This window comes from Rathayibacter sp. Leaf185 (assembly GCF_001423885.1).
In the GTDB taxonomy this organism is placed as follows: domain Bacteria; phylum Actinomycetota; class Actinomycetes; order Actinomycetales; family Microbacteriaceae; genus Rathayibacter.
Genome location: NZ_LMPP01000003.1, coordinates 1 through 230686 on the forward strand (window position 1 = coordinate 1; position 230686 = coordinate 230686).

The following is a 230686-nucleotide window of genomic DNA, read 5'->3' on the forward strand; positions in this document are numbered from 1 at the left end:
AGCGTCCAAGTCGCCGGGTCCCTCGACCACGATGCGGACCGACGGTCCGTCCTGGGTGATGAGGGCGTCCACGCGCTGCCAGTCGGTGTCGCAGAGGATCACGGCGTGGATGCCTGTGCCCTGCGGCGGGGAGACGAGCCTGTTAGGCGTGAAGCCCTCCCAGAACCGTTTGGTGGTGGGGAGCGACCAGGGCCCGACGATCTCGTGAACGGTCTCGAGTCGAGTCATGGATCAGGCCTCGTCCTGTGGAGCGATGGCATGACCGGCGGGGTCGGCGGCAGTGCAGCCGAAGGGTCCGTCGATGGGTGCCGCGTCGGTCGACCGTTCTCCGAAGAAGAAGGCCTCGCCGTCGGAGTAGTGACTGTTCACGCTCATGTGCTCGGCGAAGCGCTCGTCCCCGAACGCCGCTGTCAGGTCGTCGGCAGAGCGCCACTGCACGTACTCGATGATCCGATCGCTCCGCAGGTCACGGAAAATGGTCGTCGAGACGAAGCCGTCGAGGTTCCTGATGTGGTCGCGAGTCTCGCTCTCGTTGTACTCGGCGATCCATCTCTGCTTGCCGCTGACGGGCGCCAGCGTGATGATCTCGTGCGCCGACCCGGTCCGAAGCCGGACCGGCTCGACCTGCGTCGGGTCATCCGGATCCGCCGTCACCGACGCGCTGAACCGATAGATCCCGTCGTCAACGACGAACCCGTCGTTCACTCGCCTGCGACCCAGTTCCGCGGCGAACGCCTCGGCGTCGCTGCGACTGCGCCAGAAGAGCAGACCCAGGAGGAGCTCGGTGACGGGAGAGGAGGGCGGACCGAGCACACGGCCCTGCGCCAGCCGAATCATTCCGCCGAACCCCACCTTCTGCCGCGCGAGCACTTCCGCGGAGGTGATCGGGTCGGCCCATCCCGTTCCAGCACCGCTGGGGTCCGCGTCGGCACTCACCCTGACGACGTAGGGATACTCGTCGAAGTCGACGACGTCTGCGGTTCGCGAGGAAGTGGGCACAGGAGGACCTCCGGGCTTTGATGAGCAACGCCGGAGGTTTTCAGCCCCGGATCGACCGCACTGGTAGCGAGTCAACCACTCCGATGAGAATCGGTCAGAGGAAAAATGTACCCCGCTTCTGGCGGATCATTCGCGAGCTGCTGTCGTCCGAGACGACTTCACCGGTTGGGTGTGGACCGCAGGGGAGATGGCAAGGCGATCAGCGCCAGCCGCGCCCTCATAGGGTGAGTGGTGGCGCTGAAGTCATGACGACGGGCCCCGAGGCGGCATTGGTGGCCCTCAGCCTCGCCGCCCCGAAGGCCCCTCGCATGGTTGTCGGCTCACCGGTCTCACGTCTGCCGAGTCACGAGCTGGGACAGGGGGAGCAGGCGCAGGTGCTCGGGTCGGAGTTCCTCAGGGTTCCGCGCCTGCAGTAGTTTCACCGTTCCGACGACCCGAGCATGAGCGGCGGGCAGCGAACGATAGGCCGACTCAGCGCGGTGGAAGACATCGCTCACATCGTGCTCTGGCTGCGCAGCAGCGGGGCATTGAATCAGACCGGGCTGCTCATGATCGTCGATGGTGGTCTCACCCTGAGCTGAGCCGCATCGGATGGCGTCCTCGCCCTCGTGGGTGCCGGCGTCGGCGTGGGGTCCGCGCCGTCCTCGGCCGTGTAGGCCGCTGTCGGTTGCGTCGAGGTGCGAGGCCGCTCGTGGAAACACTGCTCGCAGCGCACGTCGACGATGCTGCGTGGCGTTGTGAGTGGGGCGTCGCGGGCGCTTCGGCACGTCCTCGGGCGGTGACGAGTACTGCCGATCGCATTTTTCCACCTATTGATATAATCGCCGCCCGACAGGTATTGGACAGGAATAGATCATCGCTCCTACGGTCGGCATGACGGCGGCGACGATGCCGACGGCGACTCGACGGAGAGGCAGAACCGATGATCCAGGCGCAGAGGGTCCACGCACCCGAGATGGAGGATCGGATCTATCGCAAGCTGTCGGTGCGGATCCTGCCGATCCTCGCCATCGGCATGTTCATCTCCTTCATCGATCGCGCGAACCTCGGGGTGATCGCCGGCCCACTGTCGATCGACCTAGGGCTCACGGCCGCGTCGTTCGGATTGGCCGCCGGCTTCTTCTACATCGGCTACCTGCTGTTCGAGATCCCGTCGAACATGGTCCTCGCCAAGGTGGGCGCGCGCATTTGGCTCGGTCGCATCATGATCACCTGGGGCATCGTCACCATCGGGATGTCGTTCATGCAGAACGACGTGTCGCTGTTCATTATGCGTTTCCTGCTCGGCGCAGCAGAAGCGGGCTACTCGCCGGGAACCATCCTCTTCCTCGCCCTCTGGTGCACGCCCCGCATGCTGTCGAAGGCCATGTCGGTGCTCAACCTCGCGGTGCCGATCGCCCTCGCAGTCGGGTCGGTCATCACTTCGCTGCTGCTGCTCCTGGACGGCGTCGCAGGCCTCGCGGGCTGGCGCTGGGTCTTCGTCATCGAAGGACTCCCCGCCATCGCTCTCGCGCTCTACATCTTCCTGAGGCTGCCATCGTCGCCCGCGCGGTCGGCGTGGCTCGACGACGACGAGAAGGCGTTCCTCGCCGCGAACGTCGTGCAGCGCAAGAGTGCGACCGCCCACGAGATCCGACAGCTCCCGGCCGCGCTGCGACGCCCGTCGCTGTGGCTCTTCGCCATCACGTACTTCTGCGTCCTGGCAGGCTTCTGGTCGATCACCTACTTCCTGCCGACGATCGTGCAGGAGTCGTTCGGGCTCGGCGTCGTCGCCTCAGGCATCCTGTCTGCCGTGCCGTGGGTGTTCTCGGCTCTCGTCATGTTCACCGTCCTGCGCAGCATGCGCCGCACGGGCGACCGCAAGTGGCACCTGTCTGCACTCATGGCCGCCGCCGCCCTCGGTCTGCTCGTCGGCGTCCTTTCCGGCAACCCCGTCGTGGCGCTTGCGGGGATCAGCATCGCCGCGGCCGGCTTCTTCGGCCTGCTCTCGACGTTCCAGACCACCGTCGCGCAGGTGTATGCGGGGGCTCTCGCCGCGGTGTCCATCGCGTTCGTCAACTCCCTCGGCAATCTCAGCGGATTCGTCGGTCCCTACGTGCTCGGCGCACTGAGCGACCTCACGGGGTCGACCGATGCCGGACTGCTCATCATGGTCGGCTTCTTCGCCCTCGCGGCCGTCCTCGTGTTCCTGATGGTGCGTTGGGCGGACGGCGTCACGGGCGGGCCAGACGGCCACCCAGCTGCAGCTTCTGCCGCTGAGACGTCGGCAGCTCCGTCCAACGCGACTGCGCCGACGCGCGGATGATCACCGCACATGGAGCTCCGACGGCCGCTGCGGACGGCGTGATGCAAGTCGGAGGCGCCCCCGGACCAAGAGTCGATGTCGACGTCCTCGAGCGTCACGGGCTCGACCGTTAGCGTCAGCAGCCATCACGATCACCAGTACCACCACGAGAAAGGACCGGCCCATGGCCAACCTCCGACTGCACCACGTCAATGTGACGTCCGACGACATGTCGATCCTCACGCGCTTCTACCAGGACGCGCTCGGCCTCGAGATGCTGCCCTCGCCGCCCATGATCGCGACCTCCGCGAGCGGGACCACCGATGGCGACGAGGCCTGGGACGACGCGGCAAAGTTCTTCAATGCCGGCGATCCGAACGAGCTGCAGCTGCACGCGACGCAGCGACAGCCCTACCTCGCCGCGCAAGAGGGACACTCCGTCAATCCGCTCATCAGCGGGCACTTCGCCTTCCGAACGGACGACATTGAGGACGTCATGGCGCGGCTCACCGCGAACGGCATCCCCTTCGACGACTGGGGCATCTGGTCGGTGAAGGGATGGCACCAGATCTTCCTGACCGACCCTGCCGGCAACATGGTCGAGATCCACCAGGTGAAGGACGACGTCGAGCCCTGACCCGGCGCGGCAGGGGGCTTGACGGCCTCGCGCAGATCCTGGGCCGTCCCGGCCTCTCGGCCGGGACGGCCGAAGACTCTCCATGACGACTTGCTCGTCGTCGACATCACGCTCGACCTGCACGGTTGTAACTACGGCCATGTAGGCGCCACCGCTACCCCTGATCAACGTAGGAGCATCCATGACCCACGCAGCACGCGACGTCGTCGTCATCACAGGAGCCGCACAGGGCATCGGTCTGCACTGCGCACTGCTCGCCGCAGAGGCGGGCGCGTCCGTCGCGATCCTCGACGTCAATGCAGCGGCTGCCGACCGCGCCGCCGCGTCCCTGCCGGGTGGGCCACACCTCGCGGTCGCGGGCGATGTGACCGACCGCGCATCTATGGACGCGGCGATCGCCGAGGTGGCGGCCACGATCGGTCCGCCGACGGCGGTCGTCGCGGCCGCCGGCATCGTGAGCCGCACACCGCTCGCGGACGCGACCTCCGAGGAGTTCCGGCGGGTCTTCGCGGTCAACGTCGAGGGCGTGCACCACACGATCGCGGCTGCCGTGCCGCACCTTCGCGCCGCGGGCGCGCGCGGCTCGATAGTCGCGCTGGGATCCGTCGCAGCCGCCACTGGAGGAGGCCTCATGGGCAATGGGGTCTACGCGATGTCAAAGGCGGCGGTCGAGGGACTCGTGCGGGGCTACGCGCGCGAGCTCGCTCCATGGGGTGTGCGCGCCAACGTCGTGGCACCCGGAGCGACCGAGACGCCGATGACGAGCGTGCTGTCCGACGAGGACGTCGCGCGCATCACCAGCATGTCGCTGCTCGGCAGGATGTGCCGGCCCGAGGAGATCGCCGGTGTCGTAACCTTCCTGCTCGGCGGTGCGGCCGGCGCGATAACCGGCCAGGTGCTTCGCCCCAACGGAGGCGTCGTCTTCGGATGACGGCGCGAGGCGAGCGTGCTGCGATGCAGCGAGCCGGCTCCGTCCTCAATGCTGCGGTTGGCAGCGGTCGACGCCCGGACTCGTCTGCATCGACCTCGACCCACTTTTCGGGCTCCTTCTCGAGGGCACGCGCAGGCGGTCCGGTCCGTCCGTTGACCCGTTGTCGCCGCACGGTACAATGCGTTCGAGGCATCAATCGATCCACCATCGGGTATTGGACCAGCAAGAATGGCACTGCCAGGCTGACTGGCGTGCAAACCCTCCTCCTTCACGACGACCCGGATCACCTGACGGTGACGCTCGATCGTCCAGACGTCCGGAATGCGATCGACGACCAGATGGTGCGCGAGCTCCACGAGGTGTGCGATCGGCTCGAACGCGAGCCGCGCATCCTTCTGCTCACCGGTTCGAGCTCCGCCGAGCGCGGCGTGTTCGCCAGCGGCGCCGACATCCGTCAGCTCGCCGAGCGCGGCCGCGACCAGGCGCTACGGGGCATCAACTCGTCGCTCTTCTCGCGAATCGCGAACCTGCCGCTACCCGTGATCGCCGCCGTCGACGGCTTCGCGATCGGCGGTGGCGCCGAGCTCGCCTACGCCGCCGACTTCCGACTCGCGAGCGACCGCGCGGTGTTCGGCAATCCGGAGGTCGGGCTCGGCATCATGCCCGCCGCCGGTGCCACGTGGCGGCTACTCGAGCTCGTGGGAGAGCCGCTCGCGATGGAGGTGCTCCTCGCGGGGCGGCGACTCACTGCCGCCGAGGCCTACCAGGCGGGGCTCGTCGTATCTGTGCATCCCTGGCAGGACTTGCGTGCCGCGGCGAACGATCTCATCGACCGGATCGCTGCGCAAGACTCGCTTGCGGTGCGGCTCACGAAGCGCATGGTGCGGGCGCCGCGCGCTGCGCATCCTCTTATCGACGACCTCGCGCAGGCGATCCTGTTCGAGTCCGATGGCAAGTCGACGAGGATGCAGGCGTTTCTGGAGCGCTCGAGCGTGAAGGAGGCGCGACGGTGAGCGTGCCGAGTCGCGTCGGGGTCGTGGGTGGCGGCACGATGGGCGCGGGCATCGCGCAGGTGTTCGCTCAGGCGGGCGCTTCCGTCGTGATCCTCGAGCGAGACGTGGCGTCCATCGCCGCGGCGACGGAGCGGCTCGACGCCGGCATCGCGCGCTCGGCGTCGCGCTTCGAGGGCTATGACGCTGACGCGGTTCGCGCGCGCCTCGCGGTCGAGGCCGACTACGGCGTCCTCGCGGGTGCCGATCTCGTGGTCGAGGCGGTGCCCGAGATCATCGGCCTCAAGCGCGAGACGCTCCAGCGCGTCGAGCGCGCCGTCAGCCCCGAGGCGTGGATTGCGACGAACACGTCGTCGCTGCCCGTGAGCGACCTCGCCCTCGCGCTCGAGCGCCCCGAGCGGTGCTTCGGGCTGCACTTCTTCAACCCGGTGCCAGCCTCTGCGCTCATCGAAGTCGTCGTCGCCCCGACCACGCACGATGGCGTGCCCGCGATGACGCGGACGTGGGCGGAAGCGCTCGGCAAGACCGCGATCGTCGTGCGCGACGCGCCGGGGTTCGCGAGCTCGCGGCTCGGACTGGCGCTCGCGCTGGAGGCGATGCGCATGGTCGAGCAGGGCGTCGCCTCGGCGGACGACGTCGACGCGGCGATGGTGCTCGGCTATCGGCACGCCACTGGTCCGCTGCGCACCACGGATCTCGTGGGGCTCGACGTCCGCCTCGGAATCGCCGAGCACCTCGCGTCGACCCTCGGTGAGCGCTTCGAACCGCCGGCCATCCTGCGCAGGCTCGTCGACGAAGGCTGGCTCGGCCGCAAGAGTGGCCGAGGCTTTTTCGACTACCCGGGCTCGTTGCGCTGAGCCGGCGACGGCACGACGCTCGCCGCCGCAGCGAGCACGGCGTCGAGCGCGCGGTCCGTGCGGCCGGAGCGCCACGCCATCCGCAGATGAACAGGGTCCATGGGCTCCGCGAGCGGTAGGAAGCGCAGATGGGGGTCCGCGATGCTCTCGACGACCGACGACAGGGTGAGCGAGCAGCCGACCTCGGCTGACACGAGCGACATGACCGTCCAGGTGTCGGGCGCGTACTGGGCGACCTCCGCCGTGAAGCCGCCGCGACGCCCGAGCGTGCGCAGGCGGTCGAGGAGCACACTGCCGGTCTCGGCGGGCAGCGACACGAAGGTCTCGCCGCGAAGGTCCTCGGCGCGCACCGTCTCCTGTGAGGCGAGCCTGTGCGTCTCGGACACGGCGAGCACGAGTTGCTCGGATGCGAGCACGCGACTGTCGATGCCGATGGGCAGGTGGTCCCAGCGCCCGAGTGCGATGTCGATCTCGCCGCGCACGAGCGAGCCCATCGCGAGATCTGCGAAGCGCTGGCTGAGTAGTTCGAAGCGGATGCCGGGGTGTCGGTGCTTCACGGCACGCGCGACGCGGCCCACCATCGCGTTCGACGAGGCGCCGGCGTAGGCGAAGCGGACGTGGCCGATCTCGCCTTTCGCTGCTGCCTTGGCGGTCGCGCGGAAGCGGTCCGCGGCGTCGAGCACAGCACGAGCCGGGTCCACGAGTGACTCGCCGACTGCGGTGAGCGCGACACGACGCGTGCTGCGGTCGAACAGCGCGACCCCGAGCGAGCGCTCGAGCTGCTGCACGCTCCGGCTCACCGGCGGTTGGGCCATATTCAGTCGTTCGGCTGCACGACCGAAGTGCAGCTCTTCGGCGACAGCGAGAAATGTCCGGATCTGCTGCAGGTCCATCTGACCGTCTCCCTCCACGCATCACCCCGTACTGAGCGATGCGTCTCATGCATCAAATCACACAGGATTCAGTATTGGACGCGCATCGATGGTGCCTGACAGCCTGGTGCAGCCGACACGAAGGAAGGTGGGGCTCGATGACGAATTCCACGGCGCCAGACACGACGCTCTTCGAGCAGCTGACAGGCGGGCCGCTCGAGGGATTGGTGGTCGCCGACTTCGGACGCGTGCTCGCCGGCCCGTACTGCACGATGCTGCTGGCCGACCTCGGCGCGACAGTCATCAAGGTCGAGAGTCCGAGGGGCGACGAGACGAGGTCGTGGGCGCCGCCGCGGCACGAGGACGAGTCGACGTACTACCTCTCCATCAATCGCAACAAGCACTCAGTGGTGCTCGACTTCACCGATCCCGATGATCTCGACCTCGCGCAGCGCCTCGCCGCCCGCGCCGACATCGTCGCTGAGAATTTCAAGCCGAGCGGGCTTGCACGCTTCGGGCTCGACTACGAGTCGGTCCGCGCGGAGAACCCCGAGGTCATCTATGCCTCCGTATCGGGCTTCGGTACGGCGGGCGGTGCGTCGCTGCCCGGCTACGACCTCCTCGTGCAGGCCGCGTCGGGCCTCATCAGCCTCACAGGTCCGCCTGAGACCGAGGGCTACCGTTCGGGCATCGCGCTGTTCGACGTCATCACCGGCCTGCACACGGCCGTGGGCATTCTCGCGGCGCTGCGGCATCGCGATCGCACGGGAGAGGGGCAGCACCTCGAGCTGAACCTGATGATGTCGGCACTGTCGGGGATGGTGAATCAGACCGGCGGGTACGTCCTGAACGGCGAGGTGCCCGGCCGGCTCGGCAACGACCACCCGAGCATCTACCCCTATGCACCGTTCCCGACGGCAGACGGCGACATCGTGCTCGCGATCGGCAACGACGTGCAATTCGCAGCGCTGTGCTCCGCCCTCGGGCTCGGAGATGTCGCATCCGACGCGCGCTTCGCGACGAACGTCGCCCGGAGCGAGCACCGTTCGCTCCTGCGTCCGCTGATCGTCGACAGCCTGCGCTCGCGCAGCGCGGAGAAGTGGTTCGACCTCATGTCGGCACGAGGGATCCCCTGCGCGCCGATTCTCGACGTCGGCGCTGGCATGGCCTTCGCCGAGCGTATCGGGCTCGCCCCGATCATCGAAGCGGGCACCGGGGACCGCCGGATGCGCGGCGTGCGCAATCCCATCTCGTTCTCACGCTCGCCCGTGCGCTACGACCTCGCGCCACCGGTGCTCGACGGCAGCGGCGACGTCGTGCGCGCCTGGCTGAGCGCCGACGCCGACGCATTCGCGGCAGGCGACGCAGCCCACGCGACTTCAGCCGCCCAGTGAACAGGAGTGATGCCAGCATGCACACCGACACCACCCCGCGCACAGTCGACCTCGACTACTACGGCATCTGGCAGACGCTGAGCGACGAGGATCGCGCCATCGTCGCGCGGGTCCGCGGCTTCGTCGATGCCGAGGTCACGCCGATCATCAATGCCTACTGGGAGGCGGCCGACTTCCCGTACGAGCTGCTCCCGTCGATCGCCGGTCTCGGCATCGTCGGCACTGCGATCGAGGGCTACGGATGCCCGGGGCTCACGCGCCTGCAGACGGGTCTCGTAGCGATGGAGCTCTCGCGCGGCGATGGCAGCGTGAACACGCTGAACGCGGTGCAGTCCGGCCTCGTGATGGGAAGCATCTCGCTGCTCGGCGACGAGGAGCAGAAGCAGCGTTGGCTACCATCCCTCGCCCGGCTCGAGCTGCTGGGTGCTTTCGCGCTCACCGAGCCCGACCACGGATCGGACTCGGTCGCGCTCGAGACGCGCGCGTACCGGGACGGCGACTCCTACGTGCTGGACGGCGCGAAGAAGTGGATCGGTCTCGGCCACGTCGCCGACGTCGTGATCGTCTGGGCTCGCGACGACGAGGACGGCAAGGTGAAGGCCTTCGTCGTCGAGAAGGACGCCGACGGTGCCTATCCGCACGGGTACGACGCGCATGCCATCCAGGGCAAGATCGGGAAGCGCGCGATCCAACAGGCCGAGATCACGCTCACGGGCGTGCGCGTGCCCATCGGGAATCGCCTCGCGGCCTCGACGTCCTTCCGCGACGTCGGCGCAATCCTCAACCGCACGCGAACGACGGTCGCGTGGGAGGCGCTCGGCCACGCGGTCGCGGCCTACGAGATCGCCGCGAGATACGTCCACGAGCGCGTCCAGTTCGGCAAGCCGATCGCGAGCTTCCAGCTCGTGCAGAACAAGCTCGCGAACATGCTGGCGGACCTCACAGCCATGCAGCTCATGTGCGTTCGCACGGCGAACCTGCAAGACGAAGGCACGCTCACGAACGAGCAGGCATCGCTCGCGAAAATGTTCACGGGCCAGCGGGCCCGCACCCTCTGCCGCGACGCCCGCGACCTCCTCGGAGGCAACGGCCTACTCCTCGAGCACCACGTCGCGCGCCACCTGACCGACATGGAGGTGGTCCACACCTACGAGGGGACCGACTTCGTGCAGTCCCTGATCGTCGGGCGCGACATCACGGGCATCTCCGCCTTCGCCTGACCCGGCCCGCCCGCACGACCGACCCGAAGGAGCGAGCACCGATGCCCGCAGCATTCGTCTACGACGCCGTCCGCACGCCCTTCGGCCGCGCGGGTGGCGCGCTCGCGGCCGTTCGGCCCGACGACCTCGCCGCGACCGTCATGCGGTCCGCAATCGAACGCCTCGACCTCGACCCCGTGCGGATCGCCGACGTCATCTTCGGCGACGCGAACCAGGCAGGCGAGGACAATCGCAACGTCGCACGCTTCGGTGCACTGCTGGCGGGCTTCCCCACCTCGGTCACTGGCGTGACGGTGAACCGACTGTGCGCGTCGTCGGTCGAAGCCGTGATTCAGGCGGCACGCGCAGTCGAGTCGGGCGACGCCGAAGTCGTGCTGGCCGGCGGCGTCGAGTCGATGAGCAGAGCGCCGTACGTCGTCGAGAAGTCGGCGAAGCCGTGGCCGGCGGTCGGCAACCAGACGCTGTGGAACACCGCGATCGGCTGGCGGATGGTCAACCGCGCGCTGCCGACGCACTGGACGATCTCGAATGGCGAGTCGGCCGAGAAGATCGCACGCGAATGGGGCATCGCGCGCGACGCGCAGGATGCGTTCGCAGTACGTTCGCACCGCCTGGCGGCGGAGGCGTGGGCGGCAGGCATCTACGACGACGAGATCGTCCAGGTCGCCGGGGCCGAGCTCGAGCGCGACGAGGGCATCCGCGACGGCACGACGCTCGAGCGACTCGCGGGGCTGTCGCCGTTGTTCAAGCGCGACGGCTTTGGCACCGTGACTGCGGGCAACGCGTCGTCCGTGAACGACGGCGCCTCAGCCGTCGTCGTCGCGGGGGAGGGGGCAATCGATCGCGAGCCGCTCGCCCGCATCAGCGGCCGCGCATCGCATGGCGTCGACCCCGACGACTTCCCGATCGCGCCGATCGAGGCGGCGAACAAGGCGCTAATGCGGGCGGGACGAACGTGGGCCGATGTCGATGTCGTCGAGCTGAACGAGGCGTTCGCCTCGCAGTCGCTCGCATGCATCCAGGGATGGCCCGAGCTCGACCCCGACATCGTCAACATCCATGGTGGAGCACTCGCGATCGGCCATCCGCTGGGCGCATCGGGCGGACGCATCATCGGCCACGCGGCGCACGAGCTGCGGCGCCGCAATGGCGGTGTCGCGGTGGTCGCGATCTGCATCGGCGTCGGTCAAGGGCTCGCGGTCGTCCTAGAGCGGTAAACCCGTCGTGTCCGGGACCGGCGGAGTCTGCGCCGATTCCTCCGGGACACGTCAGGTGTCACGCACCACGATCGGACCGGAGCCTGTGCTAGGTGCTGTGCGGCGCAACCAAACCTCGATGGAAGCGGGGAAACTATAGAGCGGTCCCAAACGACTAAACTGACATAATGTGCATTATCGGATATCCGCATCCGGGGGGGATGTGCCGTCGAGGAGGCCGGCCGGCGAGTACGCGCGAAAGGGTTGTGCGCAGTGCTCACGTCCACTGCTTCGAGAATGATCCGACGATGGTCGAGAGCACCCGCCCTCGAGTGAAGAAGCGGACGATCCGCCGAGGCGAATCATCCTCGAACATCATGTCGAGGCCGCGCGCTGAAGCCTTCGCGGCCCGCCTCGCGCGTCGTCGCAGCTTCGTCTCGTGGCGGCGCACGACCCGGTCGAGGTCCGTGCCGTCGATGATCGCGCGGGCGAGGTCTGCGCCGTCGGCGAGTGCGAGATTCGCTCCTTCACCGGCGAACGGCGACATCAGATGCGCGGCGTCGCCGACGAGGGTGATGCCGGGACGATGCTCCCACCCCTGGCCGATCGGGAGCGCGTAGATGGGGCGGGCCCAGATGGCGTCGTCGCAGTGGCGGATCAGATCGGTCAGTGGTGCCGCCCAGTCGCGGTAGTGATCGAGCAGCAGCCGTCGCACGTCCGCCGGCTCCCGCCCGTTGACATCGTTGCGCACAGCCCAGTCCTCCGGCACGCGGAGCCCGAGTCCGACGACGATCTCCTCGCCGCCGTGGCCGGAGATCGACTTCCCGTCGGAAAGCGCGAAGAACGTGCCCAGGCCTGCCATCGCCGATGCTTCCGAGTGGAGCTCGGCAGCATTCGGAAGCCGGACCTCGACGATCGTGATCCCGGAATATGCCGGTCTCACGGGCGTGACCGCCCTGCGGACAGTCGACCACGCGCCGTCAGCACCGACCATGACATCAGTCGACACACGTCGATCGGAGAGCATCACGACGGGTCGGCCGTCCTGGAGCTCGACGCCGACGACCCGCGTTCCCCACTCGATCGTGCCAGGAGCAAGCGAGTCGACCAGGAGATGGCGGAGCGCGCGGCGGTCGATCTCCGGGCGACCGTTCCCTCCCTCGGGCTCCTCCTCGTCCACGAGGACCCGAGCACGCTTGTCCATCACGCGGGTGGCCTCTCCCCCGGCATGCACCTTCTCGAGGAAGTCGTCCAGCACGCCCGCGTCTCGCAGCGCCGCCTGACCTGTTCGTCTGTGGATGTCCAGGGATCCGCCCTGCTGGCGGCTCCACTCCGAGGCGTCCGCCTCGAGCACCGTCACAGGGACGCGTGCACGTTGCAGGATGCGAGCACACACCAGGCCGCTGAGTCCGGCGCCGACGATCACGACTGGAGTTCGAGCATCTGTCGTCATGCGGGAACGCTATACGTAGTTACTACGATTTCATAGTGACTACGGTAAACTAGACTGAGCGCATGGACGAAGAGGCGGGCCGACGTGGACGGAAGAGAGCGCAGACGCGGCATCGGATCAACGAGGCTGCTCTTCGACTGTTCGTGTCCCGGGGGTACGACTCCGTGACCGTCGCCGACGTCGCGGAAGAGGCGGACATAGCGCTGACGACATTGTTCGCCCACTTCCCGGAGGGCAAGCAGTCTCTCGTGTTCGGAAGTGGGGAGGATCGGGCTGCTGCGCTGTCCCGGGCCATCGTCGACCGGCCCGACGACCAGGACGTCCTCGACGCGGCAGAAGCGTTCATCGGACAGCGCGGTCCCGCTGCCCTACCGGGCTCGCACTCCGGAGACCTCGTGGAGCTGATCCGCGCCACGCCGGCACTCATCGACTACGCCCGACGACGCTGGGTCGACTGCGAGTCGGCCTTGGCGGAGACCCTCAGGAGCGAGGTCGACTTCGATTCACCTCTGGCGGCGCGATCTCTGGCCAGGTTCATCTTGGAGGCCCCCCAGATCGCCGGCGCCACCTCGGAACCGGGCCGAGCGCTGACGGAGATCTTCGACCACCTCCGCCGCGGCTGGATCGCGTAGAGGGGGGACGAGCCCGACACCGACCGGCACCGTCACCCCGGATCGCCCCTCGATCCCCAGCGCGATCCCGCCGGCCATCTCGTCGGTCTCCACGTTCGACACGCCGATCCTGGAGGGCGCTCCGGGGTGTGTTCACGGAGACCGGTCGGACCGCTGGTCTGCTCCGCAGGGGCCGTCCGCGTTCTACTCGGCGACGAAGTCCGACGTGTCTCCGACGAGCCGGGTGTTGTCCGCAGGGATCGGCTCGACAGCGGCCAGAGCGACCTCGGCAGCGAACTCCCCTACGTTGTACAGCTTCCCCGCCGACTCCCGACGCGAGCTGATGGCGCCCGGGTTCGACCGCTCGAGGAGCGTCGCCGTGATGGTGCCCTCGATCATGTCGCCCGAGACGACCACGAACTCGACGCCCCGCTCCGACAGCTCGGCGATCCGCTCGCGCAGCGCGTCCTCGCCCGCGCGCTTGGACAGCGCGACCGGCTCGTACTCGGGCATGGTCGGCGTCGTGCGGATGAAGTGCGCCTGGTGGCTGGTCACGAACACGACGCGCGAGCCGGCTCCGAGCAGCGGCAGCGCCGCATCGAGCGAGGCGACCTGCGAGTCCCGGTTGAGGACCATCGCGTAGTCCTCCCCCATGTTGCTCTCCATGCCGCCTGAGGCGTTCAGCACGAGCACGTCGAGCCCGCCGAGCTCCTCCTGGATGCGGGAGAAGAGCGCCGTGCGAGAGTCCGCGTCGGTGAGGTCGGCACCGACCGCGAACGCCGAGCCTCCTCCGGAGACGATCTGGTCGACGAGCTTCGTCGCCCGGGGCGCCTTCGAGCGGTAGTTCACGACGACGCGCGCGCCGGCCTCGGCGAAGTAGCGGATCGTGTCGGCGCCGATGCCGCGCGAGGAGCCGGTCACGAGGATCCGCTTGCCGTCGAGCGAACCGGGAGCGAGAGGGTTGGACACGAGGAGATCCTTCAGGACGCCGACGCTGGGCCGGATCGGGCACGATGACGGGCCCCACGGCCCGACGAGGATCCTACCAACCCGCCTCCCAGCCCGTTGACGGGGGGCGTTGCTAGCCTCAGAAGGCTCATCGTGGGGAAGGAGCAACGGCAATGGATGCTGTCACCCAGTACGCGTGGATCCTCTGGCTCGCGCTCATTCTGATCTTCGTGATCGTCGAGATGATCACTCTCGAATTCACCTTCCTGATGCTGGCCGTGGGCAGCGTCGGCGGCCTTCTGACCGGGCTGGTCGGTGCTCCGTTCTGGGTCCAGGTCCCGGTCGCCGCCGTTCTCGCGGGGCTGCTCCTGTTCACGGTCCGGCCACCCCTGCTGCGGCTCCTCAAGCGCGGCGGTGATCCGACGCCCTCGGGTTCCGACGCGCTGCTCGGCCTCGCCGGCAGTGTCGTCGTCGCCGGCTCGGGCCCGGGTCAGGTCAAGCTCGCCAATGGCGAGACGTGGACGGTCCGCCTGTCCCCTCTCGTCGAGAATCGCCCGCTCGGTGTCGGCGAACGCGTCGTCGTCACCGCCATCGACGGCGCGACCGCCGTCGTCGTCCCCGCCGAAAGGAGCTCCTCGTGACCATCTCCGCCATCGTGACGACCGTCATCGTCGCCGCCATCGTCCTCTTCGTCCTGGTCGTCCTCTTCCGGTCGATCCGGATCATCCCGCAGGCCACCGCGGGGGTCGTGGAGCGGCTGGGCAAGTACCACAAGACGCTCCTGCCCGGCCTGAACCTCGTGGTCCCGTTCGTCGACCGGGTCCGGCCGCTGATCGATCTCCGCGAGCAGGTCGTCTCCTTCCCGCCGCAGCCCGTCATCACCGAGGACAACCTGGTCGTCTCCATCGACACGGTCGTCTACTTCCAGGTGACGGATGCTCGCGCCGCGACCTACGAGATCGCGAACTACCTCGGCGCCGTCGAGCAGCTCACGACGACCACCCTCCGCAACGTCGTCGGAGGGCTGAACCTCGAGGAGGCGCTGACCTCTCGCGACAACATCAACGGCCAGCTGCGCATCGTCCTCGACGAGGCGACCGGCAAGTGGGGAATCCGGGTCGGACGTGTCGAGCTCAAGGCCATCGACCCGCCCCTGTCGATCCAGGACTCGATGGAGAAGCAGATGCGCGCCGAGCGCGACCGCCGCGCCGTCATCCTCACCGCGGAGGGCACCAAGCAGTCGCAGATCCTCAACGCGGAGGGCCAGCGCCAGGCCGCCATCCTCGCCGCGGAGGGTCAGGCCAAGGCCGCCGTCCTGCGGGCGGAGGGTGAGGCGAAGGCCATCACCACGGTCTTCCAGGCGATCCACGACGGGCGTCCCGACGCCGAGCTGCTCGCCTACCAGTACCTCCAGACGCTGCCCAAGATCGCCGAGGGCAGCGCGAACAAGCTCTGGGTCATCCCGAGCGAGCTCACCGAGGCGCTCAAGGGGGTCGGCCAGGCCTTCGGTCAGAACGCGGCCAAGGGCGACCGTCCGCACGACGCGGGCGGCAGCACTCCCCCGAGCCCGATCCTCTGACCCACCCCGCCCCGATGACCGACCGAGGCCGCGCGCCCTTCCTCGAGGGCCCGCGGCCTCGCGTCATCGCCCATCGCGGCTTCGACCCTGGCGGCCCGGGCAACACGATCGCCGCCTTCCAGCGAGCCCTCGATGCCGGCGCCGACCTGCTCGAGACCGACGTCCGCGCCTCGCTCGACGGTGTCGCGTTCCTGCAGCACGACGCCGAGCTGATCGACCGCACCGGCACCCGGAACCTCGTCGCCCGCACCCGCGCTGAGGAGCTCTCATCGCTGACCCTCGACGGCGGCGAGCACCCCGCCACTCTGTCGGAGGCGCTCCAGCGCTTCCCCGACGCCCGCTTCAACATCGATGTGAAGGCACGCGAGGCGATCGGCCCGACGGTCGCGGCCGTGCGAGCTGCGCGCGCCGAGACACGTGTCCTCATCACCTCCTTCTCGGAGTCGCGCCGCAGACGCACCCTCCGAGCGTTACCGGGCGCGGCGACCTCCGCCTCCGCTCCCCTGTTCCTGCTCGCCCTGCTGGCGGCTCACGCGAACGCGCCCGCGGTCGTCCGCCGGGTCCTCCGCGGGATCGACGCGCTCCAGGTCCCCGAGAGCGCCCTCGGCCTCCGAGTGGCCGTCCCCCGGATCCTCGCCCGGCTGCGCTCCTCGGGCTGCGAGATCCACCTCTGGACCATCGACGATCCCGAGCGGATGACGGAGCTCCTCGAGCTCGGCGTGGACGGCCTCGTCACCGATCGGACCGACCTCGCGCGCCTGGCCGTCGACGCCTCAGGCAGCGGTTCGGCGCGCCTGCGCTGACCGCGCGGAAACGGCCTCCCACCTGACTGTTCTCTGGCAAAGGAAGGCCCCCGCGGACCACCCCCAGGTAGGCGGTCGACACTGGTCGGAGCACAGCGAGAGGAGACCACACAATGGCAGATCGAAGCTTGCGCGGCATGAGGCTCGGATCCCAGAGCCTGCAGAGCGAAGAAGGCGTCGTCTTCTCACCGCGCTCGACGTACGAGTACCACTGCTCGAATTGCGGCTACGACACCGACATGGTGTTCTCGGCCGACGCCGAAGCGCCGGAGACCTGGGAGTGCCGTTCCTGCGGCCACGAGGCCATCCTGATGGTGGATTCGAAGCCCGTCGTCGTGGATCGGGGCGAGCAGAAGGCCGTCAGGACCCACTGGGACATGCTGCTCGAACGCCGCACCCGTGCGGAGCTGGAGGAGCTGCTCGAAGAGCGGCTCGCCTTCCTCCGCGCCCGTCGCGGAGAGCACAAGATCGGCGCTTAGCGCCGGTCACGGGCCCGACGCCGGGGCTCGCGCGTCCGCAGGACGAACGAGACGAGGGCGATCAGACCGGCGGCCAGGAAGTACCAGCCGAGGTCTCGGGCCCACACCAGAGCCGGGGTCGTGGTGGACGCGAGGGGAACCTCGTCCACCATGGCACCCGGCTCGAACCATGTGAGGGAGTCGATCGTCGCCCCGTCGGGCCCGATGATCGCGCTGGTGCCGACGGTCGAGATGTTGACCACGCTGCGGCCCGTCTCGATCGCCCGCAGCCGCGCGATGGCCAGCTGCTGGACGCTCTCATCGGTCCGGCCGAAGTCGGCGTTGTTGGTCTGTCCCAGGATCACCTGCGCGCCGCCGTCGATCATCTCGTTCGTGAGCGCGTCGTCCGAGATGTCGAAGCAGATCGCGATGCCGGCGAGGATGCCGTCGATGTCGAAGACGTTGGAGCGGGTGCCGATCGAGTAGTCCCGGCTCACGAGGTCGACGAGGTCCGGTGCGAACATCCGCCAGAAGGCGCGATCGGGCATGTACTCCGCGAACGGCACCGGGTGGACCTTGTCGTACACCTGCGTCGCCCCCTCCCCCGCTTTCCAGAGCAGCGAGCTGTTGTAGAAGACGTCGTCCTCGGGGTTCGTGATCGTGCCGACGATGAAGGGCGCGTCCATCGTGCGGCTCAGGTAGTCGAGGACAGCCGCCGACTGCGCGTTGCGGGTCGGATCGATGTCGACGCCGTTCTCGGGCCAGACGACCATGTCGACGTCCTCATCGAGGATGGGAAGTGTCGCGGAGGTGTGGTCCTCGAGGATCTGCCCGCGGTAGCTCTGCGAGAAGAGCCCTGCGTCGGAGTCGCCCTGGATCGCGGCGATCCGAGCCGTGCCCTCCGTCGGCGCCGGCCAGGCGGGGAACACGAGGGCGACGATCGCGAAGCCGGCGACGACGGCGGTCCGCGCGGTCGCGGGGACGCTCACCTCGCGCACGGCCTGCGCGAGAGCAGCCGCGAGGAAGGCGACGACGAAGCTGAGCCCGGTGAAGCCCACCCAGGCCGCGAGCTCGGCGAGCGGCCCCATCGACTGGGAGAGCGCGAGCCTCCCCCACGCGAAGCCGCCGTAGGGCCAGACGTTCGTGATCGTCTCGCGGCCCGCCCAGAGCGCGGCGAGCAGCGCCGGGAGCCCGACCATCCGTCCGAGCGGACCGGTCCAGACCCGGTGCCCGCGGGTCGACACCACCGCCATCAGACCGGCCGAGAGCGCGAAGAAGATCGCCTGGAGGCCGGCGAGGGCCGCCCATGGCACGAGGCCGAGGTAGAGGGTGAGCCACGAGATGTGAACGCCCCAGAACACGCCGCCGCCGACGAGGCCGATGAGAGCGCCGCTCCAGAAGCCCCGCCCGGCGAGGGCCAGGAGGATCGCGGCGGCACCGACGATGGCGAGCGGCCAGACATCGGAGTCGGGGAAGCCCTGATCGAGCACGGCACCGCCGAGTGCCGCGAGCGGCAGCGCCAGCCACAGCGGAGCAGTCCGCCCCGGAGGCGGTGTCATCGCATCCCTCATGCGACCGAGGAGTAGGCGACGATCCCCCGGCGCACGAGGTCGAGCGCCGTGCGTGCGGCACGGCCCACCTTGCCGTCGGCCACGACGGAGAGCTGATCGAGGAGGTCGATGGTCTGCTTCGACCAGCGGACGAAGTCGCCCGCGGCCATGTCGGCCTCGCGGAGGACCGCATCGAGCGGCATGCCGCGCGCCCACATGCTCATCGCCAGGGCGAGGCTGGTCGAGATGGGGTTGCTGCCGGGGAGGCGGTGCTCGCGCTCCACGTCGTCGAGTCGCGCCCAGAGCAGCTGGGTCTTCTCGAGCGCCTCGGGGAAGGTGCCGCGGGGCAGGTGCTTCTCGCCGAGGGTCCCCTCCTCGCGCCGCGGCTCGAAGACCAGGCAGCAGGCCATCGCCGCGAGGCCGGCGGGGTCGAGCTCGGTCCAGGCCTGCTTGCGGAGGCACTCCGCGATCAGCAGGTCGCGCTCACCGTAGATCCGGCGCAGCGTGCGCCCGTTCGGGGTGAGCGAGAGCTCGCCGGCGTCATCGCGGCGGAAGTAGCCGAGCTCGAGCAGGACCTCGGTGATCCGGTCGAAGATGCGGGCGACGGCTCCGGTGCGCGAACGGATCTGACGCTCGATCTCGTCGGTCTCCCGGCGGAGCTTCCACCAGCGCTCCGCCCAGCGGGCGTGCTGCTCGCGGTCCGAGCAGGCGTGGCACGGGTGGGCCTTCATCCGCTTGCGGAGGACGGTGAGCTGGCCCTGGCGCTTCTCGCGCTCCGAGTGCGAGGCCGACTCCTTGCGGACCGCACCGCGCCGCTCGAGCTCGCCTATCTCGCGTCGGATCGACGCGTACTGCTCGAAGTCGCCGAGGTGGCACTGCATCGCGGTGACGTAGCCCTCCATCGACTGCTCCTGCTGGCGCACACGGCGGGCGAGGTCGACCACGGAGCGATCGGCCTGGAACTGGGCGAACGACGACTCGAGGATCTCGCGGGTTCGGGTGCGGCCGAACTGCTCGATGAGGTTCGCGGCCATGTTGTAGCTCGGGCGGAAGCTCGAGTTGAGCGGGTAGGTGCGCCGGGAGGCGAGCGAGGCGACGGCCTGCGGGTTCATCCCGCCCCGCCACTGGATCACAGAGTGACCCTCGACGTCGATGCCGCGCCGGCCGGCCCGGCCGGTGAGCTGGGTGTACTCGCCCGGTGTGATCGGCACCCGCGCCTCGCCGTTGAACTTCTCGAGCTTCTCGAGCACGACCGTGCGGGCGGGCATGTTGATGCCGAGGGCGAGCGTCTCGGTCGCGAAGACGACGCGGACGAGACGGCGCAGGAAGAGCTCCTCGACGACCTCCTTGAAGGCCGGGAGCATCCCCGCATGGTGCGCGGCTACTCCGCGCTGCAGACCGTCCAGCCACTCCCAGTAGCCGAGCACTGCGAGATCCTCGTCGCGGATCGTCCGGCAGCGCTCCTCGACGATGGCGCGGATCTCGTCACGCTCGTGGCGCTCGGTCAGCCGGACACCGGAGCGGAGCACCTGGCGGACGGCCTGGTCGCAGCCCGCCCGGCTGAAGACGAAGAAGATGGCGGGCAGCAGGTTCTTGCCGCGGAGGATCTCGACGACCTCGGAGCGCGGGACCAGATCCTCGGTGCGCGACTCCGCGAACCGCCCCCTGCCGCCCCGCTGCGAGCCGCGGCCGCCGCGCTCGACACGCGAGCCGCCCTGGGCGAGGCGGGCGAGCTCGGGATTGACGCGGTTCGTCGCCGCCCTACCCGACGAGTCGAAGAGGTCGAGCAGCTTGCCGCCGACGAGGACGTGCTGGTCGAGCGGGACGGGCCGCTCCTCCGACACGATGACCTCGGTCTCGCCGCGCACGGTCTGCAGCCAGTCGCCGAACTCCTCGGCGTTCGACACGGTCGCGCTAAGAGACACGAGTCGCACGCGCTGCGGGAGGTGGATGATGACCTCCTCCCAGACGGCACCGCGGAAGCGGTCGGCGAGGTAGTGCACCTCGTCCATGACGACGTAGGCGAGATCGCGCAGCAGATCGGAGTCGGCGTAGAGCATGTTGCGCAGGACCTCGGTCGTCATGACGACGATCCGAGCCCTCGCATTGACGTTGGAGTCGCCCGTGAGAAGACCGACCTCGGAGGCGCCGTACTCGGCGACGAACTCCTGGAACTTCTGGTTGCTGAGCGCCTTCATCGGCGTCGTGTAGAAGACCTTGGCGTCCGGATCCCGCATGGCGAGATGGATGGCGAACTCGGCCACGGCCGTCTTGCCGGCGCCCGTCGGTGCGGCGACGAGGACGCTGCGGCCCTCGTCGAGCGCCGCGCACGCCTCGTACTGGAACGGGTCCAGGTCGAACGCCAGGGTCGAGCGGAACGTCTCGACCCTGGCGTGGCCCTGTCGTGTGCGGAACGCCGCGAAGCGCTCCGCCGGCGACTGATCGCTCACGCGGGCAGGTCGGACGGGCTGCCGTCGAAGACCACCTGGCGCTTGGCGACCCGCCTGTCGTGCAGGATCGCGATCCCGCACGCGAGGAAGAACAGGAAGGTGATCGGGATCGCCAGCATGAACATCGAGATCGGGTCGGCCGCAGGAGTCGCGATCGCCGTGAACAGCACGATGACCATGATCGCGACGCGCCACGACTTGAGCAGCAGCATCCCCGGAAGGATGCCGACGAAGTTCAGGAGCACCAGGAAGACGGGCAGGACGAAGGCGACACCCACCACCAGCACGAGCTTCAGCACGAAGTCGTAGTAGACCTTCGCGTCGAGGAAGCTCGCGGCCTCGCCGCCCGTGAAGCTCGTGAGCAGCTCGACGATGTGCGGGAAGATGAACCAGCCCGAGGCGCAGCCCGCGAGGAACAGCGGGATCGCGGTCAGGATGAAGCCGACTCCGTAGCGGATCTCCTTGCCGGTGAGGCCGGGGACGAGGAACGCCCAGATCTGGTAGAGCCAGACGGGGCTCGCGATCACGATGCCGATCGTCATCGCGATCTGCAGCCGGAGGTCGAAGGCACCCGTGATGGTCGGGAAGTTGAGGACGGCCTCTTTGTTCTGAGTGCTCGCCACGACGCTGATCGGGGCCTTGAGCGCCTCGAACACCCAGTCGGAGAGGAACCAGCCGGCGATGCAGGCCACTGCGATCGCGATCGCCGCGATGAAGAGCCGATTGCGAAGCTCAATGAGATGAGCCCCGAGAGACATGCGTCCCTCGGGGTCCTTCTTCGATCGCTTCGTCCGTGGCTTCTTCGCTGCCACAGACGTCATTACTTGATCGGAGTCTCGGGGGGCAGGGTCGACGCGGTGCCGGTCCCGGTCGTGCCGGCGCCGGTGGTGCCGGTCGCGGTCGAGCCGGGGACGGTGCCATCGGCGGGACGATCGTTGCCGTCCTCGTCCTTCATGGTCTTGACCTCGCTCTTGAAGATCCGCATCGACTGCCCGACGCTGCGGGCCAGCTGCGGGAGCTTGGGCGCACCGAAGAGGAGGAGGATCACGGCGAGGATGATGAGGAGGTGCCACCCCTGGAGGCCAGCGAACATTGCAGACTCACTTCACTTGTCGGTTGCGGTGTACGAGGAGCTTACCCCGTTCGATTCGCGCAGACCGTCGATCCTCAGCCTTGTCGCGGCGTGCATCGCGTCGTGCCTCGTGCGAGCGGCGGACGTCGTCGCGATCGGCGAACAGCGACGACAGCGGCCGCGCCTCCGATGTCTCCGCCCCGTCCGGCTGCAGCGCATCGAGCTTCGCGGTGAGCTCGTCGATCTGCCCCAGGAGCACTCGGCCCTTGCGCCAGTAGGAGAGAGCGAACAGCACCAGCACGCCGAGCGCGAGCACCGCGAGGCCGAGCCAGATCAGGATCCAGGACCACCAGGTCACGACGCCTCCTCCTCGTTCGCGCGGAGGGCCGCGCGGGTCCAGTCCGCCACAGCCCGGCGGGCGGCGTCCGGCGCGATGACCGCCACCAGCCCCGGGAGCGAGGCGACGAGCCGGGTGAGTCCCTCGAGGTGGGCGACGCGGATCCGGACGACGACTCCGGAGCCCCGCTCCCCCTCCGGGAGCTCGGGGAACTCGGCGTCGACCGCGTAATCGCCGAGCAGAGCGACCGATCCGGGAGCGACCCGGAGGTCGACGACGAGGTCGGAGGCCGACGCCTCGAACAGCCGCTCCGAGAGCGTGACCTCGTTGCGCCTCCTGATGATCGGCGACCCGGTGTCGGTCAGCGAGCGCATGCGGTCGACGCGGAAGGTCCTGACCCCTTCGCGCAGGTGGTCCCAGCCACGCAGGTACCAGTCGCGGTCGACCGACTCGATCAGGAACGGGTCGACGACCCGTGACTCCGTCTCGCCCCGGGCGTTGCGGTAGTCGAAGGCGAGCTGAGTCCCCGCGGACAGCGCGGTGCGGATGAGGGAGACCGTCGCATCCGCGCCCGTCCCGCGCGCCACCGCCACCGCGCTGGGGGTGGAGGAGGCTCCGCGGGAGAGCTTGCCCATCAGGGCGGCGATGCGGTCGTTGCCCTGGTTCTCGGGGAGCGCAGCGAGGTACTGCATCCCGGCGATGAGCGCGGCTGCCTCGCGGGCCGAGAAGCGCGGCGAATCGTCGATGGCGACCTGCTGAGTGAGCATGACGTGGTCGTTCTCCTCGAAGTCGTCCCAGCTGATGTCGAACAGGTCGTTGGCCTGGTACTGAGCGGTCTCGCCGGGCACGCCGGAGACGGCGATGAGCCGCACGGCCCGGCGGACCTCGTCCTCGGCGATGTCGAAGTGCTGCGCCACCTCGGCGACGCTGACGCGGCCTCGGTCGAGGAGGTAGGGAACGAGGGAGAGCAGGACCGCGAGGCGATCGCGCGCCGGGAGTGAGCGCGGCCTAGCCATCGAGCGGCCCTCCGTGATCGGAGAGGGAGCGGCGCAGCCGGTCGACGACCTTCCGGCGCAGTTCGGCGGGCTCGAGCACGAGCACCTCCGGCCCGTAGCCGGCGAGCTCGTCGGCGAGGATGTCCGGGTCGGTGAAGTGCAGGCGGAGGACGTGCGCCCCCTCCCCCTCGGACTCCGCGCGACGGCCGAGGCGGAGTGCCGCGTCGGAGTCGGCGGTGACCCGCACGAGAGCGGTGCTGCGCCGGAGGATGTCGTCGAGCTGAGCGAGGGCGGTCGCCGCGTGGTCGCCCTCCTCGATCGGCGCGGTGCGGCCCGTCGAGACGACCGGCCCGACGATGCGGGCGAGGAGGAAGGTTCGCGTGCCCTCCGCGGCCTCGTCCCAGGCGTGCAGGTGCCAGCGGCCCTGGTGGTTCACGAGGGCGCGCGGGTGGACGGTGCGGATCCTCGGCTCGTCGACGCCCGGCTTGAGATAGGGGAAGCGGACGATCTGACCGCGGTCGAGCGCCGTGCTCAGCGGCTCGAACGATGCCTCCCGCACGCGGATCGACGGGCTGACTCCGATCACCGGGTCGACGGACTCGACGCCGATCGAGCGCAGCTTGATCAGCGCCCGACGGGACTCGGCCGACAGCGTGCCCTCGCGCCAGACCGCCCCCGCCAGTCGCAGCAGCGCGACCTCCTCGGGATCGAACGAGATGTCGGCGGGGAGGTCGTAGCTCCGCTTGGCGATGCGGTAGCGCACCGTCTGCGTGTTGCCGGGGTCGCCCGGCGTGTCCACGGTCTCGATCGGGATGCCGAGCTCGCGCAGATCGTCCTTGTCGCGCTCGAACTGGCGCTCGAGCGACAGGCGATCGCCGGCCTCGGAGCGCTGCCGGTACCCCTGCACGGTCGAGAGCACGTCGGACTTGGTCAGCCCGTTCTCGGCGGCGACGAGCGCGAGCACGAGATTGAAGAGACGCTCCTCGGCCGGGATGCGGCTCGAGGACGAGACGTCGGCAGGCACGCCCTCCAGTCTAGGGGCGGGCCCGATCAGCTGATCGCGAGCACGTCGGCGACGAAGACCAGCGTGGAGCCGGCCGGAATCTTCCCCTGCTCGGTGTCGCCGTAGCCCTCGTCGGGCGGGATGATCGCGATGACCTGCGAGCCGACGGGCTGGCCGATCAGCGCCTTCGCGAACCCGGCGATGACGCCGCCCTGAGTGGTCGACCCGTCGGCTGCGGTGAACGGGGCCGGTGAGCCCTTCTCCCAGCTGGAGTCGAAGACGGCACCGGTGCTCCAGAGCCAGCCGGTGTAGTGGACGATCACCTGGTCGCCCTCCTGCACGACGGGACCGTCGCCCTTCTTGAGCTGCGCGATCTTGAGCTCGGTGGGGGCGTCGCCCGAGGGCTTCGCGAGTCCGGGCGTGCCGTCGTCGCCGAGGGTGACCGTGGGGAATCCGTTGGGCGCGGGCTGCGCCTCGCCGTTCGCGCGCGCCAGAGCGGCGCTCTGCACGTCGGCGACGAGCACGAGGGTGTCGTCGGCCGAGATGCCGAGCTGGGCGGCGGAGTCGCCGAAGCCGTCCTCCGGAGCGATCGCGATCGCGACCCGCGAGCCGACCTTCGCGCAGAGCAGGCCCTCGTTGAGACCGACGAGACCTGTGCCTCCGGCGACGAAGCTGGCGGCGCTCGCGCCGTCGTAGGGCGAGGCCTCGAGCACGGAGCCGTCGGCGCCGTTGACGAGGGTGTAGTCGAGACTGACCAGCTGGCCCTTCTCGATCGGGTCGCCCGACCCCTCGATGAGGGTGCTGACCTGCGTGCTGGGAGCATTGAGCGGCGAGGGCACGGTCACCTCGGGGGCGGTGCCGAAGTCTCCGGTCGCCGTGACGGCCGAGGACGAGTCGCCCGAGCCGAACGGCGCGTCGCAGTCGGCCGACGACGAGGACGCGGTGCATCCCGTGAGGGCGGCGACGATGCCGATGCTGGCGATGAGCGCGACAGTCCTGCGCACGGGTCCTCTATTCGTCGGGGTGGGAGTGGTGGTGCCCGAGTGCGAGACGATCGGGAGGGGCCGAGAAGCCGCGATCAGCTTAGACGATGCCCTCGTCGTCGCCGGGCTCGGCCGGCTCGTCGCCGAAGCCGCGGGCGCGCGAGAGCTCGGCGCTCGTCGCCGACTCGCGCACGCGCTTGCGCAGGCTCTTCGGGCTGACCACCCGCTCGCCCAGGGCGCCGGGCGTCCACGCCTCGACGTCCTCGTCGCTGAAGTCGGTCTTCGACGGGCGGCGCTTGAGCTCGGGCAGGACGGCCCCGGGCGCGAGACGCCGCGCGGTGATCAGGAAGCCGGTGTGGCCGATCATCCGGTGATCGGGGCGGACGGCGAGGCCCTCGACGTGCCAGCCGCGCACCATGGTCTCGTTCGACGCCGGGTTGGTGAACAGACCGGAAGCCCGGATCGCCTCCGCCGTACGCGACAGCTGCGTGACGGTCGCGACGTAGCAGAGCACGACTCCGCCCGGGGTGAGCGCGTCCGCTGCGACGTCGAGGCACTCCCACGGGGCGAGCATGTCGAGGACCACGCGGTCCGCCTCACCGGGCGCCACCGCCTCCGGGAGCGCGTCGACGAGGTCGCCGACGGTGACGCTCCAGTTGTCGGGCGTGTAGCCGAGGAAGGTCTCGACGTTCCCGCGGGCCACCTCCGCGAACTCCTCGCGGCGCTCGAAGGACGAGAGCAGCCCGGTCGGGCCGACGGCGCGCAGCAGCCAGAGCGACAGCGCGCCCGAGCCGACCCCCGCCTCGACCACGCGGGCGCCGGGGAAGACGTCGGCCAGCGCGAGGATCTGCGCGGCGTCCTTCGGGTAGACGATCGCGGCGCCGCGCGGCATCGACATGACGAAGTCGGCGAGGAGGGGACGCAGCGCCAGGTGCTCGACTCCGACCGTGTTCTCGACCACGGAGCCGTCGGGCAGGCCGATGACCGTGTCGTGCTCGATGCCTCCGCGGTGGGTGTGGAAGATCTTGCCCGGCACGAGGGTGATCGTGTTCATGCGGCCCTTGGGGCCGGTCAGCTGCACGCGGTCGCCCGCTCGGAAGGGGCCGGAATGCTGCAGTGCCTCACCGGTCATCGGCGGGCCTCCGTCTCGGTGGGGCGCGGCGGAGCGCCGCGATGCTCGGTGGACACCTGCGCGAGATCCGCGAAGGTGCGGCCCGCAAGGGTGGGCCACAGGGAGTAGGGAGCGTCGACGTCGAGCTCGAGCTGGTGCGGGATGCCGATCGATGCGGCTCCCGAGGCGACGGCCGAGGCGAGGCCGGCGTGCGAGTCCTCGATGGCGACACAGGACGCGATGTCGACGCCGAGGGTCCGCGCGGCGAGGAGGTACGCCTCGGGGTGCGGCTTGCTGTGCTCGACCATGTCGCCGCTGACGACGGTGTCGAACGCGGCGAAGGGGAGGCGATCGACGACGGCGTGCGCCATGCGTCCGATCGACATGGTCACGAGCGCCTGCGGAACGCCGGCATCGCGGACGGCCTCGAGGAGCTCGAGGGCTCCAGGGCGCCACGGGATGCTCTCGGCGAGACGGGCGATGACCTCGTCGGTCATCCGGTCGATGATCGCCTCGACGGGCAGGTCGACTCCCTTCCCCTGCAGGATGCGGGCGGAGGCGGGCAGGCCGGAGCCGACGAGGCTCATCGCGTCCTCGTGGGTCCAGACACCGCCGAAGGACGAGACGAGCGCGTGCTCCGAGGCCATCCAGTAGGGCTCGGTGTCGACGAGTGTGCCGTCCATGTCCCAGAGGACGGCCGCCGGGGCCGCTGCCGAGGAAGGGGTTCGGCCGGGAGACGTCGGGGCGGAGGTGTCGGCAGTCACGAGCGTCCATGGTAGCGGGCGGCCGCCGGGCGGGCCCGGTACGCGGACAGCGGAAAGCCCCGGGGGCGGCGGAGCGGTCGGAGGCCGGGTCCTATCCTGGAGCGACGGGGACCGGCGCAGCCTGCGCGCCCCGGACATCGAGCCGAACGCGGAGACCTCACCTATGAACGTCATCAAGGGGAACGTCCTGGTCGTGGCCTTCGAGGGCTGGAACGACGCGGGTGACGCCGCCAGCGGAGCAGTGCGCCTGGTCAAGGAGGACGGCGAGTACCTGCCTCTCTTCGCCGTCGACGCCGAGCAGTACTACGACTTCCAGTACACCCGCCCGATGCTCTCGATCGGCGAGGACGGCCGCAGGACGCTCTCCTGGCCCGGCACCCAGATCTTCGGCCCGGCCGACACCTCCGTCGACGCCGAGAGCGCCCTCTACGTGATGATCGGCACGGAGCCGTCGCGCAGCTGGAAGAGCTTCGCCGCCGAGGTCGTCGACGCGATGCTGGCGATCGACATCTCGACGGTCGTGTTCCTCGGCGCGATGCTGGCGGACGTGCCGCACACCCGGCCGATCTCGATCTTCGCCTCGAGCGAGAACGCCGAGCTGCGGACCGAATTCGAGCTGGAGCGCTCGAGCTACGAGGGTCCGGTCGGGATCCTCAGCGTCATCGGCGAGGCCGCGGCGAAGGTGGGGATCCCGGCCGTCTCGATCTGGGCCTCCGTGCCGCACTACGTGCACAACGCGCCGTCACCCAAGGCGATGCTCGCGCTGCTCGAGAAGCTCGAAGAGGTCGTCGGTCTGGCGATCCCCCGCGGCGATCTCGTCGAGGAGGCGGAGGAGTGGGAGCACGGCATCGACGCGCTCGCCGCCGACGACGAGGAGATGGCCGCCTACATCGCCCAGCTGGAGCAGGCGCGCGACACCGTCGACTCCCCCGAGGCGAGCGGCGAGGCGATCGCGCAGGAGTTCGAGCGCTACCTCCGCCGACGCGGCGACGGGCGCTCCGGCGAGGAGCCCTGGCGCTCCTGACGGCCCGTCGCTCCCGTCGGGACGGGTCGGCTCCGCTCAGGCGGGACGGAGCGGCTCCGCTCAGGAGAGCCTGATGCCGAGAAGGGCGTCGACCGCGTCGCGCAGAAGCGCTGGATCGTCGACTCCCGCGGCGGTCGCTTCATCGACGACAGCAAGTGCGGACGGGGTGTCGAGATCGTCGGCCAGGGCGGCACGGATGCTCGCGAGGGTCTCGAGGGCCGAGACCGGCCCCCGACGCTCGAGCGACGTCTCCCACCGGGCGAGACGCTCGACCGCGTTCGGCAGATCATCGGCGAGCCACTCCCAGTCGGAGCGGTAGTGGTGGGCGAGCAGGGCGAGCCGGATCGCGCGCGGGTCGGCGCCCTCGGCTCGGAGTCTCGACACCAGGACGAGATTCCCGAGCGACTTGCTCATCTTCTCGCCCTCGAATGCGACCATCCCGGCGTGCGCGTAGGCGCCCGCGAGCGGTCGGCCCGACAGGGAGGAGGCGTGGGCGGCACTGAACTCGTGGTGCGGGAAGACGAGGTCGCTGCCCCCGCCCTGCACGGTGAAGTCGGCGCCGAGGCGGTCGAGCGCGATCACGGAGCACTCGATGTGCCAGCCGGGGCGACCACGACCGACCGGTGAGTCCCACGCGGGCTCCCCCGCGCGCTCGGCACGCCAGAGCAGCGGATCGAGCGGGTCGCGCTTCCCGGGGCGGTCGGGGTCGCCGCCGCGTTGGGCGAAGAGGCGCGTCATCGTCTCGCGGTCGAGCCGGCTCTCGGAGCCGAGGTGCCACACCTGGGTCTCGGCGGCGGCGATGTCGTAGTAGACGTCCTCGCCTCCGTCGACCGAGGCGTCGGGAGTCGGGACGCGGTAGGCGACGCCCTCGCGCTCGAGTCGGGCGACCGCCTCCGCGATCGGCTCGATCGACTCGGTGACGCCGACGTAGTGGGCCGGAGGCAGGATGCGCAGCGCGGCCATGTCGCCGCGGAACAGCTCCACCTGCTGCTCGGCGAGCTCGCGCCAGTCCACTCCGGTGGCCGCGGCACGCTCGAGGAGCGGGTCGTCGACGTCGGTGACGTTCTGCGCGTACTCGACCGTGCTGCCGGCGTCGAGCCAGACCCGCTGGAGGGTGTCGAAGGCGAGGTAGGTGGAGGCGTGGCCGAGGTGCGTCGCGTCGTACGGCGTGATGCCGCAGACGTAGAGACGGGCGACGCCCTCGACGCCGGCCGCCTCGACGAGTCCGCCGGTGGAGGTGTCATGGAGGCGGGGAGCGCTGCCCCGCCCCGGGAGGACGGGAACGGCCGCGGTGGTCCAGGCGCGCATCTAGGCGGCGATGGCGCCGGTGCCCAGCGCGATCATGAGGACGACGCCGAGCAGGATGCGGTAGATCACGAAGGGCAGGAAGCTGCGTCGCGAGATGTAGCCCATGAAGAACGCGATCACGACGAAGCCGACGACGAAGGCGACGATCGTCGCGACCAGGGTCTCGAGCCCGCCGACCTGGATCTGGTTGGGCAGGATCTCGGGATCGCTGAGGCTCTTGTAGAGCTGGTAGAGCCCGCTGCCGAAGACGGCGGGGATCGCGAGGAGGAACGAGTAGCGGGCCGCGGCCTTTCGCTCGTAACCCATGAAGAGGCCGGCGGTGATGGTGCCGCCCGACCGCGAGACGCCGGGGACGAGGGCGAGGGCCTGCGCTCCTCCGTAGATGAGGCCGTCGCGGACGTTGAGATCGCGCAGGCGGCGCTTCTTCGCGCCGACCGCGTCGGCGATGCCGAGCAGGATGCCGAAGACGATGAGGGTCGTCGCGACCACCCAGAGCGAGCGGAGGGTGGTCTCGATCGCGTCCTGGAAGATCAGGCCGAGGACGATGATCGGGATGCTGCCGATGATGATGAGCCAGCCCATGCGGGCGTTGGCGTCGGTGCGCGGAACCCTGCCGACGAGAGACCGGCACCAGTTCGACACGATCTTCACGATGTCGCGCCAGAAGTAGATGATGACCGCGGTCTCGGTGCCCAACTGCGTGATGGCGGTGAACGCAGCTCCTGTGTCCCGACCGTCGAGGCCCGGCAGCAGTTCGCTGACGATCCGCAGGTGGGCGCTGGAGGAGATGGGGAGGAATTCGGTCAGACCCTGGACGAGTCCCAGGATCAGAGCGTCGAGCAGGCCCATGCGTCACTTTCGAGGAGGGGCTGGGGCGTCGTCGGCCAGCAGGCGGTCGGTGGCGGGTCGGATCTGACCTCAGGATCGCAGGAGGAGATCGGTCAGGACCTTCCTGCCAAACACTAGTGCGTCGAGTGGGACCCGCTCATCGACCCCGTGGAACAGCGCGGGGAAGTCCAGCGAGCCCGGGAGCTGCAGTGGAGCGAAGCCGTATCCGGTGATCCCGAGCAGCGAGAGCGCCTTGTTGTCGGTGCCTCCGGAGAGCAGGTACGGCAGCACCTCGGCGTCGGGATCGAAGCGACGGAGCGACGCGGCCATGCTCTCGACGAGGGGGCCGGCGAAGGGGACCTCGAGCCCGATGTCGCGGTGCTGCACGAGGATCTCGACGTGCTCGCCCGCGAGGACCTTGATGCGCTCGAGCACCGAGTCCTCCTCCCCCGGCAGCACGCGGACGTCGATCGTCGCCTCCGCCGTGTCGGGGATGACGTTCGCCTTGTAGCCGGCGGAGAGCATGGACGGGTTCGCCGTGGTGCGCAGGGTGGCCGCGATGAAGCGCGAGGCCGTCCCGGTGGCGAGAGCGAGCTCCTCCGGAGTGCTGCGCTGGGGGTCGTGGCCGAGGATGCGGGCGACCTCGTCGAGTAGCTGACGGGTGGTGTCGGTGAGGCGGGTGGGCCACTCCTCGCTGCCGATGCGCGCGATCGCCTCGGCGAGGCGGGTGACCGGGTTCTCCCGGTTGATCTGCGAGCCGTGACCCGCGGTGCCGTGCGCGCGGAGGGTCAGCCACATCAGCGCCTTCTCGCCGGTCTGCACGAGGTAGGCGCGCTTGCCGCCCAGCTCGATCGAGTAGCCGCCGACCTCGCTGATGGCCTCGGTGGCGCCGGCGAACAGCTCGGGCTGCGTCTTCACGAGGTGCGCGGAGCCGCGGACTCCTCCCGCCTCCTCGTCGGCGAAGAAGGCCACGACGAGATCGCGGGAGGGCTTGCGTCCGGAGCCGAGGATGTCGCCCAGGGAGGCGAGGATCATCGCGTCCATGTTCTTCATGTCGACGGCACCGCGGCCCCAGAGCATGCCGTCCTTGATCACGCCGCCGAACGGATCGACGCTCCAGTTGTCGGCGATCGCGGGGACCACGTCGAGGTGGCCGTGCACGACCAGGGCGCCGCGCTCGCGGTCCTCCCCGGCGACGCGCGCGACGACGCTGGTGCGGCCGGGGTCGGAGTCGACCAGCACGGGTTCGAGGCCGAGATCGCGCAGGCGAGCGGCCACGTACTCGGCGGCGTCGCGCTCGGGCTCGGCCTTCCCGTCTCCGTAGTTGCTCGTGTCGAAGCGGATGAGGTCGCGCGCGATGAGCGCGGTCTCGTCGAGGGTGGACTCGTCGAGCTCGGGCAGGTCGTCGCGGTGGGGCGTCGTCATGCGAGCAACGGTACCGCGGGGGTCGGACACGGGTGCCCACCCGGTGGCGTACGAGCCTCTCGAACCGTGCTAATGTCTTCTTCGGCCGCGGAAACGCAGGCCGGAAACAACACTCGTCCGGGTGGCGGAAATGGCAGACGCGCTAGCTTGAGGTGCTAGTGCCCGTATAGGGCGTGGGGGTTCAAGTCCCCCCTCGGACACCGATCAGAACCCCCGCATCTTCGTGAGAAGGTGCGGGGGTTCTTCTCGTTCAACCGCTCACCCGCCTTCCCTTTCAAAACCGAAGACCGCTAGGGTTCTGATCGCACCGACCGGTGCTCCACTCAACGACGAGTAAGGACTCCTCCGTGTCATCCTTCCCCTCTGCCCGGCGCACGCGCCTGGGCCTGCTCTCGCTGCTCGCCGCCTCCGCGCTCGCGGCGGGAGGCGTCGTCGCCGCCGGGTCCGCCTCCGCAGCCACGGGCTCCGACTGCGTCCGCGCGCTGCCGACGGGCGACTCCACGGTCGCCGTGGCCTTCAGAGGGACGAGCTACGACGTGCTCGTGCACGTCCCCGACGTCGACGGCGCCCTACCTCTGGTGCTCGACCTGCACGGGTCCAACAGCAACGGAGGCGTCCAGGCCGGCATCTCGGACCTCGCATCGGTCTCCGACACCGACGGGTTCATCGTCGCGAACCCGACGGGGGCGATCGAGTTCGAGAAGACTCTCGAGGACGGCAACTGGGCCTGGAACGTCCCGGGCGTGCCCCTCACCTCCGGCACGTTCCCTCCCGAGGGGTCGCGCGATGACGTGGCCTTCCTCTCCACCGTCGTCGAGACGCTGTCCGCTCAGGGCTGCGTCGACTCCGGCAGCGTCTTCGCGACCGGGTTCTCGGGCGGGGGGCGGATGGCCTCTGCACTGGCCTGCACGCGCGCCGACCTCTTCGCCGCCGTGGCCCCCGTGGCGGGCCTGCGGGCAGGACGCGCCGACCTCGACGACCTGACGACCATCGAGGCGGGCTCGTGCGCACCGAGCCGACCGGTATCGGTGCTGACCTTCCACGGCACCGCGGACGCAGTGAACCCGTTCGACGGCAATGCGGACCCGCGGTGGGGCTACAGCGTCGCCACGGCGACCGCGGGGTGGGCCGGTCTCGACGACTGCGAGGGCGAGCCGGTCACCACGGCCGTCAACGCGGAGGTCGGCCGGGCAGTCCTCGCCGACTGCGCCGACGGGACGAGTGTCGAGGCCTACGCGATCGAGGGCGGCGGCCACACCTGGCCCGGGACGGCCGTCGATCTCGAGGCCTCGGGCCTGGGCGTCGTGAACCGCAGCATCAGCGCCTCCTCGATCATGTGGGACTTCTTCGCGGCCCACGCGCGGTCGGCGGAGCCGACTCCGGAGCCCACGGCCACCGCGACTCCCGAGCCGACTGCTACCCCTGAGCCGACGACTTCCCCTGAGCCGACGACGACTTCCGTGCCGACGGCGACCGCTCAGCCCTCGTCATCGCCGACGGTCGCGCCCGCTCCTGCAGCGGGTGCCGGGCCGCATGGCGGCGTGCTGGCCGCGACCGGCGCCTCGGCTGCTCTGCCTGTCGGGACGGCGGCGATGCTGCTCGCCGCCGGAGGCGTGCTGCTCCTGGCCCGGAGGCGTCGCGCCTGACCTGCCCGACGTCGCGGGAACCGGATCCTCGCGAGACACCGCTGCGACAGTGGCGTCTCGCCGAGAACCGGTTCCCCGGGCAGTCAGGAGGCGGGTGTCAGCGCCGCCGACGACCAGCCGAGCGCCGGCGCGATCGAGTCGGCGACGGTCTGCAGCAGGCGGGCGTTGTACTCGACGCCCAACTGGTTGGGGACGGTGAGCAGGAGGGTGTCGGCCTCCTGGACCGCGACGTCTGCGGCGAGCTCGGCCGCGATGACGTCGGGCTCACCGGTGTAGCTGCGTCCGAACCGCGCGCGGACACCCTCGAGGGACGCGACCTGATCGCGCTCACCGCGGCCGCCGAAGTAGAGGCGGTCGAGGTCGCTGGTGATCGGGAGCACGCTGCGCGAGACCGAGACCCGCGGCGTGCGCTCCCAGCCCGTGCCGGCCCATGCCGTGCGGTACTCGCGGATCTGACGGGCCTGCAGCTCGTCGAAGGGGATCCCCTCCTCTTCGAGGAGCAGCGTGGAGGACTGGAGGTTCATGCCCTGCTCCGCCGCCCAGCGCGCGGTCGCGAAGCTGCCGGCACCCCACCAGATGCGATCCTCGAGCCCCGGCGAGCGCGGCTCGATCGCGAGCGGGATCGACTGGCGGGTCATCGCCGGGTCCGACTGGGCGACAGGAGCGCCGGCGAGAGCCTCGCGGAAGAGCTGAACCTTGCGGCGGGCGAGGTCGGCATCGGTCATGCCCTCCGGAACGGCGTAGCCGAAGGCCTCGGAGCCTCGGAGCGCGGTCTCGGGCGATCCCCGGCTCACGCCGAGCTCGAGCCTGCCGCCCGAGATGAGGTCGGTGGCCGCCGCCTCCTCCGCCATGTAGAGGGGGTTCTCGTAGCGCATGTCGATGACGCCCGTGCCGATCTCGATCCGGCGGGTGCGCGCGGCGATGGCCGAGAGGAGGGGGAAGGGCGAGGCCAGCTGCGGGGCGAAGTGGTGCACGCGGACGTACGCGCCGTCGATGCCGATCTCCTCCGCCGCCTCGGCGAGCTCGATCGTCTGGAGCAGGACGTCGCGCGCGGTGTGCGTCAGCGAGCCCTGCACCGCCTGGTAGTGACCGAAGGAGAGGAAGCCGATGCGCGAGACCATGCTCTCCTCAGCGTCGGCGCGGCCGGTGCTATTCCCGGTGGAGCTCCTCCCGACGATCGAACCGAGCGACCCGTTCGGACGAGGCGCTCAGACCGCCTCGAAGTCGGCGGAGACGGAGGCCGACACCTCGATGTCCTCCGGTTTGAGGGCGAGCGCCTCCTCCTGACCGCCGAACTTCGCCGCGCGGCTCATCAGGGCCGAACCGCCCTCGATCCGGGTGTGCGGGCGGAGCCCGGGTTCGAAGAGGGTCAGCACGCGGATCTCGCCGAGACCGAGCGCCGAGGCGTACGCCGCAGCACGCTCGCGCGCGTCGCGCACCGCCGCAACGCGCACCTCGCGCTCGGCGGTCGCGCGATGCGCGGCGGTGACGTCCCAGTCGACACCCGACACCACCACCCCCGGGAGCTCGGAGACCGAGGCCACCCAGCGCCCGAGTGCGTCGAAGTCGCGGTACTTCACCCGGACGCTGGCAGCGGCGACGTGGAAGAGCTGGGTGACGTCGGAGTCCTTCAGATAGCGGTGGACGGTCGAGACGGAGACCTGATCGGCCGACCACCAGGTGGCGACGCCCGCCGCCTGCTCGGCGACCGCCTCCTCTCGCACCCTCGTGTGCACCGAGGTGACCTCGGCCAGGGCCTGCGATCGCGACCGCGACTCGCGCCTGATCTCGAGACGGACGGTGCCTCGCTCAGCGGGCAGGAAGTGCTGAGCGTTCCCAGCGACGGTGATGGTGGCCATCGCCCCATCGTGCCGCATCCTCGGGCGTCACGACCGAGAGGGATCGGAGCGCCGGATGCGCTCGGCGAGGGAGCGCTCGACCGCGAGGTTGCTGAGCACCTGCTCGCGGTGGCCGCCTCGAGCGGGCGGGACGACCTCGCCGGTGCTTGGATCGACGAAGCCGCGCAGAGTGCGCTCCCCCTCGGCGATCGACTCCTCGAGGAGCTCGAGTCGATGCGCGAGACGGTCGGACTCGAAGGTCTCGACGGAGATGCGGTCCTCGAACGGGTGGCGGGCAGTGCGGGCGGAGATGCTCATGGTGATCCGATCCATCGGGGCGCCCGGTATCGGCGCCGTCCCCAGGGAGACACGCACAGGCGCCGACGATGACGCAGTGGCGCGGAATGCACCTCCGAGGTGGCGCGAAGTGGGATCGCCGTCAGTCGCGGAAGACCGACAGCTGCTCGTTCCCGATGATCGCCAGAGTCCGGACCAGCCGGGTGTAGCGCTCGACGAGCTCCGCTTCCTCCGACCCGTGTCCGAGCAGCGCCGAGATGCTCTCGGCGGGGAACAGGCCAACGATCTCCATCGCGACGGCGCGGGCGTGCTCGAAGGAGAGGCCGTGCGCGTACTCCACGGCGCGCGTCAGCTGCGGCCGCTCGCCCGCGGGCGGCGCGGACGCCGATCCGGGGTCGGCGGCATGGGCGAGGACAGCGACGAAGACCCGCGCGATCTCGTCGACGCGCAGTGCGCGCACGAGGGTCAGGAGGCGGGAGGACACCCGGGACACCCCTCGGGCGAGGAGCTCGCCGCTCAGCGCCCGCACCTCGATCACGTCTCCCCCGTCGAAGTCTCCCGAGACGCGCTTGATACCGGAGGCGAACAGGCTCGATCCGGCGTCGATGCTCCGCTCGGCCTCGAGGTTGATCTCGACCCGCCCGCGAGCCGTCGCGACACCCGAGATCCAGCGCTGCTCCACCGCTGGATGCGCGTGGACCGCCCGGACGAGCGTGCCGGGCCCCGGATCCCCCAGGGCGCTCAGGATGACCTCGGGCGTCCTGGCGCCCGCGATCCTCGTCGAGACTCCGTTGTGCGCGGCGAGCTCGGCGGCCCTCAGCTTCGAGCGGATCCCGCCGCGGCCCGTCCCGCCCTTCTGCACACCGATGCCGCGAAGCTCGGCGATGCCGAGCTCGTCGAGGTGGACGCCCTCGGCGATGCTCCCGGCGAAGACACCGGGCACGTCGGTGAGCAGCAGCAGCAGGTCGGCGCCGAGCAGCATCGCCAGCGCACCGGCGACGCCGTCGTTGTCGGAGCCCGCGGAGTCGATGGTGTCGTTGCCGTTGACCACGGGGACGACACCGGCATCGAGGGCGTGACGGATCGCCTCCGCCACATGCGCCATCTGCCGAGGCGACGCCAGATCGGACTCGCCGATGAGGATCTGGGCCACGAGGGCACCCGAGAGCTCCGCCACCGAGCGGTAGAAGCCCATCAGGACGGTCTGGCCGACAGCCGCGGCGAGCCGGGGGCTGATCGGGGCGTCCTGCGAGCGCGCGAAGAGCGCCCGGCCCGACGAGACCGCTCCGGAGGAGACGAGCACCACGTCCCAGCCCTCCTGCTGAGCGGAGAACGCGCTCTCGAGGGCGCTCGCGAGCAGCACGGGGTCGGGCCCGGACTGCTTCGTCACCGAGCTGGACCCCATCTTGACCACGAGGGTCCGCCTCCGGGAGACGGTCGAGGGCGCGGCGGAATCGGAGAGGTCGTCGGGCATGGCTCCCATGGTAGGGGCGCGCTCCCCCACCGCCGGAGTGATGATTACCGACTGGTGATCGGTTTCTGCGGGTAGCCTGCGAGAGGAGCCGACGAGGGCTCCCCCTTCGGAAGGACCTCCCGTGACACCGTCGTCAACGCCCACGAACGTCGACCGCCGCTATCTCGATCCGCTGCTGGCGATCGAGGAGCGGGTGGAGATCCTCCTCGCGCAGATGACGCTGGAGGAGAAGGCCGGCCTCTTCTTCCAGACGATGATCGTGATGGGCGAGGGCGGCGAGCTCGCCGAGGCCGACTCGGCCTTCGGACTGCCCTCGACGTCGTCGATGGTGATCGGCAGGGCGATGACCCACTTCAACCTCCTGGGCGGTGGGAGCGCGACGGCGCGCGAGATCGCCGAGTGGCACAACCGCCTGCAGGAGCTCGCCTCGAGCACTCGCCTCGGCATCCCGGTGACCCTGTCGACCGACCCGCGGCACTCCTTCACCGACAACCCGGGAACGGGCGCGCAGGCCGCGGCGTTCTCGCAGTGGCCGGAGCCGCTCGGCCTCGGTGCGATCGGCGACGAGGAGCTGGTCCACCGATTCGGCGACATCGCGCGGCAGGAGTACCTGGCCGTGGGGCTGCGCGTCGCGCTGCACCCGCAGATCGACCTCGCCACCGAGTCGCGCTGGGCCAGGCAGGTGGGCACGTTCGGCGAGGACGCCGAGCTCACCGGGAGGCTCGGGGCGGCGTACATCCGGGGCTTCCAGGGCGAGGCGCTCGGAGCGGAGTCGGTGGCGACGATGACCAAGCACTTCCCCGGCGGCGGCCCGCAGAAGGACGGCGAGGACCCGCACTTCGCCTACGGCCGCGAGCAGGTCTACCCGGGCGGCAACGCCGAGTACCACCTCCGGCCGTTCGAGCGGGCGTTCGAGGCCGGGACGAGCCAGATCATGCCGTACTACGGGATGCCCGTCGGGACGCCCCTCGAGGAGGTCGGCTTCGGCTTCAACCGGTCGGTGATCACGGGGCTGCTGCGCGAGCGCTTCGGGTTCGACGGGATCGTGTGCACCGACTGGGGGCTCCTCTCCGACGCGAACATCATGGGCGATCTCCACCCGGCGCGCGCCTGGGGCGTCGAGCACCTGTCGGTGCCCGAGCGGATGCGCAAGGCGATCGAGGCGGGCGTCGACCAGTTCGGCGGCGAGGCGATCCCCGAGGTGCTGGTCGCGCTGGTCGAGGAGGGGGCGGTCAGCGAGGAACGGCTCGATGTCTCGGCGCGCCGGCTGCTGCGCGAGAAGTTCGTGCTGGGACTGTTCGACCGGCGGGCCGTCGACCCGGCGGCCGCGGAGACCGTGGTGGGATCGGCCGAGTTCCGGGCCGCGGGCGAGGAGGCTCAGCGCGCGGCGATCACGGTGCTGGCGCACGACGGCGTCCTGCCGGCGCAGCGCGGGCTGCGGTTGTACGTGGAGGGGGTGGACGAGGCGGTCGCGGCGTCGTACGGGACGGTCGTCGGCTCTCCGGAGGAGGCCGACCTGGCGGTGATCCGGCTCCAGGCGCCGTTCGAGCGGCGGGCGACGGCGTTCGAGAACTTCTTCCACGCGGGGTCGCTCGACTTCCCGGCTGAGGTGGTGGAGCACGTCGTGTCGGTCGCGGAGAGGGTCCCGACCGTCGTCGACGTGTTCCTGGACCGCCCGGCGATCCTGACGCCGTTCGCCGGGACCGTCGCCGCGCTGCTGGGTGACTTCGGCGCCTCCGGAGCCGCGCTGCTGGACGTGGTGTTCGGAATGTCGGAGGCACGTGGGAGGCTGCCGATGGATCTTCCCCGGTCGATGGCCGCGGCATCGGCACGGCGGCCCGACGTGCCGTTCGACACGGCGGATCCGCTGTTCCGGTTCGGTCACGGACTCACTCTCTAGGAGGTCCGAGGCCTCGAGAACCCCTCCTCCACAGAGCTGCAGAGGAGGGGTTCTCGGCTGGATCGGGACGACTCGCCACGGATGTCGGTGGCGATTGACATACTCGAACACATGTTCGAACATGGGCAGATGAGCCCCCCTCCCCGCCCCCTCTCCGCAGGGACGACCGAGGCCGCAGAACCCCTTCTGCGGCAGCTCGCGTCGGTGAAGGAGCTGCAGTCGCGGATCCGCGACATGCAGGCGATCACGCTCGAGACGAAGAGCATGGCGACCCTGCCGGCGTTCGCCTCCGCGCTCCCCGGCGGATCGCTGAAGCAGGGTGCCGCCTACTCGGTCGAGGGCTCGATGAGCCTCGCGATGGGGCTGCTCGCCGGACCCTCCGCCGAGGGCGCCTGGTGCGGGGTCGTCGGCGTCCCCGAGTTCGGGGCCGAGGCCGCGGCCGGCATGGGGATCGATCTCGAGCGGCTGGTCCTCGTCCCCTCGCCGGCCGAGCACTGGCTCACGGTCACGGCGGCACTGGTCGACGTGCTGACGGTCGTCCTCACCCGCCCGCCCGCCTCCGTGTCCTCGGCCGACGTCTCCCGGCTGGGTGCCCGGCTGAGGCAGCGGGGGGCGGCCCTCGTCGTCCTGGGCGAGTGGCCGCAGGCCGAGGCGCGGCTCAGCCTGCGCAGCAGCCGCTGGGAGGGGCTGGGCGCCGGGCACGGTTACCTGCGCTCCCGAGAGGCGCTCGTCGACGTCGTGGGCCGCGCAGGGACACGGGTCCGCACGGTGCGGATGAGCATGCCGGGCACGGGCGGGGCCTTCGGCGTCCTCGACGAGCGCTCGCGCCTGCACGAGCGGGCGGTGTGAGATGACGAGCGCCCCCGAGCTGCGCCGGACGATCCTGGTCTGGTGCCCCGACTGGCCGCTGCTCGCGGCGGCCGTCGACGCGGGTCTCGAGGCGGAGGCTCCGCTGGCCCTGACCGAGAAGAGCAGGGTCTTCGCGTGCTCCCCCTCCGCGCGCTCCGAGGGAGTGCGGCGAGGGATGCGGATCCGCGAGGCGCAGTCGCGCTGCACCGGCCTCACGGTCCTCCCCTACGATCCGGTACTCGACCACCGCGCCTTCGAGCCCCTGGTGCAGGCGCTCGAGGAGATCACTCCGGGGGTCCAGCTCATCCGTCCCGGCCTCTGCGCGATCAGGGCCAGGGGACCCCGGCGGTACTACGGGAGCGAGCAGTCCGCGGCCGAGGCCGTGCTGCGTCGCCTCGCCGAGCTGGGAGTGCCGAGGGCGCGCGTCGGGATCGCCGACGGCCTCTTCGCCTCCGAGCTGGCGGCGAAGCACTCCGGTGAGTCCGTCGCGATCGTGCCGGCCGGCGAGACCGCCGGCTTCCTCTCCCCCCTCCCGCTCGACGCCCTCGAGACCGAGGCCGTCGGCATGCGCTCCCGGCCCGGGATCAGAGGAGAGGACCTGGTGACCCTCCTGCGCCGACTGGGCGTGCGGACGCTCGGCGCCTTCGCCGGTCTCCCACGCGAGGACGTGACGGCCCGGTTCGGCCCCGACGGGGCCCGAGCACACCTGCTGGCCTCGGGTGCCGAGACCGAGGCGGTGGTCCCACGACTGCCACCCGAGCGCCTCGATCGCGCGCTCGAGTTCGAGCCGCCGCTCGACCGGATCGACCAGGCGGCCTTCGCCTTCCGCGTCCCCGCCGAGGAGTTCGTCGACGGGCTGACCCGCTCGATGCTGGTCGCGACCGCGATCCGCATCGAGGTCACCAGCGATCGAGGCGAGCTCTCGTCGCGGAGCTGGCTGCACCCGCGCTGGTTCACTCCCTCCGACGTCCTCGACCGCGTGCGCTGGCAGCTCCAGGGCAGCGGCGCGATCGACGCGGGGCTGGGCTCGCCGATCTCGCGCATCCACGTCGAACCGGAGGCCGTGGACGCGATCGGCAACCACGAGCAGGGGCTGTGGGGCACGGCTCCCGAAGAACGCGTGCACCACGGCCTGAGCCGGGTGCAGAGCGTGCTGGGTCACGAGGCGGTGGTCACGGCCTCGGTCGGCGGAGGGAGGGCCCTGCGCGACCGCCAGCACCTGGTCCCCTGGGGAGACCGCGAGCCGGGTGACGCCCGCCCGCGCGGCCTGCCGTGGCCGGGGTCTCTCCCGCCACCCCTGCCGCCGACGGTCTTCCCCGAGCCGGCGGCCGTGCTCGTGCGGGGGCCGCGGGGCGAGCCGGTCTCGGTCGACGACCGCGGCACCCTCACCTCCGTCCCCGCCTACTTCACCCCCGGCACCTCCCAGGCCCGCCTCGAGCCGGTGGCGGGCTGGGCCGGCCCCTGGCCGATCGACGAGCGGTGGTGGGATGCGCGGACGGCCGTCCGCTACGACCGCTTCCAGGTGGTCGACTCCGCCGGAATCGCCTGGCTGCTGCTCTGCCTCGACGGCGAATGGGCGGCCGAGGCCCGCTACGACTGACCACCGTCCCCCCACCTCCCGCACCGCACTCCGATCCCACGAAGGAGCCCCATGGGCTGGAACAACCCGCCGATCCCGTGGTCGGAGTTCGAACGACGCCTGTCCACCGGACGCCGCGCCGACGGCAGCGTGGTCCGCGGCGACGGAGGCGACAGCCCCGCCTGGTCCCACAAGCGCGGCGCCTACTCCCCCGGCGACGATGTCACGGCACCCGACGAGAAGGTCCCCTACGCCGAGCTGCACGCCCACTCCAACTTCAGCTTCCTCGACGGTGCCAGCCGCCCGGAGCAACTGGTCGAGGAGGCGGTCCGCCTCGGGATCGACACCCTCGCCCTGACCGACCACGACGGTCTCTACGGCATCGTGCGGATGGCGGAGGCGGCGCAGGGGCAGAGAGCGCTCGGCAACGAGGTGCGCACCGCGTTCGGTGCCGAGCTCTCACTCGGGCTGCGCGCACCGCAGAACGGCGTGGCCGATCCTGAGGGATCGCACCTTCTCGTGCTGGCACGCCGGGAGGAGGGCTACCACCGTCTCGCGCGGGCCATCACGACCGCTCAGCTCGCCGGTGCCGAGAAGGGCAAGCCGAGCTACGACCTCGACGAGCTCGCGCACGCGGCCGGCGGGCACTGGATCGTGCTCACCGGATGCCGGAAGGGCCACGTGCGCCAGGCCCTCGTCTCCGAGGGGGCCGAGGCTGCCGAGGACGAGGTGCGCGAGCTGGTGCGCCTGTTCGGAGCGTCCAACGTCCTCGTCGAGCTCTTCGACCACGGCGACCCTCTCGCCTCGCTGCACAACGACCTGCTCGCCGAGATCGCCGGCCGCCTCCGCCTGCGCGTCGTCGCCACCGGGAACGTGCACTATGCCCGGCCGGAGGACCGCCCGCTGCAGACCGCGCTCACGGCCGTCCGCGCCCGGCGGAGCCTCGACGAGATGGACGGCTGGCTCCCCGCCACGGCGGGCGCGCACCTGCGCTCCGGTGCCGAGATGGCCGAGCGCTTCGCCCGCTACCCCGGCGCGGTCGAGAACACCGTCCGCGTCGCGGACGAGATCGCCTTCGAGCTGAGCCGGGTGCGACCCCGCCTTCCCCGGCAGGAGGTGCCAGAGGGGCACACCCCGATGAGCTGGCTGCGCGAGCTGGTCCGCGAGGCCGTGCCCCGCAAGTACCCCCGCGCCGACTCCGATGTTCTCGACCGCCTCGAGAAGGAGCTCGCGGTGATCGAGGACAAGGACTTCCCCGGCTACTTCCTGATCGTGCACGACATCGTCCACTTCGCGAAGGGCAAGGGGATCCTCTGCCAGGGGCGGGGATCCGCCGCCAACTCCGCGGTCTGCTACGTCCTCGGCATCACGGCGGTGGACTCGATCTTCTACGACCTCCCCTTCGAGCGCTTCCTCTCGAGCATCCGGGACGAGGAGCCCGATATCGACGTCGACTTCGACTCCGAGCGGCGCGAGGAGGTCATCCAGCACGTCTACGAGAAGTACGGCCGGTTGAACGCCGCCCAGGTCGCGAACGTGATCACCTACCGGCCCAAGTTCGCGGTCCGCGACATGGCCAAGGCGCTCGGCTACAGCGCGGGGCAGCAGGACGGCTGGTCGAAGCAGGTGGAGCGCTGGGGAGCCATCACCGAGAGCAGCGCCGACCACGACATCCCCGACGACGTCGTGGCACTGTCGACCCGCGTCCTCGGTGCGCCCCGCCACCTGGGCATCCACTCGGGCGGGATGGTGCTGACCGATCGGCCCGTCGGCGAGGTGTGCCCGATCGAGCCCGCGCGGATGGAGAAGCGGACGGTCCTGCAGTGGGACAAGGACGACTGCGCCTGGATGGGGCTGGTCAAGTTCGACCTCCTGGGTCTGGGGATGCTCGCCGCACTCCAGTACACCTTCGATCTCGTCGCCGAGCACGTCGGCGAGGAGTGGGACCTCTCGACGATCCCCCGCGAGGAGAAGGGCGTGTACGACCAGCTGTGCCGGGCCGACTCCATCGGGGTGTTCCAGGTCGAGAGCCGCGCCCAGATGGGGACGCTCCCCCGGCTCCAGCCGCGGCGCTTCTACGACCTCGTGATCGAGGTCGCGCTGATCCGCCCCGGGCCGATCCAGGGCGGCGCGGTGCACCCCTACATCCGGCGCAAGCTGGGCGAGGAGCCGGTCAGCTACCAGCACCCCCTCCTCGTCACCCCCCTCAAGCGCACCCTCGGGGTTCCGCTGTTCCAGGAGCAGCTGATGCAGGTAGCCGTCGCCGTCGGCGACTGCAGCGCGGAGGACGCCGACCTGCTCCGCCGGGCCATGGGCTCCAAGCGGGGCACGGAGAAGATCGAGACCCTCCGCGGGCGCCTCTACGAGGGCATGGAGCGCAACGGGATCACCGGCGAGGTGGCGGACGACATCTACCGCAGGATCCAGGCCTTCGCCAACTTCGGCTTCGCCGAGAGCCATGCGATCAGCTTCGCCCTGCTCGTGTATGCGAGCGCCTGGCTGCGGCTGCACTATCCGGCCGCCTTCACCGCCGCCCTGCTGCGCGCGCAGCCGATGGGCTTCTACGCCCCGCACACGCTGGTCGCCGATGCGCGCCGGCACGGGGTGCGCATCGGCTCCCCCGACGTCAACCTGTCCCTCTCCCACCCGGGCCTCGAGGCGATCCCCGACGGGCCCGCCCGCCGCCGCAACGGCGCACCCCTCGGCCGCGACGGCTGCCTCGCCTCCGATCAGCCTCCGACGGGTCTCTTCGACCGCTCCGAGCCGTTCGACACCGACGACCACCGCCGGGACGGCGGCTTCCTCGTGCGGCTGGGGCTCGCCGAGGTGAAGGGCATCGGATCAGCGCTCGCCGAGCACGTCGTCGCCGAGAGGGAGCGCGGGGGCCCGTACGCGAGCATGGCCGACCTCTCGCGGCGGGCGGGCCTGACCGCGAGTCAGCTCGAGGCGCTCGGAGCGGCGGGGGCGTTCGACTCCCTCGGACTCGACCGTCGCCAGGCACTGTGGGAGGCGGGGACCGCGGCGGCGGACCGCGCGGAGTTCCTCCCCGACTCCGTGGTCGCCGTGCAGCCCCCCCTGCTCCCGATGCTCTCGGCGCAGGAGCGCGTCGTCTTCGACTTCTGGGCCACGGGGATCTCTCCCGACGACCACCCCCTCCGGCACCTGCGGGCGAGTCTGCGCGATCGGGGATCCCGCTCCACGGCCGATCTGCCCGGCACCGCCTCCGGCACCCGAGTGGAGGTCGGCGGGGTCGTGATCCACCGTCAACGTCCCTCCACAGCCGGTGGAGTGACCTTCATGAACCTCGAGGACGAGCACGGGATCCTCAACGTGATCTGTTCCGTCGGAGTATGGAACCGCTACCGGCGCATCGCCCGGGAGGCGCCCGCTCTGCTCGTCAGAGGGATCCTCGAGCGCTCCGACGAGGGAGTGACCAACCTCCTCGCCGACCGCTTCGAGCCCCTCACGGTCGGCGCCCGGACCACGTCCCGCAACTTCCGATGACCGCGCGCACGCGACGACCGCACCGACCACAGCTCGACCCACGAGGAAGCGACACCATGACGACCACCGACCACCTCCCGACCACGACGCTCGACGCACCGATCGTGGAGGACCGCGAGCTGCGCGACCGGGTCTCCTCGCTGATCGGGCCCGCCTACCGGAGGGCCCTCTGGCCGCTCTTCCTCGACCGCGACGGCTATCAGCTGCCGATCCTCTACCCGGTCGACGGCCTCCCCGTGCACCCCGACGAGGAGAAGACCGAGCGGATCGTGGCGACGCTGGCGAAGGCGGTCGCCCACCAGGACGTCGGAGCACTCGCCTTCGCCCTCGAGCGCCCCGGGCGGGCCTTCCTCGGCGAGTCCGATCGGGTTCTCGCCCGGCACCTCTCCGCCGCCTGCCACCGCCGCGCCATCCCCCTTCGCGCTCTCCTCCTGGTGCACGACGAGGGCGTGCGGATCATCGCGGCGGGAGAGTACGGGACGGCGGCGCGGTGACGCGGTGGCCGGCGGCTCAGGCGGGAGGCGCGAGCGTGATCAGCAGCGACGAGGCACCGAGGTCGACCTCGGTGTCGCCGGGCTGGACGGCGTACTCGCCCACCCCGAGCAGCGACTCCGCCACCTCGGGCAGCGGAACGCGGGCCGCTGCCGCACCGACGTTGATCGCGATCGTCACGCGGCCCCGGCCGATCGTCAGCCAGCGCTCCTGCTCGTCGTACGCGACCTCGACCGAGCCGAAACGCGGGTCGGTCAGCTCGGGGAAGCGGCGGCGCAGCGCGGCGAGCTCGCGGTACACGTCGAGGATGCGCGCGTGGCGACCCTCCTCGACCTCGGTCCAGTCGAGCCGCGAGCGAGTGAAGGTCTCGGGGTCCTGCGGGTCGGGCACGACCTCCGGGTCCCAGCCCATCCTGGCGAACTCCGCGATGCGGCCCTTGGCGGTCGCCTCGCCCAGATCCTTCTCGGGGTGCGAGGTGAAGAACTGCCACGGCGTCGACGCCGCCCACTCCTCGCCCATGAACAGCATCGGAGTGAAGGGGCCGAGCAGGGTCAGCGTCGCCGCGATCGCGAGCCGGCCCTCGTCGAGGGTCGCCGTGAGCCGGTCGCCGATCGCACGGTTGCCGATCTGGTCGTGGTTCTGGCTGCAGACGACGAGTCGCCAGGTCGGCATGTGCTGGACATCGACGGGGCGACCGTGGTGACGGCCGCGGAACGTCGAGAGCGTGCCGTCGTGGAAGAATCCGCGCGTGAGCACCTTCGCCAGGGCGCCGAGCGGAGCGAAGTCCTCGTAGTAGCCCGTGGTCTCGCCGGTCAGCGCGACGTGCACCGCGTGGTGGAAGTCGTCGCTCCACTGGGCGTCGAGCCCGTAGCCGCCTGCCTCCCGCGGCGTGATCAGCTTCGGGTCGTTCAGGTCCGATTCCGCGATCAGCGTCAGCGGGCGCCCGACGTGCGCCGAGAGGACGGCGACCTCGGCCGCCATCTCCTCGAGCACGTGCACGGCGCTCTCGTCCGAGAGGGCGTGCACCGCATCCAGGCGCAGCGCGTCGACGTGGTAGTCGCGGAGCCACATCAGCGCATTGTCGAGGATGTAGCCGCGGACGACGTCGGCTCCGGAGCCGTCGAGGTTGATCGAGCTGCCCCAGGTGTTGGCCTTCTCGCTCTTGAGGTAGGGCCCGAACTCGGGGAGGTAGTTCCCGCTCGGACCGAGGTGGTTGTACACCACGTCCTGCACGACGCCGATACCGGCGCGGTGGGCGGCGTCGACGAAGCGCTGGTACGCCTCCGGTCCGCCGTACGGCTCGTGGACGGCGTACCAGAGCACGCCGTCGTAGCCCCAGTTGTGCGTCCCGTTCACCGCGTTGACCGGGAGGATCTCGACGAAGTCGACCCCGATCGACCGCAGGTGCTCGAGCTTGCCGGCCGCGGCGTCGAGAGTCCCCTCGGGAGTGAACGTCCCGATGTGCAGCTCGTAGATCACGGCACCGGCGAGCTGGCGACCCGTCCAGGCCTGATCGCCCCACTCGTGGGTCGCCGGGTCGAAGGTGCGCGAGAGCTCGTGCACACCGCTCGGCTGACGCCTCGACCGCGGGTCCGGGAAGGGACCGGCGCCGTCGATCCGGTAGCCGTAGTCCACCTCACCCGCAACGACCGGCGCCGAGGCGCGCCACCAGCCGCCGTCGCCCGTCGCGGCCATCGGCACGATCTCGCCGCCTCCGATCACGAGGTCGACGGCGGAGGCATCGGGCGCCCACACATCGAAGCGCTCGGGTCCCGTCGTCGGCAGGGCGTAGCGGTAGGGAGTCGTGCTGGTCACGGAGATCTCCAGGGTCGATCGAGAGGAACGGGGAGCAGGCGCCGGTCAGGAGACCGGAGCGAGGAGTGCCACGGGCAGGTCGCCGAGGATCTCGGAGAGCGGCGTCGGTCCGCCGGCGAAGGTGCGGCCGGTCAGGACGTCCTCGACGGGGTGCCCGGGCAGGACGATCACCGTGTCGCTCCAGCCGCCGGCCGCGGCCAGCCCCGCGGGGAGCCGCGTCGCGACGGTCACCGCTCCCCCGCGATCGAAGGCGATCGCGTGGTCGGACGCGGGACCGACGACGGACACCGGCACGTAGCGCGTGAAGAGCTCCGGCCGGTCGCGACGGAGCCGCAGGGCGCGCGAGGTGACGAGCAGCTTCGCCGCGCCCTCCTGATCGATCTGAGGCAGCCATCCGCCGTCGATCCGCTCGAGCAGCGCGCGCCGCTCGGCGAAGTCGACCGGGCGCCGGTTGTCGGGGTCGACGAGCGACGTCTCCCACAGCTCGCTGCCCTGGTACACGTCCGGGATGCCCGGAGCCGTCAGCTGCACGAGCTTCGCGGCGAGGCCGTTCGACCAGCCGGCCGACTGCACCCGGGTCACCGTCTCCTCGACGAGGCGGCGCACGGCCGGCTCGTCGAGGGCGGCGTCGATCGCCGCGTGCATCCGCTTCTCGAACGCCTCGTCCGGAGCGGTCCAGTGCGTCGAGCTGTCGGCCTCGCGCGACGCCTTCTCGGCGTAGGCGTGCAGGCGCTCGCGCGTAGCGGGCCACGTGCCCACGACGGCCTCCCACAGCAGGTGCTCGATCGGCCCGTCCCCGAAGCCGACCAGCTCGTGCAGCGAACGCAGAGTGGTCGCCCAGGCCTCGGGGTCCTCGGCCAGCGCCGTGATCCGCGCCCGGGTGTCCTCGCCGCGCTTGGTGTCGTGCGTCGACAGCGTCGTGAGCGAGGCGGGGAACGACGCCTGGCGCACCGACTGCCGGCGGTGGAACTCGTCGAGCTCGATCGAGAACTCGTCCGGGTCGGCGCCGACCTCGTTCAGCGAGGTGAGCCGGCTGTAGCGGTAGAACGCCGTGTCCTCGACTCCCTTGGCCATGACCATGCCGGAGGTCTGCTGGAACCGGACGGAGACCGGAGTGCCGGTCTCGCCCAGGAGCTCTGCGACCCGGTCGATGACAGGGGCGATCTCGGGTCTGCGGTGCACGGCGTCCCGGCGGGCGTGCTCGAGGTGCTCCGCACCCACGGGGAGGTAGCTCCGGTAGACCGGGAAGGTCGCCAGCAGCTCCGCCAGGGCGTCGTCGGCCCCGTCGACCTCGGGGATCAGGCGGGCGAGGCGGAGGACCTCGGACCGGAGGATCCCGTCGGCGATCCCGCGCTTGGTGTCGTGGATGAGTTCGGCCCAGACCACGGGCGAACCGCCGCCGCCGAGCTCGGCGTCGAGGCCCTCGAGGACCGGGCGGGCATCGGGGTCGACCAGGATGCGGTCGACATCGGCCAGGGCGTCGTACCCCGTCGTGCCCACCGTCGCCCAGTGAGCGGGCAGCTGCTCGTCGCCCTCGAGGATCTTCTCGACCCACACCGGCGCTCCGCCGATGGCGCGCGCCAGGTCGTCGAGGTATCCACCCGGGTCGGCGAGGCCGTCGGGGTGGTCGACTCGGAGGCCGTCGGCGAGACCCTCGGTGAACCACCGGACGATCTCGCGGTGCGACGCGTCGAACACCTCGGGCCGCTCGACCGTGATCGCCGCGAGCGTGTTCACCGCGAAGAAGCGGCGGTAGTTCAACTCGGCGTCCGCACGGCGCCAGTTGACCAGCTCGTAGCTCTGCCGGGCGTGCACGGTGCGACCGGAGTCACCGGGCTCAGCGGTCCCCGGAGCGATCGGCAGCCGGTTCTCGTAGTAGTGCAGCTCGTCGCCGACGACCTCGAGCGCGTCGAGCTCGGAGTCGCTGTCGCCTTCAGCCGCCCCGTCACCGAGGATGGGCACGCGCAGGCGACCCCCGCCCGCCTCCCAGTCGATGTCGAAGGCGGTCGCGTAGCGCGACGAGGTCCCGTTCTTCAGCAGATCCCACCACCACGCGTTCTCGACCGGAGTCGCGACACCCATGTGGTTGGGCACGATGTCGATCAGGACGCCGAGACCCTCCTTGCGAGCGGCGGCGGAGGCGTGCGCGAGCCCCTCGGCGCCGCCGCGAGCGGGGTCGACCGAGTCGTGGTCGACCACGTCGTAGCCGTGGTCGGAGCCGGGCTCCGCCGTGAGCAGGGGCGAGAAGTACAGCCAGTCCGCGCCGAGAGCGCGCACGTAGTCGGCGATCTGCGCCGCCTCGTCGAGATCGAAGCCGGAGCGGATCTGGAGTCGGTAGGTCGAAGCGGGCAGTCGCACGTCAGGCTCCTGTCGAAGAGGCGGTCGCGGCGTCGGTCGACTCCGCGTGGGGGCTCATGTGGCTGGTGATGATCGGGATCGCCGATGTGGCGGCCTGCGAGGCGAGGGAGGCGGCCACGGAGTGATCCACCTCGGGCTCGGGGGCGCTGTGCTCCTGCAGGATCACGAGCGACTTCGCCTGCACCGTCAGGATCGCGCCGGCCGGACGCGGGATCGAGTCGGCCTCCGCTCCGGCGGTGTCGACCAGGACGGCCCACTCGAGCGCGTACTCGTCACTCGGGATCGTGAACTCGACATCGGAGTCGTCGGCGTTGAAGTAGAGGAGGAAGCTGTCGTCCATCACCGCCTGCCCGCGCTCGTCGCGCTCGCGGATGCCGTTGCCGTTGAGGTAGATGCCGACCGAGCGGTCCAGGCCCGAGTCCCAGTCCGACGGCGTCATCTCGGTGCCGTCGGCCTTGAACCAGACGATGTCGGGCAGGGGCTCCCCGGTGCCGCGCAGCACGGGGCGGCCGTCGAAGAAGCGCCCGCGGCGGAACGTCGGGTGCTCAGCGCGGAGGCGGATCAGCGCCGCCGTGAACTCGACCAGCGGCCGGTCGGCCGTCGTCCAGTCGATCCAGGTCAGCGCGCTGTCCTGCGCGTAGGTGTTGTTGTTGCCGTTCTGCGTCCGGCCCAGCTCGTCGCCGTGCAGGATCATCGGCACGCCCTGCGAGATCAGCATCGTCGCGAGGAAGTTCCGCTGCTGTCGGGCGCGGAGGCCGAGCACCTTCGGGTCGTCCGTCGGGCCCTCGGCGCCGTGGTTCCAAGAGCGGTTGTGCGACTCGCCGTCGTTGCCGTCCTCGCCGTTCGCGTCGTTGTGCTTCTCGTTGTACGAGACGAGGTCGCGGAGTGTGAAGCCGTCGTGCGCGGTGACGAAGTTGATGGAGGCGACGGGGCGGCGACCGGAGCGCGCATACAGGTCGGCGGATCCCGTCAGCCGCGAGGCGAACTCGCCGAGGGTCGACGGCTCGCCGCGCCAGAAGTCGCGGACCGTGTCGCGGTACTTCCCGTTCCACTCCGTCCACTGCGGGGGGAAGTTGCCGACCTGGTAGCCGCCGGGGCCGACGTCCCACGGCTCGGCGATCAGCTTGACCTGCGAGACCACCGGGTCCTGCTGGACGAGCTCGAAGAAGGTCGAGAGCCGGTCGACATCGTAGAACTCGCGTGCCAGGGCAGAGGCGAGGTCGAAGCGGAATCCGTCGACGCGCATCTCGGTCACCCAGTAGCGCAGGGAGTCCATGATCAGCTGCAGCGAGTGCGGGTGCCGCACGTTCAAGGTGTTGCCGGTGCCGGTGTAGTCCATGTAGTAGCGCTTGTCGTCGTCGACCAGGCGGTAGTACGCCTCGTTGTCGATGCCGCGGAACGACAGCGTCGGGCCGAGGTGGTTGCCCTCGGCAGTGTGGTTGTAGACGACGTCGAGGATGACCTCGATGCCGGCCGCATGCAGCGCCCGCACCATGCTCTTGAACTCCTGCACCTGCTGACCCTGATCTCCGGTCGAGGAGTAGGTGTTCTGCGGTGCGAAGAAGCCGATGGTGTTGTAGCCCCAGTAGTTCGAGAGGCCCTTGTCGATCAGCGTGGAATCGTTGACGAACTGGTGCACCGGCATCAGCTCGATCGCCGTGATGCCCAGGTGCTTGAGGTGCGCGATGACCGCGGGGTGGGCGACGCCGGCGTAGGTGCCGCGCAGCTCCTCCGGGATGTCGGGATGCGTCTTCGTGAGTCCCTTGACGTGCGCCTCGTAGATCACGGTGCTGTCGTAGGAGGTGAGGGGGCGTCGGTCGCCGGCCCAGTCGAAGAAGGGGTTGATGACGACGCCCATCATCATGTGCGACGCCGAGTCCTCGTCGTTGGTCGAGTCGGGGTCGCCGAACGTGTACGAGAACAGCGACTGGTCCCAGTCGATCTCGCCCGCGACGGCCTTCGCGTACGGGTCCAGCAGCAGCTTGTTCGGGTTGCAGCGGTGGCCGGTGGCCGGATCGTACGGGCCGTGGATCCGGTAGCCGTACTTCTGGCCGGGCTGCACCTGCGGCAGGTAGCAGTGCCAGACGTAGGCGTCCGACTCGAGCACGTCGACTCGAGTCTCCGTGCCGTCCTCGTCGAAGAGGCACAGCTCGACGCGCTCGGCGATCTCGCTGAACAGTGCGAAGTTCGTGCCGCTTCCGTCGAAAGTGGCGCCCAAGGGGTAGGCGGTTCCGGGCCAGGTCTCCACGAGACTCCTCTGGGTTCTGGTCTCGGGCAGTCCGGGAGAGGCCGTCGTGCGGTCTGCGGATGCCCGACGTCGGGGGTGATGGTCCATCACCTTGGCGACGGACCGACTGCCCAGCTTAGCGAGCGGCGCCTCCGAGGTACCCGGAGCGGCGACCCTCACGCTCCGGCACCCCCGCACGGGGGCACGCACCAGCGGGCGAGCGCAGTGCGGGAGGTCACGCTCGAACAGTACGGGCGCCTCTCGGCGGGCGGGAGGGCTGGCGCCGCGCCGAGCCGATCCGGTAGTGCCGCCCGGTAGTGCCGCGCCGCCGGATCAGCGGCGCCCGCTCAGTGCGAGCCCATCCTCCGACGCAGCAGGTCGATGCGCGCCTGCAGCTGCGTCACGCTCGCCTGCGCCACTGCGGGCCCCCCGCAGAGGCGCCGCAGCTCGGTGTGCACCGCTCCGTGCGTCTCCCCCGTGCCGCGGGCCCAGAGCCCGACGAGGGAGTTGAGCAGGCTCCGCTGCTCCTTGAGCGTGCGGTAGAGCGGCGCCGGTATCTCGGCGGCCTTCGCCTCCGGAGCCGCCTGCGCAGCGGTGCGCCCGCCCGCGCGCTTCGCCTGCCGCTGCTGGCGGTGCTGCAGCAGCTCGCGGACCTGATCGGGTTCGAGCAGCCCCGGCAGCCCGATGAAGTCGAGCTCCTCCTCGCTCTCGACCTCCACCTCCATCCCGAACTCGGCGCCCTCGTAGACCACCCGGTCGAAGGTCGCCGCCGATCCGAGCGACTCGAAGCGCCCCTCGTCGAGCAGGTCGGAAGAGGCCTTTTCGCTGCGCTCGGCGTCGGCCATCATGTCGGCCTCGGGGTACTCCTCGTCGTCCGAGGAGCGGCGGTCGAGCGCGTGGTCCCGCTGCAACTCCATCGAGCCCGCGAGCGCGAGCAGCCCCGGCACGTTCGGCAGGAACACGGACGCCGTCTCCCCGCGTCGCCGCGCACGGACGAAGCGTCCGATCGCCTGGGCGAAGAACAGCGGAGTGGAGGCGGAGGTGGCGTAGACGCCCACGGCGAGTCGCGGTACGTCCACCCCCTCCGACACCATGCGGACGGCCACCATCCAGCGCGAGGAGTCCTGAGCGAACCCCTCGATCCGGTCGCTCGCCTCCTTCTCGTCCGAGAGGACGACGGTGACGCTCTCGCCACTGATCTCGCGGAGCATCGCGGCGTAGGCGCGGGCCGTGTAGTGGTCGGTCGCGATGACGAGCCCGCCCGCGTCGGGGATCGCGCGGCGCACCTCGGTGAGCCGGGTGTTCGCGGCGCGCAGGACCGAGGGGATCCAGTCGCCCTTCGGATCGAGCGCCGTCCGCCACGCCTGCGAGGTGATGTCCTTCGTGTTGCCCTCGCCGAGACGCGCCTCCATCTCGTCGCCGGCCTTCGACTTCCAGCGCATCTGGCCCGCGTAGACCATGAAGAGCACCGGACGCACGACCCCGTCGGCGAGCGCGCGGCCGTAGCCGTAGGAGTAGTCGGTCAGGGAGGTGCGGATCCCCTCCTCATCGGCGAGGTAGCTGACGAACGGGATCGGCGCCGTGTCCGAGCGGAACGGCGTCCCGGTGAGTGAGAGCCTGCGCACCGCGGGCTCGAACGCCTCGCGGACCGCGTCGCCCCAGCTCATCGCGTCTCCGGCGTGGTGCACCTCGTCGAGGATGACGAGCGTGCGCCCCGAGAGCGTGAGCTCGCGGTGCAGCTCGGCGCGCACGGCGACCTGCGCGTAGGTCACCGCGACCCCGTGGTAGTGGCGCGCGTGGCGTCCCATCCGGTTGGTGAAGGTGGGGTCGAGCCGGATGCCGACGCGGTGCGCGGCCTCGGCCCACTGCCGCTTGAGGTGCTCGGTCGGGGCGACGACGGTGATGCGGTCGACGGTGCGGTTGTGCAGCAGCTCGGCGGCGAGGCGCAGGGCGAACGTGGTCTTGCCCGCGCCCGGAGTCGCGGCGGCCAGGAAGTCGCGCGGCTCGTGCTCGAAGTACGACTCGAGGGCCTCCGCCTGCCACGCCCGGAGCTTGTTCGCCGTGCCCCACGGGGCCCGCCCGGGGAACGACGGGGACAGGTGCTCGGCCGCGGAGGTGCCGACCTGATGACCGAAGCTCGAGGGACTGTTCACGTGGGCAAAGGCTACGCGACGGCACCGACACCGGGGCGGCCTCCGCACTCCTCCGCGGGAGCATCGGCGTGTCGCGGTCGGTCGCTCGGCGGATCCCGGAGCGCCTCGGCCGGAGCAGAATGGAGGGATGGTCGAGTCCTCTCACACCTGGTCCCGCTTCGTCGCCCTGGGCGATTCGTTCACCGAGGGGATCGGTGATCCGGCCCCCTCGAGCCCGGGCGGGCACCGCGGGTGGGCCGACCGCGTCGCCGAAGTGCTCGGCAGCACCGACGATGACTTCACCTACGCCAATCTCGCGGTCCGCGGCCGGCTGCTCCAGCAGATCGTGGACGAGCAGATCGAGCCCGCCCTGGCCCTCCAGCCCGACCTGATCACGATCTCGGCCGGCGGCAACGACGTCATCCGCCCGCGCACCGACCCCGACGACATCGCCGCTCGGTTCGAGGCGGGTCTCGCGCGGCTGCGGTCGGGCGGCGCCACCGTCGTCCTCTTCACCGGAGTCGACGTGGGCTTCTCACCGGTCTTCAGCCGGATCCGCGGCAAGGTCGCGATCTACAACGAGAACCTCCGCGCTCTGGCGAAGCGCTACGGCTGCATCGTGGCCGATCAGTGGTCGCTCGAGGAGATCCAGGACGCGCGCATGTGGGCGCCCGACCGCCTCCACCTCAACCCGCACGGCCACCACGAGGTCGCCCGCATGGTCCTCGAGTCGCTCGGCGTCGAGAACTCGCTGCAGCCGTTCGCTCCGGAGCCGCTGCACGACGTCACCTGGCGCGCCGCGCGCACCGAGGACCTGCAGTGGGCACGCGAGTACCTCGTGCCGTGGGTCGTCCGCCGCGTCCGGCACCAGTCCTCGGGTGACTTCATCACCGCGAAGCGACCGTCGGCCGAGCCCTACCTGCGGCGGAGCATCCCGGGCACCGCCGTCGAGGGCAATGCGACCCCCGAGGAGGTCGCCGAGGACATCGCGACGGCGGGCGTCCGCATCGTCGACTAGCCGAACAGCTCGGCCGGGTGCGAGAGCCGCCAGCCGAACCCCGGGTCCTCGATCGTCCCGTCCGCGACCAGCGGCAGCTCGTACGGCGTTCCGCCGACCTCGACGGTCGCCGTGCCGATCCGCTCACCGTCCGCGACGGTCTCGAGCGGGTCCAGTGCCACTGTCGTCGACGTCGAGACCGCACCCCAGACCAGGACCGACTGGGCTGCGGCGGTCTCGGCGACCGCCGACTCGCCCCAGGCGCTCGTATAGGAGCCGTAGTCCTGCCCCTCGCTCGTCAGCGTCACCGAGTGGAACCCCGACTCCACCGTCGGGATCAGCGTCTCGATGTCGGCGGCGAGCTGCGGATGCGTCCGTGCACCGACGACGACGCCCACCAGCGTCACCGGCTGCCCCTCCACCGTGGTGTCGAGCGAGAACAGGAGGCATGCTCCGGCCTCGTCCGTCGTCCCCGTCTTGATGCCGTCGACGCCGGAGCGCCCGAGCAGCGTGTTGGTGTTCTCGAGGGCGCCCACCCCCGGGATCACCGCGGTCGGCAGCGCGACGATCGGCGCCAGCACCGGGTCGGCCACCAGCAGCTCGCCCAGTCGCACCATCTCGGAGGTGGTGCTCACCGTGTCCGGCGACAGCCCGCTCGTGTCGGTCACCACGGTGCGGGTCAGCCCCTGCCCGTCGAGCCACGCCCGCGCGGCGGCGAGGTAGGCGTCCTCAGAGCCGTAGGCCCAGATCGCGAGCGACTTGGCGTAGTTGTTGGCGGAGGGGAGCATCAGCACGGTGAGCGCCTGGCGCTCCGTGAGCTCCAGTCCGGCTGAGACCGGTGCGACGGAGCCGTTCTCGGCCACGGAGTCGTTGTAGTAGCCGACGTCGGCACTCGTGAACGTGATCGTGTCTCCGTCGGTGCCGTCGGCGATCGGCCTCGCCGCGAGGACCACCAGTGCTGTGACGACCTTGGCGATGCTCCCGGTCGGCACGGGGTCGCTCGAGCCGTAGCTCGCGAGCACGCCGCCCTCGCCCGAGCCGTCCATCCCCACGGCGGCGACGGCTCCGGAGCCGTAGGACGGCCAGGCGAGCACCGGAGCGTCGATCGAGGCGGCGGGCGGCTCGGCGACGACGGCGATCGCCGCGGGCAGCTCGGCGCTCGCCGCGTTCGCTCCGTAGGCGCCGCCCGCGCTGAGCAGGATCGCTCCGACGACGAGCGCGGCGATCGCGGCCGGGCGGCGGCTGCGGCGACGGGGACGAGTGGCCGGAGCCTCGCCCTCCTGTGCATCGAAGATGTCGAGCGGGGAGGTCGGCGAGGTCACCCGGCCATCGTAGAACGGCCGTCCCGGGTGGGGCGCGTGAGCGCCCACAGTGCCACCGCGCTCGCCGACGCGACATTCAGCGAGTCGACCCCGTGCAGCATCGGGATCGTGACCACGGCGTCGGCCGCGTCGAGCGCCGCCAGCGACAGACCGTCCCCCTCCGCGCCGAGCACGAGGGCGACGCGCTCGGGGCGGGCGTCGGCGTACTCGTCGAGCGGGACCGCGTCGGGTGCCAGAGCCAGGGCGGCGACCGAGAACCCGGCCGCGAGCAGCTCCGCCCTCGTCTCGCCCCACTCCGGCGTCCGCGTCCACGGCACCTGCAGCACCGTGCCCATGCTCACCCGCACGCTGCGGCGGTAGAGCGGGTCCGCGCAGCGCGGAGTGACCAGCACCGCGTCGGCCCCCATCCCGGCCGCGGCCCGGAAGACGGCTCCGACGTTCGTGTGGTCGACGAGGTCCTCGAGGATCACGACGAGCCGCGCCTCGGCAAGCAGCTCGCCCAGCGCAGGAAGGACCGGACGGTGCATCGAGGCGAGCGCGCCGCGGTGCAGATGGAACCCGGTCAGCTCCTCGATCACCGCATCCGGCCCCACGAAGACGGGCACGTCGGGGAAGCGCTCGAGCACCTCCGCGGCGTCCGGAAGCCGCTTCTCCTGCACCAGTACCGAGCGCGGCCGGTGGCCGGCGTCGAGCGCCCGGCCGATCACCTTCGCGGACTCGGCGATGTACAGCCCGCCCTCCGGCTCCAGCACGCGCCGGAGTGCCACGTCGGTGAGGCGGAGGTAGTCGGCGAGGAGGGGGTGGTCCAGGTCCGCGATGTGCACGATCGGCATCCCGGCACCCTAGAGCACGGGGCGGACTAAACTCGTCCGGGGCCTCCGCGCGATGCGGCGGTCCTCTGACAGGAGGCGCGGATGGAGTCGAGTCCGACACCGGTCGCCGACGGCACGAGAGCCGCCGCGATCGAGCAGGCCGTCGAACTCCTCGGCGGGCGGCGCATCGCCGCCGTCACCGGAGCCGGCGTGAGCACGGATTCGGGAATCCCCGACTACCGCGGCGCGGGCGCACCCGTCCGCACCCCGATGACCTACTCGCAGTTCGTCGCCGATCCCGACTACCGACGCCGCTACTGGGCCGGCAGCCAGCTCGGCTGGCGCCGCTTCACCGCGACCCTCCCCAACGACGGCCACCGGGCCCTCGCACGGCTCGAGGAGCGCGGCCTGCTGACCGGCGTCGTCACCCAGAACGTCGACGGGCTGCACGTCCGCGCCGGCTCCCGCCGGGTCGTCGATCTGCACGGCTCGGCCGACCGCGTCCGCTGCATGACGTGCGGTCAGTACTTCGCCCGAGACGCGGTGGCCGAGCGGATCGACACGCTCAACCCCTGGCTCGACGACCCGGACATCTCCTCGCTCAATCCCGACGGCGACGCCGAGGTGCACGACGTCTCGGCGATGATCGTTCCCGAGTGCACGGTCTGCGGCGGCATCCTCAAGCCAGACATCGTCTTCTTCGGCGAGTTCATCCCGACCGAGCGGTTCCAGGAGGCGCGCGCCATCGTCGCCGGCGCCGAGGCGCTCCTCGTGGCCGGCTCCTCGCTGGTCGTGAACTCCGGCATCCGCTTCCTCGAGATCGCCCGTCGCGGCAAGCTGCCCATCGTGATCGTCAACCGCGGCACCACCAAGGGCGACTCGCGCGCCAGCATCAAGATCGACGGAGGCACGAGCGAGGTCCTCCGCGTCCTCGCGGACCGCCTCCCCTCGCTCTGACCACCCGAAAGGCACACGTGACCCAGCTGACCCTCGTCCGACACGGGCAGACGGACTGGAACGCCGCGCGCCGCATCCAGGGCGCGAGCGACATCCCCCTCAACGACATCGGCCGCTCGCAGGCGAGGGCCGCCGCACGCCTCCTGCGCGAGCGCCCGTGGGACGCGGTCGTCGCGAGTCCGCTCGGCCGCGCCTACGAGACCGGGGCCATCATCGCGCGCGGTCTCGGGCTCGACGAGCCGCTCGTCGTCCCCGGTCTCGCCGAGCGCGCCTACGGCGAGGCCGAGGGCATGACCGCCGCCGATCTCCGCGAGCTGTTCCCCGCCGGCATCGAGGGTCAGCGCATCCCCGGCTGCGAGACCCGTCCCCAGGTCGTCGAGCGGGCGACCGCAGCGCTCCTCGAGGTGGCCGAGCGCTTCCCCGGCTCGCGGGTCGTCGTGGCGACCCATGGAGCCGTGATCGGCAGCCTCCTCCGCGCGCTGAGCGAGGACGCCCTCCCGCCGCAGGGCATCACGGTCGGCAACGGCTCGCGCCACGACTTCGCCATCGTCGACGGATCGCTGCAGATCGTCGCGTTCGACGATTCGGGCGACGTGGTCGTGGCCGACACCGATCTCGAGGACGTCCTGAACCCCGTTCCCGGGGCCTGAGCAGCGCTCAGCGGGTCCTGAGAGCCGCTCAGCGCCGCCCGAGCTGCGTCAGCAGCCCGAACAGCACCCGGGCGGAGTCGCGCCACGAGTACGCGGCGGCCCGCTCGCGCGAGCGGATCGACCGTTCCGCCCACAGGGCGGGATCCTCGAGCGACCGGACGCCGTCGGCGATCGACTTCGCGCTCGACGGATCGACGTAGACCGCGGCGTCGCCGCCGATCTCGCGGAAGATCGCGATATCGCTCACGACGACCGGGGTCCCGAGCGCCATCGCCTCGACCAGCGGGATGCCGAACCCCTCGTCCCGGCTCGCCGTGACCAGTGCGGTCGCGCGGGCGAGGACCTCCCGGTACTCCGCGTCGTCCGCCCCCTGGTGGAACACCAGCTTCGCCGTCGGCGCGAGCGAGCGGAGCGTCTCCACCGTCTCGTCGCTCGCCCGGCTCATCAGGTGCAGCTCGTAGTCGGGCAGCAGCCGCATGGCCCGCGCGAGGGACTCCACGTTCTTGTAGGGCATGAACGAGCCCATGTAGACGAGCGACCGGGCATCGGAGCGGTCGGGCAGCGACGCGGACAGCGCCGCGCTCGCCTCGTCGACCTCGCCCGCCGCGTTCGGCACGACCACCACGGGGCGGGTCGTGAGGCGGTGCTCGCGGATCAGCGAGCGGGTCGTCTCCGAGACGGTGACCACCGCATCCGCCCGCTGCAGCAGGCGCCGCTGCGGCCACCAGGCGAGGTGGTACACCCGCCAGAGCGCCCGCACCGGGGCCGGGAGATCGCGCGGAGGCGTGCGGTGGCGGTAGTAGATCAGATCGTGCACCGTGAGCACCAACCGGTAGCGGCGTCCGAGCGAGCCCATCGTCTGCATCGGCGAGAACACCACGTCGGGCTTCAGCCGGTTGACCAGCAGCGCGACGAACGGCTCGAACGGACCGGTCGGGCCGGTCACCTTCTCCCACGGGAGCGAGGGCAGCATCGCGAGCTGACGGCGGTCGCTGATCAGCATGGTCACGTCGTGCAGCCGGGCGAGCTCGCGCACGATCTCGGCCGTGTAGCGGCTGATGCCGTCGTGGCGCCCCAGCCGCGTGTACCGGCAGTCGACGACGATCCTCATCGGTCGATCCCTCCATCGAGCGCGCGGCGCAGCACCGCGGCGGCCTCGTCCGGCGTCTCGTAGTGGATCAGGTGGCCCACTCCGTCGATCACGTGCAGCCGAGCGTGCGGCAGAGCCTCGAGGAGCCGGTACTGAGCGGGCAGCGGAGTGATGTCGTCCTGGGCCGCCGCGATCAGCTGGGTGGGTACCGCGATGTCGCGCGCATACTCGCTCACGTCGTGGGAGACCGAGGCGCGGAACGCCTCCAGCACCGTGTCGCGCGACGCGAACGCGCTGAAGTAGCGGTCGTGCTGGTCGTGAACGAAGCGCCGCAGCGACGGGTCCTTCGTCTTCACCATCGTCAGGCTCATCACCCGCACGATCCGCGGGTCCCGCAGCAGGGCGAAGCCGAGGGCGCGCGGCAGGACAGCCCCGAGCCGGTAGTAGAGCACCGCGAGCCGGGTGAGCACACCGCGGGGTCCGGCCAGCGCCGGCGCCGCGATCGGGTTCACGAGCACCAGGAGGGGCGTCGGCAGCCCGCCGGCGACCGCGGCGGCGGCGACGATCGAGCCGAAGGAGTGGCCGAGCACGACCGCGCTCCCCCGCACCCCGAGCGCATCGAGGAACTCGCCGAGCCAGGCCGCGTAGCCGTCGACGTCGTGCGGGTGCGCCGTCATCGGAGGCGACGCTCCGAAGCCGGGCAGGTCGGGGGCGATCACCCGGACGTCCGCTCCCCCGGCCAGCAGCCGGGCGACGACGGGCTCGAGCCCGTGGTGCTCGCCGCGGAAGCCGTGCACCAGCACGAGCACCGTGCCCGCCGACGCGGAGCCGTAGGTCCAGTAGGCGGTGGGCGTCCCGGAGACGCTCACGACACCCTCGTCGATGGCGAGTCGTGCGAGGTCGTCCGCATAGGGTGAGGCAGTGGTCATGGCGTTCCCCATCGTAGGCACCGCCCGGTGAACTTCTCGCCGCAACGCCTTGCCTCACTCGATCCCACCCGGGAGCATGAGGACGCGCTCGCACCGCGTCGCGCCGCCCGTCACCCTGAGCGCCCTCCGCTCAGGACGCAGCAGAAGGAGCACCGTGAGCTTCACGTCGCCGATCCAACTCCCAGGACTCGCTCTCGACCCGCAGTGGTACCGCAGGGCGGTGTTCTACGAAGTGATGATCCGGACGTACGTCGACTCGAACGGAGACGGCGCCGGCGACATCAACGGACTCGCCTCGAAGCTCGACTACCTGCAGTGGCTCGGGGTCGACGCCCTCTGGCTCCCGCCGTTCTACCAGTCGCCCCTGCGCGACGGCGGCTACGACGTCTCGGACTTCAAGGCGATCCTCCCCGAGTTCGGCACGATGGAGGACTTCCGCGACCTCGTCCGCAAGGCGCACGAGCGCAACATGCGCATCGTGATGGACTTCCCGCTGAACCACACCAGCGACCAGCACGAGTGGTTCCAGCAGTCGCGGTCCGATCCCGAGGGCCCCTACGGCGACTTCTACGTCTGGAACGACACCGACGAGCGCTACCCCGACATCCGCATCATCTTCGTCGACACCGAGGACTCGAACTGGGCCTTCGACTCCGAGCGCCGTCAGTTCTACTTCCACCGCTTCTTCTCGCACCAGCCCGACCTCAACTTCGAGAACCCGGCGGTGCACGAGGCGATCCACGACATCGTCAGGTTCTGGCTCGACCTGGGCGTCGACGGCATCCGCCTCGACGCGATCCCCTACCTCTACGAGTCGGACGAGGGCAACGGCGAGGGCGAGCCGCCCACTCACGCCTTCATCAAGAACCTGCGCACGATGGTCGACCGCGACTACCCGGGCCGCATCCTCATCGCGGAGGCGAATCAGTGGCCGCGCGAGGTCGCCGCGTTCTTCGGCACCGAGGAGGAGCCGGAGTGCCACATGGCCTTCGACTTCCCCGTCATGCCGCGCATCTTCTACTCGCTCCGCGCGCAGACCGCGAACGAGCTCAAGAAGGTGCTCTCCGAGACCTTCGACATCCCCACCGGAGCCGCGTGGGGAGTGTTCCTCCGCAACCACGACGAGCTCACCCTCGAGATGGTCTCGGAGGAGTACCGCCAGGCGATGTACGGCTGGTACGCCTACGACCCGCGGATGCGATCGAACATCGGCATCCGGCGCCGACTCGCGCCGCTGCTCGACAACTCGCGCGCCGAGCTCGAGCTGATCAATGCGCTCCTGTTCTCCCTCGCCGGCAGCCCGTTCCTGTACTACGGCGACGAGATCGGGATGGGCGACAACATCTGGCTCAACGACCGCGACGCCTCCCGCACGCCGATGCAGTGGACGCCCGACCGCAACGCCGGCTTCTCGGCGGCCGACCCCGGCAAGCTCGTGCAGCCCGTCGTGCAGTCGCTGGTCTACCACTACAACCAGGTCAATGTGGAGGCGCAGCTGGCCCAGTCGCGCTCGCTCTTGCACTGGATGCGCAACGTGCTGCACGTGCGCCGCGGGCACCCGGCCTTCGGCCTCGGCGGCATGCGGGTCCTCGAGACCGACCACGAGTCGGTCCTCGCGTTCGTCCGCGAGTACGCGGGCTCCGGTACGGCGATGGGCGATCAGCCGGAGGACGTGCTGTGCGTCTTCAGCTTCAACCACAACCCGGTCTCGGTGACGATCACCGACCCCGAGAACGGAGGGTCGACCCTCTCTGATCTCTTCGGAGGCGGGCGCTTCCCCGGCTTCTCGGCCGACGGCACGCTCACCATGACGCTCGGCACCCAGGGCTTCTTCTGGCTGCACGTCACGAAGGCGCCCGAGCCGCGCTGACGCGGGACGACAGCACGCCGCGGGGCCTCCGGACGATGTCGGAGGCCCCGCCTAGTCTGATCGGGTGAGCATCACCGAGACAGGCACCGACGCGACGCTGTTCGACCTCGAGGCGGGAGGCGAGCCCTCCCCCGTGCGAGCAGCCGCGGTCGAACTCGACCCCTCGTTCGGACGGGCACTCGGCGGCACCCCGGTGCCCGATCCGGCCGCTCGACGCTGGTTCGACGAGCTCGCCGTCTTCGACCTCGAGACGACGGGGATCGATGTGCGGACGAGCCGCATCGTGACCGCCCACGTCGGCGTGATCGACGCCTCCGGCACACCGGTCGAGGCCACCACCTGGCTCGCCGACCCCGGCGTCGAGATCCCCGAGGGCGCGAGCGCCGTCCACGGCATCAGCACCGAGCACGCCCGGGCGCACGGGCGGGCGGCCGGCGAGGTCGTCGCCGAGATCTCGGAGGCGCTCCGCTCGCTCCTCGAGCGCGAGATCCCGGTGGTCGTCTACAACGCCCCCTACGACCTCTCCCTGCTGGCGCACGAGTCGCGCCGCTGGGGTGTGCCGGTCCTGCTCGACCCGAGCCCGATCATCGACCCCCTGGTCATCGACAAGGCCGTCGACCGCTACCGCAAGGGCAAGCGCACCCTCGTCCACGCCGCCGAGCACTACGGAGTCGCCCTCACCGACGCCCACGATGCCGGCGCCGACGCCGTCGCGGCCGGACGCCTGGCGCAGGCTCTCGGCCGCACGTTCGCCGACGAGCTGGGCAACGACGCCCGCGCGCTGCACGCGCTGCAGATCGACTGGTGCCGCACGCAGGCCGAGTCGTTCCAGGAGTACATGCGCCGCGTCCGCGACGAGGGCTTCACGGCCGACGGTGGCTGGCCCGTGCGCCACTGACCGACGCCCCACCGCTCAGGTGAGCGTGCGTCCCTCCGCGAGCAGAGCGACGTACTCGGCGATGCGCTTCGTGCGCGACTCCGGCCGCTTGAGCTGCTGCAGCCGGAAGAGGAACGCGAAGCGCTTCTGTCCCGTGACCGTCTCGAAGAACGCGCTCGCCGCCGGATCCGCGTCGATCGCCTCCTGCAGATCGGCGGGGACCTCCGCGCCCTTCTGGCGGTAGGCGGCCTCCCACCGGCCGTCCGCCTTCGCTCGCTCGATCTCGGCGTGGCCGGCCGGACGCATCCGTCCCTCGTCGATCAGGCGCGCGACGTGCTCCTGGTTCACCTTCGACCACGGGCTGGCACGGCGGCGAGGGGTGAAGGCCTGCAGGCTGAACTGGTCGTCGAAGGCACCGGCCTGCCCGTCGATCCAGCCGTGGCAGAGCGCGACGTCGAGTGCCTCGGCGTACGTGATGCCGGGATCGACCGCCGCCTTCTTGCGCATCTTCAGCCGCACTCCCCCGGGATCCGGTTGCCCGCTCAGGTACGCGTCCCACTCCTCTGCGGAGACGAACGGCAGGATCGGCTTGTCGGCCCACGACACCATGCCCGGACGCTACCGCACCCGCTCCCCTACGGGAACGCTCCGCCTCTGCCTCTCCGGCTCGCAGAATCCCGTTCGGCTCGCGAGACCGGCAGATTCCGGCACGCCGAACCGGATTCGACGAGCCCGAGTTGCTGATGCACGCCCGATCCTGCACCTCCGGCTCGTCGAATGAGGTTCGGCTCGTGGGATTCGCGACTTCCCGCGCGCCGAAGCACTTCTCACGAGCCGAAGTCGTTCTCGCGAGCCGATGCGAGCCGGACGCCCGCACCGCACGACGAAGGGCCCCCGACCGCGAGGTCGAGGGCCCTTCGGAGGAGCGTCCTACTTGCCGAAGTTCTTGTAGCGGCTGTTGAACTTCTCGACGCGGCCGGCCGAGTCCATGATGCGCTGCTTGCCCGTGTAGAACGGGTGCGAGGCCGACGAGATCTCGACGTCGATGACGGGGTAGGTCACGCCGTCGAGCTCGATGGTCTTGCTGCTCTTCGCGGTCGAACGGGTGAGGAAGGTCTCACCGGACGCGAGGTCGCGGAAGACGATGGCCTCGTACACGGGGTGGATGTCGGTCTTCATGGTCTTTTCCTGTCGCTGAGTGGTCCTGAACCGCACCTGTCGTCGACGGGAACGGGTGGAGTGGTGGTGGGCGCATCGCGGACGGGCCCGAACCAGCTGTCCACGCTACCAGATCCGGCGCGACGCGAGAAGGAGCGCCGCACCCGTGGTGGACACCGGTCAGCGCGCGCGCGCCGAGTAGCGCCCGCTCTCGCGGCTGAGCGCGATGTCGAGTCCGAACGTCTCGGCGAGCGTCGTCTCGGTGAGCGCCTCGTCGATCGGACCTGCGGCGACGACGCCGCCGTCGCGCAGGAGGAGGGCGTGTGTGAAACCGTCGGGGATCTCCTCGACGTGATGGGTGACCATGACGATGGCGGGCGACGCCGGGTCCTTCGCGAAGCCGCTGAGCAGCTGCACGAGCTCTTCGCGCGCGCCGAGGTCGAGGCTCGCGGCCGGCTCGTCGAGCAGCAGCAGCTCGGGGTCGGTCATGATCGCGCGAGCGATCTGGACGCGCTTCTGCTCGCCGTCCGAGAGCGTGCCGAAGGTGCGGTCGGCGAGGTGGTCGAGCTTCCACTCGGCCAGGACGCGGCGTGCGCGTCGCTCGTCGATCTCGTCGTAGCCCTCGTTCCAGCGGCCCGTGACGGCGTAGGCGGCGGTCATCACGACGTCGAGCACCGTCTCGCCGGCGGGCAGGCGGCGGGCCATCGCGGTCGAGGCGTAGCCGATCCGCGGGCGCAGCTCGAAGACGTCGACGCGGCCGAGCGTCTCCTCGAGCAGATGCGCCTGGCCGGTCGAGGGGTAGTTCTGCGCCGCCGCGATCTGGAGGATCGAGGTCTTCCCGGCGCCGTTCGGCCCGAGGACGACCCAGCGGTCCTCCTCGGCCACGGTCCACTCGACGTGATCGAGGATCCGCTTGCCGTTCCGGACGAAGGACACATCGACGAACGAGACAACACTGGGCATAGCGCCAATCCTAGGCGGAGGAGCGGAGCCGCTCAGACGAGCGAGGCGTAGATCGCGCGGGTGTCCCGGGCGATCTGGGTCCAGCTGAAGTCGCTCTGCGCGCGCTCGCGGCCGGCCGCGCCCATCCGCTTCGCCGCCTCGGGGTCGGCGACCACCTCGGCGAGGGCCGCGGCCAGGTCGGCGACGTAGCGGTCCGGATCGACCGGCGTCCCCGTCCCGTCGGTGACCTGCTCGATCGGCACGAGACGCCCGGTGACGCCGTCGACGACGACCTCCGGGATGCCTCCGGTGGCGGTCCCGACGACGGCCGCGCCGCACGCCATCGCCTCGAGGTTCACGATGCCCAGAGGCTCGTAGATCGACGGGCAGACGAACGTGGTCGCGGCGGTCAGCACGGCCGAGAGCTGGTGGCGCGGGAGGTGGCGGTCGATCCAGACGACGCCGGTGCGCTCCTCCTGCAGCCCTCGGACGAGGGCGGTGACCTCGGCCATGATCTCGGGAGTGTCGGGAGCGCCGGCGCAGAGGACCAGCTGCACCTCGGGGGGCAGGGTCGCCGCGGCCCGCAGCAGGTACGGCAGACCCTTCTGGCGCGTGATGCGGCCGACGAAGACCACGGAGGGGCGCGCCGGGTCGATGCCGAGCTCATGCAGGACGGCCTCGTCGTCGACGGGGTGCCACGCATCGAGGTCGATGCCGTTGTAGACGACGTGCACCTTGGCCGGGTCCAGTGCCGGGTACGAGCGGAGGATGTCGTTCCGCATCCCGCCCGAGACCGCGATGACCGCGTCGGCGCTCTCGTACGACTCGCGCTCGATCCAGCTCGACACGCGGTAGCCGCCGCCGAGCTGCTCGGCCTTCCACGGGCGCAGCGGTTCGAGGCTGTGCGCAGAGACGACGTGCGGGATCCCGTGCAGCAGCTGCGAGAGCCGGCCCGCGGCGTTGGCGTACCAGGTGTGGGAGTGGACCAGATCGGCACCGACGGTGTCCTGCGCGATCTGCAGGTCGACTCCGAGGGTCTGCAGTGCGCCGTTCGCCTGGGCGAGCTCAGCGGGTACCGGGTACGCGAAGGCCCCGGGCTCGTCGCGCGGCGCACCGAAGCAGCGCACCACGACATCGATGTCGGTGCGCAGCGCCTTGGTGAGCTCGGCCACGTGCACACCGGCTCCCCCGTACACCTCGGGCGGATATTCCTTGGTCAGCAGATCGACTCGCACACCCGAACCGTAGTACAGGCCCGCCTGCCCAGAAAGCCGGGTTCGCGGTGGGGTTGCGCACCCCTACTGTTGAGCCATGCAGTCAAAGAAGATTTTCGGCATCGTCCTCGCCGGCGGCGAGGGCAAGCGGCTCATGCCCCTGACGGCGGACCGGGCGAAGCCCGCGGTGCCCTTCGGCGGGCAGTACCGTCTCATCGACTTCGCGCTGTCGAACCTCATCAATTCCGGGCTCACCCAGATCGTCGTGCTGACCCAGTACAAGTCGCACTCGCTCGACCGGCACGTGTCGCAGACCTGGCGCCTCTCCGGGCTGCTCAACTCCTACGTCGCCTCCGTGCCCGCGCAGCAGCGCCTGGGCAAGCGCTGGTTCAGCGGTTCCGCCGACGCGATCCTGCAGAGCCTCAACCTGATCCGCGACGAGAAGCCCGACATCGTCGTCGTGGTCGGCGCGGACCACGTGTACCGCATGGACTTCTCGCAGATGATCGAGGCGCACATCGCGTCGGGTGCCAAGGCGACCGTCGCCGCGATCCGCCAGCCGATCGAGCTCGCCGACCAGTTCGGGGTCATCCAGCTCGCCGGCGACGAAGCGGGCGACGGCATCGTCCCCACCAGGATCGCCGAGTTCCTCGAGAAGCCCAAGGACCCGGTCGGCCTCGCCGACTCTCCGCACGAGGTGCTCGCCTCGATGGGAAACTACGTCTTCGACGCCGACGCCCTGATCGACGCGGTCATCCGCGACGGCGAGCTCTCCACGTCCGATCACGACATGGGCGGTGACATCATCCCCGACTTCGTCGCGCGCGGCGAAGCGGGGGTCTACGACCTCCAGCTCAACGACGTCCCCGGCTCGACCGATCGCGACCGCTACTACTGGCGCGACGTCGGGACCATCGACTCGTTCTACGAGGCCCACCAGGATCTGATCTCGGCGCTCCCGGTCTTCAACCTCTACAACCAGCAGTGGCCGATCTTCTCGTCGCAGCTGAACTCTCCGCCCGCCAAGATCGTGCGCGACGGCCGGGGCAACATGGGCTCGACGGTCGACTCCGTCGTGTCGCTCGGCACCGTGATCTCGGGCGCGCACATCGAGCGCAGCGTCATCGGGGCGTGGGTGAACATCGAATCGAACGCCACGGTCGCCGACTCCGTCGTCTTCGACAAGGTGCGGATCGGCCCTGACGCTCTGATCGCTCGCGCTATTCTCGACAAGGACGTCGTCGTCGAGCCCGGTGCCCGCGTCGGAGTCGACCACGACCACGACCGCGAGCGCGGGTTCACCGTCACCGAGTCGGGCATCACCGTCGTCGGCAAGGGCGTCGTCGTCCGCCCGTAGCACCCCCGCGGGCCGCACCGACCTCCCGCGATCACCGCGGACCGATCGATCGGACCGTCCATGAGTGAGCGCCCTCCCGCGCCTGCCCGCTTCCTCGTCGTCCTCGACGCCGACTCGACCCTCCTCCAGGACGAGGTGATCGAGCTCCTCGCCGCCCATGCCGGCTCCGCGGAGCTGGTCGCGGCGGTGACGGAGCGCGCGATGCGCGGCGAGCTCGACTTCGGCGAGAGCCTGCGGGAGAGAGTGGCGACGCTCTCGGGTCTCGACACCGCGGTCTGCGAGGGCGTCAGTGCCGACGTCCGCGTCACTCCCGGTGTCGAGGAGCTCGTCGCGGGCGTCCACCGCGCCGGCGGGCGCATCGGAGTCGTCTCGGGCGGCTTCCACGAGGTCCTCGACCCGGTCGCGGGGGGTCTCGGTCTGGACTTCATCCGCGCCAATCGGCTGACGAGCGGCGACGGTCGCCTGACCGGCGGTGTCGACGGCCCGATCATCGACGCCTCGGCGAAGGCCGCCGCACTGCAGGAGTGGGCCGCGGGGTCGGGCGTCCCCCTCTGCCGCACGATCGCGATCGGAGACGGCGCGAACGACCTCGAGATGATGGCCGTCGCCGCACTCGCCGTCGCCTTCAACGCGAAGCCCGTGGTGCGCGAGCGCGCCGACCTCGTCGTCGACGGTCTCGACCTCAGTCAGCTGCTGCCGGTGCTCGGCCTCCGCGGCTGACGCTCAGGCGAACGCGACGAGCGCCGCACACGACAGGGCGAGGGTCCAGCTCACCAGGGAGCCGACAAGGAAGTACTCGGCCTTCGCACCACTGGCGCCGTCCCGCGAGATCTCGGGGAACCGCACGATCCCCTTCGCCGCGAACACGGCGCCGGCCAGGCCGACCGCGCCCGCCAGAGTGAGCCCGGCGACCAGCATCCGCTCGAGCGGACCGATGGCCCGGCCACCGCGCAGATCCGGGAGGCGGACCTCCTCCGCCGGCGGTCGCGAGAGACGGGCGCGGAGCGGGAGCCTGCGCGGCGGCGGCCCCTCCGGCTGCGCCAGCTCGCGGTAGAGGGCGGCGCGCACGATGACGTTGCCGCTCTCGAGGAGGAACACCGCCGCTCCGAGCGCCATCAGCGCCTGATCGACGGGCGGGACAGGATCCGAGCGGCCGAGGGCCGTGTACACGTCGACGAGGGGGCCGGTCGCGGCCCCGCCGGAGCGGTCGGCCACTGAGAGCAGGAGGACGGCGACGACGAGCCCCGCGGCAGGCTTCAGACCACCCGGCGGGCGCCGCCCTTCAGCGGTGGTGGTGAGGAGGAGCCACGCCCCTCCGAGTGCGGCCACCACGACCACGCCGAGGAGTGGGGCCCCGAGGCCCACGAGCGCGGCCGCGAGCGCGACCGACCACAGTGCGATCACCGTGGCGGCTGCTGCTCGCCGAGCCAGGTGGGTCCTCAGCAGGTCAGCGCCACCGACGAGGCCGAGCAGCAGAGCGGTCAGCACTGGTCCTCCAGGAGTCGTGCCCCGGCCAGGAGCGCGCCCGCCCCCGACCGCCGCAGCGCCTGGGACACCGCCGACTGCGAGATCGACTCCTCGTCGGCGAGGGCTCTCTGCGAACGCCCCCTCAGCGTCCCGAGGACCAGCCGTCGATCACGGGAGCTCAGTGGAGAGACCAGGGTGTCGCGCGCCAGGAGGTAGGCGTTGATCGAGGCTTCGCCCGCGTCGGGCGCGTCGGGCGCGTCGGAGGCGATGTACCAGCCCCGGGCAGTGGGGACGCCGGTGTCCTGCAGCTCGTGGGCCCTGTCGATCGCTGCTCGCGCCCTCCACCAGCCCGGACCGTCCTGGAGAGCACCCGAGGTGCCGGAGCCGATGACCCGGATCGCGCCGGCCCCGAGGCCGACTCGGCAGTCGATCCCCTCGGGCAGCGACAGGCGCGCCTGCAGTGTGGCCACCAGCGCGGCGGCGACAGAGGCGTACACCGCCTGGAACTCGTCACCGACCGTGGCATGCAGCGCTTCGAGCGCCGGAACCGCCTGGTCGACCTCCTCGAACGCGAGCTCGATCAGGATCTGAGCGGCGTCGCGCTCGACGATCGTGCGCGAGCCGACGAGGTCCAGGAGCACCGCGACGGGAGTGGAGGAGGTCACGCGATAAGAATATAGCTGATATCTGCCCGATATAAGCTCTCGGCTTATACTCTGGGAGGGTCAGTGCCCCATTCCGAGGCCGCCGTCGACCGGGATGACGGCACCGGAGATGTAGTCGGCCTCCTCGCTCGCCAGCCAGCGGGTCACCCGGGCGACGTCGGTCGCCGTGCCGTATCGGGCGAGCGGGATGCTCGAGCGGTACTCCGCCTGCTGCTCGGCCGACAGCTCCGCCGTCATATCGGTCTCGATGAAGCCGGGCGCGACGACGTTGGCGGTGATGTTGCGGGCCCCGAGCTCGCGGGTCAGCGAGCGGGCGAAGCCGACGAGCGCTGCCTTCGACGAGGAGTAGTTGATCTGGCCGGGCGAGCCGTACAGGCCCACGACGCTCGAGATCAGGACGATGCGGCCGAAGCGCTTCTTGAGCATCCCCTTGGAGGCGCGCTTGACGACGCGGAAGGCACCGGTGAGGTTCGTGTCGAGGACCGAGGTGAAGTCGTCCTCCGACATGCGGAGCAGGAGCATGTCGCGGGTGATGCCGGCGTTGGCCACGAGGACCTCGACCGGGCCGAGCTCGGCCTCGATCTGCGTGAAGGCGGCGTCGATGGAGGCGCTGTCGGTCACATCCGCGACCACCGTGAGCGACCCCTCGGGGCCCGAGCCGGAGCGAGCGGTGACGGCGACGCGATGACCGGCCGCCACGAACTCCTCGGCGATGGCGTAGCCGATCCCTCGGTTGCCTCCGGTGACGAGGACGGTGCGCGGCGTGGTCATGGTGTCCCTCCTGCCGGTGCGCAGATGGCGCCGGACGACCCGTACATCCTAGAGGCGCCGCGCGCAACAGATTCCGGGAACACGGCGCGCAGGGCTCCGTCCGTTCACGGAGACGTAGGCTTGCAGGGCTGTGAAACCACGTGAATCGCTCACCACTCTTCCACCGTCGCCGACTGATGCGCGGCACTCTCGTGTGGTCAAATACTCGATCGCGATGAGCATCAGGATGATCTGCGTGATCTGCCTGATCTTCGCCCAGGGCTGGTGGCTCGCGTTCTTCGCCGTCGGGGCGATCGTGCTCCCCTACTTCGCCGTCGTGCTCGCCAACGTCGGCGGCCTCGGCGAGAGCGGGACCGTTCAGCGGCCCGGAGCCGTCGTGCTGGCCCGCCCCGTGCAGTACCCGTCAGCGGCGCCGGAGACCGATTCGTCGAGCGCGCCCGAGGGCGGCGATCCGGCCGGCGGACGTCCGTGATCTCTCTCGGGACGACTCCGCACGCGCAGACCTGCTCACGGGCGGGCTGCACGCGGGTCGCCACCTGGGCCGTGGAGTGGCGGAACCCTCGCATCCACTCGGAAGACCGGCGCAAGACCTGGCTGGCCTGCGGCGAGCACCTCGATCACCTGCGCGAGTTCCTCGCCGCGCGAGAGTTCCCGCTCGAGGTGAAGCCGCTCCAGACGATGGACCGGGGAGCCGCGCAGTGACCAGTGGCAGCGCCTTCACAGAGGTGCGGCCTGTAGCGTGACGAGCATGGTTCCCCGCGCGTCCTGGCGTTTCGCGTTCTCGCGACGCTGGTTCGGCTATCTCGCCCTCACCGTCGTCTTCGCCGTCGCCTGCGTGCTCCTGTCGCGCTGGCAGGTCGCCCGGCTCGATGAGGCGGCGAGCACCAATCGGCTCGTCAGTGCGAACTGGTCGGCGGATCCCGTCGCGCTCGACAGCCTCCTCGGAGCGGGGTCGTACTGGGACGACGCGCTCGAGTACCGGCCGGTCGAGGTCACCGGGGTCTACGAGACCAGCGACCAGACGCTCGTGCGCAACCGGCCCTACAACGGCAACCCGGGCTTCGAGATCCTCACTCCGCTCCGTCTCGATGACGGCAGCGTCTTCGTCATCGACCGCGGCTGGGTCCCCGTCGGATCCCAGCAGGACTCCCCCGATGCGATCCCGGCTCCCCCGGAGGGCGAGGTGACCGTGGTGGCGCGCCTCAAGCCGGCAGAGGGACGCATCGACGGACGCTCGGCGCCGGCCGGGCAGATCGCCACGATCCAGCTCGACGACCTGTCGGCACAGCTCGACCAGCCGCTGCGGACGGCGGCCTATGGACTCCTCGTCGCGGAGTCGCCCGCGCCGATCGACGCTCCGCCGCTCGCTGCGCTGAAGCCGGTCGCCGACGAGGGGCTGCACATCAGCTACGCCATCCAGTGGGTGCTGTTCGCCCTGATGGGCTTCGGCGGGCTGGGCTGGGCCATCCGGCACGAGTACCGCCTCCGCAACGCCGACGACCCCGAGGTGATCGCCGCCGAGGAGCGCCGCGAGGAGCGCCGGCTGAAGCGCGGCCGCACCGACGCCGAGATCGAGGACGAGCTGCTCGACGCCTCGCGCTGAGCGTGCGGCGCTACGCCAGCGTGATCAGGTCGAGGTAGTCCGTGGTCCAGTGGTCCTCGATGCCCTCCGGCATGATCAGCACGCGCTCCGGGTTGAGCGCCTCGACGGCGCCCTCGTCGTGGCTGACGAGCACGACCGCGCCCTCGTAGTGCGCGAGGGCGTCGAGGATCTCGTCGCGGCTCGCCGGGTCGAGGTTGTTCGTCGGCTCGTCGAGCAGCAGGACGTTCGCGCCCGAGACGACGATCATGGCCAGCGCCAGGCGCGTCTTCTCACCGCCCGAGAGGACACCCGCCGGCTTGTGCGAGTCGTCCCCGGTGAAGAGGAAGGAGCCGAGCACACGGCGTGCCTCGGTCTCGGTGAGGTTCGGGCTCGCCGAGACCATGTTCTCGAGCACCGAGCGCTTGACGTCGATCGTCTCGTGCTCCTGGGCGTAGTAGCCGATCCGGAGGCCGTGGCCGGCTTCGATCGACCCGGTATCGGGAGCGTCGACCCCGCCGAGGATCCGGAGCAGCGTCGTCTTGCCCGCTCCGTTCAGCCCGAGGATGACGACCTTCGACCCGCGGTCGATCGCGAGATCCACGGCGGTGAAGATCTCGAGCGAGCCGTAGCTCTTCGAGAGGTTCTGCGCCTGCAACGGGGTGCGCCCGCACGCGGACGGAGTCGGGAAGCGGAGCTTGGCCACGCGGTCGACCGCGCGGACCTCCTCGAGCCCGCTGAGCATCCGCTCGGCGCGCGCGACCATCTGGTGCGCCGCGGCGGCCTTCGAGGCCTTCGCGCCGAACTTGGCGGCCTGCAGCTGCAGGGCCCCGGCCTTCTTCTCGACGTTGACGCGCTCTTTCTTGCGTCGCTCCTCGTCCGCGGCGCGCTGGCGCTGGTAGTTCTTCCAGTTCATGTTGTAGACGTCGATGACCTGGCGGTTGGCGTCGAGGTAGAAGACGCGGTTGACCGTCTCGCCGACCAGCTCGATGTCGTGGCTGATCACGATGAACCCACCCCGGTAGCCCTTGAGGAACTCGCGGAGCCAGACGACGGAGTCGGCATCGAGGTGGTTGGTCGGCTCGTCGAGGATCAGCGTGCTCGCATCCGAGAAGAGGATGCGCGCGAGCTCGATCCGCCGCCGCTGCCCACCGGAGAGCGTCTTCAGCGGCTGATCGAGGATGCGGTCGGGCAGGTTGAGGTTGCTGGCGATCGACGCCGCCTCCGCCTCGGCCGCGTAGCCGCCGAGCGAGAGGAAGCGGTCGGTCAGGTTGCCGTACTTCTTCATCCCGGCCTCGCTGACCGCCGTGTCGCTGCTGGACATCGCGACGGTCGCCTCCTGCATGCCGAGCACGAGCTGTCCGAGGCCGCGGGCGTCGAGGATGCGCGTGCGCGCCAGCTCCTCGGGGTCCCCGGAGCGCGGGTCCTGCGGGAGGTAGCCGATCTCACCGCCGCGGTCGACGGAGCCCTTCGCCGCGATGAGGTCGCCGGCGAGCACCTTGGTCAGCGTCGTCTTCCCGGCTCCGTTGCGGCCGACGAGGCCGACCTTGTCGCCGTCGCCGACCCGGAAGGAGACGTTCTCCATCAGGAGTCGGGCGCCGACTCGGAGTTCGAGGTCGTGCACGCTGAGCACTGTGCTGTCCGTTCTCGCCAAGAAATGGCGGTCCGTTCGAGAGGTGTGGGGCAAGGAGCCGCGATGCGGCAGCCCCCTAGTATATTTCCTGAGCCGCGGGGCGGATCCACGTCCGCTTCCCGCGGACGCGTTCGGTCCTCGCTCTCGGGCGACACGGTCTTGGGAGACACAGACATGTCCAACTACTCGCTCGCTCCGTCGCGTCCGGTCCTCGCGGACCGACTGTTCACGCGATCGATCGCCACCGACCTCGTGCTGGTCCTCGCGGGCGCCGGCCTCACCGCCGCCATGGCGCAGCTCTACATCCCGATGTGGCCCGTCCCGATCACCGGGCAGACCTTCGCGGTGCTCCTTGTCGGCACGACCCTCGGGGCACTCCGCGGCGCGCTGTCGATGCTCGTCTACGCCCTGGTCGGCGCGCTCGGCGGCCCGATCTTCACCGAGGCCTCGAGCGGCTGGTCGGTGATCGCCGGTCCTACCGGCGGCTACATCGTCGGCTTCGTCCTGGCCGCGATCGTCACCGGCTGGCTCGCGCAGCGCCAGTGGGACCGCCGCGTCGTCGGAACCCTCGTCACGTTCCTCGCGGGCACTGCCACGATTTACCTGGTCGGCCTCCCCTGGCTCGCGACCGCCCTCGCCTCGCTGGGCGTCCCGGCCGACCTCGGCTCGGTGCTCAACGCCGGTCTCGTGCCGTTCCTCATCGGAGACGCTCTCAAGGCCCTGGTCGCGGCGGCGCTGCTGCCGGCCGGCTGGGCACTGCTCTCGCGTCGCACGCGCTGACGCACGACCCGCAACGACGGAGGGCCCGGAGGATGATCCTCCGGGCCCTTCGTCGTACAGGGTGACTAGATCGAGAAGCCGAGCGCGCGCATCATGTCGCGGCCGTCCTCGGTGATCCGCTCCGGACCCCACGGCGGCATCCAGACCCAGTTGATCCTGAACGCGTCGACGATGCCGTCGAGCGACTCGGCGGTCTGCTCCTCGAGCACGTCCGTAAGCGGGCAGCCGGCGGAGGTGAGCGTCATGTGGATCACGAGAGCGTCGTTCTCGTCGTCCCAGCCCAGATCGTAGATCAGTCCGAGATCGACGACGTTGATCCCGAGCTCGGGGTCCATGACGTCCTTGAGCGCCTCCTCGACCTTGTCGAAGAGCTGCGGCTCGAGCGTGGTGACCCCCACGATCAGACCGCCGCCGGTGCGAGGAAGCGGTCGTAGCCCTCGTCCTCGAGGCGGGTCGCGAGCTCCTTGCCGCCCTGCTCCGCGATGCGGCCGGCGACGAACACGTGCACGAAGTCGGGCTCGATGTAGCGCAGGATGCGGGTGTAGTGCGTGATCAGCAGGACGCCGAGACCGGTGGTCGCGTGGGCGCGGTTGACGCCCTCGGAGACGATCTTGAGCGCGTCGACGTCGAGGCCGGAGTCGGTCTCGTCGAGCACGGCGAAGCGGGGGGCGAGCAGCTCGAGCTGGAGGATCTCGTTGCGCTTCTTCTCGCCACCGGAGAAGCCCTCGTTGACATTGCGCGCCGCGAACGACGGGTCCATCTTCAGGTTCGTCATGGCGGCCTTGACGTCCTTCGTCCACGAGCGGATCGCCGGCGCCTCGCCGTCGATCGCGGTCTTCGCGGTGCGGAGGAAGTTGGTGTTGGTGACACCGGGGATCTCGACCGGGTACTGCATGGCGAGGAAGAGGCCGGCGCGGGCGCGCTCGTCGACGGTCATGTCGAGAACCTCGACACCGTCGAGGGTGATCGACCCGCCGTCGACGTGGTACTTGGGGTGACCGGCGATCGTGTAGGCGAGGGTCGACTTGCCGGAGCCGTTGGGGCCCATCACGGCATGGATCTCGCCCTGGTTGATCGTGAGGTCGACACCGCGGAGGATCTGCTTGGTCCCCTGCTCGGTCTCGACACTGACGTGGAGATCGGTGATCTGGAGAACGGACATTCAGACTTCCTTCGTGACTGCGGGGTCGATGTAGACGTCGCCGTCGATGATCTCGACGACGAAGACGGGGACCGGCTCGTAGGCCGGCAGGTTCAGGGGGACTCCGGTGCGCAGCGAGAACTGCGAGCCGTGGGCCCAGCACTCGAGCGACTCGCCCTCGACGAATCCCTCGGCGAGCGAGATCTCTCCGTGCGTGCAGGTGTCGCCGATCGCGTGGATCTCGCCGGCCGAGTCCTGCACGACGGCGATGGCGATGCCGTCGACCTCGACGCGGATGGCCTGGTTCGGGACGAGCTCCGACACCGAGCAGATCATCGCCGCGTCGCTCATGCCGGAACCTCCGTCTGGTGGGAGCCGGTCTGGCCGGCGCTGCCGGCGAGCTCGGCCTCGATCGCGAGCTGAAGTCGGTCCTCGAGCTCGGTCACGCGGATCTGCTGCACGATCTCGCTGAGGAAGCCGCGGACGACGAGGCGTCGCGCCTCGTCCTCGGCGATTCCGCGCGACTGCAGGTAGAAGAGCTGCTCGTCGTCGAAGCGGCCGGTGGCGGAGGCGTGACCCGCACCCGCGATGTCGCCGGTCTCGATCTCGAGATTCGGGATCGAGTCGGCGCGCGTGCCGTCCGAGAGGACGAGGTTGCGGTTCTGCTCGTAGCTGTCGGTGCCCGTGGCGCTGTTGCGGATGAGGACGTCGCCGATCCACACGGTGCGGGCGCCCTGACCCTGCAGCGCACCCTTGTAGGTGACGCGGCTGCGGGTGTCGGGGGCGTCGTGGTCGACGTAGACCTGCTGCTCGAGGTGCTGGCCGCCGTCGGCGAAGTACAGGCCGAACAGCTCTCCGTCGGCACCGCGCTCGACGAGGTGCGCCGACGGGTTCACGCGCACGATGGAGCCGCCGAGCGTGACCACGATGTGCTTGACCTTCGCGTCACGGCCGACCCGGAGGAAGTGGTTGGCGAGGTGACGAGCCTCGTCGTCCCACTCCTGGAGCGTGACGACGGTGAGCTGAGCGCCCTCGCCGACGAGGATCTCAACGTTCTCGGCGAGCGTCGCCGAGCCCTCGTTCTGCAGGACGACGACACCGCGCGCGTAGGGCGCGGCCTCGATGATCGTGTGGGCGGCGCGGGGGGCGGAGCCGAGGCCCGACCGGAGGATGGTCGCGACCTTCTCGTCCTCACCCGTCACACGGACGGCGAGGGCCTGCTCGAAGCACGACCACGCGTTCGCGGCGGCACGGTCCTCGGGGAGGCCGGCCGTGCCGATCCGCTGGTCATCGCGATCCACCCACGAGACGTCGACGCCCTCGACCGGAGTCGTCTCGATCGGTGTCGGAGAACCGTCGAGCTCACCGTCGATGAGATCGGCCAGGCGCGCCACCGGCGTCAGCTTCCAGGCGACCTCGCGACCGGTGACCGCCTCGAAGGCGTCCACGTCTGTCGAGGCGAAGCGCTCGGAGCGCGTCTGCACGGGCGTGAACGCCCCGTCGGAGTGCGCACTGATTCCCAGGCGCGCGGCGGCTTCCGCACCGTCGACCACGGAGGTCGTCGGGGCGGTCGTGGGGACCGTCATCAGGCGGTGGTTCCTTTCGAAGAGAGCGGGCCGGCCGCGAGGGCCGACCCGGGGACGGGGGCGGCGACGGTCATCCGACGCTGCCCTCCATCCCCATCTCGATGAGCTTGTTCAGCTCGAGGGCGTACTCCATCGGCAGCTCGCGCGCGATCGGCTCGATGAATCCGCGCACGATCATGGCCATGGCCTCGTCCTCGGGCATGCCGCGGGACATCAGGTAGAACAGCTGCTCCTCGCTGACCTTCGAGACGGTCGCCTCGTGGCCCAGCTGGACGTCGTCCACCCGGATGTCGATCGCCGGGTAGGTGTCTGAGCGCGAGATCGTGTCGACGAGCAGGGCGTCGCAGCGGACGGTGTTTGCGGAGTGGTGCGCGTTCGCATCCACCCTCACCTCGCCCCGGTAGCCGGCGCGTCCGCCTCCGCGGGCGATCGACTTCGAGACGATCGACGACTGCGTGTACGGCGCCATGTGGATCATCTTGGCGCCGGCGTCCTGGTGCTGACCGGGCCCCGCGAACGCGACCGAGAGGGTCTCGCCCTTGGCGTGCTCGCCGACCAGGAAGATCGACGGGTACTTCATGGTGACCTTCGAGCCGATGTTGCCGTCGATCCACTCCATCGTCGCGCCCTCGTGCGCGATCGCGCGCTTGGTGACGAGGTTGTAGACGTTGTTCGACCAGTTCTGGATGGTCGTGTAGCGCACACGGGCGTTCTTCTTCACGATGATCTCGACGACGGCCGAGTGCAGGGAGTCCGACTTGTAGATCGGAGCGGTGCAGCCCTCGATGTAGTGGACGTAGCTGCCCTCGTCGGCGATGATCAGCGTCCGCTCGAACTGGCCCATGTTCTCGGTGTTGATCCGGAAGTAGGCCTGCAGCGGGATGTCGACGCGGACGCCCTTGGGCACGTAGACGAACGAGCCGCCCGACCACACCGCGGTGTTGAGCGCCGCAAACTTGTTGTCGCCCGCGGGGATCACCGAGCCGAAGTACTCCTCGAAGATCTCGGGGTGCTCGCGCAGCGCGGTGTCGGTGTCCATGAAGATGACGCCCTGCTCCTCCAGATCCTCGCGGATCTGGTGGTAGACGACCTCGGACTCGTACTGCGCGGCGACGCCGCCGACGAGGCGCTGGCGCTCGGCCTCGGGGATGCCGAGCTTCTCGTACGTGTTCTTGATGTCGTCCGGGAGGTCGTCCCAGGTCTGGGCCTGCTTCTCGGTCGAGCGCACGAAGTACTTGATGTTGTCGAAGTCGATGGCCGAGAGGTCGGCGCCCCACGTGGGCATCGGCTTCCGCTCGAACAGAGCGAGGGCCTTCATCCGGCGCTCGCGCATCCACGCCGGTTCGTTCTTGAGCGCGGAGATGTCGGAGACGACCTCGGGCGAGATTCCGCGACGCGCGGAGGCGCCTGCTGAGTCCGAGTCGGACCAGCCGAACTCGTAGACGCCGAGGCTCTCGAGCTCGGGGCGGTCGATCAGGATGTCTGACATGTGTACCTCGTTTCCTACCCACTGCTAACCGGTCGGGCTCCGGAGTCATTCCCCGGGGTCGACCCGCGAGGTGCATTCCGGCCGGTCACGCGATCTGATGGATGCGCGGTGCGGGTGATGTGCGTCCCTGGATGTCCTGAGGCGTGCTGCGGCGCTCCATCGGGCCGTCGATCCGGATTCCCGCAGACTGCGCGGAGGGCGCGTCCCGCGCCGAACCCGAACCAACTACTCATCTTACGGACGGGGCGCGCCGAGCGGAACCTCCGCACCTGGGTGTCGCCCTTGTAGAGGCGGACGCGCCGCCAGACGCGCATGACCATACGAGTGTCGGTAGTCCGTGATGGAGTGCAGCCATGACGAACGACGATCGGCCCCCTCGACTCCCCCGCCTCCTGACGACCCTGCTCCGACCCCCCGGGGCGGGGCGCTCGGCGTCCGCGTACGACTCGCTCGCCGAAGCGCTCGCGGACGAGCTGCCCCTGCGGGCACTGCCGATCGCACTGGTCCGTCTCCGACGCCACCTCCGCGAGCCGGTTCGAGGTGCGAGCCGGTCAGTGAGCGGCCTGCAGCTCCTCGACCACCCGGCGCCTCTGCGAGCCCACCGTGAAAAGCCGCGGATTCACATCGAGCAGGACGCGCACGGCGCCCACCCACACCAGAGCGGAGCCCAGCAGATGCACGGCGACGAGCGCCTCCGGCAGGGCGAGGAGGGACTGCGCCACGCCGACCAGCGCCTGCAGCACCACGACGACGATGAACGCGAGGACCCGTCGGCGAGCGAGCTCGGAGCCCTGGGCCCGTGCCAGGAGAGCGTAGAGGGCGACACCCAGCGCGAGTGAGGCCGTGCCGAGGACCCCGTGGACGACGGTGACGCTCTCCCAGTGGAACTGCATCCGGGGCACCTCTGCGGAGTCCCCCGCGTGCGGTCCCGTGCCGGTGACGAGCGTGCCCACCAGGATCACGAGCAGGGTCGCGACGACGAGCGCGATGCTCGTGCCGCGGGTGAGCGCGTCGGGCTCGAACGCGGTCGACTGCGAGCGGTGCGCACGGTGCCAGGTCAACGAGGTGGTCGTCAGCAGTGCGATCGCCAGCACGAAGTGGCCCGCCACGATGTAGGGGTTGAGACCCGAGTGCACGGTCGCACCGCCGGCGAGGGCGTTGGCCACGACGAGCCAGAACTGCGACCAGGCGAGGCGGGTCATGGTGCGGTCGCGCGGCTTCTGCAGCCGGGCCGCCGTGATGGCCCAGCCGACCGCCACGATCAGCACACCCGTGAAGGCCCGGTTCGTGAACTCGATGAACCCGTGGATGCCGAGCTCGGGCGTCGAGGTCAGCGAACCGGGCTCGCAGGCCGGCCAGGTCGGGCAGCCGAGACCGGAGCCCGTCAACCGCACCACTCCCCCGAAGAAGATGATCAGGATGCTCGCGACGAGAGCAGCTGTCGTGCCCCAGCGCAGCGCACGCGGAGACAGCGTCACGCGCTCGGCGAGGAACGAGAACGGGGTCACCATCAGAACGGCAGCAGCGGGTCGATGCCGACCGCCAGGAACAGCAGCGTGAGGTACCCGATCGAGCCGTGGAACACCCGCATAGGAGAGACGTGCTCGTGACGGATCGCCAGGCTGTAGAGGCGGTGCGTCTCGGCGATGAACCAGACGCCGCTCGCGACCGCGACCACCGAGTAGACGAGGCCCATGCCCGCGACGGGGATGAGGAGCAGCGAGCAGGCGACGGTCGCCCAGGCGTAGAGGATGACCTGTAGGCCGACCACCGTGCGTCCTCGGACCACGGCGAGCATCGGCACGCCGGCCGCCCGGTAGTCGTCGCGGTACTTCATCGAGAGCGGCCAGTAGTGCGGCGGGGTCCAGAGGAAGATCACCGAGAAGAGGATGACCGGCGCCCAGTCGAGCGAGTTCGTGACGGCCGCCCAGCCGATCAGCACGGGCATGCAGCCCGCGATGCCGCCCCAGACGATGTTCTGCGGAGTCCGGCGCTTGAGGAACAGCGTGTAGAACACGACGTAGATCAGGATCGCCGCGAGGGAGAGGCCTGCGGAGAGCCAGTTGGCCGTGAGCCCGAGCCAGACGATCGACAGCACGCCGATCGTGGTCGCGAAGACGAGAGCGGCGCGATCCGAGATCTCACCGGTGACGAGCGGTCGGTTCTTCGTCCGGTTCATCAGCCGGTCGATGTCGCGGTCGAAGTAGCAGTTGAAGGCGCCGGCCGATCCTGCGCTCAGAGCGCCGCCGATCAGCACGTTCAGCACCAGGAGGAGGTTCGGGATGCCGCCCTGCGCCAGGATCATCGTCGGAGCGGTCACGACGAGCAGCAGCTCGATCACCCGCGGCTTCGTCAGCGAGATGAACGCCTTCACCTTGCGGGTCAGCACCCCACGGGAGCGGGCGGACCCCGAAGGCCCCCCTCGCTCGACGGCGGTGGGCTCCACGACTAGGTCCATTGCTCCTCTAACGTTCGAACGATCCCGAACGAGTGTAATGCGCGGCGACCGGGCGGACGCCGCGAGTGCACGCTTGTCCAAACGATCGCCGACATATGCGACCCCGCAACCCCCGCGGCCCTGCACACCCCCCTCGGTATGATCGGAGGTGCTCGCCAGAGCCCCCGGCACGCCACCCCCGCCCGTCCGACCGTTCGGTCGCCACGCGCATCGAAGAGGGTCGTCGCCGGAGCATCGTGCCGAAGTCGTCATGCGGCGTGCTCCACCATGCGAGAGGGCGGACGGTCCCCGTCTCCCCCACGTCTCGAGAAGGGTCAGTACCAAGTGTCAGAACTGCAATGGGAATCCATTGACGAGAAGGCAGTCGACACGGCGAGGGTCCTCGCCGCGGATGCGGTCGAGAAGGTCGGCAACGGCCATCCCGGAACCGCCATGAGCCTCGCTCCCGCCGCCTACCTCCTGTTCCAGAAGGTCATGCGCCGCGACCCGTCCGACGCCACCTGGATCGGGCGCGACCGCTTCATCCTGTCAGTGGGCCACTCCTCGCTGACGCAGTACGTCCAGTTCTACCTGGGCGGCTACGGCCTCGAGCTCGACGACCTCAAGGCGCTGCGCACCTGGGGCTCGAAGACCCCGGGCCACCCCGAGTACGGACACACCGACGGCGTCGAGATCACGACCGGCCCGCTCGGCCAGGGCCTCGCCTCCGCAGTCGGGTTCGCCTACGCCTCGCGCTTCGAGCGCGACCTGTTCGACCCCGAGGCCGCCGCGGGCGACTCGCCGTTCGACCACTTCGTCTACGTCATCGCCGGCGACGGCGACCTGCAGGAGGGCGTCACCAGCGAGGCCTCCTCGCTCGCCGGCCACCAGCAGCTCGGCAACCTCGTCGTGATCTACGACTCCAACCAGATCTCGATCGAGGACGACACCAACATCGCCTTCACCGAGGACGTCAAGGCCCGGTACGAGGCCTACGACTGGCAGGTCCAGGTCGTCGACTGGAAGAAGACCGGCGAGTACCACGAGGACGTCGCCGAGCTCCACGCCGCGATCGAGGCCGCGAAGGGCGAGACCGACAAGCCGTCGCTCATCATCCTGCGCACGATCATCGGCTGGCCGTCGCCGAAGAAGCAGAACACCGGCAAGATCCACGGCTCGGCGCTCGGCGCCGACGAGCTCCGCGGACTCAAGGAGGTGCTCGGCTTCGACCCCGAGAAGACCTTCGACGTCGCCGACGAGGTCATCGAGCACACCCGCAAGGCCGTCGAGCGCGGTCAGGCGGCGCACGCCGAGTGGAACGAGCAGTTCGACGCGTGGGCGACCGCCAACCCCGAGAAGAAGGTCCTCCTCGACCGCGTCCTCAGCGGCGAGCTCCCCGAGGGCGTCCAGGAGGCGCTCCCGGTCTTCGAGCCCGGCAAGGAGGTCTCGACCCGCGCCGCGTCCGGCAAGGTCATCAACGCCCTCGCCGGCGTCGTGCCCGAGCTCTGGGGCGGCTCGGCCGACCTCGCCGAGTCGAACAACACGACGATCGAGGGAGCGGGCTCGTTCGTCCCGACCGAGTTCTCGACCCACGAGTGGACCGGCAAGAAGGGCGGCCGCGTGCTGCACTTCGGCATCCGCGAGCACGCCATGGGCGCGATCCTCAACGGCATCGTCCTGCACGGCAACACCCGTCCCTTCGGCGGCACCTTCCTGATCTTCTCCGATTACATGCGCCCGGCGGTCCGTCTCGCCGCGCTCATGAAGGCGCCGGCGATCTACGTCTGGACCCACGACTCCGTCGCTCTCGGCGAGGACGGCCCGACCCACCAGCCGGTCGAGCAGCTGGCCGCCCTCCGCGCGATCCCGGGACTGGACATCGTCCGCCCCGGTGACGCGAACGAGGTCGCCTACGCCTGGAAGACGATCCTCGAGCGTCGCGAGGGCCCCGCGGGGCTCGCGCTCACCCGCCAGAACATCCCCGTGTTCGAACGCGGCGAGGGCGAGGCCGAGGGCGAGACCTTCGCCCACGCCTCGAACGTCGCCCGCGGCGCGTACATCCTGGCCGAGGCGCCGAACGGCACCCCGGACGTCATCTTCATCGCCACCGGCTCCGAGCTGCAGATCGCGGTCGAGGCGCGCGAGCTGCTCAAGGGCGAGGGCGTCAACGCCCGCGTCGTCTCGGCTCCGTCCCTCGAGTGGTTCGAGGAGCAGGACGCCGAGTACCGCGAGAAGGTCCTGCCCTCCTCCGTCAAGGCCCGCGTCTCGATCGAGGCGGGGCTCAGCCTCGGCTGGCAGAAGTACGTCGGCGACGCCGGCCGCTCGGTCTCGATCGAGCACTTCGGCGCCTCCGCCGACTACAAGACCCTGTTCCGCGAGTTCGGGATCACCACCGACGCGGCCCTCACCGCCGCGAAGGAGTCGATCGAGGCTTCCTGACCCCGAAGGCCGCGTCCATCCCGGACGCGGCCTTCGCCGTCGGCCCGACGACTCCCCCACGACCCGTTCCACCTACGCACGAAGAAGAAGAGACATGACTGAGAACACCCCCACCGCAGAGCTCTCCGCCGCCGGCGTCAGCATCTGGCTCGACGACCTCTCGCGCTCGCGCATCTCCTCCGGAGGACTGCAGAAGCTGATCGATGAGAAGAACGTCGTCGGAGTCACCACCAACCCCACGATCTTCGCCGCGGCACTCGCGAACGGCGAGTCCTACGACGCCCAGGTGCGCGAGCTCGCCGCCGCCGGCACCTCGGTGACCGACGCCGTCTTCGAGATCACCACCGACGACGTCGCCGCCGCTTCCGACATCTTCCGCCCGATCTACGACGCGTCGAACGGCTACGACGGCCGCGTGTCGATCGAGGTCGAGCCGGGCCTCGCGCACGACGCGCAGGGCACGATCGAGCAGGCCAAGGCCCTCTGGGCCAAGGTCGACCGTCCCAACGCGATGATCAAGATCCCCGCGACCGTCGAGGGCCTCGAGGCCATCACCGAGGTCATCGGCTCCGGCATCTCGGTCAACGTCACGCTGATCTTCTCGCTCGCCCGGTACCGCGCGGTCATCAACGCCTACCTCGCCGGTCTCGAGAAGGCCAAGGAGGCCGGCATCGACCTGTCGACCATCCACTCGGTCGCCTCGTTCTTCGTGTCGCGCGTCGACACCGAGATCGACAAGCGCCTCGAGGCCGTCGGCACCGACGAGGCCCGCGCACTCAAGAGCAAGTCGGGCGTCGCCAACGCGCAGCTCGCCTACGAGGTCTTCGTCGAGGCGTTCGCCACCGAGCGCGCGCTCCTTCTTCAGGAGTCGGGCGCCAACCGTCAGCGTCCCCTGTGGGCCTCGACCGGCGTCAAGTCGACCGACCTCCCCGACACCCTCTACGTGACCGAGCTCGTCGCGGCCGGCGTCGTCAACACGATGCCCGAGAAGACCCTCGAGGCGACCTTCGACCACGGCGAGATCACCGGCGACACCGTCACCGGCTCGTACGCCGACGCGAACGCCGTCCTCGACGCCGTCGCGGCGCAGGGCGTCTCGTACGCCGACGTCACCGAGCTGCTCGAGAAGGAGGGCGTCGAGAAGTTCATCGTCTCCTGGAACGAGCTGCTCGACACCGTCACCGCGGCGCTCGAGGGCGCGAAGGCGCAGGCCTGAGCATGACCATCCAGATCCACGTCAGCGGAGACGCCGAGAAGGCCGTCGACCGCGTCGTCCCCGATCTCGTCGCCGACGAGGTCGCCTCCGGCATCACCGCCCAGGTCCCCACCCTCTGGGGCGCCGAGGCGGAGGAGGAGTCGGCCAAGCGTCTCGGCTGGACCGAGTCGACCACCGTCTCGCGTCCGCTGATCCCGCAGATCCTCGCGCTCCGCGAGGAGTTCCAGGCGAAGGGCATCGACCACATCGTCCTCGGCGGCATGGGCGGCTCCTCGCTCGCGCCCGAGGTGATCACCCGCACCGCGGGCGTCGAGCTGACCGTCCTCGACTCGACCGCCCCCGGTCAGGTGCTCGCCGCGCTGCAGGACCGCCTCGCCACGACGGCCGTCGTGATCTCGTCGAAGTCGGGATCGACCGTCGAGACCGCGAGCCAGAAGAAGGCCTACGAGAAGGCGTTCACCGAGGCCGGCATCGATCCGCTCGACCGCATCGTGATCGTGACCGACCCGGGCTCTCCGCTCGACACCTCCTCCCGCGAGGCGGGCTACCGCGTGTTCAACGCCGACCCGAACATCGGCGGCCGCTTCTCGGCTCTGTCGGCCTTCGGTCTGGTGCCGTCCGGTCTCGCGGGCGCCGACATCGAGGCGCTGCTCGACGAGGCGGCGGAGGCATCGCTCGGCCTGGCCGTCGACACCCCCGAGAACCCGGGACTCATTCTGGGAGCGGCCATCGCCGCGACCAGCCCGCGCCGCGACAAGCTCGCGATCGTCGCCGACGGCACCCACATCGTGGGCTTCGCCGACTGGGCGGAGCAGCTCATCGCGGAGTCGACAGGCAAGGACGGCACGGGCATCCTCCCCGTCGTCCTCGGGACGCTCGCCCCCGAGCTGTCGGAGGACCTGCCCGACGTGCAGGTCGTCCGGCTGGTCGAGGACGCGACCGCGCTGCACCTGTTCCCCCGCGACCGGCACGAGGGCGAGATCCTCCTCTCCGGTTCGCTCGGTGCGCAGATGCTCACGTGGGAGTACGCCGTCGCCGTCGCAGGCCGGCTGCTCGGGATCAACCCGTTCGACCAGCCCGACGTCGAGTCGGCGAAGATCGCGACACGCGCCCTGCTCGAGAAGCGCCCCGAGCCCGCCCAGCCGGCCTTCACGGACGCCGGCATCGAGGTCACCGGGACCGCGGCCGTCACCGAGGGCGTCTCGACCGTGGCGCAGGCCGTCGACCTCCTGCTCGCGCAGCTGGGCGAGGGCGGCTACGTCTCCATCCAGGCCTACGTCGACCGCCTCGCTCTCCCGCAGCTGGAGGGCGTCCGCGACCTCCTCGCCGCGCAGGCGCAGCGTCCCGTGACCTTCGGCTGGGGCCCGCGCTTCCTGCACTCGACCGGTCAGTACCACAAGGGCGGAGCGCCGACCGGCGTCTTCCTCCAGATCACCGAGCGCGCGAGCGTCGATCTCGAGATCCCCGAGAGCCCGTTCACCTTCGGACAGCTGATCCTCGCCCAGGCCGCGGGCGACGCGAGCGTGCTCGCCGAGCACGGCCGCCCGGTGCTCACGCTCACGCTGACCGACCCGGAGGCCGACCTCGAGGCGCTCTTCGAGGCGCTCAACACCTGATCCGACGGGCACGTCGCTCCGCGCTCCCCTCGAGCACGGAGCGGCGTGCCCGCGGTCGTCCGTGCGGCTCCTGTCGAGTCGCCGTCGCAAGCCCTCAGCGGAGCGGGCGGGCGTTCCCTCCTCCTCCCTCACCGAGAGCAGTGCGCCGAGACGTCCGGCATCGCCGGCCGCTCGAGGCACACAGAAGGACACTGCACATGTCTGTGGACATCACCCCCGAGTTCAACCCGCTGCGGTTGAGCTTCGACCGCCGGTTGAACCGGATCGCGGGCCCCAGCGGCCTCGTGATCTTCGGCGTCACCGGCGATCTCTCCCGCAAGAAGCTGATGCCGGCGGTCTACGACCTCGCCAACCGCGGCCTGCTGCCGCCCGGATTCGCGCTCGTCGGCTTCGCCCGTCGCGACTGGGACGACCAGGACTTCGAGAAGGTCGTGCACGACTCCGTCAAGAAGTACGCCCGCACGGAGTTCCACGAGGAGGTCTGGACCCAGCTCGCGCAGGGCATTCGCTTCGTGCAGGGCGAGTTCGACGACCCCGAGGCGTTCGCGCGCCTGAAGACCACCGTGGACGAGCTCGACCGCGAGCGCGGGACGAACGGCAACTTCGCCTTCTACCTCTCGATCCCGCCCAAGTCGTTCCCGCAGGTGACCGAGCAGCTCCGCAACTCCGGCCTCGCTGAGCAGAAGGAGGGCCAGTGGCGACGCGTCGTCATCGAGAAGCCCTTCGGCAGCGACCTCAAGACCGCTCGGGAGCTCAACTCGGTCGTCGAATCGGTGTTCCCGCCGGACTCCGTCTTCCGGATCGACCACTACCTCGGCAAGGAGACGGTCCAGAACATCCTGGCTCTGCGCTTCGCCAACATGATGTACGAGCCGCTCTGGAACTCGAACTACGTCGACCACGTGCAGATCACCATGGCCGAGGACATCGGAGTGGGCGGTCGCGCCGGCTACTACGACGGGATCGGCGCAGCCCGCGACGTCATCCAGAACCACCTGCTGCAGCTCCTCGCCCTCACGGCGATGGAGGAGCCGATCTCGTTCGACGCCGCCGACCTGCGCGCCGAGAAGGAGAAGGTGCTCGCCGCCGTCCGCCTGCCGAAGGACCTCTCGACGGTCACCGCGCGCGGCCAGTACTCCGGAGGCTGGCAGGGTGGCGAGAAGGTGCTCGGCTTCCTCGAGGAGGACGGCATGAGCCCCACCTCGACCACCGAGACCTTCGCCGCGATGCGCCTGGACATCGGCACCCGCCGCTGGGCCGGCGTCCCGTTCTACCTGCGGGCGGGCAAGCGTCTCGGCCGCCGGGTGACCGAGATCGCCGTCGTCTTCAAGCGCGCCCCGCAGCAGCTCTTCGCCGAGAGCCAGACCACCTCGCTCGGCCAGAACGCGCTCGTCATCCGCGTGCAGCCCGACGAGGGCGTGACCATGCGCTTCGGTTCCAAGGTGCCCGGAGCCGGGATGCAGGTGCGCGACGTCACGATGGACTTCGGCTACGGCCACGCCTTCACCGAAGCCAGCCCGGAGGCGTACGAGCGCCTCATCCTCGACGTGCTCCTGGGCGAGCCGCCGCTGTTCCCGCGGCACGAGGAGGTCGAGCTCTCCTGGAAGATCCTCGACCCGATCGAGGAGTACTGGACCACGCAGGGCCAGCCCGAGCAGTACCGCCCCGGAACCTGGGGCCCCGAATCCGCCGACGAGCTCCTCGCCCGCGACGGCCGCACCTGGAGGCGCCCATGATCGTCGATCTGCCCGACACCACGACGAGCGAGGTCTCGAAGACCCTCGTCAAGATCCGCGAGGAGGGCGGCGCCGTCGCCCTCGGTCGCGTCCTCACCCTCATCATCGCGACCTCTCGGGGCCACGAGGAGGAGGCGATCGACGCCGCCAACGACGCCTCGCGCGAGCACCCCATGCGCGTCATCGTCGTCTCGAAGGACGACGGGCTCACCACGGTGCCCGTCGACGCCACGCCGCGGGTCGACGCGCAGATCCGCGTCGGCGGCGATGCCGGTGCGAGCGAGGTCGTCGTCCTCCGCCCGTTCGGCGATGCCGCGACCGATGAGGAGAGCCTCATCACGGGGCTCCTCCTGCCCGATGCGCCCGTCGTCGCCTGGTGGCCCAACAGCGCACCCGAGAGCGCCTCGCAGTCGCCGATCGGCCGCATCGCGACCCGTCGCATCACCGACGCCTCCGCGCAGTCCAACCCGGCGGAGGCGCTGCACCACCTCGCGTCCACCTACGCTCCCGGGGACACCGACTTCGCCTGGACCCGCCTCACTCTCTGGCGCGCGCAGCTGGCCGCCGTGCTCGACCAGCCGCCGTACGAGTCGATCACCGCCGTCGAGGTCTCGGGTGCTCCCGACTCCCCCTCGACGATCCTGCTCGCCGCCTGGCTGCAGCTCGAGCTCGACATCCCCGTCGACCACGAGCTGACCATCAGCGCGACCGGCTCCAGCGGCATCCACGGCGTGCGGCTCTTCCGCGAGTCGGGCGTCATCGAGCTCGAGCGCTCCATCCCCAATGTGGCGACGCTGACCCAGCCGGATCAGCCCGTTCACGACATCTCCCTCCCCCGCCGCAGCCTCCGCGACTGCCTGGCGGAGGAGCTGCGCAGGCTCGACCCGGATGACCTGTACGGTGAAGTCATCTCGCGCGGTGTGGACATGCTCTCGGAGAAGTCCGGAGCCCGCAGCGCGTCCTGATGTCGCCGGCCTGCACTGCAGGCCGGCGCGTCCTGCCCCGGAGTCGACCATCCGCCGATCGGCGACCACCCCAAGGAGACCCTGCATGACCACCGAACGTCGTGTCCTCGTCCACCGAGACAAGCAGACCCTCGCCGGCTCGGTCGCCGCGCGCTTCCTGACCAAGACGATCGACATCCTCGACGACCTCGGATCCGCTGACGTCGTGCTCACGGGCGGGACGATGGGGGCCGCGACGCTCAAGGAGATCGCCGGCTCCTCCGCCGCGGGGAACGTCGACTGGTCGCGGGTCCACTTCTGGTGGGGAGACGAGCGCTGGGTGCCCCGCGGGCACGAGGACCGCAACGACGTACAGGCGGGAGACCTCTTCACGACGCTCGACGTGCCGAGCGAGAACGTGCACTCGTACCCGGCGTCCGATGAGGGCATCGACCTCGACGCCGCCGCGGCGGCCTACGACGCTGAGCTCCGCGCCCACGCGCCGGAGGGTCGCGACTACCCGCGCTTCGACATCACGTTCCTCGGCGTCGGGCCCGACGGCCACATCGCCTCGCTCTTCCCCGAGCGCTCGGCGATCCGCCACCCGGCGCCCGGTGTCCTGGCCGTCCGCAACTCGCCCAAGCCGCCGCCGGAGCGTCTCACGCTCACGCTGCCGCTGATCAACCAGTCCGACCGGATCTGGATGGTGCTGGCGGGCGCGGACAAGGCCTCCGCTCTCGGCCTGGCGCTCGCGGGAGCCAGCACGAACGAGGTTCCGGCCGCCGGCGCATTCGGCCGCAAGCGCACGGTCTTCTTCGTCGACCAGGAGGCTGCCGCCGAGGTCCCCGAGTCGCTCATCGCTCCGAGCTACTGAGCTCGGAACGCCGAAGGGCCCGACTCCCTCGCGGGGGTCGGGCCCTTCGGCGTTGCTCGGCCGTGACGCCGATCAGGACGGCGTGGCGGTCCCGCGGCGTGCACGGAGCTGCTGCAGCGCCTCCTCGAGGAGCTGCGCGGCCTCGGCCTCGGTGCGACGCTCCTTCACGTACGCGAGGTGCGTCTTGTAGGGCTCCGTCTTCGCGACCTGCGGGGGGTTCGCGCGGTCGCGCCCGGCCGGGAGGCCGGACTGCGGGGAGTCGATGACCTCGGGGATCTCGTCCTCCGGGAGGGCCGCCGAGAAGTGGCGCACCGTCTCGTTGCCGAGGGCGTCCCAGTAGGAGACCGCCACGCGCTCCGCGTGGAAGCCCCGGTCCTGCTCGCCCATGGGTCCCGCGCCGACGCGCGAACCGCGGATTGCACTGCCGCCTGATGCCATTCCGTGTACCCCTATGCTCCGGTGTCGAACTTGGTGATGAGACCGAGAACCACGATGCTCGCGACCCAGACGAGGCCGAGGATCACTGTGATGCGGTTCAGGTTGCGCTCTGCGACGCCCGAGGCGCCGAGGTTGGAGGTGACTCCACCGCCGAACATGTCGGACAGACCGCCGCCGCGCCCCTTGTGGAGCAGGATCAGCATGGTGAGCAGGAGGCTCGTGATGCCCAGGACGACCTGGAGCACGACCTGGAGGATGTCCACGCGGTACCTTTCGAAGTTCTGACGCGTTGCGCGCCCCGTCGAGTATAACGGGCGCCTGCGAATCCCCCGACGAAACCACGCCTCCTCTTAGTGCGGCGGTATACGCGGCGAATGGTGACGTGGCGCTCTGGAGAGGGACGGGACCGGGGACCAGGGTTCGAAGGGAGGTGTCGGTACGCCGTCTCCAGCCGTTATTCGACTAGCAGAACGGCAGCCACAGGTCTTCTGGAGCTCAGCTTGCAGATCGCCGCTCGGGACAAGGCGAACCGACGATTCGCGTGTGAGCGAATCGGCGTAGCCGGTCGCAGGGCGCTCTCTGGATCGCGACCATGCGTGGGAGCCGACTGCGCCACGCCGCGCGGGGAGCGGCGTGGACGACGAAGGGGCGGGCCCAGTGGGCCCGCCCCTTCGTCGCAGAAACTCAGACGCCTACGTGGTTCCGATACCGGCAGATCGCTGCGAACTCGTCGACCTGGAGGCTGGCGCCTCCGACGAGCGCGCCGTCCACGTCGGGCTCGCGCATGAAGCCGGCGATGTTGCCCGACTTCACGGACCCGCCGTAGAGGATGCGGGTCTTCGCCGCGGTATCGGCTCCGAGGATCTCGGAGACGACGTCGCGCAGTGCCTTGCAGACCTGCTGAGCCTGATCGGGCGTGGCGGCCTGGCCAGAGCCGATGGCCCAGACCGGCTCGTAGGCGACCACGAGGTCGGCGTCCGCGGGGAGGCCCGTGAGGGCCTCCTTCAGCTGCGCGACGGGCACGGCCGACGGTCCGTGCTTCTCGAGGTCCTCGGCCGTCTCGCCGACGCAGATGATCGGCGCGACGCCGTGCTTGACCGCGGCTGCCGACTTCGCCGCGATGTCCGCGTCCGTCTCGGCGTGGAGCGTGCGACGCTCCGAGTGCCCGACGATCACGTAGTCGCAGTCGAGCTGCTTCAGGAACTGACCGGAGATCTCACCGGTGTACGCCCCGCTGTCGAACTTCGACAGGTCCTGCGCGCCGTACTTGAGCGGCAGCTTGTCGGAGTCGACGAGGATCTGCACCGGGCGCAGATCGGTGAAGGGCGGGAAGACCGCCACCTCGACACCGTCGAAGTCGTGGTCGGCGTCCTTCAGGCTCCATGCGAGCTTCTGGACGAAGGCGATGGCCTGGAGGTGGTCCAGGTTCATCTTCCAGTTGCCTGCGATGAGCGGCGTCCGCTCGAGGGACGAGGGGACTCCGCCCGTGCTGTCTACTGCCATCCGAGGACCTCCAGTCCGGGGAGTCGCTTGCCCTCGAGGAATTCGAGGCTCGCGCCGCCTCCCGTCGAGATGTGGCCGAACTGCCCGTCCTCGAAACCGAGGGCGCGCACCGCGGCAGCCGAGTCTCCTCCGCCGACGACGCTGAGGCCGTCGACCTCGGTGAGGGCCTGAGCGACCGCCTTCGTTCCGGCCGCGAACGGCTCGAGTTCGAAGACACCCATCGGACCGTTCCAGAACACCGTCTTGGACGCCGCGACGATCTCGGCGAAGCGCTTCGCGGTGTCAGGGCCGATGTCGAGGCCGAGTCCGCTCGCTCCGAAGGGGGTGCCCTCGATCGCGTCGGCTGCCGCGACCTCGTGCTCCGCGTCGGCCCCGAACTTCGAGGCGACGACGACATCCGTGGGCAGGACGATCTCGACGCCCAGCTCCTTCGCCTTCGCGAGGTAGCCGAGCACGATGTCGATCTGGTCGGCCTCGAGCAGGCTCGCCCCGACCTCGTGGCCCTGGGCCTTGAGGAAGGTGAAGAGCATGCCTCCGCCGATGAGGATCGAGTCGACCCTCGGCAGCAGGTGCTCGATCACGCCGAGCTTGTCCGAGACCTTCGAGCCGCCGAGGACGACCGTGTACGGACGCTCCGGCTTCTCGGTGAGGCGGTCGAGGACCTCGAGCTCGGCGGCGATGAGCGTGCCGGCCGCACTGGGGAGCAGCTGGGCGAGCTCGTAGACGCTCGCCTGCTTGCGGTGCACGACTCCGAAGCCGTCCGAGACGAAGGCGTCGCCGAAGGCGGCCAGCTCCTCGGCGAAGGCGCGGCGCTCGGCCGCATCCTTGCTGGTCTCGGCGGCGTTGAAGCGCAGGTTCTCGAGCACGACGATCTCGCCGTCGGCGAGGCCCTCCACGGCCGCGGTCGCCGCGTCGCCGACGGTGTCGGCGGCGAACGTCACGGGTGCGTCGATGAGCTCGCCGAGGCGCTCGGCCACGGGCGCGAGGCTGTACTTCGGGTCGGGCTCCCCGTCGGGGCGCCCGAGGTGGCTCACGACCACGACTCGGGCACCCTCGGCGACGAGCCGCTGGAGCGTGGGCACCGACGCGCGCACGCGGCCGTCGTCCGTGATCGAACCGTCCTTCAGGGGGACGTTCAGATCACAGCGGACGACGACGCGCTTGCCCGACAGGGAACCCAGGGAGTCCAGAGTGCGGAACGGCACTGCTGCGAGCCCTAGAGCTTGCCGGCGACGAGCTCGGCGACGTCGACGAGGCGGTTGGAGTAGCCCCACTCGTTGTCGTACCAGGAGGCGACCTTGACCTGGTTGCCGATGACCTTCGTGAGGCCGGCGTCGAAGATCGAGGAGTGCGGGTCGGTCACGATGTCGCTCGAGACGATCGGGTCCTCGGTGTACTTGAGGATGCCCTCGAGGTCGCCCTCGGCGGCGGCCTTGTACGCCGCGTTGATCTCCTCGACGGTGGCCGGGGTGGTCAGCTCGACGGTGAGGTCGGTGATCGAGCCGGTCGGCACCGGGACGCGCAGCGCGTAGCCGTCGAGCTTGCCGACGAGCTCGGGGATGACGAGGCCGAGTGCCTTGGCGGCACCGGTCGACGTCGGGATGATGTTGACCGCGGCGGCACGCGCGCGACGGAGGTCGCTGTGCGGGCCGTCCTGCAGGTTCTGGTCGGCGGTGTAGGCGTGGACCGTGGTCATGAGACCGCGCTCGATGCCGAAGTTGTCGAGCAGCACCTTGGCGAGCGGCGCGAGGCAGTTGGTGGTGCACGACGCGTTCGAGACGATGTCGTGGACCTGGGGGTCGTAGGTGCCCTCGTTGACGCCGAGCACGATGGTCGCGACGTCGCTGCCGGTGGCGGGAGCCGAGACGATGACCTTCTTGGCGCCGGCGGTGATGTGCTTGCGCGCGTCCTCCGACTTGGTGAAGCGGCCGGTCGACTCGATGACGACGTCGACTCCCAGCTCGCCCCAGGGCAGGTTCGCGGGGTCGCGCTCCTCCAGCACGATGATCGGCTTGCCGTTGACGACGATCTTGTCGCCGTCGAGCTCCACCGTCGCGTCGAGGCGGCCGGTGATGGAGTCGTACTTCAGGAGGTGCGCGAGCGCCTTGTTGTCGGTGAGGTCGTTGACCGCGACGATCTCGAGGTCGCTGCCCTTGGCGAGGGCCGCACGGAGGAAGTTACGGCCGATACGGCCGAAGCCGTTGATGCCGATCTTGACGGACACAGATATCTCCTGATGAGGAAGGGCACCTCGACGGTGCAGTGGAGGGGTGGATCGCAGAGGGCCGAGTCGCTCGGCCCGAGCGTCCCGGGCAGGAGCCCGGGACGCTGAGATCGCTATGACAGTAGCAGCAGGCCCGAAGTCTTCTCGCGGGCCTTCTCGAAGCGCGCGGAGACGTCGGCCCAGTTCACGATGTTCCAGAACGCCTTGACGTAGTCGGCCTTCACATTGACGTAGTCGAGGTAGAAGGCGTGCTCCCACATGTCGAGCAGCAGCACCGGCACGGTGGCCGCGGCGAGGTTGCCCTGGTGGTCGTAGAGCTGCTCGATGATGAGCTTCTCGCCGAGCGAGTCCCACGCGAGGATCGACCAGCCGGAGCCCTGGATGCCGAGGGCGGAGGCGGTGAAGTGCGCGCGGAACTTGTCGAACGATCCGAAGTTGTCGTCGATCGCCGCGGCGAGCTCGCCGACCGGCTTGTCGCCGCCGTCGGGCGAGAGGTTGTTCCAGAACACGGTGTGGTTCACGTGACCGGCGAGGTTGAACGCCAGGTCCTTCTGGAGCTTGTTGACGTTCGCGAGGTTCTCGCTGTCGCGGGCGTCCTGGAGCGCGGCGAGAGCGGTGTTGGCGCCCGTCACGTAGGTCGCGTGGTGCTTGTCGTGGTGCAGTTCCATGATCCGCCCACTGATGTTCGGCTCGAGAGCCGAGTAGTCGTAGGGCAGTTCGGCGAGCGTGTAGTCAGCCATGTGCGATCTCCTGTTCGTGGTCGTCGACCTCGGCAGTCCCACCGGCTCCGTCCGCTCGAGCGCGAGGCTCCTGAGCGGGCGCCGGCGTGTTCCGGGCGACGTTTCCAGTCTAGTGACGGGGTCCGTCCGCACTCGGACGGTCTCCCCCGTCCAACCAGGAGACACTCAGCCTTCGCAGAGTGGACGGATCAGAGATCGCGCAGCTCGGCCGGGAGGTTCGCGTCGGTGCCGGGGATGTCGAGGTCGGTTGCGCGCTTGTCGGCCATCGCGAGGAGCCGGCGGATGCGTCCCGCGACCGCGTCCTTGGTCATCGGCGGATCGGCGTGGTGGCCGAGCTCGTCCAGGCTGGCGTCACGGTGGGCGAGACGGAGCCTGCCGGCGTATCGCAGGTGCTCGGGGATGTCCTCACCGAGGATCTCCATCGCCCGCTCGACGCGCGAGCAGGCGGCGACGGCGGCCTGCGCCGATCGGCGGAGGTTCGCGTCGTCGAAGTTGACGAGCCGGTTGGCGGTCGCGCGCACCTCGCGGCGCTGGCGCAGCTCCTCCCAGCTCGCGACGGTCGAGGTGGCGCCCATCAGCGTCAGCATCGCGCTGATGCTCTCGCCGTCACGGACGACGACGCGGTGCACCCCGCGCACCTCGCGCGACTTCGCCTGCACGCCGAGGCGGCCGGCCGCTCCGACGATCGCCATCGCGGCCTCGTTGCCCGGGCAGACGATCTCGAGCGCAGCGGAGCGACCGGGATCGGTCAGCGAGCCCTGCGCGAGGAAGGCGCCGCGCCAGACGGCGGCGAGCTCGTCGCGCGATCCCGTCGTCAGGCGGTTCGGCAGACCGCGCACAGGGCGGCCCCGCTGATCGAGGAGCCCCGTCTGACGGGCGAGCGTGTCGCCGCCCTCGACCACGCGGACGAGCCAGCTGGTCGTGCGGCGCGATCCGCCGGCCGAGATGATGGTGCCCTCGCTGCGCACGCCGTAGAGCTCGGCGAGATCGCGGCGGATGCGGGTCGCGAGCGCGGCCGAGTCGAGCTCGACCTCGACCGCGAGGCGATTCGAGATGATGTGCAGTCCGCCGGAGAAGCGGAGGACGGTCGCCAGTTCAGCGGCGCGGACGGTGTTCTTGCGCGAGACGATCGCGACCAGTTCGCCCTTGACGTCTGCGGTGAGGGCCACGGAGTCTTCCTTACGTTCGGTGCGCGGCGGAGCGCGCGGGAATCATTCTCGGCCGAGGTCGCGGTGCGCCACGTTGACGGCGACTCCCGGCAGCTCGGCCAGTCGGGCCGCGATGCGGCCGGCGACCGCGACGGAGCGGTGCTTGCCCCCCGTGCATCCGATGGCGATCGTCGCATGGCGCTTGTTCTCGCGCTGGTAGCCGTCGAGCACCGGGCGCAGGGCACGCGAGTAGGAGTCGATGAACTCCTCCGCCCCCTGCTGGGCCAGCACGTATTCTCGCACCTCTTCGTCGAGCCCGGTGTGCGGGCGCAGCTCGGGGATCCAGTACGGATTGGGCAGGAAGCGCGCGTCGGCGACCATGTCGGCGTCCGTCGGCAGCCCGTACTTGAAGCCGAAGCTCATCACGGTGATCTGCAGACCCGCGCGACCCGCCTCGGCGAAGCGCTCGGTGATGCTCGTCGCCAGCTGGTGGATGTTGAGGTCGGAGGTGTCGATCACCATGTCGGCCGACTCACGCAGCTGCGCCAGTCGTCCGCGCTCGGCCGAGATGCCGTCGAGCAGAGTCCCCCGGCCCTGCAGGGGGTGCGGGCGGCGGACCTGCTCGAAGCGGCGGACGAGGGCGGCGTCCGTCGCCTCGAGGAAGACGACGCGGAGGTCGACCCCCGCCTTGAGCTCTCGCACGATCTCGCCGAGGTCGGCGAAGAAGTCGCGCCCGCGGACATCGACGACCGCGGCGATCTTGGGCAGTGTGTCGCCCGCGCGCTGGGCGAGGTCGACCAGCGGTCGGAGCATCTGCGGGGGCAGGTTGTCGACCACGTACCAGCCCAGATCCTCCAGGGCGTTCGCGGCCGTGGACCGGCCGGCACCCGACATCCCCGTGACGATCAGCACGTCCTGCTGCTCGCTCTCCGTGCTCATTGGGTTCTCCGTGCTCGTGTGGGTGTCTCGGCCCCTCCGGGGAGGGTTCGGATGTCCAGCCTAGGGCGTGGGCCCGGCGCCGGGCGGGGGCGTCAGGGGTGCAGGTAGCCGTGGATCGCGGCGGCCAGCGTCGGTCCGATGCCCTTGACCTCGGCGATCTCGGCGTCGGTGGCCTCGCGGAGTCGGGCCACGGATCCGAAGTGCTTGAGCAGATCTCGGACGCGGGTGCCGCCGAGACCGGGGATCTCGCTGAGCTGCGACGCGATGTCGCGCTTGCGCCGCTGCCGCTGGTGGGTGATCGCGAAACGGTGGGCCTCGTCGCGGATCCGCTGGAAGAGGAAGAGGGCGTCGCTGTTGCGGGGCAGGATCACCGGGAAGTCGGAGTCGGGGAGCCAGATCTCCTCGAGGCGCTTGGCGATACCGCACAGGGTGATCCCCGTGACTCCGGACTCGTCGAGCGCGCGCTGCGCCGCCGCGACCTGGGGCTGGCCGCCGTCGACGATCAGGAGCTGCGGCGGATACGCGAACTTGCGCCGCTTCGCCTCCCCCGTCTCGGGATCGACGACCGCCGGCTCGGACGGCTCCTTGAGGTAGGCGAGCCGCCTCGTGAGGACCTGGTGGAGCGACTCCGTGTCGTCCGTCGACTCCGCGATCGAGAACCGCCGGTACTGGTCCTTGCGCGCGAGGCCGTCCTCGAACACGACCATCGAGGCGACGATGTTGGTGCCGCTGAGGTGCGAGACGTCGTAGCACTCCATCCGAAGCGGCGCCTCGGCCATGCCCAGCGCATCGCGGATGTCCTCGAGCGCCTGGGTGCGCGCGGTGAAGTCCGCGGAGCGCCGCGTCTTGTAGAGCATGAGCGAGTGCCCGGCGTTCTGCGTCGCGGTCTCGAGGAGCGCGGCCTTGTCGCCGCGCTGCGCCGCCCGCAGGCGCACGTTCGCGCCGCGGAGGCTCGAGAGCCACTCCTCGAGCGCCTCGCTGTCCTCCGGCAGCTCCGGGACGACGACCTCCCTGGGCGGGATGTCGCCGTTCTCGTAGGCGGCCTGCAGTGCGGTGTCGACCAGCTCGGCTGTGCTCATGTCGAGCTCCTTGTCGACGACCCAGCCGCGCTCGCCGCGGATGCGTCCGCCCCGCACGCGGAACTGCTGCACCGAGGCGGCCAGCTCGTCGTGGACGATCGCGTACAGGTCGACGTCGACGTTGTCCTTCAGCACGACGGCGCTCTTGGCGAGCACCGCGTCGAGCGCCGCGGCCTGATCGCGCAGCTTGCCGGCGCGCTCGTACTGCATCTCACCGGCGGCCTCGCGCATCTCCCTCTCGAGCTCGCCGATCATCTTGCGGTCGTGGCTGCCCATGAACGCGACGAACCGGTCGACCATGGCGCGGTGCTCCGCGAACGTGACCCGGTGCGAGCAGGGGCCGCCGCAGCGGCCGATCTGGGAGGCGAAGCACGGCCTGCCGCTCTGCATCGCCCGCTTGTAGTTCGAGTCGTTGCAGGTGCGGATCGGGAAGGCCTTGATCATCAGGTCGATGGTCTCGTGGATGGCCCAGATCTTCGGGTACGGGCCGAAGTACCGGGCCCCGCGGATCTTGGAGTTGCGGGTCACCATCACGCGCGGCGCCTCGTCGCCGAGGGTCACCGCCATGTAGGGGTAGGACTTGTCGTCGCGGAACTTGACGTTGAAGGGCGGATCGAACTCGTTGATCCAGGTGAACTCGAGCTGCAGGGCCTCGACGTCGGTGCCGACGACGGTCCATTCGACGCCGGAGGCCGAAGTGACCATCCGCCGGGTCCGCTCGTGGAGGCTCGGCAGCGGCGCGAAGTAGTTGCTGAGCCGCGCGCGCAGGTTCTTCGCCTTGCCCACGTAGAGGACCCGGCCTCGGGCGTCCTTGAATCGGTAGACCCCCGGAAGGGTCGGGATCTCTCCGGCCTTGGGCCGGTAGTCGAGTGTCTGCGCCATGCCCCGTGCTCGCCCGGCCGCGCTATCGACCGAGGATCTCGGCCAGGAACCCGCCCGTGTGGCTCTCGGCGACCTTCGCGACGTGCTCCGGCGTGCCGACCGCGACCACCTGCCCGCCGCCGGCACCGCCCTCGGGACCCATGTCGATCAGCCAGTCGGCCGACTTGATCACGTCGAGGTTGTGCTCGATGGTGATGACCGTGTTGCCCTTCTCGACCAACGAGTTGAGCACCAGGAGGAGCTTGCGGACGTCCTCGAAGTGCAGGCCGGTGGTCGGCTCGTCGAGCACGTAGACGCTGCGGCCGTTGGAGCGGCGCTGCAGCTCGGTGGCGAGCTTGACGCGCTGCGCCTCGCCTCCCGAGAGCGTCGTCGCGCTCTGCCCGAGCCGGACGTAGCCGAGCCCGACCTCGACGAGCGTCTTGAGGAACCGGTGGATCGAGGTGATCGGCTCGAAGAAGTCGGCCGCCTCGGCGATCGGCATGTCGAGGACCTCGGCGATGTTCTTGCCCTTGTAGTGGACCGTGAGGGTGTCGCGGTTGTAGCGCGCTCCTCCGCAGACCTCGCAGGCGACGTAGACGTCGGGCAGGAAGTTCATCTCGATCTTGATGGTGCCGTCGCCCGAGCAGGCCTCGCAGCGGCCGCCCTTGACGTTGAAGCTGAACCGGCCGGGCAGGTAGCCACGGGCCTTCGCCTCGGTCGTCTCGGCGAAGAGGTTGCGGATGCGGTCGAACACTCCCGTGTAGGTGGCGGGGTTGGACCGGGGGGTGCGGCCGATCGGGTTCTGATCGACGTGCACGACCTTGTCGAGGTTCTCGAGGCCGGTGACGCGGGTGTGCTTGCCCGGCACCTTGCGCGCCCCGTTGAGCTGGTTGGCGAGCACCCGGTAGAGGATGTCGTTGACCAGCGTGCTCTTGCCCGACCCGGAGACCCCGGTGACGGCGACGAAGGTGCCCAGGGGGAACTCGACGTCGACCTTGCGGAGGTTGTTGGCGTTCGCGCCGATGACCTTGATCATCCGCTTGCGGTCGATCCGGCGGCGCTTCTTCGGGATGTCGATCGAGCGGCGGCCCGAGATGTAGTCGCCCGTGAGCGAGTGCGTGTTCTCGAGCAGGGCGTCGTAGGAGCCCGAGTGCACGACCTTGCCGCCGTTGACACCTGCGCCCGGGCCGATGTCGACGATCCAGTCGGCGGTGCGGATCGTGTCCTCGTCGTGCTCGACGACGATCAGGGTGTTGCCGAGATCCCGCAGCTTGAGCAGCGTGTCGATGAGACGGCGGTTGTCGCGCTGGTGCAGGCCGATGCTCGGCTCGTCGAGCACGTAGAGGACTCCGGTGAGGCCGGAGCCGATCTGCGTGGCGAGCCGGATGCGCTGGGCCTCGCCTCCGGAGAGCGACGCGGCCGCTCGCGAGAGGTTGAGGTAGTTGAGGCCGACCTCGATCAGGAAGTCGAGCCTCGCCTTGATCTCGCGGAGGACCTGGGCGGCGATCTTGGCTTCGCGCGGAGTCAGCTCGAGCCGGCCCATGAACTCCTGGGCGTCGCCGAGGCTGAGGTCGGCGATGTCGGCGATGCTCGCGCCGTGCACGAGGACGGCGAGCACCTCGGGCTTGAGCCGCGAGCCCTTGCAGACGGGGCACGGGACCTCGCGGAGGAACTCGGACCAGCGGGTGCGCTGGACATCGGTCTCGGCCTGGATGTACTGGCGCTCGATGTAGGGCACGACGCCCTCGAAGCCGGAGGTGTAGCTCATCTCACGGCCGTAGCGGTTCTTCCACTTGACCTTGACCTCGAAGTTGTCGCCGTGCAGCACGGCCTGCTGCACCTCTGAGCTGAGGCGCTTCCACGGGGTGGTCAGCGTGAAGCCGAGGTCGCGCGAGAGGCCGTCGAGCAGCTTCTCGTAGTACTGGAAGAGGCCCTTGCCCTGCGTGGTCCAAGGGATGATGACGCCCTCGGCGATGCTGAGGTCGGGGTCGCCGAGCAGCAGCTCGTCGTCGACCGACATGCGCGTGCCGAGGCCTGAGCACTCGGGACAGGCGCCGAACGGCGCGTTGAACGAGAAGGTCCGCGGCTCGATCTCGGTGAGCGAGATCGGGTGGTTGTTGGGGCAGGACAGCTTCTCGGAGAACGTGGTCCACGCACCGTCGCCCTCGCCGTCGACGTAGTTGATCTGCACGATGCCGTCGGTGAGGCGCAGGGCCGTCTCGAGGGAGTCGGTGAGGCGGCCCAGGATGTCGGGGCCGGCGACGAGGCGGTCGACGACGACGGAGATGTCGTGCTTGTACTGCTTCTTGAGCGTCGGCGGGTCGCTGAGCTGGATGAGGCTGCCGTCGACCATGGCACGGGAGTAGCCGCCTGCGGTCAGCTCCTTGAAGAGGTCGACGAACTCGCCCTTCTTCTGCGAGACGACCGGGCTGAGGATCTGGTACCGGGTGCCGTCCTCGAGCTCCATCATCTGGTCGGCGATCTGCTGCACGGTCTGCGCCGAGATCTTCTCGCTGCAGATCGGGCAGTGCGGAACCCCGATGCGCGCCCAGAGCAGCCGCATGTAGTCGAAGATCTCGGTGATCGTGCCGACCGTGGACCGCGGGTTGCGGTTGGTCGACTTCTGATCGATCGAGACCGCGGGGCTCAGCCCCTCGATGAAGTCGACGTCGGGGCGATCGACCTGCCCGAGGAACTGGCGCGCATAGGCCGAGAGCGACTCCACGTAGCGGCGCTGGCCCTCGGCGAAGATCGTGTCGAAGGCGAGCGACGACTTGCCCGAGCCGGACAGACCGGTGAAGACGACCATTGAATCACGCGGGATCTCGAGGTCGACGTTGTGGAGATTGTGCACCCGCGCACCACTGACGACCAGCTTCGACACCGACTCGTCGAGAGAGCTGACGAAGCGGTGGAAGGAGGGAGAGGGGGTGGATGAGGGGTCTGTTACGGCATTCGCGATCGACACCTCGAAAGTGTATGCGGAGCCACCGACATCGCCCGGGGCCGTTCGCTGGACGCTGATCCCGGGCGCCCGGTCTTGCGGATCGGGCGCCTCTCTGCGGACCGGGGACGTCGCTCCGCCCCGCCCGATCAGGAGAGGTGACCCGCCTTCTCCATCTGGCGGAGCTCCCGCTTGAGCTCCTGGACCTCGTCGCGCAGTCGCGCCGCGAGCTCGAACTTGAGCTCGCCGGCGGCCTGCAGCATCTGGCCGTTGAGGTCGGAGATGATCGCCTCGAGGTCGTTGCCGCCGTTCGCGGCCAGGCCCTGGCGGCGGAGGTTGGGGGTGGGGCTCTTCTTCTTGGCGTCGCGGCCGGCGAGGAGCTTGGCGGTGTCGGCCCCCTCACGGGCGAGGGCGTCGGTGATGTCGGCGATCTTCTTGCGCAGCGGAGTCGGATCGATGCCGTGCTCGAGGTTGTAGGCGACCTGCTTCTCGCGTCGGCGGTCGGTCTCGTCGATCGCGAGCCGCATCGAGTCGGTCACCCGATCGGCGTACATGTGCACCTCGCCCGAGACGTTGCGGGCGGCGCGGCCGATCGTCTGGATGAGCGACGTGGACGAGCGGAGGAAGCCCTCCTTGTCGGCGTCGAGGATGGCCACGAGGGACACCTCGGGCAGGTCGAGACCCTCGCGGAGGAGGTTGATGCCGACCAGGACGTCGTAGACGCCGGCGCGCAACTCTGACAGCAGCTCGACCCGACGGAGGGTGTCGACGTCGGAGTGCAGGTAGCGGACGCGGACGCCTGCCTCGGTGAGGAAGTCGGTCAGCTCCTCGGCCATGCGCTTGGTGAGCGTGGTCACGAGGACGCGCTCGTCGCGCTCGGTGCGGAGCTTGATCTCCTCGAGCAGGTCGTCGATCTGGCCCTTCGTCGGCTTGAGCACGATCTCGGGGTCGATGAGGCCGGTCGGGCGGATGATCTGCTCGACGATGCCGTCGGCGATGCCCATCTCGTAGCGGCCGGGCGTCGCTGAGAGGTAGACGGTCTGGCCCACACGCTGCTTGAACTCCTCCCACTTCAGCGGTCTGTTGTCCATCGCGGAGGGCAGGCGGAAGCCGTGCTCGACGAGGGTCCGCTTGCGAGAGGCGTCGCCCTCGTACATCGCGCCGATCTGCGGCACGGTGACGTGCGACTCGTCGATGACGACGAGGAAGTCGTCGGGGAAGTAGTCGAGGAGGCAGTGCGGTGCCTCACCCGACTCCCGGCCGTCGATGTGACGGGAGTAGTTCTCGATGCCCGAGCAGAATCCGATCTGCTGCATCATCTCGAGGTCGAACGTCGTGCGCATCCGGAGCCGCTGGGCCTCGAGCAGCTTGCCCTGCTTCTCGAGATCGGCGAGGCGCACCTCGAGCTCCTGCTGGATGGTGTCGATCGCGCGGTGCATGACGTCCTGGCTGGCGACGTAGTGCGAGCCGGGGAACACCGAGACCGACTCGAGCTTCTTCACGATGTCGCCGGTGAGCGGGTGGAGCGTGTAGAGCGCCTCGATCTCGTCACCGAACATCTCGATGCGGATGGCGAGCTCCTCGTACATCGGGATGATCTCGATCGTGTCCCCCCGGACCCGGAACGTGCCGCGGGCGAAGTCGACGTCGTTGCGGGCGTACTGCATCGAGACGAACTTGCGGATGAGCCGGTCGCGGTCGACGCGCTGGCCGACCTGCAGGGCCACCATCGCCTCGAGGTACTGCTCGGGCTGACCCAGGCCGTAGATGCACGACACGGTGGAGACGACGATCACGTCGCGGCGGCTGAGCAGGGAGTTCGTGGTCGAGTGGCGCAGGCGCTCGACCTCGGCGTTGACCGAGCTGTCCTTCTCGATGAAGGTGTCGGTCTGCGGGACGTAGGCCTCGGGCTGGTAGTAGTCGTAGTACGAGACGAAGTACTCGACCGCGTTGTTCGGGAAGAGCTCGCGGAACTCGTTCGCCAGCTGCGCCGCGAGGGTCTTGTTGTGCGCGAGCACCAGGGTCGGGCGCTGCACCGCCTCGACGAGCCAGGCGGTCGTCGCCGACTTGCCGGTACCGGTGGCACCGAGGAGCACGACGTCGGCCTCTCCGGCGCGGATCCTCGCGCTGAGATCGGCGATCGCGGCCGGCTGATCGCCGCTCGGCTTGTACTCGCTGATGACCTCGAAGGGGTGGACGGCACGGGTGGGCTCCATGCTCGAAGCGTAGCTGCGACCACCGACACGGAACGCTGCGTGCGCTGGCCGCGAACGACGCTGGTGCGAACGCCCCTCCGGGTCACCGCGGAGCGCTCAGGTGCTCCCACAGTGCGTCGGTGCGCGCGAGGGTCTCGTCGAGAGTCCCGGACGAGTCGAGGACGACATCGGCGAGGGCCAGCCGCTGCTCGTCGGTCGCCTGCGCGCCGACGCGGGCACGCGCCTCCGGCTCGGACAGACCGCGCAGCCGCACCAGCCGATCGATGCGGGCGGCCTCCGGTGCGTGCACGACGACGACCTCGTCGAACTCGCCCGCCCCGCGGCCCTCGGCGAGCAGAGGGACGTCGTACACCACGACGGCGTGCGGATCGGCCTCCGCCGCCTCCGCGAACAGCCGCTGCGACCGCTCCCCCACCGCCGGGTGCGTGATCGCGTTCAGATCGGCGCGGGCGGAGGAGTCGGCGAAGACGACGGCGCCGAGGGCCGCCCGGTCGAGCGAGCCGTCCTCCCGCAGCATCGCCGCACCGAAGCGCTCGACGATCGCCCGCAGCGCGGGCTGCCCGGGTTCGACGACCTCGCGTGCCAGCACGTCGGCATCGACGACGACCGCTCCGTGCTCGGCGAGACGGCGGGCGACGGTCGACTTGCCGGAGGCGATGCCTCCGGTGAGGGCTACGAGATGCACGCGCACACCCTACTCAGCCGAGCGGGCAGGAGGGGGAACGCCGAACGGCCGGCCCCCGAGGGGACCGGCCGTTCGTCGTCGTGCACTCGATCAGTTGTTCGAGGACAGCTTCTCGCGCAGAGCGGCGAGCGACTCGTCGTCGGCGAGGGTGCCGGCTCCGGTCGCCTCGCTGGTGAAGCCGCCGCCGACCGAGACGCCCTCGGAGACGGTGGCCGCCTCCTCCTGCGACTTGGCGACCTGAGCCTTGTGGGCCTCCCAGCGGGCCTGCGCCGCGGCGTAGTCCAGCTCCCAGGCCTCGCGCTGGGACTCGAAGCCCTCGCGCCACTCGTTGGTCTCGGGGTCGAAGCCGTCGGGGTACTTGTAGTTCCCCTGGTCGTCGTACTCCGTGGCCATGCCGTAGAGGGCCGGGTCGAACTCGGTGCCCTCGGGGTCGATGTTCTCGTTCGCCTGCTTGAGCGAGAGCGAGATGCGACGACGGTCGAGGTCGATGTCGATGACCTTGACGAAGACCTCTTCACCGACCGACACGACCTGCTCGGCGAGCTCGACGTGCTTGCCCGAGAGCTCGGAGATGTGGACGAGGCCCTCGATGCCGTCCGCGACGCGGACGAACGCACCGAACGGGACCAGCTTCGTGACCTTGCCCGGAGCGACCTGACCGATCGCGTGGGTGCGGGCGAAGACCTGCCACGGGTCCTCCTGCGTCGCCTTGAGCGAGAGCGACACGCGCTCGCGGTCGAGGTCGACCTCGAGGATCTCGACGGTGACCTCCTGGCCCACCTCGACGACCTCGGAGGCGTGCTCGATGTGCTTCCAGGAGAGCTCGGAGACGTGGACGAGACCGTCGACGCCGCCGAGGTCGACGAACGCACCGAAGTTGACGATCGACGACACGACACCCTTGCGGACCTGACCCTTGTGCAGGTTGTTCAGGAACGTGGTGCGGCTCTCGGACTGCGTCTGCTCGAGGAGCGCGCGACGCGACAGGACCACGTTGTTGCGGTTCTTGTCGAGCTCGAGGATCTTGGCCTCGATCTCCTGGCCGAGGTACGGCGTGAGGTCGCGGACGCGGCGCAGCTCGATGAGCGAGGCCGGGAGGAAGCCGCGGAGGCCGATGTCGACGATGAGCCCGCCCTTGACGACCTCGATGACCGAACCGGTGACGACACCGTCGGACTCCTTGATCTTCTCGACGTCGCCCCACGCACGCTCGTACTGAGCGCGCTTCTTCGAGAGGATCAGGCGACCCTCCTTGTCCTCCTTCTGCAGGACGAGAGCCTCGACGCTGTCGCCCACGTTGACGACCTCGGAGGGATCGACGTCGTGCTTGATGGAGAGTTCGCGCGAGGGGATGACGCCCTCGGTCTTGTAGCCGACGTCGAGGAGGACCTCGTCGCGGTCGATCTTCACGACGGTGCCTTCGATGAGGTCTCCGTCGTTGAAGAACTTCAGAGTCTTTTCGACCGCGGCAAGAAAGTCTTCGGCAGACCCGATGTCGTTGATCGCGACCTGCTTGGCTGCCTTTTCGGTCGTTGCGGTTGTCATTAAGGGATGCTCCAGGATGGATGGATGTCGGGCGGCGACCGCGCCTCGCGCGAGGCGGGGCAGCGGGAGCCGCGGAGTGATGGGGTGTGCGGTGCACCGGCGACGGGACGACGCTCCGGAGGATGACCCCGGAACCTCATCGCGCGCCGTGGGCACAACGGCGCCACGAACGTGACGTTCAAGACTATCCGACCCGGGAGGGTGCTAGCAATCTCCCAGGGTCGCGCTGCGACGCGGATCCCGCGGCACCGGTCAGCCCGCGAGACTCGCGCGCAGAGTGTCGAGGCCGACGCCGCCGAGATCGAGTGCGCGGCGGTGGAATCCGGCGAGCGAGAACGACGATCCCTCGCGGGCGGCCGTCTCGTCGCGCAGCTCCTCCCAGATCCGCTGACCGATCTTGTACGAGGGCGCCTGCCCCGGCCAGCCGAGGTAGCGGTTCACCTCGAAGCGGATGAAGGCGTCGTCCATGTTCACGTTCGCCCGCATGAACGCGAGAGCGGAGGCGGCGCTCCAGACCTCGGTCGAGCCCGGCATCCGCTTGCCCAGGTGCACCCCGATGTCGAGGACCACGCGCGCCGCGCGCATCCGCTGCCCGTCGAGCATGCCGAGGCGGTCGGCCGGGTCGTCCAGGTAGCCGAACCCCTCCATCAGCCGCTCGGCATAGAGGGCCCAGCCCTCGGCGTGCCCCGAGCTGCCGGCGAGCTGGCGGCGCCAGGTGTTGAGCCGAGCGCGGTTGACGACGGCCTGGCCCACCTGGAGGTGATGGCCCGGCACGCCCTCGTGGTAGACCGTCGTCAGTTCGCGCCAGGTCGCGAACTCGGTCACGCCCTCGGGCACCGACCACCACATCCGCCCCGGCCGCGCGAAGTCGTCGCTCGGGCCGGTGTAGTAGATGCCGCCCTCGTGGGTCGGTGCGATGAGGCACTCGAGCCGGCGGAGCTCGTCCGGGATGTCGAAGGCGGTGCCCGCGAGCTCGTCGACCGCGCGGTCGCTCGTCTCCTGCATCCAGCGCTGCAGGGCGTCGACGCCGTGCAGGGTGCGGGAGGGGTCCACGTCGAGGTGCGCGATCGCCTCGGCGACGGAGGCGCCGGGCAGGATCTCGCGGGCGATCGACTCCTGCTCGGCCGTCATCCGGGCGAGCTCCTCGATCCCCCACTCGTAGGTCTCGTCGAGGTCGACCACGGCGCCGAGGAAGCGGCGCGACTGCAGCGCGTAGAGATCCCGGCCGACCGCGTCCTCGTCACGCGCCGCAGGTGCGAGCTCGTCGCGGAGGAATCGGCCGAGACCGCCGTACGCGCCGGCGGCGCGGCGCGCGCCCTCCTCGAGGCGCACCGCGAGGGAGGCCGGCAGCGATCCTGAGGCGGGGGCCGCGTCAGCCGCCAAGGAGGCGAAGAATCCGTCCGGCGCCGCGATCGAGTCGGCCTGCTCGGCGACGAGGCGGACCTGCCGGGCCGCGGGTGTCACTCCGGAGCGGATGCCCTCGCGGAGCGTCTCGAGATAGCCGGCGAGGGCGGCCGGGACGGCGTGGAGCCGATCGGCGACGGCCTCCCAGTCGGCCACCTCGTCGGTGGGCATGAGGTCGAAGACGTCGCGCAGCTCCTGCGGAGGCGAGGCGATGACGTTGAGATCGCGGAGCGGCAGCTGCGCGTCGTGCGCCTCGAGCGTGAGGCGGAGCTCGGAGCCGAGATCGGCGACCGTCACGCGGTCGACCGAGTCGACCGGCTGGGCGGTCTCGAGCTCGGTGAGCGCCGCCGCCACCGCCTCGCGCGACCGGGCGCGACCCTCGGGCGACAGATCACCGAGGCGGCCGCTCGACTCCGCCCGGCCGACGTAGGTGCCGATGGTGGGATCGAGCTCGACCAGGGTGTCGACCCAGCGCTCGGCGATGAGATCGACGGCGGTCGGCTGACGAGGGATGTCGGAGGTCATGCGCCCGAGCCTAGCCAGGGCCTCGCGCCCCGGAGCGTCAGTGCGCGGCGTCGTCCCAGTCGGCGCCGTGGCCGACCTGCACCTCGAGCGGAACGCTGAGATCGACCGCTCCGGCCATCCGGGCGCGGACCACGGCCTCGAGCGCCTCCTCCTCGCCGGGAGAGACGTCGAAGATCAGCTCGTCGTGCACCTGGAGCAGCATCCGGGAGCCGAGGCCCTGCTCGTCGATGTCGGCCTGCACGCCGATCATCGCGATCTTCATGATGTCGGCGGCCGAGCCCTGGATCGGGGAGTTGAGCGCCGCGCGCTCGGCGTTGTCGCGGAGCACGCGGTTGGCGCTCTGCAGGTCGGGGAACGGCCGGCGGCGACCGAAGATCGTCTCGGTGTAGCCGGCCTCGCGGGCCTGCTCGACGACGCTCCGGAGGTAGTCGCGGACGGCGCCGAAGCGGACGAAGTAGTCGGTCATCAGCTGCTTGGCCTCGGCGCTCGAGATCCGCAGCTGCTTCGAGAGGCCGAAGGCGCTGAGGCCGTAGGCCAGCCCGTACGACATCGCCTTGACCTTGTTCCGCATCGCCGAGGTGACATCGGCCGGCTCGACCCCGAAGATGCGGGCGCCGACGAAGCGGTGCAGATCCTCTCCGCTGTGGAACGCCTCGATGAGCCCGGCGTCGCCCGAGAGGTGCGCCATGATCCGCATCTCGATCTGCGAGTAGTCGGCGGTCAGCAGCGTGCTCGCCTCCTCGCCGTGCACGAAGGCGGTGCGGATGCGTCGGCCGACCTCGCTGCGGACGGGGATGTTCTGCAGGTTGGGGTCGTTCGAGGAGATGCGGCCGGTCGCGGTGCCGGTCTGGTCGTAGCTGGTGTGGATCCGCTGGTCGGCGGTCACCGACTTCTCGAGCGTCTCGATGATCTGCTTGAGCTTCGTCGCATCGCGGTGCTCGAGCAGGAGGCCGAGGAACGGGTGCGGGTGGGAGTCCTGCAGATCGGCCAGGGCGGAGGCGTCGGTCGTGTACCCGGTCTTCGTCGCCCGGGTCTTGGGCATCGCGAGCTCCTCGAACAGCACCTGCTGGAGCTGCTTCGGCGAGCCGAGGTTCATCTCGTGGCCGATCTCGGCGAAGGCCCGGCTGGCGAGCTCGGCGGCCGTGGTCGTCAGCTCGCCGCGGAGGCGCGCCAGCACGTCGGAGTCGATCGAGACGCCCGTGAGCTCCATCGTCGCGAGCACCTGGACGATCGGCAGCTCGATGTCGACGAGCACCGAGAGCATGCCCTCGCCGAGCAGCTCGGTGAGCGGCGCGACCAGGCGGAAGGCGTACCACGCCTCCGTCGCCGGACCGATCGGCTCGACGCTCGGCACCAGCTGGTTCGGATCGCCCTGCGCCATCGTCTCGTCGAGGTACTGCGCGACCTGCGCGGGGAGCGTCGCGGCGTGACCGGTGGGCTGCAGGAGGTAGGCCGCCACCCGGGTGTCGAAGGCGAGACCGGAGACGGTCAGCCCGGCGCGACGCAGCGCCTTGATCTGCGGCTTCGCGTCGGCGAAGACCTTGGGCGCCTCGCCCGCTAGCCACTCCTCGAGCGCGGTGTAGTCGGGGCGGCCGGCGGCCCAGGGCACGAAGGCCGACTCGGTCTCGGTCGAGAGACCCAGCCCGTCGAGTCCGTCCGGACCGAGCTGCACCTGCACGGCGACGGGAGTCGTCCCCTTCGCCGACACGCGGTCGAGCCAGTGCGCGAGCTCCTCGTCGACGAGAGTGCGGACGGCGGGAGCGGCGGTGGTGACCGTGTCGCCGGCCAGCGCGGAGGCGGCGCCCTCGACACCCTCGTCGGCCGCGATCGTGAGCACCCGCTCCTGAAGCGTCTTGAACTCGAGACGGCTGAAGATCTCGCGGACGGCGTCGACGTCGATCGGGCGGCGATCGAGATCGGCGGGGCCGAGCGGCAGCTCGACGTCGGTGACGAGGCGGTTGAGGCGGCGATTGCGGAGCGCGTTCTCCTTCTGCTCCCGCAGCTTCTCGCCGACGACGCCCTTGATCTCGTCGGCGTGGGCGATGATGTCGGCCACCGTGCCGTACTGGTTGACCCATTTGGCGGCCGTCTTCGGGCCGACCTTGTCGACTCCGGGCAGGTTGTCGCTGGTCTCGCCGACGAGGGCCGCGATCTCGGGGTACTGGTGCGGCTCCACCCCGTACTTCTCGAACACCTTGTCGCGGTCGTAGCGGGTGAGCTGCGAGACGCCCTGGGTGGAGGGGTAGAGCAGGGTCACGTCGGGGGTGACGAGCTGGATGGTGTCGCGGTCTCCGGAGACGACGAGGACACGGAAGCCGGCCTCCGCGCCCTGCTTCGCGAGGGTCGCGAGGATGTCGTCGGCCTCGAAGTCCTCCTTCGAGACGGTGCGGATGTTCATCGCGTGCAGCGCCTCTTCGAGCAGCGGGACCTGGCCCTTGAACTCGGGCGGGGTCTCGCCTCGGGTGCCCTTGTACTCGGGGTACTCGCGAGTGCGGAAGGAGTAGCGGGAGATGTCGAAAGCGACGCCGAGGTGGGTGGGCTTCTCGTTCTTGAGGAGCAGGATCAGCATCGACAGGAAGCCGTGGATGGCGTTCGTGTGCTGGCCGTCGCGGGTCTGGAAACTGTCGACCGGGAGCGCGTAGAAGGCGCGGAAAGCCAGCGAATGACCGTCGATGAGCAGGAGGGTAGGCTGTTCCGGATCTGACACAGGGCAAGACTACACAGCGCCTCCGACACCGGATCCGGCCGGTTCGCCGCCGCCGGACGGGACGCTCGCGGGGCTCCACGACGAGGAGTACCGTGACCGATTCCGCGCCCCGCGCCACCGCCTGGACCCGCCCCCCGGCGCTCGATCTCGTCGGCTCCATCGGCCGCGGCGGAGGCGAGCTCGCCGACACGATGGGCATCGTCTGGCACGAGCTGACCCCCGAGCACTCCGTCGCCTCGATGCCGGTCGAGGGCAACCGCCAGCCGTTCGGGATCCTGCACGGCGGCGCCCACGTGGTGCTCGCCGAGTCGATGGGGTCGATCGCCGCGAACATCCACGCGGGCGAGGGACGCGTCGCGATGGGCATCGAGCTGAACGCGAGCCACAGCCGCTCGACGCGCTCCGGCTTCGTCATCGGCACCTGTGACGCGATCCACCTCGGCTCGACGCTGACCACGCACGAGATCGCGATCCGCGACGAGCAGGGGCGCCGCCTCTCGACGGTCCGCATCACGAACATCATCCGGAACCGCTGAGCCCGGCAGTGCCGGTTCCCGCGGCGGTCCCCGCCCACCGCGGCGCGGTCGGCGCGACGAGATGGTCGCGTCGGGTGGAGCGGGTCGCGAACGGCTCCGGGAGAACGCTGGCACGCGTTTTCCCCGGTCACCTCGCGGAGCTCGGCCGGCCGACCGCCGAAAGTGCCGACGACGATCACGCGCCGACGAGACGGAAGGCGCCGTCGCGCAAGCCCGGGCGTGGGTGGCGGGGGCGACCTAGGCTCGGAGCGTGAGCTTCCGTGATCTGCTGCGTTCCCTGCCGTCCATGCCGTCCGAGCTGCCCGGCTTCGATGCGGAGGCGGCGCCGGCCGACCCCGTCGAGCTGTTCTCGCAGTGGCTCGAGGAGTCCGCGGCGGCGGGGCAGCTCCTCCCGCACGGTGCGACGCTCTCGACCGCCGACACCCGGGGCGATGTCACCGCACGCGTGCTCGTGCTGCGCGACATCGACGACCGCGGCTGGGCCTTCTCGACCCACGCCTCCAGCCCCAAGGGCCGCGCGATGGCCGAGAACCCGCACGCGTCGCTCACGTTCTTCTGGCCCGTGCAGGGTCGGCAGGTCAGAGTCGAGGGCCACTCCGAACGCGGCACCGCCGACGAGTCCGCCGAGGACTTCCGCCGGCGCTCGGAGGCGGCGCGCACCGCGCTCCTCGTCGGCCGGCAGAGCGAGCCGATGCGCAGCTCCGCCGACTTCGGTCTCGTGACGCTCCAGACGAGCGTGGCCGTGGGCTGCTCCCCCGCCGTGCTCGACCGGGACTGGTCGGTCTACCGCGTCGTCCCCGAGAGGATCGAGTTCTGGCAGGGCTCGACCGCGCCCGAGCAGGACCACGTGCGGCTCGAGTACCGCCGGGGAACGACGGAGGCGGGCGACTCCCTCTGGGAGCGCACCCGCCTCTGGCCGTGATCAGGTCTGGTCGCGACCTGCTGCACCGGCCCTACTTCTTGGGGCTCAGCTGCTCGATGATCGCCTGGGCGACGTCGTGCATGGTGAGCCGGCGGTCCATCGACGCCTTCTGGATCCAGCGGAACGCCTCGGGCTCGGTGAGACCCATCTTCTCGTTCAGCAGGCCCTTGGCCCGGTCGACGAGCTTGCGGGTCTCGAAGCGCTCGACCATGTCGGCGACCTCGGCCTCGAGGGTGATGATCTGCGCGTAGCGCGACAGCGCGATCTCGATCGCGGGGAGCAGGTCGTTGGGCGTGAACGGCTTGACGACGTACGCCAGAGCGCCGGCCTCGCTGGCGCGCTCGACGAGCTCCTTCTGGCTGAAGGCGGTGAGCAGGACGACGGGGGCGATGTGCGCCTTCGAGAGACGCTCGGCCGCCGAGATGCCGTCGAGCTGTGGCATCTTGACGTCCATGATGACCAGGTCGGGGCGCAGCTCGGTGGCGAGGGCGACGGCCGTCTCGCCGTCTCCGGCCTCTCCGACGACCTCGAAGCCGTTGTCGCGGAGGATCTCCACGATGTCCATGCGGATGAGCGATTCGTCTTCGGCGACGACGACCCGACGGGGTGCGGTCGACGTGGGTTCCTGGTCTGTCACGCCGAAGAGCCTACGGTATTCTCAACGGGCTTGTTGTGCGCCGGTGTGGCGGAATGGCAGACGCGGGGCACTCAAAATGCTCTGTCCGAGAGGGCGTGCGGGTTCGAGTCCCGCCACCGGCACAGCTCCCGCCCGTTCCCGCGACGCGATTCGCTAGCGTCGTCGGATGAGCGATCCCTCGACCGTCTGGCCCCTCTTCTCGCTGGTCCTGCGCACCCCGCGGCTCGAACTGCACCCGGTGCGCGACTCCGATCTCGCGAGCCTGGCTGCGGCCGCGACGGCCGGCATCCACGAGCCGGGGCGCTCGCCGTTCCCGTCTCCCTGGGCCGAGGCGCCCGCCGAGAAGCTCCCCGCCGACCTCGCCCGATACCACTGGTCGCTCCGGGCGGCGACGACCGTCGATTCCTGGCGCGTGGCCTTCGCGATCGTCGAGGCCGGCGTCGTCATCGGCTGCCAGGACCTCGTCGCCGACCACTTCTCGGCGACCCGCACGGTGTCGTCGGGCTCGTGGCTGACCCGCGGCGCGCAGGGCAGAGGGCTGGGGCGCGAGATGCGCGCTGCCGTGCTCCTGCTCGCCTTCGACCACCTCGGCGCCGAGGTGGCCGAGAGCAGCGCGCTGGAGTGGAACAGCGCGTCGATCGGAGTCTCGACCGCCCTCGGCTATCAGCCGAACGGCACGCAGCGCACCGTCGGAGCCGACGGCGTCGCGGTCGCCGAGACGCGCTTCCGCATCACGCCGGAGACCTTCCGACGTCCCGACTGGTCGCTGGAGGTCGAGGGGCTCGAACCGGCCCGGACGGCCCTGCTCGAGCCGCCGGTCTGAGCCTCAGAACTCGGCGAGACTCCCCCGCAGGCCGCCGCCCGGGAAGCCGCGGCGCAGGATCCCGCGGCGGCGCAGGATCGGCACCAGCTCGTCGAGCATCCGGTGCAGCGTGACCGGGTGGAAGTCGCCCGAGAAGGCGATGCCGTCGTTGCCCGCCTCGTCGCCCAGCTCCTGGATGAAGTCGGCGACCTCCTCCGCGGTGCCGACGACACCGCGGCGGTCGGCGAGGAGGCCGAGGCGCGCCTTGGCGGTGAGCAGCGCGCGCAGCGGAGCGTCCGCCTCCGCCCCGCCGTACAGCCCGGCGATGCTGCCGCGCGAGACGTGCTCGCCGAACACGGAGGGATCGACGGGCCGGTCGAGGTCGAGCGCGGTGAGGTCCGTCTCGAGATCGCTCGACTGCGCCGCGGCGATCGCGAGCAGAACCTCGTCGCCCGGGTGCGCGGAGGCGGCCACGAGCCGCTCCGCCTCCTCGCGACTCGCGACGACGACCGGCTTGAACACGAAGAGGACGGTGAGGTCGTCGGGATCGCGCCCGTGCGACGCCGCTGCGGCGCGAGCCCGCTCGCGGTAGGTGCGGACGGTGGCGGTGTCGAGCGAGGCCAGCGCGAGCTGGATCTCGGACTGCGCCCCGGCGAAGTCGATGCCGCGGGGCGAGCCGCCGGGCGAGACGATCACCGGCTCCCCTCCGTCGAGGGGCAGGGCGTTGAGCGGCCCTTCGAACGTGTAGTGGGCACCGCGGTGCCGCACCGGCCGCACCAGCGTGCCGTCGGCGAAGCGACCGGTCGACGCGTCCTGGATCAGGGCGCCGTCGTCCCAGCTGCGCCAGAGCTCCCGGATCGAGTCGAGCCACTCGTGCGCGCGGTCGTACGCCACATCGTGCGGCACCGGATCGAGCCCGAAGTGCCGGCTGCTGCCGACGTCGGTCACGACGTTGAGGCCGAGCCGGCCGCCGCTCAGGTGCTGCAGCGATGCGAACTGCCGGGCCGCCTGATAGGGGCTGTAGGCCATCGGATTCACGGTGGGCGCGACTCCGAGATGCTCGGTGGCCTCGAAGAGGTACGGGGCGAGCAGCATCGGGTCGTGCTTGGGACCGCCGTACGCGCGCCGGACCCGGAGGTCGAGGGTGCTCGCGTTCCCGAGCGAGAGCGCGTCCTCGATGATGACGAGGTCGAACCCCGCCTGCTCGAGCTCTCGTGCGCTCTGGCGGTAGAGCTCGGGGCCGGTCCAGGAGCGGTCCCAGTTCCAGTTCGGCTGACCCCACGCCTGCGGGCCGAAGCCGCGCGAGAGGAACCAGGCGAAGTGCTGCGGGTCGCTCACGACGCCTCCGCCAGCTGCAGCGGACGCGAGGCGGCAGCCCGGAGACCCTGCTCGAGATCGGCGAGCAGGTCCTCGAGATCCTCGATGCCGATCGACAGACGCAGAAGGCCCGGGCCGATGCCCGAAGCCTCGAGCTGCTCGAGGGTGCGACCGGTGTGCGTGGTGCTGGCGGGGTGCAGGACCAGTGAGCGGACGTCGCCGAGGTGAGTCATCCGGGTGAAGACCTCGAGGGCGTCCGAGAAGCGGCGGGCGGCCTCCAGGCCCCCGTGCAGAGTGAACGAGAAGACGGAGCCCTGACCCAGCGGGAGGTAGCGCTGCGCCAGCGCGTGGGACGGGCTCGAGGCCAGTCCGCTGTAGTCGACGCTCTCGACCTCGGGTCGCCCTTCGAGCCAGCGCGCCACGAGCAGGGCGCTGCGCGACTGGTGGCGCACGCGCAGCGACAGGGTCTCGAGGCCCTGCTCGAGGAGGAACGAGGTCAGCGGCGACACGGTCGGTCCCATGCGTCCGGCGACGACGTCGCGCGCGTAGGCGAGGAAGGCGCGGTCCGGCTCGACCGGCCCAACCACGAGGTGGGGGTAGTCGGTCGCCGCCCAGTCGAAGCGGCCGGAGTCGATCACGACTCCGGCGATGACCGCGCCGTGCCCCGCGAGGAACTTGCTGGCCGAGTGCACGACGACGTCAGCTCCGTGCTCGATCGGCCGCAAGAGGTAGGGCGTCGCGAAGGTGTTGTCGACGACCAGCGGAACGCCGGAGCGGTGCGCCGCGTCAGCGACCAGCTGCAGATCGACGATGTCGTTGCGCGGGTTGGGGATCGACTCGACCAGGACGGCGCGGGTGCGCGGCGTGATCGCCTGCTCCCAGGCGAGCGGGTCGTCGGCGTCCTCGACGAAGGTCGTCGTGATGCCCAGGCGGGCGAGGTTCTCGAGCAGGAGGTTGCGCGTGCCCTCGTAGAGGCTCGCGGCGGCGACGAGGTGGTCGCCCGCGGAGGCGAGGGTGAGGAGGGCGACGGAGACGGCGGCCTGCCCGCTGCCGACGAGGAGCGCCTCGCGTCCGCCCTCGAGGGCGGCGATCCGGCGCTCGACGGCGTCGGTGGTCGGATTGCCGACGCGCGTGTAGGTGTAGCCGTCGGCACCGGCGAACCGGTCGCGCGCCTCGTCGAACGAGTCGAAGCTGAAGCCTGCGGTGAGGTAGATCGGGGTACGGCGGGCGTGGAGGGCGTCGTCCGCGGCTCCGGCGTGCAGCTGCCGGGTCGAGAAGCCCCACTCGCGTCCTGCGCGTGCGTCGTCCGCGTCCATGGTCATCCGCCTCCTCGTCGCCGTCGCCCGGCGGGACAACGCTCGCACGGGAGGCGCGCGCGGTGCCGGGCGGTTACCCGGCGTTACGGCGTGCGGTTACCCGGGGTTACGGCATGCGGCCATGAGAGGCGGTGCGGCTCACGCGAACGCGCCCGCGGTCGGCAGGAGGTGGTGCGGTTCGCAGGACTCGCGGAGGAAAGAGCGCTCTCGCCCCCGCGGATCCCGCGCGCGAGCCCTCATGACCTGCGGAGCGCACGAACTCCTGCGAAGCGCACGAACTCCTGCAGATCGCGCACCCGGAGCGAGGGACACGGCGGGCATCACCAGAACATGGTGCCCGGGGCGCCCTTGAAGGGCCCGACGACGCGGGAGGTGATCCACCCGCCGTAGAAGTCGCCCGGCTGCGGCTCCACGACCTCCTCGTCGACGGTGCAGGAGTCCATCCTGCCGGGGTACAGCGCGATGGTGTCGCGGAGCACCTCGAAGCCCGGCATCGGCTCCGGGTACGTCCAGCCGGCCGCGTCGGCGACGACCCCACCGCCCCGCACCGAGAGGTAGGACGCCGCCCCCTTGAACTCGCAGACACTGCGCCCCGGAGCCGGCGAGAGCACACCCTTCGCGAAGTCGCCGCGGGGCAGGTAGTAGACCGGCGGGTGACTGGTCTCGAGCACGCGGAAGGAGGCGTTCGACTCCGCCACGACCACTCCCCCGAGCCGGACCACGACGTGCTCCGAGCTGGGCTCGACCCTGGGCGGCCTCGGGTAGTCCCAGACGGATTCCTGGCCCTCCGCGGGCACTGCGCGCTTCATGCCCTCCACGCTACGCGGCGCCCCGGCGGGCGCCCGTCGCTCCCAGCCGATGCCCGGCGGCTCGCCGACCGGGGGCAGCGGATCACCGCCGCCAGCCCCGCGGGGCCCCCGGGGTCGCGTAACGTCGTCCTTGCGCCCGGAACCCCGAGACCAAGCGCAGAAGGACTACAGAGTGCCCACCGAATGCATCCACGGCCTCGACATCGCGCTCTGCGACGTCTGCTCGCCCGCCAAGCTCCCCGAGCCGCCGGCGCGCACTCCCCGCGTCCCCGTGCGCGTCCCCGGGACCTCCCGCGCGGCGACCGCCCGGGCCGCAGCGCGCGGAACCGCGCGCGAGAAGCCGCTGCCCAAGGTCGACATCGCTGCCCAGCGGATCTACCACGTGACGCACCTCGACAACCTCGCGGCGATCGTCGCCTCCGGTGCCCTGATCGCCGATGAGCACCTCACCGAGCGCCCGGCGATCGACGTCAGCGCCGAGACCACTCGCGAGCACCGGCGCGCCGTGCAGATCAAGGACGGCGCCAGCGTCGCCGGCTTCGTCCCCTTCTTCCTCTCACCGGACGCCGCGCTCTGGGCCGACCTCCGCGGCGAGCGGGTCGCCCCGCACTGGTCGCCGCGCGCGCAGACCACGACCGCCTCGCAGTACGTGGTGCTGGTCGGCTCCCTCGCCTCGGCGCCCGTCCTCAGTGACGGGGACGCCTCCCACGTCCTCACCCGCTTCAGCGAGGGCGACGCCCTGGTGCGCACCTTCGCGCGACTGCTCGTCGACGAGCCGGCGCTCCGCAGCGCCGAGGCCCTCGTGCCCGAGCGCTTCCCGCTCGAGGAGATCGCCGTGGTCGGCGTTCCGTCTGTGACGATGAAGAACAAGGTGAAGGCGCTGTTCGAGGGCAGCACCGCGTCGCCCCGCGTCGCCGTCTACCCGCCGTGGTTCCACCCGGTCACCGACGCGGAGTGACTCCGGCGGCCCGTCAGACGTCGAGCAGATCGATCCGGTCTGCGAGGTAGCGCTCGATCGGCATGAGTCCCTGGTCGCCGAGACCCGGCGCCCAGCGGACGAGCACCTCCTCACCGCGCAGCACCAGCGGGTCCGGCCCCGCGAGGAGGCCGTCGGCGTCGATCCGCAGGCGCCGCCAGCCGTAGTTGACGGTCTCGCCTTCGCGGAACGGGCCGTCGAAGGCGGCACGCCGGATCTCACGGCGGGCCTCCTGCGACTCCGACTGATTGTTGGCGTGCAGCGGAGCGACCGCGCGGGTCACGGAGCCCGTCGCCACGAGCCCGCCGGAGCGCTCGAGGAGAACGACTCCGAGCCGCCATGCGCGGCCGACCGGCGCCATCACGGGCGCGCGGCGGAAGCCGAGGATGGCACGCGGGCGTCGGAGCCCGGCCAGGGCCTGGTCCTCGACGCCGCGTCGGTCGAGCTCCGCGCCGACTCCGGCGAGCAGGTCGGCCAGGTGTGCGGCAGCCCGCTCCGCGTCGTGCGACATGCGCTCCTCCTCGGTCGGAGCCAGCCTAGAACGGGCGACGCAGCGCGCGGAGCCGCGGCCGTCTCACCGTTACGATCACCTGACGACACCGAGGAGGACGAGCGATGCGCGTCATCATGATGGGACCGCCCGGCGTGGGCAAGGGCACTCAGGCGGCGATCCTGGCCGAGGCGCTAGGCGTGCCGGCGATCTCGACCGGTGAGCTCTTCCGCGCCCACGTGGCCGACCGGACGGAGCTCGGACGGCGATTGCGCGACATCATCGAGGCCGGCAAGTACGTGCCCGACGAGATGACGAACGCGCTCGTCGCCGAGCGGATCGACGAGGCGGACGCCCAGGACGGCTTCATCCTCGACGGGTACCCGCGGACCACGGCGCAGGTCGAGGAGCTCGACCGAATGCTCGACGAGCGCGGCGCCGCGCTGGCCCGCGTCGTGATGCTGACGGCCGAGACGGACGTGGTCGTGGATCGACTGCTCGCGCGTGCCGCGCAGCAGAACCGCGCCGACGACGACCCGGAGGTCATCCGGCACCGGATCTCGGTCTACGAGCGCGAGACCGCGCCACTCGAGAAGGTCTACGCCGAGGCGGGGATCCTCGTCCGCATCGACGGCAGCGCCGCGCAGGACGAGGTCTCGCAACAGGTCGTCGCGGCGTGCCGGGCCGAGTGACCCCGCACGCCGCGGCGACCGCGGGTCAGATCGCCGAGGCGAGGACCTCGTCGAGCTTGGCCGAGGCCTCCTCGTCGGTGCCCTTCAGTGCGAGGGAGAGCTCGGACACCAGGATCTGGCGGGCCTTGAGGAGCATGCGCTTCTCGCCGGCCGAGACTCCGCCGGCCTGCTCGCGGCGCCACAGGTCGCGGACGACCTCGCTGACGCGGTAGACGCTGCCGCTCGCCATCTTCTCCTGGTTGGCCTTGAAGCGGCGCGACCAGTTGCTGGCCTCCTCCGCGACATCGCTGCGCAGCACGTCGTAGACGGCCTGCACACCGGCGTCGTCGATGATCTCGCGGACGCCGACGAGCTCGGCGTTCTCGACGGGCAGGGTGATCGTGAGCTCGCTCGTGTGCACGTTCATCGTCATGAACGTCTTCTCGACGCCCTTGACCGAGCGCTTCTCGAGTCCGGTGATCGTCACCGCTCCGTGGTGCGGGTAGACCAGCGTCTCGCCGACCTCGAATAACATCATGTCGTGCCTTTCATCGTGGGGCCTGTGGTGGGATCGAGAGTCCGCAGCGGCGCATCGGCCAGCCACGGAGGCAGGAGGGCGACCAGGCGCTCGACGAGCTCCTCGTCGGTGCCGTCGAGGGAGCCGGCGAGCCAGGAGCCGACGACGGCGAGGACGCCGCCGGCGGCGAAGGTCGCGGTCAGCTCGGGGTCGACGGACACGGGGACGTCGACGCGCACGAGCACCCCGCGGTGCAGCGCGAGGACGGTGTCGAGAACGGCGTCGTCGGAGGCCCCGCGCGCCGAGGCGCGAGCGCGCAGGCGGGCGTGGAACGCGTGGCGGTCGACGAGCCGATCGATCAGCCGCGCGTAGCCGCGGCGCAGAGCGAGCGCTCCGGTGCGGTCCGCGGAGTCGGCTCCCGCGACCTCCGCGACCACGAGGTCTTCGCGCAGGAGGGCGGAGGCGACATCCGCCGCATCGTCGAAGTGCGCGTAGAACGAGCTGCGGCTGATCCCGGCCTCGCGCACGATGTCGCTGACCGCGATGCCCTCGGCACGCTCCCCCTCGGCCTGCATCACGAGCCGCTCGACCGCGTCGAAGACTCGACGTCGGGTTCGACGGGTGCGGGGGTCGCCCTGGCGCGGGCTGTGGTGGTGTTCCGCTCCGGGCAGGGAGGCGAGGCGAGCGGAAGTCATCCCGATCAGTCTACCACTTCCCGGACAGGTGTTCGAGAAACTGCGCACGCCGGGTCAGCGGGCGGCGGCACGGGCCTTCTCGAGGCGGGCGATGCGCGTGCGCGCGGCGCGCTCGCTGGGCGACACCATGCCGAGGTACCGCTCGAGGAAGCGCATCAGGAGGCGGTTCGCCGTGATCGCCGGCCACCAGGCGCGACGGAGCCCGAGCAGGCGCCGCACCTCCGGGCTGAGCGACGCGACCGCACCGGCGAACAGCAGCGGATAGACGAGCCCGGCCTCACCGGGGAGCTTCACGCGGCGCAGGAAGCCGACCGCCTCGCGGACCCTCTCGTCGGGTTTCAGCTCACCCGCGAATCCGGCCAGCTGCTCGCGGAGCTCGGCGACGCTCTCGGGCGGAGCATCGACGCCCAGGAGGCGGCCGGATGCAGCCCACTCGCGGACGTACGCATCGGGTCCGCCGGGGATCGGGCGCCCCCACACCTCGTGGGCACCGAGGAACGCATCGGTGAAGGCATCGTGCACCCAGAGCAGGAGGCGCGGATCCTGGGCCGAGTAGTCGCGCTCGGCTCCGGACGCGTCCTCGTACGAGCCGACGATGCGCTCGTGCACGCCGGTCACCCAGCGCGCGGCGCCGGACGCCGCGCCCGTGTCGCCGAAGCTGGTGGTGAGCACCCAGCGGACCGTGTTGTCCAAGCGCCCCATCGGATCCTCGCGGTAGCGGGAGTGGTCGTGGACGCCGGCCATCGCGCCCGCGTGCAGCGTCTGCATCAGCAGCGCCCTCACTCCGGCGATCATGGTCGGCATGCCGCCGTTCACGGCCCACACGGCGCTGCCGGGGCCGAACAGTCCCTCGTCGTCGCCCGTCTCGAGGGCGGCGACCCAGTCGGGTCGGGGGCGGGGACGTCGTCGGCTCATCCGGTCAGTCTGCGCGCGCATCCTGGACGCGGCTGGTTCTTGCGTCCCCCGTCATCGGGTGTTACTCCGCGAGGAGCTCGCGCACGTCGTCGGCGGTCAGCGCCTGCGCGAACAGCTCGCCCTCGTCGAGCGCCGCGGTGCTCAGTCGCGACTTGCGTGCCTGGAGTCGCACGATCTTCTCCTCGATCGTGTCCTTCGCGACGAGACGGTACACGTTGACGCGTCGCTCCTGGCCGATGCGGTGCGTCCGGTCGATCGCCTGCGCCTCGGCGGCCGGGTTCCACCAGGGATCGAGGATGAAGACGTGGTCGGCCTCGGTGAGGGTCAGGCCCGTCCCGCCCGCCTTGAGGCTGATCAGGAAGACCGGGGCATCGCCCGAGCGGAACGCCTCGATGACGGCCGCGCGGTCGCGGGTCGAGCCGTCGAGCTGCACGAACGGGATCCCCTCGGCGCGCAGCCGCACCGCCGCGCGCTCGAGGTACGACGTGAAGGTGCTGAACACCAGCGCACGCCGGCCCTCGGCGAGCACGTCGTCGAGGTGCTCGAGCAGCGCGTCGAGCTTGGCGGAGGGGACGTGCCGGTAGGCCGGGTCGACCAGCGAGGCGTCGAGGGCGAGCAGGCGCAGCAGGGTCAGCGAGCGGAACACGGTGAAGCGCTGACGATCGAGGTCCTCCACGAGTCCCATCAGCTTGCGGCGCTCGCGCTGGAGGTAGGTGTCGTAGAGCACGCGATGGCCGGGAGCGAGGGTGACCTCGAGCATCTGCTCCTGCTTCTCGGGCAGCTCCGGGGCCACGGCCTCCTTGGTGCGCCGCAGCAGGAAGGGTCGGATGCGCGAGCGCAGCCGGTCGAGGCGCCGGCGGGCGCCCTCGGACTGGGGGACGGTGCGGCCGTCGGAGAGATCGGGGGACGCGATGCCGACCGGCGCCTCGGCGTGCTGGATCGGACGGGTGTACTCCTCGCGGAAGCGCCGCAGCGGCGGCAGCAGCCCCGGAGCGACGAGCGCGAGGATCGCCCAGAGCTCGTCGAGCGAGTTCTCGAGCGGCGTGCCGGTGAGTGCGAGAGTGATCGGCGCGCCGACGCCCCTGGCCGCTCGGTGCGTCTGCGATCCGGGGTTCTTCGCGAACTGCGCCTCGTCGAGCACGAGCGCCGACCACTCGCGGGTGCTCCACTCGTCTGCCGCGAGCCGCAGCACCGCGTAGCTGGTCACGACGACGTCGGCATCGGCGGGGACGCTCGCGAGCGTCGCGCCGTTCCGGGTGCTGGTGACGGCGTGCACGCCAAGTGTCGGAGCGAAGCGCGCCGCCTCCGACAGCCAGCCGGGGAGGACCGAGGTGGGTGCGACGACCAGGAACGGAGCCCGCGGCGACTCCTCGACGGCCTCGAGCATCATGGCCAGGGTCTGCAGGGTCTTGCCGAGCCCCATGTCGTCGGCGAGGATTCCGCCCAGCCCGTGCCGGCGACGGTGCACGAGCCAGGCGTAGCCGTCGCGCTGGTACGGGCGCAGCTCGCCTACCAGCCCGGCGGGCGGAGCGACCTCGCGCGGAGAACCGGCGGCCAGCGCGTTCTCGAGCACCCGTCGCCAGGCATCGGAGGCGACGGTCTCATCGGCCAGCTCCTCGAGCTCGTCCCAGAGCGCCGTCTGGTGCCGGCCGATGCGCGCGCCGGTCTCCCACTCGTCGACCTCCTCGGCGTGGTTCAGCAGCTCGCGCAGCCGATCGAGGCCGGGGTGCGCGAGCGAGAGGTAGGAGTGGTCGACGAGCCGGATGCGGGTGCCGCCCGTCGCCAGGGCGCGGAACAGCGGGCCGAAGGGGACCTCGGCGTCTCCGATCCTGACCACGACGCCGAGATCGAACCAGTCGGCGTTCTCGGTGTCGACCGCGGTGAGGGTGAGGGTGAGCGCTCCGGTCAGCAGCCGGTAGTCGGGCGGCACGCCCTCGCGCTCGATCCTGACACCACCGACGGCCTCGAGCAGGGGCAGCTGCTCGACCACGAACACGGCGGCGTCCGCTCCCCGCAGCACGGTGGGCCGCCCGATGTCGGGCACGACCGACGAGCCCGCCTCGGCGAGCACGGCGCTCGCGCGGCGGAGGATCGCGGTCTCGAGATCGACCGGGCCGCCTCCGTCGAGCTCGGTCGCCCGATCGGGGGTGCGCCGCCAGTGCCAGCTCACCCGCGCGACGCGACGCGGCTCGAACGAGACGGTGCAGACCAGGCGCGGCGGCTCCGGTTCGTCGAGGTCGGGCCCGGAGGCGCCCCCGCGCACCGCGACGCGCCCGCGCAGCGAGGGAAGGTGCTCGCGGAGGAACTCATCGACGTCGTCCCGCGGCACCACGGTGGTCTCGGGGTGGCGGAGGAGCCGCAGCTCCTCGTCGTCGAGCGGACGCGGAGCCGGTGCGAGCAGCAGCCGAGAAGGATCGCCGGACACGACCGCGTAGACACCGTGCCGGGCGATCGGGCGCACCGACTCCGCCGGCCGCTCCTCGCCGTCGATCTGCAGGACCGGCCGCAGCGCGAGCGCTCCCTCCTCCGTCTCGGCTCGGAGCGAGATCCGGGCCGACGCACCGAGCGCGACGCTGCCCTTCTCGGGTGCGAGCAACGGGATCCTCAGGCCCTCGGCCTGCGCGAGCAGCTGCCAGAGCAGGGGGCTCTCGTAGTCGTCGAGGTGGATCCAGTCGGGGTCCTGACCGAGGTGGACGGTCCGCGTCGCCCGGTGCAGCGCGGCGAACTCGGCGAACCAGCGCTGGTGCGCGGGATCGAGCGAGAGCCGGTGGGTCTGGTGGTTGAGCGACTTCCAGGTGAGGGTCGTGCGGTTCCACGCTCCCCCTCGACCGGCGACGACCGGCCGGGTGGCGAGGCGGTGGTCGTCGCGATCGTCGGAGTCGTACCCCTTAGCGGTCACGCGCTCGCTCGCGGGGGCGCGCCACGGATCGTCGACCCGGCGCACGAGACGGCGCAGCTCGAACTGCAGCCCGATGGGGGTGAGCGGACCCGTGCTCTCGGCCTCCGCTCCCCCGCTCAGCTCGCCGACGCGGGCGCGCCACGCGGCGGAGGGGGACGGGTCGGGAGGCACCGGACCATGCTGTCACGTGCCTCCGACACGGGCGCTGCGCGGGCGAGGAGGGGCAGAATCGGAGCATGACGAGCAGCGACTCCCCCGACCCCACTGTCCTCGCGATCGGCGGAGGCGGACTCCGCATCGCGCTGACGACCGCAGGCGCCGAGATGACCTCGCTCCGCGACGACGAGGGCCGCGAATACCTCTGGCAGGCGGGTCCCGAGTGGCGCAGGCATGCTCCGGTGCTCTTCCCGATCATCGGACGACTGCCGGGCGACACCCTGCACCACGACGGCGTCGACTACCGGATGGGTCAGCACGGTGTCGCCCGCGACCGCGTCTTCGAGCTGGCCGGCGTCTCGGGCGACGAGGCGGTGTTCCGGCTGCGCAGCGACGACGCCACCCGCGCGGTGTTCCCCTTCGACTGGACGCTGCTGATCGCCTACGCCGTCACCGGATCGACCCTGCGGATCACGCAGACCGTCGAGAACCGCGGGACGACGCCCCTCGGCGCCTCGGTCGGCAACCACCCGGCGTTCGCCCTGCCGATCCCCGGTGCGACCGGCGAGCACCGCATCCGCTTCGCGCAGCCCGAGCCCGAGGGCTTCCGCCGCGCACCCGAGAACCTCCTCGTCGAGAAGCGCTACCCCGCCCCGCTCGAGGACGGCGTGCTCACGGTCGACGACGCCCACTTCGAGGACGGCGTGATGATCTTCGACGAACCGCGCCGCAGGACCCTGCGTCTCGAGGCCGACGGCGCGCGCACGATCGAGGTCGACTCGGGCGACTTCGACGTCGTCGGAGTGTGGAAGCCCGTCGGGGCGCCGTTCGTCTGCATCGAGCCGTGGCGAAGCATCCCCACCCCCGAGGGCTGGGACGGCGACATCGTCGACAAGCCGGGGCAGTTCGTCCTCGAACCCGGCGAGCAGCGCGCCTTCTCCTACAGCATCACGCTGGCCTGAAGGTCCTCGCGCTGCAGCCGGGCGTCGAGGAGCTCGAAGCGCCGGATGATCAGCCCCTCGCGGGTCGCCCAGGGGCAGATGACGAGCCTCTCGACGCCGAGCGCGTCCATCGCCGCCTCGGCGACCAGGGCGCCCGCCAGGAGCTGCGGCGCGCGGAGCGTCGAGACGCCCGGCAGCGCCGATCGATCGGCGGCGCTGATCGCGGCCAGACGCGAGGACCACAGCCGCAGGTCGACCAGGTGCAGCTCGCGGCGGGCCAGCGGGCCCGCGGCACTCGGAGCGGCGCCCGCGATGCGCGCCAGCGAGCGGAACGTCTTGGAGGTGCCGGCGACGAGGTCGGGGCGGCCGAGGGCGAGGAACGCGCGGACCGGCTCGGCGAGCACGTCGCGGGCATGGCGGCGCGCGGCCTTGACGCTGGTCGCCGACGCGGGATCGCCGATCAGCAGATCGCGGGTCACGCGACCCGCGCCGAGCGGGACGGAGACGGCGAGCTCGGGGACCTCGTCGACGCCCTGCGACAGCTCGAAGGAGCCGCCGCCGATGTCGAGGTCGAGGATCGATCCGGCCCCCCAGCCGAACCAGCGGCGCACCGCGAGGAAGGTCGCGGACGCCTCGGCCTCGCCGCCGAGCTCCTGCAGGTGCACGCCGGTCTCGGCGCGCACGCGGTCGAGGACCGCCGCGCCGTTGCCCGCCTCGCGGATCGCCGACGTCGCGAAGGCGAGCAGATCCTCCGCCCGGTGCGCCCGGGCGACCTCGTGCGCCTCCGCGACGAACGAGATCAGCTCGCGCTGCCCCTCCTCGGTGATGTCGCCGGCGGAGTCGAGGTACGCGACCAGCGCGAGGCTGCGCTTGTGCGAGCGGTAGGGCACGGGCCGCGCGCCGGGATGAGCGTCGACCAGCAGCAGGTGGACCGTGTTGGAGCCGATGTCGAGCACGCCGAGTCGCATGCGCCCACGCTAGCGCGGGCGCGGACACGCGCCTGACGCCGCGACTCAGGGGGCCGCGACGGCCGCGCGGAGCTCGTCGTACGTCGCGCGGACGACTGCGCGCAGGTCGTCCGGGTCCGTCGCACCCGCCCAGCGGCTCCAGCCGGTGCTGAAGGCCAGCACCGCGAGGTCTGCAGCGAGCCGAGCGCCGGCATCGGAGGCGCCCCTGGCGTGCAGCGCGCCGGCGACGGCCTCGGCGATGCGCGCCATCTTCAGCAGCTCCCGCTCCTCGAGGCCGCTGTGGGCGGCGATCACTGCAGCGCGACGCCGACCGTGCTCGTGGCTCTCGCCGACCATCGCCGCGGCCTCGTCCATCCCCGCCATCGCCGTCTCGAGCGGGGAGAGCGCGGGATCCGCAGCCGCTATCGCCTCGACCACGGCGGACTGCAGCAGGGCCGAGGTCCCGAACAGGACCTCGCGCTTGTCGGCGAAGTAGCGGAAGAACGTGCGCTCGGTGACTCCGGCCCGCTCGGCGATGTCGCCGACCGTCGTCTCGTCGAAGCCGCGTTCGCTGTAGAGCTCGAGAGCCGCCGCGCTCAGCCGGCCCTGCGCTCCGGGTTGCCATCGTCCCATGATCCGATCCTAGTGATGTCAGAGGCCGTCATCAGGGTGTACGGTCATGTCACTCACTGACATAGTCCGGTCTCCGGACGGAAGGAAGTCCTCATGCGCATCTTCGTCACCGGTGCCTCCGGATGGATCGGCTCCGCCGTCGTCCCCGAACTGCTCAGCGCGGGCCATCAGGTCATCGGCCTCGCCCGATCCCAGGCGTCGGCCGACGCTCTCAGCGCGGCCGGGGTCACCCCCCACCCGGGTGGCCTCGACGACCTCGAGAGCCTGCGCTCCGGAGCGCAGGACGCCGATGGCGTGATCCACCTGGCCTTCAAGCATGACTTCTCGGACTACGCCGGTGCCGGCCGCACCGAGCGTGCCGCGATGACGACCCTCGCGGAGGCTCTCGTCGGCTCCGATCGTCCGCTCCTCTTCGCCTCCGGCCTGGCCGGGATCTCGAGCGGGCGGCCGGCGACCGAGCACGATCTCTCGCCGTTCAGCGGCCCCGATGCGCCGCGCGGCGGAGCAGAGGGCCTCGCGGCCGAGTACGCGGAGCGCGGGGTCCGCACCGTCCGCCTGCGCTTCGCGCCGACCGTGCACGGGGAGGGCGACCACGGGTTCACCGCGACGCTCGCCGCCGTGGCCCGGGCGACGGGGGTGGCCGGGTACGTCGGAGACGGCGTCAACCGATGGGCCGCCGTGCATCGCGGCGACGCGGCCCGCCTCGTGGCGCTCGCTCTGGAGTCGTCGCCGGCGGGGTCCGCCGTGCATGCGGCGGGCGAGGAAGGGGTCGAGACGCGCAGCATCGCCGAGGCGCTCGGCGCGGCACTCGACGTTCCCGTGCGATCGATCGACCCCGCGGAGGCGACCGGGCACTTCGGCTGGATCGGCACGTTCTTCGGGATGGACGCCGCCGCCTCGAGCACCCTCACCCGTCAGGCGCTCGGCTGGACCCCGACCGGACCGACCCTGCTCGAGGACATCGCCGCGGGCTTCTACCCGGGACGCTGACACCGCGCTCCCGGCTGAGCGGTCAGCTTGCTCGAGGTCGCCCAGCGTCAGCACACGGCGCCCGCAGACCCCGACTGCTGACGGACAGGGGTCTCGAAACGCCGTCTGCGGCGGCCACTCGACCAGCAGGCAGGCGAGCCGCCGATGGCCTCACAGGACAGCCGCACTGTCGAGGGAAAGCCTGCAGACCAGCCGGCCGTTCCGCAGGGTCACCGTCGATCCGCGTGACAGCGAATCGACGTACCCGGAACGGGACACGCTCCTCCCAGCGCAACCACGCACGGTAGCCGACCGCGCGACGGTCGACGAGCGAAGCGAGGAGACCGTCGGCAAAGGGCCAGGGTCACCGGCGATCCGCGTTCGAGCGGATCGTCGTACCCGGAACGGGACACGCTTCTCCCAGCGCAACCACGCACGGTAGCCGACCGCGCGACGGTCGACGAGCGAAGCGAGGAGACCGTCGACAGAGGGCCAGGGTCACCGGCGATCCGCGTTCGAGCGGATCGTCGTACCCGGAACGCACCACGCTCCTCCCAGCGCGACCACCCCGGAAAGCCGACCGCGCGACGGTCGACGAGCGAAGCGAGGAGACCGTCGACAGAGGGCCCGGCCGCACTGCGGCCGGGCCCTCTGCAGGGACTCAGTGGTCCCAGTTCTCCACGGGCTTGTCCGAAGTGGACGAGCCGACGACGTGCACGCGCATGTCGTTCGTGGTGCCGGCGCGGCCGGGAGGGGATCCGGAGACGACGACGACGGTCTCGCCGGGCTCGGCGAGGCCCTCGCGGAGGAGCACCTCGTCGACCTGCGCGAACATCGCGTCCGTGTGGTTCACGCGGGGCGTCACGAAGGACTGCACGCCCCAGTTGAGCGCCATGCGGCGGCGGACCGCAGCCTCGGGCGTGAAGCCGATGATGGGGATGCCGTGGCGCAGGCGCGTCATCCGGCGGACGGAGTCGCCCGACTCGGTGAACACGCAGAGGAACTTGGCCTCGACGAACTCGGCGACCTCGGCGGCGGCCAGGGTGACCGAGCCGCCCTGGGTGCGCGGCTTGCTGCCGAGCGGGGGGATCCGCTCGAGGCCGTGCTCCTCGGTCGACTCGACGATGCGCGCCATGGTCTGGACGGTGACGACCGGCCAGGCTCCGACGCTGGTCTCGCCCGAGAGCATGACCGCGTCGGCTCCGTCGAGGATCGCGTTCGCGACGTCGGAGGCCTCGGCGCGGGTGGGGCGCGGGCTCTCGATCATCGACTCGAGCATCTGGGTCGCGACGATGACGGGCTTGGCCCAGCGACGGGCGAGCTCGACGGCGCGCTTCTGCACGATCGGGACGGCCTCGAGGGGCAGCTCGACGCCGAGGTCGCCGCGGGCGACCATGATGCCGTCGAAGACGTCGATGATCTCCTGCAGGTTGTCGACCGCCTGCGGCTTCTCGATCTTTGCGATGACGGGAGCCTTGCGGCCCTCCTCCGCCATGATCTCGTGCACGCGGACGATGTCGCTCGCGTTGCGCACGAAGGACAGCGCGATGATGTCGGCTCCGAGGCGGATGCCCCAGCGGAGGTCGTCCTCGTCCTTCTGCGAGAGGGCGGGGACGTTGACCGCGACACCGGGCAGGTTGATGCCCTTGTTGTTCGAGATGTTGCCGGGGACGACGCACTCGGTGATGACGCGCGGGCCGTCGACGGCGGTGACGCGGACAGCGACCTTGCCGTCGTCGATGAGGAGCATGTCGCCCGGGTTCACGTCGTCGGGGAGGCCCTTGAACGTGGTGCCCGAGAGCTCCTTCGTCCCGAGGACCTCCTCGGTGGTGATCGTGAAGACGTCGCCCTCGGCGAGGGGGTACGGTCCGCCCTCGAACTTGCCCAGGCGGATCTTCGGACCCTGGAGGTCGACGAGGATCGCGACGGCCCGGCCGGCGTCGTCGGCCGCCTGGCGGACGATCCGGTAGATCGCCTCGTGCACGTCGTAGCTGCCGTGGCTGAGGTTCATGCGACACACGTCCACGCCGGCGTCGATGATCGCACGAATGGTCTCGTACGACGACGTTGCCGGGCCGAGGGTGGCGACGATTTTCGCTCGTCTCATTGAGGGGGTGCTCCGATGTTCTGCGCCCGGAGGCGCGTCGTTAGCGGGGAGGGTGAGCTGGGATTGCTGGCGGGCAGAGACTATCGCGTCCCTGCGACTAGAGCGTGAAGCCCCGGTCGTTGGGGCCGACGGGCGCGGGGAGCTGCGTCGTCCCCTCGAGGTAGCGGTCGACCTCGGCCGCGACGGAGCGACCCTCGGCGATCGCCCAGACGATGAGGGACTGCCCGCGGCCCGCGTCTCCGGCCACGAACACGCCGGGGACGCTGGTCTCGAAATTGGCTCCGCGGTCGACATTGCCGCGCTCCGTGAACGGCACGTCGAGCTGACCGGCGAGCTGGTGCGACTCCGGACCGGTGAACCCGAGCGCGAGCAGGACGAGGTCGGCCGGGATCTCGCGCTCGGTGCCGGCCTTGGGGACGCGTCGCCCGTCGAGGTACTCGGTCTCGGCCACGCGGACCGCGCGGACCTCGCCGACCTCGTTCGAGAGGAACTCCACGGTCGAGGCGAGGAACATCCGCTCCCCGCCCTCCTCGTGGGCGCTCGAGACCTCGAACACCGTGGGGTCCATCGGCCAGGGCTGGCCCTCGGGACGCTCCGACGGCGGCTGCTTGCCGATCGCCAGGTTGGTCACCGAGGCGGCCTTCTGGCGGTGGGCGGTGCCGATGCAGTCCGCGCCGGTGTCGCCTCCGCCGAGGACCACGACGTGCTTGCCCTCGGCCGAGATCTGCTCGAAGACGCGATCGCCCGCGATGGCGTGGTTGGACTGCACCAGGTACTCCATGGCGAAGTGCACACCCGAGAGGTCGCGGCCGGGGATCGGCAGGTCCCGCGGAACGAGGGCGCCCGTCGCGACCACGACGGCGTCGTAGCGCGCACGGAGGTCGTCCCACGTGATGTCGGAGCCGATGTCGACTCCGGCGCGGAAGCGGGTGCCCTCGGCCTTCATCTGGTTCAGACGCAGCTCGAGGTGCTTCTTCTCCATCTTGAAGTCGGGGATGCCGTAGCGCAGGAGCCCGCCGATGCGGTCGTCGCGCTCGTAGACCGCGACCGTGTGACCGGCGCGGGTGAGCTGCTGAGCGGCGGCGAGGCCGGCAGGGCCGGAGCCGACGACGGCGACCGTCTTGCCGGTCAGGCGCTCGGGCGGGTGCGGCTGCACCCAGTCGTTGCCGAAGGCCTGATCGATGATCGAGACCTCGATCTGCTTGATCGTGACCGCGGGCTGGTTGATGCCCAGCACGCACGACGACTCGCACGGGGCCGGGCAGAGCCGGCCCGTGAACTCCGGGAAGTTGTTCGTCGCGTGCAGGCGCTCGATCGCCTGGCGGCCCTCGCCGCGCCACATCAGGTCGTTCCACTCGGGGATGAGGTTCCCGAGCGGGCAGCCCTTGTGGCAGAACGGGATACCGCAGTCCATGCAGCGGCCGGCCTGACGGCGCAGGACGGCGGAGTCGCCCTGCTCGTAGACCTCTTTCCAGTCCATCAGGCGGACGGACACGGGACGCCGCTTGGGCAGCTCCCGGTCCTGCACCTTCAGGAACCCCTTGGGATCAGCCACCGGTCACCTCCAGAATCCGTCCCCAGACGATCTCGCCGTCGGGGTCGAGCCCCTCCTCCACTGCCGATGCACGCGTAGCGAGCACGGCGGCGAAGTCGCGGGGCAGTACCTTGACGAAACGCGAGACGGTTCCGTCGAAATCGTCGAGCATCCCCTGGGCCAGGGTCGACTCGGTCTCGGCCACGTGCCGCTCGAGGAGATCGCGGAGGATCTCGACGTCGGCGCTGCCGAGCTCGGAGAGCGTCAGCTCTCCCGAGGCGAGGGCGTCGCGGTTCACGAGCTCGCGCTGCAGGTCGTGGATGTACGCCGTGCCGCCGGACATGCCCGCGCCGAGGTTCCGCCCGGTCGCGCCGAGGATCACCGCGAGCCCGCCCGTCATGTACTCGAGCGCGTGGTCGCCCACTCCCTCGACGACCGCGGTCGCTCCGGAATTGCGGACCAGGAAGCGCTCGCCGACCATGCCGCGGATGAACATCGTGCCCTGGGTCGCCCCGTAGCCGATGACGTTGCCCGCGATGACGTTGGTCGACGCGTCGAACGTGCTGAGCCGGTCGGGCCGCACCACGATCTGGCCACCCGAGAGCCCCTTGCCGACGTAGTCGTTCGAGTCGCCCTCGAGCCGCAGGGTGATTCCTGCGGGGAGGAACGCGCCGAGCGACTGACCGGCGGAGCCGCGCAGGACGACCGTGATCGAGCCGGCGGGGAGCCCGTTCTCGCCGTAGCGGACGGTCACCTCGTGACCCAGCATCGTGCCGACCGCGCGCTCGGTGTTCTTGATCTCGCGCTCGATGACGACGGTGCCGCGGTGGTCGAGCACGTTCGCCGACAGGCGGATCAGCTCGTTGTCGAAGTGGTGCTCGAGCTCGTGCTCCTGGGCGCGGCTGTGGCGGCGCGGCTCCTCCGCCGAGAAGACGGGGCCCACGAGGATCGGCGTGAGGTCGAGGCCGCTCGCCTTCCAGTGCTCGATCGCTCCGTTGACGTCGAGCAGCTCGCGGTGCCCGACGATCTCGTCGATGCTGCGGAAGCCGAGCTGCGAGAGGTACTCGCGCACCTCCTGCGCGATGAACTCGAAGAAGTTGACGACGAACTCGGGCTTGCCGGAGAAGCGCTTGCGCAGCTCGGGGTTCTGCGTCGCGACGCCCACCGGGCAGGTGTCGAGGTGGCAGACGCGCATCATGATGCAGCCCTCGACGATCAGCGGAGCCGTCGCGAAGCCGAACTCCTCGGCGCCCAGCAGAGCGCCGATGACGACGTCGCGGCCGGTCTTCATCTGGCCGTCCACCTGCACCACGACGCGGTCGCGCATGCCGTTGAGCATCAGCGTCTGCTGCGTCTCGGCGAGGCCGAGCTCCCACGGAGTACCGGCGTGCTTGAGCGAGTTCACGGGGCTGGCCCCGGTGCCGCCGTCGTGGCCCGAGACCAGGATGACGTCGGCGAGGGCCTTCGCGGTGCCGGCGGCGACCGCTCCGATGCCCGACTGGCTGACCAGCTTGGCGTGGATGCGCGCCGACGGGTTCGCCCGCTTGAGGTCGAAGATCAGCTGCTTGAGGTCCTCGATCGAGTAGATGTCGTGGTGCGGAGGCGGCGAGATGAGCCCGACGCCCGCGGTGGCGTGGCGGGTGCGCGCGATCCACGGGTAGACCTTCGTCGGCGGCAGCTGACCGCCCTCGCCGGGCTTGGCGCCCTGCGCGAGCTTGATCTGGATGTCGTCGGCGTGGGTCAGGTACATGCTCGTGACGCCGAAGCGTCCCGAGGCGACCTGCTTGATCGCGGAGCGGCGCTCGGGGTCGAGCAGGCGCTCGGTGTCCTCGCCGCCCTCGCCGGTGTTCGACTTGGCGCCGAGGCGGTTCATCGCGATGGCCAGCGTCTCGTGCGCCTCCGGCGAGATGGAGCCGTAGCTCATCGCTCCCGTCGAGAAGCGCTTGACGATCGACTCGACCGGCTCGACCTCGTCGATCGGGACGGGCGTGCGACCCGCGGTGTCGAGCGCGAACATCCCGCGGAGGGTCATCAGCGAGGTCGACTGGTCGTCGACCATCTTGGTGTACTCGCGGAACACGTCGTAGCGGCGGTTGCGGGTCGAGTGCTGCAGGCGGAACACCGTGTCGGGGTTGAACAGGTGCGGGGCTCCGTCGCGGCGCCACTGGTACTCGCCGCCGACCGCGAGGCGCTCGTGCGCGATGATCGCGCCGTCCTCGGGGTACGCGGCGCGGTGGCGCGCGGCGTTCTCCTCGGCGACCACGTCGATCCCGATACCGCCGAGCTTCGAGACGGTGCCGGTGAAGTACTGGTCGACGAACTGCTGGCTGAGTCCCACGGCCTCGAAGGTCTGGGCGCCGGCGTAGCTCGACACGGTCGAGATCCCCATCTTGGACATGATCTTGAGGACGCCCTTACCGAGCGCCTTGATCACGTTCTTGACCGCCTTCTCGGGCGTGATGTCCGACAGCATGCCGCTGCGGACGAGGTCTTCACACGTCTCCATCGCGAGGTACGGGTTGACCGCCGAGGCGCCGTAGCCGATCAGCGTGGCGACGTGGTGCACCTCGCGGACGTCCCCGGCCTCGACGACCAGCCCGACGCGCATCCGGTTCTGGGTGCGGATCAGGTGGTGGTGCACGGCCGCGAGCATCAGCAGCGACGGGATCGGCGCGAAGTCCTTCGTGGAGTCGCGGTCGGACAGCACGAGGAACTGGGCTCCGGCCGCGATCGCCTCGTCGGCCTCGTCGCACATCTCGTCGATCCGGTCCTGCATGGCGCGGGGGCCGGCGTCGACGCGGTAGAGCCCGCGGATCGTCGTCGTGATGTGGCTCAGCGGGCGCGGGGCGATGTGCTGGATCTTGGCGAGCTCGTCGTTGTCGATCACCGGGAAGTCGAGGACGACCTGGCGCGCGTGCTCGGCTCCGGAGGAGAGCAGGTTGCGCTCGGGGCCGAGCCCCAGGCGCAGCGAGGTGACGACCTCCTCGCGGATGGAGTCGAGCGGCGGATTGGTGACCTGCGCGAAGGCCTGCGTGAAGTAGTCGAACAGGAGGCGCGGGCGCTTCGAGAGCACCGCGACCGGGGTGTCGGATCCCATCGCGCCGAGCGGCTCGGCTCCGGCCTTGGCCATCGGCAGCAGCAGGAGGCGGACCTCCTCCTCGGTGTAGCCGAAGGTGCGCTGGCGGCGGTTGACCGACGCCGGCGTGTGCACGATGTGCTCGCGCTCGGGCAGGTCCTTGAGGTTGATGCGGCCCGCATCGAGCCACTCCTCGAACGGACCGGACTCGGCGAGCTGCGCCTTGATCTCCTCGTCCTCGACGATGCGGCCCTGCTCGGTGTCGACCAGGAACATGCGGCCGGGCTGGAGGCGCCCCTTGCGGACGATCTTCGCCGGGTCGATGTCGAGCACGCCGATCTCGCTCGCGAGCACGACGAGGCCGTCGTCGGTGACGACGTAGCGGCCGGGGCGGAGGCCGTTGCGGTCGAGGGTCGCGCCGACGAGCTCGCCGTCGGTGAAGACGATCGCGGCGGGTCCGTCCCACGGCTCCATGAGCATCGAGTGGTACTCGTAGAACGCGCGGCGCTTCTGGTCGATGGCGGCGGCCTGGTTCTCCCACGCCTCCGGGACCATCATCATGATCGCGTGCGGCAGCGAGCGCCCGGCGAGGTTGAGCAGCTCGACCGTCTCGTCGAAGGAGGCGGAGTCGCTGCGGCCCGGTGAGACCATCGGGAACAGCGGCGAGAGGTCGCCCAGGAGGGGGCTCTTCAGCTGCGACTGGCGGGCGCGCATCCAGTTGCGGTTGCCCTGGACGGTGTTGATCTCGCCGTTGTGCGCGATCATCCGGAACGGCTGCGCGAGCGGCCACGACGGGAACGTGTTCGTCGAGTAGCGCGAGTGCACGAGGGCGAGCTTCGAGGCGAAGCGCTCGTCCGAGAGGTCGGGGTAGAACGGCTCGAGCTGGAGGGTCGTGACCATGCCCTTGTAGACCATCGTGCGGCTCGAGAGCGACATGAAGTAGACCTCGAGCTCGCGCTCGACGCGCTTGCGGAGGCGGAAGGTCAGGCGGTCCAGGCGCACCGAGGCGAGCGGCACTCCGCTCTCGTCGGTGAGGTCGCTCGTGAGGTAGAGCTGCTCGATGGCGGGCATCGCGGCGCGGGCCAGGGTGCCGATCTCGTCGGGCTGGACCGGGACGGAGCGCCAGCCGAGGACGGAGAGGTTCTCTTCGCGGGCGATCTCGGCGATGGTCGACTTGACGCGCTCGCGCTCGAAGACGTCGACCGGCAGGAAGGCGTTGCCGACCGCGTACTGGCCGACGGCGGGCAGCTCGAAGGGCGCGACTGCACGGAGGAAGTCGTCGGGGATCTGCGTGATGATGCCCGCGCCGTCACCGGTGCCGGCGTCCGAGCCGACGGCGCCGCGGTGCTCGAGGTGCCGCAGCGCCTCCAGGGCGAGGTCGATGATGTCGTGACCGGCGGTGCCGCGCATGGTGGCGACCATCGCGAGACCGCAGGCGTCCTTCTCGGCCGACGGGTCGTACATCCCCTGGGCCGCCGGAGTGCCGAGGAACGGCACGGAGGAGACGCGGGGCGAGGGCTGGGCAGGTGCCATGGGAACCGTCTTCACGAGAGTTGTGGCGGATCGGGACGTCGCTGGCCCGCGGTGGTGATGGAGGAGCGGCTCCCCGATCGGGAGGGCCGTGTCTGCGAGGTGACGGAGGTGGAGGTCACACAGGGGAGGAGCGCCCGATCGAGTCGAGCACGTGATCGATCCGGCCCGGGTCAGCGCTTGTGGCATCGGCCCCGCGGGATGATCGACCGATCATCGGGCATCGGTCGAGAGGTCACGGGGATCCCGTGGCCTCCGTCAGGTGCGGGAGACCGTCGTCTTCTCGGCGTCGTCGCCGGAATCAGCAGTGGAGGGTTGCGTCGAGTCGGAGTCGACGTCCTCGAATTCTACCGCAGCCGGGGCGGGCGTCCACTCGCGGCCGCGACGGTAGGCGGAGGGCTCGGCTCCGGTGTGCTCGCGCTGCTGGATGACGATCAGGACGAGGCCGATCACCACGGCGATCAGCGCGGCCCACACATTGGTGCGGATGCCCCAGAAGACCTCGCTCGGGTCGATGCGGATCGACTCGAACCAGGTGCGGCCGACGCCGTACCAGATCAGGTAGGCCGCGAACACGGTGCCCCACTGGAGCTTGAACTTGCGCTCGAGCAGCAGGATCACCGCGATGCCGACGACGTTCCAGAGGATCTCGTAGAGGAAGGTGGGGTGGAACAGAGTGCCGGCGGGGAGGCCGACGGGGAACGCCGGGTTGCTGGTCGGGATCTCGAGCCCCCACGGCAGGGTCGTCGGGAGCCCGTAGAGCTCGGCGTTGAACCAGTTGCCGAGACGGCCGAGCGCCTGCGCGGCGAGCATCCCGGGAGCGAGGGCGTCGGCGAACGTCCAGAAGCGCACGCCGGTCCACCGGCAGCCGATCCAGGCGCCGACGGCGCCGCCGATCAGCCCGCCGAAGATCGCGTTGCCGCCGTTCCAGATCCGGATGACCTCCCACGGGTCCGCACCCGCGTAGAAGTAGTCGCCGGGGTGCGTCAGCACGTGGAAGACACGGGCGCCGACGATGCCGAGCGGCACGGCCCAGATGATGATGTCGAGCACGACCCACGGCTCCGCACCGCGCTTCACGAGGCGGCGGTTGGTCATGATCGTGGCGACCACGATGCCCGCGAGGATGCACAGCGCGTAGGTGTGGATCGAGAACGTGAAGTTCGCGATGGTGAAGTCGTACTGACTCCACGCCTCGGGCGGGCTCGGGATGCTCAGCGGCAGGGACACCGTCAGGTCGACCTTTCGAAGGAGGGATTCCCACGGGCACGCCGACAGCGCACCCGGTGGGCATCCCGAGTGTAGTGGGAGCTCGTCAGCGAGCGGATGCGGCGCGCGTGCCCTCGGCGAGGCCTCGCGCGGTCTCGGCGACCGCGGTCACTCCCCCGGAGGCGAGGGCGCGGACGAGCGCGGAGCCGACGATCGCACCGTCGGCGTAGGCGAGGATCTCGGCGACCTGCGCGCCGGTCGAGACTCCGACGCCGACGCAGGCATTGTCGGATCCCGCTTCGCGGAGCCGGTCGACCAGGGTGCGGGCGGCGCGGTCGACGTCGGCGCGGGCACCGGTGATGCCCATCGTCGAGACGGCGTAGACGAAGCCGCGGCTCTGCTCGACCGTCTGGCGCAGGCGCTCATCCGTCGAGGACGGGGCCGCGAGGAACACGCGGTCGAGGCCGAGCCGCTCGGACACGGCGATCCACTCCGCCCCCTCGTCGGGGATGAGGTCGGGAGTGATGAGGCCGGAGCCGCCCGCCTCGGCGAGGTCGGTCGCGAAGCGCTCGACGCCGTACTGCAGCACCGGGTTGTAGTAGGTCATGACGAGTACCGGCACGTCGACACGGGCGCGGATCTCGCGGACTGCCTCGAAGCCGTGGCGGAGGCGGAAGCCACCGGCGATCGCGGCCTGGGTCGCCTCCTGGATCACGGGGCCGTCCATCACGGGATCGGAGTAGGGCAGGCCCAGCTCGATCGCGTCGACACCGTTCTCGGCGAGGGCGACCGCCGCGTCGATGCTGGTCGCGAGGTCGGGGAAGCCGACGGGGAGGTAGCCGATGAGAGCACCCGCCGCCTCGACGTTGCGGCGGCGGACGGTCTCGGCGACGCTCGGTCCGATGCCGCTCACGACTGCACCGCTCCCTGGTCGATCAGGCCGAAGTAGCGCGCAGCGGTGGTCATGTCCTTGTCGCCGCGGCCGCTGAGGTTGACGAGGATGGTCGCCTCGGGGCCGAGCTCACGGCCGAGCTCGAGCGTGCCGGCCAGAGCGTGGGCGGACTCGATGGCGGGGATGATGCCCTCGGTGCGGCTGAGCAGCATCAGGGCGTCCATGGCGGCGGCATCGGTGACGGGCCGGTAGTCGGCGCGGCCGATGCTCGCGAGCCAGGAGTGCTCGGGCCCGACGCCGGGGTAGTCGAGGCCCGCCGAGATCGAGTGCGACTCGGTGGTCTGCCCGTCCTCGTCCTGCAGGAGGAAGGTGCGAGCGCCGTGCAGGACGCCGGGGCGGCCCTTGGTGATGGTCGCCGCGTGACGCGGAGTGTCGACTCCGTCGCCGCCCGCCTCGAAGCCGACGAGACGCACCTCGGGGTCGTCGAGGAACGCGTGGAAGATCCCCATCGCGTTGGAGCCGCCGCCGACGCAGGCGGTGACCGCGGTGGGCAGGGAGCCGGTGAGCGCGAGGACCTGCTCGCGCGCCTCCTCGCCGATGATCTTCTGGAAGTCGCGCACGAGGGCCGGGAACGGGTGCGGGCCCGCCACGGTGCCGAAGATGTAGTTTGTCGTCTCGACGTTCGTGACCCAGTCGCGCATCGCGTCGTTGATCGCGTCCTTGAGGGTGCGCGAGCCGGTCGTCACCGACACGACCTCGGCGCCGAGCAGCCGCATCCGGGCCACGTTGAGCGCCTGGCGCTCGGTGTCGACCTCACCCATGTAGACGACGCAGTCGAGCCCGAAGAGCGCGGCAGCGGTGGCGGCGGCGACCCCGTGCTGACCGGCGCCCGTCTCGGCGATGACGCGGGTCTTGCCGATGCGCTTGGTCAGCAGCGCCTGGCCGAGCACGTTGTTGATCTTGTGCGAGCCGGTGTGGTTGAGGTCCTCGCGCTTGAGGATGATCCGCGCACCGCCCGCGTGCTCGGCGAAGCGGGGCACCTCGGTGATGATCGAGGGACGCCCGGTGTAGCTGCGGTGCAGCTCGGTCAGCTCCGCCTGGAAGGCGGGATCGACCTTGGTGCGCTCGTACTCGGCGCTCAGCTCGTCGAGCGCCTCGACGAGGGACTCGGGGACGTAGCGTCCGCCGAAGTCGCCGAAGTAGGGACCGAGTTCGTCTCGGAGAGCCATGGGATACCGCCAGACGGGGTTCAGTGCGCCAGGAAACCGGCGAGGGTGGAGACGGGGTCGCCGCCGGTGACGAGCGCTTCGCCCACGAGGACGACGTCGGCGCCGGCGCGGCGGTAGTGCGCGACGTCGTCGGCCGAGAGGACCGCCGATTCGGCGACCTTCACCGCGTCGGACGGGAAGCGCTCGGAGAGGCGGCCGAAGAGGTCGCGGTCGAGCTCGAAGGTCGAGAGATCGCGGGCGTTGACGCCGATGAGGCGAGCGCCGAGGTCGGCCGCGCGGGCGAGCTCGTCGGCCGAGTGGGTCTCGACGAGCGGGGTCATCCCGAGCTGCAGGATGAGCTCGTGCAGCTCGGTGAGGACGCTCTGCTCGAGCGCGGCCACGATGAGCAGAACGAGGTCGGCGCCCGCCGCTCGGGCTTCGAGCACCTGGTAGGGCTCGGCGATGAAGTCCTTGCGCAGCACGGGGACCGAGACGCGGGCGCGCACGGCCTCGAGGTCGGCGAGCGAGCCCTTGAAGCGGCGCTCCTCGGTGAGGACGCTGATCGCGCTCGCACCGCCGAGCTCGTACTTCGAGGCCAGATCTGCCGGGTCGGGGATCTCGGCGAGGGCTCCGCGTGACGGGCTCGAGCGCTTGACCTCGGCGATGATGCGCACGCGCTCGGCCGGCGAGAGCGCGGCGAGGGCGTCGATCGCGGGCGGTCGCTCGGAGGCGCGGCGCTCGACGACGTCGAGGGGTGCGCTCTCGCGGCGGCGGGCCGCGTCGGCCAGGGCGCCGGCGGTCAGATCGGCGAGCACTCTACGCGCGCGCCTTCGGGTTGGCCTTGGCGCCGTCGACGCCGTAGCCCATCCGCGCCATGACCACGCCGACGAGCAGGCCCACGATCACGAGGGCGGCGGAGAGCCACACCACGATCGCCTGGTCGAAGAAGAACGCGACCGTGCCCACGGTGAAGCCGACCAGCATGATGACGATGGCCGTCCACGCTGCGGGCGAGTGGCCGTGGTTGTCGTCGTCGTGCTCGGTGCTCATGGGTCTCCTCCTGGACGTGCATCGGGACCCCAGCAGTCTAGCGTGCGGCGCCCGAGCGGCCCGCGCCTCAGCGGCCGGAGGTGGGGTCGTCGCCGCGCGACAGCTCGTCCCAGGAGACCACGGGATCGATGGTGCCCTCCTCGGTCTCGACGGTCGACGCTCCGTGGCCGTAGCCGTCGGCCGGCTCGAACCGCGAGGCGCGCTTCTTCTTCGCATCGGGCCAGCGGCGGACGGTCGCGACCACCACGACGCCGAGAACGGCGGTGACGACTCCGGCGACGAGTGCGACGAGGGGCCACGCAGTCGAGGTGGAGGAGTCGACGAGGGCGGCCACCGACTCCTGACCAGCGATCGCGGTCGCATTCGTGACGAGCGAGCCGCCCGCCCGCACCGGGTCTCCGAGCGCGGTCGACGCGGCCAGCACCACCGACCCTCCGAGGACGACCTGCAGCACGCCGAGTACCACCCGGAAGGCGGGGCCGGCGATGGCGAGGGCGGCGGCCAGAGCGAGACCCGCCAGGGCCAGCGCTGAGAGGGCGGGGGCGGCGACGGTGCCGACCACGTCGAGGGCCGCGCCGTCGCCGACCGTCGCGACGAGGGTGAGCGTGAACCAGGTCTGCGTGGAGGAGGTCAGCTCGAGCGCCGCGAGCAGGACGATCCCGAGGATCGCCGTCGACTTCAGGCGCCGGCCGGTCACGCGCTCACTCCCCCGGTACGACGTCGGCGACCGGATCGAGCGGGTCGACGTCGAAGCAGGCGTGCGCACCGGTGTGGCAGGCGGCTCCGATCTGCTCGACCTGCACCAGGAGGGTGTCGGCGTCGCAGTCGAGCGCTGCTCCGCGCACGTACTGGGCGTGCCCGGAGGTGTCGCCCTTCCGCCAGTACTCCTGACGCGAGCGCGACCAGAACGTCACGCGGCCCTCGGTGAGGGTGCGGCGGAGGGCCTCGCGATCCATCCAGCCCATCATCAGGACCTCGCGGCTGTCGTGCTGCTGGATGATCGCGGGCAGCAGGCCACTCGAGTCGAAGTGCGCGCGGTCGAGGACCTCGGTGAGGGCAGCGGGGGTCATCGTCGGATCTCGATCCCGGAGTCGTCGAGGGCGCGCTTCACGTCGCCGATCGTCAACTCGCGATTGTGGAAGACGGAGGCGGCGAGCACCGCGTCGGCGCCCGCCTCGATGGCGGGGGCGAAGTGCTCGACGGCGCCCGCGCCTCCGGAGGCGATCACCGGGACGGTGCTCAGCGCGCGCATGGCGGCGATCAGCTCGAGGTCGAAGCCCTGCTTGGTGCCGTCGGCGTCGATGGAGTTGACCAGGAGCTCGCCCGCGCCGCGCTCGACGGCCTCGGCCGCCCAGGCCAGGGCGTCGAGGGTGGTCTCGCGGCGACCGCCGTGGGTGGTGACGACGAATCCGGAGTCGGTCGCGTCGCTCCGCTTCACGTCGAGCGAGAGCACCAGCACCTGCGCCCCGAAGACGTCCGCGATCTCGCCGACCAGCTCGGGGCGGGCGATCGCCGCCGAGTTGACCCCGACCTTGTCGGCGCCGTGGGCGAGCAGGCGCGAGACGTCCTCGACGCCGCGCACTCCGCCTCCGACCGTGAGAGGGATGAAGACCTGCTCGGCGGTCGCGCGGACCACGTCGTAGGTGGTGGAGCGGTCGTCGACGGTCGCGGTGACGTCGAGGAACGTCAGCTCGTCGGCGCCCTGCTCGAAGTAGAGGCGCGCGAGCTCGACGGGGTCGCCCGCATCGCGCAGGTTCTGGAAGTTGACGCCCTTGACGACGCGCCCGGCGGCGACGTCGAGGCAGGGGATGACGCGGACGGCGAGGCTCACGACGCCTCCCCTAGAGACGCGCGGCGTGGATCGACGTGACGAGGATCGCGCGGGCGCCCAGGTCGTAGAGCCGGTCCATCACCTGGTTCATGTCGGCGCGGGTGACCATGACCCGCACGGCGAGCCACTCGGGGTCGTGCAGCGGCGACACGGTCGGCGACTCGAAACCGGGCGCGATGGCCGTCGCCTCCTCGAGCAGCGAGGCCGGGCAGTCGTAGTCGAGCAGCACGTACTCGCGCGCGACGAGCACGCCCTGGAGGCGGCGCAGCAGCACGGGGATGCCCGCCGGCTCGCCCGCGGCCGAGACCAGGACGGCGGTCGAGTCGAGGATCACGGGCCCGAAGATCTCGAGACCGGCCTTGCGGAGCGTGGTACCGGTCTCGACGACGTCGGCGATCACATCCGCGACCCCGAGCTGGATGGCCGACTCGACGGCACCGTCGAGGCGGATCAGAGTGACCTCGACGCCGTGCTCGCGGAGGAATCCGCCGACGAGGCCGGGGTAGCTGGTCGCGACGCGCAGGCCGTCGATCTGCTCGAGCGCCGTGTAGCGGCCGGCGGGGCCCGCGAAGCGGAACGTCGAGTTCGCGAAGCCCAGGCTCGCGATCTCCCGCGCCTCGGAACCGGAGTCGATGAGGAGATCCCGCCCCGTCACTCCGACATCGAGAGCGCCGGAGCCGACGTAGGTCGCGATGTCGCGCGGGCGGAGGTAGAAGAACTCCACCCCGTTGCGCTCGTCGACGACGTGCAGCTCCTTGGGGTCGCGGCGGCCGACGTAACCGGCCTCGGCCAGCATCTGACCGGCGGTCTCGGAGAGGGAGCCCTTATTGGGCACGGCCACGCGCAGGAGTGCGGTCGCGGCGGGAGGGGTGGTGGTCACAGCAGAAGGTCCTCGAGAACTCGACGGGGGTTCGGTGGGCACCGAATCGGTGGGCGCGGGCCGACCGGCGCGCGGCGCGTGCGGACGCGACGGCGCTGAACGACGGCGGACCGCGGGCAGCGGGCTCACAGATGCCGGTAGACGTCGGCGGTCGACAGGCCCTTCGCCAGCATCAGCACCTGGAGGTGGTAGAGCAGCTGCGAGATCTCCTCGGCGGTGCGCTCGTCGCCCTCGTACTCGGCGGCCATCCAGACCTCGGCGGCCTCCTCGACGATCTTCTTGCCGATGAAGTGCACTCCGGCATCGAGCTCGCGGACGGTGCCCGAGCCCTCGGGGCGCGCGGCGGCCTTCTCGCCCAGCTCAGCGAAGAGGTCGTCGAAAGTTTTCACCGGGGAAGTCTATACGGCGCGGGTGGCGGGGCGGCGCGGGTGGGTCAGTGGCGGTGCAGGTGCGCCGTGGCGGTGTCGCGCAGCGCGGCGATGGCCGCCTCGGGGTCGTCGGCGCCGAAGACCGCCGAGCCGGCGACGAAGGTGTCGGCGCCCGCCTCGGCGGCGATCTCGATGGTGCCGGGGGCGATGCCTCCGTCGACCTGGAGCCAGACGTCGAGGCCGGTGCGGTCGACGACGGCGCGAAGGGCGTGGAGCTTCGGCATCGTCTCGGCCTTGAACGACTGGCCGCCGAAGCCGGGCTCGACCGTCATCACGAGCACCTGGTCGAACTCGGGCAGCAGCTCGAGGTAGTCGTCGACCGGGGTGCCGGGCTTGAGGGCGATGCCCGCGCGCGAGCCGATCCCGCGGAGGCGGCGCGCCAGGGCGACCGCATCGTGCGCGGCCTCGGCATGGAAGGTGACGGAGTAGGCGCCCGTCTCGGCGTACCCCGGCGCCCAGCGGTCGGGGTCGTCGATCATCAGGTGCACGTCGAGCGGGCGCGGCGACACCTCCTGCAGGCGCTGCACCATCGGCAGGCCGAACGTGAGGTTCGGCACGAAGTGGTTGTCCATCACGTCGACGTGCACCAGATCGGCCGTCGAGATCCGCTGCAGTTCCGCCTCGAAGTTGACGAAGTCGGCGGACAGGATGCTGGGGTTGATCCGTGCGGGCATGGCTCCCAGCCTAGGCGCGGCGCCCCGTACCCCTCATCCCGCGAGATGCCACTTGAGTACGCGACACGCCGAGAAACGCGTACCGAAGTGGCATCTCGCGGAGCAGATCAGGGGTCAGGTGCGGCGCAGGACCTGGATGAACATCGCGTCGGTGCCGTGGCGGTGCGGCCAGAGCTGCACGTGCGAGGCACCCTCGCCGAGCGGGAGCGGCTCGCGGGTGAGCGTGCGGAGGATCGCGGGAGTGTCCAGCGGCTCGAGCGCGCCCGGGTGGCGCTCCTCGGCCAGGGCGAGGACCCGACGGGTCTCGCCCAGGTGCGGCGAGCAGGTGACGTAGGCGAGCAGTCCACCCGGCGCGAGCGCCTCGAGCGCGGCGTCGAGCAGCTCGCCCTGCAGCTCGGCCAGCTGCGCGACGTCGGCGGCCGACTTGCGCCAGCGCGCCTCCGGCCGGCGCCGCAGCGCACCGAGGCCCGTGCAGGGCGCGTCGAGCAGGATGCGGTCGAAGGCACCAGGGTGCTCGCAACCGATGTCGCGGCCGTCGCCGACGCGCACCTCGACCGACGGATCGACGGCCGCCAGCGCCTGGCGCACCAGACCGGCGCGCCCCGGGACCACCTCGTTGGCGAGGAGCGTCGCTCCCCCACCGCGCGCCTCCGCCGCGAGCAGCGCGGCCTTGCCGCCGGGGCCCGCGCAGAGATCGAGCCAGCGCTCGCCCGGTTCGATCGGGCGCGCCCGCGACAGTGCGAGTGCGGCCAGCTGCGAGCCCTCGTCCTGCACGCGGACGCGACCCTCGTGGACCGCGGGGAACGCCTCCGGGTCGCCGCCGGTGCTCACCAGGCCCACGGGCGAGTAGCGGTCGGCCTCGGCGTCGGGCAGCTCGGCGGCGTCGGCGAGACCGGGCAGCGCCACCAGGTTCACCCGGGGGGCGGCGTTGTCGGAGGCGAGCAGCGCGTCGAGCTCGTCGGCCGCGCCCTCCGCGGCGAGGGCACGGCGCAGGGCCTTCACGATCCAGACGGGGTGCGAGCTCAGCGCGGCGAGGCGGTCGTCGCCGGAGGTGGCCGCGGCCGAGACGCGCTCGCGCCACTCCTCCGGGCTCGAGCGCGAGACGGTGCGCAGCACGGCGTTGGCGAAGGCCACCGCCCCGCGCGACGAGCCGGCCGCGACGAGCGCGACGCTCTCGTTGACGGCGGCGTGCGCGGCGACGCGGGTGCCGAGGAGCTGGTGCACGCCCAGGCGCAGGGCGTCGAGCACGGGTGCATCGATCGCCTCGACGCCGCGGCCCGCCGCGAGGGCGATGACGCGGTCGTAGTAGCCGGAGAGGCGCAGGGTGCCGTAGCAGAGCTCGGTCGCGAGGCCCGCGTCGGAGGGCGTGAGCGCGGCGACGCGGATCCGCGCGGGGAGCACCAGGTTCGCGTATGCGTCGGAGCCGCTCACGGCGAGGAGGACGTCGTAGGCGACCTGCCGCGCCGGGGACACCGCGCTCACGCGAGCACCGTGCTCTCGCGCAGCCCCCGCGCCCAGGCGGCGCCGGCCATCGGGTTCTTGCCCGCGGGCTGCACGCTCACGAGCTCGACGGAGCCGTCGGCGGTGCCCACCAGCGCGCGGCCGGAGTCGAGGCGCACCTCTCCGGGAGCGAGCGATGGGGCGTCCACCACGGGTCGCAGCGCCAGGATCTTCAGGCGGGCGTCTCCGGCGGCGGTGGAGGCGCCGGGCTCGGGCGTCACTCCGCGCACGAGGGCGAGCAGCCGCGACGACGGGGCGCTCCAGTCGAGGCGCCCGTCGGTGACGTCGAGCTTGGGCGCGAGGGTGACCTCCCCCCGCTGCGGAACGGCGATCGCCCGCCCCGCCGCGAGGTCGTCGACCACCGACACGGTGAGCACGGCGCCCGAAGCGGCCAGCGCGTCGAGCAGCTCACCGGCCGAGCGGTCGGCGACCTCCTCCGTGATCTCGGCGAAGACGTCTCCGGCGTCGAGCTCGGCGACCAGCTGGAACACGCTGGCGCCGATCGGCGACTCCCCCGCCATCAGCGCGCGCTGCACCGGCGCTGCGCCCCGCCAGCGCGGCAGCAGCGAGAAGTGCAGGTTGATCCAGCCGAGCCGCGGCACCGCCAGGAGGCGCGCCCGCACCAGCCCGCCGTACGCGACGATCACGCCGAGGTCGGGCTCGAGCGCCGCGATCCGGTCGGTGACCGTCTCGTCGAGGCGGTTCGCCCGGATCACCGGGAGGCCGAGCTCGTCGGCGGCGGTCGCGACCGGCGAGGGCGTGAGCACGCGCTTGCGGCCGACGGGAGCGTCCTCGCGCGTCACGACCGCGAGCACCTCGTGATCGGAGGCGGCGAGGGCGCGCAGAGTCGGGACGGCGGCGGCCGGGGTGCCGGCGAAGACGAGGCGCACGGGGGGCTCCAGGGATCAGAGGATGTCGGGATCGTCGAGACGCACGCGGAGCTTGGGGGCCGGGCGGAAGCGGCCGGGCGTGGTGGGCGGGCGGCGGCGACGGGTGGCGTTGCGGATGACCGCGGCCCGGAGGCGCGCGGCCACCTCTGCTCCGCGAGCGTAGTCGAAGCGCACGATCGCCCGGACGGAGCCGTCCTCGAGGCCGACCGGCCCGAGCACCTCGTGGCGGTCGATCGCGTCGAGCGTGTCGAGCGCCTCCTCGACCGCGTGGGCGTCGCCGCTGACGGTCGCGAGCCGCACGGCCGGCGGGAATCGCAGCGAGCGACGCTCGACCAGCTCGCCGCGGAGGTACTCGGCCTGCCGCCAGGTCGCGAGCGCGGTCGCGAGGCGGCCGCCGACGCCGACCAGCAGCACGGGGGCTCCGGGGCGGGCGAGCGCGGCGGCGTTCGACCAGGTGCGGAGGGCGTCGTCGGCGACGCGCAGGCTCTCGCGCGCGAGCATCCGCTCGCCGTCGAGCAGGAGGACGGCGTGGTAGCCGCCGTCGGCCCGGGGCTCGGCGCCCTTGGTGGCCACCACGAGTGCGGGCTCGTCCGGGAGCGTCAGCACGGGCCGCTGGCCGTCGGCGACGACGACCTTCACGCCGGGGAACGCCCGCCCGAGCTCCTCGGCCGTGCGCCCCGCGCCGAGGGTGACCAGTCGGAGCGACGTGGCCTCGCAGACAGTGCAGGTCCACTCCGCCGCGATCAGCCCGCACCAGCCGCAGCTCGGCCGCGCGCCGGCCGAGTGCACGCCGAGCGGGCCCTGGCAGCGGTTGCAGCGCGCCACGGTGCGGCAGCGCGCGCACGCGACGACCGGGGCGTAGCCGGGGCGCGCGACCTGGACGAGCACCGGGCCGGAGTCGAGGCCGAGCCGCGCCTGCCGCCACGCCGACGACGGGATCCGCGCGGCCGCGTCGTGCTCGTCGGCCGCGGACTGCTGAGCCGTCGGGACCACGTGCGGCCGCTTCGACGGCCGCGGTGCGACCTCGGCGGCGAAGCCGATCTCGACGAGCCGCTCGACGTCGACCGTCCGGGTGTTGCCGAGCAGCACCAGGCCGGCTCCGCTCTGCTCCTGGCGCACCAGGGCGACGTCGCGGGCGTGCGCGTACGGAGTGAGCGGCTCGGCGAACAGCGGATCTCCGTCGTCCCAGAGCGCGATCAGCCCGAGGGAGGAGGAGGGCGCGTAGACGACGGAGCGGTTGCCGACGATGACCCGGGGACCCGGCCGGAGGCAGCTGAGGAACGCGGTGTAGCGCGCGGCGCCCTTCTGCCGGGCATCGAGTCGCACCACCGCCTGCGCAGGGACCGTCTCGGCGAGGGCCAGCTCGAGCTGCTCCTGATCGCGGTAGTCGGGCACGGCGAGGATCGCGTCGCGACCCGACGCCAGCGTGTCGCGGGCGAGCTCGGCGAGCGTGAGGGCCCAGCCGCCGACCCAGGCACCCGACTCGAGCCGTACCGGGGTCGGCACGGCGGCGACCGCCAGCCGGCCGCCGTCGCTCAGCGACGAGAAGGCGTCTGCCGGGTATCCGGAGACACCCCCCGCCTCGATCGGAGGCTGCTCCTGCGTCGGCTCGGCCGCGACGAACGCGCGCTCGACCCGCACGTGCCGGCGCGGGACCGCGAGGCGCAGCACATCGCTCGCCCCACCGGAGGCGCGATCGGCCACCCTCCGCGCGAGCGCCCAGACCTCGGGCGTCAGCACCGGCAGCGGAGACACGAGCTCCTCGATCTCACTCAGCGCGCCGACGTGCTCCGAGCCCTCGCCGACCTCGACGACGAAGGCGTCCGAGATCCGCCCGCCCGTCCGGAGTGGGACGCGCACCCTGACCCCCGGCCGCACCTCGGCCCGCATCGCCTCGGGGACGGCGTAGTCGAGCAGCCGATCGAGCTGGGGCAGGGGCGAGTCGAGCAGCACCCGCGCGACGGCGCCCGACGGAGGAGCCTCCGCAGGGTCGACGCCCGCCACCGCCGCGCTCGCTACGACAGACCCGCGGCGGAGCGGAGGTCGTCGACCCGGTCGAGACGCTCCCAGGTGAAGTCGGGCAGCTCGCGACCGAAGTGACCGTAGGCCGAGGTCTGGGAGTAGATCGGGCGGAGGAGGTCGAGCGCGTGGATGATCGCGGCGGGGCGCAGATCGAAGACCGAGCGGATCGACTCGGTGATCAGCTCGTCCGACACGGTTCCGGTGCCGAAGGTCTCGACGTAGAGGCCGACGGGAGCCGCCTTGCCGATCGCGTAGGCGACCTGCACCTCCAGGCGCGAGGCGAGGCCTGCGGCGACCGCGTTCTTGGCGACCCAGCGCATGGCGTACGCCGCCGAGCGGTCGACCTTCGACGGGTCCTTGCCCGAGAAGGCGCCGCCGCCGTGGCGGGAGGCTCCGCCGTAGGTGTCGACGATGATCTTGCGGCCGGTGAGCCCGGCGTCGCCCTGCGGTCCGCCGATCTCGAAGCGGCCGGTCGGGTTGATGAGCAGGCGCACCGCGGAGGAGTCGAGGTCGACGGTCTCGAGGACGGGGCGGATCACGTGCGCCTCGACGTCGGCGTGGATCTGCTCGGTGCTCACGTGCTCGGCGTGCTGGGTCGAGAGGACGACCGTGTCGATGGACCGCGGGGTCGTTCCCTCGTAGCCGATGGTGACCTGGGTCTTGCCGTCGGGGCGGAGGTAGTCGAGCTCACCCGACTTGCGGACGGCGGCGAGGCGCTCGGCCAGGCGGTGCGAGAGCCAGCTGGGCAGGGGCATGTACTGGGGGGTCTCGTCGGTCGCGAAGCCGAACATCAGACCCTGGTCGCCCGCACCCTGGCGGTCGAACGCATCGTCGTCGGCGGTGTCGGTGCGCACCTCGAGGGCGGTGTCGACTCCGGCGGCGATCTGGGGCGACTGCTGGCCGATCGACACCGAGACGCCGCACGAGCGCCCGTCGAAGCCCTTCTCGGAGGAGTCGTAGCCGATCTCGACGATCGTGTCGCGGACGATCGCGGGGATCTCGACGTAGCCCGAGGTCGAGACCTCGCCGGCGACGTGCACGAGTCCGGTGGTCACCAGCGTCTCGACGGCGACCCTGCTGTGCGGGTCCTCGCGGAGCAGGGCGTCGAGGATGCGATCCGAGATCTGGTCGCAGATCTTGTCGGGGTGGCCCTCGGTCACGGACTCGGAGGTGAACAGGCGGAGGGGACCGGAGGTCATGGTGTCAGCGTCTCTCTTCGTGCCGGATCGTGTCGTGCCTGGTCGTGCCGTCGTGCCTGGTCTTCTCGTCGTGCCCGATCGTCTCGCGGCTCCCGGGAGCGGAGTCGTCACGCGCGGATGCGCGAGGACAGGGCGGCTCGGAGCGCCGACGACGCGCTGCGGGACCGACCCGTCGGACGAGCGGGGCGTCGGTCAGCGCGCGACCACGTCGAGGACGCGATCGGCGACCGACGACTTGGTGCCGGAAGCCTCGATCACTATATCTCCGGCCCGATCGAGGACCACGACGGCGTTGCTGTCGCTCTGGAAGCCCTCGGTCCAGCCCACCCTGTTGAGGACGAGCAGATCGCAGCCCTTGCGCGCGATCTTGGCGCGGCCCAGCTCGAGCATCGCCTCGCGGTCGGGCTCGGTCTCGGCGGCGAAGCCCACGATGAGCTGGCCGTCGGTCTTAGCGGCCGAGATCTCGGCCAGGATGTCGGGGTTCTTGATCAGCTCGAGGACCAGGCGGTCGCCCTGCTGCTCCTTCTTGATCTTCGACTCGGCAACGCTCGCGGGCCGGTAGTCGGCGACCGCGGCGGCCATGACGACGATGTCGGCGTCCGGCACCGCGGCGAGGACCGCCTCCCGCAGCTCGAGGGCCGTGCCGACGGTGCTCACCTCGACGCCGCTCGGCGCCTCGATGTCGAGGTTCGCGGCGATGACGCGCACCTGGGCACCCCGCGCCGCAGCGGCCGCAGCGAGCGCGACGCCCTGCCTGCCGCTGGAGCGGTTGCCGACGAAGCGGACCGGATCGAGCGGCTCGCGGGTGCCCCCCGCGGTGACGAGGACGCGGAGCCCCTCGAGGTCGCGGCGGGCACCGGTCGATCGGGCGTGCACCGCGAGGGCCTCGGCGACGATCGTCGCGGGCTCCTCCATGCGGCCCGCGCCGGAGTCGGTGCCGGTGAGCTGGCCGACGGCCGGGCCGACGACGTGCACTCCCCGGGAGCGGAGGGTCGCCACGTTGGCGACGGTCGCAGCATTGGCCCACATCTCGGTGTGCATCGCGGGCGCGACGACGAGAGGAGCCGTGGAGGCGAGCACGGTGTTGCCGAGCAGGTCGTCGGCGAGGCCGGTCGCGAGCTTGGCGAGCGTGTGCGCGGTCGCCGGAGCGATCACGATCAGGTCGGCCGCCTGGCCGATCGCGACGTGGCGGACCTCGGCGACACCCTCGTAGAGCTCGGTGTGCACGGCGTTGCGGGAGATCGCCTCGAGGGTGGGCTTCCCCACGAAGCGCAGGGCGGCCTCGGTGGCCACGACGTGGACGTCGTGACCCTCGAGGACCAGCGCGCGCACGACTCCGACGGCCTTGTAGGCGGCGATGCCGCCGGTGATCCCGACGACGACGTTCAGCCGCCGCACGGCCTTCCGCGAGGTGCGCACCCGGCCGTGCTACTCGGCCAGCGGGGTGGCGACGAGCTTGTCCTCGTTGATCTCGTGGAGGGCGACCGAGAGCGGCTTGTCGTCGATGGTCGAGTCGACCAGCGGGCCGACGTTGTCGAACAGGCTGCCCTCGTGGAGGTCGGCGTAGTAGTCGTTGATCTGGCGCGCGCGCTTGGAGGCGAAGATCACGAGCGCGTACTTCGAGTCGACCTTCGAGAGCAGCTCGTCGATGGGCGGGTCGATGATGCCGAGGTTGTTGGCCATGGTGTCTCCTTGTTGGGCTTGTCAGCGCTGTTCGCATGAGCACTGCCTGGCGCCTGAGCGCCGATCTGCGGCTCCGGGGCGGCACGACGAGCGGTGCCTGGGGGCGTGAACCCTGCGGCGGCCGGGGCGTCGGCCCGGAGGTGGTCGGTGGCCCCGGTCTCAGCGACCCGTGTCGGCGGGTGCGCCGTCGGCACGAGGCGACATCAATTCTACGACCTCGCGGGCCGCTTCGGGCACGGTGCTGTTCACCACGGCGAAATCGAACTCGTCCTGCGCCGCGAGCTCGACGCGTGCGGTGGCGAGCCGGCGCTCCTGCTCCTCGGCACTCTCGGTGCCCCGGCCGACGAGACGGCGCACCAATTCGTCCCAGCTGGGCGGCAGGAGGAAGACGAGCCGGGCGTCAGGCATCCGCTCGCGGACCTGCCGCGCGCCCTGGATGTCGATCTCGAGCATCACCTGGCGGCCCTGGGCGAGTGCCGAGTCGATCGGGCCCCGCGGCGTGCCGTAGCGGTAGGCGTTGTGCACGGTGGCGTACTCGAGGAACTCCCCCGCCTCGACCATCCGGTCGAACGCGGCGTCGTCGACGAAGTAGTAGCTCACCCCGTCGACCTCGCCGGGACGCGGCGAACGGGTGGTGGCCGACACCGAGAGCAGCACGTCGGGGTAGTTCTCGCGGATGTAGGTCGAGACGGTGCCCTTGCCGACCGCGGTCGGGCCCGCGAGCACGACGAGGCGGTTGCGCTCGGTGCGGCGCTGGCGCGACTCCCGCTGCTCGAGGAACCCGTGCAGGCCCTCGACCTGGCGACGGCCCAGCCCGCCGAGCCGCTTCGACGGCGCGATCTGCAGCTGCTCCATCACGCGCGGGGTCTTGACCACTCCGAGCGCGGGCACGGAGCGCAGCAGCTCGCTGACGCGCATCCGCCCTTCGACACCGGTCGGGTCGGCCTGGGCCGCAGCGAGCACCGCGGTGGCGGCGCGGGTCCCGGTGGCGACGTCCTTCTTGACCTCGGCGCGGGCGCGGCGCGCGGCGATCGCAGCGGCCGAGGCGGCCCGGCGGTCGACCTCGGGCGGACTCGGGCGGCGTCCGGCGGGCGCAGTGCCGGATGCCTCGACGCTCGGCGCGTCGACGCTCTGGGGGCTGGCGGTTTCAGCGGACAAGGGTCTCCTGGATGTGTGTGGCGCGTCGGTCGATCTCGGCGGCGATCCCCTGGGGGCCCGCTCCGAGGACACTGCGCGACTCGCTCACGATCGTCGCCGCGACCAGCTCGCCGAACAGCCGCGACGCGTCCGCGACCGCCGCGCCCTGGTGGCCGAAGCCGGGCGCCAGCACCGGGAGTGCGGGCCGCAGGAGCGAGGCGGTGTCGATGCCGTAGTCGCCGAGGGCGACCGTGGCCCCGAGCACGACGCCGATCGAGCCGATCGGCGAGCGCGTGTGTCCCTCGTTCCAGGATGCCACGTCGGCCAGTACCGCGCTGGCCAGGGCGGATCCCCTTCGGGGGCCGTCCTGGACGATCGCGCGCTGGATCGGCGCCGCCTCCGCGTTGGAGGTCGCGGCGAGGACGAACACGCCCTTGCCCGTCTCCTCGGCCAGCGCGAGCATCCCGTCGAGCGAGCCGAGCCCCTGGTAGGCCGCCGCCGTCATGGCATCGGCCTCGAGCGGCGAGCCCGGCCGGAGCCACGCCTCGGCATAGGCCGTGACGCTCGTGCCGATGTCGCCGCGCTTGACGTCGGCGATGACCAGGAGGCCCGCCGCCCGCGCATCGGCGAGCACCCGTTCGAGCGCACGGTAGCCGGCCGACCCGTGGCGCTCGAAGAACGCCACCTGCGGCTTGACGATGCCCGCGCGGCCGGCCGCCGCCTCCACGACGGCGCGGCCGAAGCTCTCGAGGCCGGGCGCGTCGTCGGAGAGGCCCCACGCGTCGAGCAGGAACGCGTGCGGATCGATCCCCACGCAGAGCTGCCCGTGCGCGGCGAACGCCCGCTCGAGCCGAGCCCCGAAGGAGACCGCTCCGGACGAGGTCACGCCGTGCGCTCCGCCCGGCGCAGCGCGTAGTCCTGCAGGCTCGTCACCTCGAACGGCTCGGCGGCGGCATCGAGAGAGGCCACGGCGGCCGCCAGCTGGGCGATCGTGGTGAAGAGCGGCTTGTCGGCGGCCACCGCGGCCGCGCGGATCTCGTAGCCGTCGGCTCGGGAGGCGCCTCCGCTCGGCGTGTTGATCACCACGTCGACCTCGTCGCGGCTCACGAGCTCGACGATCGACGGCGCGTCGTCGACCGCCTCCTCGCTGTACTTGCGCACGACGCGGGCCTGGATGCCGTTGCGGTTGAGCACCTCCGCAGTGCCCTGGGTCGCGAGGATCTCGAAGCCGAGCTGGCGGAGCCGGAGCGCCGGGAGCACGATCGCGCGCTTGTCGCGGTCGGCCACCGAGATGAACACGGTGCCGCTCGCGGGCATGCCGCCGTAGGCCGCGTCCTGGCTCTTGGCGAAGGCGCGCGGGAAGTCGCGGTCGATGCCCATGACCTCACCGGTCGAGCGCATCTCGGGGCCGAGCAGCGAGTCGACGATCTGGCCGTCCTTGGTGCGGAAGCGCTTGAAGGGCAGGACAGCCTCCTTCACCGCGATCGGCGAGTCCATCGGCACATCGGATCCGTCGCGCTCCGGCAGCAGGCCCTCGGCCTTGAGCTCGGCGATCGTCTCGCCGACCATCAGGCGCGAGGCGGCCTTCGCGAGCGGGATGCCCAGTGCCTTCGAGACGAACGGCACGGTGCGCGAGGCGCGCGGGTTGGCCTCGAGGACGTAGAGCACGCCCTGGCCGATCGCGAACTGCACGTTGAGCAGCCCGCGCACGCCGATGCCCTGCGCGATCGCGAGGGTCGCCTCGCGCACGCGGTCGATCTGCGTGCGGCCGAGGGTCACGGGGGGCAGGGTGCACGCCGAGTCGCCGGAGTGGATGCCGGCCTCCTCGATGTGCTCCATCACACCGCCGATGTAGAGCTGCTCGCCGTCGTAGAGCGCATCGACATCGATCTCGATCGCGTCGTCGAGGAAGCGGTCGACCAGCAGCGGGTGCGTGGCGTCGATGATGCCCTGGTCGGCCATCCGGTCGAAGTAGTCCTCGAGCTGGTCGGTGCCGTAGACGATCTCCATGCCGCGCCCGCCGAGGACGAACGACGGGCGCACGAGCACGGGGAAGCCGATGCCCGCCGCGACCTCGAGGGCGCCGGCCAGATCGGTCGCAGTGCCGTTCTTGGGAGCGAGCAGGCCCGCCTCGTCGAGGATCCGCGAGAACGCGCCGCGCTCCTCCGCGAGATCGATGGCCGCGGGGCTCGTGCCGAGGATCGGCACACCGGCCGCCTCGAGCCCGCCCGCGAGGTTCAGCGCCGTCTGGCCGCCGAGTTGCACGACGACGCCGACGAGCTCGCCCGACTGCGACTCGGCGTGGATGACCTCGAGCACGTCCTCGAGCGTGAGCGGCTCGAAGTAGAGGCGGTCGGAGGTGTCGTAGTCGGTCGAGACCGTCTCGGGGTTGCAGTTGATCATGATCGTCTCGTAGCCGGCCGCCGAGAGCGCGAACGAGGCGTGCACGCAGGAGTAGTCGAACTCGACTCCCTGCCCGATGCGGTTGGGGCCCGAGCCGAGGATGACGACCTTGCGGCGGTCGGCCGCGACGACCTCGGTCTCCTCGTCGTACGAGGAGTAGTGGTACGGAGTGAGCGCCGGGAACTCCCCCGCGCAGGTGTCGACGGTCTTGTAGACCGGTCGGACGTCGAGCTCGTAGCGGGTGCGGCGCACCTCGGCCTCGTCGAGCCCTCGCAGCTCGGCGATCTGGACGTCCGAGAAGCCGTGGTCCTTCGCCAGGCGCAGGACGCCGGCGTCGAGCGACGGGTGCTCGCGGACGAGGTCGGCGATCTCGTTGATCAGCACGATCTGGTCGAGGAACCACGGGTCGATCTTCGTCGCCTCGAACGCCTGCTCGATGCTCGCGCCCGCGCGCAGCGCCTGCTGCACAGTGACGATGCGGCCGTCGGTCGGGGTCTTCGAGACCTCGAGCAGCTCGTCGACCGAGCGCGACTCGGCGCCCCAGTGGAACGAGGAGCCGCGCTTCTCGAGCGAGCGGAGCGCCTTCTGCAGGGCCTGCGCGTAGTTGCGGCCGATCGCCATCGCCTCGCCGACCGACTTCATGGTCGTGGTGAGGGTCGGATCCGCGGCCGGGAACTTCTCGAAGGCGAAGCGGGGCACCTTGACGACCACGTAGTCGAGGGTCGGCTCGAAGCTCGCGGGCGTCACCTTCGTGATGTCGTTGGGGATCTCGTCGAGTCGGTAGCCGATCGCGAGCTTGGCGGCGATCTTGGCGATCGGGAAGCCGGTGGCCTTCGACGCGAGCGCCGAGGAGCGCGAGACCCGGGGGTTCATCTCGATCACGATGATGCGGCCGTCGGCCGGGTCGACCGCGAACTGGATGTTGCAGCCGCCGGTGTCGACGCCGACGTCGCGGATGATCTGGATGCCGATGTCGCGCATCTTCTGGTACTCGCGGTCGGTCAGCGTCAGCGCGGGGGCGACGGTGATCGAGTCTCCGGTGTGCACGCCGACGGGGTCGACGTTCTCGATCGAGCAGACCACCACGACGTTGTCGGCCGTGTCGCGCATCAGCTCGAGCTCGTACTCCTTCCAGCCGAGGATCGACTCCTCGAGGAGCACCTCGGTGGTCGGGCTCTGGTGCAGGCCGTCGCCGACCATGCGCACGAGCTCCTCGCGGGTGTAGGCAAAGCCGGACCCGAGGCCGCCCATGGTGAACGAGGGGCGGATGACGAGCGGGTAGCCGAGGTCCTCGGCGAACTCCACCGCCTCCTCCACTGTGTGCGCGATGTACGACTTGGCCACACCGGCGCCGGCATCGAGCACGAGCTGCTTGAAGATCTGGCGGTCCTCGCCGCGGTTGATCGCCTCGAAGCTCGCGCCGATCAGCTCGACGTCGTACTTCTCGAGGATCCCGAGGTCGTGCAGCTGGATCGCGGCGTTCAGCGCGGTCTGGCCGCCGAGGGTCGGCAGGATCGCGTCCGGCCTCTCCTTGGCGATGATCGCCTCGATGGCCTTCGGCGTGATCGGCTCGACGTAGGTCGCATCGGCGAAGTCGGGGTCGGTCATGATCGTCGCCGGGTTCGAGTTGACGAGGATGACGCGGACGCCCTCCTCGCGCAGCACGCGGCAGGCCTGGGTGCCCGAGTAGTCGAACTCGACCGCCTGGCCGATGACGATGGGGCCGGAGCCGATGACGAGGACGCTCGTGATGTCTTCTCTGCGGGGCATCAGTTCTGGTCTCCGGAGTCGATAGCGGTGGTGGAAGCGGGGACGGCGCCGCCCTGCTCGGCCGTGCGCTGCACGACCATGGCGCGGAAGCGGTCGAAGAGGTAGTTGGAGTCGTGCGGGCCGGCCGCCGCCTCCGGGTGGTACTGGACCGAGAAGGCGGGGATGTCGAGGCAGCGCAGGCCCTCGACGACCGAGTCGTTGAGGCTGTAGTGGCTGACCTCGACGCGGCCGAAGCCCTCCGGCGAGTCGAGCTCGCCCTCGATGGGCGCGTCGACCGCGAAGCCGTGGTTCTGCGCCGTGATCTCGACGCGACCGGTGAGCTTGTCGAGCACCGGCTGGTTGATCCCGCGGTGGCCGAACGGCAGCTTGTACGTGCCGAAGCCGAGCGCGCGGCCGAGCAGCTGGTTGCCGAAGCAGATCCCGAAGAACGGCAGGTCGGCGCGCAGCGTGGTGCGCAGCAGCTCGACGTGGCGGTCGGACGCCTCCGGGTCGCCGGGGCCGTTCGAGAAGAACAGCGCGGAGGGGTCGAGCTCGAGCACCTGCTCGGCCGTCACCGACTCGGGCAGCACGTGCACGTCGAAGCCGCGCTCCGAGAGGTAGTTGACGGTCGAGGTCTTGACGCCCAGGTCGATGACGGCGACGGAGCCCACCCGCTCGCCCTGTGCGGGCACGGTGTACTGCTCATCGGTCGAGACCGCGGAGGAGAGGTTCTGCCCCTCCATCTGCGCACCGCCGAGCACCAGGGCGAGCTGCTCGTCGGCCGGCAGGGCGAGGTCGTCCCCCGAGAAGACACCGGAGCGCATCGAGCCGGCCGAGCGGATGTGGCGGGTGATCGCCCGGGTGTCGACACCCGAGATGCCCACGATGCCGTCGGACTCGAGGTCGTCGTCGAGTGAGCGCTGCGCGCGGAAGTTGGAGACCACGCGCGAGGGGTCGCGGACCACGTAGCCGGCGACCCAGATGCGGCGCGACTCCCTGTCGTCGTCGTTGGTCCCGGTGTTGCCGATGTGCGGGGCGGTCTGCACGACGATCTGCCCGGCGTAGGACGGGTCGGTGAGCGTCTCCTGGTACCCGGTCATGCCGGTCGCGAAGACGATCTCACCGAGCGTGCGGCCGCGCGCGCCGTAGGCCTGACCCGAGAATCGTCGCCCGTCCTCGAGGACGAGGACGGCGGTGGGTTCGGTGCTGAGGCGTGTGGTTGGCACGGACTAGGAGCCCTTCTGGGTCGGTGTGGCGTCGCCGTCGGCGACAGGGGAACGGGGGGTCTCGGGGCCGGCGAGCCGGCGGATCTCGGCGACGAGGTGCGCGCGCAGACTCGGCTCGGCGACGCGGAGGTAGCTGTCGACCGTCTCGTCGCCGCGGGGCGACCAGGAGACGACGAGCAGCCCGCCCTCCTCGACCGCGCGGTCGATCACGTAGCTGCCCTCGCCGGCACCGCGGAGCAGCGCGGCCGGGATGACCGTCTCGCGCTCGCCGACGGGGGCGATCACGACTCCGCGCTCGTGCAGGCGCAGCGTCGAGCGCCCGCGGAAGCCGAGGCCGGGCAGGACGACGCGCTCGAGGGGCTGCTCGAAGCGGGTGGTGGCCACATAGGGCAGCTCGACCGCCTCGACCTCGGCGCCGAGCGTCGAGGAGGGCACGGCCTCGGGTGCGAGGGACGCCGAGCGTCGTCGGCGCGCGCGCCACGACAGGATCATGCCGCCGAAGACCAGCAGGAGGAGGACGACGAAGGCGATCGTGACGACTGTCCTATCCACGAGCGGACCTCGCCGCCTCGGCGACCGTCGACGCGTCGACCAGTCCGCCGTCGAGGACGGTGGGGACGCCGCGGTGCAGGGTCGCGACGACGCGTCCCGGGAGCTCGCGGCCGAGGTAGGGCGAGTTGACGCTGCGGCCGCGGAGGTCCTCGGTCGAGAAGCGGCGGCGCACCTCCGGGTCGTAGAGCACCACGTTCGCGGGGGCGCCGACCGAGAGGCCGCGGTCGTAGCCGTCGAGTCGGCCGATGCGGGCGGGCGCGGAGGAGAGCACGCGGGCGACATCCGGCCACGACAGCCTGCCGTCGTCGACGACCGCGGCGTGCACGACGCTCAGCGCACTCTCGAGGCCGACCATCCCGAAGGCGGCAGCATCCCACTCGCAGTCCTTCGCCTCGACCGGGTGCGGGGCGTGGTCGGTCGCGACGATGTCGATCGTGCCGTCGGCGAGGGCCTCGCGCAGGGCGAGCACGTCCTCGTCTCGGCGCAGCGGCGGGTTGACCTTGAAGCGGGCGTCGTACGCGGCTCCGTCGTGCCCTCGGCCGGCAACCAGCTGCTCGCTGAGCAGGAGGTGGTGCGGCGTGACCTCGGCGGTCACGTCGATCCCCCGGGCCTTCGCCCAGCGGATCACGTCGACCGAGCCGGCCGTCGAGACGTGGCAGACGTGCAGGCGCGAGCCGACGTGCTCGGCGAGGAGCACATCGCGGGCGATGATCGCCTCCTCGGCCACGGCGGGCCAGCCCTGCAGGCCGAGCGCGCTCGAGACGGCGCCCTCGTTCATCTGCGCGCCGACGGTGAGGCGCGGCTCCTGCGCGTGCTGGGCGACGACTCCGTCGAACGCCTTCACGTACTCGAGCGCGCGGCGCATCAGCAGCGCGTCGGACACGCACTTGCCGTCGTCCGAGAAGACGCGGACGGCGGCGCGGCTGCGGGCCATCGCGCCGAGCTCGGCGAGCGACTCCCCCGCGAGGCCGACGGTGACGGCGCCGATCGGCCGGACGGTGGCGTAGCCCGCGTCCTCACCCAGGCTCTGGACCTGCTCGACCACGCCGGCCGTGTCCTGCACCGGTGAGGTGTTGGCCATCGCGAAGACAGCGGTGAACCCTCCGGCCGCGGCGGCACGCGTCCCGGTCAGCACGGTCTCGCTCTGCTCGAAACCGGGCTCGCGGAGGTGGGTGTGCAGGTCGACGAGACCGGGCAGCGCGAGCAGGCCGTCGGCGTCGATCACGCGGGCGCCGCTCGAGTCGAGGTCGGTGCCGATCTCAACGATCACGCCGCCGTCGATCAGGACGTCGGCCGTGGACTGGTCGGCGAGCGTCGCTCCCGAGATCAGGGTTCGGTTCGCGCCGTGGCTCATCAGTAGACCTCCCGTTCGCCGGACAGCAGCAGGTAGAGCGCGGCCATCCTGACGGAGACCCCGTTCGCGACCTGTTCGAGCACCGTGGAGCGGCTCGAATCGGCGGCGGCCGAGGAGATCTCGACGCCCCTGTTCATGGGTCCGGGGTGCATGACGATGGTATCCGGGCCGAGACGGGCGAGCCGCTCGTCGTCGAGTCCCCAGATCCGTGCGTACTCGCGGCCGTTGGGGAAGAAGCCGCTCGACATCCGCTCGAGCTGGATGCGCAGCAGCATCACCACGTCCGGCAGACCGGTGTCGATCGCCTCGTCGAGGTCGAAGCGGATGGTCGCGGGCCAGTCGCGGGTGTCCACCGGCACCAGCGTCGGCGGCGCGATCAGCGTCACCTCGGCGCCGAGGGTCGTGAGCAGCCAGACGTTCGAGCGGGCGACCCGCGAGTGCAGGATGTCGCCGACGATGGTCACGGCGACTCCGTCGAGGCCCTTGCCGCGCGAGGCCTGCGCGCCGTGCAGGCGCCGGCGGATCGTGAAGGCGTCGAGCAGGGCCTGGGTCGGGTGCTCGTGGGTGCCGTCTCCCGCGTTGAGGATCGACGCGTCGATCCAGCCGCTCGCCGCGAGCACGGCGGGGGCTCCGGAGGCGCTGTGGCGGATCACGACGCCGTCCGCGCCCATCGCCGCCAGGGTCTGCGCGGTGTCCTTGAGGCTCTCGCCCTTCGAGACGCTCGAGCCCTTGGCGCTGAAGTTGATCACATCGGCCGAGAGACGCTTGGCCGCGGCCTCGAACGAGATCCGGGTGCGGGTCGAGTCCTCGAAGAAGAGGTTGACGACGGTCTTCCCGCGCAGCGTCGGCAGCTTCTTGACCTCCCGGTTCGCCACCTCGGCCATGTCCTCGGCGATGTCGAGCAGCGCGATCGCCTCGGCGCGGCCGAGATCCCTGGTCGAGAGCAGGTGCTTCACGGGGTGCTCCCGTCGGCGCGGGTGGACTCGATGGCGACGAGGTCCTCGCCGTCGGTCTCGACGAGGCGGACGTTGATCCGCTCGCTGAGGCTGCTGGGCAGGTTCTTGCCGACGAAGTCCGCGCGGATGGGCAGCTCGCGATGACCCCGGTCGACGAGGGCGGCGAGGCGCACGGCACGCGGGCGGCCGATGTCGCTCAGCGCGTCGAGGGCGGCGCGGATGGTGCGGCCCGAGAAGAGCACGTCGTCGACGAGGACGACGGTGCGGCCGTCGATGCTCGCCGGGACGGCGGTGCGGCCGGGAGTGCGGACCGGCTGGCGCGAGAGGTCGTCGCGGTGCATCGTCACATCGAGCGAACCGGCGAACACCGGCTCGGCACCGGGCTCGATGCGGGCGATCGTCTCGGCGATGCGCCGGGCGAGGACCACGCCGCGCGTCGGGATCCCGAGGATCACCAGCGACTCGGCGCCGCGATTCGACTCGAGGATCTCGTGAGCGATGCGCGTGAGCGCACGCGTGATGTCAGCGTCGTTGAGCACGATTCGTGCCGTCACACCGACCTCCTTCCCCGCCTCACTGGACGGCTGTTAAAGGAAAAGCCTCGACGAGTATAGGACTGCCCCTCCGCCTCCGTCGCACCTCCGGCTCGCAGGAACAGCTTCGGCTCGCAGAATCCGAGGGATTCGACGAGCCGGAGCAGGATTCACGAGCCGGAGGTGGACCGGAGCGGGCGATCAGCGCTCAGGCCGTCGCGCGCGACTCCACGACCGAGGCCAGCAGCCCGTTGATGAAGCCGGCGGAGTCGTCGGTCGAGAGGAGTGTGGCGGCCTCCACCGCCTCCGAGATGGCGACGACATCGGGGACCGCGTCGTTGTAGAGGATCTCCCACACGCCGATCCGGAGGATCGCGCGGTCGACCATCGGCATGCGCGAGAGGGTCCATCCCTTCGCGAGCTCGGCGATCAGCGCGTCGATCTCGTCGTGGTGGTCGATGACTCCGTCGACGATCTCGCGGGCGTAAAGCCAGGAGGCCTCACGTGCGGGCTCGTGGACCGCGCGCTCGGCCTCGGCCCGCAGCGACTGGTCGAACGGGATCTGCCGGACGTCGGCGTTGTAGATGATGTCGAGGGCGCGCTTGCGCGCCTTCGTGCGAGCACTCACGGGTGGGCCGGCTCAGCTGACGCGGCCGAGGTAGTCGCCCGTGCGGGTGTCGACCTTGACCTTGGTGCCGAGCTCGAGGAACAGCGGGACCTGGATCTGGTAGCCGGTCTCGACCGTCGCGGGCTTGGTGCCTCCGGTCGAGCGGTCGCCCTGGAGGCCCGGCTCGGTGTAGGTGATCTCGAGGACCACGGAGGCGGGGAGGTCGATGTAGATCGGGTCGCCCTCGTGCAGCGCGAGCGTCACGTTCTGGTTCTCGAGCATGAAGTTCGCGGCGTCCCCCACCACCGCCTCGGGAACGGTGATCTGGTCGTAGTCGCTGGTGTCCATGAAGACGAAGTCGGCGCCGTCACGGTAGAGGTACTGGAAGTCGCGACGGTCGACGTTGGCGGTCTCGATCTTCGCGCCCGCGTTGAACGTCTTGTCGACGACCTTGCCGGTGAGCACGTTCTTCATCTTGGTGCGGACGAACGCGCCGCCCTTGCCCGGCTTCACGTGCTGGAAGTCGATGACGTTCCAGAGCTGACCGTCGATGTTGAGGACGGTGCCGTTCTTGATGTCGGTGGTAGAGGCCATGCGAAGGGGGATCCGTTTCGTGGGAAGTCTGCTGCCGCGTCGCCCGGCGGACCCGGGGCACGGCGATACCGGCCGGTACGGCCAACCCGTCGAGTGTAGTCGACGAGCGCCGCGAAGCCGAGGGGGCCACCGGCCGCCCGAGCCTGGACGCGGCGTCCGAATACATTGACCGCGGCGCCCCACCGCGAGACGGTGGAGGATCAGGCACGAGAAGGAGAGACACCATGGACATCCCCTCGGACCCCGGGTTCTCGGGCACCTTCGGCGTCATCGCGACGATCTTCCCGATCTTCTTCGTCGCGGTCATCGTGATCATCGTCGTGATCATCGTGGCCAACGTCCGCCGGGCGAAGAAGCTCGGAGTGAACCCGCTCACCCTGCAGACCGATGTCGCCGCCCGCTTCGCCCAGGGCGGTCTCGCCGCCGACCGTCCTCTGGCGGATCGTCTCGCCGAGCTCGAGAGCCTCCGCGCCGCCGGGACGATCAGCGAGGCGGAGTACGCCGCCGCCCGGACCGCAGCGCTCGGCGGTTCCTAGGCGCCGATCTCCTGGTACGCCGCGAACAGCAGCGACGTCTCCGGCCCCTGCAGGATGCTCGGCCGCGCGAGGTCGTCGAGCACCACGAAGCGGAGGATGCCCGCCCGCGACTTCTTGTCGCGCTGCATCGAGGCGAGCAGCGTCTCCCACCGGCCGAGTGGGTAGCTCGTGGGCAGCGTCAGCGATTCGAGAACGCTGCGGTGGCGGTCGACGACGGCATCGCTGAGCGTGCCCGTCAGCCGCGACAGCTCGGCGGCGAAGACCATGCCCACCGAGACGGCAGCTCCGTGCCGCCACTGGTAGCGCTCGGCGTGCTCGATCGCATGACCGAGGGTGTGCCCGTAGTTCAGGATCTCGCGCAGGCCCTGCTCGGTGAAGTCCTCGCCGACGACTCTCGCCTTGATCCCGATCGACAGCTCGACCAGGCGCCGGAACTCCTCGGAGGTCGGGTCGGTCGCGAGGTCGACGTCGGACTCGATGATGTCGAGGATCTCGGGCTCGGCGATGAGGCCGTACTTCACGATCTCGCCGAAGCCCGCGAGGATCTCGTTGCGCGGGAGGCTCGTCAGCACGTCGAGATCGGCGACGACCGCGCGCGGTGCGTGGAACGCCCCGACGAGGTTCTTGCCCTCGGCCGTGTTGATGCCGGTCTTGCCGCCGACCGCCGCGTCGACCATGCCGAGCACCGTCGTCGGCACCTGCACGAGGTCGACGCCGCGCAGCCAGGTGGCCGCCACGAAGCCGGCGAGGTCGGTGATGGACCCGCCGCCGAAGCCCACGACCACGTCGGTGCGGGTGAAGTCGGACTGCCCCATCACCTGCCAGCAGAAGGCCGCGACCTCGACGCGCTTGGCCGCCTCGGCATCCGGGACCTCGGCGAGGAGGACCTCGTAGCGCTCGAGGAGGCTCTCGCGCATCTCGGCGGCGAGCACCGCCAGAGTCGGCGGGTGCACGATCAGCACCTTGGCGGCGCGGGGCCCGATCGCGTCGGCGAGGCCGTCGAGGAGGCCCCGGCCGACGGTGATGTCGTAGCCGTGGTCTCCGGAGACGGTGAGGGCGGTGGTGCCGTCGGTCATGACTGTCTTCCACTCGGGCGGCCGGTCGCGGCCGCCGGTTCTGTCGGTGCGGGTCCGCCGGCGGCGGTCGCGTCGTCGGTGCGGGGTGCGGGCCGATCGCGCAGCCACTCCGCGATCTCGGCCGCGATCAGGGTGATCGGCCGACGGGAGGTGTCGACGGTGTGATCGGCCAGTGCCTCGTAGATCGGGCGCCGGGCCTCGTGGATCCGCGTCCAGTCGGCGACACCCCCGCGTACGAGCGGGCGGACGCCCGATCCCAGGCGCGAGGCGACCGCCTCGGCCGTCGTGGTCAGGAGGACGACGGGGACGCTCTCGAGGTCGGCCTGCGTGGCCGGATCGAGCACGGCTCCTCCGCCGAGGCTCAGCACGACGTCGCGCCGCACCTGGTGCTCGACGATCGAGCGCTCCTCGCGGCGGAACGCGGCCTCGCCGTGCAGATCGAAGTAGGCCGCGATGGGCCCGTGCCTGCGGACGAACTCGGTGTCGGAGTCGGCGAACGCCGCCGCGAGGGACTTCGCGACCCGCTTGCCGATCGTCGTCTTGCCGGCGCCCATCGGCCCGATGAAGACGACCCGCGCGCGGGTCGCGCCGGTATCGTGACCCGCCATCAGCGGGCCGTCGCCCGGGAGTCGACCGGCATCACGCGAGACCGAGGGCCGGGTCGCTCGCGGACAGGGTGCGCAGCTCCTCCGGGATCGCGGCGAGGTAGCCCTCGAGGTTGCGGCGGGTCTCGGTGACGCTGTCGCCGCCGAACTTCTCGAGGACCGCGTTGGCGAGGACGAGGGCGACCATCGCCTCCGCGACGACGCCCGACGCGGGCACGGCGCAGACATCGGAGCGCTGATGGTGGGCGCCGGCGGCCTCGCCGGTCGCGACGTCGACGGTGCGCAGGGCGTGCGGGACGGTGGCGATCGGCTTCATGCCGGCGCGGACGCGCAGCACGGTGCCGGTGCTCATCCCGCCCTCGGTGCCTCCCGCGCGATCGCTCGAGCGCCCGATGCCGCCGGAGGCCTGGAAGAGCTCGTCGTGCGCCTCCGACCCTCGTCGCGTGGTGGTGAGGAAGCCGTCGCCGACCTCGACGCCCTTGATCGCCTGGATGCCCATCAGGGCCGCGGCGAGCTGCGCGTCGAGCCGGCGGTCCCAGTGCACGTAGGAGCCGAGGCCCGGCGGGAGGTCGTAGGCGAGGACCTCGACGACGCCGCCGAGCGTGTCGCCGTCGTCGTGAGCGCGGTCGACCTCGGCCACCATCAGCGCACTCGTGGCGGCGTCGTGGCAGCGCAGCGGATCGGCGTCGAGCGCGTCGACATCGGCCGGGGTCGGCAGGGCCGAGCCCTCGGGGACGCGGACGGGACCGATGGCCAGGGTGTGGCTGACGAGCGTGATGCCGAGCTCACCGAGGAACCGGCGGGCGACGGCGCCGAGGGCGACGCGGGCGGCCGTCTCGCGGGCCGAGGCGCGCTCGAGCACATTGCGCGACTCCGGGAAGCCGTACTTCTGCATGCCGACCAGATCGGCGTGGCCCGGGCGCGGACGGGTGAGCGCGGCACCGCGGCCCTTGGGCAGCGTCTCGGGATCCCGCGGCTCGGCCGACATCACATCGACCCAGCGCGGCCACTCCGTGTTGCCGATGCGCAGCGCGATGGGGCTGCCCATCGTGGCGCCGTGCCGGATGCCGGAGGAGACCGCCAGCTCGTCCTGCTCGAAGTTCATCCGCGCACCGCGGCCGTAGCCGAGCTTGCGACGGGCGAGATCCGCGCGGATGTCGTCGAGGGAGACGGGGACGCCTGCGGGGAGTCCTTCGAGGACGGCGACGAGTTCGGGACCGTGGGATTCCCCGGCCGTGAGCCAACGGAGCATCCCACGATTCTCGCACATGCGGGCGAGAGCCCTTCGCTCAGGAGGCGGGCTCCCCCGGTACCGCCGCGCGCATCGCCGCGAGCACCGCGCCCTCGCCCGGCAGCGGCACCTCCGGGTCTCCCCCGACGAAGATCCGCACCTGCACGAGCGCCTGGTGCAGCAGCATGCCGAACCCCGAGACGACCGGCGACCCGGCCGCCCTCCAGCGCAGCGCGAGGGCGCTCGGCCACGGCGAGTAGGCCACGTCGAACAGGGTCGAGGAGGCGACGACCGCGTCGGGGACCTCGAGCGCGTCGGCCGCTCCCCCGGGCAGCGTCGAGACGACCAGCGGATGCGGCTCGCCGCGTCCCCACTCGGCGAACGAGCGGATGTCGAGCGCGACCCCCAGAGCCGTCGCGACGGGCTCGAGCGCGGCCGCCTTCTCGGGAGAGCGCAGCGTCACGGTGACCCGCGAGGCGCCCAGCTCGGCGGCGGCGGCGATCGCGGAGGCGGCTGTCGCGCCTCCGCCGAGCACCTCGACCCGCTCGGCCGAGGCGACCCCCGCCTCGGCGAGGGCGCGCACGATACCGGCGACGTCGGTGTTGAAGCCGCGCAGGCGCCGGCCCTCGACGAGCACCGTGTTGACGGCGCCCGTCGCCCGGGCCACCAGATCCTCCTCGGCGAGCATCGGCCGGACGGCGTGCTTCAGGGGCATGGTGAGCGACAGCCCCCGCCAGCGCTCACGCGCGATCACCTCGGCGAGGGTCTCCTCGGTCGCCTCGACGGCCGTGTAGCTCCAGTCCAGCCCGAGCACGCCGTAGGCCGCGGCGTGCAGCGCCGGCGACTTCGAGTGCGCGATCGGCGAGCCGAGCACGGCGAGGAGGGTCGTCACTGGTACTCCGGGTGGTCCCTCATCCAGGCCTGCCACTGCGCGACGGCGGCCTCGTGCTCGGCATCGGTCGTCGAGTAGACGGTCTCGCCGGTCTCGAGGTTCACGGTGACGAAGTACATCCAGGTGCCGTCGGCGGGGTGCAGCACGGCGTCGATGGCGACGTCTCCGGGGTTCGAGATGGGGGCGGGAGGCAGCCCGTCGCGCTGGTAGGTGTTGTAGACGTTGTTCGCGTCGTTGCGCTCGGCGTCGGTCGTCGTGACCCGGTCGGTCGCTCCCGTGCCGTAGGCGACGGTCGCGTCGGACTGCAGGCGCCAGCCCTGGTCGAGGCGGTTCTGGAACACGCGCGCGACCTTCGGGAAGTCCTCGGCGACGCGGGCCTCGCGCTGCACGAGAGAGGCGAAGACGACCGTCCGGTAGCGCTGGTCGACGGGCACACCCGCCGCGTCGAGCGACTGGTACATCCGGTCGACGAGCGTCTGCAGGATGTCGTGCGCCGAGGTGCTCGGATCGATGTCGTACGTCGCCGGGAAGAGGAAGCCCTCGAGGCTGGTCGCCTCGGCGGGGAGGCCGAACGAGCCCCAGTCGGCGGCCGCCGCCTGCAGATCGGCGAGCGGGACGCCCGAGCCGTCGGCGATCAGCGGGAGCGCTGCCGCCAGAGCCGTCCCCTCGGGGATCACGAAGGTGTTGGCGAGCCGGGTCGACTCGGAGTCGAGCAGCGCCGAGAGCGCCGCCTTCGCGCTCATCTCGGCCTTCAGCGAGTACGCCCCGGGCTGGAACACGGGCTCGGGCGTTTGCTCGACCAGCAGCTCGTAGAAGGGCGTGTACGACTTGATCACGCCGTCGGCGACGAGGTTGGTGGCGATGTCACTGCCGGCGTCGCCCTGGTGGATCGTGAAGACGACCTCGCTGGTGCCTGTCCCGGTGTAGTCGGTGGGCTCCGGCTCGGCGAACAGCGCGCGCACGGGCTCGATGAAGATGGTCACCGCGACGGCGACGAGGGCGACGAACACGCCGAAGGCGAGGAGTCCGCCGATCAGCCCGCGGTGATTGCGCTGCCTGCGCTCGCGCTTGCGGCGCTTGGGGGCCTTCGCGGCGTCGGGGTGCGCGGCCGCGACCGTCTCGCCGCGGTCGCGCGGAGCGGGCACGTCGGGCCCCGAGAAGAGCCGGTCGAGCGGATCGTGCGCGGGCGCGCCCTCACTCGAAGCGGCGGGGTGCTCCTGGGGCTGCGGACTCTGCTGATCGGCCTCGGCTGCGCGGGCGGCGCGGCGGCTCGGGGGGACGTCGGTCACGGGTAGGTCGTCCTTCGTTCGGTTCGAGCGCGCTGCCCGCCGGGGAACCGGAGGAGCGCTCGGAATCGATGGCGTGCTGCAGGATCACCACGGCGGCGATCTGGTCGATCACGGTGCGGGAGCCGCGGGTGCTGCGGCCGGAGAGGTGCAGGGCGCCCTGCGCGGTCACGGTCGAGAGGCGCTCGTCGACGAGCCGCACCGGAGCGGAGGGGACGGCCGCGGCCACCCGCACGGCGAAGGAGCGCGCATCGTCGGTCGAGGCGGTCTCGCCGCCCGAGAGGGAGAGCGGCAGGCCGACGACGATCGCGCGGGCCTCGTACTCCTCGGCGATCGCCGCGATCCGGGCGATGTCGGAGTCGTCGGCCGCCCGCGCCACGGTCTCGACCGGCAGCGCGAGCAGTCCGTCGGCGTCGGAGCGTGCGACCCCGATGCGGGAGCGTCCCACATCGATGCCGAGTCTGACGCCGAACCGCTCCATTCAGCTGGTCGCTTCGGTGACGACGGCGTCGAGCGCGGTGCCGATGGCCGACACGTCCGAGCCGCCGCCCTGGGCGAGATCGTCCTTGCCGCCTCCGCCACCGCCGAGGATCCCGGCGGCGCGGCGGGCGAGGACGCCGGCCTTGCGACCGAGATCGCGCGCCGCCTGGTTGGTGGCGACGATGACGGCGGGCTTGCCCGACACGTCGGCCGCGAGGGCGACGACCGCTGCCTCCTGGCCGAGGCGCTCGCGCACGGAGGTGACCAGCGAGCGGAGCTCGTCGGTGGAGCCCGCGGTGCCGATGTTCTCGGCCACGATCGTGACGCCTCCGATGGTGCGGCGGTTCGCCGCGATCGCGGGGACGCGTTCGGCGAGAGCGCGCGCCTCGAAGGCGGCGATCTTCTTCTCGGCGGCCTTGAGGCTCGCGACCAGCTCGGAGATCCGCTCGGGCAGCTGCTCGCGCGGGGTCTTGAGCGAGGAGGAGATCGTGCCGACCAGGGCGCGCTCGGCGGCGAGGTCCTTGAACGCCTCGCGGCCGACGAGCGACTCGACCCGGCGGTTGGTGGATCCGACCGAGGACTCGCTGACCAGGCTGATCAGGCCGACTTCGGCCGAGGTGCCGACGTGAGTGCCCGCGCAGAGCTCGCGCGACCAGGGTCCGCCGATGTCGACGACCCGCACGACGTCGCCGTACTTCTCGCCGAACAGCGCCATCGCGCCGAGCGCCTTCGCCTCGTCGAGCGGGAGCTCGCGGGTGACGACCTCGAGGTTGTCGCGGATCGCGGTGTTGGCGATGTCCTCGATCTCACTGCGGGTCTCGAGCGAGAGCGCCTGGTTCCATGAGAAGTCGAGCCGCAGGTAGCCGGCCTTGTTGTACGAGCCCGACTGGTGCGCCTGCGGGCCGAGCACCTGGCGGAGCGCGGCGTGGATCAGGTGCGTGCCCGAGTGAGCCTGCGTGGCGCCGCGGCGCCAGTCGCGGTCGACGACCGAGGTCGCGGCGTCTCCGACGCCGACCTCGCCGCTCGCGACCTGGACGGTGTGGCTGATGAGCCCCTTGACGGGCTTCTGCACGTCGAGCACCTCGAGGTCGAAGCCGGAGCCGACGATGCGGCCCGCATCCGCCTCCTGACCGCCCGACTCGGCGTAGAGCGAGGTGGCCTCGAGGACGACCTCGGCGATGTCGCCGGCGACGGCCTTCGTGACGACGTGGCCGCCGACGATCAGGCCGACGATGCGCGACTCGGTCTCGAGGACGTCGTACCCGGTGAACAGCGTCTCGCCGCGGGCACGGAAGTCGGCGTACACCGAGAGGTCGGCGAGGGCCGACTTCTTCGACTTGGCGTCGGCCTTCGCGCGGGTGCGCTGGGCGGTCATCAGGGAGTCGAACGCCTCGCGGTCGACGCTCAGCCCCGACTCCTCGGCGATCTCGAGGGTCAGGTCGATCGGGAACCCGAACGTGTCGTGCAGGAGGAACGCGGTATCGCCGGGCAGCGTCGCCGCTTCGGCCTTCCTGGTCTTCAGCACCGCGAGGTCGAGGATCTCGGTGCCGGCCGCGAGGGTGCGCAGGAACGCCTCCTCCTCGCCGAAGGCACTGGTCGACAGGCGCTCGTACTCGTCCTGCACCTCGGGGTACGCGGCGGCCATCGCATCGCGGGACGCCGCGAACAGCTCCGGGAACGTGGCGGTGTCGACTCCGAGCAGGCGCATCGCGCGCACCGTGCGGCGCATGAGGCGGCGGAGGATGTAGCCGCGGCCCTCGTTCGACGGCGTCACGCCGTCGGACAGCAGCATCAGGGAGGAGCGGACGTGGTCGGCGATGACGCGCATCCGGACGTCGTCCTCGTGCACGGCGCCGTAGCGGCGACCCGAGAGCTCGGCCGCACGGTCGAGGACCGGGCGCACCTGGTCGATCTCGTACATGTTCTCGACGCCCTGCTTGAGGAACGCGACGCGCTCCAGGCCCATGCCGGTGTCGATGTTCTTGCGCGGCAGCTCGCCGAGGATGTCGAAGTCGACCTTGCTGGTGCCCTCCCCACGCAGGTACTGCATGAAGACGAGGTTCCAGATCTCGACGTAGCGGTCGTCGTCGGTGGCCGGGCCGCCGTCGATGCCGTAGGCGGGGCCGCGGTCGAAGAAGATCTCGGAGCAGGGGCCGGCCGGGCCGGGCTGGCCGGTGGACCAGTAGTTGGTGTCCTTGTCGAGACGCTGGATGCGCTCGTCGGGCAGGCCCGCGATCTTCTTCCAGAGCGCGATGGCCTCGTCGTCGTCCTTGTAGACGGTGACCCAGAGGTCCTTCTCGTCGAAGCCGAGGCCGCCCTGGCTCTCGAGGCCCGTGAGGAGCTCCCAGGCGTACCCGATCGCCCCCTCCTTGAAGTAGTCGCCGAAGGAGAAGTTGCCGTTCATCTGGAAGAACGTGCCGTGCCTCGGGGTCTTGCCGACCTCTTCGATGTCGTTGGTGCGGATGCACTTCTGCACGCTCGTGGCGCGCGAGTACGGCGCGGGGACGACTCCGGTGAGGTACGGGACGAACGGCACCATGCCGGCGACCGTGAAGAGCAGGCTCGGGTCCTCGCTCACGAGGGAGGCGGAGGGGACCACGGTGTGCCCCCGGCTTCCGAAGAAGTCGAGCCAGCGGGTGCGGATGTCAGCGGTCTGCATGGGTTCCGTTACGGTTCGGTCGGTGAACGACGCGGGTGTCGGGTGGCGGGGTCTCAGCCCTCGCCGATGGCGGCCTTGAGCTCGGCCTCGCGCTGGTGGTAGCCGTCCGAGACGGCCTCGCCGAGCTCCTTCGCCGTGCGGTTCAGGTCCTCGAAGAGCCGGGCACCGGCGGGGGTCCTGGCGACCTGGTGCGCGAGGGCGAAGCCGAGGCCGATCCCGATGACGATCAGGGCGAGGTTCTTCACGGATGTTCCTTCCACGGCGGCGGGGAGCGCGGGCCTTCTCGATTCTAGGGCGCCAGCCCGGAGCTACCTGGAGGAGGACCTGCGGGTGCGCCGGGAGCGCCCGGCGCTGCTCCTGCCGACGGACTCGCCGACCTTGTCGGCGGTGCGACCGGCGACGAGGACCGCCCGGACGCCGGCGGTGAAGCCGGCGAGCTTGATCAGCGGGCCGCCGATGGTGGCGGCGGTGAGGGCGACGAGCGCGTTGACGTTGCCGGTGACCTCGGCGACGTCCTTCGTGATGGTGTCGACGCGGGCGAGCTGCTGATTCGCCTCGCGCAGCGTCGAGGCCGACTCGTCGAGGATCGGGGTCAGGCCGTCGCTGGCCTGCTTGATCGCCTCGCTCGTGCTGTCGAAGACGCGACCGAGCTTCCAGAGGGGGATGGCCGCGATCGCGACCAGGATCGCGAACACGCCCGCAGCGATGAGTCCCGCGATGTCTCCACCGGACACGGTGACCTCCGTTTCGACGCCGCTCGAGTGCGGCACTACAGCCTAGACGCGGGGCGGGCGGAGGCGTTCCACCGCCGAGCCGCCGCCGCGCCGGCGTGCGATCTGCAGGAGGACGTGCGGTCTGCAGGAGTTCAGACTCGGAAAGCCCGTAACGCCGCACGGTGCGGCACGAAGAGGGTGGATCTCCTGCGAACCGCACCGCCTCCCGCCTCTAAGCTCCGGCGCCGCCCGTGCGGTCTGCAGGAGTTCGTACGATCTGCAGGCCTTCGCACTCGGAAAGCTTTTCCCGCCGTGCGAACACGCGCGCGAGCGGTGCATCTCCTGCAGATCGCACCCGTCGACCCGGTGCTTAAACGGGAAAGGCCCCGGCGCGAACCGGGGCCTTTCTCGTACGGGAGTCGACTCAGCGAGCCGCGTAGTACTCGACGACGAACTGCACTTCGCAGGTCACGGGGACCTCGGCGCGCTTCGGGCGGCGCAGGAGCGTGGCCTGGAGCTTGTCGATCTCGACCTCGAGGTAGCCCGGGGTCTTGGGGAGCACGTCGACGTGTCCACCGGCGGCGGCGACCTGGAAGGGGTCGGTGCCCTCGGAGCGCGGCTTGACGTGGATGACCTGACCCGGCTTCACGCGGAAGGAGGGGCGGTCGACCGTCTTGCCGTCCACCATGATGTGGCGGTGGGTGACGAACTGGCGGGCCTGCGCGGTGGTGCGGGCGAATCCGGAGCGAAGGACGAGCGCGTCGAGACGCATCTCGAGCAGCTCGACCAGGTTCTCACCGGTCAGGCCCTGGGTGCGGCGCGCCTCCTGGAAGGCGATGCGCAGCTGCTTCTCGCGGATGCCGTACTGGGCTCGCAGACGCTGCTTCTCACGGAGGCGGACCGCGTAGTCGGAGTCGGCCTTGCGCTTCGAGCGGCCGTGCTCACCGGGAGCGTAGGGACGCTTCTCGAGGTAGCGGGCGGCCTTCGGGGTCAGGGGGATGCCGAGGGCGCGCGAGAGGCGCGTCTTCGAACGGGTACGTGAGGTGGTCGACACTGTGGTCCTTCCAAGGTCTGAGAGGTTCGGTCGCAGCTCTCGGCCGCCTGCTCCGGGAGGAGGGCGGACGCCGTGGTCGTGTCCGCTCGCGGGTGCGTGCGGAAGGGTGACCGCGGTGACGAACTGCGCGATTCAGAGGGATCGCTGCTCCGCTCGGCTACAGAGCGGTGGGCAACCTCGCAAGACTACCACCCCGCATCGGTGGAGTCACCCTCGGTCCGGAGTCACCCTCGGTCCGGCGTCACCCTCGGCCGCGGATGATCCGCAGCAGCTTCGCGAGGCGGGCCGAGACGTCGCGCTCGTTCCCGTGCTCGGTCGGCGCGTAGTAGCGCGCTCCCTGCAGGGAGTCGGGGAGGTACTGCTGCTCGAGCACGCCGAGCTCGGCGTCGTGCGGGTAGCGGTAGCCCTTGCCGTGGCCGAGCCGCTTCGCGCCCGGGTAGTGCGCATCGCGGAGGTGCGCGGGCACCCGGCCCGCCTTGCCCGCCCGCACGTCGGCGATCGCCGCGTCGATGGCCGAGTAGGAGGCGTTCGACTTCGGAGCCGTGGCCAGATGCACCACGGCCTGCGCGAGGGGGATGCGCCCCTCGGGCATCCCGATGAACTGCACCGCGTCGGCGGCGGCGATCGCCACGACGAGGGCCTGCGGGTCGGCCATGCCGATGTCCTCGGACGCCGAGACGATGATGCGGCGGGCGATGAAGCGCGGGTCCTCCCCCGCCTCGATCATCCGCGCCAGGTAGTGGAGCGCCGCGTCGACGTCGGATCCGCGGATCGACTTGATGAAGGCGCTGATGACGTCGTAGTGCTCGTCCCCGTTGCGGTCGTAGCGCAGCAGAGCGCGGTCGACGGCGCGGGCGACCACCTCGGTGGTGATCAGCGGGAGCTCCGGCTCCTCCCGGGCTACGGGCTCGTCGTCCTCCTCGTCGTCGTCGTCCGCATCTGCGCTCCCCGCCTCGGCGCGGGCGATGCGGTCGGCCTCGCGCGCCTCCGACCGGGCCGACGTCGCCGCGGCCTCGAGGGCCGTCAGCGCCCGGCGGGCGTCGCCCGAGGCGAGTCGCACGATGCTCGCGCGCGCCTCGTCGGCGAGCCGCACGGAATCGCGGAGCCCGCGCTCGTCGTGCAGTGCGCGGTCGACGAGGATCCCGAGGTCGTCGTCGCTCAGCGGCTCGAGGGTGAGCAGCAGCGAGCGTGAGAGGAGCGGCGCGATCACCGAGAAGGACGGGTTCTCGGTGGTGGCCGCGATCAGGATGACCCAGCCGTTCTCGACGCCGGGCAGCAGGGCGTCCTGCTGCGCCTTGGTGAAGCGGTGGATCTCGTCGAGGAAGAGGACGGTGGAGGTGCCGTACAGATCACGGGTGGAGAGGGCCTCCTCCATCACCTGCCGGACGTCCTTCACCCCCGCGGTCACGGCGGACAGCTCGACGAAGCGGCGGCCGCTCGAGTGGGCGACGGCCTGCGCGAGCGTCGTCTTGCCCGTGCCGGGCGGCCCCCAGAGGATGACGGAGACCGCTCCCCTCTCGCCCGTCAGGTCGGCCGCCAGGGCGACGAGGGGCGAGCCGGGAGTGAGCAGGTGGCGCTGACCGGCGACCTCGTCGAGGCTGCGCGGGCGCATGCGCACCGCGAGCGGAGTCGCCCCCGAGCGGAGTCCTGCCTGCTGCATGGTCATGCCGACCAGCGTAACGACGGCCTCCGACAGTGGACCGGCGTCGCCCGACTCCTCGGATCCTCGCCGTGTTTTGCCGGTGCCGAGCCGACTCTCGTAGGCTCTACGCCGTTCGCGCTCGCGCGGACCGCCGCGCCGGACTGGGGCGCGATCGGACACGGCGGAGGAACACGTGGCTCAAGGCAAGTCGAACGACCGCGAGGCGCGCACCCGGCTCCGGGCCTACCAGGCCCGCCAGAGCCTCCACCGGACCCGCGCGAAGCGGCGGACGAGGGACAACGTCCTCGCCGCCGTCGCCGGAGTGATCGTGATCGCCCTCGCGGTGGTGGCCCAGCTCCTCTACTTCTCCGGAGGCCCCGGCACCCCGGTGGCGGAGCCGGCCTCCTCCGAGAGCGCGACCCCGACGCCCGCCGCGACCGGCCAGAACACCGGTGAGGTGCCCTCGAGCGACATCGCGGAGGGTCGCGACTGGACCGGCACCATGACCGTGAACACCGACGCGCTCGGCATCACCCTCGCGGGCGCCGCCGCTCCGCAGGCCGTCTCGTCCTTCATCTCCCTCACGCAGTCCGGCTTCTACGACGGCGTCTCGTGCCACCGCCTCACCACTGAGGGCCTGTTCGTGCTGCAGTGCGGCGACCCGAACGGCGACGGCACCGGCGGACCGGGCTACAGCTACGGACCCGTCGAGAACGCCCCCGCCGACGGCGTCTACCCGGCCGGCACCATCGCGATGGCCCGCCAGTCGGGCAACGGCTACAGCCAGGGCAGCCAGTTCTTCATCGTCTACCAGGACACCACGCTGCCGAGCGACGCCGCAGGCGGCTACACCGTGATCGGCGAGGTCACCTCGGGGCTCGACGCGCTCACCGGCGACATCGTCGCGAAGGGGACGGCGGACGGGTCCGGCGACGGCGCTCCGGCCGAGCCCGTGGCGATCACCTCCGTCACGGTCCAGTAGCGACGACCCGGGGCCGAACCCCGGATGCGGGGAGTGCAATAGGCTGATCGTCACTGCCCGTTCGCGGCCGAGCGCGGTGACCGGCCCACCGGCCGTCGCGTCCACTCGGTCGAGGTCCGGGTCGGTGATCGACAGCCCCGCTGTCGACACGCCCAGTATCGGGGCGGCCACCGTCGGAGAGTGCGACAGGGCCGGTCCGATATCGAACAGCACGACATCGAACAGCAAGGTGAGGCTCCGAGCGATGAGTGACCAGCAGCCGTGGGGACGAGTCGGTGACGACGGGACGGTCTACGTCCGCGTCGGCGACGGGGAGCGCGAGGTCGGCCAGTACCCCGACGCTTCTCCCGAGGAGGCGCTCGCCTACTACGAGCGCAAGTACGTCGAGCTGGCCGGGCAGGTCTCCCTGCTCGAGCAGCGCGCCAAGCGGGGGGCTCCAGCCGGAGACGTCGCCCGCGCCGTCCAGTCCCTGACGGCGGCGATCGCGGACGCCCGTGCGGTCGGCGACCTCGAGGCCCTGCAGACGCGCATCGGCGCGCTCGGCGGCTCGGTCGAGGACCTCACCGAGCAGCAGGCGGCCGAGTCCAAGGCCGCCCTGGCGGAGGCGCTCGCCCATCGGGAGGCCATCGTCACCGAGGCCGAGGCCCTCGCCGCCGTCGACCCGGCCAAGACGCAGTGGAAGCAGGCCAGCGCCGCCATCGACGACCTCTTCGCCCGCTGGCAGAACCACCAGCAGCAGGGGCCGCGGCTCCCCAAGAACGAGGCGAACGATCTCTGGCGCCGCTTCCGCGGAGCCCGCACCACCATCGAGCAGAACCGCAAGGCGTTCTTCGCCGACCTCGACTCCTCGCACCGCGAGGCGAAGTCGGCCAAGCAGGCCCTCATCGACCAGGCCGAGGCACTCGTCTCGCGCGGCGCCGACGCCATCCCCGAGTACCGTGCGCTCCTCGAGCAGTGGCGTGTCGCGGGCCGCGCGGGGAAGCGGTTCGACGACGCGCTCTGGGCGCGGTTCAAGGCGGCCGGTGACGCGATCTACGGCGCCAAGGCCGAGGTCGTCGCGCAGGAGAGCGTCGAGTACACCGAGAACCTCGACCTGAAGCTCGCGCTCCTCGAGGAGGCGGAGCCGTTGCTCCAGGAGGAGGACCGCGAGAAGTCCAAGCGCGTCCTCCTCTCCATCCAGGAGCGCTGGGACGCGATCGGAAGGGTTCCTCGCGAGCAGGTCCGCACCATCGAGGACCGCCTCCGCAAGGTCGAGGCCCACGTGCGCAAGCTCGACGAGGATCACTGGAACCGCAGCAACCCCGAGCGCAAGGCGCGCTCGGAGGGTCTCGCCTCGCAGCTGACCGCCGCGATCCAGAAGCTGCAGGACGAGCTCGACGAGGCGAAGGAGCGCGGCGACAGCGCGGCGATCCAGCAGGCCCAGGAGGCGCTCGACGCCCGCAAGGTCTGGCTCGACGCCCTCGGCTGAGTCCCCACCACCTCGAAGCCCGGCGCCGCTCTCTCCACAGATCTGGCGACGACTCACCGGAGGGGAGGCGCCTCGTCCACGCTGAGTGGATGACGCGCCTCCCCTCCGTTCTTCTCCCCGGGTCCGGTCTCCTCCCGGGACACCTCCCCCTCTCCGAGCTCTGCGCCGCCCGACTCGACGGCGAGCTGATCGCGGTGGACGAGGGCTTCCTCGTCGCCGACCTCCCGCTCGGGCCGGCGGAGCGCGGTGCGGCGCTGCTGGCCGTCCTCCCCCGAGGGACCGTGGCCGACCGCTGCTCGGCGGCCTGGGTGCACGGAGCATCGATCGACCCGCCGCGGGTGCACAGCGCCTCGATCGATCGGCGCCACCGACTCCACCCGCCTGTGCTCTCGCGGATCCGCTACCACGAGGTCCGGCTGGCGGACGACGACGTGATGCTCCTCGGCGGCTGCTCCGTGACGACGCCGGAACGGACGCTGGTCGACCTCGCTCGAGCGCGGGGCGCGTGCGATGACTCTCTGCTCCGCGCTCTGGCCGCGGTGGCCGGGATCACGCTCGTCGACCTGCTCGAGCGCCTCCGCCCCGAGGGCGAGCCCGCCATCGCCGGGCGGCGGATCGCCGTCGACAGGCTCACGGCGGCTCTGTCGACGGCGACCCGATGATGTCAGCCGGCGTTGACCCGGTAGACGTCGTAGACCGCGTCGATCCGGCGCACCGCGTTCAGCACGCGGTCGAGGTGGGTCGTGTCGCCCATCTCGAAGACGAAACGGCTGATCGCGAGGCGGTCGCTCGAGGTCGAGACGGTCGCCGAGAGGATGTTGACGTGGTGCTCCGACAGCACGCGGGTGACGTCGCTCAGCAGACCCGATCGGTCCAGCGCCTCGACCTGGATCTGCACCAGGAAGATGCTCTTGGACGACGGCGCCCACTCGACGTCGACGATCCGCTCGGGCTCCTTGAGCAGCTCCTGCACGTTGTGGCAGTTGGCCTGGTGCACCGAGACGCCGGCGCCGCGGGTGACGAAGCCGACGATCTGATCTCCGGGCACGGGCGTGCAGCACTTGGCGAGTTTGACCAGGATGTCGGGGGCGCCCTTGACGAGCACACCCGACTCGCTGCTCCTGCTGCGGGGGCGGGGAGAGCGCGGGAGGGTGACCTCGTTCTCGTCCGACTCCGGATCGCCCTGGATCGAGGCGACGACCTTCTCGAGGACCGACTGGGTCGAGACGTGCCCCTCGCCGACGGCCGCGTAGAGCGCCTCGACGTCGTTGTAGCGCAGCTGACTGGCCACCTCGGTGAAGGTGTCCTGGCTCATCAGCTTCTGCAGCGGCAGGTTCTGCTTGCGCATCGCCCGCGCGATCGAGTCCTTGCCCTGCTCGATGGCCTCGTCGCGGCGCTCCTTGGTGAACCACTGCCGGATCTTGTTGCGCGCTCGGGGACTCTGGACGAAGTTCAGCCAGTCCTGGCTCGGGCCGGAGTCGGGGTTCTTCGAGGTGAAGACCTCGACCACGTCGCCGGTGGTGAGCGAGGACTCCAGGGGCACGAGCCGCCCGTTGACCTTCGCGCCCATCGTGCGGTGGCCCACTTCGGTGTGCACGGCGTAGGCGAAGTCGACCGGAGTCGCGCCGGTCGGCAGGCCGATCACCCGGCCCTTCGGCGTGAAGACGTAGACCTCCTTCGCTCCGATCTCGAAGCGGAGGGAGTCGAGGAACTCGTTCGGGTCGGTCGTCTCGGACTGCCAGTCGGAGAGATGGGCGAGCCAGGCCAGATCGGTGTCGTTCGAGCTGTTGGTGGGCACCTTGCCGGTGGCCATCTGCTCCTTGTACTTCCAGTGCGCCGCGATGCCGAACTCCGCGTGCTGATGCATCTCGTTCGTGCGGATCTGGATCTCGACGGCGCGGCCCTTGGGGCCGACGACGGTCGTGTGCAGCGACTGGTAGAGGTTGAACTTCGGAGTCGCGATGTAGTCCTTGAAGCGCCCGGGCATCGGCGTCCAACGGGCGTGGATCGAGCCGAGCACCGCGTAGCAGTCGCGCACCGAGTTGACGAGCACGCGGATGCCGACCAGGTCGTAGATCTCGTCGAATTCACGCCCTCGCACCACCATCTTCTGGTAGATCGAGTAGTACTGCTTCGGCCGGCCGACGACACGACCGCGGATCTTGCCGGCCCGGAGATCCTCGCCGATCAGGTCGATGACGTTCTGCACGAACTCCTCGCGCTGAGGGGTCCGGACCTTCACCAGGCTCTCGATCTCGTTGTAGATCTTCGGGTAGAGCACGGCGAAGGAGAGGTCCTCGAGCTCCCACTTGATCGCCTGGATGCCGAGGCGATGCGCGAGCGGCGCGTAGATCTCGAGGGTCTCGGTGGCCTTGCGGGCGGCCGATTCCGCGGGGACGAAGCCCCAGGTGCGGGCGTTGTGCAGCCGGTCGGCCAGCTTGATGATCAGTACCCGGATGTCCTTCGACATCGCCACGATCATCTTGCGGACGGTCTCGGCCTGCGCGCTGTCGCCGTACTTGACCTTGTCGAGCTTGGTCACGCCGTCGACGAGCATCGCGACCTCGTCGCCGAAGTCGGCTCGCAGCTCGTCGAGCTTGTAGTCGGTGTCCTCGACGGTGTCGTGCAGCAGTGCCGCCGCGATCGTCTTCGAGCCGATGCCGAGATCGGCGAGGATCTGCGCGACGGCGAGCGGATGCGTGATGTACGGCTCACCGCTGCGGCGCTTCTGACCGGAGTGCGCCCGCTCTGCGACCGAGTAGGCCCGCTCGATCAGGGCGATGTCGCTCTTGGGGTGGTGCATCCGCACCGTGCGCACGAGGGTGTCGACGGCACCCGAGGGCTGCGCGCGCGAGAAGATCCGCGGGACCAGCCTGCGCAGGGCAGCGGTCGAGGACGTGGTCGTGGTATCGCTCACGCGGACATCTCCATCGCCCCATTATCGCGCGCGCAGAACGCGGCGATGACCGCTCCGCCCAGGGCGGACGGGGCGGGGGTCAGTCGATCCGGCCGGGGGTGCCGTCGCCGGCGACGACCGCACCGCCCGCCGCCGCCCAGGCGGTCATGCCGGCCTCGACGTTGGCGGTCTCGTAGCCCGCGCGGTCGAGCGCCTGCACGACCATCGCGGAGCGGACCCCCGAGTGGCAGACCACGAGGATCGGCGCCTCGGCGGGCAGCTCGTCCTGGCGTCCGCCGAGCTCGCCCATGGGGATGTGGTGAGCGGTCGGCGCGTGACCGAGTGCCCACTCGTGCGGTTCGCGGACGTCGAGCAGCCAGACCTCGTCGCGTTCGACGAGACCGACCGCATCGGCGGCGGAGACCTGCGCGTACTCGGCCACCACGCCTCCTAGGAGCCCTGGACGACGGGCGTGACCGCCCGCTCGCGGGCCGAGACGACGCGCTTGTCGTGCTTGGAGATGTCGGCCTCACGGCTGCGCAGCTGCGCGTACAGCGGGGCCGCCACGAAGATCGTGGAGTAGGTGCCGACGATGATGCCGATCAGCAGCGCGAGCGAGATGTCGCGCAGGGTGCCCGCACCCAGGACGAACGCACCGATCACGAGGATCGCGGCGACCGGCAGGGCGGCCACGATCGAGGTGTTGATCGAGCGCACGAGGGTCTGGTTCTCGGCGAGGTTCACGGTCTCGGAGAACGTCTTCGTCGTGCTGCCGAGCGCCTCCGCAGTGTTCTCGCGGATCTTGTCGAAGACCACGACGGTGTCGTAGAGCGAGTAGCCGAGGATCGTGAGCAGGCCGATGACCGCGGCGGGCGACACCTCCGTGCCGGTGATGCCGTAGACGCCGGCCACGATCACGAGGTCGTGCAGCAGGGCGACGATCGCGGCGAGCGACATCTTCCAGGTGCGGAAGTAGGCCCACATCGCCAGAGCCGCGAGCACCACGAAGATGATCAGGCCGCGCACCGCCTGCTGCGTCACGTCCGAGCCCCACGCCGCTCCGATGAAGGAGGAGGCGACCTGGTCGTTCGGGACGCTGTAGGCCTCGGCCAGGGCGTTGCGCACCGCTGTCGACTCGTCGGTCGAGAGCTGGCTGGTCTGCACGCGGATCGAGTCGTCGCCGACGACCGAGACGCGCGGGACGGCGTCGGCCGAGACCGACGTGACCGCATCGGTGGCGGCGGTCTGGTCGAGGCTCGACGGCGACGTCACCGTGAACTCCGAGCCGCCGGTGAACTCGATGCTGAAGTTGAACCCGCCCCGTGCCGCCGTCCCGAGGACGGTCAGCAGGATGATCACGATCGAGATCAGGTACCAGGTGCGGCGGCGCCCGACGAAGTCGACGGAGCGCTTGCCGGTGTAGAGGTCGTTTCCGAACTGCGAGAAGCTGGCCATCACGCGTCCTTCCCGTTCGCATCGTTGGACGTCGACCGGCCGGCCGCCTCGGCGGCCTTGCGCTCGGCGATGGTCTGGCGCTTCGCCGCCTCACGGGAGGCGGACGAGCCCTTGCCCGCGACGACCGCGTCCTGCGGCCGGAACGCCGCCCGGCCGCGGTACACCGCGCCGAGCGCTCGTGGATCGAGCCCGGAGGCCCGATGCCCCTCGGAGAAGAACTTCGTCGTCGCGAGCAGCTGCAGCATCGGGTGCGTGAACAGGATCACGACCACGAGGTCGATCAGCGTCGTGATGCCGAGCGTGAGCGCGAAGCCGCGGACGCTGCCGACCGCGAGGGCGAAGAGCACGACCGCCGCGAGGAGGTTGACCATGTCGGACGCGAAGATCGTCCGCAGTGCGCGCCTCCAGCCGGCCTCCACCGACGACTCGAGCCCTCGGCCGTCGCGCAGCTCGTCGCGGATGCGCTCGAAGTAGACGATGAACGAGTCGGCCGTGATGCCGATCGCGACGATCAGACCCGCGACCCCCGCGAGCGAGAGGCGCAGACCCTCCCGCCACGACAGGATCGTGACCACGAGGTACGTCACGATCGCCGCCACCAGCAGCGAGGCGATCGTCACCGCGCCGAGTACGCGGTACTGCGCGATCGAGTAGACGACGACCAGGATCAGGCCGATCAGGCCGGCGAGCAGGCCGCTCGCGAGCTGCGTGGATCCGAGCGTCGCCGAGATGCTGTCGGAGCTCTGCACCTGGAAGCCGATCGGCAGGGCGCCGTACTTGAGCTGGTCGGCCAGGGTCTTCGACGACTCCTGGGTGAACGAGCCCGAGATCTGCGCGTTGCCGTCGGTGATCGCCGCGTTGGTGGACGGCGCCGAGATGACGCGGCCGTCGAGGACGATCGCGAACTGGTTCTGCGCACCCTGCAGCGTGATGAGGCGGGAGGTGACATCGCCGAACGCCTGGGTGCCCTGGTCGTCGAACGAGAGGTTGACGGCCCAGGTGCCGGTGCTGGCTCCGGAGGAGGTGGTCATCAGGCCGTTCGAGGCGTCCGAGATGTCCTCGCCGGTGATCTCGACCGGGCCGAGGATGTACTTCACCGTGCCGGTGTCGTCACAGGTGATCAGGGGCTGATCGCCCGGCGCGAGGTTCGGGTCCTGGTCGTTCAGGAACGCGCAGTCGAACGAGGTGTACTGCGCCTCGAGCGCCGGTGTGATGTAGGCGAGGTCGCTCGCGCTCGTCGGCGACGCGGTGGGCGTGGTCGCGAGCGACGGGTCGACGGGAGTCGGCGTCGGGGAGGCGGTCGAGTCGCCTCCGACGGCGGTGTTCGTGGCCTGGCTGGCCACCAGCACGGGGCGGAAGTCGAGCTTCGCCGAGGCCTCGATGCGCTGCAGCGTCTCGTCGTCGGGCGTGCCCGGGATCGAGACGACGATGTTGCTCGAGCCCTGCGTGGTGATCTCGGCCTCGGAGACGCCGGACGCGTCGATGCGCTGGCGGATGATCGAGACGGCCTGGGTCAGCTGCTCGGACGAGACGGTGTCGCCGTCGGTCAGCTGCGGCTGGAGGACGATCTGCGTGCCGCCCTCGAGGTCGAGCGCGAGCTTCGGAGTCCAGGAGCCACCGCCCCAGAGGACGGCGGCGGTGTTGAGCCCGACGAGCGCGAGGACCAGGACACCGAGCCAGCTCAGTGAGCGCCGGGCCTTCCGGACGGGGGTTGATGCGGCCACCCAGGGCTCAGCTTTCTCTTCGTTCGACGATGATCGGTCGGGGATGCGCCCCGGACGTGGAAGGGCGGGCGAGGCGCTCTCGCGCCCGGCCCGCCCTGGAGACTACTGCGCGTCCGGCTTGCGGTCGCGGTCGAGGGGGTCGACCAGCGGGTCGGACTGGTGCGCGGCGTCCCGCTCGCCGAAGGCGGGAGACTCGGCCGCGACGACCGGCTCGACCTCGTCCTCGTCGGCGACGGCGGTCTCGTTCTCGGTCGGGTCGATGATCCGCGCGATCGCCTGACGGTGGATCGTCAGGAGCGTGCCGGGGGTCGACTCGATGATGATCTTGTTCTCGTCCTCGTCGATCGAGACGACGGTGCCGAACAGACCGGAGCCGGTCATCAGCTCGGCCCCGGGGACGAGTCCGCTCTTCATCTTCTCCGCATCGCGCTGGCGCTTCTTGTTGTTGCGGAACATGAAGATGATCATCACGGCGAGAAGCAGGACGAGCAGAATGATCGTCGGATCCATGGGTGTGCCTTCCGGAGTGGGTGGCGATCCTCGGCGTCAGCGCCGGTCGTGAGTGGATCGAGCGGCCCGTCGGGCCTTGAAGATTATAGGTCATCTCCGAAGAGCGACTGCTGGGGCCCCGCCGACGGGACTCCGCGAGGGTCGAGGCCGAAGTGCCGCCAGGCCGCGGGGGTCGCGACCCGGCCCCGCGGAGTGCGGGTGAGCAGCCCTATCCGGACGAGGAACGGCTCGACGACGGATTCGACGGTGTCCGCCTCCTCCCCCACCGAGACGGCGAGCGTGTTGAGGCCGACCGGGCCGCCGTCGAAGCGGGTCAGGACGATGTCCATCACCGCGCGGTCGAGACGGTCGAGACCGAGCGCATCGACGTCGTAGAGCTCGAGGGCGGCGCGGACGGCGGTCACGTCGGCGCGGCCGCCGTGCACGAGGGCGAAGTCGCGGACGCGGCGCAGGAGCCGGTTGGCGATCCGGGGAGTCCCCCGGCAGCGGCCCGCGATCTCGGCGACCGCTTCGCCGTCGATGTCGAGGTCGAGCAGGCGGGCGGCCCGGGTGAGGACCTGCCGGAGCTCGTCCTCGGCGTAGAACTCGAGGTGGGCCGTGAATCCGAAGCGGTCGCGCAGCGGATTGGGGAGCAGACCCGAGCGGGTCGTGGCGCCGACCAGGGTGAAGGGGGCGAGATCGAGCGGGACGGAGGTCGCTCCGGCGCCCTTGCCGACCATGATGTCGATGCGGAAGTCCTCCATCGCGAGGTAGAGCATCTCCTCCGCGGCACGCGCCATGCGGTGGATCTCGTCGATGAAGAGGATCTCACCGGGCAGGAGCGAGGACAGCACCGCCGCGAGGTCGCCGGCGTGCTGGATGGCAGGGCCGCTCGAGAGGCGCAGCGGCGACGAGCTCTCCTCGGCCACGATCATCGCCAGCGTGGTCTTGCCGAGCCCGGGAGGCCCCGCGAGCAGGATGTGATCGGGGGTGCGACCCTGCATGGCGGCGGCCTTGAGCAGCAGCTCGAGCTGCCCGCGGACCTTGCGCTGCCCGACGAACTCGCTGAGGCTCCTGGGCCGCAGCGCCCCCTCGAACGCGATCTCGGCCTCGGAGGCGACCTCGGGGCCGAGCACGTCGTCGCTCACGAGCGCGCCGCCGGGCCGAGGCGCGCGAGGGCGAGGCGGAGGAGGGCCTGCACGGACGCCGCGTCGGACGCCTGCGCATCGAGCAGGATCTCGTCGACGACCTCGGCCGCGATCCGCTCGGGCCAGCCGAGGCCGACGAGGGCCGAGAGCACGCTCTGCGCGGCGGTGGCCCCGGGTCCGGAGCCGCGGGCGGCACGGGGGCGGGCGGCGAGCTTGCCCGCGAGACTCAGGACGATGAGCTTCGCGGTCTTGGGGCCGATGCCGGTCACCTTGCGGAACACGGCGTCGTCCTCGTCGGCGACGGCCTGCGCGATGCGATCGGGCTCGATGGCGCCGAGGACGCCGAGAGCCGACTTGGGGCCGACGCCCGTGACTCCGATCAGCAGCTCGAAGATCTCGAGCTGCTCGGCGTCGGGGAAGCCGTAGAGGGTGAGCGAGTCCTCGCGGACGACGAGCGTCGTGGTGACGGTCGTCTCGTCTCCGACGCGCATCTCGAGCGCGTGCTGCGGGGTCACGTTGACCGCGTAGCCGACGCCGTGGACGTCGACGACGGCGAGACTCCCGCGGGCGGAGAGGACGGTGCCGCGGAGGGAGGAGATCACCGCGTCAGTCTAGGTGCTCGAACAGGCGTTCGAGTGGAGGCCTCCGCGGCGCGCCACGCACGCTGAGCCGGAGTCTCGTCACCGGTGCCGTCCGGGGAGGCGAGGGGCGCGCGCCAGGCGTGGCACACGGCCAGGGCCAGGGCGTCGGCCGCATCCGCCGGCGTGGGCGGCGCGTCGAGGCGGAGCACGCGCTGGATCATCGCGGTGACCTGCCGCTTGTCGGCCGCCCCGTAGCCGGTGACCGCGGCCTTCACCTCGCTCGGGGTGTGCATGCCGACCGGGAGGGACCGGCGGGCGGCGGCGACGAGCGCGACTCCGCTGATCTGGGCGATGCCCATCACGGTGCGCACGTTGTTCTGCGCGAAGACGCGCTCGATGGCGACGGCGTCGGGCCTGTGCTCGTCGAGCAGAGCCTCGATGCCGTCGCCGAGAGCGAGGAGGCGGCGCTCCAGCGGGTCGTCGGTGGGAGTCCGCAGCACGCTGACGTGCACGAGCGTCGCCCGACGGTCGCGGCCGACGTCGACGATGCCGACTCCGCAGCGGGTGAGCCCCGGATCGATCCCGAGGACGCGCATCAGAGCGCTCGCCGGGAACGGACCAGGACCACCGGGCTACTCCTCGTCGTTCTCGAGCTCGGCACGCACCTCGGCGGTGATGTCGAGGTTCGTGTAGACGTTCTGCACGTCGTCCGAGTCCTCCAGCGCGTCGATGAGGCGGAAGACCTTGCGGGCGGTCTCGGCGTCGGCCTCGACCTGCAGCGAGGCGACGAACTCGACGTCGGCCGCGTCGTAGTCGATACCGGCCTCCTGCAGCGCGGAGCGAGCGGGGACGAGCTCGCTCGGCTCGGTGCGGACCTCGAAGCTCTCGCCGTGGTCGATGACGTCGTCGACTCCGAAGTCGAGGACCGCGCCGAGCACGTCGTCCTCGGTGACGTCGTCGCCGTGCGGAACGGTGATGACGCCCTTCCGGGCGAAGTTGTAGGCGACGCTGCCCGGGTCGGCCATCGTGCCGCCGTTGCGGGTCATCGCCGTGCGGACGTCCGCCGCGGCGCGGTTCTTGTTGTCGGTCAGGCACTCGACGAGCAGGGCGATGCCGTTCGGGCCGTAGGCCTCGTACATGATCGTCGTGTAGTCGATGACCTCGCCGGTGAGGCCGGCTCCGCGCTTGATCGCGCGGTCGATGTTGTCGTTCGGGACCGAGGTCTTCTTGGCCTTCTGCACGGCATCGACGAGCGTCGGGTTGCCGGAGAGGTCGGCGCCGCCGATCTTGGCGGCCACCTCGATGTTCTTGATCAGCTTGGCGAACGACTTCGCGCGGCGCGAGTCCTTGATCGCCTTCTGGTGCTTGGTCGTGGCCCACTTGGAATGCCCGGACACGGTGCTCCCTCGGATGTTCGATTTCGTGCGACCCCCGAGGGCGCCGCTGCTTGGCCGTATCAGTGTAAACGGGGAGCCGGTCCCTGCCCGGCTCCTCGCTGTCGGCTCCTCGAGGTGGTTGCGCAGGTGGAGCGTCTTGCGACCGACTACGACGATTCGCTGAAACGCGAATCGCCTGTTCGCCTGCACCTTCAGCCGGGCCGGTCCTTGCCCGGCCCGGCGCGGTCGGCTCTCCGAGGTGGTTGCGCAGGTGGAGCGTCTTGCGACCGACTACGACGATTCGCTGAAACGCGAATCGCCTGTTCGCCGACACCTTCAGCCGGGCCGGTCCGGTCGGCTCTCCGAGGTGGCTGCGCAGGTGGAGCGTCCTGCGATCGTCTACGACGATTCGCTGAAACGCGAACCGCCTGTTCGCCTGCACCTTCAGCCGGGCCGGTCCTTGCCCGGCCCGGCGCGGTCGGCTCTCCGGGGTGGTTGCGCAGGTGGAGCGTCTTGCGACCGTCTACGACGATTCGCTGAAACGCGAATCGCCTGTTCGCCGACACCTTCAGCCGGGCCGGCGCGGTCGGCTCTCCGAGGTGACTGCGCAGGTGGAGCGTCCTGTGACCGTCTACGACGATTCGCTGGGGCGCGAATCGCCGGTTCGCGGTGCCCTCGACGGAGCCGGTCCCTGCCCGGCTCCACGCAGTCAGCCCACAGAGGTGGTCGCACAGGTGGAGCGGGTCGCGACCGTCTCAGACGATTCGCTGGCACGCGAATCGCCTGTTCGCCTCGCAGATGGTGGTCGCCGCGTCCGACGACCCGATGCTGGTTCGATCCGTCGGAGAAGCCCCATCGGAGTCACTCACACGGGCCGTCTACGGCGGGTCGGCCCCGCGAAGACGTCTCCGCAGGCATCACGTCCCAGAAGAACAGCCTGCAGATCGGCGACCCGCTACGAGGCGGACAGGCGATTCGCGTGTCAGCGAATCGGCGTAGCCGTTCGCAACACGCTCCACCTGCGCGACTACCCCTGGGAGCCGACTGCGCGGCGCCGGGCAGGGACCGGCGCCGACGCGGTTGTTGCGCTCAGCGCAGCAACCGCGAGAGGACACGGTCGGCGAGGGGCTTCCCGCCCGTCTGGCAGGTGGGGCAGTACTGGAGGGTGGAGTCGGCGAAGATCACCTGACGGACGGTGTCGCCGCAGACAGGGCAGGCCTCGCCGGTGCGGCCATGGACGCGCATGCCGAGCTTCTTCTCGCGCTTCAGGTCGGCGGCGTGCAGGCCCTCGGCGCGGGTCAGCGCCTCTTCGAGGGTGTAGCGGAGGGCGGTGTAGAGGCGGTCGAGCTCCTCCGGCGTCACGGAGGCGGGCTTGAACGGCGACATCCGGGCGACGTGCAGGATCTCGTCGGAGTACGCGTTGCCGATGCCCGCGATGCGCGACTGGTCGCGGAGGACGCCCTTCAGCTGGGCGCGACCGGCCGTCGCGAGGATCGCTCCGAGGATGTCCTTCGTGAAGGCGGGGTCGAGCGGGTCGGGGCCGAGGCGGGCGACGCCGGGGACGTCACGCGGATCCGCCACGATCGACAGCGCGAGGCTCTTCTTCGTACCCGCCTCGGTGATGTCGAAGCCGGACCCGTCGTCGAGGACGAGGCGCGCCGCGAGCGGCCCGCGCCCGGGCTTCACAGGAGCAGTGGGCCGCTCGGGCCGCCAGCGCACCCAGCCGGCGCGCGCGAGGTGCAGGAGGACGTGCGCATCCCCGATCGCGAGGTCGAGGAACTTTCCGTGCCGGCTCACTCCGTGAACCGTCTGCCCCGCGAGGGACGACGGCGGGATCGCGACGGTCTTGAGTGCCGAGATCGCGTACACGCCGACGCTCTCGAGGACGCGGCCGCCGAGCCGCTCGTCGAGGTCGCGGGCGAGCGCGTGCACTTCGGGGAGTTCGGGCATGCGACCACTGTGGACCGCACCTCCGACACCGTCCACCCCTGGTGGGGCGCGCGGCTCAACCCCCGAAGCGGGTCGCCGCGACCTTCCGCAGGAACAGCTCGTGGAAGCGGTAGTCGCCGGTGATCTCGGGGTGGAACGAGGTGCCGAGCAGGCTCCCCTGTTCGACGGCGACGACGCGGCCGTCGGCGACGGAGGCGAGAGCGGTCGCCCGCTCCCCCACCTCCTCGACGATCGGCGCGCGGATGAAGACCGCGTGCATCGGCGGGTCGCCGATGGCGGGGATGTCGAGGTCGGTCTCGAAGGAGTCGAGCTGGTTCCCGAAGGCGTTGCGGCGCACGGTCACGTCGAGGCCGCCGAAGCTCGACTGTCCGTCGATGCGGTCGAGGACCCGGTCGGCGAGCATGATCAGCCCGGCGCAGGTGCCGTAGACGGGCAGACCTGCCGCGATCGCCTCCCTGACCGGTTCGGCGAGGCCGAACAGGCGCGAGAGCTTGTCCATCACTGTGGACTCGCCTCCCGGGATGACGAGACCGGCGACCGATGCGAGCTCGGAGGGGCGGCGCACCAGCACCACCTCGGCGCCGAGCTCGCGCAGCACGTGGGCGTGCTCGCGGAAGTCGCCCTGGAGGGCGAGGACGCCCACCGTCAGCCCCTCGAGGGACTCGCGCGTCTCGCCCTCGCCCGCGACGGGCGCGTCGGCGCTACCAGCCACGCTCGGAGAGGCGGTGCGGCGCGGGCACGTCGGCCACGTTGATGCCGACCATCGCCTCGCCGAGTCCGCGGGACGCCTCCGCGACGACCTTCGCGTCGTCGTAGAACGTCGTGGCCTTCACGATCGCGGCGGCGCGCTTCGCGGGCTCGCCCGACTTGAAGACGCCGGAGCCGACGAAGACGCCGTCGGCGCCGAGCTGCATCATCAGCGCGGCGTCGGCCGGAGTCGCGACTCCGCCGGCGGTGAACAGCACGACGGGCAGCTTGCCGGTGCGCGCGATCTCGACGACGAGGTCGTAGGGGGCCTGCAGCTCCTTGGCCGCGACGTAGAGCTCGTCGTGGGTGAGGGACGTGAGGCGGTTGACCTCGGCCGAGATGGTGCGGATGTGCTTGGTGGCCTCGGAGACGTCTCCGGTGCCGGCCTCGCCCTTGGAGCGGATCATCGCCGCGCCCTCGGTGATGCGGCGCAGCGCCTCGCCCAGGTTGGTCGCGCCGCAGACGAAGGGGACGGTGAACTTCCACTTGTCGATGTGGTTCACGTAGTCGGCGGGCGAGAGGACCTCGGACTCGTCGATGTAGTCGACGCCGAGCTCCTGGAGGATCTGCGCCTCGACGAAGTGGCCGATGCGCGCCTTCGCCATCACGGGGATGGAGACCGCCGCGACGATGCCGTCGATGAGGTCGGGATCGCTCATCCGCGCGACGCCGCCCTGCGAGCGGATGTCGGCGGGGACGCGCTCGAGTGCCATCACGGCGACCGCTCCCGCGTCCTCCGCGATGCGGGCCTGCTCGGCGTTGACGACGTCCATGATGACGCCGCCCTTGAGCATCTCGGCGAGCCCGCGCTTGACGCGGCTCGAGCCGAACTGCTCGGGGGCGGACGAGGACGAAGTGGTGGTGTCAGTCATGTTCGCTGTGTCCTGTTCTGTGCGGCGTCTTCCGCCGACGGCAGCACTGAGTCTACGAGAGGGTGCCGGATGCCCGCGGCTCTGGACAGGCGGGGCACCACGGTCTAGCCGGCGGGCCAGGCGGCGGCGATGCTCGCTCGGACGTCGCCGAGGAGCTGCGGCAGCGCCTTGGTGCGGGCGATGATCGGGAAGAAGTTGGCGTCGGTCGCCCAGCGCGGCACCACGTGCTGGTGCAGGTGCGCGGCGATCCCGGCCCCGGCGACCGCTCCCTGGTTCATCCCGAGGTTGAACCCGTCGTTGTTCGACACCTCGCGGATCACGCGCATCGCGGTCTGGGTGAGCGCACCGATCTCGGCCACTTCTTCCGGGGTGGCCTCGTCGTACAGCGGGATGTGGCGGTACGGGCAGACCAGCAGGTGGCCTGAGTTGTAGGGGAAGAGGTTGAGCAGGACGTAGGCGTGCTCACCGCGGGCGACGATGAGCGCCTCCTCGTCGCTCAGCGTGGGCGCCACGCAGAACGGGCAGTCGTGCGCACCGGGCTGCCCCTTCTGGATGTAGACCATCCGGTGCGGGGTCCACAGGCGCTGGAACTCGTCGGGCACGCCCGCGAGGTGAGCGGACCCCTCCGCGCCCTCGGGGACCGGATCGTGGTCGGCCATCAGACCTGCGCCTTCGTCGCGATCGCCTCGCGGATGCGGGCGACGGCGTCGGCGACGGGGATGCCGTTCTCCTGCGTCCCGTCGCGGAAGCGGAAGCTGACCGCTCCGGCGTCGCGGTCCTTCTCGCCGACGATCAGCTGGAAGGGGATCTTCTGCAGCGTCGCGGTGCGGATCTTCTTCTGCATGCGGTCGCTGGAGTAGTCGATCTCGGCGCGGACACCGGACGCCTTGAGGTCGCCGATGATGCCCTCGAGGTAGGGCAGGTACTCGTCCGCGATCGGGATGCCGATGACCTGGACGGGCGAGAGCCAGACCGGGAAGGCGCCGGCGTAGTGCTCGGTGAGGATCGCGAAGAAGCGCTCGATGGATCCGAACAGGGCGCGGTGGATCATCACCGGCTGCTTCTTGGTGCCGTCGGACGCGGTGTACTCGAGCTCGAAGCGCTCGGGCTGGTTGAAGTCGAGCTGGATGGTCGACATCTGCCAGGTGCGGCCGATGGCATCGCGTGCCTGGACGGAGATCTTGGGGCCGTAGAACGCGGCGCCGCCCGGATCGGGGACGAGCTCGAGGCCCGAGGCGACGGCGACGGCGCGAAGCGACTCGATCGCCGCCTCCCACTGCTCGGGGTCGCCGACGAACTTGGGGTTGCCCTCCTCGTTCGTCGAGAGCTCGAGGTAGAAGTCGTCGAGGCCGTAGTCGCGCAGCACCTGGAGCACGAACTCGAGGTTGCGGGTCAGCTCGGCGGCCACGTCCTCCTGAGCGACGTAGATGTGCGCGTCGTCCTGGGTCAGGCCGCGGACGCGGGTGAGGCCCTGCAGAGTGCCGCTCTTCTCGTAGCGGTAGACGGTGCCGAACTCGGCCAGGCGCAGCGGCAGCTCGCGGTAGCTGCGTCCGCGCGAGCGGAAGATCAGGTTGTGGAAGGGGCAGTTCATGGGCTTGAGGTAGTAGTCCTGGCCCTGCCGGGTGATGTTGCCGTCGTCGTCCTGCAGCTCGTCGAGATGCATCGGAGGGAACATCCCTTCGGCGTACCACTGCAGGTGGCCGCTCGTCATGAAGAGGTCGCCCTTGGTGATGTGCGGCGAGTAGACGAGCTCGTAGTCGTGGGCGAGCAGCTGCTCGCGCATGTACTGCTCGATCTCGTAGCGGATGATGCCGCCCTTGGGGTGGAAGACCGCGAGGCCGGAGCCGATCTCGTCGGGGAAGGAGAAGAGGTCGAGCTCGTGGCCGATCTTGCGGTGGTCGCGGCGCGCCGCCTCCTCGAGCCGGGCCTGGTGCGCACGCAGCTCGTCCTTGGTGGGCCAGGCGGTGCCGTAGACGCGCTGCAGCTGGGGGTTCTTCTCGGAGCCGCGCCAGTAGGCGGCGGCATTGCGGGTGAGCGCGTAGCCGTTGCCGATCATCCGGGTGTTCGGGAGGTGCGGACCGCGGCAGAGGTCCTTCCAGACGGTGTCGCCGGTGCGCGGGTCGACGTTGTCGTAGATCGTGAGCTCTTCGCCGCCGACCTCGACCGATTCGTCGTCGGCTCCCCCGCCCTTCAGGCCGATCAGCTCGAGCTTGTAGGGCTCGCCCGCGAGCTCGGCGCGGGCGTCCTCCTCGGTCACGACGCGACGGACGAAGCGCTGGCCCTGCCGGATGATGCGGTCCATCGCCTTCTCGAGCGCTTTCATCGCCTCGGGCGTGAAGGGCTCCTCGACGTCGAAGTCGTAGTAGAAGCCGTCGGTCACGGGCGGGCCGATCCCGAGCTTCGCCTCCGGGTTGATCTGCTGCACGGCCTGCGCGAGGACGTGGGCGGCGGAGTGGCGGAGGATGTTCAGTCCGTCGGGCGAGGAGATCAGAACGGGCTCGATGCGGTCGCCGGGGACGACCTCAGTGGCCAGATCGCGCAGTTCTCCGTTGACGTGGAGGGCCACGACGGCCCGATCCGTGAAGTGCGTGAAGCCCGTTCCGGCCTCGGTCACCTCGATCGACGACTCGTTCTCGGGTGATTTCGACGATTCGTTCGACACGCGCGGACACTCCTCAGGCTTCGCAGACCCCTCGACTTTAGCCGTCTGCGGGGGTTCGGCCGACCGCCACGGCCGTTCCGGGTCGGGAGTGGCGGAGGGGCCGGATCTCGCCTGAGAAAGGGGCTTATAGAGGGAATCCGCACCCGTGATGATCGATATCCGTCGATAGGAGCCGAGCGATATCCGGAACGACTTGTCGCGCTCTTCCCTCGAAGCCGCCTCGAGGCAGTATCGACACAGTGCGAGGGAGGCGGAGACTCGGAGGAAAGCCCGGTCGGCGTCCCGATCTCCTCTGAGGACGAGAGCCTCGATGCGCGACGCGACGAGAATCGCCGCACGTGCTCGGATATCACGGGGAGAAGACGCCGGAGCGATATCGGGAGGCCGGGGAGCGCGGCCCGGAAGGTGACCTTCCGAGCCGCGCCGGGATCCCTCTTGCTCCCTCACGATTCCTGGCGTTCGGGGGCTTTCGGGAACCCTCGACGCCGACGCGCGACCCGATCGCGCAGTCGACACCGAGTCGATTCTAGAAGGGCGCCGGCTGGGCTGCGGCAGGAGGTCCGAGGACCCGTGTAACTGAATCGATTACCCCCGTAATGGGGTCGCATGACGCGACAGATCTGCCACTAGGTTCAGCAGAGCACCACCGGATCCGGCGGGGCCCGCGAACCCTGACGCGGGACCGCCGACCGACACGAGGCTCCACCTCACGAACCCTGCCCATCCTGGGAGCAGGGCGAGCGGCGTGGCGTCGACGAGGCGATGACGCACGGCGGCCCCGAAACCGCGGCGCGGTCAGCGCCCACCTGAGAAACCCCTTCCCTGTAAACCCGAAATGCAGGTTGATCCCACATGTACGCACCCTCGGTGCGCCTCTTCGGCGTGCCTTCCCACCGGCTCTGTCCACCCTCGACTTGCCGTCGCCACCCTCCGGCGACCCGAGATACGAGCGGCGGTGAGAGCAGGAGCCGGCGGTGACCGCCGTCTCCGCCGCGGCCCGGCCTCCCCAGCGCGATGAACCCGGCGCCCTCGTCCTCGTGCCCGCCCCGAGGGCTGCGGCATCGGACTGGCGTCGGCGCTTCTCGCGGAGGGTCCTGGCCGCGGACACCCTCGTCATCCTCGGCGCCGTCGCTCTGGCGGCCGCCCTGCGATTCGCCGCCGAGCCCTCGATGCGCGACCTCGTCGTCGCGGTCGTTCTCGGCGCCCTCTGGATCGGAGCGGTCCAGCTCGCGCTGCGCCGCCTCCCCCAGCTCCTCGGAGTCGGTGCGGACGAGTTCCGCCGGCTCCTGTCTGCGACGATCCTGACCTTCGGGATCGCCTCCGTCGCCTCCGTGCTGACGCGAGTCGACCTGCCGCGCCTGCTCGTCGTGGTGGCGCTGCCGATCGGTCTCGCCGGCATGCTGGCGGCGCACGCCCTCACCAGAGGCCGACTGGCCAGAGAGCGCCGGGCCGGCCGGGCGCTCTCGCGGGTCATCGTGCTCGGCAGGTCGAGCGACGTCGCCCACGTCGTCGCGCAGATCGATCGGCGGCGCGGACGCGTCGAGTACGACGTCGTCGGTGTCGCGCTCGCCGACCCGACGGGTGATCAGCGCTCGATCTGCGTCCGCGGGCGATCCCTGCCGATCGTCGGCACGGTCGACCGCGTGCCCCAGTCCGTCGTCGAGCGGCGAGCGGATGCGGTCATCGTGGCCGGTCCGGTCGACGGCGGCGATGCGTTCCTCCGCCGGCTGTGCTGGGCTCTCGAGCCGTTCGCCGTGGAGCTGGTGCTCGCCCCCGGGCTCAGCAGCGTCGCGGGTCCCCGGATCCACTGGCGACCGGTCGACGGCCTGCCGCTGATGCGGGTGGAGCCGCCGCGCTACTCCGGCCCTCGGCACGCCCTGAAGCGCGCGGTCGACGTGATCGTCGCCTCCGCCGCACTGCTGGTGCTGGCGCCGGCTCTGGCCCTGCTCGCCGTGCTGATCAAGCGCGACAGCGCCGGGCCCGCGCTCTTCCGCCAGCAGCGGGTGGGCCGCGCCGGGCGGACCTTCACGATGCTCAAGTTCCGGTCGATGACGGTCGACGCCGAGGCACGGCTCGTGGAGCTGCAGGCGGCGAACGAGGGGTCCGGCCTGCTCTTCAAGCTGCGGGAGGACCCGCGGGTCACGCCGCTGGGCCGCGTGCTGCGGCGCTACTCGCTCGACGAGCTGCCGCAGTTCTGGAACGTGCTGCGCGGCAGCATGAGCCTCGTCGGGCCGCGGCCGCCGCTCCCGAGCGAGGTCGCGCGCTACGACGAGACCGTGAACCGGCGCCTGTACATCAAGCCCGGTATCACGGGGCTGTGGCAGACCGGCGGGCGCTCGGAGCTCGACTGGGAGGACGGGATCCGTCTCGACCTCTACTACGTCGAGAACTGGTCGCTGGCCGGCGATCTGCTGATCCTCTGGCGGACGCTGCGCGTGATGCTGCGGCCGGTCGGCGCGTACTGACGCACCTCCGCTCACCTCCCAGGCACCACACCCGGTGACGCCCCTGCGTTGGCCCGTCCGCTCGCTGATGCCCGGACCCCGCATCGGCGCCTCCCCGTCCTGACGCGCTCGCGTCAACTCCTCCGGCGCGCTCTGCGCCCGCGGCGCCCATCGCGCCGTCCCCTCCGGCGCGCTCCGCGCCTCCCACCACGTCCGCGCTCCCCCTCTCCCTGGTCGGAGAGCGCGGTCCCCTCGGCGTGCCCGCACGCCGCCCTCCTCACCCGAAGGAACCCGCCATGACAACCACCATCCCCTCCCGGAGGCTCCGCGTCGCGCTCGTCGGCGCCGGCTACTGGGGCCCGAACCTCGCCCGGAACTTCGCCGCCAGCCCCGACTGGGAGCTGGCCGCGGTCTGCGACCTCGACCCGGTGCGGGCGCAGACCGTCGCCCGCGCGAACGGCTCCGTCCCCGTCCTCCGCTCGCTGTCGGACGTGCTCGACCTGCCCGGGCTCGACGCGATCGCGATCGCGACGCCCGCCAGGACCCACCACGCCATCGCGATGGCCGCGATCGCCGCAGGACTGCACGTGCTCGTCGAGAAGCCGCTCGCCGACTCCAGCGTCCTCGGGATCGACATGGTCGACGCCGCCGAGCGCGCGGGTGTCGTACTGATGGCCGACCACACCTACTGCTACACGCCTGCCGTGCTGAAGATGAAGGAGCTGATCGCCAGCGGCTCGCTCGGCGACGTGCTCTTCGTCGACGCGGTCCGGATCAACCTCGGGCTGATCCAGCCCGACGTCGACGTGTTCTGGGACCTCGCCCCGCACGACCTGTCGATCCTCGACTTCATCATCCCCGGCGGCCTGCGCGGAGGCGCCGTCGCCGCCCAGGGCTCCGACCCGCTCGGCTCCGGCCGCGCCTGCGTGGGCTACCTCACCGTGCCGCTGGGCGACGGGGCGATCGCGAACGTGCACGTCAATTGGCTGAGCCCCACCAAGATCCGCCGCATGGTGATCGGCGGCTCGAAGCGCACGCTGGTCTGGGACGACGTGAACCCGCAGCAGCGGCTCAGCGTGTTCGACCGGGGAGTCGACCTGACCTCGTCGCTGCGCACGGGCGCCTCGCGCCGCGACGCCGCGATCTCGTACCGCCTCGGCGACACCTGGTCGCCGGCCCTGCCCGAGCGCGAGCCGCTCGCCGACATGGTCCGCGAGTTCGCGACCTCGATCTCGGAGCGCCGTGCGCCCCGCACCGACGGGCGCGCCGCCCTCCGCGTGCTGAGCGTGCTGGAGCAGGTCAGCGACCGGCTCCTCGACGCCGGCCAGGTCAGCCGCACCAGCGCTCCGGCGCTCCGTCTCGAGGAGGCCTCGTGGCTGCGCTGACCCCCGCTCCCACCTCGCTCGCCGGGGCGGACGTGCTCGTCACCGGTGGTGCGGGCACCATCGGATCGACGATCGTCGACCGCCTCCTCGCCACCGGCGTGAACCGCGTCGATGTGCTCGACAACCTGGTGCGCGGACGCCGCGAGAACCTCGAGAGCGCACTGGCCGACGGTCGCGTGCGCCTGATCGAGGGCGACATCCGCGACCGCGACCTCGTCGACTCGGTCACGCGCGGCAAGGACGTCGTCTTCCACCAGGCGGCGATCCGCATCACGCAGTGCGCCGAGGATCCCCGCCTCGCGTTCGACGTGCTCGCCCAGGGCTCGTTCACGGTGTTCGAGGCCGCGGCCGCGCACCGCGTCGGCCGGGTCGTCGCCGCCTCGAGCGCGTCGATCTACGGCCTCGCGACGCGCTTCCCGACCCACGAGCAGCACCACCCCTACGCCAACGACACCTTCTACGGTGCCGCGAAGGCGTTCACCGAGGGGATGCTCACCAGCTTCGGCGCCATGTCGGACCTGCACTCGACCGCGCTGCGCTACTTCAACGTCTACGGACCGCGGATGGACGTGCACGGCCTCTACACCGAGGTGCTCGTGCGCTGGATGGAGCGGATCGAGTCGGGCGTGCCTCCGCTGATCCTCGGCGACGGCAGCCAGACGATGGACTTCGTGCACGTCGACGACGTCGCCCGCGCGAATGTGCTCGCGGCGACGGCCGGCCACGACGGTGCGTTCAACATCGGCTCCGGAGTCGAGACGAGCCTGCTCGGTCTCGCCCGCACGCTCCTGGAGGTCATGGAGTCGGACCTCGACGTCGAGTTCGCGCCCGCTCGCCAGGTCAACGGCGTCACGCGCCGCCTGGCCGACACCCGGTCGGCGCGCGACGAGCTCGGCTTCGTCGCCGACGTCGATCTCGCGAGCGGCCTGCGCTCGCTCGTGCAGTGGTGGCGCGGCGAGCGCATCGATGCTCCTCTGCTGAGCGGGGCGAACCGATGAGCGCCGAGGTGCTGCCGCGCATCGACGTCATGCGTCCGTGGCTCGGTCAGGAGGAGGTGGACGCCCTCGCCGAGGTCGTCGCCTCGGGCTGGATCGCGCAGGGCCCGAGGGTCGCGCGCTTCGAGGAGGCGTTCGCCGCGGCGATGGGCGTCGAGCACGCGGTCGCACTCTCGAGCTGCACCACCGCCCTGCACCTCGGCCTGGTCGTCGCCGGCGTGAGCAGTGGTGACGATGTGGTGGTCCCCTCCTTCTCGTTCATCGCGACGGCGAACGCCGTCGTGCACGCCGGCGCCCGCCCCGTCTTCGCCGACGTCGACCCGACCACGGGGAACGTCACCGCCGAGACGATCCGGGTGGCGCTCACCCCCGCCACCCGCGCCGTCATCGCGGTCGATCAAGGCGGAGTCCCGGTAGACCTGGACCCGATCCGCGCGCTCTGCGATCCGCTCGGGATCGTCGTGCTCGAGGACGCGGCCTGCGGAGCCGGAGCGCAGTACCGCGGCCGGCCAGTGGGAGCGTCCGCCGAGCTCACGGCGTGGTCGTTCCACCCGCGCAAGCTCCTCACCACGGGTGAGGGCGGGATGCTGACGACGAACGACGCCGGTCTGGCGGCGCGTGCGCGACGCCTCCGCGAGCACTCGATGTCGGTGTCGGCGGCGGACCGCCACGGCAGTCTGCTCTCGCCTCCCGAGCAGTACGACGAGGTCGGCTTCAACTACCGGATGACCGATCTGCAGGCCGCACTCGGTCTCGTGCAGCTCGGCCGGCTCGAGGCGCTCGTGTCGCGCCGGCGGGCACTCGCAGCGCGGTACTCGGAGGCGTTCGCGGACGTCCCGGGGCTCCGCACGGTCGAGGACCCCGCGCACGGCACCGGCAATGTGCAGTCCTTCTGGGTCGAGGTCGGCGACGAGTACCCGCTCGATCGCGACGGGCTGATGGCCGAGCTCGCCTCGCGCGGGATCTCGGCGCGGCGCGGCATCATGGCGGCCCACCGCCAGCCTCCGTACCGCGAGCACCCGGGCGCGGATCGCCTGCCGGCGACCGAGCGCCTCACGGATCGCACGCTGATCCTGCCGCTCTTCCACGCCCTCACCGCCGTGGAGCAGGACCGCGTCATCGACGCCGTCCTCGCCCCCTCGCGCCTCACGGAGGTGCCCGCGGATGCCTGAGCTGATCATCGTCGGCGCGAGCGGCCTGGCGCGGGAGACTCTCGCGCTGGTCGCCGCGTCCGGCCGCCACAGACCGGTGGCCGTCGTCGACGACGGTGCGGCACGCTGGGGTTCCGAACTGGGTGGAGTCCCCGTCATCGGCGGACTCGACGCGGTCCGCGAGCACCCGCGCGCCGAGATCGTCGTCTGCGTCGGCCACGGCAGCGCCCGAGCCCGCCTCGTCGACCGGCTGCGCGCGGTCGGAGTCGTCGACTCCCGCTACGCGCGGCTGGTCCATCCCGATGTGCATGTGCCCGACGACTGCCGGATCGGGGCGGGGAGCATCGTGCTCGCCGGCGTCGTCCTCACGGCAGACGTCTCGCTGGGGCGCCACGTCGTCACGATGCCCAACGTCACCCTCACCCACGGCAACCGCATCGGCTCGTACGCGACGCTCTGCGCCGGGGTCACCCTCGGCGGTGGCGTGCGCGTGGGCGAGGAGGCGTACGTCGGCATGGGAGCGTCCGTCCGAGAGCGCTCGCGGATCGGACGCCGGGCGACGCTCGGGATGGGCGCCGTTCTCCTGCGCGACCAGCCGGCCGGGGAGACCTGGGTCGGGGTGCCGGCCGCCGCCCGGCTGGAACCGGCGTCGATCCGTCGCGCCGGAACCAGCCGCGAAGAGGCCCGCGCATGAGCGCCGTGGTGCTCTCGTGACCGCGACGCTGGCCGGCGTCGGCCGCGGGAAGGTCGTCCGCGCGCTGGGCTGGAGCGCGCTCAGCACGATCGCGCTCCGGCTCAGCAGCCTCGGCCTCGGCATCGTACTGGCGCGGATCCTCGCGCCGGAGGCGTTCGGCGTCTACGCGCTCGCGCTCACCGTGCAGTCGGTGCTGATGGCGCTCTCCGACTTCGGGCTGAGCACCGATCTCATCCGCTCGACCGACCCCGAGCGCCGCGCCCCCACGGTGTCGGTGCTCGGGCTCGTGATCGGCGGGACGCTGGGGGCCGCGATGGCGGCCGCCTCCCCGACGATCGCGACCCTGACCGGATCGCCGGAGTCGGCGGGTGTGATGGCGGTGCTCGCCGTCACGCTGCCGCTCGCGGGCGCCGGAGTCGCGCCCTACGCCGCCCTGCAGCGCCGGTTCGCGCAGCGCCCGCTGTTCGTGATCGCCGCCGTCGACTTCGCCGTCTCGACGACGATCACGCTCTCGCTGCTCGCGGCGGGCAGCGGAGTGATCTCGCTGGCGATCGCGCGGGTCGCGGCGCAGTGCTGCACGCTCGTGCTCCTCTTCGTCGCCGCTCGCGAGCGGCCGCGGTTCGGCTGGGACCGCTCCGTCGCCCCCTCCGCGCTGCGCTTCGGCCTGCCGGTGGCGATCGCGAACCTCATCTCGTGGGGCGTGCTCGGCACCGACAAGGTGGTGATCGCGGGTCTGATCGACCCGGTGGCGCTCGGCTACTACGTGCTCGCGTTCAACATCTCGACCTGGCCGATGACCGCGGTCGGCCAGGTGGTGCGGTCGGTCGCGCTGCCCGCGTTCTCCCGAGCGCACGAGGAAGGACGTCCCGCGCCGCTGCCGGCCGCGGCCGGTCTCACCTGGGCGCTCGCGGCTCCGCTCGGCGCGATGCTCGCGGTTCTCGCGGGTCCTCTGGTCCACTTCGTCTACGGCTCCACCTGGGCGCCCGCGGCCGGTGCGCTGGCGCTCCTCGGATTCGTCGGCGCGCTGCGGGTGGTCTACGACCTCTTCAGCTCGGCCGCTCTCGCGCAGGGCGGCTCGGGACGGGTCGCGATCGTGCAGGGCGTGTGGTTCGCCGCGCTCACGCTCGCCCTGATCCCCGCCGTGCTGCTGGGCGGCTTCGTCGGAGCGGCCTGGGCGCAGATCGGAGTGGCGGCGCTGGTCGTCGGCCCGGCCTTCGTCTGGCTGCTGCGCACGATCGGGGCGGATCTGCCCGCCATCGGCCGCTCCCTCCTCCCTCCCGCACTCGCGGCGGCGCTCGCCGCAGGAGCGGCCGCTCTCGTCCCCCTCGCGCTCGGCGCGGTCGGCCTCGACGCCGACTGGCTCGCCCTGCTCTGCGGAGGCGCGCTGGGCGCCCTCGTCTACCTCCTCCTCCTGCGCACCTGGCTGCTCGCCCGTGTGCGCGACCTCTCCGCCTCCGACCGAAGGACCGCGTCATGACCGCTCTCGACTCCGAGCACATCGTCCCGCTCGCCGATCTGCACCTGCAGCACCTCGTCGTCGCCGACGTGATCCGGGAGGGCTTCGACCGCGTCCTCGCCGACTCGTCGTTCGTGCGCGGGCCCGACGTGACCCGCTTCGAGGAGGAGTTCGCTGCCTACTGCGGCGTCCGGAACACCGTCGGCGTCGGCAACGGGACCGACGCTCTCGAGCTGGCCCTGCTCGCCCTCGACCTCCGCCCGGGCGACGAGGTGCTCGTGCCGGCCAACACCTTCGTCGCGACGGCGGAGGCGGTGGTCCGCGCAGGGGCCCGGCCCGTGTTCGTGGACTGCGACGACGACTACCTGATCGACGTCGCCTCCGCCGCGGCCGCGGTCACGCCGCGCACCCGCGCCGTGATGGCGGTGCACCTCTACGGTCAGTGCGCCCCGGTCGAGCAGCTCGCGGCCGCGGTCGGCCCGGCGGTGACGATCGTGGAGGACGCGGCGCAGGCCCAGGGCGCGCGGCGGTTCGGCGCACGGGCCGGCTCGCTCGGCGCGATCGCCGGCACGAGCTTCTACCCGGGCAAGAACCTCGGCGCCTACGGCGACGCAGGCGGAGTCATGACCGACGACGACGAGCTCGCCGCGGCCGTCCGCCGCCTCGGCAACCACGGGGGGCTCACCGCCTACCGGCACGACGTGCTGGGAACGAACTCGCGCCTCGACTCGCTGCAGGCCGTGGTGCTGAGCGCCAAGCTCGCGCACCTCGACGAGTGGAACCGGCAGCGCCGCGACGCCGCCGCCCGCTACGGCGAGCTGCTCGACGGAGTCGGCGGCCTCACCCTCCCGCGCACCGCCCCGGGAAACGAGCACGTGCACCACCTCTACGTCGTGCGGACTCCCGAGCGCGAGCGCGTGCGGGAGGTGCTCGGCGCGGCGGGAGTCGCGACCGGTGTGCACTACCCGCAGCCGGTGCACCTGATGGCGCCCTTCGCGGCCGAGCGCCCCGTCTCGCTGCCTCGCGCCGAGAGCTTCGCGGGCGAGCTGCTGACGCTCCCGCTGTTCCCGGGGATCACCTCGGCGCAGCAGGAGTACGTGGCCGAGTCGCTCGTCGGAGCCCTGCGCGCGGGTGCCCCGAACGTGGGAGCGCTCCGATGACCCCCGTCCCCGTGCAGGAGGCCGAGCCCCGATCGGGCCGGACGGTGCCGGTGACGGCGGCGGAGACCGCCTCCGCAACGGTCTCGGTGCTGATCCCCCTCTACAACTACGGCCGGTTCCTCCGCGAGGCGGCGGAGAGCGCCCTCGCCCAGGAGGGTGTCGACGTGCAGGTCGTGATCGTCGACGACCGCTCGACCGACGACTCGCTCGCGATCGCCCGAGCCCTCGCGGCCGAGGACGAGCGGGTGACGGTGATCGCGAGTCCGCGCAACCGCGGTCCGGTCGGCAGCATCCTGGTGGCGTTGTCGGCCGCCACGGGAGAGTTCTCGTGGTACCTCGACGCCGACGACGTGATCGCTCCGGGTGCGCTGGCGCGCGCTGTCGCGGTCGCCCGCGTCCACCCGTCGGTCGGTCTGGTGTACGGGCATCCCCTCCACTTCGCCGACGGCACCGAGCGTCCGGAGGCGCGCAGCACCGCCACCGCGTGGATCCTCTGGCGGGGACAGGACTGGCTGCACGAGCGCTGCCGCACCGGCGTCAACGTCATCACCTCTCCCGAAGTGCTGGTACGCCGCTCCGTCCTCGACCGGGTGGGCTGGCCGCGTCCGCTGCCGCACACGTACGACCTCGAGCTGTGGCTGCGCCTCTCGGCCGCGGCCGACGTCGCCTACATCCAGGGTGTCGACCAGGCCTGGCACCGGGAGCACTCGGGCAGCCGATCGGACGTGGTCACGCCGTTGCGCGACCTGCACGAGCGGCTGCTCGCCTTCGAGACCTTCTTCGCCGCACCGGGCGGCGCCCTCGCCGACGCGGTCGAGCTGGAGGACCTCGCCCGCGCCGCCCTCGCCCGCTCGGCACTCGAGCGGGGCGCCCAGCGCTTCGACAGCGGAGGTGCGACACGCGCCGAGCTGGACGAGCACCGCGCGTTCGCCCGGGCGGTCTTCCGCGATGCGGCCTGGCTGCCCGAGTGGGAGCGCCTCCAGTCGCGCCTGCTCTCGCCGGAGCGCGGCGCGCGGTTCGCCCCGCGGTTCCTCGCGGAGCGCATGGCGCGCCGGGTCCGCACCGATCGGTCGTGGCGCCGCTGGCACCGCGAGGGGAGCTTCTGATGCGCGCCGCACGCGTTCCGCGCGAACTCGTCCGCCGGCTCCGCACGACCGGACGCCGTGATCTGCTCCAGCGCGCCGTCCGTGCGCTCGGCGACCGCGTCGGTGTCGGCGAGCTCGACATGCCGCTGCTCCCCGGTGACATCGCCGACTCGGCGACCCTGCACCTCCCCGCAGCGCCGGGCCCCGTCACGGGCTCGGCGAGCATCGGCTGGATCTGCACCCCACCCGATCGCGGCTCGGGAGGGCACACCACCCTCTTCCGGATGGTGCAGGGTCTCGTCGAGCGCGGTCACCGCTGCACCCTCTTCCTCTACGACCGTCACGGCGCCGAGTTCGAGCAGCGCGCGGCGATCATCCGTGCGTCGTGGCCGTGGCTCGACGTCGACATCCGCAGTGCCGACGACGGCATCGTGGGCGTCGATGCGGCCGTCGCGACCTCGTGGGAGACGGCGCACGTCCTCGCCACCCGCGGGACCGCTCCGATGGCGCGCCTGTACTTCGTGCAGGACTTCGAGCCCTTCTTCCACCCGCGCGGCACCCTGGCCGCGCTCGCGGAGGACAGCTACCGCTTCGGCTTCAGGACCATCGCGCTCGGAGAGATGGTGCGCTCGCACCTCGATCGGCTCGGGATCTCGAGCGATCTCGCTCCGTTCGGCTGCGACACCCGGACCTACACGCTGCAGAACACCGACGGAGAGCGGTCGGGAGTCGTGTTCTATGCGAAGCCGTCCGCGGATCGACGCGGCTACCTCCTCGGGCGCCGAGCACTCTCGCTGTTCCACGACGCGCACCCGGCAGTGCCGATCCACGTGTACGGCACGGCGCCCGGGGCGTGGGACGTCCCCGTGATCGAGCACGGCACGCTGGCTCCGACCGAGCTCGCGGCACTGTACAACCGCTGCTCCGCCGGCATCGCCCTCTCGTTCACGAACATCTCGCTGGTCGCGGAGGAGCTGCTCGCCTGCGGTGCCGTCGCCGTGGTCAACGATTCGGACGACGCCCGGGCCGATCTGCCGCACGGCGGCGCCGTCTGGGCCCCACCCACCCCCGCAGGCATCGCGGCGGCCCTCGGACGGGCCGTCGAGCGCCCGCGCTCCGGTCGGGAGGCCGCCGCCGGCGTCCGCCACGGCTGGGGTCCTGCCCAGGAGGTGGTCGAGCGAGTCGTGATCGACGAGCTCCTGCGCACCGCCGCTGCACCCCTCGTTCCCGTCACCGCACACCTGGAGAGCTGAACCATGTCCCCCGATCAGAACCGGCGCGTCGTCCTCGGCGGCGCTCCCGTCGATCTCGCCCAGCACGACGAGGCCGTCCGCATCATCGCCACCCGCGCCGCAGCGATGGACGGCGCGCCGCTGGGCGTGCTCTCGGTCAACGTCGACCACATCAACCACTTCGGGCAGGGCGGCCGCTGGCAGCACGTCCTCGAGCACCGCGCCGAGCCCGAGATGTCCGCTCCCGCGACGCTCGTCCTCCAGCCCGGCGGCGAGGGCTCCGTGGAGTGGACCGAAGCGGAGTCCCGCCGGCGCGATCGGCCCGTGCAGTGGCTCTCCCTCATCGACGGCAGCCCGATCGCCACGCAGGCCCGCCGGCTGACGGGTACCGCCTGGCCGCGGCTGGCAGGCAGCGACCTCATCGGCCCGCTGCTCGACCGCGCCGCGGTGGACGGAGTGCGTGTCGGCGTGCTCGGCGGGTCGGTCGACGCGCAGGAACGGCTGCGCGCCAGGCTGGCCGAGGAGCGCCCCGACCTGGTGCTCGCGGGTCTCTGGTCGCCGACCCGAGAGGAGCTCGCCGATCCCGAGGCCAACGCCGGAGTCGTCGAGGCGATCCGTCGTGCAGCCGTCGATCTGCTCATCGTCGGTCTGGGCAAGCCCCGGCAGGAGCTGTGGATCGACGAGCACGGTCCGAAGACGGGTGCGCACGTCCTGCTCGCGTTCGGTGCCGCGGTGGACTTCCTCGGCGGCTCCGTCCGCCGGGCACCGCAGTGGGTCGCCGACCACGGAGTCGAGTGGCTGTGGCGCCTGGCGATGGAGCCGCGCCGGCTCGCGCGCCGCTACCTCGTCGAAGGTCCCCTCGCTTACGGCCGCCTGCGACTGCACAGCACGACCACTCTCGATCGTGAGCCCACCCTGCACGGCACCAGGCTCTCCGCCCTCGCCGGTGGCGGGGAAGGACGCTTCGTCGGGCCGGGCGAGCCCGCCGATGTCGCCGCGCTGGTCGTGAGCTACCGCTCCGCCGAGAGCCTCGACCGCCTGATCGCGAGCCTGCGCGACGAGGCCCGCGGCGGCGTCCGGCTCCGCGTGATCGTCGTCGACAACGCCTCCGACGACGGCTCGCTCGCGGTCGCCGCGGCGCACTCCGATGTCGTCGCGATCGATGCGGGCGGCAACGTCGGCTACGCCGCGGCCGTCAACATCGCCCGCCGGCACGCCGGCGACACCGGAGCGCTCCTCGTCCTCAATCCCGACCTCGTCGTCCTCCCTGGAACGGTCTCGCGCCTCCTCGCCCGCATGGACGCCTCGGAGGCCGGGATCGTCGTTCCGCTGCTGCGCGATGCGAGCGGCGCCACCGCCCGGTCGCTCCGCCGCGAGCCGACCCGTCTGCGAGCGCTCGGCGACGCCCTCCTGGGCGATCGCCTCCTCGACCGCCCCGCCTTCTCGAGCGAGACCGACAGCGATCCCGAGAGCTACCGGCACGCCCACGCGATCGAGTGGGCGACCGGCGCCGCCGTGCTGATCGACTCCCTGGTCGCCGCACGCCTCGGCGACTGGGACGAGCGGTTCTTCCTCTACTCCGAGGAGACGGACTACTTCCGCCGCGCCCGAGAGCTGGGAGCCGAGGCCTGGTTCGAGCCGACTGCCGAGGTCGTCCACGAGGGTGGAGGCTCCGGCCAGTCGAGCGCGCTCGCCGCGCTGCTCGCCGTCAACCGGGTCCGCTACGTCCAGAAGTTCCACGGCACGCTCTACTCGAGCACCTTCCGCCTCGTGGTCCTGGCTGCGGAGGCGGCGAGGAGCCTGCTCCCCGGAGAGCGCGGGCGGTCGCACCGCCGCGCCGCGGTCGCCCTCGCCCTCGGCTCCCGCCTCGCCGGGCTGCCGAGCGCCGCCCCCGCGGGAGCGATCGCGCTCCCCCACCCCACGGGATCCGTGATCGTGCCCGCCCACGACGAGGCGTCGGTGATCGAGCGCACCCTCGCCCCCCTCGCCTCCGCGGCCGCCGCGGGCGCCCTCGAGGTGGTCGTCGTCTGCAACGCCTGCACCGATCGAACCGCCGAGATCGCCCGCTCGTTCGCCGGAGTCACCGTGGTCGAGATCCCGGAGGCCTCGAAGACCGCGGCCTTGAACGCCGGCGACGCCGTCGCGACCTCGTGGCCGCGCCTCTACCTCGATGCCGACGTCGACGTCACCGCAGAGGCCGTCTGGAACGTCTTCGATGCCGTCACGCGCGGCGGACTGCTCGCCGCCCGGCCGACGGCGGTCTACGACGCGACGGGCGCCGATCCGCTCGTCCGCGCGTACTACCGAGCCCGCTCGCGGGTGCCCTCCCTGCACAGCGCGCTCTGGGGGGCCGGTGGCTACGCCGTCAGCGGGTCGGGCCACGAGCGCATCGGCGCCTTCCCCGCGCTCATCGCCGACGACGAGTACGTCGACACCCGCTTCACGCCCGCCGAGCGCGCGGTCGTCGCGACGGCACCGGCTGTCGTCCGGGTACCGCTCACCACCGCGAGCCTCGTCGGCGTCCTGCGCCGCTCGCACCGCGGCACCGTGGAGCTCGCGGAGGCCTCCGGCGAGCGCCGCCGCGGCAGAACCGCCGTCGACCTCGTGTGGTCGGCTCAGGGGCCTCGTCAGCTCGCCGATGCGGCCGTCTACGCCGGTTTCGCTCTCGCGAGCCGGGTGCAGAGCGCGAGCGAGACCGGCTGGACCCGCGACGACACGCGCCGCGCCGCGCGGGGGGCGTGAGCGATGACGACCGTCCTCGAGAAGACCGGGCCGCCGACGCTCCTGCGCCTCACCGCCTACGCGCTCTTCCTGACACCCGCCGACGAGGTGCTCGCCCCCCTCGGCGCCTCGGGTTACCTCGCGATGGTGCTCGCGCTCGTCCTCGCGGTGGCCTGGCTCGCCTCGGCTCTTCTGGGGCTGCACGACCCCGTCCCGATGCGCCACCCCGGCCGTTTCGGGCTGACCTTCCTGCTCGGGGTGAGCATCCTCTCGTACGTCCGGTACACCAGCGGAGACACCATCACCCGGACCGGCGAGGGGCAGCTCAGCGCCGACCGCTGGCTGCTGCTGCTGTTCGCCTCGGCGGGTATCGCCCTGGTGACGACGCAGAGCGTGCGCACCCTCGAGCACGCACGCATCCTGATCGGCTCGCTCGTGAACGCCGCGACGTTGTGCGCGGTGGTCGCGCTGATCCAGTTCACGACGCACACCGATCCCGTCGAGCTGATCCGCGGCGCACTGGTCGGCTTCGTCGACAACGGAGGCAGCACCCCGTTCCAGGACAGGGACGGTCTCACGCGGGTTGCCGGCACCACCTTCCACCCCATCGAGCTCGCCGTCGTCTCGTCGATGCTGCTGCCGCTCGCCGTCTGGCGCCTGATCTACGATCAGCGCACCGCGCGCTGGCTGCGGGTCGCGTCGTGCATCCTCCTCCTCTCGGCGGTCGCCCTGACCGTCTCCCGCTCGGGGGTGCTCTCGCTCGTCGTCGGGATGGGTGTCGCGCTGGTCTTCCTCCCTCGTGCGGCACGGAGGTGGGGGTACGTCCTCGCGCCGGTCGCCGTGGCCGCGTTCTTCGTCACCACTCCGGGACTGCTCGGCACTCTGACCGGATCGATCGGCGCCGGCACGAGCGACACCTCGATCGTGAACCGGCTCGACAACTACCCTCGCGTCGCCGCGCTCGTCGCTCACCACCCGCTCCTCGGAACAGGCCCCGGCACGTACCTGCCCGACAGCGCCAAGCTCATCCTCGACAACCAGTACCTCGGCTCCGCCATCACCCTCGGGCTGCTGGGCGCCGCCGCCGCCGTCGCGTACTTCGGCGTACCGGCCGTCTTCGGCCTGATCGCCGCGCAGTTCGCCCGCGACCCCCGCCTCCGGGCACTGACCGGGAGCGTCGCAGCCTCGGCCACCGTCGCCGCGGTCGCCTCCGCCACGTTCGACTCACTGGGCTTCCCGGTGTTCGCCCTGCTGTTCCCGTTCGTGCTCGGCCTCTCGGGGAGCTGCTGGCTCCTCGTCCGCTCCGAGCTCGGACTCCCCTCCGCCCTGACGACGGACGCCCGCGCCCGCGTCGACGGCGAGATCGACCACTCCCCAGAAAGGCTGTCCTGATGGACCCCGTCTCCGTACTCCGCACACTCTGGCGCCACCGGCTCCTCGCGGCCGTCGTGCTCACCCTGACCGTCGTCGGGATGGCCTACGTGCTCGTGCTGTCGCCGCGCACCTACGCCTCGACGGCGACCTACGCGCTCGTCAATCCGCAGCTGCCGACGACGGCCGAGCTCGAGGCCGACCCGGCGCTCGCCGCCCTCAACAGCGACAACCCCTACCTGCGCTCCTCCGACAACTCCCTGGCGGCCCAGGTGCTCGTGACCGTGCTGAACAGCGACGGCACCGCGGAGGCGCTCGCCGCGCAGGGCCTCAGCACGCAGTTCGCCGTGGAGCGCTCGGCGTGGTCGGGTCAGGGACTCCTGCTGAGCGTGACGGCCGACGCACCGACCGCCGACCAGTCGCTCGCCACGACCTCGGCGCTGGGGGGGATGCTCGTCGACACGCTGCGGAGCATCCAGACGGTGAACGGCGCCGACGACCGCTACCTCTTCACCGCGCTCGAGGTGCAGACGCCGCTGAAGGCCATCGAGCAGGTGTCGGACCGGCTCCGCGCCGTGATCATGGTCGGAGTCGGCGGCTTCGTCCTCCTGTTCGCCGCCGTGTCGCTCGCCCGCGCGATCGAGGGCCGCAGGAAGACCCCGGCTCCGGCTCCGATGCCTCCGGCACCCGCTGCGCCGCCCGCCCCGACCCCGCGCTCCGCACCGCCCGAGCTCGCCCGTCGGCGTTCTCAGCCGGCCGGTCGCCAGCGGGTCACCGGCTTCATCCGGCGCTGACGGCGGAAGGGGCGCAGACCGACGAGTCGGCTCCCGAGAGGGAGACGCGGGAGTCGGGCAGGTGGTCGAGGGGTTGCTGCGGTTGCTCATGACGGCATCGCACCGCACACCTCCGACAGCGGCGCTCCGCACCCGGTACCGCGCGCCGAACGGTGGAGAGCAGGCGCGCGCCGTCCCTGTGGAGGAGCCCGCCGGACCCGTGCCGCAGGCGGGCGGGAGCGGGAACCCGTCAGACCGGCGCGAGCGCCCCGTCCCGCTCGACGTACTCGTCCCCTGTCTCCGGGCAGCGCCAGCCGCCCGCACCCTCCGTCGCCACGAGGCGTGCCCCAGCCCGCCCGACCCAGCCGATCCGACGCGCGGGCACGCCCACCACGAGCGCGTAGGCCGGCACATCGGAGGCGACCACCGCGCCGGCCGCGACCATCGCCCACGCACCGATCCGCACCGGCGCCACGCAGACCGCCCGCGCGCCGATCGACGCACCGTCCTCGACGACGACCGCGACCGCGTCCCAGTCGTCCGCCGACTTGAGCGCGCCGTCGGGAGTCACCGCCCGGGGCCGCAGATCATTGGTGAACACGACGGCCGGCCCGACGAAGACTCCGTCGCCCAGCACGGCCGGCTCGTAGACCAGCGCGTGGTTCTGGATCTTGCAGCGATCGCCGACCACGACCCCCGGCCCGAGGTAGGCACCTCGCCCGATCACGCACTCGCGGCCGATCCGCGCGTCCTCGCGCACCTGGGCGAGGTGCCAGACCAGCGTCCCCGCCCCCACCTCCGCTCGCGGATCGACGTCGGCGGACGGGTGGATGCGGGCGGTGTCCTCGGCCATACCGCAGTGTCCCATGCGCCTACAGCGCGAGCGCGAAGCAGACCGAGTGCTCCGACCCGACGTACCCTCCGAAGAGCGGGATCGGCGTGTAGCCCTCGCGCGTGTAGAAGCGGATCGCGTCGGGCTGCAGCGTGCCCGTCTCGAGCACGAGCCGCACCGCGCCCCTCCCGCGGGCCCGCTCCTCGAGTGCCCTGAGCACGGCCGTCGACACGCCCGATCCGCGGGCGCCGCGCGCCACGAACATCCGCTTCACCTCGATCACTCCGGGGCCGAGAACGGAGTCGTCGAGCGGCCGCAGGCCACCGCACGCCACCGCCTCCCCCTGCTCGTCGCGCGCGACGACGAAGACCGGCACGTCGTCGGCCGACGGCGCCTCGCCCGGCTCGTGGTCGTCGCTGCCGTAGCGCTCGTCGAGCTCGCGGCGCTGGGCCGCTCGCAGCGCCTCGGCCGACGGATGCGTCCACGCCACGTCCTCGATGTCCCAGCTCATCCGATCCCGCCTCTCCGGGCCCCGCCCGTCGCGGCGCCCGATTCATTCTCGCGTTCAACCCCTTGTCGATCCGACGGCGCCGTCGTCTGCTGGAACGACCTGACCGACGACGAAAGGCCTCCTGTGCTGTCCGACCACCCCCTCTGCCCCGTCCTGCTCACCACCGACCTCCCCGCCTCCCGCGCGTTCTACGCCGATGCCCTCGGATTCACGGTCCTCGAGGAGAGCGCCTCGGCGATCGCCTACGCCTGCGGAGGCACCCGCTTCACCGTGACCACGAGCACCATCGGGTCGAAGGACGAGCAGACGAAGGCGGCCTGGCGCGTGCAGGATCTGCGGGCCGAGCTCGACGACCTGGCCGCGCGCGGCGTGCGGCCCCAGGACTACGACTCCGACGAGCTCCGGACCGAGAACGGCATCGCCGATCACGGCGACGTCTGGGCGGCGTGGATCCTCGACCCCGATGGCAACGCGCTGGGCATCGAGCAGCTCAAGGACTGACGCGCCGCCCCGCGGACGGCCGGCACCGGCCCGCCCTAGAATCGGCGCATGCCCGACGACTCCGCTCCTGTTCCCGCGCCCGGCTGGTACCCCCACCCCGCCGACATCGGATCGGAGCTCTACTGGGACGGCGCGTCGTGGACGGACCGCTCCCGTCCCGCCGTCCCCCCTGCATCCGTCCCGCTGTACGGCACGCCGAGCGCCCCGAGCACGCAGGCCCCGCAGCCCGGCGCCCCGGCTCCGCAGCCCGAGCTCTTCGCCTACCCGTCCGCGCCGTCCTCCGCCGCCAGCCGCAACCCGCTGGCGATCGCGAGCCTCGTCCTGGGCATCATCAGCATCCTGATCAACCCGCTCCTCGTCCCCTCGATCCTCGCCATCGTCTTCGGCGTCCGCGGCCGCGCGTCCGCCGAGAGCCTGGGCGGCGGCAGGGGCCTCGCCACGGCAGGGCTCGTCACCGGCATCGTCGGCATCGTCACCGGCGTCCTCTCCTTCCTCTCGAACCTGTCCGACCTCGCCGGACTCGCGGGGTGAGCCGGGGTGCATCCACGCCGGTGAGGGCTCGTCGGAGCGCCCCCTGGCTCTTCGTCGTCGCCGTCGCCCTGGTCGCGTTCGTCCTGCGCGGGCCGATCGTCGCGCTGGCACCGGTGATCGACGCGATCCGCGACGACCTCTCGCTCTCGTCGGGTCAGGCCGGGGTCCTCACCAGCATCCCCGTGCTGTGCTTCGCGCTCGCGACTCCACTCGCGCTCGTGGTGATCCGCCGCGCGGGACCCGATGCCGCCGTCGTCGTCACGGTCCTGGGAGTCGCGCTCGGCACCATCCTCCGCTCGGCCGGGGACGTCGTCGCCGTGGTCGCCGGCACCATCGTGATCGGCGTCTTCATCACCATCGGCAACGTCGTGGTGCCCGTCGTCATCCGCCGCGACGTGTCGCCCGAGCGCGTGGACCTCACCACGGGCGTCTACACGGCCGCCCTCAACATCGGCTCGACGATCACCTCCCTCGGCACGGCGCCCCTCGCGCTCGCGCTCGGCTGGCGCGGCGCGCTGCTCGTCTGGCTCGCCCTGAACGCCCTCGCACTGCTCGGCTGGCTGCTCGCCGTCGGTCCGGCGCGGGCGCTGAAGCCCGCGCCGCGCGTCACCGCCGACCGCGGCCCCGCGGCGCCCGCCCCGCGCATCTGGCGCAGCGCCACCGTCCTGGCCCTCGCCGTCTGCTTCTCGAGCCAGGCCTTCTCGTACTACGGAGTCACGGCCTGGCTGCCCACGCTCCTCGTCGACCGCAACGGCTTCACGATCGCAACGGCCGGCGCGAGCTCCTCGGTCTTCCAGCTCGCGGCGGTCGTGGGCGCGATCGGGGTCCCTCTACTGGTCAGGCGGCTGCGTCCGCTGGGCAGTATCGCGCTGGTCGGCGTCCTCTGGTGCACCGTCCCCGCCGGTCTCCTCGTCGCCCCTCAGCTCTGGGCGCTGTGGTGCATCCTCGGTGGCATCGCGCAGGGCGGCGGATTCACCGTGGTCTTCGTCCTCGTGGTCCGGCTCTCGCAGTCGGATGCGCACGCCTCCCGCCTGTCGGCGACCGTGCAGGGAATCGGCTACGCCGTCGCTGCGACCGCTCCCACCGTGCTGGGCGTCGCCCACGACGCGAGCGGCGGCTGGGACGCCCCGCTCACCGTCGTGCTCGGCGCCACCGTCTCGTTCCTCCTCTTCGGCGTCTTCGCCGCGGCGCGCCACTCCCGCACCGCCTGACCCTCGTCAAGGCCCTCACCTGAGCGGCGCCGGGGCAATAGCGTGTCGGCATGGCCGAGAAGAGCACGACCCGTGAGAAGACCGCGCCCGAGCCCGACGACTCGCGCAAGCCCGACGAGGTCAGCGAGATCACCAAGCGCTCCTGGCTGTACGTCCTGAAGAAGACCGCCCGCGAGTTCGGCGCCGACCAGTGCACCGATCTCGCCGCCGCGCTCACCTACTACGCCGTGCTGGCCCTCTTCCCCGCGCTGCTCGCCATCGTCTCGGTCCTCGGCGTCTTCGGCCAGGCGCAGGCCACCACCGACACCGTCCTCGAGCTCGTCCGCAACCTCGGGTCGGCTCAGGTCGTCGATCTGCTGCGCGAACCGATCCAGTCGCTCATCACCTCCCCCGCCGCCGGCATCGCCCTCGTCACTGGAATCGTGGGCGCGATCTGGTCGGCCTCCGGATACGTCGGGGCGTTCGGCCGCGCGATGAACCGCATCTACGAGATCGACGAGGGGCGTCCCTTCTGGAAGCTGCGCCCGACGATGCTGGGCGTCACGGTCGTCACCGTGATCCTCATCGTCATCGCGGCGCTCCTGCTCGTGCTGAGCGGCCCGGTCGCCTCGGCCGTCGGCGACGTCGTGGGCCTCGGCCCGGCGGCGCTCACCGTGTGGAACATCGTCAAGTGGCCGGTGCTCCTGGTCATCGCCGTCGTGATCATCGCGGTCCTGTACTACTTCGCGCCGAACATCCGGCAGCCGAAGTTCCGCTGGATCAGCACCGGGGCGATCCTCGCCCTCGCCATCTGGCTGGTCGCCTCCGTCGGGTTCGCGTTCTACGTCGCCAACTTCTCGAACTACAACAAGACCTACGGCTCGCTCGGTGCCGTGATCGTGTTCCTGCTGTGGATCTGGATCACCAACATCGCCCTGCTGTTCGGCGCCGAGTTCGACGCCGAGCTCGAGCGCGGCCGACAGCTCCAGGCCGGCATCGAGGCCGAAGAGACTCTGCAGCTCCCGCCCCGCGACACCGCGGCGAGCGAGAAGAAGCAGGCGGTGCACGCGCAGGACGTCCGCGACGGGAAGTGGCTGCGCCTCTCCTCCGAGAACCGCTCGTCCGACGCTCCCGATCAGGACGACGAGGCCGCGAAGAACTGATCCCTCACGACTCGGCATCCCAGAGGGCGCGGTAGTACGCGGCTCGCGTCTCGTCCGTCGCGATGCCGTACTGCTCGAGCAGCAGCGGTTCGAGTCCCGGCCCGTAGTTCCAGCGGAGGCTCATCGCCGCGATCGCGAGATCCGCCCAGCGGTCGCCGACGCCCAGGTCGCCGACGTCGACGGTCCCGCACCAGTCCCCGTCGTCGTCCAGCAGCGTGTTCGGGGCGCAGGCGTCGCCGTGCACCACCACGGGGTCGACGAGCAGCGGAGGCGCTCCCAGCCCCTCGACACGGCGATCGAACCACGAGTCCCCGCGCAGCGCCTCCGGCACCTCCGCCACGGGCAGGGCGTGCAGCGCCCGCAGCCCCGCCGCGATCGCCCGCACCGCCGTCCCGGGCTCCGCGATCCACCGCGGTGACACCGCGCTCTCCCCCGGCAGCGCCCGCGTCAGCAGCCACTGCCCGCCGTCGTCGCGCCCGTGCTCGACCAGCGCCGGCGCCGCGATCCTGCCCTCGAGCCAGCGCAGCCGCGCCGCCTCCCGGCCGAGATCGATGCCGGCCGAGTCGGGGCTCCACTTCAGGTACCCGCCGGGCACCCGGAACGTGAGCCCGTCGAGCTGGTTCCGCCAGACGAGCTCCGGAGCGACGCCACCGTTCCTCGCGAGGGCGACAGCCGGTACGACGGCGCCGTCGAGCGACCACTGCCGAGAGAGATCCGGTCCGGTCATCGCGCCAGGCTACCGTGCGGCGTTGTGCGTGGTCTGACCACAGGGTACGGTGTGGTCAGACCACAGAGAGGCGGACGATGAGCGACGGGGATCGTGCCTGGGAGAGCGTGCTGGCCCACGTCGAGGGCCTGCTGCTCACCGGTGCACTCTCGCCCGGCGACCGCCTCCCCGGCGAGCGGGTGCTCGCCCTCGAGCTCGGAGTCGGCCGCTCCTCCGTCCGCGAGGCCGTGCGCGTCCTCGAGGTGATGGGCCTCATCCGCACGAGGACGGGATCCGGTCCCACCTCCGGCGCCGTCATCGTCGCCCGCCCCACCGGTGGGATGAGCGCACTGCTGCGCCTCCAGGTCGCGGCCAGCGGCTTCGCCGTGGAGGACGTCGTGCGCACACGTCTCGTCCTCGAGACCGCGGTCGTCGACGATCTGGCCCGCACGACCCCTGTCGCGCTCGACGACAGCCGCGAGCTGCTCGACGCCATGGACGCCGAGACGCTCGAGCACGACGCGTTCCTCGCCCTCGACCAGCAGTTCCACCTCTCGCTCGCGGAGGCGTCCGGCAACGCCGTGATCGCCGCCATGACCGCGGGCCTCCGCGACGCCGTCGAGGGCTACGTGCTCGCTGCCGCCCGCTCGCTGCCCGACTGGCCGAGCACCCGCGACCGCCTCCGCCGCGAGCACCGCGCCCTCGTCGCCGCCGTCGACGCGGCCGATCCCGAGCTCGCCCGACACCTCGTCCAGACCCACATCTCGGGCTACTACGCCGAGACCCACCTCACCGCGAAGAAGGACTGACCATGGTCGACCGCCGAATCCCGAAGGTGCGCGATCTCGCGCCCTTGATGCAGTTCAAGACGCCTGAGCTCGACCTCAAGAAGGCCCGGCTCGACAAGGCGCTGACCGTGTACGACCTGCAGCGCATCGCCCGGCGCCGCACTCCGAAGGCGGCCTTCGACTACACCGAGGGCGCAGCGGAGGCCGAGATCTCGCTCGGCCGCGCCCGCCAGGCGTTCGAGGACATCCAGTTCAACCCGGCGGTGCTCCGCGACGTGTCCGAGGTGCGCACCGGCTGGGACGTCCTCGGCGCCCCCGTCTCGCTCCCCTTCGGCATCGCTCCGACCGGCTTCACCCGGATGATGCAGACCGAGGGCGAGATCGCCGGAGCCCGCAACGCGGCCAAGTGGGGCATCCCCTTCTCGCTCTCCACGATGGGCACGACCGCCATCGAGGACGTGAAGGCCGCGAACCCGCACGGCCGCAACTGGTTCCAGCTCTACATGTGGAAGGACCGCGACCGCTCGATGGCGCTCGTCGACCGGGCCGCCGCCTCCGGCTTCGACACCCTGCTGGTCACGGTCGACGTCCCCGTCGCCGGCGCACGCCTGCGCGACAAGCGCAACGGCTTCTCGATCCCCCCGCAGCTGACCCTGGGCACCGTGGTCAACGCGCTGCCCCGCCCGTGGTGGTGGATCGACTTCCTCACCACCGAGCCGCTCTCCTTCGCCTCCCTCGACCGCTGGTCGGGCACTGTGGGCGAACTGCTCGACACGATGTTCGACCCGACCGTCACCTTCGACGACCTGGCCTGGATCCGCGACCAGTGGCCCGGCAAGGTCGTCGTCAAGGGCATCCAGACGGTCGACGACGCCCGCCGTGTCGCCGAGCTCGGGATCGACGGCATCGTCCTCTCCAACCACGGCGGCCGCCAGCTCGACCGCGCGCCGATCCCGTTCCACCTGCTCCCCGAGGTCGTGCGCGAGGTCGCCTCGTCGGGCATGGAGGTGCACCTCGACACCGGCATCATGTCCGGAGCCGACATCGTCGCCGCCGTCGCGCACGGCGCGAGGTTCACCCTCGTCGGCCGCGCCTACCTCTACGGTCTGATGGCGGGCGGCGAGGCGGGCGTCAACCGGATGATCGAGATCCTCTCCGAGCAGATCACCCGCACGATGCGCCTCCTCGGCGTGACGTCGCTCGAGGAGCTGACCCCCGAGCACGTCACCCAGCTGCAGCGCCTCGCCCCGCGGGCGCTCTCGCCGCAGCTCACCCCCGCGCTCTGATCCCTGCGCGCCCGCCGGTCCCGAGGGGTCAGCGGGCGCGCAGGTAGCGCAGCAGGAGCGTGTCGCCAGAGGCGAGCACATGCGCCAGCCGCTGCTCCCGCGCAGCCGGCAGAGCTCCGCGCGCGATCCGGCCTGCATCGCCCGCCTCGAGCGTCGGGCTCAGGGTCAGGTCCAGCTCATCCACCACGTCGTCCGCCAGCAGCGCGCCGAGCAGCGACGGCCCGCCCTCGCAGTGGATCCGCGCGAGTCCGCGCTCGGCCAGGGCATCCCGCATCCGCGGAGCATCGAGCGAGTCTTCACCGCAGACGAGCACGTCCGCGACCTCCGCGAGCTCGGCGCGTCGGCGGGACGAGGACCGTCCGGTCGTCACCACGACGGGTCGCACCGGCGCCTCGGTGAACAGCCGCGATCCTGCGTCGAGGTCGAGCGATCCCGAGACGATCGCGAAGACCGGGTGCGGAGGCAGTCCCGCCGCCGTCCGCGCGCTCGCGGCCTCCTCGCTCAGGACCATCGGGCCGTAGCCCTCCGTGCGCACCGTGCCCGCCGCGACCAGCACCACGTCGGCCAGCCGGCGCAGCAGGTCGAACACCCTCAGGTCGGCGTCGCCGCCGAGCGCCCCCGACACTCCGTCGTGCGTCACGGCGCCGTCGACGCTCGAGACGAAGTTGACCCGCAGCCACCGCTCGGCTGCTCCCTCGGAGTACAGCGCGAGCAGCGCGTCGTCGTCGAGGTCCACGGCCGCGGACGGGAGCAGCCGGTCGATCACCGCGTTCATGCGCTCGCCGCCTCGATGTTGTGCCGCAGGTAGACCGGCGCGCGCCAGCCGAGGACCGCCTCCGTCAGCCGCACCGCGTCGACCGCCTGCCGCACGTCGTGCATCCGGACGATCCGCGCTCCGTTCAGGATGCAGATCACCGCCGCCGCGAGCGAGCCCTCGAGCCGCTCCCCCTGCGGCCGATCCAGCGTCTCTCCGATGAAGTCCTTGTTCGACACCGCCGCCAGCACGGGATACCCCAGTGCCGCCACCTCGTCGAGCCGCCGGGTCAGCTCGAGCGTGTGCAGGGTGTTCTTGTTCAGGTCGTGTCCCGGGTCGACGACGATCCGCTCCGGAGGCACTCCTGCGGCCAGCGCGCGCGCCACGCGGTCGCGGAGGTGCTCCACGACCGTCGCCACCACGTCGTCGTACTCGGGCCGGGTCGGCTCGCTCCGCGGCGCCCCCACGCTGTGGGTGAGCACGAGCTGGGCGGACGACGCGGCCACGACCTCGAGCATCCGGGGATCGTGCAGCCCGCTGGTGTCGTTGACGACGGAGGCGCCCTCGGCGATGCTCGCGCGGGCCACCTCCGAGCGGGTCGTGTCGACCGAGATCACCACGTCGCTCCGCTCGCTGATCCCCGCGACCACGGGCACGACACGATCGATCTCCTCCTGCAGCGAGACCGCGGGTCCGCGTCCGAACGGCACACCGCCGATGTCGACCCAGTCGGCCCCCTGCTCGGCGGCCCGCACGGAGGCATCGACCGCCCGGTCGAGCGCGAACGTGGACCCCCGGTCGTAGAACGAGTCGGGAGTGCGGTTCACGACCGCCATCACGGCGACCTGCCGCTCGAAGTCGAACTCGCGTCCGCCGATGATGCGCGTCATCGTCCAGTCGTCCTCTCGGGATGCCCGCGCCGATCGGTCGTCGGCGCGGCCCACCCTAGACGAGCCGACCCTGGACGGGCCTGATCCCGGGAGCAGAGTCCATCGCCTCCGGAGGGTCGAGCCGCTGCTCGCCCTCGAGGAGCGCCTGGAACAGCACGTGGTCCTGCCACTCGCCCGCGATCCGGAGGTAGCGGCGGGCGATCCCGATCCGCTCGAAGCCGTTGCGCTCGAGCACCGTCTGCGATCCGCGGTTGTGCAGGAGAGTCCCCGCCTGGACCCGGTGCAGCCTCAGCTCGTCCCGCGCGATCCGGAGCGTCTCGCCCACCGCCCGCGTCATCAGCCCGCGGCCCTGGAGCGAGGCGTCGAGCCAGTAGCCGAGATCGGCGCTGTCGAAGGCGCCGTGCACGACGTTCGAGAGCGTCAGGCGCCCGACGATCTCGCCGCCGCGCTCGAGCACCAGCGGCAGGACGCCGCCCGCCCGGTACGCGAAGAGCACATCGGAGACGGCGTCGGTCTGCCCGCCCGATTCGAAGAAGCGTGTCGAGCGCACGGGCTCCCACGGCGCCAGGTGGCGGCGGTTGCGCCGGTACGCGCTCGCGAGCGCAGGGCCGTCCTCCCTGGCGATCAGGCGGAGCCAGGTGGAGTCGTCGAGTGCGATCGGGGCGGGCATCGCGACGAGAGTAGCCGGAACGCGGGCCGTGCGGGCGGAACCGGACGAGGAGTGCGGCGCGGGCCTCGACGGCGGGACTCGCCGGGAACGACAGAACCCCCGGCCGCCGGGCCGGGGGTTCTCGTGGTGGGCGATACTGGGATCGAACCAGTGACCTCTTCCGTGTCAGGGAAGCGCGCTACCGCTGCGCCAATCGCCCGTTGCTCTGCGAAGAGCTCCTCGTTCGGTGAACGATCGAGGTGGATACGGGATTCGAACCCGTGTATACGGCTTTGCAGGCCGCTGCCTCGCCTCTCGGCCAATCCACCGTGTACGGGATTCGGTGTCGGCGGCCCGGAGGCCTGCCAGGCGGGACCGCACCCGAGGGTGTCTCCCGACCATTGTCTTTCTTCGGTCTTTCAGAAATACCGGCCCGGGGGCTGGTATTCGAGCGGATGACGAGATTCGAACTCGCGACCCTCACCTTGGCAAGGTGATGCGCTACCGCTGCGCCACATCCGCATGGAGGTCTTGCCTGTCTTGTGTCGTGCACTTCGCCGGTCTTGCCCGTACTGGTCTTGCCTCACTTGCCTTGTTCTCGTCTCGCCTCGGCGCTTTCGCTCCCCGGCTCGACCTAGAAGACTGTATCCGACGGCCGCACGAGAAACCAAATCGAGCGGGAGCCGATCTCGGCCACGTCGGCGCCTCCCCCGTCTTTCCGCGCGAAACCCGCCCGACACACTCCGTTCACCCGGGCGTGGCGACCCGGAGTGGTGCATCCCGCCCCGCCGGATCCGCTACGATCCTTACTCGGGTCGTCCACAAGACGGCCCTCTGGGCGATTGGCGCAGTTGGTAGCGCGCTTCCTTCACACGGAAGAGGTCATCGGTTCGAGTCCGGTATCGCCCACCCTCACCCCCGGTCCTCCGCCGGGGGTTTTCTCATGCCCGGGAGGTGAACCTCGCGATGATGGGCCGCTCCCACGCCGTGTCCGGCGCTCTCGCCTGGGCGATCGCCATCTCCGTACCCGCGATCGCCGAGCCGCTGCAGCTCGCGGCCCTGCCGCTCGATCTGCGCCTCGTCGGCCTCGGCGTCGCCGCCGGCTGGGCCCTCGCACCCGACGCCGACCATGCCCGCGCCACGATCTCCCGCTCGGCGCCGGGAGCCTCACTGCTCACCGCCACCGCCGGCCGCATCAGCGGCGGGCACCGGCACGGGATGCACTCGCTCCTGGCGATCGCCGTCGTCTGGTACCTGGTGCCGCTGCTCACCGAGCTCCGCTTCCCCGTCCCGCTGGTCGGGCCGGTCTCGCTCGCGGCTCTGCTGACCCTGCCGGCACTCGCCTTCGCGGTCAAGGCGATCCGCGCCGCCCCGTCCTGGCCGATCGCGTGGGCGGGCGCGGTCGTCGTCACGGTCCTCCTGATCGGGCTCGCCGACGGCACCTGGGCGTGGCTCCGGACCGCCGCGACCCTCGGCTACCTCGTCCACATCGCGGGTGACGCCCTCACCACCGAGGGGATCAACTGGCTGTGGCCGCTGCGCATCCGCTCGCCGCGCTGGGTCCGGCGCACGCCGCTGCGCCACCTCTGGACGTCCGGCGGCTACGCGGCGATCCCGGTGCTCGGCTCGGCCGGCTCCTGGCGCGAGACGATCCTCTACTGGCTGATGTCGGCCGCGACGATCCTGCTGACAGCGGCGACGATCACGGGCGAGCTCCTCTGAGCGTCAGAACACCTTCCCCGGGTTCATGATCCCGAGCGGGTCGAAGACCGCCTTGATGCCCCGCTGCAGGGCCATCGAGTCCTCGCCCAGCTCCTCCGCCAGCCAGCGCCGCTTGAGCAGCCCCACGCCGTGCTCCCCCGTCAGCGTCCCGCCGAGGGCGACGGCGGTGCGGAACAGCTCGGCGGCCGCCGCCCACACGTCCTCGCCGACGACGGTGGAACCCGCCGGCAGCACGAAGTTCGGGTGCAGGTTGCCGTCGCCGGCGTGCGCGACGGTGGGGATGCTGAGCCCGGTCCGCTCCTCGATGCCGCGGATGGCGGCGAACATCGCGGGCAGGGCCGAGCGCGGCACGCAGACGTCCTCGATCAGCACCTCGCCCACGGCCTCGAGAGCGGGGTGGAACCCGCGCCGCACGGCCAGCAGAGCCTCGCCCGCCTCCGGATCATCGGTCGACTCCGCGGCACCGCCGGCCGCGGCCACGATCTCGAGGATGCGCCGAGCCTCCTCGGCCGCTCCCCCACCGTCGGTCTGCACCAGCAGGTACGAGCGCCCGCGGTCCATCGGGATGCCGGTGTGGCGCGAGATCGCCGCGAGAGCCGCCTCGTCCATCAGCTCCATCACCGCGGGCCGGAGGCGCGCCGCCGTGATCGCGGCGCTCGCAGAGGCCGCATCCACCACGCTCGCGAAGTACGCGCCGATCGTGACCACGGTGCCCGTCGGGATCGGCCGGAGCTTCACCGTCGCCTCCACGATCACGCCGAGCGTCCCCTCGGACCCGGTGAGCAGCGCGGTGAGGTCGTAGCCCGTGACGCCCTTGACGCTGCGCCGACCCGTGCGGACGAGCCTGCCGTCGGGCAGCACCACGGCGAGCCCGAGCACCGCTTCCCTCGTGACCCCGTACTTCGCGCACAGGAGACCGCCCGCATTGGTCGCGATGTTGCCCCCGATGCTCGAGATCGCCTTGCTGGCGGGGTCGGGCGAGAACACGAGCCCGTCGGCGGCGACGGCGTCGGAGAGCGCCTGGTTGAGCACGCCGGGCTCGACGACGGCCAGCTCGTCCTCGAGTGAGATCTCGAGGATCCGGTCCATCCGCGCCGTCGAGAGCACGATCGCTCCGGAGGTGGCCACCGCTCCCGCGGCGAGTCCCGTTCCCGCACCGCGCGGCACGACCGGCACGCGGTGCCGCGTCGCGAACCGGAGGACCGCCTGCACGTCCTCGACCGACCTCGCGGCGACCAGAGCGAGCGCTCGCCCGTCGCTCGTCCATCCGGACTTGTCGGTGTGCACCGCCTCGAAGTCGGGCCCGTCGACGACGACGGCCGAGCCCAGCTCGTCGCGCAGCAGCGCCAGGAGGTCGGTGCTCGCCAGGATCTGCGTGCTCATGGTCCACTCCGGGGTGCTCGCGGTCGGTCCCCCGATCCTTCCACGGCGGCGGTGCAGGATGGAGGGATGACGGCACTCACGAGCGCGGGCCTCCTGCTGCACAGACAGGCGCAGGGCGGCCTCGAGGTGTTCCTCGGCAGGATGGGCGGCCCGTTCTGGGTGCGCCGCCCACGCGCCTGGTCGATCCCGAAGGGCCTGCACACCGGCGAGGAGGCGCCGCTGGACGCCGCCCGACGCGAGTTCGAGGAGGAGATCGGGTCCCCGCCTCCCGAGGTCGACTTCACCCTGCTGGGCACGTTCCGTCAGAGCAGCGGCAAGCTCGTGACCGTGTTCGCGGGCGCGGGCGACCACCGCGTCTCGTTCGTCGCGAGCAACACCTTCGAGCTCGAATGGCCGCGCGGCTCCGGAGTCGTCCAGGAGTTCCCCGAGATCGAGTCCGCCCGCTGGATCCCCCTCGCCGAGGCCCGCACCCTCCTGGTCACCGGACAGCTCCCCGCCCTCGACGCCCTCGAGTCGTCCCTCGCTGCCGAGTGACCATCCCCGGAGAGTTCCGCGTCACTGCTGGTCGAGTGGCCCTCGAAGGGACGGATCGAGATCCACCAGCCCGGTGGCAGCCGCCGACCGGGAACCCTTCTGAAACCGGCGGCCACCCACCACGACCCCGGTGGTAGCCGCCGACCGGGAACCCCTCTGAAGGTGCCGGCCCTTGACGGCCTCAGTACAGGTCGAGATCCGCCGGGGACAGCGGAACCGAGACGTCCTCGTCCGAGTACACCGGTGACGGTCCGCTGAGGCGGCTCGTGCGCGCGCGCACCTCGGCGACGAGCGCCTCGTCCACGATCTCGTCGGAGAGGGTGTTCTCCTCGGATACCAGCATCTGGCTCGCGGGCCCCAGCAGCAGCCGCACAGGACCCACGACGCCGTCGTGCAGCGCCGGGACATCCACTGTGTCGGCCGTCGACGTCATCGCGAGGACGCGCGCGTACTCGATCACCGCCAGGGCGATGTCGTCACCCGTGACGATGCTCTCCTCCGCGTAGTGGATGCGTCTCACGGGCTGTCCCTTCCGCAGCGGAGTCCGAGTCCCGCGTGCTGATCCAGAGTCGCATGCGACGTGCCGGCCGACCGTGGCGGGGTGGACATCGGGAGGGGGCTTTACAGCGGGCGGTCGGGCGTGCGGGGCCGAGTCAGTCGGCCGCCGAGTACACCCGGAGGCCGAGCGGCACGATGCGGACGCTCGTGCGCTCGAAACCATCGCGCTCGCCGTCGTACACCTCGGTCTCTCCGTCGTGCGCCCAGCCCGGATCCTCGCCGCCCGGCCGGCGGGCGAGAACGGTGAGCCGATCGGTCGAGAACGACTCGACCACGGGAGTCCGCCAGCCCGGCACCCGTCCCACGACGGGCGTCGCCGTGCGTCCGAGCACGAGCGAGAGCGCCCCGCGCGTGCGCGGTGTGCGCCCGGCGTGCAGGATGCGCACATCGAGCTGCCCGTCGTCCAGGCGACGCCGGGCGAGCGGCGCCGCGGTCCGAGGGTGCTCCTGGTTCACGCCGACGAAGTACGACCAGACCCGCTCGATGCGCTCGTCGCGCTTCAGGTCGAAGGGATCCGCCGCGCGCACCACCCGGAACGCCGCCAGGACCGCGGCCAGCGGCTTGCCGATCGCCCGCTCGTGCTTCTCGCGGGCCGCGACGAACTCCGGGTAGATCCCGATCGACACGGTGTTCAGCACTGTGACGGGCTCTCCGTCCCCGGCGCGGACCTCGGCGACGTCGACGTCCCGCCGCTCACCGAAGGCCGCCGCGTCGAGCGCGTCCTCCACCGTCACGAGCCCCAGCGCCTTGGCGAAGTGGTTCATGGTCCCGCCGGGCAGCACGAGGAGCGTCATCCCCTCCTCACGGGCGAGGGCGGCGCCGACCGCCATCGTGCCGTCGCCGCCGTAGACGCCGAGCACCTGCGGAGGCGCCTCACCGGCCCGCGCCGCCCGCACCACGTCCTCCAGCTCCTCGCCCCGGTCCAGCCGGTGCACCCTCGCGGCGGGGAAGCGCCCGCGGATCAGGGGCTCGGGATCCGGCCGGTGCGAGTCGCGACCCGCGCTCGGATTCAGGACGACCAGCAGTTCCGCCCCATCGCCGAGGGGCCGCCGGTCGACGGGTGGCCGGCCCGCCCGCTGCGACACCGGGACGTGCCGGGGCGACGCCGGCGCGAGGAGCTTTCCGGCCCCCGCCACCGCCGCGCCGAGAGCCGCTCCGCCGACGACGTCCGAGAGCCAGTGCACCCCGACGTGCAGCCGCGAGAACGCGACCGTGGCCGCGAGAGGCGCGACGACCGCCCCGGCACGCGGCGACTCGAGCGCGACTCCCACCGCGAACGCCGCGGCGCTCGCCGCGTGACCGGAGGGGAACGACGGCGAGGAGGGCACACGTGCGAGCCGTCGCCCGACCGGCACTCGCGCGGTCACCGGCCGCTCACCGCCGAAGACGTTCTTGCCGATGAGGTTCGCCACGGCGCTCGCGATCGCCAGCGATCCCGCACCGCGCAGCGCCTCCCGCGGTCGCCCCGCGAGCACCAGCAGCGCGCCGAGTCCGAACCACAGCACGCCGTGGTCCGCGACCCGCGACGCGGCGACGAGCCCTCCGTCCACGAGCGCGGAGGGCCTGCGCGCGTTCAGTCGTCGCGCGGCGCGTGCGTCGATCCGCCGCACCCACCGCGGGAGGGCGCCGACCCTCCGGAGCAGGACGAGCGGGGGCCGGGTGCCGCGGAGAACCATGGCCCCAGGATAGGAGCCAGCTCCGGGAGGTCGCCGTGCCCGCCCGGTCAGACCTCGCCGAACCCCGACTCGACCAGGTCCGCGAGCCGCGAGACCGCTTCCTGCGCCTGCGCACCGGTCGCCGAGATCACCACGTCGTCCCCGCGATCGAGACCCAGCGACATCACCCCGAGGAGACTCGTGGCGTCCTTGCCGTTCGCATCGATCCGCGCGTCGAAGGTCGTGGCGAGCGTCACGAACTCCGCGGCGGGGCGGGCGTGCAGGCCGTTCGGATTCACCAGCCGCACGCTGCGCCGGACACCCGCCGGCTGCTCGTCCGGCGAGACGGACGGCGCGGACTCCGCGAGGAGCGACCCGCGCGCCGACTCCGCCGCCCGGACGACGTCGGCGAGCGAGGCCCCCGTCGAGGCCGCGACCGCCGCGGCCACCGCCCCCTCGACGAGCGGCGCGTCCACGATCCTGAACCGTTCGCGCACCTCGTCGTCGAGGAACTCGACGGCCGTCTCCGCAGTCATGATCGCCGATCCGAGGTCGCACAGCACGACCGCGCCCTCGCCCGAGTCGGCCTCCTCGAGCGCCGCCGTGATCTTCTCGAAGCTCGTCCCGATCCCGTCGTCATCGGTCCCGCCCGCGGCCACGAGGGCGACGGAGGGGGCCATCTGCGCCGCGAGCTCGACCAGGCCGCGAGCGATCAGCGCGCTGTGCGAGACGAGGACCAGCCCGACGCTCATGCGGCGGCCTCGGCGGCGGCGCTCAGCAGGAGGACGGTCGAGACGCTGCCCGGGTCGCGGTGCCCGATCGCACGCTCCCCCAGGTAGCTCGCGCGGCCCTTGCGCGCGACCAGAGGATCGGTCGACTCGGCCCCCCGCTGCGCACCCTCGGCTGCGGCCGTCAGCACGGCCGAGGGGGACGCCCCGCCCGCGAGGGCGGCCTCGGCCGCCTCGACGGCCGGCGACCACGCGTCGATCATCGTCTTGTCGCCGACCTCGGCCTTGCCCCGCAGCACGATGCCGTCCCTGGCCGCCGCGAGCAGCGCGATCACGTCCGCGCCCTCGAGCGCCTCCTTGCCCGCGACGGCGCCGGACGCCTTGAGGAACGCGGTGCCGAACAGCGGCCCCGACGCGCCTCCCACCGTCGAGATCAGCGTGGTCGCCACGAGCTTGAGCACCTCGCCCGGAGTCGACGGGGAGGACCCGTCCAGCTTCCCGAGCACCGCCTGGAACCCGCGGTCCATGTTCTCGCCGTGATCCCCGTCGCCGATCGCCCGATCGAGGGTGATCAGCTCCACGCGGTGCTCCGCGATCGAGCCGGCGGCTCTCCGCATCCAGGCCGTCGCCCACGCCGCATCCAGAGCCTGGGCTCCCTGTCCGTCCTGCATCCTCGCTCCTTCGCTGTGCGGTGCATCCGCACCGGTGTCGTCCGTGGTGGGCGCGTCCTGGCCGGTCATCGTCCCCAGCGCAGCGCAGCGGTCTGCACCGGCGCGTCCCAGAGCTCGGTGAGCGCGGCGTCGAGCTTCAGCACGGTCAGGGAGAAGCCCTGCATCTCGAGCGACGTCACGAAGTTGCCGACGAGGCTCCGCACGACGCGGATGCCCTTCTCCTCGAGCACCTCCGCCGCGCGGCGGTAGGCGATGTACAGCTCGATCTGCGGAGTCCCGCCCATGCCGTTCACGAAGAGCAGCACCTCGTCGCCGGAGGAGAAGGGCAGGTCCTCGAGGATCGGCCCGAGGATGCGGTCGACGATCCGGTCGGCGGGCTCGAGTGCGATCTTCTCGCGCCCCGGCTCGCCGTGGATGCCGATCCCGATCTCGATCTCGTTCTCGCCCAGCTCGAAGCTCGGCTCGCCCGCATGCGGCACGATGCACGGAGTCAGCGCCACGCCCATCGAGCGGACCTGCGCGTTGACGGTCTCGGCGATCGATGCCACCTGGTCGAGGGAGTCGCCGCGCTCGGCGGCCGCGCCCGCGATCTTCTCGACCAGCACGGTCCCGGCCACTCCGCGGCGGCCGGCGGTGTAGAGGGAGTCCTTCACCGCCACGTCGTCGTCGATGATCACCGAGCGGACCTCGATGCCCTCGGCACCGGCCAGGTCGGCCGCCGTCTCGAAGTTGAGGACGTCGCCGGTGTAGTTCTTCACGATGTGCAGGACGCCCGCTCCGCCGTCGACCGCCTGCGTCGCCGCGACGATCGGGTCGGGGGTGGGGGAGGTGAAGACCGGGCCGGGCACGGCGGCGTCGAGCATCCCGTGGCCGACGAAGCCGGCGTGCAGAGGCTCGTGCCCGCTGCCTCCTCCGCTGACGATCCCGACCTTGCCCGCGCGGGGAGCGTCGCTGCGCACCACGAACAGCGGATCGGTCTCGACCCTCACGAGGTCGGCGTGCGCGAGGCCGAATCCGGCCACCGACTCCGCGACGACGTTCTTCGGGTCGTTGATGAGCTTCTTCATCGAGGTCTCCTCCAGGGTCGGCCACCGCCGTCGGGCCGGCCCTGTCCTCGGGCGATCCGGCGCGTGGTGGAGCGCGGTCCGCACCATCGCGGACAGCGCTCCCACGTTACGCCCTGGAACCCCGCAGGATCAGGAGTCACGGGGACCGTCAGTCGACGCGTCGCGTCTCCTGCACCCACTCGTCGAGCTTCGCGATCGCAGCTCCGGAGTCGATCGCCTCGGCCGCCCGCGCCATCGCCGAGCGGAAGCGGTCGAGGATCGGCGTGCGGATGAGCGACGGATCGCGGGCGAGGTCGAAGGAGATGAGCCCGGCAGCCGCATTCAGCAGCACGATGTCGCGGACCGCTCCCTCCTCTCCTCCCAGAACCGCTCGGACGACGCTCGCGTTGTAGGCGGCGTCGCGACCGCGGAGCTCGTCGATGCCCGCCCGGCGGATCCCGAGGTCGCGGGGGTCGAGGTCGTGCTCGACGACGGAGCCGCGCGAGACCTCCCAGATGTGGCTGTGGCCGGTGGTGGTCAGCTCGTCGAGACCGTCGTCTCCGCGGAACACGAGCGCCGTCGCGCCGCGCGTCTGGAACACGCCCACGAAGAGGGGAACCCGGTCGAGGTGCGCGACGCCGACGGCCGACGCCTCCGGCCGCGCCGGGTTGCAGAGCGGCCCGAGCAGGTTGAAGACCGTGGGCACGCCGAGCTCGGCGCGCACCGCGCCTGCGTGACGGAAGCCCGGGTGGAACATCGCGGCGAAGACGAAGGCGATCCCGGTGCGGCGGAACGCCTCCGCGACACGCTCGGACGTCAACGTCAGGTCGACGCCGAGGGCGGCGAGCACGTCGGAGGAGCCGGAGGACGACGACGCGGCCCGGTTGCCGTGCTTGATGACCGGAGTGCCGGCGGCGGCGGCGATGATCGACGCGGTCGAGGAGATGTTGACGGTGCCGAAGCGGTCGCCGCCGGTGCCCACGATGTCCAGCGCCATCGGATCCACGTCCAGCGGAACAGCGTGGTCGAGGATCGCATCGCGGAAGCCGACGATCTCGTCGACCGTCTCGCCCTTGGCCCGCAGGGCCACCAGGAGCCCGGCCACCTGCGCGGGGGTGGCAGTACCCTCCATCACCTGCTCCATGGCCCAGGTGGCCTCCGAGACGCTCAGATCGGCGGACTCGAGGAGGGAACCGAGAATGTGCGGCCAGGACAGGGTTTCCGACATGGCTCCCAGATTATGCGACTACGAAGGCCCCACGGGAAGTGCGAGTCAGCCCTCTTGCCATCGGCCATAATGGTCTGTGTGACGAGCACCTCTCTCTCCCCCAGGGCCACGGCCCCCGTAGTGAACCGACCCAACCCGGTCGCCGTCGGAACGATCGTCTGGCTGGGCAGCGAGGTCATGTTCTTCGCGGGCCTCTTCGCGATCTACTTCACCCTCCGCAGCACCTCTCCCGAGCTCTGGTCGGCCGAGACGGGCATCCTCAACGTGCCCTACGCCACGGTGAACACGATCATCCTGGTCGCCTCCTCGTTCACGTGCCAGGCGGGAGTGTTCGCCGCCGAGCGCCTCCAGCCGCGCGCGACGGGGATGAGCCCGCTCAAGTGGGGCATGGTCGAGTGGTTCTTCCTCACCTACGCCCTCGGCGCCGTCTTCGTCTCCGGCCAGGTCTTCGAGTACGCGACCCTCGTCTCCGAGGGCGTCAGCCTCTCGAGCAACGCCTACGGCTCGGCCTTCTACATCACCACCGGCTTCCACGCTCTGCACGTCACCGGCGGCCTGGTCGCCTTCCTCCTCGTCATCGGCCGCGGCTTCGCGGTCAAGAACTTCGGCCACAAGGAGGCGACCAGCGCGATCGTCGTCTCCTACTACTGGCACTTCGTCGACGTCGTCTGGGTCGCC

General features: G+C 71.0%; 209 protein-coding genes and 6 tRNA genes (1 of these 215 cut by a window edge). 73 read left to right on the plus strand and 142 right to left on the minus strand.

Features of this window, described 5'->3' with window-relative positions:
• On the minus strand, positions 1-228 hold a 228-nt coding region (locus ASG06_RS12355; protein WP_197409423.1), incomplete at its 3' end, for a hypothetical protein.
• A 3-nt stretch (positions 229-231) separates the two neighbouring features.
• Positions 232-1074, minus strand: coding sequence for a hypothetical protein (locus ASG06_RS12360; protein WP_156465974.1), 843 nt, complete (start codon positions 1072-1074; stop codon positions 232-234).
• 365 nt (positions 1075-1439) lie between these two features.
• Between ASG06_RS12360 and ASG06_RS20005 the strand changes: the two genes are divergently transcribed.
• The 6 genes from ASG06_RS20005 (at position 1440) to ASG06_RS12385 (ending at position 6718) form a co-directional block, all read left to right on the plus strand.
• Positions 1440-1580, plus strand: a complete 141-nt coding sequence (locus tag ASG06_RS20005) for a hypothetical protein (protein WP_156465975.1) — start codon at positions 1440-1442, stop codon at positions 1578-1580.
• A 341-nt stretch (positions 1581-1921) separates the two neighbouring features.
• Positions 1922-3304: an MFS transporter gene (locus tag ASG06_RS12365; RefSeq protein ID WP_082499209.1), complete on the plus strand. Its 1383-nt coding sequence runs from the start codon at positions 1922-1924 to the stop codon at positions 3302-3304.
• A gap of 163 nt (positions 3305-3467) precedes the next feature.
• Positions 3468-3920 carry a VOC family protein gene (locus tag ASG06_RS12370; RefSeq protein WP_056042662.1) on the plus strand — a complete coding sequence of 151 codons (453 nt, stop codon included), beginning with the start codon at positions 3468-3470 and terminating at the stop codon, positions 3918-3920.
• A gap of 181 nt (positions 3921-4101) precedes the next feature.
• Entirely contained in the window at positions 4102-4851 is a 750-nt protein-coding gene (locus tag ASG06_RS12375; protein ID WP_056042664.1) for an SDR family NAD(P)-dependent oxidoreductase, read from the plus strand.
• 251 nt (positions 4852-5102) lie between these two features.
• Positions 5103-5864 (plus strand): enoyl-CoA hydratase/isomerase family protein, encoded by a 762-nt coding sequence (locus ASG06_RS12380; protein ID WP_056042666.1) that lies wholly within the window; start codon positions 5103-5105, stop codon positions 5862-5864.
• A complete protein-coding gene (locus tag ASG06_RS12385) occupies positions 5861-6718 on the plus strand; it encodes a 3-hydroxyacyl-CoA dehydrogenase family protein (RefSeq protein ID WP_056042668.1) in 858 nt (285 codons plus the stop codon). The genes ASG06_RS12380 and ASG06_RS12385 overlap by 4 nt, the downstream gene beginning before the upstream one ends.
• Here ASG06_RS12385 and ASG06_RS12390 read toward each other — a convergent pair.
• Positions 6697-7611 (minus strand): LysR family transcriptional regulator, encoded by a 915-nt coding sequence (locus ASG06_RS12390; RefSeq protein ID WP_056042669.1) that lies wholly within the window; start codon positions 7609-7611, stop codon positions 6697-6699. The genes ASG06_RS12385 and ASG06_RS12390 overlap by 22 nt on opposite strands.
• A 74-nt stretch (positions 7612-7685) precedes the next feature.
• On the opposite strand from ASG06_RS12390, the gene ASG06_RS12395 reads away from it, so the two are divergent.
• Genes ASG06_RS12395 through ASG06_RS12405 form a run of 3 tightly spaced genes read left to right on the plus strand, consistent with a single transcriptional unit; the run spans position 7686 to position 11421 of the window.
• Positions 7686-8984, plus strand: a complete 1299-nt coding sequence (locus ASG06_RS12395; RefSeq protein WP_231727722.1) for a CaiB/BaiF CoA transferase family protein — start codon at positions 7686-7688, stop codon at positions 8982-8984.
• Between the two features lie 17 nt (positions 8985-9001).
• Positions 9002-10204, plus strand: a complete 1203-nt coding sequence (locus ASG06_RS12400) for an acyl-CoA dehydrogenase family protein (protein ID WP_056042674.1) — start codon at positions 9002-9004, stop codon at positions 10202-10204.
• Positions 10205-10245: 41 nt separating this feature from the next.
• A complete protein-coding gene (locus ASG06_RS12405; protein WP_056042676.1) occupies positions 10246-11421 on the plus strand; it encodes a thiolase family protein in 1176 nt (391 codons plus the stop codon).
• 256 nt (positions 11422-11677) lie between these two features.
• Here the strand turns inward: ASG06_RS12405 and ASG06_RS12410 are convergent, their stop codons facing one another.
• The gene (locus tag ASG06_RS12410) at positions 11678-12853 is read right to left on the minus strand and encodes an FAD-dependent oxidoreductase (protein ID WP_056042678.1); all 1176 of its coding nucleotides are present in this window, start codon (positions 12851-12853) and stop codon (positions 11678-11680) included.
• Positions 12854-12915: 62 nt separating this feature from the next.
• Between ASG06_RS12410 and ASG06_RS12415 the strand changes: the two genes are divergently transcribed.
• The gene (locus tag ASG06_RS12415; protein WP_056042680.1) at positions 12916-13485 is read left to right on the plus strand and encodes a TetR/AcrR family transcriptional regulator; all 570 of its coding nucleotides are present in this window, start codon (positions 12916-12918) and stop codon (positions 13483-13485) included.
• A gap of 183 nt (positions 13486-13668) precedes the next feature.
• On the opposite strand, the gene ASG06_RS12420 is transcribed toward ASG06_RS12415, so the two are convergent.
• Entirely contained in the window at positions 13669-14433 is a 765-nt protein-coding gene (locus ASG06_RS12420; protein ID WP_056042683.1) for an SDR family oxidoreductase, read from the minus strand.
• A gap of 152 nt (positions 14434-14585) precedes the next feature.
• Between ASG06_RS12420 and ASG06_RS12425 the strand changes: the two genes are divergently transcribed.
• The 4 genes from ASG06_RS12425 (at position 14586) to ASG06_RS12440 (ending at position 17273) form a co-directional block, all read left to right on the plus strand.
• Positions 14586-15053: an NfeD family protein gene (locus ASG06_RS12425; protein WP_056042684.1), complete on the plus strand. Its 468-nt coding sequence runs from the start codon at positions 14586-14588 to the stop codon at positions 15051-15053.
• Positions 15050-15991, plus strand: coding sequence for an SPFH domain-containing protein (locus ASG06_RS12430; RefSeq protein WP_056042685.1), 942 nt, complete (start codon positions 15050-15052; stop codon positions 15989-15991). Before ASG06_RS12425 ends, ASG06_RS12430 begins: the two co-directional genes overlap by 4 nt.
• Before the next feature lie 14 nt (positions 15992-16005).
• Positions 16006-16794: a glycerophosphodiester phosphodiesterase family protein gene (locus ASG06_RS12435; RefSeq protein ID WP_056042687.1), complete on the plus strand. Its 789-nt coding sequence runs from the start codon at positions 16006-16008 to the stop codon at positions 16792-16794.
• Positions 16795-16907: 113 nt separating this feature from the next.
• Positions 16908-17273 carry an RNA polymerase-binding protein RbpA gene (locus tag ASG06_RS12440; RefSeq protein ID WP_056042689.1) on the plus strand — a complete coding sequence of 122 codons (366 nt, stop codon included), beginning with the start codon at positions 16908-16910 and terminating at the stop codon, positions 17271-17273.
• Here the strand turns inward: ASG06_RS12440 and lnt are convergent.
• From lnt to ASG06_RS12490, 10 genes are all read right to left on the minus strand, one after another.
• The gene (gene lnt / locus ASG06_RS12445; protein ID WP_056042691.1) at positions 17270-18811 is read right to left on the minus strand and encodes an apolipoprotein N-acyltransferase; all 1542 of its coding nucleotides are present in this window, start codon (positions 18809-18811) and stop codon (positions 17270-17272) included. The two genes, ASG06_RS12440 and lnt, sit on opposite strands and share 4 nt — an antisense overlap.
• Positions 18812-18819: 8 nt before the next feature.
• Positions 18820-21252 (minus strand): DEAD/DEAH box helicase, encoded by a 2433-nt coding sequence (locus ASG06_RS12450; RefSeq protein ID WP_056042693.1) that lies wholly within the window; start codon positions 21250-21252, stop codon positions 18820-18822.
• Positions 21249-22010 (minus strand): twin-arginine translocase subunit TatC, encoded by a 762-nt coding sequence (gene tatC / locus ASG06_RS12455; RefSeq protein ID WP_056042695.1) that lies wholly within the window; start codon positions 22008-22010, stop codon positions 21249-21251. Before tatC ends, ASG06_RS12450 begins: the two co-directional genes overlap by 4 nt.
• Before the next feature lie 62 nt (positions 22011-22072).
• On the minus strand, positions 22073-22345 hold the full coding sequence (tatA, locus tag ASG06_RS12460; protein ID WP_056042696.1) for a Sec-independent protein translocase subunit TatA: 273 nt from the start codon (positions 22343-22345) through the stop codon (positions 22073-22075).
• A gap of 7 nt (positions 22346-22352) precedes the next feature.
• Entirely contained in the window at positions 22353-22682 is a 330-nt protein-coding gene (locus ASG06_RS12465; RefSeq protein WP_056042698.1) for a hypothetical protein, read from the minus strand.
• Positions 22679-23677 carry a helix-turn-helix transcriptional regulator gene (locus tag ASG06_RS12470; RefSeq protein ID WP_056042700.1) on the minus strand — a complete coding sequence of 333 codons (999 nt, stop codon included), beginning with the start codon at positions 23675-23677 and terminating at the stop codon, positions 22679-22681. Before ASG06_RS12470 ends, ASG06_RS12465 begins: the two co-directional genes overlap by 4 nt.
• Positions 23670-24680 carry a helix-turn-helix transcriptional regulator gene (locus ASG06_RS12475; RefSeq protein WP_056042702.1) on the minus strand — a complete coding sequence of 337 codons (1011 nt, stop codon included), beginning with the start codon at positions 24678-24680 and terminating at the stop codon, positions 23670-23672. Before ASG06_RS12475 ends, ASG06_RS12470 begins: the two co-directional genes overlap by 8 nt.
• Before the next feature lie 26 nt (positions 24681-24706).
• Positions 24707-25663 carry an FKBP-type peptidyl-prolyl cis-trans isomerase gene (locus ASG06_RS12480; protein ID WP_056042704.1) on the minus strand — a complete coding sequence of 319 codons (957 nt, stop codon included), beginning with the start codon at positions 25661-25663 and terminating at the stop codon, positions 24707-24709.
• A 79-nt stretch (positions 25664-25742) separates the two neighbouring features.
• A complete protein-coding gene (locus tag ASG06_RS12485; protein WP_056042705.1) occupies positions 25743-26774 on the minus strand; it encodes a tRNA (adenine-N1)-methyltransferase in 1032 nt (343 codons plus the stop codon).
• Positions 26771-27517 carry an HAD family hydrolase gene (locus ASG06_RS12490; RefSeq protein ID WP_327205495.1) on the minus strand — a complete coding sequence of 249 codons (747 nt, stop codon included), beginning with the start codon at positions 27515-27517 and terminating at the stop codon, positions 26771-26773. Before ASG06_RS12490 ends, ASG06_RS12485 begins: the two co-directional genes overlap by 4 nt.
• 163 nt (positions 27518-27680) lie before the next feature.
• Here ASG06_RS12490 and ASG06_RS12495 point away from each other — a divergent pair, with 163 nt between their 5' ends.
• Positions 27681-28541, plus strand: a complete 861-nt coding sequence (locus tag ASG06_RS12495) for a proteasome assembly chaperone family protein (RefSeq protein WP_056042710.1) — start codon at positions 27681-27683, stop codon at positions 28539-28541.
• A gap of 60 nt (positions 28542-28601) precedes the next feature.
• Here ASG06_RS12495 and mshC read toward each other — a convergent pair whose 3' ends face one another.
• The 3 genes from mshC to ASG06_RS12510 form a co-directional block, all read right to left on the minus strand.
• Positions 28602-29849: a cysteine--1-D-myo-inosityl 2-amino-2-deoxy-alpha-D-glucopyranoside ligase gene (mshC, locus tag ASG06_RS12500; RefSeq protein ID WP_056042712.1), complete on the minus strand. Its 1248-nt coding sequence runs from the start codon at positions 29847-29849 to the stop codon at positions 28602-28604.
• Positions 29850-30698: an undecaprenyl-diphosphate phosphatase gene (locus ASG06_RS12505; RefSeq protein WP_056042714.1), complete on the minus strand. Its 849-nt coding sequence runs from the start codon at positions 30696-30698 to the stop codon at positions 29850-29852.
• 69 nt (positions 30699-30767) lie between these two features.
• Positions 30768-32102 (minus strand): M20/M25/M40 family metallo-hydrolase, encoded by a 1335-nt coding sequence (locus ASG06_RS12510; protein WP_056042717.1) that lies wholly within the window; start codon positions 32100-32102, stop codon positions 30768-30770.
• 115 nt (positions 32103-32217) lie between these two features.
• Here ASG06_RS12510 and ASG06_RS12515 point away from each other — a divergent pair.
• Positions 32218-32302: transfer RNA gene (locus ASG06_RS12515), tRNA-Leu, on the plus strand.
• 147 nt (positions 32303-32449) lie between these two features.
• Entirely contained in the window at positions 32450-33748 is a 1299-nt protein-coding gene (locus ASG06_RS12520; RefSeq protein ID WP_056042719.1) for an alpha/beta hydrolase family esterase, read from the plus strand.
• 83 nt (positions 33749-33831) lie between these two features.
• On the opposite strand, the gene ASG06_RS12525 is transcribed toward ASG06_RS12520, so the two are convergent.
• From ASG06_RS12525 to proB, 4 genes are all read right to left on the minus strand, one after another.
• Complete coding sequence (locus ASG06_RS12525; RefSeq protein ID WP_056042721.1) at positions 33832-34869, minus strand: LLM class flavin-dependent oxidoreductase; 1038 nt, start codon at positions 34867-34869, stop codon at positions 33832-33834.
• 87 nt (positions 34870-34956) lie between these two features.
• A complete protein-coding gene (locus ASG06_RS12530; protein ID WP_056042722.1) occupies positions 34957-35607 on the minus strand; it encodes an SIMPL domain-containing protein in 651 nt (216 codons plus the stop codon).
• A gap of 27 nt (positions 35608-35634) precedes the next feature.
• Entirely contained in the window at positions 35635-35904 is a 270-nt protein-coding gene (locus ASG06_RS12535; RefSeq protein ID WP_156465976.1) for a hypothetical protein, read from the minus strand.
• A 121-nt stretch (positions 35905-36025) separates the two neighbouring features.
• Positions 36026-37357 (minus strand): glutamate 5-kinase, encoded by a 1332-nt coding sequence (proB, locus tag ASG06_RS12540; RefSeq protein WP_162239026.1) that lies wholly within the window; start codon positions 37355-37357, stop codon positions 36026-36028.
• A gap of 121 nt (positions 37358-37478) precedes the next feature.
• Here proB and ASG06_RS12545 point away from each other — a divergent pair, with 121 nt between their 5' ends.
• The 5 genes from ASG06_RS12545 (at position 37479) to ASG06_RS12565 (ending at position 45683) form a co-directional block, all read left to right on the plus strand.
• Positions 37479-39257, plus strand: a complete 1779-nt coding sequence (locus ASG06_RS12545) for a glycoside hydrolase family 3 protein (protein ID WP_056042728.1) — start codon at positions 37479-37481, stop codon at positions 39255-39257.
• 129 nt (positions 39258-39386) lie between these two features.
• Positions 39387-40106: a hypothetical protein gene (locus ASG06_RS12550; protein ID WP_156465977.1), complete on the plus strand. Its 720-nt coding sequence runs from the start codon at positions 39387-39389 to the stop codon at positions 40104-40106.
• 1 nt (position 40107) lies between these two features.
• Positions 40108-41706: a DNA polymerase Y family protein gene (locus tag ASG06_RS12555; RefSeq protein ID WP_056042730.1), complete on the plus strand. Its 1599-nt coding sequence runs from the start codon at positions 40108-40110 to the stop codon at positions 41704-41706.
• 51 nt (positions 41707-41757) lie between these two features.
• A complete protein-coding gene (locus ASG06_RS12560) occupies positions 41758-45189 on the plus strand; it encodes an error-prone DNA polymerase (RefSeq protein ID WP_056042732.1) in 3432 nt (1143 codons plus the stop codon).
• Between the two features lie 56 nt (positions 45190-45245).
• Entirely contained in the window at positions 45246-45683 is a 438-nt protein-coding gene (locus ASG06_RS12565) for a hypothetical protein (RefSeq protein WP_056042734.1), read from the plus strand.
• Between the two features lie 16 nt (positions 45684-45699).
• Here ASG06_RS12565 and treZ read toward each other — a convergent pair whose 3' ends face one another.
• The 4 genes from treZ to ASG06_RS12585 all read right to left on the minus strand — a co-directional run bounded on the left by treZ (position 45700) and on the right by ASG06_RS12585 (position 54234).
• A complete protein-coding gene (treZ, locus tag ASG06_RS12570) occupies positions 45700-47496 on the minus strand; it encodes a malto-oligosyltrehalose trehalohydrolase (protein WP_231727723.1) in 1797 nt (598 codons plus the stop codon).
• 45 nt (positions 47497-47541) lie between these two features.
• On the minus strand, positions 47542-49854 hold the full coding sequence (gene treY, locus ASG06_RS12575; protein ID WP_056042736.1) for a malto-oligosyltrehalose synthase: 2313 nt from the start codon (positions 49852-49854) through the stop codon (positions 47542-47544).
• Position 49855: 1 nt separating this feature from the next.
• Positions 49856-52102, minus strand: coding sequence for a glycogen debranching protein GlgX (gene glgX / locus ASG06_RS12580; protein WP_056042738.1), 2247 nt, complete (start codon positions 52100-52102; stop codon positions 49856-49858).
• 326 nt (positions 52103-52428) lie between these two features.
• On the minus strand, positions 52429-54234 hold the full coding sequence (locus ASG06_RS12585) for a DEAD/DEAH box helicase (RefSeq protein WP_056042740.1): 1806 nt from the start codon (positions 54232-54234) through the stop codon (positions 52429-52431).
• A gap of 127 nt (positions 54235-54361) precedes the next feature.
• On the opposite strand from ASG06_RS12585, the gene ASG06_RS12590 reads away from it, so the two are divergent.
• Positions 54362-55231, plus strand: coding sequence for an SGNH/GDSL hydrolase family protein (locus ASG06_RS12590; protein ID WP_082499212.1), 870 nt, complete (start codon positions 54362-54364; stop codon positions 55229-55231).
• On the opposite strand, the gene ASG06_RS12595 is transcribed toward ASG06_RS12590, so the two are convergent.
• Positions 55228-56532 (minus strand): D-alanyl-D-alanine carboxypeptidase family protein, encoded by a 1305-nt coding sequence (locus tag ASG06_RS12595; RefSeq protein ID WP_056042742.1) that lies wholly within the window; start codon positions 56530-56532, stop codon positions 55228-55230. The two genes, ASG06_RS12590 and ASG06_RS12595, sit on opposite strands and share 4 nt — an antisense overlap.
• Complete coding sequence (locus ASG06_RS12600) at positions 56529-57365, minus strand: TrmH family RNA methyltransferase (protein ID WP_056042744.1); 837 nt, start codon at positions 57363-57365, stop codon at positions 56529-56531. The genes ASG06_RS12595 and ASG06_RS12600 overlap by 4 nt, the downstream gene beginning before the upstream one ends.
• A gap of 81 nt (positions 57366-57446) precedes the next feature.
• Here ASG06_RS12600 and ASG06_RS12605 point away from each other — a divergent pair, with 81 nt between their 5' ends.
• Positions 57447-58301 (plus strand): Sir2 family NAD-dependent protein deacetylase, encoded by an 855-nt coding sequence (locus tag ASG06_RS12605; RefSeq protein WP_056042746.1) that lies wholly within the window; start codon positions 57447-57449, stop codon positions 58299-58301.
• A gap of 17 nt (positions 58302-58318) precedes the next feature.
• The gene (locus ASG06_RS12610; protein ID WP_082499213.1) at positions 58319-58951 is read left to right on the plus strand and encodes a histidine phosphatase family protein; all 633 of its coding nucleotides are present in this window, start codon (positions 58319-58321) and stop codon (positions 58949-58951) included.
• Positions 58952-58979: 28 nt separating this feature from the next.
• Here ASG06_RS12610 and ASG06_RS12615 read toward each other — a convergent pair whose 3' ends face one another.
• Positions 58980-60062 (minus strand): glycosyltransferase family 4 protein, encoded by a 1083-nt coding sequence (locus tag ASG06_RS12615; RefSeq protein WP_056042748.1) that lies wholly within the window; start codon positions 60060-60062, stop codon positions 58980-58982.
• Positions 60059-60970, minus strand: coding sequence for an alpha/beta fold hydrolase (locus ASG06_RS12620; RefSeq protein ID WP_056042750.1), 912 nt, complete (start codon positions 60968-60970; stop codon positions 60059-60061). The genes ASG06_RS12615 and ASG06_RS12620 overlap by 4 nt, the downstream gene beginning before the upstream one ends.
• Before the next feature lie 154 nt (positions 60971-61124).
• On the opposite strand from ASG06_RS12620, the gene treS reads away from it, so the two are divergent.
• Positions 61125-62840 carry a maltose alpha-D-glucosyltransferase gene (gene treS / locus ASG06_RS12625; protein ID WP_056042753.1) on the plus strand — a complete coding sequence of 572 codons (1716 nt, stop codon included), beginning with the start codon at positions 61125-61127 and terminating at the stop codon, positions 62838-62840.
• Positions 62841-63033: 193 nt separating this feature from the next.
• A complete protein-coding gene (locus ASG06_RS12630) occupies positions 63034-63738 on the plus strand; it encodes an exonuclease domain-containing protein (protein ID WP_056043485.1) in 705 nt (234 codons plus the stop codon).
• A 15-nt stretch (positions 63739-63753) separates the two neighbouring features.
• On the opposite strand, the gene ASG06_RS12635 is transcribed toward ASG06_RS12630, so the two are convergent.
• The 4 genes from ASG06_RS12635 to glgA form a co-directional block, all read right to left on the minus strand.
• On the minus strand, positions 63754-64326 hold the full coding sequence (locus tag ASG06_RS12635) for a YdeI/OmpD-associated family protein (protein WP_056042755.1): 573 nt from the start codon (positions 64324-64326) through the stop codon (positions 63754-63756).
• 321 nt (positions 64327-64647) lie between these two features.
• On the minus strand, positions 64648-64896 hold the full coding sequence (locus ASG06_RS12640) for a type B 50S ribosomal protein L31 (RefSeq protein WP_056042757.1): 249 nt from the start codon (positions 64894-64896) through the stop codon (positions 64648-64650).
• Positions 64897-65055: 159 nt separating this feature from the next.
• Entirely contained in the window at positions 65056-65838 is a 783-nt protein-coding gene (locus tag ASG06_RS12645) for an ABC transporter ATP-binding protein (protein WP_056042760.1), read from the minus strand.
• Between the two features lie 32 nt (positions 65839-65870).
• Complete coding sequence (glgA, locus tag ASG06_RS12650; RefSeq protein WP_056042762.1) at positions 65871-67052, minus strand: glycogen synthase; 1182 nt, start codon at positions 67050-67052, stop codon at positions 65871-65873.
• Between the two features lie 76 nt (positions 67053-67128).
• Between glgA and ASG06_RS12655 the strand changes: the two genes are divergently transcribed.
• Positions 67129-68388 carry a glucose-1-phosphate adenylyltransferase gene (locus ASG06_RS12655; protein ID WP_056042763.1) on the plus strand — a complete coding sequence of 420 codons (1260 nt, stop codon included), beginning with the start codon at positions 67129-67131 and terminating at the stop codon, positions 68386-68388.
• Positions 68389-68448: 60 nt separating this feature from the next.
• Positions 68449-69108, plus strand: a complete 660-nt coding sequence (serB, locus tag ASG06_RS12660; RefSeq protein ID WP_056042765.1) for a phosphoserine phosphatase SerB — start codon at positions 68449-68451, stop codon at positions 69106-69108.
• A 3-nt stretch (positions 69109-69111) separates the two neighbouring features.
• Here the strand turns inward: serB and ASG06_RS20265 are convergent, their stop codons facing one another.
• The 3 genes from ASG06_RS20265 to ASG06_RS12675 are packed head-to-tail and all read right to left on the minus strand — an operon-like array spanning position 69112 to position 71291.
• The gene (locus tag ASG06_RS20265; RefSeq protein ID WP_056042768.1) at positions 69112-69876 is read right to left on the minus strand and encodes a hypothetical protein; all 765 of its coding nucleotides are present in this window, start codon (positions 69874-69876) and stop codon (positions 69112-69114) included.
• Positions 69870-70520, minus strand: coding sequence for a SatD family protein (locus ASG06_RS12670; protein ID WP_056042769.1), 651 nt, complete (start codon positions 70518-70520; stop codon positions 69870-69872). Before ASG06_RS12670 ends, ASG06_RS20265 begins: the two co-directional genes overlap by 7 nt.
• A 60-nt stretch (positions 70521-70580) precedes the next feature.
• Positions 70581-71291 (minus strand): beta-ketoacyl-ACP reductase, encoded by a 711-nt coding sequence (locus ASG06_RS12675; protein WP_056042771.1) that lies wholly within the window; start codon positions 71289-71291, stop codon positions 70581-70583.
• 130 nt (positions 71292-71421) lie between these two features.
• Here ASG06_RS12675 and ASG06_RS12680 point away from each other — a divergent pair, with 130 nt between their 5' ends.
• From ASG06_RS12680 to ASG06_RS12690, 3 genes are read left to right on the plus strand one after another with little or no spacing between them, the layout of a single operon-like run.
• Positions 71422-71763, plus strand: a complete 342-nt coding sequence (locus tag ASG06_RS12680) for a DUF3099 domain-containing protein (protein ID WP_082499214.1) — start codon at positions 71422-71424, stop codon at positions 71761-71763.
• Positions 71760-71993 carry a hypothetical protein gene (locus ASG06_RS12685; protein ID WP_056042773.1) on the plus strand — a complete coding sequence of 78 codons (234 nt, stop codon included), beginning with the start codon at positions 71760-71762 and terminating at the stop codon, positions 71991-71993. Before ASG06_RS12680 ends, ASG06_RS12685 begins: the two co-directional genes overlap by 4 nt.
• Before the next feature lie 46 nt (positions 71994-72039).
• Positions 72040-72894 carry an SURF1 family cytochrome oxidase biogenesis protein gene (locus ASG06_RS12690; RefSeq protein WP_056042775.1) on the plus strand — a complete coding sequence of 285 codons (855 nt, stop codon included), beginning with the start codon at positions 72040-72042 and terminating at the stop codon, positions 72892-72894.
• A 10-nt stretch (positions 72895-72904) separates the two neighbouring features.
• On the opposite strand, the gene ASG06_RS12695 is transcribed toward ASG06_RS12690, so the two are convergent.
• Positions 72905-74503 (minus strand): ABC-F family ATP-binding cassette domain-containing protein, encoded by a 1599-nt coding sequence (locus tag ASG06_RS12695; protein ID WP_056042777.1) that lies wholly within the window; start codon positions 74501-74503, stop codon positions 72905-72907.
• A gap of 174 nt (positions 74504-74677) precedes the next feature.
• On the opposite strand from ASG06_RS12695, the gene ASG06_RS12700 reads away from it, so the two are divergent.
• Positions 74678-75283: a biotin transporter BioY gene (locus ASG06_RS12700; protein ID WP_056042779.1), complete on the plus strand. Its 606-nt coding sequence runs from the start codon at positions 74678-74680 to the stop codon at positions 75281-75283.
• Between the two features lie 65 nt (positions 75284-75348).
• Here the strand turns inward: ASG06_RS12700 and ASG06_RS12705 are convergent, their stop codons facing one another.
• The 7 genes from ASG06_RS12705 to ASG06_RS12735 all read right to left on the minus strand — a co-directional run bounded on the left by ASG06_RS12705 (position 75349) and on the right by ASG06_RS12735 (position 81957).
• Positions 75349-75681 (minus strand): metal-sulfur cluster assembly factor, encoded by a 333-nt coding sequence (locus tag ASG06_RS12705; RefSeq protein WP_082499215.1) that lies wholly within the window; start codon positions 75679-75681, stop codon positions 75349-75351.
• 2 nt (positions 75682-75683) lie between these two features.
• Positions 75684-76445, minus strand: a complete 762-nt coding sequence (gene sufC / locus ASG06_RS12710) for a Fe-S cluster assembly ATPase SufC (RefSeq protein ID WP_056042780.1) — start codon at positions 76443-76445, stop codon at positions 75684-75686.
• Positions 76446-76775, minus strand: a complete 330-nt coding sequence (locus ASG06_RS12715; RefSeq protein WP_082499216.1) for a non-heme iron oxygenase ferredoxin subunit — start codon at positions 76773-76775, stop codon at positions 76446-76448.
• Entirely contained in the window at positions 76772-78010 is a 1239-nt protein-coding gene (gene sufD / locus ASG06_RS12720) for a Fe-S cluster assembly protein SufD (RefSeq protein WP_056042782.1), read from the minus strand. The genes ASG06_RS12715 and sufD overlap by 4 nt, the downstream gene beginning before the upstream one ends.
• 70 nt (positions 78011-78080) lie before the next feature.
• Positions 78081-79499: a Fe-S cluster assembly protein SufB gene (gene sufB / locus ASG06_RS12725; RefSeq protein ID WP_056042784.1), complete on the minus strand. Its 1419-nt coding sequence runs from the start codon at positions 79497-79499 to the stop codon at positions 78081-78083.
• 551 nt (positions 79500-80050) lie between these two features.
• Complete coding sequence (locus tag ASG06_RS12730) at positions 80051-81010, minus strand: COX15/CtaA family protein (RefSeq protein ID WP_082499217.1); 960 nt, start codon at positions 81008-81010, stop codon at positions 80051-80053.
• The gene (locus tag ASG06_RS12735) at positions 81010-81957 is read right to left on the minus strand and encodes a heme o synthase (RefSeq protein WP_056042786.1); all 948 of its coding nucleotides are present in this window, start codon (positions 81955-81957) and stop codon (positions 81010-81012) included. Before ASG06_RS12735 ends, ASG06_RS12730 begins: the two co-directional genes overlap by 1 nt.
• A 324-nt stretch (positions 81958-82281) precedes the next feature.
• Between ASG06_RS12735 and tkt the strand changes: the two genes are divergently transcribed.
• From tkt to pgl, 6 genes are all read left to right on the plus strand, one after another.
• Positions 82282-84375, plus strand: coding sequence for a transketolase (gene tkt, locus ASG06_RS12740; protein ID WP_056042788.1), 2094 nt, complete (start codon positions 82282-82284; stop codon positions 84373-84375).
• Between the two features lie 94 nt (positions 84376-84469).
• Positions 84470-85591, plus strand: coding sequence for a transaldolase (gene tal, locus ASG06_RS12745; RefSeq protein WP_056042791.1), 1122 nt, complete (start codon positions 84470-84472; stop codon positions 85589-85591).
• Between the two features lie 2 nt (positions 85592-85593).
• Positions 85594-87207, plus strand: coding sequence for a glucose-6-phosphate isomerase (locus tag ASG06_RS12750; RefSeq protein WP_056042793.1), 1614 nt, complete (start codon positions 85594-85596; stop codon positions 87205-87207).
• A gap of 197 nt (positions 87208-87404) precedes the next feature.
• Positions 87405-88943, plus strand: a complete 1539-nt coding sequence (gene zwf / locus ASG06_RS12755; protein WP_056042795.1) for a glucose-6-phosphate dehydrogenase — start codon at positions 87405-87407, stop codon at positions 88941-88943.
• Positions 88940-89908: a glucose-6-phosphate dehydrogenase assembly protein OpcA gene (locus ASG06_RS12760; protein ID WP_056042797.1), complete on the plus strand. Its 969-nt coding sequence runs from the start codon at positions 88940-88942 to the stop codon at positions 89906-89908. Before zwf ends, ASG06_RS12760 begins: the two co-directional genes overlap by 4 nt.
• A gap of 85 nt (positions 89909-89993) precedes the next feature.
• Complete coding sequence (gene pgl, locus ASG06_RS12765) at positions 89994-90761, plus strand: 6-phosphogluconolactonase (protein ID WP_056042798.1); 768 nt, start codon at positions 89994-89996, stop codon at positions 90759-90761.
• Positions 90762-90833: 72 nt separating this feature from the next.
• Here the strand turns inward: pgl and ASG06_RS12770 are convergent, their stop codons facing one another.
• From ASG06_RS12770 to polA, 15 genes are all read right to left on the minus strand, one after another.
• Positions 90834-91199 (minus strand): RNA polymerase-binding protein RbpA, encoded by a 366-nt coding sequence (locus tag ASG06_RS12770; protein ID WP_055791968.1) that lies wholly within the window; start codon positions 91197-91199, stop codon positions 90834-90836.
• A gap of 11 nt (positions 91200-91210) precedes the next feature.
• The gene (gene secG, locus ASG06_RS12775; RefSeq protein WP_056042800.1) at positions 91211-91462 is read right to left on the minus strand and encodes a preprotein translocase subunit SecG; all 252 of its coding nucleotides are present in this window, start codon (positions 91460-91462) and stop codon (positions 91211-91213) included.
• Between the two features lie 421 nt (positions 91463-91883).
• Positions 91884-92702, minus strand: a complete 819-nt coding sequence (tpiA, locus tag ASG06_RS12780; protein WP_056042803.1) for a triose-phosphate isomerase — start codon at positions 92700-92702, stop codon at positions 91884-91886.
• Positions 92693-93907 carry a phosphoglycerate kinase gene (locus ASG06_RS12785; protein WP_056042805.1) on the minus strand — a complete coding sequence of 405 codons (1215 nt, stop codon included), beginning with the start codon at positions 93905-93907 and terminating at the stop codon, positions 92693-92695. The genes tpiA and ASG06_RS12785 overlap by 10 nt, the downstream gene beginning before the upstream one ends.
• 11 nt (positions 93908-93918) lie before the next feature.
• On the minus strand, positions 93919-94926 hold the full coding sequence (gene gap, locus ASG06_RS12790) for a type I glyceraldehyde-3-phosphate dehydrogenase (RefSeq protein ID WP_056042807.1): 1008 nt from the start codon (positions 94924-94926) through the stop codon (positions 93919-93921).
• Between the two features lie 113 nt (positions 94927-95039).
• Positions 95040-95666, minus strand: a complete 627-nt coding sequence (locus ASG06_RS12795; RefSeq protein WP_056042809.1) for a superoxide dismutase — start codon at positions 95664-95666, stop codon at positions 95040-95042.
• 188 nt (positions 95667-95854) lie between these two features.
• A complete protein-coding gene (gene whiA, locus ASG06_RS12800) occupies positions 95855-96835 on the minus strand; it encodes a DNA-binding protein WhiA (protein ID WP_056042811.1) in 981 nt (326 codons plus the stop codon).
• Positions 96836-96877: 42 nt separating this feature from the next.
• Positions 96878-97753: an RNase adapter RapZ gene (rapZ, locus tag ASG06_RS12805; RefSeq protein ID WP_056042813.1), complete on the minus strand. Its 876-nt coding sequence runs from the start codon at positions 97751-97753 to the stop codon at positions 96878-96880.
• A 92-nt stretch (positions 97754-97845) separates the two neighbouring features.
• Entirely contained in the window at positions 97846-99714 is a 1869-nt protein-coding gene (uvrC, locus tag ASG06_RS12810; RefSeq protein ID WP_056042815.1) for an excinuclease ABC subunit UvrC, read from the minus strand.
• Positions 99715-99736: 22 nt separating this feature from the next.
• Positions 99737-102577 carry an excinuclease ABC subunit UvrA gene (uvrA, locus tag ASG06_RS12815; RefSeq protein ID WP_056042818.1) on the minus strand — a complete coding sequence of 947 codons (2841 nt, stop codon included), beginning with the start codon at positions 102575-102577 and terminating at the stop codon, positions 99737-99739.
• Between the two features lie 209 nt (positions 102578-102786).
• A complete protein-coding gene (gene uvrB / locus ASG06_RS12820; RefSeq protein ID WP_056042821.1) occupies positions 102787-104853 on the minus strand; it encodes an excinuclease ABC subunit UvrB in 2067 nt (688 codons plus the stop codon).
• A gap of 82 nt (positions 104854-104935) precedes the next feature.
• On the minus strand, positions 104936-105538 hold the full coding sequence (gene coaE / locus ASG06_RS12825) for a dephospho-CoA kinase (RefSeq protein WP_056043494.1): 603 nt from the start codon (positions 105536-105538) through the stop codon (positions 104936-104938).
• 90 nt (positions 105539-105628) lie between these two features.
• Positions 105629-107083 carry a 30S ribosomal protein S1 gene (gene rpsA, locus ASG06_RS12830; RefSeq protein WP_056042824.1) on the minus strand — a complete coding sequence of 485 codons (1455 nt, stop codon included), beginning with the start codon at positions 107081-107083 and terminating at the stop codon, positions 105629-105631.
• 252 nt (positions 107084-107335) lie between these two features.
• Positions 107336-109012, minus strand: coding sequence for a DUF885 domain-containing protein (locus tag ASG06_RS12835; protein WP_056042825.1), 1677 nt, complete (start codon positions 109010-109012; stop codon positions 107336-107338).
• A gap of 37 nt (positions 109013-109049) precedes the next feature.
• Entirely contained in the window at positions 109050-111719 is a 2670-nt protein-coding gene (gene polA / locus ASG06_RS12840; protein WP_056042828.1) for a DNA polymerase I, read from the minus strand.
• A 92-nt stretch (positions 111720-111811) separates the two neighbouring features.
• Between polA and ASG06_RS12845 the strand changes: the two genes are divergently transcribed.
• A complete protein-coding gene (locus ASG06_RS12845) occupies positions 111812-112255 on the plus strand; it encodes a PaaI family thioesterase (protein WP_442965610.1) in 444 nt (147 codons plus the stop codon).
• A gap of 250 nt (positions 112256-112505) precedes the next feature.
• Entirely contained in the window at positions 112506-113177 is a 672-nt protein-coding gene (locus tag ASG06_RS12850) for a pyridoxine/pyridoxamine 5'-phosphate oxidase (protein ID WP_056042830.1), read from the plus strand.
• Between the two features lie 31 nt (positions 113178-113208).
• Here the strand turns inward: ASG06_RS12850 and ASG06_RS12855 are convergent, their stop codons facing one another.
• On the minus strand, positions 113209-113814 hold the full coding sequence (locus ASG06_RS12855; RefSeq protein ID WP_056042832.1) for an ANTAR domain-containing response regulator: 606 nt from the start codon (positions 113812-113814) through the stop codon (positions 113209-113211).
• A 39-nt stretch (positions 113815-113853) separates the two neighbouring features.
• On the opposite strand from ASG06_RS12855, the gene ASG06_RS12860 reads away from it, so the two are divergent.
• A tRNA-Leu gene (locus tag ASG06_RS12860) sits at positions 113854-113936 on the plus strand.
• 44 nt (positions 113937-113980) lie between these two features.
• Entirely contained in the window at positions 113981-114637 is a 657-nt protein-coding gene (locus ASG06_RS12865; protein WP_056042833.1) for a GNAT family N-acetyltransferase, read from the plus strand.
• A gap of 3 nt (positions 114638-114640) precedes the next feature.
• Here the strand turns inward: ASG06_RS12865 and ASG06_RS12870 are convergent, their stop codons facing one another.
• The 3 genes from ASG06_RS12870 to ASG06_RS12880 form a co-directional block, all read right to left on the minus strand.
• Positions 114641-115954 (minus strand): LLM class flavin-dependent oxidoreductase, encoded by a 1314-nt coding sequence (locus ASG06_RS12870; protein ID WP_056042835.1) that lies wholly within the window; start codon positions 115952-115954, stop codon positions 114641-114643.
• Positions 115951-117249 (minus strand): O-acetylhomoserine aminocarboxypropyltransferase/cysteine synthase family protein, encoded by a 1299-nt coding sequence (locus tag ASG06_RS12875; protein WP_442965611.1) that lies wholly within the window; start codon positions 117247-117249, stop codon positions 115951-115953. Before ASG06_RS12875 ends, ASG06_RS12870 begins: the two co-directional genes overlap by 4 nt.
• Before the next feature lie 320 nt (positions 117250-117569).
• Positions 117570-118058 carry a DUF427 domain-containing protein gene (locus ASG06_RS12880; RefSeq protein WP_056042840.1) on the minus strand — a complete coding sequence of 163 codons (489 nt, stop codon included), beginning with the start codon at positions 118056-118058 and terminating at the stop codon, positions 117570-117572.
• Between the two features lie 172 nt (positions 118059-118230).
• Between ASG06_RS12880 and ASG06_RS12885 the strand changes: the two genes are divergently transcribed.
• Positions 118231-119016: a DarT ssDNA thymidine ADP-ribosyltransferase family protein gene (locus tag ASG06_RS12885; protein WP_056042842.1), complete on the plus strand. Its 786-nt coding sequence runs from the start codon at positions 118231-118233 to the stop codon at positions 119014-119016.
• Positions 119017-119029: 13 nt separating this feature from the next.
• Here ASG06_RS12885 and ASG06_RS12890 read toward each other — a convergent pair whose 3' ends face one another.
• The gene (locus ASG06_RS12890; protein ID WP_056042844.1) at positions 119030-119545 is read right to left on the minus strand and encodes a hypothetical protein; all 516 of its coding nucleotides are present in this window, start codon (positions 119543-119545) and stop codon (positions 119030-119032) included.
• A gap of 104 nt (positions 119546-119649) precedes the next feature.
• Between ASG06_RS12890 and ASG06_RS12895 the strand changes: the two genes are divergently transcribed.
• On the plus strand, positions 119650-120216 hold the full coding sequence (locus ASG06_RS12895) for an adenylate kinase (RefSeq protein ID WP_056042846.1): 567 nt from the start codon (positions 119650-119652) through the stop codon (positions 120214-120216).
• Between the two features lie 25 nt (positions 120217-120241).
• On the opposite strand, the gene ASG06_RS12900 is transcribed toward ASG06_RS12895, so the two are convergent.
• The 4 genes from ASG06_RS12900 to ASG06_RS12915 all read right to left on the minus strand — a co-directional run bounded on the left by ASG06_RS12900 (position 120242) and on the right by ASG06_RS12915 (position 125392).
• Positions 120242-120730, minus strand: coding sequence for a CarD family transcriptional regulator (locus ASG06_RS12900; RefSeq protein WP_056043500.1), 489 nt, complete (start codon positions 120728-120730; stop codon positions 120242-120244).
• Positions 120730-121407 carry a TetR/AcrR family transcriptional regulator gene (locus tag ASG06_RS12905; protein WP_156465978.1) on the minus strand — a complete coding sequence of 226 codons (678 nt, stop codon included), beginning with the start codon at positions 121405-121407 and terminating at the stop codon, positions 120730-120732. The genes ASG06_RS12900 and ASG06_RS12905 overlap by 1 nt, the downstream gene beginning before the upstream one ends.
• Positions 121408-121461: 54 nt before the next feature.
• Positions 121462-122322, minus strand: a complete 861-nt coding sequence (locus tag ASG06_RS12910; protein ID WP_231727726.1) for an oxygenase MpaB family protein — start codon at positions 122320-122322, stop codon at positions 121462-121464.
• Between the two features lie 61 nt (positions 122323-122383).
• Positions 122384-125392 (minus strand): DEAD/DEAH box helicase, encoded by a 3009-nt coding sequence (locus tag ASG06_RS12915; protein ID WP_056042852.1) that lies wholly within the window; start codon positions 125390-125392, stop codon positions 122384-122386.
• Between the two features lie 65 nt (positions 125393-125457).
• Here ASG06_RS12915 and ASG06_RS12920 point away from each other — a divergent pair, with 65 nt between their 5' ends.
• Positions 125458-126339, plus strand: a complete 882-nt coding sequence (locus ASG06_RS12920) for an aldose 1-epimerase family protein (RefSeq protein ID WP_056042855.1) — start codon at positions 125458-125460, stop codon at positions 126337-126339.
• On the opposite strand, the gene ASG06_RS12925 is transcribed toward ASG06_RS12920, so the two are convergent.
• Both ASG06_RS12925 and ASG06_RS12930 read right to left on the minus strand, forming a co-directional pair.
• Positions 126318-127286: a Ppx/GppA phosphatase family protein gene (locus ASG06_RS12925; RefSeq protein WP_056042857.1), complete on the minus strand. Its 969-nt coding sequence runs from the start codon at positions 127284-127286 to the stop codon at positions 126318-126320. The genes ASG06_RS12920 and ASG06_RS12925 overlap by 22 nt on opposite strands.
• Positions 127287-127331: 45 nt before the next feature.
• Positions 127332-127898, minus strand: a complete 567-nt coding sequence (locus tag ASG06_RS12930; RefSeq protein WP_056042859.1) for a TetR family transcriptional regulator — start codon at positions 127896-127898, stop codon at positions 127332-127334.
• 93 nt (positions 127899-127991) lie between these two features.
• Here ASG06_RS12930 and ASG06_RS12935 point away from each other — a divergent pair, with 93 nt between their 5' ends.
• Positions 127992-128888, plus strand: coding sequence for an SDR family oxidoreductase (locus ASG06_RS12935; protein ID WP_056042860.1), 897 nt, complete (start codon positions 127992-127994; stop codon positions 128886-128888).
• Positions 128889-129528: 640 nt separating this feature from the next.
• Here the strand turns inward: ASG06_RS12935 and pyk are convergent.
• The 30 genes from pyk to efp all read right to left on the minus strand — a co-directional run bounded on the left by pyk (position 129529) and on the right by efp (position 163691).
• Positions 129529-130974, minus strand: coding sequence for a pyruvate kinase (pyk, locus tag ASG06_RS12940; protein WP_056042863.1), 1446 nt, complete (start codon positions 130972-130974; stop codon positions 129529-129531).
• Positions 130975-131071: 97 nt separating this feature from the next.
• Entirely contained in the window at positions 131072-132529 is a 1458-nt protein-coding gene (locus ASG06_RS12945; protein WP_056042865.1) for a glutamate synthase subunit beta, read from the minus strand.
• On the minus strand, positions 132522-137117 hold the full coding sequence (gene gltB, locus ASG06_RS12950; protein WP_056042867.1) for a glutamate synthase large subunit: 4596 nt from the start codon (positions 137115-137117) through the stop codon (positions 132522-132524). The genes ASG06_RS12945 and gltB overlap by 8 nt, the downstream gene beginning before the upstream one ends.
• Positions 137118-137372: 255 nt before the next feature.
• Positions 137373-138344 (minus strand): prolipoprotein diacylglyceryl transferase, encoded by a 972-nt coding sequence (gene lgt / locus ASG06_RS12955; protein WP_268788331.1) that lies wholly within the window; start codon positions 138342-138344, stop codon positions 137373-137375.
• Positions 138345-138429: 85 nt separating this feature from the next.
• Positions 138430-139236: a tryptophan synthase subunit alpha gene (gene trpA, locus ASG06_RS12960; protein WP_056042871.1), complete on the minus strand. Its 807-nt coding sequence runs from the start codon at positions 139234-139236 to the stop codon at positions 138430-138432.
• Positions 139233-140444 carry a tryptophan synthase subunit beta gene (trpB, locus tag ASG06_RS12965; RefSeq protein WP_056042873.1) on the minus strand — a complete coding sequence of 404 codons (1212 nt, stop codon included), beginning with the start codon at positions 140442-140444 and terminating at the stop codon, positions 139233-139235. Before trpB ends, trpA begins: the two co-directional genes overlap by 4 nt.
• A 20-nt stretch (positions 140445-140464) precedes the next feature.
• Complete coding sequence (gene trpC / locus ASG06_RS12970; protein WP_056042878.1) at positions 140465-141238, minus strand: indole-3-glycerol phosphate synthase TrpC; 774 nt, start codon at positions 141236-141238, stop codon at positions 140465-140467.
• Between the two features lies 1 nt (position 141239).
• Positions 141240-141473: a DUF6704 family protein gene (locus tag ASG06_RS12975; protein WP_056042880.1), complete on the minus strand. Its 234-nt coding sequence runs from the start codon at positions 141471-141473 to the stop codon at positions 141240-141242.
• Positions 141474-141540: 67 nt separating this feature from the next.
• Positions 141541-142170, minus strand: a complete 630-nt coding sequence (locus tag ASG06_RS12980; protein WP_056042882.1) for a Trp biosynthesis-associated membrane protein — start codon at positions 142168-142170, stop codon at positions 141541-141543.
• Between the two features lie 4 nt (positions 142171-142174).
• Entirely contained in the window at positions 142175-142543 is a 369-nt protein-coding gene (gene hisI, locus ASG06_RS12985) for a phosphoribosyl-AMP cyclohydrolase (protein ID WP_056042884.1), read from the minus strand.
• Positions 142540-143304 carry an imidazole glycerol phosphate synthase subunit HisF gene (hisF, locus tag ASG06_RS12990; RefSeq protein WP_056042886.1) on the minus strand — a complete coding sequence of 255 codons (765 nt, stop codon included), beginning with the start codon at positions 143302-143304 and terminating at the stop codon, positions 142540-142542. The genes hisI and hisF overlap by 4 nt, the downstream gene beginning before the upstream one ends.
• A gap of 10 nt (positions 143305-143314) precedes the next feature.
• Complete coding sequence (gene hisG / locus ASG06_RS12995) at positions 143315-144184, minus strand: ATP phosphoribosyltransferase (protein ID WP_197409424.1); 870 nt, start codon at positions 144182-144184, stop codon at positions 143315-143317.
• A gap of 125 nt (positions 144185-144309) precedes the next feature.
• Positions 144310-144573 (minus strand): phosphoribosyl-ATP diphosphatase, encoded by a 264-nt coding sequence (locus ASG06_RS13000; protein ID WP_056042887.1) that lies wholly within the window; start codon positions 144571-144573, stop codon positions 144310-144312.
• 44 nt (positions 144574-144617) lie between these two features.
• The gene (gene rpe, locus ASG06_RS13005) at positions 144618-145286 is read right to left on the minus strand and encodes a ribulose-phosphate 3-epimerase (protein ID WP_056042889.1); all 669 of its coding nucleotides are present in this window, start codon (positions 145284-145286) and stop codon (positions 144618-144620) included.
• A 114-nt stretch (positions 145287-145400) separates the two neighbouring features.
• Complete coding sequence (locus tag ASG06_RS13010) at positions 145401-146768, minus strand: RsmB/NOP family class I SAM-dependent RNA methyltransferase (RefSeq protein ID WP_056042891.1); 1368 nt, start codon at positions 146766-146768, stop codon at positions 145401-145403.
• Entirely contained in the window at positions 146765-147676 is a 912-nt protein-coding gene (locus ASG06_RS13015; protein WP_056042895.1) for a methionyl-tRNA formyltransferase, read from the minus strand. The genes ASG06_RS13010 and ASG06_RS13015 overlap by 4 nt, the downstream gene beginning before the upstream one ends.
• A gap of 15 nt (positions 147677-147691) precedes the next feature.
• On the minus strand, positions 147692-149680 hold the full coding sequence (locus ASG06_RS13020; RefSeq protein ID WP_056042897.1) for a hypothetical protein: 1989 nt from the start codon (positions 149678-149680) through the stop codon (positions 147692-147694).
• A gap of 11 nt (positions 149681-149691) precedes the next feature.
• Entirely contained in the window at positions 149692-150897 is a 1206-nt protein-coding gene (metK, locus tag ASG06_RS13025; protein WP_056042900.1) for a methionine adenosyltransferase, read from the minus strand.
• A 192-nt stretch (positions 150898-151089) separates the two neighbouring features.
• Positions 151090-152286, minus strand: coding sequence for a bifunctional phosphopantothenoylcysteine decarboxylase/phosphopantothenate--cysteine ligase CoaBC (gene coaBC, locus ASG06_RS13030; protein WP_056043504.1), 1197 nt, complete (start codon positions 152284-152286; stop codon positions 151090-151092).
• A gap of 39 nt (positions 152287-152325) precedes the next feature.
• Positions 152326-152580, minus strand: a complete 255-nt coding sequence (rpoZ, locus tag ASG06_RS13035; protein WP_056042902.1) for a DNA-directed RNA polymerase subunit omega — start codon at positions 152578-152580, stop codon at positions 152326-152328.
• A 159-nt stretch (positions 152581-152739) separates the two neighbouring features.
• Positions 152740-153738: a guanylate kinase gene (gmk, locus tag ASG06_RS13040; RefSeq protein ID WP_082499221.1), complete on the minus strand. Its 999-nt coding sequence runs from the start codon at positions 153736-153738 to the stop codon at positions 152740-152742.
• A complete protein-coding gene (gene pyrF, locus ASG06_RS13045) occupies positions 153728-154603 on the minus strand; it encodes an orotidine-5'-phosphate decarboxylase (protein ID WP_056042904.1) in 876 nt (291 codons plus the stop codon). The genes gmk and pyrF overlap by 11 nt, the downstream gene beginning before the upstream one ends.
• Positions 154600-157890 (minus strand): carbamoyl-phosphate synthase large subunit, encoded by a 3291-nt coding sequence (carB, locus tag ASG06_RS13050; RefSeq protein ID WP_056042906.1) that lies wholly within the window; start codon positions 157888-157890, stop codon positions 154600-154602. The genes pyrF and carB overlap by 4 nt, the downstream gene beginning before the upstream one ends.
• Positions 157890-159095, minus strand: coding sequence for a glutamine-hydrolyzing carbamoyl-phosphate synthase small subunit (carA, locus tag ASG06_RS13055; RefSeq protein ID WP_056042908.1), 1206 nt, complete (start codon positions 159093-159095; stop codon positions 157890-157892). Before carA ends, carB begins: the two co-directional genes overlap by 1 nt.
• Positions 159096-159098: 3 nt before the next feature.
• Complete coding sequence (locus ASG06_RS13060; RefSeq protein ID WP_056042910.1) at positions 159099-159647, minus strand: PH-like domain-containing protein; 549 nt, start codon at positions 159645-159647, stop codon at positions 159099-159101.
• On the minus strand, positions 159640-161001 hold the full coding sequence (locus ASG06_RS13065; RefSeq protein WP_056042913.1) for a dihydroorotase: 1362 nt from the start codon (positions 160999-161001) through the stop codon (positions 159640-159642). The genes ASG06_RS13060 and ASG06_RS13065 overlap by 8 nt, the downstream gene beginning before the upstream one ends.
• The gene (locus ASG06_RS13070; RefSeq protein WP_056042915.1) at positions 161001-161957 is read right to left on the minus strand and encodes an aspartate carbamoyltransferase catalytic subunit; all 957 of its coding nucleotides are present in this window, start codon (positions 161955-161957) and stop codon (positions 161001-161003) included. Before ASG06_RS13070 ends, ASG06_RS13065 begins: the two co-directional genes overlap by 1 nt.
• Positions 161954-162511, minus strand: coding sequence for a bifunctional pyr operon transcriptional regulator/uracil phosphoribosyltransferase PyrR (pyrR, locus tag ASG06_RS13075; RefSeq protein WP_056042918.1), 558 nt, complete (start codon positions 162509-162511; stop codon positions 161954-161956). Before pyrR ends, ASG06_RS13070 begins: the two co-directional genes overlap by 4 nt.
• A 187-nt stretch (positions 162512-162698) precedes the next feature.
• On the minus strand, positions 162699-163118 hold the full coding sequence (nusB, locus tag ASG06_RS13080; RefSeq protein ID WP_056042921.1) for a transcription antitermination factor NusB: 420 nt from the start codon (positions 163116-163118) through the stop codon (positions 162699-162701).
• A gap of 12 nt (positions 163119-163130) precedes the next feature.
• A complete protein-coding gene (efp, locus tag ASG06_RS13085; RefSeq protein ID WP_056042923.1) occupies positions 163131-163691 on the minus strand; it encodes an elongation factor P in 561 nt (186 codons plus the stop codon).
• Positions 163692-163915: 224 nt separating this feature from the next.
• Here efp and ASG06_RS13090 point away from each other — a divergent pair, with 224 nt between their 5' ends.
• On the plus strand, positions 163916-164227 hold the full coding sequence (locus ASG06_RS13090) for a hypothetical protein (protein ID WP_056042926.1): 312 nt from the start codon (positions 163916-163918) through the stop codon (positions 164225-164227).
• Here ASG06_RS13090 and aroB read toward each other — a convergent pair.
• The 11 genes from aroB to ASG06_RS13145 form a co-directional block, all read right to left on the minus strand.
• Positions 164224-165303, minus strand: coding sequence for a 3-dehydroquinate synthase (aroB, locus tag ASG06_RS13095; RefSeq protein ID WP_056042928.1), 1080 nt, complete (start codon positions 165301-165303; stop codon positions 164224-164226). The genes ASG06_RS13090 and aroB overlap by 4 nt on opposite strands.
• Positions 165300-165911 carry a shikimate kinase gene (locus tag ASG06_RS13100; RefSeq protein ID WP_082499222.1) on the minus strand — a complete coding sequence of 204 codons (612 nt, stop codon included), beginning with the start codon at positions 165909-165911 and terminating at the stop codon, positions 165300-165302. Before ASG06_RS13100 ends, aroB begins: the two co-directional genes overlap by 4 nt.
• A 31-nt stretch (positions 165912-165942) precedes the next feature.
• A complete protein-coding gene (aroC, locus tag ASG06_RS13105) occupies positions 165943-167160 on the minus strand; it encodes a chorismate synthase (protein WP_056042930.1) in 1218 nt (405 codons plus the stop codon).
• Positions 167161-167197: 37 nt separating this feature from the next.
• Positions 167198-168031, minus strand: coding sequence for a shikimate dehydrogenase family protein (locus tag ASG06_RS13110; protein WP_156465980.1), 834 nt, complete (start codon positions 168029-168031; stop codon positions 167198-167200).
• A complete protein-coding gene (mltG, locus tag ASG06_RS13115; RefSeq protein WP_231727727.1) occupies positions 168028-169320 on the minus strand; it encodes an endolytic transglycosylase MltG in 1293 nt (430 codons plus the stop codon). Before mltG ends, ASG06_RS13110 begins: the two co-directional genes overlap by 4 nt.
• Positions 169226-169798, minus strand: a complete 573-nt coding sequence (gene ruvX, locus ASG06_RS13120; protein ID WP_082499223.1) for a Holliday junction resolvase RuvX — start codon at positions 169796-169798, stop codon at positions 169226-169228. Before ruvX ends, mltG begins: the two co-directional genes overlap by 95 nt.
• Positions 169799-172456 (minus strand): alanine--tRNA ligase, encoded by a 2658-nt coding sequence (alaS, locus tag ASG06_RS13125; protein ID WP_056042932.1) that lies wholly within the window; start codon positions 172454-172456, stop codon positions 169799-169801.
• 53 nt (positions 172457-172509) lie between these two features.
• The gene (locus tag ASG06_RS13130; RefSeq protein WP_056042934.1) at positions 172510-172701 is read right to left on the minus strand and encodes a hypothetical protein; all 192 of its coding nucleotides are present in this window, start codon (positions 172699-172701) and stop codon (positions 172510-172512) included.
• A 63-nt stretch (positions 172702-172764) separates the two neighbouring features.
• On the minus strand, positions 172765-173190 hold the full coding sequence (locus ASG06_RS13135; protein WP_056043515.1) for a DUF948 domain-containing protein: 426 nt from the start codon (positions 173188-173190) through the stop codon (positions 172765-172767).
• A gap of 403 nt (positions 173191-173593) precedes the next feature.
• The gene (gene rpsD, locus ASG06_RS13140; RefSeq protein WP_056042936.1) at positions 173594-174223 is read right to left on the minus strand and encodes a 30S ribosomal protein S4; all 630 of its coding nucleotides are present in this window, start codon (positions 174221-174223) and stop codon (positions 173594-173596) included.
• Between the two features lie 241 nt (positions 174224-174464).
• Positions 174465-175889: a replication-associated recombination protein A gene (locus tag ASG06_RS13145; protein WP_082499224.1), complete on the minus strand. Its 1425-nt coding sequence runs from the start codon at positions 175887-175889 to the stop codon at positions 174465-174467.
• Between the two features lie 169 nt (positions 175890-176058).
• Between ASG06_RS13145 and ASG06_RS13150 the strand changes: the two genes are divergently transcribed.
• The 3 genes from ASG06_RS13150 (at position 176059) to ASG06_RS13160 (ending at position 178977) form a co-directional block, all read left to right on the plus strand.
• The gene (locus tag ASG06_RS13150) at positions 176059-176847 is read left to right on the plus strand and encodes a peptidylprolyl isomerase (RefSeq protein ID WP_056042938.1); all 789 of its coding nucleotides are present in this window, start codon (positions 176059-176061) and stop codon (positions 176845-176847) included.
• 244 nt (positions 176848-177091) lie between these two features.
• The gene (locus ASG06_RS13155) at positions 177092-178315 is read left to right on the plus strand and encodes a DUF349 domain-containing protein (protein ID WP_056042940.1); all 1224 of its coding nucleotides are present in this window, start codon (positions 177092-177094) and stop codon (positions 178313-178315) included.
• An 89-nt stretch (positions 178316-178404) separates the two neighbouring features.
• The gene (locus ASG06_RS13160; RefSeq protein ID WP_056042942.1) at positions 178405-178977 is read left to right on the plus strand and encodes a type IV toxin-antitoxin system AbiEi family antitoxin; all 573 of its coding nucleotides are present in this window, start codon (positions 178405-178407) and stop codon (positions 178975-178977) included.
• A 2-nt stretch (positions 178978-178979) separates the two neighbouring features.
• Here the strand turns inward: ASG06_RS13160 and ASG06_RS13165 are convergent, their stop codons facing one another.
• The 14 genes from ASG06_RS13165 to thrS all read right to left on the minus strand — a co-directional run bounded on the left by ASG06_RS13165 (position 178980) and on the right by thrS (position 194173).
• Entirely contained in the window at positions 178980-181232 is a 2253-nt protein-coding gene (locus ASG06_RS13165) for a RelA/SpoT family protein (protein ID WP_056042944.1), read from the minus strand.
• A 79-nt stretch (positions 181233-181311) separates the two neighbouring features.
• Positions 181312-181656 carry a rhodanese-like domain-containing protein gene (locus tag ASG06_RS13170; protein ID WP_231727729.1) on the minus strand — a complete coding sequence of 115 codons (345 nt, stop codon included), beginning with the start codon at positions 181654-181656 and terminating at the stop codon, positions 181312-181314.
• A 5-nt stretch (positions 181657-181661) separates the two neighbouring features.
• The gene (gene secF / locus ASG06_RS13175) at positions 181662-182666 is read right to left on the minus strand and encodes a protein translocase subunit SecF (RefSeq protein ID WP_056042947.1); all 1005 of its coding nucleotides are present in this window, start codon (positions 182664-182666) and stop codon (positions 181662-181664) included.
• Positions 182666-184390, minus strand: a complete 1725-nt coding sequence (gene secD / locus ASG06_RS13180; RefSeq protein ID WP_056042949.1) for a protein translocase subunit SecD — start codon at positions 184388-184390, stop codon at positions 182666-182668. The genes secF and secD overlap by 1 nt, the downstream gene beginning before the upstream one ends.
• A gap of 102 nt (positions 184391-184492) precedes the next feature.
• On the minus strand, positions 184493-184900 hold the full coding sequence (gene yajC / locus ASG06_RS13185; protein ID WP_056042950.1) for a preprotein translocase subunit YajC: 408 nt from the start codon (positions 184898-184900) through the stop codon (positions 184493-184495).
• Between the two features lie 83 nt (positions 184901-184983).
• Positions 184984-186027, minus strand: coding sequence for a Holliday junction branch migration DNA helicase RuvB (gene ruvB, locus ASG06_RS13190; protein WP_056042952.1), 1044 nt, complete (start codon positions 186025-186027; stop codon positions 184984-184986).
• Positions 186024-186629: a Holliday junction branch migration protein RuvA gene (gene ruvA, locus ASG06_RS13195; RefSeq protein WP_056042954.1), complete on the minus strand. Its 606-nt coding sequence runs from the start codon at positions 186627-186629 to the stop codon at positions 186024-186026. Before ruvA ends, ruvB begins: the two co-directional genes overlap by 4 nt.
• A complete protein-coding gene (ruvC, locus tag ASG06_RS13200) occupies positions 186626-187204 on the minus strand; it encodes a crossover junction endodeoxyribonuclease RuvC (protein ID WP_056042956.1) in 579 nt (192 codons plus the stop codon). The genes ruvA and ruvC overlap by 4 nt, the downstream gene beginning before the upstream one ends.
• Before the next feature lie 36 nt (positions 187205-187240).
• Positions 187241-188005 (minus strand): YebC/PmpR family DNA-binding transcriptional regulator, encoded by a 765-nt coding sequence (locus ASG06_RS13205; protein WP_056042958.1) that lies wholly within the window; start codon positions 188003-188005, stop codon positions 187241-187243.
• Between the two features lie 1068 nt (positions 188006-189073).
• Positions 189074-189934: an Fpg/Nei family DNA glycosylase gene (locus tag ASG06_RS13210; RefSeq protein WP_056042960.1), complete on the minus strand. Its 861-nt coding sequence runs from the start codon at positions 189932-189934 to the stop codon at positions 189074-189076.
• 55 nt (positions 189935-189989) lie between these two features.
• Positions 189990-190583, minus strand: a complete 594-nt coding sequence (gene pdxT, locus ASG06_RS13215) for a pyridoxal 5'-phosphate synthase glutaminase subunit PdxT (RefSeq protein WP_056043520.1) — start codon at positions 190581-190583, stop codon at positions 189990-189992.
• A 52-nt stretch (positions 190584-190635) separates the two neighbouring features.
• Positions 190636-191553, minus strand: coding sequence for a pyridoxal 5'-phosphate synthase lyase subunit PdxS (pdxS, locus tag ASG06_RS13220; protein ID WP_056042963.1), 918 nt, complete (start codon positions 191551-191553; stop codon positions 190636-190638).
• A gap of 104 nt (positions 191554-191657) precedes the next feature.
• On the minus strand, positions 191658-192212 hold the full coding sequence (locus ASG06_RS13225; RefSeq protein WP_056042966.1) for an HIT family protein: 555 nt from the start codon (positions 192210-192212) through the stop codon (positions 191658-191660).
• The gene (gene thrS, locus ASG06_RS13230; protein WP_442965612.1) at positions 192212-194173 is read right to left on the minus strand and encodes a threonine--tRNA ligase; all 1962 of its coding nucleotides are present in this window, start codon (positions 194171-194173) and stop codon (positions 192212-192214) included. The genes ASG06_RS13225 and thrS overlap by 1 nt, the downstream gene beginning before the upstream one ends.
• 1016 nt (positions 194174-195189) lie before the next feature.
• Here thrS and ASG06_RS13235 point away from each other — a divergent pair.
• The 12 genes from ASG06_RS13235 to ASG06_RS13290 all read left to right on the plus strand — a co-directional run bounded on the left by ASG06_RS13235 (position 195190) and on the right by ASG06_RS13290 (position 210703).
• Positions 195190-196680 carry a sugar transferase gene (locus ASG06_RS13235; protein ID WP_156465981.1) on the plus strand — a complete coding sequence of 497 codons (1491 nt, stop codon included), beginning with the start codon at positions 195190-195192 and terminating at the stop codon, positions 196678-196680.
• A 275-nt stretch (positions 196681-196955) separates the two neighbouring features.
• Positions 196956-198044 carry a Gfo/Idh/MocA family protein gene (locus ASG06_RS13240; RefSeq protein ID WP_056042970.1) on the plus strand — a complete coding sequence of 363 codons (1089 nt, stop codon included), beginning with the start codon at positions 196956-196958 and terminating at the stop codon, positions 198042-198044.
• Positions 198032-199042: an NAD-dependent epimerase/dehydratase family protein gene (locus tag ASG06_RS13245; protein WP_231727731.1), complete on the plus strand. Its 1011-nt coding sequence runs from the start codon at positions 198032-198034 to the stop codon at positions 199040-199042. Before ASG06_RS13240 ends, ASG06_RS13245 begins: the two co-directional genes overlap by 13 nt.
• Positions 199039-200211 (plus strand): DegT/DnrJ/EryC1/StrS family aminotransferase, encoded by a 1173-nt coding sequence (locus tag ASG06_RS13250; protein ID WP_056042973.1) that lies wholly within the window; start codon positions 199039-199041, stop codon positions 200209-200211. The genes ASG06_RS13245 and ASG06_RS13250 overlap by 4 nt, the downstream gene beginning before the upstream one ends.
• Positions 200204-200884 (plus strand): acetyltransferase, encoded by a 681-nt coding sequence (locus tag ASG06_RS13255; protein ID WP_056042976.1) that lies wholly within the window; start codon positions 200204-200206, stop codon positions 200882-200884. Before ASG06_RS13250 ends, ASG06_RS13255 begins: the two co-directional genes overlap by 8 nt.
• A 16-nt stretch (positions 200885-200900) precedes the next feature.
• Positions 200901-202361, plus strand: coding sequence for an oligosaccharide flippase family protein (locus ASG06_RS13260; RefSeq protein WP_056042979.1), 1461 nt, complete (start codon positions 200901-200903; stop codon positions 202359-202361).
• Entirely contained in the window at positions 202358-203500 is a 1143-nt protein-coding gene (locus ASG06_RS13265; protein WP_056042981.1) for a DegT/DnrJ/EryC1/StrS family aminotransferase, read from the plus strand. Before ASG06_RS13260 ends, ASG06_RS13265 begins: the two co-directional genes overlap by 4 nt.
• Positions 203497-204606 carry a glycosyltransferase family 2 protein gene (locus ASG06_RS13270; RefSeq protein WP_056042985.1) on the plus strand — a complete coding sequence of 370 codons (1110 nt, stop codon included), beginning with the start codon at positions 203497-203499 and terminating at the stop codon, positions 204604-204606. The genes ASG06_RS13265 and ASG06_RS13270 overlap by 4 nt, the downstream gene beginning before the upstream one ends.
• The gene (locus ASG06_RS13275) at positions 204606-205838 is read left to right on the plus strand and encodes a rhamnosyltransferase WsaF family glycosyltransferase (RefSeq protein ID WP_056043531.1); all 1233 of its coding nucleotides are present in this window, start codon (positions 204606-204608) and stop codon (positions 205836-205838) included. The genes ASG06_RS13270 and ASG06_RS13275 overlap by 1 nt, the downstream gene beginning before the upstream one ends.
• Before the next feature lie 3 nt (positions 205839-205841).
• Positions 205842-208559: a WecB/TagA/CpsF family glycosyltransferase gene (locus ASG06_RS19570; RefSeq protein ID WP_082499227.1), complete on the plus strand. Its 2718-nt coding sequence runs from the start codon at positions 205842-205844 to the stop codon at positions 208557-208559.
• A 3-nt stretch (positions 208560-208562) separates the two neighbouring features.
• Entirely contained in the window at positions 208563-209930 is a 1368-nt protein-coding gene (locus tag ASG06_RS13285; RefSeq protein ID WP_056042988.1) for an O-antigen ligase family protein, read from the plus strand.
• Positions 209930-210703: a hypothetical protein gene (locus tag ASG06_RS13290; RefSeq protein ID WP_056042991.1), complete on the plus strand. Its 774-nt coding sequence runs from the start codon at positions 209930-209932 to the stop codon at positions 210701-210703. Before ASG06_RS13285 ends, ASG06_RS13290 begins: the two co-directional genes overlap by 1 nt.
• 229 nt (positions 210704-210932) lie before the next feature.
• Here the strand turns inward: ASG06_RS13290 and ASG06_RS13295 are convergent, their stop codons facing one another.
• Both ASG06_RS13295 and ASG06_RS13300 read right to left on the minus strand, forming a co-directional pair.
• A complete protein-coding gene (locus ASG06_RS13295; protein WP_056042994.1) occupies positions 210933-211535 on the minus strand; it encodes an acyltransferase in 603 nt (200 codons plus the stop codon).
• A gap of 19 nt (positions 211536-211554) precedes the next feature.
• Entirely contained in the window at positions 211555-212025 is a 471-nt protein-coding gene (locus ASG06_RS13300; protein WP_056042997.1) for a GNAT family N-acetyltransferase, read from the minus strand.
• Positions 212026-212148: 123 nt separating this feature from the next.
• Between ASG06_RS13300 and ASG06_RS13305 the strand changes: the two genes are divergently transcribed.
• From ASG06_RS13305 to ASG06_RS13320, 4 genes are read left to right on the plus strand one after another with little or no spacing between them, the layout of a single operon-like run.
• A complete protein-coding gene (locus tag ASG06_RS13305; RefSeq protein WP_056043000.1) occupies positions 212149-212526 on the plus strand; it encodes a VOC family protein in 378 nt (125 codons plus the stop codon).
• A gap of 48 nt (positions 212527-212574) precedes the next feature.
• Positions 212575-213057 (plus strand): DUF4190 domain-containing protein, encoded by a 483-nt coding sequence (locus tag ASG06_RS19575; RefSeq protein WP_082499228.1) that lies wholly within the window; start codon positions 212575-212577, stop codon positions 213055-213057.
• A gap of 20 nt (positions 213058-213077) precedes the next feature.
• Positions 213078-214268 (plus strand): MFS transporter, encoded by a 1191-nt coding sequence (locus ASG06_RS13315; protein WP_056043003.1) that lies wholly within the window; start codon positions 213078-213080, stop codon positions 214266-214268.
• Between the two features lie 50 nt (positions 214269-214318).
• Entirely contained in the window at positions 214319-215410 is a 1092-nt protein-coding gene (locus ASG06_RS13320) for a YihY/virulence factor BrkB family protein (RefSeq protein ID WP_056043007.1), read from the plus strand.
• Positions 215411-215414: 4 nt separating this feature from the next.
• On the opposite strand, the gene ASG06_RS13325 is transcribed toward ASG06_RS13320, so the two are convergent.
• Positions 215415-216137: an aminoglycoside 3'-phosphotransferase gene (locus tag ASG06_RS13325; RefSeq protein ID WP_056043010.1), complete on the minus strand. Its 723-nt coding sequence runs from the start codon at positions 216135-216137 to the stop codon at positions 215415-215417.
• 77 nt (positions 216138-216214) lie between these two features.
• Here ASG06_RS13325 and ASG06_RS13330 point away from each other — a divergent pair, with 77 nt between their 5' ends.
• Complete coding sequence (locus ASG06_RS13330; RefSeq protein ID WP_056043013.1) at positions 216215-216925, plus strand: FadR/GntR family transcriptional regulator; 711 nt, start codon at positions 216215-216217, stop codon at positions 216923-216925.
• 2 nt (positions 216926-216927) lie between these two features.
• The gene (locus tag ASG06_RS13335) at positions 216928-218190 is read left to right on the plus strand and encodes an alpha-hydroxy acid oxidase (protein WP_056043017.1); all 1263 of its coding nucleotides are present in this window, start codon (positions 216928-216930) and stop codon (positions 218188-218190) included.
• Between the two features lie 28 nt (positions 218191-218218).
• Here the strand turns inward: ASG06_RS13335 and ASG06_RS13340 are convergent, their stop codons facing one another.
• The 6 genes from ASG06_RS13340 to ASG06_RS13365 all read right to left on the minus strand — a co-directional run bounded on the left by ASG06_RS13340 (position 218219) and on the right by ASG06_RS13365 (position 221005).
• The gene (locus ASG06_RS13340; protein ID WP_056043019.1) at positions 218219-218965 is read right to left on the minus strand and encodes a pyrimidine reductase family protein; all 747 of its coding nucleotides are present in this window, start codon (positions 218963-218965) and stop codon (positions 218219-218221) included.
• The gene (folP, locus tag ASG06_RS13345; RefSeq protein WP_056043536.1) at positions 218962-219834 is read right to left on the minus strand and encodes a dihydropteroate synthase; all 873 of its coding nucleotides are present in this window, start codon (positions 219832-219834) and stop codon (positions 218962-218964) included. Before folP ends, ASG06_RS13340 begins: the two co-directional genes overlap by 4 nt.
• 55 nt (positions 219835-219889) lie before the next feature.
• Positions 219890-220504, minus strand: coding sequence for a GNAT family N-acetyltransferase (locus ASG06_RS13350; RefSeq protein ID WP_082499229.1), 615 nt, complete (start codon positions 220502-220504; stop codon positions 219890-219892).
• Between the two features lie 124 nt (positions 220505-220628).
• Positions 220629-220703, minus strand: a tRNA-Val gene (locus ASG06_RS13355).
• Between the two features lie 38 nt (positions 220704-220741).
• A tRNA-Cys gene (locus ASG06_RS13360) sits at positions 220742-220812 on the minus strand.
• A gap of 121 nt (positions 220813-220933) precedes the next feature.
• Positions 220934-221005: transfer RNA gene (locus tag ASG06_RS13365), tRNA-Gly, on the minus strand.
• A 314-nt stretch (positions 221006-221319) separates the two neighbouring features.
• Here ASG06_RS13365 and ASG06_RS13370 point away from each other — a divergent pair.
• Positions 221320-221392: transfer RNA gene (locus ASG06_RS13370), tRNA-Val, on the plus strand.
• Between the two features lie 57 nt (positions 221393-221449).
• Positions 221450-222205: a metal-dependent hydrolase gene (locus ASG06_RS13375; protein WP_156465983.1), complete on the plus strand. Its 756-nt coding sequence runs from the start codon at positions 221450-221452 to the stop codon at positions 222203-222205.
• 3 nt (positions 222206-222208) lie between these two features.
• On the opposite strand, the gene ASG06_RS13380 is transcribed toward ASG06_RS13375, so the two are convergent.
• Complete coding sequence (locus ASG06_RS13380; RefSeq protein WP_056043025.1) at positions 222209-223588, minus strand: FAD-binding oxidoreductase; 1380 nt, start codon at positions 223586-223588, stop codon at positions 222209-222211.
• A gap of 66 nt (positions 223589-223654) precedes the next feature.
• On the opposite strand from ASG06_RS13380, the gene ASG06_RS13385 reads away from it, so the two are divergent.
• Complete coding sequence (locus tag ASG06_RS13385; RefSeq protein ID WP_056043026.1) at positions 223655-224122, plus strand: NUDIX domain-containing protein; 468 nt, start codon at positions 223655-223657, stop codon at positions 224120-224122.
• A gap of 181 nt (positions 224123-224303) precedes the next feature.
• Here the strand turns inward: ASG06_RS13385 and ASG06_RS13390 are convergent, their stop codons facing one another.
• The 6 genes from ASG06_RS13390 to trpD all read right to left on the minus strand — a co-directional run bounded on the left by ASG06_RS13390 (position 224304) and on the right by trpD (position 230008).
• Complete coding sequence (locus ASG06_RS13390; protein ID WP_056043029.1) at positions 224304-224642, minus strand: hypothetical protein; 339 nt, start codon at positions 224640-224642, stop codon at positions 224304-224306.
• A 133-nt stretch (positions 224643-224775) separates the two neighbouring features.
• Positions 224776-226356, minus strand: a complete 1581-nt coding sequence (locus tag ASG06_RS13395) for a bifunctional phosphatase PAP2/diacylglycerol kinase family protein (RefSeq protein ID WP_082499230.1) — start codon at positions 226354-226356, stop codon at positions 224776-224778.
• A 47-nt stretch (positions 226357-226403) separates the two neighbouring features.
• A complete protein-coding gene (gene dhaM, locus ASG06_RS13400) occupies positions 226404-227087 on the minus strand; it encodes a dihydroxyacetone kinase phosphoryl donor subunit DhaM (RefSeq protein WP_056043032.1) in 684 nt (227 codons plus the stop codon).
• The gene (dhaL, locus tag ASG06_RS13405; protein ID WP_056043036.1) at positions 227084-227734 is read right to left on the minus strand and encodes a dihydroxyacetone kinase subunit DhaL; all 651 of its coding nucleotides are present in this window, start codon (positions 227732-227734) and stop codon (positions 227084-227086) included. Before dhaL ends, dhaM begins: the two co-directional genes overlap by 4 nt.
• 65 nt (positions 227735-227799) lie before the next feature.
• The gene (dhaK, locus tag ASG06_RS13410) at positions 227800-228801 is read right to left on the minus strand and encodes a dihydroxyacetone kinase subunit DhaK (protein WP_056043039.1); all 1002 of its coding nucleotides are present in this window, start codon (positions 228799-228801) and stop codon (positions 227800-227802) included.
• A gap of 148 nt (positions 228802-228949) precedes the next feature.
• Complete coding sequence (trpD, locus tag ASG06_RS13415) at positions 228950-230008, minus strand: anthranilate phosphoribosyltransferase (RefSeq protein WP_056043041.1); 1059 nt, start codon at positions 230006-230008, stop codon at positions 228950-228952.
• A gap of 69 nt (positions 230009-230077) precedes the next feature.
• On the opposite strand from trpD, the gene ctaE reads away from it, so the two are divergent.
• On the plus strand, positions 230078-230686 hold the 5' portion of the coding sequence (ctaE, locus tag ASG06_RS13420; RefSeq protein ID WP_056043045.1) for an aa3-type cytochrome oxidase subunit III. 30 nt of this gene lie beyond the right edge of the window; the window shows 609 of its 639 coding nt (coding positions 1-609); the start codon lies at positions 230078-230080; the stop codon falls past the right edge of the window.

Bases quoted from the DNA above. Each gene is read 5' to 3' on its own strand.
- ASG06_RS20005 (WP_156465975.1), top strand. From the start codon at position 1,440: ATGAGCGGCGGGCAGCGAACGATAGGCCGACTCAGCGCGGTGGAAGAC.
- ASG06_RS12365 (WP_082499209.1), top strand. From the start codon at position 1,922: ATGATCCAGGCGCAGAGGGTCCACGCACCCGAGATGGAGGATCGGATC.
- ASG06_RS12370 (WP_056042662.1), top strand. From the start codon at position 3,468: ATGGCCAACCTCCGACTGCACCACGTCAATGTGACGTCCGACGACATG.
- ASG06_RS12375 (WP_056042664.1), top strand. From the start codon at position 4,102: ATGACCCACGCAGCACGCGACGTCGTCGTCATCACAGGAGCCGCACAG.
- ASG06_RS12390 (WP_056042669.1), bottom strand. From the start codon at position 7,611: ATGGACCTGCAGCAGATCCGGACATTTCTCGCTGTCGCCGAAGAGCTG.
- ASG06_RS12400 (WP_056042674.1), top strand. From the start codon at position 9,002: ATGCACACCGACACCACCCCGCGCACAGTCGACCTCGACTACTACGGC.
- ASG06_RS12405 (WP_056042676.1), top strand. From the start codon at position 10,246: ATGCCCGCAGCATTCGTCTACGACGCCGTCCGCACGCCCTTCGGCCGC.
- ASG06_RS12410 (WP_056042678.1), bottom strand. From the start codon at position 12,853: ATGACGACAGATGCTCGAACTCCAGTCGTGATCGTCGGCGCCGGACTC.
- ASG06_RS12415 (WP_056042680.1), top strand. From the start codon at position 12,916: ATGGACGAAGAGGCGGGCCGACGTGGACGGAAGAGAGCGCAGACGCGG.
- ASG06_RS12425 (WP_056042684.1), top strand. From the start codon at position 14,586: ATGGATGCTGTCACCCAGTACGCGTGGATCCTCTGGCTCGCGCTCATT.
- ASG06_RS12435 (WP_056042687.1), top strand. From the start codon at position 16,006: ATGACCGACCGAGGCCGCGCGCCCTTCCTCGAGGGCCCGCGGCCTCGC.
- ASG06_RS12440 (WP_056042689.1), top strand. From the start codon at position 16,908: ATGGCAGATCGAAGCTTGCGCGGCATGAGGCTCGGATCCCAGAGCCTG.
- lnt (WP_056042691.1), bottom strand. From the start codon at position 18,811: ATGACACCGCCTCCGGGGCGGACTGCTCCGCTGTGGCTGGCGCTGCCG.
- tatC (WP_056042695.1), bottom strand. From the start codon at position 22,010: ATGTCTCTCGGGGCTCATCTCATTGAGCTTCGCAATCGGCTCTTCATC.
- tatA (WP_056042696.1), bottom strand. From the start codon at position 22,345: ATGTTCGCTGGCCTCCAGGGGTGGCACCTCCTCATCATCCTCGCCGTG.
- ASG06_RS12470 (WP_056042700.1), bottom strand. From the start codon at position 23,677: ATGGCTAGGCCGCGCTCACTCCCGGCGCGCGATCGCCTCGCGGTCCTG.
- ASG06_RS12485 (WP_056042705.1), bottom strand. From the start codon at position 26,774: ATGACCGGTGAGGCACTGCAGCATTCCGGCCCCTTCCGAGCGGGCGAC.
- ASG06_RS12495 (WP_056042710.1), top strand. From the start codon at position 27,681: ATGAACGTCATCAAGGGGAACGTCCTGGTCGTGGCCTTCGAGGGCTGG.
- mshC (WP_056042712.1), bottom strand. From the start codon at position 29,849: ATGCGCGCCTGGACCACCGCGGCCGTTCCCGTCCTCCCGGGGCGGGGC.
- ASG06_RS12505 (WP_056042714.1), bottom strand. From the start codon at position 30,698: ATGGGCCTGCTCGACGCTCTGATCCTGGGACTCGTCCAGGGTCTGACC.
- ASG06_RS12510 (WP_056042717.1), bottom strand. From the start codon at position 32,102: ATGACGACGCCCCACCGCGACGACCTGCCCGAGCTCGACGAGTCCACC.
- ASG06_RS12525 (WP_056042721.1), bottom strand. From the start codon at position 34,869: ATGGTCTCGCGCATCGGCTTCCTCTCCTTCGGTCACTACCAGGCGGTG.
- ASG06_RS12530 (WP_056042722.1), bottom strand. From the start codon at position 35,607: ATGGCCACCATCACCGTCGCTGGGAACGCTCAGCACTTCCTGCCCGCT.
- ASG06_RS12535 (WP_156465976.1), bottom strand. From the start codon at position 35,904: ATGAGCATCTCCGCCCGCACTGCCCGCCACCCGTTCGAGGACCGCATC.
- proB (WP_162239026.1), bottom strand. From the start codon at position 37,357: ATGCCCGACGACCTCTCCGATTCCGCCGCGCCCTCGACCGTCTCCCGG.
- ASG06_RS12550 (WP_156465977.1), top strand. From the start codon at position 39,387: ATGAGCCCCCCTCCCCGCCCCCTCTCCGCAGGGACGACCGAGGCCGCA.
- ASG06_RS12555 (WP_056042730.1), top strand. From the start codon at position 40,108: ATGACGAGCGCCCCCGAGCTGCGCCGGACGATCCTGGTCTGGTGCCCC.
- ASG06_RS12560 (WP_056042732.1), top strand. From the start codon at position 41,758: ATGGGCTGGAACAACCCGCCGATCCCGTGGTCGGAGTTCGAACGACGC.
- ASG06_RS12565 (WP_056042734.1), top strand. From the start codon at position 45,246: ATGACGACCACCGACCACCTCCCGACCACGACGCTCGACGCACCGATC.
- ASG06_RS12590 (WP_082499212.1), top strand. From the start codon at position 54,362: ATGGTCGAGTCCTCTCACACCTGGTCCCGCTTCGTCGCCCTGGGCGAT.
- ASG06_RS12600 (WP_056042744.1), bottom strand. From the start codon at position 57,365: ATGCCGATCGTGCACATCGCGGACCTGGACCACCCCCTCCTCGCCGAC.
- ASG06_RS12605 (WP_056042746.1), top strand. From the start codon at position 57,447: ATGGAGTCGAGTCCGACACCGGTCGCCGACGGCACGAGAGCCGCCGCG.
- ASG06_RS12615 (WP_056042748.1), bottom strand. From the start codon at position 60,062: ATGAGGATCGTCGTCGACTGCCGGTACACGCGGCTGGGGCGCCACGAC.
- ASG06_RS12620 (WP_056042750.1), bottom strand. From the start codon at position 60,970: ATGACCACTGCCTCACCCTATGCGGACGACCTCGCACGACTCGCCATC.
- ASG06_RS12635 (WP_056042755.1), bottom strand. From the start codon at position 64,326: ATGGTGTCGTGGGCCGACAAGCCGATCCTGCCGTTCGTCTCCGCAGAG.
- ASG06_RS12640 (WP_056042757.1), bottom strand. From the start codon at position 64,896: ATGAAGACCGACATCCACCCCGTGTACGAGGCCATCGTCTTCCGCGAC.
- ASG06_RS12645 (WP_056042760.1), bottom strand. From the start codon at position 65,838: ATGCCCAGTGTTGTCTCGTTCGTCGATGTGTCCTTCGTCCGGAACGGC.
- ASG06_RS12655 (WP_056042763.1), top strand. From the start codon at position 67,129: ATGCAGTCAAAGAAGATTTTCGGCATCGTCCTCGCCGGCGGCGAGGGC.
- serB (WP_056042765.1), top strand. From the start codon at position 68,449: ATGAGTGAGCGCCCTCCCGCGCCTGCCCGCTTCCTCGTCGTCCTCGAC.
- ASG06_RS12675 (WP_056042771.1), bottom strand. From the start codon at position 71,291: ATGACCACGCCGCGCACCGTCCTCGTCACCGGAGGCAACCGAGGGATC.
- ASG06_RS12690 (WP_056042775.1), top strand. From the start codon at position 72,040: ATGGTTCCCCGCGCGTCCTGGCGTTTCGCGTTCTCGCGACGCTGGTTC.
- ASG06_RS12700 (WP_056042779.1), top strand. From the start codon at position 74,678: ATGTCCAACTACTCGCTCGCTCCGTCGCGTCCGGTCCTCGCGGACCGA.
- sufC (WP_056042780.1), bottom strand. From the start codon at position 76,445: ATGTCCGTTCTCCAGATCACCGATCTCCACGTCAGTGTCGAGACCGAG.
- ASG06_RS12715 (WP_082499216.1), bottom strand. From the start codon at position 76,775: ATGAGCGACGCGGCGATGATCTGCTCGGTGTCGGAGCTCGTCCCGAAC.
- sufD (WP_056042782.1), bottom strand. From the start codon at position 78,010: ATGACGGTCCCCACGACCGCCCCGACGACCTCCGTGGTCGACGGTGCG.
- sufB (WP_056042784.1), bottom strand. From the start codon at position 79,499: ATGTCAGACATCCTGATCGACCGCCCCGAGCTCGAGAGCCTCGGCGTC.
- ASG06_RS12730 (WP_082499217.1), bottom strand. From the start codon at position 81,010: ATGGTGACCCCGTTCTCGTTCCTCGCCGAGCGCGTGACGCTGTCTCCG.
- ASG06_RS12735 (WP_056042786.1), bottom strand. From the start codon at position 81,957: ATGGACCTAGTCGTGGAGCCCACCGCCGTCGAGCGAGGGGGGCCTTCG.
- tal (WP_056042791.1), top strand. From the start codon at position 84,470: ATGACTGAGAACACCCCCACCGCAGAGCTCTCCGCCGCCGGCGTCAGC.
- ASG06_RS12750 (WP_056042793.1), top strand. From the start codon at position 85,594: ATGACCATCCAGATCCACGTCAGCGGAGACGCCGAGAAGGCCGTCGAC.
- zwf (WP_056042795.1), top strand. From the start codon at position 87,405: ATGTCTGTGGACATCACCCCCGAGTTCAACCCGCTGCGGTTGAGCTTC.
- ASG06_RS12760 (WP_056042797.1), top strand. From the start codon at position 88,940: ATGATCGTCGATCTGCCCGACACCACGACGAGCGAGGTCTCGAAGACC.
- pgl (WP_056042798.1), top strand. From the start codon at position 89,994: ATGACCACCGAACGTCGTGTCCTCGTCCACCGAGACAAGCAGACCCTC.
- ASG06_RS12770 (WP_055791968.1), bottom strand. From the start codon at position 91,199: ATGGCATCAGGCGGCAGTGCAATCCGCGGTTCGCGCGTCGGCGCGGGA.
- tpiA (WP_056042803.1), bottom strand. From the start codon at position 92,702: ATGGCAGTAGACAGCACGGGCGGAGTCCCCTCGTCCCTCGAGCGGACG.
- ASG06_RS12795 (WP_056042809.1), bottom strand. From the start codon at position 95,666: ATGGCTGACTACACGCTCGCCGAACTGCCCTACGACTACTCGGCTCTC.
- rapZ (WP_056042813.1), bottom strand. From the start codon at position 97,753: ATGAGCACGGAGAGCGAGCAGCAGGACGTGCTGATCGTCACGGGGATG.
- uvrC (WP_056042815.1), bottom strand. From the start codon at position 99,714: ATGGCGCAGACACTCGACTACCGGCCCAAGGCCGGAGAGATCCCGACC.
- uvrB (WP_056042821.1), bottom strand. From the start codon at position 104,853: ATGGAGCCCACCCGTGCCGTCCACCCCTTCGAGGTCATCAGCGAGTAC.
- rpsA (WP_056042824.1), bottom strand. From the start codon at position 107,083: ATGACAACCGCAACGACCGAAAAGGCAGCCAAGCAGGTCGCGATCAAC.
- ASG06_RS12835 (WP_056042825.1), bottom strand. From the start codon at position 109,012: ATGACCTCCGACATCCCTCGTCAGCCGACCGCCGTCGATCTCATCGCC.
- ASG06_RS12865 (WP_056042833.1), top strand. From the start codon at position 113,981: ATGAGCGATCCCTCGACCGTCTGGCCCCTCTTCTCGCTGGTCCTGCGC.
- ASG06_RS12875 (WP_442965611.1), bottom strand. From the start codon at position 117,249: ATGGACGCGGACGACGCACGCGCAGGACGCGAGTGGGGCTTCTCGACC.
- ASG06_RS12880 (WP_056042840.1), bottom strand. From the start codon at position 118,058: ATGAAGCGCGCAGTGCCCGCGGAGGGCCAGGAATCCGTCTGGGACTAC.
- ASG06_RS12890 (WP_056042844.1), bottom strand. From the start codon at position 119,545: ATGTCGCACGACGCGGAGCGGGCTGCCGCACACCTGGCCGACCTGCTC.
- ASG06_RS12895 (WP_056042846.1), top strand. From the start codon at position 119,650: ATGCGCGTCATCATGATGGGACCGCCCGGCGTGGGCAAGGGCACTCAG.
- ASG06_RS12900 (WP_056043500.1), bottom strand. From the start codon at position 120,730: ATGTTATTCGAGGTCGGCGAGACGCTGGTCTACCCGCACCACGGAGCG.
- ASG06_RS12905 (WP_156465978.1), bottom strand. From the start codon at position 121,407: ATGACTTCCGCTCGCCTCGCCTCCCTGCCCGGAGCGGAACACCACCAC.
- ASG06_RS12910 (WP_231727726.1), bottom strand. From the start codon at position 122,322: ATGAGCCGACGACGTCCCCGCCCCCGACCCGACTGGGTCGCCGCCCTC.
- ASG06_RS12920 (WP_056042855.1), top strand. From the start codon at position 125,458: ATGACGAGCAGCGACTCCCCCGACCCCACTGTCCTCGCGATCGGCGGA.
- ASG06_RS12925 (WP_056042857.1), bottom strand. From the start codon at position 127,286: ATGCGACTCGGCGTGCTCGACATCGGCTCCAACACGGTCCACCTGCTG.
- ASG06_RS12930 (WP_056042859.1), bottom strand. From the start codon at position 127,898: ATGGGACGATGGCAACCCGGAGCGCAGGGCCGGCTGAGCGCGGCGGCT.
- ASG06_RS12935 (WP_056042860.1), top strand. From the start codon at position 127,992: ATGCGCATCTTCGTCACCGGTGCCTCCGGATGGATCGGCTCCGCCGTC.
- pyk (WP_056042863.1), bottom strand. From the start codon at position 130,974: ATGAGACGAGCGAAAATCGTCGCCACCCTCGGCCCGGCAACGTCGTCG.
- gltB (WP_056042867.1), bottom strand. From the start codon at position 137,117: ATGGCACCTGCCCAGCCCTCGCCCCGCGTCTCCTCCGTGCCGTTCCTC.
- trpB (WP_056042873.1), bottom strand. From the start codon at position 140,444: ATGGCTCTCCGAGACGAACTCGGTCCCTACTTCGGCGACTTCGGCGGA.
- ASG06_RS12975 (WP_056042880.1), bottom strand. From the start codon at position 141,473: ATGAGCACCGAGCACGACGACGACAACCACGGCCACTCGCCCGCAGCG.
- hisI (WP_056042884.1), bottom strand. From the start codon at position 142,543: ATGACCCCCGCTGCCCTCACCGAGGTCCTCGACCGCGCGCACTTCGAC.
- rpe (WP_056042889.1), bottom strand. From the start codon at position 145,286: ATGCCCGCACGGATCAACCCCAGCATCCTGTCCGCCGACTTCGTCAAC.
- metK (WP_056042900.1), bottom strand. From the start codon at position 150,897: ATGACCTCCGGTCCCCTCCGCCTGTTCACCTCCGAGTCCGTGACCGAG.
- rpoZ (WP_056042902.1), bottom strand. From the start codon at position 152,580: ATGGCCAACAACCTCGGCATCATCGACCCGCCCATCGACGAGCTGCTC.
- carB (WP_056042906.1), bottom strand. From the start codon at position 157,890: ATGCCCCGCAGAGAAGACATCACGAGCGTCCTCGTCATCGGCTCCGGC.
- ASG06_RS13065 (WP_056042913.1), bottom strand. From the start codon at position 161,001: ATGAGCCACGGCGCGAACCGAACCCTGATCTCGGGAGCGACGCTCGCC.
- efp (WP_056042923.1), bottom strand. From the start codon at position 163,691: ATGGCCTCTACCACCGACATCAAGAACGGCACCGTCCTCAACATCGAC.
- ASG06_RS13090 (WP_056042926.1), top strand. From the start codon at position 163,916: ATGGACATCCCCTCGGACCCCGGGTTCTCGGGCACCTTCGGCGTCATC.
- aroB (WP_056042928.1), bottom strand. From the start codon at position 165,303: ATGACCGACGGCACCACCGCCCTCACCGTCTCCGGAGACCACGGCTAC.
- ASG06_RS13100 (WP_082499222.1), bottom strand. From the start codon at position 165,911: ATGGCGGGTCACGATACCGGCGCGACCCGCGCGCGGGTCGTCTTCATC.
- aroC (WP_056042930.1), bottom strand. From the start codon at position 167,160: ATGCTCCGTTGGCTCACGGCCGGGGAATCCCACGGTCCCGAACTCGTC.
- ruvX (WP_082499223.1), bottom strand. From the start codon at position 169,798: ATGGAGCGGTTCGGCGTCAGACTCGGCATCGATGTGGGACGCTCCCGC.
- alaS (WP_056042932.1), bottom strand. From the start codon at position 172,456: ATGCAGACCGCTGACATCCGCACCCGCTGGCTCGACTTCTTCGGAAGC.
- ASG06_RS13145 (WP_082499224.1), bottom strand. From the start codon at position 175,889: ATGACCATGCAGCAGGCAGGACTCCGCTCGGGGGCGACTCCGCTCGCG.
- ASG06_RS13155 (WP_056042940.1), top strand. From the start codon at position 177,092: ATGAGTGACCAGCAGCCGTGGGGACGAGTCGGTGACGACGGGACGGTC.
- ASG06_RS13160 (WP_056042942.1), top strand. From the start codon at position 178,405: ATGACGCGCCTCCCCTCCGTTCTTCTCCCCGGGTCCGGTCTCCTCCCG.
- secF (WP_056042947.1), bottom strand. From the start codon at position 182,666: ATGGCCAGCTTCTCGCAGTTCGGAAACGACCTCTACACCGGCAAGCGC.
- yajC (WP_056042950.1), bottom strand. From the start codon at position 184,900: ATGGATCCGACGATCATTCTGCTCGTCCTGCTTCTCGCCGTGATGATC.
- ruvC (WP_056042956.1), bottom strand. From the start codon at position 187,204: ATGCGCGTCCTCGGGATCGATCCGGGGCTCACCCGCTGCGGAGTCGGC.
- ASG06_RS13210 (WP_056042960.1), bottom strand. From the start codon at position 189,934: ATGCCCGAACTCCCCGAAGTGCACGCGCTCGCCCGCGACCTCGACGAG.
- pdxS (WP_056042963.1), bottom strand. From the start codon at position 191,553: ATGACTGACACCACCACTTCGTCCTCGTCCGCCCCCGAGCAGTTCGGC.
- ASG06_RS13225 (WP_056042966.1), bottom strand. From the start codon at position 192,212: ATGGCCGACCACGATCCGGTCCCCGAGGGCGCGGAGGGGTCCGCTCAC.
- ASG06_RS13240 (WP_056042970.1), top strand. From the start codon at position 196,956: ATGACAACCACCATCCCCTCCCGGAGGCTCCGCGTCGCGCTCGTCGGC.
- ASG06_RS13250 (WP_056042973.1), top strand. From the start codon at position 199,039: ATGAGCGCCGAGGTGCTGCCGCGCATCGACGTCATGCGTCCGTGGCTC.
- ASG06_RS13255 (WP_056042976.1), top strand. From the start codon at position 200,204: ATGCCTGAGCTGATCATCGTCGGCGCGAGCGGCCTGGCGCGGGAGACT.
- ASG06_RS13265 (WP_056042981.1), top strand. From the start codon at position 202,358: ATGACCGCTCTCGACTCCGAGCACATCGTCCCGCTCGCCGATCTGCAC.
- ASG06_RS13270 (WP_056042985.1), top strand. From the start codon at position 203,497: ATGACCCCCGTCCCCGTGCAGGAGGCCGAGCCCCGATCGGGCCGGACG.
- ASG06_RS13275 (WP_056043531.1), top strand. From the start codon at position 204,606: ATGCGCGCCGCACGCGTTCCGCGCGAACTCGTCCGCCGGCTCCGCACG.
- ASG06_RS19570 (WP_082499227.1), top strand. From the start codon at position 205,842: ATGTCCCCCGATCAGAACCGGCGCGTCGTCCTCGGCGGCGCTCCCGTC.
- ASG06_RS13285 (WP_056042988.1), top strand. From the start codon at position 208,563: ATGACGACCGTCCTCGAGAAGACCGGGCCGCCGACGCTCCTGCGCCTC.
- ASG06_RS13290 (WP_056042991.1), top strand. From the start codon at position 209,930: ATGGACCCCGTCTCCGTACTCCGCACACTCTGGCGCCACCGGCTCCTC.
- ASG06_RS13295 (WP_056042994.1), bottom strand. From the start codon at position 211,535: ATGGCCGAGGACACCGCCCGCATCCACCCGTCCGCCGACGTCGATCCG.
- ASG06_RS13300 (WP_056042997.1), bottom strand. From the start codon at position 212,025: ATGAGCTGGGACATCGAGGACGTGGCGTGGACGCATCCGTCGGCCGAG.
- ASG06_RS19575 (WP_082499228.1), top strand. From the start codon at position 212,575: ATGCCCGACGACTCCGCTCCTGTTCCCGCGCCCGGCTGGTACCCCCAC.
- ASG06_RS13320 (WP_056043007.1), top strand. From the start codon at position 214,319: ATGGCCGAGAAGAGCACGACCCGTGAGAAGACCGCGCCCGAGCCCGAC.
- ASG06_RS13325 (WP_056043010.1), bottom strand. From the start codon at position 216,137: ATGACCGGACCGGATCTCTCTCGGCAGTGGTCGCTCGACGGCGCCGTC.
- ASG06_RS13330 (WP_056043013.1), top strand. From the start codon at position 216,215: ATGAGCGACGGGGATCGTGCCTGGGAGAGCGTGCTGGCCCACGTCGAG.
- ASG06_RS13335 (WP_056043017.1), top strand. From the start codon at position 216,928: ATGGTCGACCGCCGAATCCCGAAGGTGCGCGATCTCGCGCCCTTGATG.
- ASG06_RS13340 (WP_056043019.1), bottom strand. From the start codon at position 218,965: ATGAACGCGGTGATCGACCGGCTGCTCCCGTCCGCGGCCGTGGACCTC.
- folP (WP_056043536.1), bottom strand. From the start codon at position 219,834: ATGACGCGCATCATCGGCGGACGCGAGTTCGACTTCGAGCGGCAGGTC.
- ASG06_RS13350 (WP_082499229.1), bottom strand. From the start codon at position 220,504: ATGCCCGCCCCGATCGCACTCGACGACTCCACCTGGCTCCGCCTGATC.
- ASG06_RS13375 (WP_156465983.1), top strand. From the start codon at position 221,450: ATGATGGGCCGCTCCCACGCCGTGTCCGGCGCTCTCGCCTGGGCGATC.
- ASG06_RS13380 (WP_056043025.1), bottom strand. From the start codon at position 223,588: ATGAGCACGCAGATCCTGGCGAGCACCGACCTCCTGGCGCTGCTGCGC.
- ASG06_RS13385 (WP_056043026.1), top strand. From the start codon at position 223,655: ATGACGGCACTCACGAGCGCGGGCCTCCTGCTGCACAGACAGGCGCAG.
- ASG06_RS13395 (WP_082499230.1), bottom strand. From the start codon at position 226,356: ATGGTTCTCCGCGGCACCCGGCCCCCGCTCGTCCTGCTCCGGAGGGTC.
- dhaM (WP_056043032.1), bottom strand. From the start codon at position 227,087: ATGAGCGTCGGGCTGGTCCTCGTCTCGCACAGCGCGCTGATCGCTCGC.
- dhaL (WP_056043036.1), bottom strand. From the start codon at position 227,734: ATGCAGGACGGACAGGGAGCCCAGGCTCTGGATGCGGCGTGGGCGACG.
- dhaK (WP_056043039.1), bottom strand. From the start codon at position 228,801: ATGAAGAAGCTCATCAACGACCCGAAGAACGTCGTCGCGGAGTCGGTG.
- trpD (WP_056043041.1), bottom strand. From the start codon at position 230,008: ATGTCGGAAACCCTGTCCTGGCCGCACATTCTCGGTTCCCTCCTCGAG.